Below are 230686 nucleotides of genomic sequence, written 5' to 3'. Positions count from 1 at the left end.
TAATAACAAAATGTGATAAACTAGGTAGATACAAAGATGAACATGAAAGTATTAATAATTTTGATCTTGTGATGAAGGAAAAAATGGCTCGATTAGGAAAGACAGCAAAAAAACCATTAGTTAATGGAAATGATTTAAAAAGCTTAGGAATCAAAGAGTCATCGAAATATCGTGAACTGTTAGATTGGGCATATGATCTTCAGTTAAGAGGTCATGATAAACCAGCAATTTTAAGGATGATAAAAGGTAGGTAGATTATGGAAAATGATAAATTAGTTATTAAAGGCGCCAGAGAAAATAATTTAAAAAATATTAATATCGAAATACCAAAAAACAAATTAGTTATTATGACAGGATTATCAGGTTCAGGTAAAACTTCTTTGGCATTTGATACTATTTATGCAGAAGGGCAACGACGTTATGTAGAATCATTAAGTGCATATGCGAGACAATTTTTAGGAAATATGGAAAAACCAGACGTTGATAGCATTGAAGGATTATCACCAGCTATTGCTATTGATCAAAAAACGACTTCAAATAATCCTCGTTCTACAGTTGGGACTGTTACGGAGATATTTGATTATTTGAGGCTGTTGTATGCACGAATTGGAAAAGCTTATTGTCCTGAACATCATACTATAATTGAATCGCAAACTATTAAACAAATGGCAGATACTATTGCTAAATATCCTGATGGTAGTAAATTACAAGTATTAGCTCGGTTGGTAAAAAATCAAAAGGGAACATTTAAGGATCTGTTTGAGGAATTATTGAAAGATGGTTATATTAGGGTTCAAGTTGATGGTGAAGTCAAACTATTAGATGAAGGTATTGATTTAGATAAGAATAAGAAGCATAATATTGATGTAGTAATTGATCGAATTGTAAAAAAAGAAGGTTTTCGTAGTCGTTTGATTGATTCGTTAGAAGTTGGATTAAAACTTACTGGTGGTGAAGTAATTGTTTCTAATTTAAGTGATGGGAGTGAAGCACTGTTTTCGGAACATCTAGCATGTCCAATTTGTGGTTTTAGTGTCCCAAAATTAGAACCACGATTATTTTCATTTAATAATCCATTAGGTGCTTGTCCTGATTGTCGAGGATTAGGAATCAAAAATGAAGTAGATGATGATTTGTTGATCCCTGATTGGAATTTGAGTATTAATCAAGGGGGATTGCGTTATTTTAAAACTTCAGTAGGAACTGATAGGGTTGAATGGCAAAGATTTTTAGTTTTGTGTAAAACATATAAGATTGATTTAGATAAACCATTAAAAGATTTTACAAAAAAAGAATTAAAGATTATTTTAGATGGTTCAGATAAACCAATATCATATCAGATCGTTTCTAGTAGTGGTAATGTATCAAAGACAACAAAACCTATTGAAGGTGTAAAAACTTTAATAAAAAGAAGATTTGAAGAAACCACTTCATCTTGGTCAAAAGAGTGGTATGCTTCATTTATGGCAGAACATACATGTCCTACTTGTAAAGGAAGAAGATTAAATGATCAAGTATTAAGTGTTCGCGTTGGTGGTTTAAATATTAGTGAATTTACCGACATGTCGATTAAAAGAGCGTTACAATTTATTGATGAACTTAAACTTAGTGAATATGAAGAAAAAATTGCTCATTTAGTCCTAAAAGAAATAAAAGATCGTTTAGGCTTTTTAAATGATGTAGGATTAGGTTATTTAACTTTGTCAAGAAAGGCTGGTGGTCTTTCTGGTGGCGAAGCACAGCGAATCAGACTGGCAACGCAAATTGGTTCAAGATTAACTGGGGTGTTATATGTATTAGATGAACCTTCAATTGGATTACATCAACGTGATAATGATAAATTGATTGCGACCTTACAAAATATTCGTGATCTAGGTAATAGTGTTTTAGTTGTTGAACATGATGAAGATACAATGCGCGCAAGTGATTTTATTGTTGATATTGGACCAGGTGCTGGAGTTCATGGCGGACAGGTTATTGTAGCCGGAACACCTGAAGAAGTGATGGACTGTAAGGCATCGATTACGGGGCAGTACTTATCAGGACGGTTGAAAATAGATGTTCCTAAGAAACGCCGTAAAGGCAATGGGAACTTTATCCAAATCAAAGGGGCCCAAGAAAATAATTTAAAAAATATCAATGTTAAGTTTCCGCTTGGCTGTATGTCTGTAGTAACAGGTGTTTCTGGTAGTGGTAAGAGTACTTTAGTTAATGAAATCATGGGCAAAGCGATGCGTGCAAAAATATACCACGCTAAAGAAAAACCAGGCAAACATAAAGCAATTTTAGGTTTAGAAAATATAGATAAAGTTATCGAAGTGAGCCAAGATCCAATTGGAAGAACACCACGTTCTAATCCAGTTACTTATACAGGAGTCTTTGATGACATTCGCGATTTGTTTGCGCAAACAAATGAAGCTAAAATGCGTGGCTATGATAAAGGACGTTTCAGTTTCAATGTCAAAGGTGGACGTTGTGAAGCTTGTCAAGGTGATGGACTAAAACGTATCTCAATGCATTTTTTACCTGATGTTTATGTTCCGTGTGAACAATGTGGAGGAAAAAGATATAATGAGGAAACTTTACAAGTAACGTATAAAGAAAAAAATATTTATGATGTTTTAGAAATGACGATCGAAGATGCCGTAGAATTTTTTGGGAATCTACCTAAGATAAAAGCTAAATTACAGACTTTACAAGATGTTGGTTTAGGATATATTAAATTAGGGCAAAGTGCGACTACTTTATCTGGTGGGGAAGCTCAAAGAGTCAAATTAGCGAGTGAATTACAAAAAAAAGCGACAGGTAAAACAGTATATATTCTTGATGAACCAACAACAGGATTACATAGCAACGATGTTTCAAGATTGATCGATGTATTACAAAGAATTGTTGATCAAGGAGATTCAGTTATTATAATCGAACATAATTTGGATGTTATTAAAGTAGCTGATTATATTGTTGATTTAGGACCTGAAGGCGGTGACGGTGGTGGAACAGTTGTAGTAGCTGGAACACCAGAAAAAGTTGCTAAATGTGAAGAAAGTTATACTGGAAGTTTTTTAAAGAGAATGTTGTAGGGAGGATGTAAGAATGCCAAAATCAATTACAATTGGTGAAATATTAAATAAAGAGCATTATGTTCAAGTTACCGGTAATGAAAAGGCTCTGGAAAGACCGATTTATGTTGCTGAAATAAATCGACCAGGATTTGAATTAGCTGGTTTTTTTAAGCATAGTGATTTTCGAAGAATAATTATTTTTGGTGATAAAGAATCAGCTTTTATCAATGAAATGTCTGAAGAAAGACAGCGCGAAATTTTTCCTTTTTTAATTAATGAAGAAGTTCCTTGCATTATTATTGCTAAAGGAAATGAATGTCCACCTATCTTAATAGAGATTGCAAAACAAAAAGATTTCCCAATATTTGTAACTGAAGCAGCGACAGGAAGAGTATCGATTGAATTAACTAATAAACTTGACGAAGCTTTGGCTCCCGAAACTTTAATTCATGGAGTATTTTTAAATATTTATGGAAAAGGAGTTATTATTAAAGGTGATAGTGGTATTGGAAAATCAGAAATTGCTTTGGAATTAGTGAAAAGGGGACATTTATTAGTTGCTGATGATGCTGTAGAATTATATCATTTAGGCCAAAATATTGTTGGTAAGGCACCGGAAGTATTAACTAACTTATTAGAAATTCGCGGTATCGGAGTTATTGATGTTTCAAAGATGTTTGGAATTAGTTCGATTTTAGACAAAGATACAGTTGATTTAATAATCCAATTAGACCGATGGGTTCCATCTCGTGAATATACTCGAGTTGGTGTTGAAGAAAATGATTCAACTGAAGAAATTTTAGGAGTGAAGATTCCTAAAATCGTTGTTCCCGTATCAAGTGGTCGTAGTATGTCAGTAATTATTGAAGCTGCTGTAATGAACATGCGCTTACGCGAATACGGCGTAGATTCTAGTAAAGAATTTGTTGATCGGATTTTAAAGAATATTAATAAAAATAAGGAGTAAAATATGACATTTTTTCCTGATGGCAAAACATTTGTTCAAATTGGTTCTTTTTCAATTGCCTGGTATGCAATTTGTATTATTGCAGGTGCTATTATTGCTTATAAAATAGGTCAATATAATTTTAAGAAAATGGGTTTTGATAGAGAAGTTTTATCTGATTATTTTTATGGATTAATGATCATTGGTATAATTGGAGCAAGAATTTGGTATGTAATCTTCATGTGGAATGAATTGTATGCAAATGATCCTCTTGAAATCATAATGTTTAGACATGGTGGGCTTGCAATTCAAGGAGGTATACTGGCGGGTTTGCTATTTAGCTGGTGGTATTTCAAGAAACATAAAATTGATTTTTTGATTGCTGGTGATGCGATCATGCCAGGCGTATTAATTGCTCAAGCTTTAGGACGCTGGGGAAATTTCTTTAACCAGGAAGCTTTTGGTGGTGCTGTGAGTTTAGATTTTTTAAAATCGTTACATCTTCCAGAGTTTATTATTAATGGTATGTATATAAACGGACAATATTATCATCCAACTTTTTTATATGAATCTATCGTAAATATAATTGGTTTTTTTGTCATTTATTTTTTGATACGTAAAATTCAGACTAAACAGGGAGAACAGTTTTTTAGTTATTTTATTTGGTATGGGTTCTTTAGATTTTTTATCGAAGGATTAAGAACAGACAGTTTGTATTTTATGGGATTAAAAACAGCCCAATTAGTCTCAATTGTTTTTGTGTTAGTTGGTATTACAGGTTATGTATATTGTAAAAAAACTGGAAAATCAGCAATAAAGGCATGACAAGATAATAGAAATGGATAATTGATAGAGATCATGGCTGATCAACTATGATTTTCTATCAATTTTTATTTTTAATTATAAAAAATAAGTTAAGAAATTTGACTTTATTTTGTTGACATTAAGAGGATATGATGATTATTATATTTATAATGGGTTTGTAAAGATGTTTATCTAGAATGGGGGACAGTATGAAAACGAGAGTATTTAGTATTTTGCAAAGAATAGGTCGTAGTTTTATGCTTCCAATTGCAGTATTACCGATTGCCGGATTATTTTCAGGAATAGGAAGCTCATTAACCAATGAGACGACAATTGCTTCATTACATTTAGAAGCAATTTTAGGGAAAGGTACTTTTTTAAATGACTTTCTAGTAATTTTAACTAAAGTGGGCAGTGGCATTTTTAATAATTTACCATTAATATTTGCTGCAGCAGTTGCCTTAGGAATGGCAAAAAAAGCCAAGGAGGTTGCAGTTCTTTCGGCAATTATTGCTTTTTTTGTAATGCATACTACGATAAATGGGATGCTAACATTGAATGAAATCATTCTTGATGATCAAATCATTGATTCTACTGTTTTGAACGGGACGATAACGTCAGTTTGTGGTATGCTATCACTAGAAATGGGGGTTTTTGGTGGAATTATTGTTGGATTGGGAGTTAGTTTTTTACATAATAAATTCTACAACATAGAATTTCCCAGTGTATTGTCTTTTTTTGAAGGTGAGCGATTCATTCCTATTATTTCGACAATAGTTTTTTTATTTGTTGGTATACTTATGTTTTATCTATGGCCATTTATCCAAAACTCCATATATGTCTTAGGAAAATTTGTTTCTACATCTGGATACTTTGGTACTTTTATTTATGGTGTTATTAAACGACTTTTAGTTCCTTTTGGATTACATCATGTTTTTTATTTGCCATTCTGGCAAACGGCTATAGGTGGATCAATGGTAGTTAATGGGGTTTTAGTACATGGTGGTCAAAATATTTTCTTTGCTCAATTAGCTGATCCTAATACTATCCATTTTAGTAGTGAAGCGACTAAATATTTTACTGGCGAGTTTATATTTATGATATTTGGCTTACCGGGGGCTGCATTGGCAATGTATCACTGTGCAAAGCCAGAGTCTAAAAAAGCGATAGGAAGTTTATTATTATCGGCTACCTTGACAAGTATTTTAACTGGAATCACGGAACCGATTGAATTTTCATTTTTATTTGCAGCACCTTTACTTTTTGGAATTCAGGTATTGTTAGCTGGAAGTGCTTATATGATAGCACATATGTTTAATATTGCGATTGGGTTAACTTTTTCAGGAGGATTAATTGATTTTATTACTTTTGGTGTGCTCCAGGGAAACAGTAAAACAAATTGGATGTTAATAATTCCAATTGGAATAGTATATTTTTTAGTATATTATTTTAGTTTTAAATATTTAATTAAGAAATATGATTTAAAAACACCAGGTAGAGATGAAAATAATAAATTATCTATTTTTAAGAAATATAAGATTGGTGATAATAAACCTATAAATAATGTTGAAATTGATAAACAGTCACAACTTATTGTTAGGGGATTAGGAGGAAGAGATAATTTTGCGGAGATAGATTGTTGCATTACAAGATTACGGGCTACGATTGTAGATAGTGAAAAGTTAAACGAAGGTTTGTTGAAACAATCAGGAGCTGCAGCTATAGTTGTACAAGGTAAGGGAATTCAGATAATATATGGTCCTAAAGCTTCATCAATAAAGAGCAAATTAGATGAATATTTATTAAATGTACCAGTTGAATTAGATGATTATCAACAAGAAATAGTGTATAATCAGTCATATATAGAATTGGGCAATGTTGTAGATGGTGAGGTTTTGCCAATAGAAGATTCTTGTGATCAAATTTTTTCACATAAACTTTTAGGTGATGGGGTAATGATCAAACCTTTTCATGGTTTGATTGTATCTCCTTGTGATGGTGTTATAACAATGGTATACCCAACCAAACATGCTATTGGATTGGGATTGGATAATGGATGTGAATTACTTTTACATTTTGGAACAGATACGGTTAAATTAAACGGAGTTGGATTTGAAGTTCTTGTTAAATTAAATCAAAGAGTAAAAAAAGGAGATTTATTGTGGAATGCAGATATAGAATATATAAAGTCAAATTCAACGAGCGAAAATATCTTGTTGGTAATTACAAAAATGGAAGGTAATTATAATATTGAAAAAAAATATGGCGAAATAAAAAGAGGGGTTACTATTTTAAAGATAAGTTATTAATTAAGCGAGGGAAGAGAAATATGTATAAGGTCATAAAGGTATTGAATAATAATACTATTTTAGCTACTAATGGAAGTGAAGAGGCTATTATAATGTATAAAGGTATTGGTTTTGCAAAAAAAGTAAATGAGCATTTTGAAATACCCAGAAATGCAAAGAAGTATCTTATGCAAAAAGGATTTAATGCCAAGAAAAAATCTGATGAAATAATGGAATATATTGATCCGATTTTTCTAGAAGTAGCCTCTGAAATAATAAAGCTTGCAGTTCAAAAATTTGAGAAATTTAATAACGATATTTTATTACCTTTAGCAGATCATATTTATTTTGCAATAAAAAGAATGGAAGAGAATATTATGCCATCAAATCCATTTATTAATGATATAAGACTGCTATTTCCAGATGAATATGAAGTGGCGTTAAAAGGTAAAGAGGTAATTAAAAAGTATACATCTAAAGTAATTAATGATGATGAGGTGGGGTTTATAACATTGCATATTCATTCAGCAATTTCCTCTAATCAAGTAGCTGAATCAATGGAAGCAACACGAGTTATTCATGAGGGAATTGTTAAATTACAAAAAGATTTGAATATTGTAATTGATGTTCAATCAATCTCATATGTACGATTAATGAATCATATTAAGTTTTTGATTTTAAGAGTCAATTCTAATGAAAAACTTCAAATGGATATAAGTGAATTTACTAAAGATAAATTTCCTTTTGCATATGAACAAGCTTGTAATATGTGTGATGCCTTATCTAAAGTACTAAAAAAAGAATTACCAGATACAGAAGTTGGATATCTAGCGTTACATTTAGAAAGAATATTATCAAGTATTTATTAATATTTAGATGATCATAAAATGATTTGATCAAAAAAGTTAGCTTAAATATTGCTAACTTTTTATGTTTTATGATCATTTTATATTATTAAATTAAAAATAATTTTTATTATTAATTTTTTGAAATAAAAATTAATAACGATAGAATCTGAATAATTTATGTGTTAAAAACGATTATTAATGACGAATAGTTAATGTTTTTATCAATGATGGAAATCAATTCTTGACAGAGTGTAATTATAAATGATATTATTATTACATAAACTGAATACTTTATAGTGTGTAACTGTTAGGCAGGCATTAACTATTTTTTAGAGGAGGTTTTTTTGCGTTTTATAAATAATAAAAATGATAATCTCTTTAGGATAGTTGTGCTTGTTTTTTTACATTACTAAGTATTTAAAAGAAAGGGAGGAAAAATATAATGGTAGGAATTATTCTTGCTAGTCATGGGGACTTTGCTACTGGAATCATGCAATCAGGATCTATGATTTTCGGTGAACAAGCGAATGTCAAAGCTGTAACGCTACAACCAAGCGAAGGACCAAATGACCTTAGAGCAAAAATGGAAAAAGCAATTGCCACTTTTGATAATCAAGATGAAGTATTATTCTTGGTTGATCTATGGGGTGGAACTCCATTTAATCAAGCTAATGGTTTGATTGATGGACATGAAGACAAATGGGCAATCGTAACAGGTTTAAATTTACCAATGTTGATTGAAACATATGCTTCACGCTTATCTATGGAAACTGCTCATGAAATTGCTACACATATTACAAGTGTGGCTAGAGAAGGAGTTAAGACTCGTCCAGAATCATTAGAACCTGAAAAACCAAAAGCAGCACCAGCAGCTAATACACAATCTCAAGGTGCTATTCCAGAAGGAACTGTAATTGGTGATGGAAAAATCAAATATGTTTTGGCACGTGTTGATACTCGTTTATTACATGGACAAGTTGCTACAACTTGGACAAAAATGACACAACCAAATCGTATTATTGTTGTATCAGATTCTGTAGCACGTGATGAATTACGTAAGAAGATGATTGAACAAGCAGCTCCACCAGGAGTTAAGGCTCACGTTGTGCCTGTTGACAAAATGATCAAGGTCGCTAAAGATCCACGTTTTGGTAATACTAAAGCAATGTTATTATTCGAAACTCCACAAGATGCATTACGTGCAATTGAAGGTGGAGTAGACATTAAAGAATTGAATATTGGTTCAATGGCTCACTCAATCGGAAAAGTTGTTGTTAACAAAGCGATTGCAATGGGTAAAGAAGATGTAGAAACTATTGAAAAAATCAAAGCAAAAGGTATTACATTTAATGTACGTAAAGTACCAACAGATTCAAATGAAAATATTGATGCACTTCTTAAAAAAGCAAAAGCTGAATTAGCAAATGCTTAAAATTGAAATAAACAGGAGGGTTTGTAATGAATATTATTACAATAATTTTAATTATTATAGTTGCCCTATTGGCTGGTATGGAAGGGGTAGTAGATGAATTCCAATTCCATCAACCAATAGTTGCGTGTACTTTAATTGGATTAGTAAGTGGGCATTTAACTGAAGGTGTTATGTTAGGTGGATCACTTCAAATGATAGCTCTAGGATGGGCTAACGTTGGTGCCGCTGTTGCACCAGATGCTGCATTAGCTTCTGTAGCATCAGCAATTATCATGGTATTAGGATTACAAGGTGGAAGTACTAATGTACAAACAGCTATTTCTACTGCAATTGCAGTTGCTATTCCACTATCAGTAGCAGGATTATTCTTAACAATGATCTGCCGTACTATTGCAATTCCAATGGTACACTTCATGGATGCAGCTGCTGAAAAAGGAAATATGCATGCAATTGATATGTGGCAAATTTTAGCAATCTTATTACAAGGTATTCGTATCGCAATTCCTGCTGCATTATTATGTGTAGTTCCAGCTGAAACTGTAACTAATGCATTAAACCAAATGCCAGCATGGTTATCTGGTGGTATGACAGTAGGTGGAGGAATGGTTGCCGCTGTAGGTTATGCAATGGTAATCAACATGATGTCTACTAAAGAAACTTGGCCATTCTTTGCTTTAGGTTTCGTATTAGCAGCAATTGGTGAATTAACATTGATCGCTTTAGGTGCAATCGGTGTTGCTTTAGCACTTGTTTACTTAGGATTAAAAGAAAACGGTGGATCTAACGGAGGCGGAACTGGTTCTGGTGATCCATTAGGTGATATTTTAAATGATTATTAAAATCTTGAAGGAGGAAAGAAACAATGGCAGAAAAAATTAAATTAACTAAAAAAGATCGTATGTCAGTTGCTTGGCGTCATCAGTTCCTTCAAGGTTCTTGGAACTATGAACGTATGCAAAATGGTGGTTGGTGTTATTCAATTATCCCAGCTATTAAAAGATTATATCCAAATAAAGATGATCGTATTGCAGCATTAAAAAGACACATGGAATTCTACAATACACATCCTTATGTATCAGCTCCAGTTATGGGGGTTACATTAGCATTAGAAGAAGAACGTGCTAATGGTATTGATATCAATGACCAAGCTATTCAAGGGGTTAAAGTTGGTATGATGGGACCTCTTGCAGGGGTTGGGGATCCAGTATTCTGGTTCACTCTTCGTCCAATTTTAGGAGCTTTAGGTGCTTCTCTTGCATTAAGCGGAAATGTAGTTGGTCCTTTATTATTCTTCTTTGTATGGAATATTATTCGTGTTGCTTTCTTATGGTATACACAAGAATTCGGATACAAAGTTGGTACTTCAATCGCACAAGATTTATCAGGTGGTTTACTTGGTAAAATTACTGAAGGTGCATCTATTCTTGGTATGTTCATCATCGGTGCGTTAGTACAACGTTGGGTAAGTATTTCATTTACACCAATTGTCTCTACTGTAACTCAATCTGAAGGTGCATATATTGATTGGAGCACTATCAAAGATGGAGCTGAAGGAATTAAATCTGCATTAGAACAATATAGTTCTTTAGGTGCAACTGGTTTAAATGTTGAAAAAGTTACTACTTTACAACAAAACTTAGATCAACTTATTCCTGGATTAGCAGCTTTATTATTAACTTTATTATGCTGCTGGTTATTGAAAAAGAAAGTTTCACCAATCGTTATTATCATAGCTTTATTTATCGTAGGTATTCTTGCTCGTCTTGCTGGAGTAATGTAATATATAAAAAGTTTGATAAAAATAAACTGTAGAGGAGGAAGTCAATGGTACAATCTTTAAATACCAAGGTGGATTTTACAATCAAAGCAACTTCATATTTGGGTCTTGCTAATTATGGTAAGATTATGATAGGAGATAAAGCATTTGAATTCTATAATGAAAAAAATGTTAAAGATTATATCCAAATCCCATGGAAAGAAGTTAACTACGTGATGGCCTCTGTTATGTTTAAAGGAAAATGGATTCCTCGCTTTGCAGTTGTTACGAAGAATAATGGCAATTTTATATTTTCATCTCGTGATAATAAAGCATTGTTACGAGCAGTTAATAAATATATTGCTTCGGAGAAATTAGTTCGTTCATTAAGCTTTTTCCAAGTTATTAAACGTGGAATCAAAGCACTCTTTACTAGAAAAAAACATAAATAGACTCTGGATTCAGAGTCTATTTATTTATAATAAAGCATAATAATATATCTGTCATAAAAATTATGTTATACTATATAAAAATCTCAATAATTAATATATGGGTAAAGCGTATATTTAAGGGTATCATAAATTTAGATTAAAATAATTATTTTATTATAGAAGGAGTGTGTTAGAATGATTGATTTAATAATTATTGGAGCTGGTCCAGCAGGATTAAGTGCTTGTTTATATGCTTCACGAGCTGGTTTGGAAGTGTTGATGTTAGATGCAGGAGCTCCTGGAGGAAAATTGAATGTTAGTGCGGAAATTGAAAATTGGCCTGGTCAAAAAAAGAAAACAGGACCTGAATTAGCTTATGAAATGTATGAACACGCCCTATCTTTTGGGGGAAAACAAGAGTATGGTGAAGTACTTAAAATCGTTGATCATCAAAATTATAAGGAAGTTATTACAAATGATAAAACATATCAATCTAAAGCTGTTTTGATTGCAACAGGAACGAAAGAAAGAAAAATGGGAATACCATTAGAAGAAGAATTGACAGGGCATGGAGTTTCTTATTGTGCTGTTTGTGATGGACCATTTTTTAAAGGAGATGATGTAGCGGTTATTGGGGGCGGTAATTCAGCCTTAGAAGAAGCTATCTATCTAACAAAGTTTGCTAATCGTGTTCATTTAATTGTTCGACGTGATGTTTTTCGGGCAGATAAGATTATTCAAAATCATGTTTTTAACAATGATAGAATTGAAATTCATTTTTTAAAGAAACCACATCATTTAATTGCTAAAGATAATAAAGTTGATAAATTAGTATTAGAAGATAGTAAAACAGGGGAACTTAGCGAATTGGCAGTGAAAGCAGTTTTTCCATTTGTTGGATTAGATCCAGTCACTGAATTTATAAGAGATTTAGGAATTACCGATGATAATGGCTATATTATTACTGATGAAACAATGCAAACTAAAATAACAGGTCTTTATGCAGCTGGAGATGTTAGAAAAAAAATATTGCGGCAGGTTGTTACAGCTACCAATGATGGAGCTATTGCTGGACAGCAAATTGCCAATTATATTGAATCGATAGATTAAATATCCAGATACTGGATATTTTTATTTTGTTTGATAATTTACTCTAGAAAGATATTGCTAATAATCTTATAATAAAAATACGACATATAAATTAAAAATTTAAGTAAATTGTTCTAATGTGTTAAATGTTGGAAAATATTCTTACAAAACTTCTATCTACAAATTAAAAGCCTTTCTCGTTATGATAATAATTAAGGGAGGCGGTGCAGGGAGGAATAAAAATGATAAATGGGAGAATGCTGAGAATTATACATTATCTTTACAACGAAAAAGATACAACTTTTAAAGATGTTTCTAAAGTATTAGATATTAAAGAAAGATTAATTCGGTATGATATTGAAAAAATTAATGATTTTTTAGAAATTCAAAAATTACCAGTAATTCAAAAATTACCAAAAGGTCGTTTGTTATTTCCAGATACATTATCATTAAATGATTTTGAACAGGGTGATGAATTTATTTACACTCAAGATAATCGAATATCTTTAATTTTATTATTATTGCTTTTAGATCCACAACAAGTTAAATTAAATAAACTTTCTTCAGAACTCCAAGTTTCTAGATCAACATTAAAAAAAGATTTGGATTTACTAGAAACTCAATTATTGAAAAAACATATTAATATTCAATATAACCAATATTTTAAATTAATTGGAAATGAGATTAATATTACTAATTTAACGATTGAAGAATTTGAAAAATATGTAGATTTAGTTGCAGGGAATAAAGTATTAATTAATGCATTTGAAGAGAAAATCCTAGAAATTATTAATAAATCTTTTAATTTTATTAGTTTAAGAGATGTTGTAAAATGGATAGACGAGCTATTAGATAGTATGCAATGTTTATTAACAGATCAACTATATAAATGGTATGTTGCTAATGTTCTAATTTTATTGTTTTACATCATAAATAATAAAACGCATCCTTTAGAAAAAACAAATATAAACCCTGTTGAATTAACGATTTTTGATGCATCAATAAATGAATTAGAAAATATTATACAAAAAAAGTTAACATTAAAAGAACAGAAAATTCTAGTACAACTATTAAACTATACCAATAAATATGGTAAATATGAGCAATCTATGGATATCATCCAGGTAGAAACAATAACTAAACAATTTATTTTACTCATGTCAGAAAAAATTGACTTGCCATTTGAAAAAGACAAAATTCTTTTTGAAGGATTAATGAATCATATGTCTGCTTTGATTACCCGATTAAAACAAGGAATAAAGCTGAATGATAATATCACTTCTATTTTATCAAATAGTGATATCAAAGTATTTGAAATAGTTTTATCAGTAACTAAGGAAATCGAATTACTTGATCAAATTAATAATGATACAGAAATCACTTATCTTGCAATTCATTTTATTGCTAGTATGAAAAGAATAAAAGATAATGAGTATAAACATATTTTATTAGTGTGTGGATTCGGTTATGGAACATCGACGATGTTAAAAGAAACATTAATGAATGAATTTCAAGTAACAATAGTAGATATTATACCTACATATAGAATAAATAGTTATCAAAAATGGAGTGACATTGATTATGTTGTTTCTACTTCTCCAGTTAAATTACCAGTTGATATTGAGTTGATTTGTGTTAATCCTATTTTAACACAACAAGATTTTATTAATATGAGGAATAAAGGAATACCAAGAAAAACAACTCTTGCTCATTATTATTCAATTAATCAACACCTAGACTTTTTAACAGATGATCAACGCTTAAGAGTTCTAGATGTTATTCAAAAAGAGTTAGGAAATCAATTAGAAAAGAAGACCATAAAAAAAATAAATAAACTAAGTGATTTGTTGACATACGAAAATATAAAAATGGTAGATCAGAAAATGAGCTGGCAAGAATCTGTCTACGCTAGTACTGACATTTTATTACAAAAAGATCTTATCAATAAAAACTATGTTGATGAGATATTTGCAGGAATTGAAGATCTTGGTTTCTACTCTGTGACAGATGAAAGTTTTGCTTTATTACACGGGGAAAGTAACGAAGCGATCAAACAAAGCACGATGAGCCTGTTGATAAATAAACAGCCAATAAAATTCAAAAATAAGACAATTAAGTTAGTATTTGTTTTAGCAAGTAAAGACAAAAAAGAACACATACCTGCCATAATAACGTGGGTAAGAATGATTACAAATACAGATGTTATATCCCAATTAACTGAATGTAATGATTTGCTTGAAGCGTATCAAATATTATTGAACTGTGAAAGGAAGGTGATATAAGAGTGAGTTCAATTATTCAAAAAGAATGCATAGTTTTTGATATTGACACATGTGATAAAAATGAAGCGATTTTAACATTAGTAAAAAGATTAAAGGGTCAAAAAAAAATTACAGGGGTATACGATTTTTATCAAGATGTATTAAATCGAGAGAGAATTGCTCCAACAGCTATTGGGTACAAAATTGGTTTACCACATGGAAGAACGAATAATGTAATTGAACCAGCAGTTTGCTTTGGGAGATTAAATAATGAGATTGTTTGGAACGAAAAAACTAAAGAAGTAGCAAATATTGTTATTTTAATTGCAGTTCCTAAAGATAATAATGAGAATTTACATATGCAAATATTATCAAAATTGGCACGTAAACTAATGCATGATGACTTCAGGAATCAATTGACAACCAGTGATAAAGAAGAGGTTTACAAATTGTTATGTGAAGGGTTGGAGGTATAATAATGGAAGTCAAAGAAAAAGTTTCAACAATCAAAAAGCATTTATTAACAGGAACATCGCATATGATACCATTTATTGTTGCAGGAGGTGTTTTGTTTTCTTTAGCAGTTATGCTAAATCCTGAAGGAGCAGCGACACCAAGGATAGGATGGTTAGGAGATCTGGCTAAGATTGGAAATGCGGGATTACAATTATTTGTATCAGTATTAGGTGGATACATCGCATATTCAATCGCTGATAGACCAGGATTGGCACCAGGGATGATAGGTGCATATCTTGCTGATCAAATCGGTGCAGGTTTTTTAGGTGGAATAGTAGCTGGATTTATTGCTGGATATGTAGTAAAGGCGTTAAAGAAAATAAAATTGCCTATTTCTTTAAAATCTTTAGGATCAATATTTTTATATCCATTATTTGGGACTTTGATTACCGGAGGAATTATTGTTTGGGTAATTGGTGCTCCTATCTCATTACTTATGGATGGTTTGACTAATTGGTTAAATACATTAAATCGTGCGGGTAAAATCCCTTTAGCAGCTATATTAGGAGCTATGACAGCATTTGATATGGGAGGACCTGTCAATAAAGTTGCAACGCTGTTTGCACAAACACAGGTAGATACTTTGCCGTATTTGATGGGAGGTGTTGGTGTAGCTATTTGTACACCTCCGATTGGTATGGGAATAGCAACATTACTAGCACCAAAAAAATATAATACTGAGGAAAAAGAGGCTGGAAAAGCAGCTATTATTATGGGTGCTGTAGGGATTACTGAAGGAGCAATTCCTTTTGCTGCTAATGATCCATTACGAGTAATTCCTTCGATTGTAGTTGGGGCAGCCATAGGGAATATAATTCCTTTTTTGATGGGAGTATTGAACCATGCTCCTTGGGGAGGACTAATAGTATTACCAGTTGTAGAAGGCTGGCTGGGTTATATTTTAGGGATAATAGTCGGGTCTTTAATAACTGCGTTAATGGTAAATTTTTTGAAGAAGGATAATAAAGATATAACAGATTATGATAAAGAAATTCAAATAGAAGATGATTTAGATATTGAATTTACAGAGTTATAAAATTGGAGGTATAAAAAATGAAAGTTGTAGGTGTAACTGCGTGTCCTTCTGGTGTAGCACATACTTATATGGCAGCCGAGGCATTAGTGATGGCAGGAAAGAATTTAGGGATCGATGTAAAAATTGAAACTCAAGGAGGTGCTGGTGTAGAAAACGAGTTAACTGCAAAAGATATTCAAGAAGCAACTTGTGTTGTATTAGTCAATGATGTTGCAATTAAAGGGATGGAACGCTTTAAGGGAAAAAAGGTTGTTCAAATGGGTGTTTCTGATATCATAAAAAAAGCGGGACCACTAATGGTCAAAATTAAAAAAACATTTGATTAATAGAAATGCTATTAATTTAAAATGGACAAATTTTGTAAAAAAAGGTTACAAATTTTACAACTTTTATCTGTATAACGATTGTGTTAAAGTTAATACGTAAAGAGTTATAAGAGAAGGAGGAAAATATGAAAGGGAAAAAGAAACAAATTTTTTCATGTCTTGCAAGTGGATTGATTACTGTTTCAACTGTTATTAGTGCATGTCCAATTAATGTATTAGCAGTAGAAAAGAGAAATCAATTAACACAAGATGAGATTCTTTGGCACACTTCATTTAATGATGAACCAGGATTTTTAGAAAGTACGGTTGATGAAACAAAGGGTAGTGAAAATATCAAAGGTTTTGTACCAGCTGAAAAGATTAAAGGTGATATTACAACTTCGGTCGTACTTAGCACTGTTACTGGAAGTAATGATTTTAATGATGCTGAAAGAAAAATTAAGTTATTTGATAGCGATAGTGGAACTAAGTTTTTAACTAATGATAATGTTCCAAGTACTGAAAATCCAGTACGTGTTGAATTTGCTTTTGATGAAGCAAAAACATTGGATCGCTATGCTTTAGTATCTGCTAACGATGCTCCAGAGCGTGATCCTAAGACATGGACTTTTTATGGTTCAACTGATGGTGAAACATGGACAGTAATAGATCAACAAAGTGATCAAACATTTGAAAAACGTTATGAAACAAAAGAAATAATGATTTCTGATCCTGTAGCTTATCAATATTATAAAATTGAGATAACTGCAAATAAGGGTAACGGTCAAATGACACAATTTGCTGATTTATTATTAGGAACTGGAGAAGAAAAGGAAGAAGTTCAAGAACCAACAATGGTTACTAAAATTTCAACAGGACCTACTGAAGCATGGAATCAAAAAGCTAATGCAGGTTGGGATGATGGATATGCTCTTGAAATTTCAGGAACACATTTAGGAACAGAGGCAGCACATTCATGGAATGTTTTATATAAGGATTTGAATATTACAATCGATGAAAATACTGCTTTAAGTTATTTGATTTTCCCAGGTTTAGTTGATAGTGAATATGATTATAACTGGACTCAAATGAATATGGCAGTAGATTTAAAATTTGCTGATGGAACATATTTGAGTGATGCTGGTATTGATGATACTAATGGAAACTTGTTAACACCACAAGGACAAGGTGATTCACGTACATTATTAACTAATCAATGGAATAAAATTACAGCACGCTTAGGTCAATATCCAAGTCTAAGAGGTAAAGTGATTACTGAAGTTTTAGTTGCTTATGACAACAAAGACAATAAAGCAGACGAAGATGTAGATTTTAAAAATTATTTAGATGATATCAAAATCTTTGAAGAAGCATTAGAAGATTATGATGATGATAATTTAGCTGAATATGTAAATATCTTACGAGGAACTAACGATACAGCTAATTTTTCTCGTGGATTGACTGCTCCACTTGTAACGATGCCTCATGGTTTTAATTTCTGGGCACCAGTAACAAATAGCGGTGATAACAAGTTATATACATATCAACAAAATGGAACAACTGGAACATTGAAACATATCACAGTAAGTCATGAACCAAGTTATTGGGTTGGAGATCGTGGAAACTGGGAATATATGATCAACACTAGTATCGATCCTAATGGAACAGGATCAATTGGCGCTAGTGAAAGAGCAGCTGTTTTCTCACATGAAAACGAAACTGCAAAAGCTCATTATTATGCAGTAGAATTTAATGAAGGAAATGCTCAAGGTTCTAAATTAGAATTATCACCAACTATGCATGGTTCAGCTACTAAATTTACATTTACTGAAGATGCAACATATCATAATGTAATTTTAGACACTGTCCGTGGAAGTGATAAAAAAGTAACTTTAAATGATGATAAAAAATCATTCACTGCTCAATCAAATCCAAATAGTAATGGTATGAAAACTATGTACGTATATGGTGAATTTGATACTGAGTGGACAAGTGAACGCTATGGAAATAGTAATCAAAATTCTGCAATTCTAAACTTTGGTGATGCTGAAACTGTAGAAATGAAAGTTGCAACTTCTTTCATCAGCTATGAACAAGCTAAAAAGAACTTAGAGTTAGAATTAGGTGGAAAAGACTATGATGATGTTTATAACGAAGCACGTGAAGAATGGAACGACAAATTAGATGTCATTACTGTTAAAGGTGCTACTCATGAACAAAAAGTAACTCTTTATTCAAATTTATATCGTATGTTTGCTTATCCAAACTTATTATCTGAAAATACCGGAACTAATGAAGATCCAGTATGGGAATATAAGAGTACGGTAAGTAATGAAGTTAAAGAGGGTGAATTATATTACAATAATGGTTTCTGGGATACATATCATACAACATGGGCTGGATACCAATTATTAACACCTTCTAAATATGAAGAAATGTTAAACGGTTTAGTTGAACATTACAATGATGGTGGCTGGGTTCCAAGATGGGTTGCACCAGGTGGTACTAACTCAATGGTAGGAACTAGCTCAGATGTTATCTTTGGTGATGCAGCTGCTAAAGGTGCAAACTTCGAATTAGAAGATGCCTATAAAGCTTCGTTAAAGAATGCTGCTGTTGCTAATGTTGAAAATCTTACTTTAGGTGGTAGAGCTGAATTAACAACTTCTATCTTTAGAGGATATACAACTAATTCAACTGGTGAAGGATTCTCATGGTCAATGGAAGGATATATCAATGACTATGGAATTTCACAAATGGCTCAAAGACTTGCTGATGAAGCATTAGAAGCAGGAGATAATGAAGCAGCTCAAACTTATCAAGACGAAGCAGATTATTATCGTAATAGAGCATTAAACTACGTAAAATTATTTGATGGATCATCAGACGATCCTACTGAAAAATGGTTTAAAGGTAAAAATGCTAGTGGTGAATGGACAAGTGGAGATAGTTTTGATCCAGTATTCTGGGGTGGAGACTACACTGAAACAGATGCATATAACATGACTGTTACAGTACCACAAGATGGAAATGGTTTAGCTAATCTATATGGTGGACCTGAAGCCTTAGGAGAAAGAATGGATACTATCTTTACAACAAAAGGAACTTACAATGGTTATAACGCTGTTGATGGAGTTGGTGGTATTCATGAACAAAGAGAAGCACGTGAAGTTAAACTAGGACAATATGGTCATAGTAATCAACCATCACACGGAATTATCTATATGTATAATTACGCTAAACAACCATGGAAAACACAAGCATTAGTTCGAGATGTATTACATAGATGTTATGTTGGTGCAGATTTTGGACAAGGTTATATAGGTGATGAAGATAATGGTGAAATGAGTGGATGGCAAGTTTTATCATCATTAGGATTCTTCCCAGTAAATATGGGTAGTGGTGAATTTGCAATTGGTTCTCCATTATATGAAGAAGCAACAATTCACTTAGAAAATGGTAAAACAATGACAATTAAAGCTAACAATAACAGTGATGATAATGTTTATATTCAATCAATGACTGTTAATGGTGAAGCTTATAATTCAAGTTTTATTTCTTCAGAAACATTAACTAATGGTGGAGAAATCGTATTTAATATGGGATCTACACCTAATAAAGAATGGGGAATTGAAGGTGAAGGAACTTCACTTACTAGTGGAACAGATTTACCAAACCCACAAGAAGATTTAACAGTTGCAAATTTAAATGTTCAAGAAGATTTCAGTACTAATGTAAACAGAGATACAGTTGCTGGAAAAGGAATTACTAATATTACTAATTTATTTGATAATAATTCAAATAATGCAGCAACATTTACTGAAGATACTGATTTATATTATAGCTTTATTAGACCAGTTAAAGTTAATATGTTAACTTTAACATCTACAAAAGATCAACAAGCTGATGCACCAGATTCATTTGTATTATATGGATCAAATGATGGTGAAACTTGGTCTGAACTTTCAAGTAGAGAAAACGTAGAATTTGAATGGGGTAGATATACTCGTCCATTTAGTAGTGATGGTACAAATGGATACCAATATTATAAACTATCACTAAAAGGTGGAACTACATTATCAGAAGTTGAATTAATTGGTTATACTAATGATTATTCAGCTATTGATAAAGATTTATTAAGTAAAGTAATTGAATCTGCTAAAGCAGTAGATCAAACAAATTTAGGTGAAGCTGTTAAACAATTGTTAAATGATGGTATTGCAGCAGCACAAGCAGTAGTTGATGATCCTGATGCTACTCAAGATGAAATCGTTGCTCAATATACAGCTTTACAAAACATTTTAAATCGTATTTCAAATATTAGAGACGGTTTAGCTAAAATTGAAGCAGAAACTTATGATACAAGTCATAGCAGTATTGTAAATGACGGTCCTAACATTGGTGGAGTTAAAAAGGCTACATGGGTTGGATATAGAGATGTAGACTTTGCAGTAGCACCAAATCAGTTAGAAGTAAGATATTCTGTTCAAAATAGTGATGGATGTCAAAATGGTGAAATCGAAGTTCGCTTAGATTCTCGAGATGGTGATGCACTATTTACAGTAGGTACTACTCATACTGGTGGATGGAGTAATTATGTTACAACAACAGTGGATATTCCAGAAGATGTACAAGAACAATTTGTAGGATTACATGATGTATACTTTACATTTGTAGGAAATGATTCTGTTGATGCAAATAAAGCATATGTTGCTAATGTTGATTACTTTGATTTTAGTAAGATCTTAACTCAAAACGTTACAGTTGAAGGTGAAGGTTCTTTAGTAACAAGTGACTTTGATGTTGAATATGGTGAAAACTTTACATTAGAAGTAGCACCAAATGATGGTTATAAAACTGTAGCTGTGACAGTAGATGGTGAACCAGTTGCTGACTTTGTTCCTGGAACAAATACAATCGTTTTAGAAAATGTAGATAAAGCTCATGATATCGTAGTAATTTTCGGAGAAGATAAAGCTTATGATATTAGTCTAAGCGATAATTTAGGTGACAATGCAAAAGTTGAATTTACTGATAGTGAAGGTAATGTAATTGATTCATCAAAAGCAGGAAAAGTTGTAACTATCAATATTTCAGATATTAGTAGTAAAAAAGTATTAACAGATGTTAAAGTAAACGGAACTTCAATTACAGTAAGCGCGACAGATAATGGTTATACTGGTACATTTGTAATGCCAGATGATAGTGTTGAAGTAGAAGTAGTTTTAATTGATAAAGCTAATAAGACAGCATTAGCTATAGCTATTGATATGGCTGAAGCTGCAGATTTAGAAAATGTAGTGCCTGCAGTAGTAACTGAATTCAATGAAGCATTAGAAAATGCTAAAGCAGTTTACAGCAATGAAAAAGCTACTCAGGAAGAAGTAAATAACGCATTTGATCGTCTAGCAAATGCAATGCATATGTTAGAATTCTATAAAGGTGACAAAACAGCATTACAAAAACAAGTAGATCAAATCAATGGTTTAGATGAAAGTAAATACATTGAATCAACATGGAGTGCAATGTTGCCAGTATTAGAAAAAGCAAATGATGTATTAGCTGATGAAAACGCAATGCAAGATGAAGTTGATGAAGTATTTACAGAATTAGTAAAAGCTTTCTTAGACTTAAGATTAAAACCAAATAAAGACTTATTAAATGACCTAATTAATAAAGCCCAAGGTTTAAATGCAGCTAGTTATACAGCTGAATCATGGAATGTATTGCAAGAAACATTAAGCAACGTACAAGCAGTATTAGATAATCCAGAAGCAACAGAAGCTGAAGTTGCTAATGCACAAGCAGCAATAGAAGCAGCTATTGCCGGATTAGAAGTAAAACCATCTCTACCTGCTGAAGTAATTAAACCAAATATTTCAACTAGTGTTGATGGTGGAAAAGAAAGTGCAATTAATACAGGAGATACAGTAAACTTTGTATATCCAGTTGCAGGATTAGCTCTTGCTTCAGTTGTACTAGTTGCAAATAAGAAAAGAAAAGAATCTAATTAATAATAGTTAAATAATTTTCTCTCACAATAAATGAAAAGCTATCATTCAGTTATGAGTATTTATAACATGAAGATAGCTTTTTATATTAAAATTTGTAATATTTTAAAGAATTGAATGATGATTTAAATTATAAAATCAAGAGAATTTTGTAAAAATTGTGGATAAAAAAATAAAAAAATCCTAAAATTTAATATTTGTCAATTGACAGAAAGCGCTTTCTAGAGTATGATTAATAATGTAAAGATTGTATATAGTGTGTAACTGGTAAGGCAGGCATTAGCTATACTAAGATTTATAAAAAGTTTTGCTTTTTATATTTGCTTTGTATTGCTAGTGCCTTTTTTAATGAAAAGCGCGCATTCATTATAACTGGTTGACAGTATATTACGATTAATTATAGGAGGAGAGAGAAAATATATGAAAAAGACTTGTAAACGAGTTTTAGCGACTTCAATGTCTATGGCACTTGCAGTAACTAGTGCAATACCTGCATTTGCAAAGACAATTGATGGTAGTATTTCTTCACGTGAAGAAAGAAATGCTGAACTTTCTATGAATTTAGCTACCCAAGGTATGGTTTTATTAGAAAATGAAAATAATGTGCTTCCAATGGCAAAGAGTGGAAATGTTGCATTATTTGGTAAAGGAGCTGTTGAAACTGTAAAAGGTGGTACAGGTTCTGGTGATGTTAATCAGCGTTCTGTAGTAACTGTATGGGATGGATTTAAAAATGCTGGATATAATGTTACTTCTGAAAGCTGGTTAAGTGAATACGAAACATATTTTGATGAAAACGGTGGAAATGGTGGCGGAATGTGGGGAGCTCCATTTGTAGATGAGACAGAAATTACAGATGCCCAAATTGAAGAAGCTAAAGTCAATGGAACAGATACCGTAGTTTATGTAATTGCACGTAATTCTGGTGAAGGTAGAGATAGAACAAATACAACTGGTGATTATCAATTATCAGATATTGAAAGAGCTAACTTAGAAAAAGTAGCAGCTAACTTTGAAAATGCTATTGTGGTATTGAATGTAGGTGGAGTTATTGATACAAAATTCTTTAATGAAATCGAAGGATTAGATTCATTATTCTTAATGTCACAAGCAGGAATGCGCGGTGGAGATGCTGTTGTTAAAGTACTTAACGGTGAAGTAACTCCATCTGGAAAATTGACAGATACATGGGCAGTAAACTATGAAGATTATTCATCATCTGAAACTTTTGGAGCTAATGATAACGAAGTTACACAAGAAGATTATACAGATGATATTTATGTAGGATATCGTTATTTTGATACATTCAATGTAACACCAGCATATGAATTTGGATATGGATTATCATATACAGATTTCAATCTAGATGTAACAGATGTAACAGTAGATGCTGAAAATGTAACAGTAGATGTAAGAGTAACAAATGTAGGAAGCAAATATTCTGGAAAAGAAGTAGTTGAAGTATATTTCTCAGCTCCTGATGGAGAATTAGAAAAACCATATCAGGAATTAGCAGCATATGGAAAAACAGATGAGTTAAAACCAGGAGAATCACAAACATTAACAGTATCATATAAAACAACAGAAATGTCTTCATACTCAGAAGAAAGAGCAGCTTATATCATGGAAGCTGGAGATTATGTAGTAAGAGTAGGAAACAGTTCAAGAAATACAAGCGTAGCCGGAGTAATCACATTAGATACTACAGCTACAACAGAACAATTAAGCAATCAAATGGTGCAAGATGAAGAGATTGATCTTTTATCAAATGCTGGAGTAGCACCATATACATATGCGGGAGAGGCAGAAGAAATTGCAGCTGCAGAAAGATTCACAATAAATGCAGCAGATATCAAAACAGAAAACAACGCATCAGAATATGATGATGAAAGTGTAACAACATATGTATTTGAAGACAGTGAATATGAAGCAGTAGATCAAGAAGCAAATCCACGTTATACAAGAACACCAAGTGGAAACAATACAACACCAAGTCAATTGATTGAACCATACGAAGAAAATATCGTAGTAGTAGAAAAAACAATGGAAAACCCAACATTACTTGATGTATATCAAGGAAATGTAAGTATGGAAGAATTCTTAGCAAGTCTAAGTATTGAAGAAATGTCATATATCGTAGAAGGAATTGGTTGGGGTGGAAGTAATACACCAATCATCGGAGCTCAAAGTAATTCAGTACAAGGAGCAGCTGGTGAAACAACAAGCAGATATTATGAAACAAGAACAATTCCAAACATCGTATTAGCAGACGGACCAGCAGGAATCCGTATTACACAAAGCTATACACAAAATGGAACAACATATTATCAATATTGTACAGCATTCCCAATCGGAACATTAATCGCACAAAGCTGGGATAAAGATGTTGCAGAAGAATTTGGAAATGCAATTGGAGAAGAAATGGTAGAAATGGGAGTAACAATGTGGTTAGCTCCAGGAATGAACATTCATAGAAATCCATTATGTGGACGTAACTTTGAATATTATTCAGAAGATCCATTGGTAGCTGGTGTAACAGCTGCAGCAACAACAATTGGTGTACAAAGCCATGAAGGTATCGGTGTAACAATCAAACACTATGCAGGAAATAACCAAGAAAACAATCGTAATGCAGTAAATAATACAATCAGTGAAAGAGCATTAAGAGAAATCTATTTAAAAGGATTTGAAATTGCAGTAGAAACATCAAATCCATTAGGAATCATGACATCATACAACTTAAATAATGGAATGCCAGCAGCAGATGATTATGATCTATGTACAGACTTAGCAAGAGGAGAATGGGGATTCAATGGATTGATCATGACAGACTGGGGTGGAGGACAATCAACACCAGTAAACTCAATGCATGCCGGAAATGACTTGATCATGCCAGGTGGATCATCAGCATCAATTGCAGCAGCAACAGGAGTAACACTTCCATTAGGAGATTTACAAAAAGCAACACGCAATGTATTGAATGTAATCATGGATTCAACACAATTCAAGAAAATCGGAGTAGAAAACGGTGTTGAAGTAGAAATCGGAGCATTCACACAACATGCAGGATTAGATGAATTCTTAAGTTCAGCAAAATCAGCAGTATCAACAGTAAATAAAGTAGCATTATCAATTGCAGTAGAAGTAGCAAACAATGTAAGTGAAGAAGAATTAGCAAAAGTAGTACCAGCAGTAGCAAATGAATTCAATGCAGCATTAGAAGAAGCAAAAGCATTGTTAGCAGATGCTGCAGCTAGTCAAGAAGCAGTAGATGCATCATTTGATCGATTAGCAACAGCAATTCAAATGTTAGACTTTATCAAAGGAGATAAAGCAGCATTACGTTCACTAGTAAATATGGTAAACGGAAAAGATGAAGCATTGTATACAGAAGCAACATGGGAAGTATTTGCAGCAAAATTAGAAACAGCAAATAATGTCTTAGCAGATGAAAATGCCTTCCAAGAAGAAGTAGATGAAGCATATGATGGATTAATAAGAGCATATTTAAACTTAAGATTAATACCAAATAAAGATGTATTAAATGACTTGATCAATAAAGTAAACGGATTAAATGCAGCAAGCTATAGTCCAGAATCATGGGCAGCAGTAAGCTTAGCATTAGAAAATGCAAATACAGCAATGGCAAATGCTAATGCAACACAAGAAGAAGTAAATGCTGCAGCAGAGGCACTAAGCAGTGCAATCGAAGGATTAGTAGAAGCAGCAGTAGAAGCTGAAGTACCAAGTACATCAGTAAACGAAGGTGTAACAAACACTGCAGTAAAAGCAGGAGATACAACAGCAAGTATCAAGACAGGAGATAGTGCAAGCTTAGGATACTCAGTAGCAGGATTAGCATTAGCAACAGTAGTATTAGCAGCAAACAAAAAAAGAAGAGCACATAAATAAAAAAATGCAATAAGAAAAGCATGAATTTAATTTCATGCTTTTTCTATTACATTATTAATACTGTTATTTATAAAAAAATTTTGTTATTATAAAAATCAAAGGTAGTGATAAAGTGGATAAATTTAACATATTAAAGGAAGAAATATTAAAGTGTCGTATCTGTAATAAAAAAGTCGAGCATGAATTACGTCCAGTGTTTTGGGGAAATAAAAATGCTAAAATAATGCAAATTGGTCAGGCACCTTCGTTAAATGTGCATAACACCTTAAAACCCTTTAATGACTTAAGTGGAAAGAAATTAAGACAGTGGTATGATCTTGATGAAGAGACTTTTTATGATCCTGAAAATTTTTATCTTACATCTTTAGCCCATTGTTATCCTGGTAAAGCAAAAAGCGGTGGAGATCGTTTGCCACCTAAATGTTGCAGTGATAGATGGTTAAAGCAGGAAATATCATTAGTTGAAAATGAATTATATATAATTATTGGAAGTTATGCTGCTAAAAAATTTTTCCCTAATCAGGATTTTAAAGATTTGATATTCAATGATCAAATTTTATATGATAAAAAAGCTTTTGTTTTACCACATCCTTCACCATTAAATGTAAGATGGTTTAAAGCTAACCCGGAGTTTGAACTTGAAAGAGTTAAAGAATTAAAAAGAGCAGTACGTAAAGTTTTAGATATATAAAATTTTATTATGTTTATAAATTATGATAGAAAGTAATTAGTTCAACTATTAAAATTTTTAAAATTATGCTAAAAAGATAAATTAATTTAATTATAATAGTTAAAATATTTATCAAAGTAGTTGAGAAAAAGCTAAAAATAAAGTACACTTATCGTTGTAAATTTGATAAAATAATTATAGAAAGTGAAGTGAAGGTGATGGATCAAGTAGAGATTGTAATTGTTACAGGAATGTCAGGTGCTGGAAAAACTAGTGCAATGGCTTGTTTTGAAAATTTAGCATTTCGTTGTATTGATAATTACCCAGTTGCTTTGTTAACTGAGTTTGCAGAATTGGTACAAGATGATTCTAAATATCAAAGGGTTGCTATGGCAGTAAGCCTAGATGATGCATTAAAAGCGATTAGATTATTATCTAATTTAGACTGGATTCATTTATCAGTAGTATTTTTAGATTGTGACGATGAGGTATTAGTTAAAAGATATAAAGAAACGAGACGATCTCATCCATTGCTTATTTCTAATAAAGCTTCTTCTTTATTAGAAGCAATTGAATTTGAAAGAAGATTGGCAGAGCCGATTTCTAAATTAGCTAATTTATCAATTGATACTACAAAATTAAAAGGAAGTAGATTTCAAAATCTTTTAGAAGACTATTTTAGTAGTGGAAAAGTAGATCCGTTTAGAATTACTTTTGAATCATTTGGATATAAACATGGTGTGCCTAAAGATGCTGATTTATTATTTGATGTTCGTTTTTTACCAAATCCATTTTATATAGAAGAATTACGTACATTAACCGGAAATGATAAAGCGGTTTATGATTATGTTATAGAAAAAGAAGAAACAAAAGTATTTATCAAGAAGATGACAGATTTATTTGATTATTTATTAAAAGAGTATGAAAGAGAAGGTAAAATGCATTTAATTATTGGTATTGGTTGTACCGGAGGACAACATCGTTCAGTTACTTTAACAAATTATTTTGCAGATTATTATAGTAAGTTTTATCAAGTACATCGTTTACATCGAGATGCTGATCATTAGGAGTTATTATGATATCCTTTTCGCGAATTGTTAAAGAAGAAGTAGTTTTTAATGATTTTGAATCATGTTGTCAAAAAGCAATGCTATGTGCAGTAATCAAAATTAATGGTACATTATCACTATCGAGTTATGGTCTTTCTTTAACGATTAGAACAGAAAATGCTAAAATTGCTTCTAAGATTCATAAAATGTTAAAGGAAGAATATAACCCACAAATAGAGTTTTTGGTTTCACGCAAAATGAAATTAAAGAAAAATAATGTCTATATATTAAAGGTTACTAAAGCTAGAGAAATTTTAGACGATTTATCATTAATGGATGGTTTAGGATTTAATCTAATTCCTGATAAAAGTATTCTTGCAAAAGAATGTTGTATTAGAGCATATTTAGCTGGAGCATTTTTATCATGTGGAAGTGTTAATAATCCTGAAACTTCGAATTATCATTTAGAAATGAGTTTTAATGAAGAAGAGTTTGCAGGTTTTATTGCTAAGATAATGAATAATTTTGAATTAAATGCAAAAATAATAAAGCGTCGTAATAAGTATGTAGTTTATTTAAAATCATCAGAAAAAATTGGAGATTTTTTAAGGGCAATAGGCGCTAGTCAATCAGTTATGAATTTTGAAAGTACTAGAATTGATCGAAATATGTCAAATACAGTTAATCGCTGGAATAATTGTGATATAGCTAATGAAATAAAGTCCTTGTCGACCGCTAATAAACAGATCGATGATATTAATATAATTGAAATGTTTATGGGACTTGATATGCTTGATGAAAAGACGCGTTCAGTTGCATTGATCAGGAGAAAATATCCAGAAATGACATTAAAGGAGTTAACGGAAGCTTATTATGAAGAAACTGGGCAGACTATTAGTAAGTCTGGATTACATCATCGGTTTAAAAAAATAAGTGAAGAGGCTAAACGATTAATTCAGATGGAGAATGATTGATATGGATAAAATTGAAATTAGATTTGGTTATCGAGTTAAAGAAATACGGTTAAAGCAAAATATTTCTCAAGAGGAATTAGCTTTTCGTTGTGGTTTATCAAAAAACTATATTTCTGATGTTGAAAGAGGAACAAGAAATATTTCTTTGCGGTCAATTGAAAAGATTGCTGATGGTTTTGCTATTAATATTAAGGAATTATTTGAATTTAAGTAGTATATTAATAAATTAAGGAGCTGAGATCATGGGATTTTATTATGCTATATTAGTAATTTTGATTATTATAATTGTATTAAGTTTACTTTTAAATCTTTTAACTAGCCCAATTACTTGGATTATTATAGCAGTATTAGTAATCTGGTCATCGATAAAAAGATATTTATATCAAAAACGTTTAGAGGAATTTAATAAAGAATTTCAACGTAAAACAGAAGAAAAACGAAAAGCTTATTATAGTCATGAAGAATATCAGCGAGGTAATGACGATGTCATTGATGTTGATTATAAAGAATACGAAGATGATAAATAGTCATCTTTTTATTTAGAATAAAAAAGACTCGACAGAGTCTATTTAAATTTTGCTAATTGTTTCTTTAATAAGACTATAGCTGTAACACTGGCAATAAATTCAGATATTACAAATGATAACCAAACGCCATTTAAGCCCATCAGTGATAATAAAATATAAGCTAGAGGTAGAGTAATCACAAGCTGTCTTAACAATGAAATAGTCAATGAATATTTACCGATTCCTAAAGATTCAAATACTCCAGAAATAACGATTCCAAAAGTCGAGATAATAAAACCTAATGAAAAGATTCTTAATCCAATAACCCCAATTCTAATTAACGAATCAGTCGCATTAAACCACGATAAAATAAATTTAGGGAAAAGTACAAAAATAAAAGCACCACTACATAATATTACTGAAACAACGACTATTGAAACCTTAATAATTTTTTTAACCCGTTCAAAATATTGCGCTCCATAATTATAACTGATTAGTGGACGCATTCCCTGAATCAATCCATTTGCTGGCATATAAACAAATGATTGTAATTTAAAATAGACACCAAAAAAAGCAATCGCAGTTTGACTAACTGTAGCTAAAAGACTATTCAGCAATGCCACCAATATAGAAGGCATAGCAGTCATAACTCCTGAAGGAACGGCAATGGAATATATGGCTTTGATAGTTTGAAATTCTGGTTTAAAATTTTTAAAAGATATTTTTAAAGCAGATTTTTTTCTAAATAGAAAAATTGCTAATAAACAGGCACTCATTTGACCAATAATAGTAGCAATTGCTGCTCCGGCAACACCTAATTCAAGAAAACCATTGATTCCAAAAATGAGAATAGGATCTAAAATGATATTAACTACAGCCCCAATTATTTGCAATATCATCGGAATCAACATATTTCCGGTAGCCTGAAACATTTTTTCAATAGTTATATGAATTATCGAGCCAAAAGTAAAGGTAATTACGATTCCGCCATATGTAATTGCATAATTCAATACAGTCAAATCATTAGTAAAAATTAAAAAGAATGGTTTCATCAAAAAAACACCGATAAAAACGAAAATCAAAGAATGGATCAAAGATAGAAAAATCCCATGATCACAAATATTATCTGCTCTTTTTTTATTGTTTGCACCTAAATTTTGGGCAATCAAAGCATTGATGGCAACGCCTAAACCAACAGAAAAAGCCAATGATAAGTTTTGTAAAGGAAATGCAAGAGATAATGCTGTTAAAGCCTTTTCTCCTAATTTAGCTACAAAAATACTGTCAATGATATTATACATTGATTGAATCAACATAGATATCATTGGTGGTATAGCCATTTTCATTAATAAAGGAAAGATTGGCTTATGAGCCATATTGTTATATTCCTGATTCATAAAGTCTCCTTTCATAAAAAAAGCTACAGCTGCTTGTTTATAAATCAGAAACAAGTAAAAGCTATAGCTTTATTAAAGCAAATTATTAATTTACAAGAAATAGGATACAAGAATAATCAATTACTGTCAACATAATTTAATATTATTTATAAAGCAACATAAAATAGCTAAAGCATATCTTTTATTTTATGATAAATAGGTTATAATTATAAATAACCATAATTATCTTGGTTAGAGTTGTGTGGGAGGAATAATGAAAAAAATAAAAGAAATAGTAATAGTTGAAGGTAAAACTGATACAGCTTTGTTAAAAGAGTTATTTGTAGTAGATACAATTGAAACCCATGGGTTAGCACTAGATAAAAAAACATTAGACTTGATCAAAGAAGCCAGTAAAAATAGAGGGATAATTATCTTAACCGATCCTGATTACCCTGGAAAAAAAATTCGTGATCAAATTCAAGCCGCTGTACCAAATTGTAAGCATGCATTTGTATCAAAGAAGGATGCTACAGGTAAAAAGAAATTAGGGATTGCTGAAGCTAAAAAAGAAGCTGTTATTGCTGCATTAGAGAATATGGTTAGTTTTGAAGCCGATAGACAAAGTATTACCTGGAAAGAATTTTTAGAGTTAGATATTATTGGTAATAAACAAAAAAGATTATTAGTTTATGAATTGTTTAATCTTGGATATGGAAATGTTAAGACTTTATTCAAACGTTTAAATATGGTTGGAATCACAAAAGATGAAATATTAAAAAAACTAGAAAATTAAGGTGAATCGAATGAAAGATATTGCAACTCTTACAACAACAAAATATATATTAAATAAGTATAACTTAAATGCTCTAAAAAAATTTGGGCAAAATTTTTTGATTGATGCAAATATTGTAAATAAAATTGTTGCTCAAGCGAATATAAATAAGAGTATCGCTGTAATTGAAGTAGGACCAGGGATAGGGGCTCTGACGCAAATATTGGCACGTCATGCAGGAAAAGTAATCTGTTTTGAAATAGATGAAAGATTTAAACCAGTGTATGATGAATTTTTGAATGTCGATAATGTTGAAATAATTTTTGGTGACTTTATTAAACAAGAGCTAGAACCAATTATTGAAAAATTAAAACAAGATTATTCTCAAGTCTATTTGGTTGCAAATTTGCCTTATTATGTTACAACAGCAATAATCGAAAAAGTTATTTTTAGTAATGATAAAATAGATGAATTGATCATTATGGTACAAAAAGAAGTAGCGTTAAAAATGACCAGCAAATATAAAAATCCATTATTATTAATGATCGAAGATATGGGTAAGACTGAATACTTATTTACAGTCAATAAAAATGTTTTTTTACCAGCTCCTCATATTGATTCTGCAATTATAAAAATTTCATTAATTAAAAATCCAAATTTAAAGTTATATAATATATTAAATATATGCTTTAAGCAGCGTAGAAAAACAATACTTAACAATTTAAAACAAGAATATGATAATGCTTATGAAATATTATTAGATTGTGGAATTGATACTAATAAAAGATGCGAGGAGTTATCATTAGATGATTTTAAAAATATCACCGATAAAGTTTAGAATGCATATAATATATTGGTGATATTGATGAAGATTGGTGATATTGTTTGCCGAAAAAAATATGGTAAAGATATTTGTTTTAGAATAACGGATATTAAAGATGGCATTTACTATTTGACGGGAATAGAATATCGCTTAGTTGCTGATAGTGATGAAAGTGATTTGGAATTAAGTGATTTTAATAGTGAAAAGAATGATATAATAGTAGAGAATAAACCGTGTTTAAAAGGCAGTGTCTTGCATATTGATGGTGATAAAAATTATTTGGAAATGTGTTTAGCTAAATATAAAGAATTTAATATAAATGTATATGGATATTATATGAAAGAACATGAAATCAAAGATAAAATTATTCCGCTTTTAGAAAAACACAGGCCAGATTTATTAGTTATTACAGGTCATGATGCAATGAAAAAAAACGGTGATCGAAAAAATATAAATAGTTATTTGCATACAAAAGATTTTGTCGAAGCGATTCGCAAGGCTAGACTATATCAAGATGATAAAGATAGTTTGATTATTTTTGCAGGGGCATGTCAGTCATACTATGAATTATTATTAGCTAGTGGAGCTAATTTTGCTTCTAGTCCAAGCCGTAAAAATATTCATGCCTTGGATCCGGTCTTTGTTGTTAGTCAAATTGCTAATGCAAGTATTAAAAATTATGTTGATTTAGAAAAAATCGTTGCTAAAACTTCTAATAAACATTTAGGAGTTGGGGGAATCGATACAAGGGGAGTAGCAAGAAAAATTTATCCGACAAGCAGGTGAAATAATGAAAGTAAAAGCATATGCAAAAATAAATCTAGCGTTAGATGTAGTAAGAAAAAGAGAAGATGGGTATCATGAATTAGAAATGATCATGGCACCAATTACTTTACATGATTTAATTTATATTAATACTATTGAAGAAGGAATTGAAATTGAGTCTAATAGTAAGATCATGCCTACTGATCAGCGTAATATTATGTATAAGGCAGTGTCATTGATCAAAGAACGTTATGGAATAAAAAAAGGAGTTAAGATCTACGTATATAAACATATTCCTACTCAGGCTGGTTTAGCGGGAGGAAGTGCTGATGGGGCTGCTGTTATAAAAGCAATGAATAAACTGTTTTATTTAAATTTAACTAATGAAGAGATGGCAGCCTTAGGTAAAGAAATTGGTGCAGATATTCCTTTTTGTATATACCAAAAATTAGCGTTTGTTAGTGGGATTGGCGAAAAGTTAAGCTTTATAGATGTTCCGTTTGAGTGTAAAGTACTGTTAGTTAAACCACGAAAAGGTGTTTCTACAAAAAAATCATTTAATAGTTTGAATTTAAATAAAATAAGTCATCAAGATTGTAATTTAATGATAAAGGGAATTGAAGAGAATGATTATCAAGCAGTTATTGATAATTTACAAAACACTTTAGAAGCACCTTCTATTAAAATGGTTCCTGAAATTGCAAAAATAAAAGAAGAAATGTTAGAGATAGGGTTTGATGGGGCATTAATGTCTGGTAGTGGATCATGTGTTTTTGGACTTACTAGAAGTGATATAATATTAGAAAAAGGGTTTAAGTTTTTTAAAGGAAAATATTATTTTGTGAGAAAAACAGAAATATTGAATGAAAAAGAAATCATTTAAGTGATTTCTTTTTGTATTATAAGCTTTTTTATCTTTTTTTTCTTTAATTAATGAGGATTTTTTGTTATTATGTTGTTGTTAAAGAGGTGTTAAGATGAAAACTTATGCGGTAGTGATGGCGGCTGGTAAAGGAACCAGAATGAAATCGGACAAACCTAAAGTTGTCCATGAAGTTTTATATAAGCCAATGATCAATCATATTGTAGATGAACTTAGACATGTTGGGGTCGATGAAATCTATGTAATTGTAGGTCATAAGGCTGAAGAAGTTGAAAAATTGTTAGATAATGTAAATATTATCTATCAAAGAGAACAATTGGGAACTGGGCATGCTTTAATGCAATGTAAAGAAGCATTGGCTAATAGACCAGGAACAACAGTAGTACTAAATGGAGATGCACCATTAATTACAAGCAAAACATTAAAAGATTTAATTGCTTATCATAATGATAATCAATTAAAAGGAACGATCATGACTTGTGATTGTGATTTAGACAAAAAATTTGGTCGAGTAATTAGAGTAAATGATCAAGTTAAAGGAATTGTTGAATTCAAGGATTGTAGTCCTGAGCAAATTAAGATCAGTGAAATGAATTGTGGTGAATATTGTTTTGACAATATTGCTCTATTTGAAGCATTAGAAAAAATAACTAATGATAATGCTCAAAATGAGTATTATATTACAGATGTCATTGGAATTATGAATGATGATAATCTAAAAGTTGGTGGTTATAAGATTCCTGATTTAGCTGAGGTAGGTGGAATCAATGACCGGGTGGAGCTAGCTGAAGCCACAAAAACATTACAATTAAAGGTAAATAAAAAACATTTATTAAATGGCGTTAATATTATTGATATCGACAATACTTATATTGGTGTAGATGTTACTATTGCTCCTAATACAACTATTGAACCAGGATGTATTATCAAAGGAAAATCAAGTATTGGAGCAAATTGTCATATTGGTCCATACTGTGAATTTACAAATGTAGAAGTTAAGGATAATGTAGAAATCAAATTTTCTGTTATTTCTGATTCAATTATTGAAAATGGTGTTGATATTGGACCATTTGCACGATTGAGAACAAATTGTCATATTTTAGAAAATGCTCATATGGGTAACTTTGTTGAAATGAAGAAAGCTGTTTTTGGAAAAGGCAGCAAAGCATCACACTTAACATATGTTGGTGATGCTACAGTTGGAAGTAATGTTAATATGGGTTGTGGAACAATTACTTCAAATTATGATGGAAAAAATAAATTTCAAACAGTTATTGGTAATAATGCTTTTATTGGATGTAATAGTAATTTAATAGCACCAGTAACAATAGGCGATAATGCATATATAGCTGCAGGTTCAACTATTACTGATCAGGTTGAAGATGATGCGTTTGCTATTGCTCGTGCGCGTCAAGTTAATAAAAATGGATATGCTAAAGTATTGGAAGAAAAAAGAAATCAAAAAGGAAAATAGGAGAAAAAAATGAAAAATAAAATAACTGTCTTTGCATTGTCAGCTAGTGGTCAATTAGCTAATGATATTGCAGAAGAATTAGGAACTAAAGTAGGAAAAAGTAAGGTGCATCATTTTGCAGATGGTGAAATTTTAGTTGAAATTGATGAATCAGTTCGTGGAAAAGATGTTTTTATCGTTCAGTCTACTTCTAATCCAGTTACTGAAAATTTAATGGAAATACTAGTTTTAACTGATGCTTTAAAAAGAGCTTCAGCTAGGGAAATTACAGCAATTATTCCTTATTTTGGATATGCTCGTCAAGATCGTAAAGCTAAACCAAGACAACCGATTACTTCTAAACTAGTAGCTGATTTATTAACTGTGGCAGGAGTTACAAGAGTTGTTACAGTTGATTTACACGCTGCTCAAATTCAAGGGTTCTTTGATATTCCTGTTGATGAAATGCAGGCGTTGCCATTAATTTCAAATTATTTTAAGAAAAAAAATTTGGAAGATATTTGTATAGTTTCTCCTGATCATGGTGGGGCTACAAGGGCTCGTAAATTAGCGGTTGCTTTAGATGCTCCAGTAGCAATCATTGATAAAAGAAGACCTAAACCAAATGTAGCTGAAATAATGGGAGTTTTAGGAGATGTATCAGGTAAAAATTGTATCATGGTCGATGATATGATTGATACAGGCGGAACAATTGTTGCTGGAATTGAAATGTTAAAGGAAAAAGGTGCTAAGTCTGTTTATGTGGCTTGTACACATCCAGTATTTTCAGGACCAGCTGTAGAAAGACTACAAAACTCTTCTGCTGATGAAGTCGTTGTAACAGATACGATTAAATTGCCTGAAGAAAAAATATTCCCTAAATTAAAGACAGTTTCTGTAGCGGGATTACTTGCTAAAACTATTGAAAATATTGAAAACTGTTTACCAGTTTCTGATGTATTCCAAATGTTTGATTTTGATAAATAGATATAAAATATATTTTTAAACCAGAAGTCATATCGTATAGATATGCTTTCTGGTTTTTAATTTGTACAAGCTGAAAAGATGTAGTCTTGAAACTACATTTATATGGTTAAAGTATACGCCAGTTTTTAGTTTGACAGGTAGTTTGTATTTTCTGTAAACCGGTAGAATTCCTTTAGCTAGTAGATGTTTTATTAGTGGGTATTTCCCGCTTTTTTATTAAAGTTAGATAATATAAAAAGGGCTATAGCACATAACTTATGTGTTATAGCCTGTTAAATTACGCTAATGGTGCCATTAGTACTTTACCAGTTCCACGATAAACATTTACAAATCCTTCACCAGAAACAGCTGAACCGACAAGATTCTTAGTAGATTTTTCAACTTTAAATTCAAGATTTCCAGACCATGCAATTGCATAGTTACCATCAATTCTAATTTCATCATCTTGTAATTCAATTTCAATTAATTCTTCACGAGGAACAGGACTTTCTAAAACAGCTAAACCATTGCCTGAAAGCATCAAGTTGAAAAGACCTTCATTTCCCAAAACAGCACTAGATAGGTTAGAACGAGATTTTATTTTTTGATTTACTTGGGATTGACAAGCTAAAAATAATCCATCATCTAAAACTAAGCCACCTTGCCAATTACTTACATCTTCAATAAATAAATATTTAAAAGTTGGCTCAAGCATTAAATATCCAGTTCCTTGATATCGAGGTTTTACTGCAGATTCTTTTGTAACTGCACCTTTAAGAGCTTTTCCAAAAAAATCACCTACCCCTTTTACATCAGCGCTAGCTTTAACATTTCCAGCCATCCATTGCATTGCGCCTTGTGAAATTGTATATGAATCATTATTTAAAGTAATTAAAACTTGGCGTTTATGAACATTCATTTTTGAAGCATAATAAGCATTTATGGCTGTAGCTTCTGTTACACTTAAATCTTTAATATATTCAATAATCATGATTCCTTCTTTTTTATCTACAATACGAATATTGTCATTGTTTGTTAAATTATTAATTTTAATCATACTATCTACTCCTTGTTCTCTTAATATTATATATAATTTATAAACTTCATTTAAATTATATCAAACCAAGGGGGCTTTTCAATGTTTTATACTAGTAAAAACATTGATTTACACGAAGAAACATATTTGTATTTTAAATATAAAGAATGTTTATGCTCTATGAATACAGCGATATTCACTAGGGGTGATACCATATGTTTGTTTAAAGGCTCTCCGCAAATTTTTACTATCAAGATATCCAGATGTTTGTGCAATTTTTTCAATCGTCTCATTAGATGTTGATAACAAATGACATACATTTTTAAGCCTTACTTCAGATAAATATTGATTTACTGGTTTACCTGTTTCTTCTTTAAATACTGTGCGCATGTGGGATATACTAAGACCTAAATATTCTGCCATTTGGTATGATGTTAAATTACTATTTGAATAGTTTTTGCGAATATAGTGAATTAAAATAGATGTATAGTAAGAATAATTTGATAGTTGTTCTGTATCTTGGGTAAGCAGAATGTTTTTTTCAATGAGTAATTTTGAAATGTCTTGAAGGGTTTGTAATTTATTTCTTTCATCATCAGATATAGCAGTATAGAACGTTTTATTTTCTTGCTTAAAAAAATACTCATTTAAATACATGATTATAAGAGATAAACACTGAATATAATTTTTAGCTTCTTTTTTTATTTCCATATGATAAAATTCCTTTTCAAACTTTTTGCTATTATTTGGTTTCATAAAAAGTGAAATGAATTTAAAAGGAAATTGTTCGTTAATGGAATTTTCTTTGTTGCGCGAAATTTCTATTATACCAGGTTTTTCAAAAAAACGTTTTATAAAAAGGGGATATAATTGATGATAGGTATTTAAAATCTCATTTGAATCTATTTTTCCAATCATCCAGCCACGAATTTGTTTTTTTGGTTCTTTTATTATATTTAAAAAATTATTAAAACTTTTTTTAAAATAAAATTCACTTTTTATGTCATTAACAGATATTGGATATAATGCTAGAAATATATTTTCTTCAATGTAAATTAATTGCCATTTTTGAAGAGAATCTTGTACATAAAAGTTTTTATTTTATGATGGGTCTCTTTTTCAAAAAGTAGAAGAATTTCATCAAAAAAAACGATTGCCATATAATATTTTTGAGTTTCAATTAATAATTTTTCTGTTTTCAAAACGCTCACCTCTAATTTTTCTAAAAGAATTATATAATCGTTATTAATGAAAGCGAATACAAATTTCTTTACACTTAGGTATAAATTTATTGAATAATATAGTGAATTTATTAAATTTGTTTCAGGTATGAAACATAAATATATCTTGTTAAGGATGAGACTATGTGATAAGTTAAAGATAATTAGTTAGATATGGCTAACTTAGTGTAAGAGGAGGAAAAAATGAAATTAAATAAATTATCGTTAGTTTTAAGCTTATCTGTGGTAACGTCGTTAGTAAGTTATCCCCTTCAAGCGTTAGAAAAAGACAAGGAAATTAATTGGGTAACTACTTATGGAAGTAGTGGGTCATCAACGATTGCTGGATCGTATGATATTATCAACGATATTGAAAATTTAGTTGATAATAAAATTATTGCAGCTGGGACATTTGATGGAAACAAAGTAAATGAAAGAAAAAGTGATGGAGCATTAATGCTGTATGACAGTAAGGGAAATTTACAATGGGAAAAGCAAATTGGTGGTAGTAAAGCTGATAGTTTTAATGCTGTTACGGCATCTAATCATGGTGGATATGTAACTGTGGGTGTAAGTCAATCCAATGATGGGGAAATGCTCGATTTGAACAAGGGCGGTAAAGATGGTGTTATTGCTAAGTTTGATGATGATGGCAATGTTGAAAAAATCACTACCTTTGGTGGCAGTGATTCGGATGAATTAAAGGATATAGTTAATACTTATGATGGTGGATATGTAGCAGTTGGATATACTCATTCAGTAGATGGTGATTTAGCTGATACAAGTAAAAATGAAATAGATCGTGATGCTGTTATTGTTAAATATGACCAAAATTTAAGTATTCAATGGGTAAAAACAGCTGGTGGAACTGGCGGAAGTGCAGCAGTAAAAAAACAAGATGAATTTTCTAAAGTAATAACATGCAACGATGGTGGTTTTTTAGCTGTAGGTTTTTCTAATGCTGAAGATGGAGATTTAGCTGAAATTAGTTTAGGCGGAAAAGATGCCTTTGTAGTTAAATTTGATGAACATGGAAATAAGTAATGGGTAAAGACTTATGGTGGTAGTAAGGATGATATTGTAAATAGTGTTTATCCAGCTTTAAGTGATAGAGGAAATACAGATCGTGATAATCAAGTTATCAAAAATAATGGTTATGTATTAGTCGGTACAACAAATTCGATAGATGGGACGTTTGGATCAACTAATGGAACTAATAATTCGTATATCTTAAAAATTGATGAAGATGGTAATCCAGAATGGGCAGATACATTAGAAAATAGTGAAGCAGCAACTGGTGAAGATATCATTGCAACTAGTGAAGGATATATGATAACAGGAACACTTAGTAATAATGATTTAGATTTTACTGGAGTAACTAGTTATGGTAAACAGGATGTTTTTGTCGCATATTATTCAAAAGAAGGAAAACGGATGAATATTGCCTCTTTTGGTGGTAATGATAAAGATACTGTTAATTCTATTATTGCAGGAGTCAACGATGATTATTTAGTATGTGGAAATACATCTTCAACTGATAATATTTTTACTGAAAATAGAAGTGGTAAATATGATGGCTATTTATTAAGTATTGCAGGTAGTATGATAGAAAGAGATATTAATGAAAAATATCTAGTTCCGGTAGTTGCTTGGAAAGCAAATGATGATACTCCTTCAATGATGGCAGCAATGCTTTATAAAGATGCTTATGTTGAAAAGGTGAATGACAGTTATCAAATTACCGTTTATTTCATTAATGCTAATATCATGGGCAGTCAAGTTAGTGCTTCAACCTTAGGTGCTGTTTCTTATCAATATCAAAATGAATTTTATCCAGCTATCAACGATCAATATGATAAGATAACGCAAGTAAAAACAACGACAGTAAAAGCGGATAGTTTAGATATACCGATTTTAATTCATATTGAAGATGCAATGGGAGATATTAGACTATCGTTTGATAAAAATAAAATGGAAGTAACTGAAACACCACCATATTTTGCACCAGTAGAAGTTACAGTTCCTGATTTTAATGTAACTTGGAAAACTAATTTAGGTGGAAGTGATGAGGATTTTACAACTGATATGGCAGTCACACCTAGTGGACATTTATTAGTTGTTGGACAGACATATTCTAATGATATTGATTTTAAAAATATGCTTAAGGGAGCATCCAGTGCGTTTATTTATGAATTTGATGCTACAGGTAAAAAGATAGCTGGTCATACCATTGGTGGCAGTGAATGGGATACGATTGCATATGCGTCAAGTATTGATGTACAAAATGATGGGTATGTAGTTACTGGAAGTTATGTTGATGGTGCATATGTAGTACCAAACGGTGATTTTGAACAGTTAAATACAAAAGATTCAATTCATGGACAAACAGATACATTTGTTGCTAAATATGACTATGATCATAATTTGATTTGGATGAAAGGGTTTAGTGGTTCAAACCATGATCAAGCTAAACATATTAAAGCTACAACTGATGGTGGTTGTTTAGTATTAATAGAAACTAATTCCAATGACGGTGATATGCAGGAGCTAAATAAAGGGTTATTTGATTTAGTAGTTGTGAAATATAATAAAGATGGCAATGTTGAATGGCAAAGAACAATAGGCGGTAGAAATATTGAATCTGCTGGCTTTGGTTTAGATGTATTAGCTAATGGTGATATCTTATTAGGGGGAATTACATCATCAGGTAGTGGTGATTTTACTGATGTTGATTACTATGGTGATTTATTTGATCTTTTTGTGGCAAAAATAAGTAGTGATGGCAATTTGATTTGGCTTAAAACTTATGGTGGTGAAAAAAATGAGTATGGAAATAATTTGCTTGCGACAGCCGATGGCGGATTTGTCATGACAGGTAATACTAAATCAACAACAGGAACTTTTGAAAACAAGGGAACAGGATATGATAATGCATTTATTATCAAGTGTAATGATACTGGCGAAGTTGAATGGAAAGATGTTATTAAAAGTACTGAAAACAGTGAAGGAATAAGTGTCACGGAAATAAATCAGCAGTATTATTTATTAGGTGACAGTCGCGGAACAGATTTTGATTTTGAAAATTTAAACAAAGGAAGTAGAGATGCTTTTGTTGCTACATATTCATTAGATGGAAAGCGAACTTCTTTACAAACAATCGGAGGTTCAGAAGCTGAATATGCTCATAAGATCATCGCTCTTAATAATTATCAAGTTTCTATCTTATTAGAGACAAAATCAAATGATGGAGATTACAAAGATATGAATTTAGGTGGTTATGATGGTTCTTTATTAACCTATGATTATCAAGAAAAACCAAATGATTTTAACGATAATAATGTTAATAATGGTATTAAAGAAAATGATGTTATAGATAAGATGGAAAGTGTTGTAACTGGAGATGATTTACCAGTTGTGATATTGGCTATTATGGCATTAGGTGCTTTGACAGTATTTAGTTTTAAAATAAAGAAAAATTAATTGTTAGTGATAATGCTTAATAGCGTTATCACTTTATTTTAGAATAATAAAGATTTTGATTGAAAAAATAGTAAAAAATGTTATGATTGTTAGTTGTAACTAACTTTTTTATAACTTATAGATAAGGGGAAAATATGCAAATATCGAAGGAAAAATTGACATACTTATTATTTTTATATAAACAAAAGGACATGAATTATACTGTAACGAGGATGGCTAAAGAAGTTGGTGTATCTAAATCGACGTTTAGCCGCGTTTTGAATAACTTTTATCAAGAAGGTTTAATCAATGAAAAAGGTAAAGGGGTATTATCGTGTCAGGGATGTAAATTAGCTAGAGGTTATCTTAATGATATTAATAAACTTAGAGATTGGCTTAAAAATACTTCTAGTTTTAATGATGAAGAAGCTTATCAAGAAGCTTTAACTTTAGTCTTAACGTTATCACCAGAATCACGTGCTAAGCTTGTTAGTAATTCAAGTAAAGAGAAATTATTTAAATTGATTGATAAAGTTAAAGAAATTAGTGGTGATATGTTAAGTGCAAATCTTGATGACGGGGAATATCCGTTTGCTTTTACTATTTATAAAGCAGATAAACTTGGAATTTCAATGGCTAATGATGGCTTTGTACATCCTGGCATCTTGGAAATAAAAATGGGACATGGCAATCTTATATTACAACCAAAAGAAGTTGAACATGAATCGTTGATGGGGAAAATGATCTTAAAAGGGAAAGTTGAATCTTTAAAGTATGAAACTGAGCAAAAATATATTGCTTCGCAAGTAATAATGGATAATTTTGTTATTCCAATATCTAAATTATATTTTTATTATTCGAAAGAGGAAAGAATCTTACAAACAAGTGTTAAAATAAAAGTTAAATCGAATGTAGGAATGATTCATATGCCTGAAAGCGTCGCTATTTTAACAATAATTTTAAAATAATATTTCATTATTGAAACATGGCATAAACTATTTGAATTAAAGGTAAAATTAAGAAAATACAGTTACTTTGTTGTGGGGGTAGCAACAAAATAAGTGCTTGTTTAAAATGTGGATATATGTAAAATGATTAATGTAAGTTAGTACCGCCTAACTAGAGGTTTAATTTTTTTTAAAAATATAGTTAGATGGTTCTAACAAAAAAATAAAAGGGAGGAAAACGATGAAAAAAATATTTAAAGCAGTACTTGCATTAATGATGGCATTTGGAATTCAAGTGGCAGCATTAAGCAATGTTAATGCTGCTAAAGTAGATTTATCACAACCAGGTACATATGAAGTACCAGTGAAAAGTTTAGTTAGTAAAGCACCATTACAACCTGTACAAGATGCTTTTGCTAAAGCCTTTGGTGACAGTATCGTTGTTACAGTGGATGATGAAGGAAATCAAGTTGCCACTATCACTTTACAACATATGATCGTAGATATGAGTACTTGGGGAATGTCAAAATTCCATGCAAATATCAAAACAGTTGAAGGAGCAACAGTTATTTCAACTAAGCAAGAATTATCATCTGAACCTGGAAAAGATAATGATGGGTATAATATTACATTAGCTCCTGTTGATACAAATACAGAAGTACCAAATGTTATTAAACTACCTTTAAATTTAGACTCTGAAGCTAAACAAGTCATTACACTTACTGTAGATTTTATGGATTATTTAATGGGTAGTGGTTCTAGCTATCCAACAGAAGTTACATTATCATTAGATGTTGAGAACATTACAGATGTTACTCCAGAACCAGAGCCAGAAGAACCTGAATATACTTTAGCTGATGGTACTTATACTGTTGCTAGTGATGTATTAAAAATTAACAGTGATGAACAATCAATGGCTGCACAAGCTGTTAAAAGTGCTGTTGTGACTTCAAAAAATGGTACTATCTTAGTAACATTACAAATGGGGGCTGTTAGTGTATATGGTCAAACTGCTTACATTGATAAAATGGAAGTTGAACAAGCTGATGGAACTTATAAAGAAGCTGATATTACAGGACATGATAGTGATGGAAATGTTAGTGAGTTACAATTTACATTAGCTAGAAATACAAAATTAACAAACGTAAAATTCTATTATGGTGGAAGTAACCGCGGAGCTGAAGCAAGATTATCTTTAGATTTAGAAAATCCAACATTAGTTAGCCCTGTTGAATCAAGTAAATTTGCTAAAGATGGAACTTACACAGTTGATGTTGCTTTGTGGAATGCAGATAGAGATCAAGCATCAATGGCAGCTAGTGCGTTAGATAAAGAAGCAACAGTAGTTGTAAAAAATGGTGTAGCTACAATGTATATTACAACTAAAGAAATGACTTTAGGTACGATCAAAGCTAGTTTACAGGAATTGTATATTGGGTCTATTAATGGCGATTATAAATCAAATCCTGCTAAAATAGAAGCTAAAGATGCTGCTGGTAATCCGATCTTGTGGTCATTTGAATTACCAAGTGAAGAAGAATATTTTGATGTAGTTGTTAATCCTCATGTTGAAATTATGGGGAATGCTGATATTGCTGCAAGAATGAAAGTTGATTACTCAACATTAAAATATGTTTCTGATCAAATTGATGCCCCAAAAGCACCAGAAACAAATGGATCAACTAGTACAGGTAATAATACAACAACACCAGAAACAAGTGGTAACGATGCAGTAGTAAAGACTGGTGATAATGCAAATGTGGAATTAATTGGAGGATTATTAGTTTCGTCACTTGCCATTGCTGGATATGTAATTAGAAAAAGATTATGCAAATAAAAAAACTAGTTTTGGTATTAGTTACCATTTTTACAATGGTAATTATTCCTCAACCAGCTTTTGCCTTGGACGATGGAGCGTACTTAATTGGACGCTCCACGTCTTATGTTAATCCTCTAACTGGTAAAACCGAAGATGGTGGAACCAATATAGCATTAGGTGATAGCATGGTTTCTAGTATCGTTGAAAGTAATTTGTTATTAGAACAAACAGGTGGAAAATATTATATAACGATTGGTCTTGGATTGGCTTCAAATGTGTCAAATGTAAGATTTAAAATCATGAACAGCAGTGGTACATTTAGTGATGTTGCAGCTACTAAAACAGGGAGCAGTAGTGCTAATGGTGATACGGTCAATCATTATCGGATTCAGATAAGTTCTTTAAATGTATATATAAGTCCTATTATGTATGTTGATCCAATGGGGCGGGATGTCCAATTTTTTATTGAACTTAATCCAGCTTCAGCTACTCCGGGAACTGGTGTGTATACTAGTCAAATGATTCCAGCTAATACAAATACGCAAAATGGCAGTGTAGCTAATACAGATCCTGGTACAAGTTCTAATAAAAATACAGATTCAAATAGCAGTCAAAATAATACTGTTACAGATACACCAGTAGAAGAAATACCAGAAACTGCTCCAGTAACAACAGTAGGAACAGTAACGAAGGAAACTTTATTAGAAAACGTTTCTGGTCTTTCTAATTATATAATTGATGAAAATGGTAAAGTTGATAATAAGAAAGAGCTGACGGTAGAAAATTTAAAGAATGCAAATAGCAGTGAAAGTAATGAATCTAATAGTAGTTTAGCTTTAATTATTGGCGGTATCATCATTGTTTTAATAATTATAGCTGGAGGAGGTTTTTATTATGTTAAAAAAATTAAAAAGTAGTCTTCTGATAGCTATAATTGCAGCTGTGTTGACAGGTTGTGTTGATCAAAGTGGTTCAAGTAGTAAAAGTGAAGAATTAACGATTGCCGCGACATCAGTAGCTGTTACGGAAATTCTTGAAAAATTAGAGGTTCCTGCTAGTCAGGTAGTTGGAATTCCAACTACTGAAGCATATAGTGTACCTGAAAAGTATCAGAATGCAACTGAGTTAGGAACAGCGATGACACCAGATGTTGAGATTTTATCAACATTAAAACCAGACTTGATTTTAAGTCCTAATTCTTTGGAAGGTGATTTAGCAGCTAAATATGAAAAAATTGGTATTAGTTCTTCTTTTTTAAATCTAAAAAACTTATCAGGAATGTTTAAAAGTATTGAAGAATTAGGGAAGCTTTTAGATAAAGAAAAAAATGCTGAAAAAATAGTAAATGAATTTGTTGATTACATGGTTTCATTTAGAGAAAAATATTCAAATAATGTAAGTCCTCGAGTATTGATTTTAATGGGACTTCCAGGAGGAAGTTATGTTGTTGCAACGGAATCTAGTTATGTCGGTGATTTAGTTAGATTAGCCGGAGCTACAAATATTTATGGCGATGGTGATGGACAAGATTTTATTAATGTCAATGCTGAAGATATGCTGCAACAAAACCCAGATATTATTTTAAGAACTAGTCATGCAATGCCTGAGCAGGTGATGGAAAGTTTTAAAAAAGAGTTTCAAGAAAATGATATTTGGAGTAAATTTAGTGCTGTTCAAAATAATAAAGTTTATGATTTAGATAATAATTATTTTGGGATGAGTGCAAATTTTAATTACCAAAAAGGTTTAGAAATGTTAGAAGGAATTTTGTATGGAACTAATTAAAAAACATCCTAAATTATTTATGATTATCTTGATCGTTATTTTGTTTTTATGTTTTTTTGTTGCCATAAATGTTGGCAGTATTCAAGTATCATTTCTAGAATTATTTAAAGGTCTATTTGTTGAATATAATGAAAATGTTGCTAGTATTTATAGCATTCGTTTTCCGCGAATCATTATTGCAATGCTAGTTGGTGGTGCATTAGCTTTATCAGGTTTGTTGTTTCAGGTGGTTTTAAAAAATCCCCTTGCAGATCCTGGGATAATTGGCATTTCTAATGGCGCAAGTTTAGTAAGCATTCTAGCTGGTATATTTTTGCCACAGTTATATGCTGTAATTCCACTATTATCATTCTTTGGGGGACTTATAACATTTGCGATAATATACAGTTTATCATGGAAAGCTGGATTTAAGACAACACGAATTATTTTGATTGGTGTTGCTATCAATTATACAATTAGTGCATTAGTTACTTTAGCACAAAGTTCAACGGCTTCTATAACAAGTGGTGCCATGGGAACTATTTCGCTTTACACATGGAATGATGTTCGCGTATTATTGATATATTTAGTACCGGTAATTGTAATAACTTTATTTATGGCAAAGGCTTGTAATTTGTTAGGTCTCGAAGATAGAACCTTAATGTCATTAGGAATCAATGTTGATCTATATCGTTTTGGATTATCACTAATTGCGGTATTATTATGCAGTATTAGTGTTGCAATAGTTGGGGTAATTGGTTTTATTGGTTTATTAGTTCCTCATATTTCACGTTTATTGGTAGGAAATGAACATAAGCATTTAATTCCTGTTTGTTTATTAATGGGTGCAATTATTTTACTTGTAGCAGATACATTAGGAAGGGTAATTATGGCACCGTATGAAATTTCATCAGCAATAATTATGGCAATAGTTGGGGGACCGTTATTTATTATTTTATTGAAACGGAGTATTGATATTGATGGAAGTTAAAAATATTAAATTTAGTTATCAAAACAATGCGTTTATCGAAGACTTATCGATTAGTTTTCCTAAAAATAAAATCACTTCAATTATTGGTCCTAATGGTAGTGGTAAATCAACGTTATTAATGTTGTTGAGTCGGATTTACAAAGTAAAAAGTGGAACAATATTATTAGATAATAAAAATATATGGGATTATAAAATAAAAGATTTTGCTAAAAAAGTAGCTGTTGTCCATCAAAAGAATCAAATTTATGGAGATTTAGATGTCAAAACAATTGTTGGTTATGGCCGCCTGCCATATCTAAATTATCATCAAAGTTTAAATGAAAAAGATTATCAAATGATAGATTGGGCTTTAGAAACAACAAATCTAAAAAAATACGAAAATCGCCTTCTCGCTAAACTTTCTGGAGGTCAACAGCAGCGCGTTTGGATTGCGATGGCTTTAGCACAAAAAACACCAATATTATTACTAGATGAACCAACTACATATTTAGATGTTAAGTATCAGATTGAAATTCTAAATTTAATAAAAGAAATTAATACTAAATATCAAATGACAATAATTATGGTTCATCATGATATTAATCAAGCCATTAATTATAGCGATGAAATCGTTGCTATGAAAAACGGTAAAATAATATTTCAGGGAGATCCCAATAAGACGATCACATCAGAATCATTAAAATCATTATATGACTATGATTTGACAGTTATTGATCATAACGGACAAAAAATCGTTCTAAATTACCAATAACTACATGATATTTTTATAGGATAGGCGCTATAAATAAGTGCCTTTTTCTATATAAAGAAAAGATAAAACTTAATAAATGATTTAGTATTTACCATGATATAATAAAATATAAAGAAATGAGGGAAGTTTTTATGATCGATAATAATTTATATGAAACAACGATTACTAACATTAAATGGATTGTTTATGACATTCCTGGGAATATCGGATGGATCAGTTATTTTATTGGTTTAACTCTTTGCTTTGTGAAAAAGCCGAATTTCATGCAGGATGAAATAATAACAAAAATCGTGCTTATATCTGTTATTCCTGCTATACTTATGTTAGTAGGAATTGTCGAATTAGTAACTGAACGTATTTGCCGATTGGATAGGATCTTGCCTCAAAAAAGACTTCTAAGAGGCTTTGGAGCATTAACTTTAGGTGGTATAATAGGTATGCTAATTTCAATATTGGCTATTAGTTATAGTATGTTGATTGTAAGTGCTGGAGAGATAATTTATTTGATTATAATGTTTGTTGGGGCAACACTTTGTGCCGTCTTTGCCGGACTTTTATATAAGGGATATCATAGAGTTTAAATATATTATTAGTTTAAGTAATTAGAGATTTTATATAGAAGATGGAAATAATAAGAATATCAAAAATATTATTATAATTAAATATAAGCATGACATGACTAGCAGTGATGAACAATTCTTAAGGATAATAACAAAAAGCTATTGACCTGGATGATATAAAATATTTTTTCAATAATACTAATAAAGATAAAAGGGTTTATAGTAAAGAAAAAATTTAAGAACTTTATGGTAGTAGAGATATTGTTTATAGATTATAATTATTAAGGTAATAATAGAAATTAGGAGGAAATATGAAAGAAATCAAAGATAGTTTAATAGTTTCTTGCCAAGCTTTAGAAAATGAACCGTTACATTCATCGTTTATTATGTCAAGAATGGCATTAGCTGCTAAAATGGGTGGTGCTAAAGGAATTAGAGCTAATAGTATTAGTGATATTCATGAAATTAAAAAAGTAGTAGATTTACCAATTATAGGGATTATAAAAAAAGATTATCCAGGAACTTCAGTTTATATTACGCCAACGATGAAAGAAGTCGATGATCTAGTAAAAGAAGGAGTAGATATCATTGCTATGGACGCTACTTTTTCTAAGCGTTTGAATAATGAATCGATCGATGAATTTTTTGAGAAAGTAAAAAATAAATATCCTCAGCAAATGTTTATGGCTGATTGCTCTACGATAGCAGAGGCTATTCATGCTGATAAAATTGGTTTTGATTTTATAGGAACAACTTTAGTTGGTTATACACCTCAAAGTAAAGGGGATAAAATCGAAGCAAATGATTTTGAAATTATGAGAGAAATTATTAAAGAAGTTAAACATCCAGTTATTGGTGAAGGAAACTTAAATACGCCTTTAAAAGCTAGACGTGCTCTAGAGTTAGGATGTTATAGTGTGGTGGTTGGATCAATAATAACAAGACCACAGGTCATTACGAAATCTTTTGTTGATGAAATTGAGAAGAAATTATAGAAAGGAGTGTTTGCTCCTTTTTATTTATTTAAATTAGTATAAAAATAATTATTTTGTCAAAGATTTGTATGTGAAATCATTTTAATGATTTTCTTCTTTTCTTTACAAAAGTTCTATCTTTATTTTAATAAATTTATCTTTTGTCTAAATTTGTATGTAAAAAAATGTATTAAAAAGAATACATTAATAAAAAAATATCGATATTTACATATTATTTTATCATCCAAAGTTAAAAATGCTTTTAGATATTTGACAAATGTATTTGATTTTGTTAATATACAGCGGAGGTGAAATTTATGTACTTTGATACTCATTGTCATTTAAACAGTGACGATTTATATGAAAATCACGATATGTTTATTCAAAACGCCTTAGATAACAACGTTGATAATATGGTTGTTGTAGGCTACGATTTAAAGTCGTCTCAAATTGCAATCGAATTAGCTAAACAGTATGAATTTATATATGCAGCAGTTGGCATTGGGCCAAACGATTGCTCAAACACAACAAAAAAACAAATAGACATAATCGATAAGTACTTAGAAGAACCTTGCGTAGTAGCACTTGGTGAAATTGGTCTGGATTATTATTGGGATACTGTTACTAAAGAACAACAGATGAAAGTTTTTCAGTGGCAAATGGATCTAGCTAAAAAGCATCATAAGCCGGTGATTATTCATTGTCGAGATGCTTATGAAGATACTTACGAAGTGTTAAAACGAAATGGACATCATGGAATAATGCATTGTTATAGTGGTTCTGTAGAAATGGCGGAAAGATTTATAGAACTTGGATTTTATATCTCTCTAGCGGGTCCAGTGACATTTAAGAATGCCAGAGTTCCAAAAGATGTGGCAGCGAATATTAGCATAGAGAATTTATTAATTGAAACTGACTGTCCTTATTTAACACCTCATCCATTTAGGGGTAAGTTAAATGAGCCTGCAAATGTTGTGTATATTGCCCAGGAAATAGCTAAGCTAAAGAACATGGAGATAGAAAACGTTGCAAGTATGACAACGTTTAATGCCAAAAAAATTTTTGGTATTAAATAGGAGGAAAATTAATGAAAAAAATTAAAGAGGCTATTATTAAAACAGATCCTAGAATGAAAGGGATCTTGGTAGTGATGATTGCCTATATTGGAATTGTTGCAACAACTTTAAATGCTGGAGCAACAAACCAAATTGATAACTATGTTGAAACTATTGATGTAAAAGTTCAAGATGGTGATGAAGCACAAAAGGATTATCTAGTTAGACAAGCTGCATTGTCAACAGTCCTTGAAGATTTAAAAATTACTTTGAATCCCCAAGATTCATTAAATTATGATATGAGTTATGTATTAAATAATGGTGATTTAGTTCAAATTACAAGAATTAATGAAGCAAATGTAGATGAAATAGATTCGATTAAATCAAATACTGTAAATACAAACGGATTAGAATTGTTTACTACTAAAGTTACACAACAAGGGCAAGAAGGACAAGTAAAGAATACGTATTGTGTAACTTATCAAAATGGTAAAGAAGTTAGCAGAGAATTAATTGAGAGCACAGTTATAGTACCTGCAATAGATACAATAATTGAAACAGGTACAGTTCAGCCTGGAGCATATTTTACAGGTAGATTAACAACATATGGTGGTGACTGTGCAGGTGGAAATGGAACTTCGTCAACAGGAATCAAATTAAGTCCGATTACTGGAGTACAAGGTTCTAATAGCCCAAAACTAACTTATAATGGGCGTTCGTATTATTGTTTGGCAGCTGATCCTTCGATTCCTTTTGGAACTATTATTGAAATTTCTAATCATAATTTAAGTATTGAGTCAACTGCATATGGAATAGTTGTCGATCGTGGTGGTGCTATTAAAGGTAATAAAATCGATATCTTTAATGGAACAGAAGCTGGTAAGTATTTTACGGGCGGAACCTCAAATGATACGCAATTTAAAATTATTTCAGTTGGTAGTGGAAAGAACTTTTGGAAGTAAAGATCTTATATATAATTGATTGTATATATTTAAATAAATATAAGTTTTTAATAAAGGCAGAGTTGTAATAACGCTGCTTTTGTTTTAATATTCATACTTGTATGAATATATAGACTTAAGTCAGTTGAGCATACGAAGTATGCGAAATAAAAAACCACCTGCTATGCGGGTGGAGCGATAAAAAAGTTATACAAATATTCACCTTTCCGATATATATTAAAGTTGTTCAAGCTATCATATATGAAAGGAAAGGTGATAGAAGTATGGCTCAAAAAGCAAATTCATTGGCACATACAAAGTGGATGTGTAAATATCACATCGTCTTCACACCCAAGTATAGACGAAAAGTGATTTATAATCAACTAAGAAAAGATATAGGTGAAATTTTAAGGACGCTATGCAGATATAAAGGAGTGGAAATAATCGAAGGGCACTTAATGTCTGATCATGTACATATGTTAGTAATGATTCCACCAAAGGAAAGTGTATCAAAGTTCATGGGATATTTGAAAGGAAAATCAGCATTAATGATTTTCGATAGACATGCGAATTTAAAATATAAATATGGGAATAGACATTTCTGGGCAGAAGGATATTATGTGAGTACAGTAGGATTGAATGATGCAACAGTCGCAAAGTATATAAGGGAACAGGAACGACATGATATTGCGATGGACAAATTGAGTGTGAAGGAATACCAAAATCCATTCGAGGATAAGGAAATAGAGGAAGAAAAGAAAAAACAAGAAGTTAAGAAGAAAAAAGTAAAAAAATGAAAATAATCCCTTTGAGGGATAGCGAGAGTCAAAAGCAATAGCTTGAGCGAAGTGAAAGCAGCGCCTTGAGACGCGAGCAAGTAACAAAGGCTTATAGCCTCAGAGAAAACCACGTCTTTTAGGCGTGGTTTTTATTTATTTTAAATGTATAACCATAGTATTCATAATTTATCACATGATTATTCGATAATTTTTAATTATGATAATAGTTATTAAAGAAAGGATATTGATTAAATGAAAAAAATAAAAAATTGGTTTTATAAACCGGTATTTACTTTAATATGTTATTTGCTGGCTATTCTTTTATTGGTATATGCATTGTTTACTATGAAGAATTCATATGATTATATTAATTCTTTTGTTTTACAGGGAAGTGTTTCTTGGAGTGAAGATCTGACAGATATTATTTCATATTTTATTGGCAACTCAGTTAGTTATTTATTTTATGCATTTTCTTTTTTATTCTTTGGAAAAGTAATAAATCTATTAAATCCTAAGCAAATAAAAGAAGAAATTATTGAAAATGAAATAATTGAAGATAACGATCAATTGATAAAAGAAAATGAGGATAAGTTAATAGAAGAAGGAAGCAATGATAAGTTAACAGAAGAAAGTGATGATGAACCAGTAGAAGAAAAAGATGATCAATTAGAAGAAGTAGTTGATAATGTAGATGAGGTAATTGAAGAAGAGTAATTAATAATGAGAAGAAATCAATTGAATTTCTTCTTTTTTTTGTGAAAAGAAATTGATTTAAATATTTTTATGAAGGGGAATAATATTTATTAGATAATTTTATGATTTACTAATCTAAGTTGATAATTGTTTAAAAAAGACAAAATTTGTAGTACAATAGATAACGATTAAGGAGGGAATATAAATGTATGATATTATAGTGGTAGGAGGCGGACATGCTGGAATTGAGGCAGCATTAGCACCAGCTAGAATGAATCAAAAAACATTATTAGTGACATCTAATTTTAATAATGTGGGAAGCCTTCCTTGTAATACTTCGATCGGCGGGCCAGCCAAGGGCATAATTGTTCGTGAAATAGATGCCTTAGGTGGTCAAATGGGTAAAAGTGCTGATAAAACATATTTACAAATGAAAATGTTAAATACTGCAAAAGGACCGGGGGTACAGTCACTAAGAGCTCAGGCAGATAAGCAGGCTTATCCTCGATATATGCAAGAGGTATTAAAACAACAGAAAAATTTAGATATTTTAGAAGCTATGGTTGAAGATTTAATTGTTGAAAATGATTATGTAAAAGGTGTTATTTTAGCGGATGGTTCAAAAATTGCTGGTAAAATAGTTATTCTTACAACAGGAACATATTTAAGAGCTGAAATATTATGTGGTGATCAAAAACATGCTAGTGGTCCTGATCAGCAAAAAGAATCTAAATTTTTATCAACCCGATTAAAAGAATTAGGTTTTCGAATTCAGCGTTTAAAAACAGGAACACCACCACGAGTAGAAATCAATAGCGTTGATTATTCAAAAACGAGTTTACAACCAGGAACTGATGCAAAATTGGCTTTTAGTTATCAAACCAAAGATTTTGTTCCTATTGAAGAGCAGTTACCATGTTATTTAACATATACTAATGAAAAAACACATCAGATAATAAATGAAAATCTACATCGCTCAAGTATGTATGGCGGCTATGTCAGTGGTGTAGGACCACGTTATTGTCCTTCGATTGAAGATAAAGTCGTTAAATTTTCAGATAAACCACAACATCAAATATTTTTAGAACCAGAATCTAAAGAAATGAATACAATTTATGTTCAAGGATTTTCAACTTCATTGCCTCATGATGTTCAAGAAGAGATGATTAGAACTATACCAGGGTTAGAAAACTGTAAAATTTTAAAATATGCATATGCAATAGAATATGATGCAATTGATCCTTTACAATTATGGCCATCACTGGAAACAAAAATAATTAAGAATTTATATACTGCTGGTCAAATTAATGGTACAAGTGGTTATGAAGAAGCGGCAGGACAAGGATTGATTGCTGGAATTAATGCAACATTAAAGAATCAACATAAGGAGCCTTTAATTTTAAAACGGGATGAAGCTTATATTGGGGTAATGATCGATGATCTGGTTACTAAAGGAACTGAGGAACCATATCGAATGTTAACAAGTCGTGCTGAATATCGTCTATTGATCCGGCATGATAATGCTGATCAGCGTTTGATGAAGTATGGGCACGATGTAGGTTTAGTTAGTAATGAAGTATATCAAGAATATTTAGATAAAATGAAAGGTATTTTTGATGAAATCGATCGCCTTGATACGATTCGGTTTACACCAAAACATCCGATCAATGAAGTTTTAGAACAGTTAGGTTCAACAAGATTGACAGAAGGAATCAGTGCTAAAGAGCTGATTAAACGTCCTGAACTTGATTATCAGAAAATTTTACCGTTTGTTGAAGGACCAAAATTAAGTGAAGAGCAAACAAAAAGAGTTACGATTTTAATTAAATATAAAGGATATATTGATAAGGCTATGCGTCAAGCAGCTAAACAAAAGAAAATGGAAGAAAAGAGAATTCCTGATGATATTAATTATGAAGATGTAAGTAATCTAGCATTAGAGGCTAAACAAAAATTAAGTATGATTCGTCCTTTAACGATTGGGCAGGCATCAAGAATTTCGGGAATAAATCCTGCTGATATTTCAGTTTTATTGATATATTTAAAACAAAAATATAATGAGGAATAGGATATGTCTAAAGAGGATTTTATAAAATTATTGGAAAATAAAGGAATTGTTCTAAATAATAAACAGATCAAACAATTTGAGTCATATTATAAGATATTAGTAGATTGGAACGAAAAAATGAATTTAACAGCAATAACTGATGAAGAGGGTGTTTATTTAAAACATTTTTATGATTCAGTAACAATTGCTTTTGATTTTAAATTTAATAATCAAAGTATTGTTGATGTTGGGGCTGGAGCTGGATTTCCAAGTATTCCTTTAAAAATCATTTATCCTGATTTGAAAATCACGATCGTTGATTCATTGACAAAAAGAATTACATTTTTAAATCATTTATTTAAAGAATTAGCATTAACTGATTGTAAAGCAATCAGTGTTAGAGCTGAAGATTATGCCAAAGATAATCGGGAAAAATGTGATATCGTAATGGCTAGAGCAGTAGCAAGATTGAATATTTTAGATGAATTATGTTTACCGCTAGTCAAAGTAGGAGGATATTTTTTAGCGTTAAAAGGACTTAAGGCAGATGAAGAGTTACAAGAAGCGAAAAGAGGAATTGATATTTTAGGTGGCAGTGTAGAAGAAATTGTCGATTTTACATTAACTAATAATGATCATCGTAGTAATATAATTATAAAGAAAGTAAAAACAACACCTAATAAATTTCCTCGGATGTTCGCTAAAATAAAAAAACAACCATTATAGGAGAGAATATGTTAGAGAAGGTATATAAACAAATTGATATAAATAAAATAGAGGCAAATGAAAACCAACCTCGTAAAGTATTTGATGATGAAAAAATCGAAGAATTAGCTACTTCAATTAAGGAAAATGGTTTGATTCAACCTATTATTGTCCGTAAATATAATCGAAATTATCAAATAATAGCTGGTGAACGACGTTTTCGAGCATGTAAATTAGCTGGCTTAAAAACCGTACCCTGCATCATTAAAGATATAGATGATAAACAAGTCGATACATACGCAATAATTGAAAATATCCAACGTGAAAATCTTTCGCCAATTGAAGAAGCAAAAGCTTATAAAACTTTGATTGATACATACAATATGAATCAAACAGAACTGGCAAACAAAGTAGGGAAAAAACAATCAACGATTGCTAATAAATTAAGACTATTAAAGTTATCAGATGATGTCAAAGAAGCACTAAAGACAAAACAAATTACTGAACGTCATGCCCGAGCAATGCTTTCTTTAGATGAAGAAAAACAGCATAGCGTATTACAAGAAGTAATAAAGAAATCATTAAATGTTAAACAAACTGAGTTATTAGTTAATAAACCACCAAAAAATAAAACCAAAACAAAAAAAGGACCTCTTAAGGCAGTCTCACAAAACTTTAAAATAGCAATTAATACTATTAACCAAGCAACTGAGTTGATTCAAAAATCAGGAATCGAAGTCATCAGTGAAACTGAAGAAGATGACGATGAATATATCATAACATTACGGGTAAAGAAATAAACATATAAATTGAAAAGATATTAAGGACTAATTATAGTCCTTATTTTAAAGTGGAGGAAATTATGATAAGAGTATATACAGCTCCAGGTAGTCGCTCAGGACGTAACGTCGTTAAATGGTTAAAAGAGCATAATTTAAGTTTTATTGAAAAAAATATCTTTTCATCAGATTTGCATGTTTTTGAAATAAGAGAAATATTAGAAAGATGTGAAAATGGTACAGATGACATTATTTCTAAAAATAGTAAAATTATTAGAGGAACTAAGTTGGATCTTAATAGTATGAAAATGAATGATTTAATTGATTTTATCAAAACTAATCCTTCAGTATTAAAGAGACCGATCGTATTGGATGAACATCATTTTCTAGTTGGATATAATGAGGAAGAGATAAGAGTTTTTATTCCGCGTGATCAAAGAAAAAATAATAAAAAAGATAAAAAGCTGTGATTTTATTGTTTAAAGTTACAGCTTTTTATATATTGAATCATTTATTTTTTGTAGTGATTATCTCAATTGTAATTCTAGTTAAATAATTATCTTTAGATCTTTCACAAATATCAGAAATAATATACTCTTCAAATGCAAATTCACCTAACTTAATACCATTGTTTTTAGCGTATTGTAACATTTGTAAATATGAATCATATAACTTATCTTCACTACCGCGATGATATCCACATAAATAATAACCAGCCTTTTTAACAAAAACTTGTTGCGAAGGATTATTTGTAGTAGTAAAAAGATAAGAATAGTTATTAAGATTATTATTACGAATATTATCTAGTTTCATCATCAAACCAACAAATTCACCAGTTATTATGTGATGATTTTCAATAAAGGTTGTATAATCATGCATAAATGAAGCAAAATTTTTAGAATTGGAGTTTTCTAAATTTGCTGATAATAGTAATTTAGTCTCCTCAAAATATTCAACTTTAATTTCATTACAATTTGAATTTAAAGCATCAGTAGTAAATGTTTGGTAACTTTTAATCAACTCATGAATATGCTGCATTTCATTAATATATTCGATTAATTTATTTTCCTGCTGTTTCAATAGTTCTAAAAATAATTCAGGAGTACGTTTATCAAGGTAGATCTGAATGTCCTTTAAAGACATTCCAAGCGTTTTTAAAGCTATGATTACTTTAAAAGTGTCGTATTGACGATATGAATAATAGCGATATCCTTTATCATTAACATAGATGGGCTTAAAAAGATTTATTTCATCATAATGAAATAAAACATGTTTTTCAACACCACATATTTTAGCAAAAGTACCACAACTTAATAATTTCTCTTTCATTTACTAATCCTCCTTGACTATAAGGTTACCTTATAGTTTATCATTAAATTAGTTGCTTCACAATACAATGAAAGGAGAAAGAAATGAAATTAATCTTAAAATATTTAAAAAACTATAAATTACTGTTCTTTTTTAACGTGGTTTCAGTTTTTGGATTTGTTTTAGTTGAATTAGGAATTCCGACCATTGTAGCAACAATGATAGATATTGGAGTTACTAATAAAGACACAAGCTTTATCTATATGATGGGTGGCTGCATTGCCTTAGTTTCTTTTATCGGTGTGGGTGGAACTATTGCTTTAGGATATTGCTGTGCTAAAATTTCAACTTCAATTACACGTGATATTAGAAATGATATTTTTAAAAAAGTACAACAATTTACAGCTAATGAATTTAATCGAATAGGAACATCTTCAATGATTACAAGAACGAATAACGATGCATTTCAGATACAGCAGTTCGTAAATGTATTACTTAGAACGGCACTAATGACGCCAATTATGTTCATTTTTAGTTTTATTATGACAGCTCAAGCATCGCTTCGTTTATCGTATATTATTGCTGCAACGATTCCTATCATTATTTTAGGAGTTTTTTTAGTTGCGAAAATAACTAAACCTATTTCTGAAAATCAACAGCGTTCATTAGATGATTTAAATCGCATTTCTAGAGAAAATCTTAGTGGAATCAGGGTAATTAGGGCATTTAACAATGATTCGTATGAACAAAAACGTTTTGTGGAAACTAATTATCATTTCACTAAATATTCAAAGAAATTATTTAAAATTATGATTATGACCCAGCCAATTTTCTTTATGCTGATGAATATTGCGGGGATGTCAATATATTGGGTAGCAGCACATCTGATTTCTAGTGGTTCTTTAGAAATCGGTCAGCTTGTTGCTTTTATGGATTATTTATTTCATGCGATGTTTTCAATTATGCTTTTTTGTACAGTTTTTATGATGTATCCACGAGCTGAAGTATCAGCAAAACGAATTCAAGAAGTATTTAATTTGGAGCCGTCAATAAAAAATGATCCGGTTGATGATAAGTTTAATGATGAAGTAAGTATTGAATTTGATCATGTTACTTTTGCATATCCTGATGGTGAGGAACCTGTATTATATGATGTGTCTTTTAAAGCTAAAAAAGGAGAAGTAGTGGCATTTATTGGCAGTACAGGTTCAGGTAAAAGTACGTTAGTTAATTTAATTCCAAGATTTTATGATGTAAGTAAAGGAAGGATAAAAATTAATGAAAAAGATATCCGAGATTATGATGTTTTACAACTACGTGATAAATTAGGGGTGATTCCCCAAAAAGCAGTACTTTTTAGTGGCAGTATTGCAGATAATATTCGCTTTGGTAAAAAAGATGCTACTGATGAGGAAGTTATTCATGCAGCTAAAGTAGCTCAGGCTTATTCATTTATTATGGATAAAGAAAATGGTTTTAATGAGCTTATAAGTGAAGGTGCTTCTAATGTTTCGGGTGGACAAAAACAGCGTTTAAGTATTGCTAGAGCATTAGTGAGAAAAGCCCAAATTTATATTTTTGATGATTCCTTTTCGGCTTTAGATTTTAAAACGGATGCGGTTTTAAGAAAAGAATTGAAAAAAGAAATGAGTGAATTGATCATGTTAGTTGTGGCCCAGAGAATTTCCAGTATTATGGATGCTGATCAAATTATTGTTTTAAATGAAGGAAAAGTAGTTGGGCAAGGAACACATCATCAATTATTAAAAGAGTGTCAAATTTACTATGAGATTGCAACTTCTCAATTAAGTGAGGAGGAATTAAATTATGAATAATAAATATAGTTTGAAAAAGAGTTTAAAAGGGCTCTTACCATTTATTAGACCCTATAAATGGCAATTCGCTATTGCAATCATAATGATTTTTGCTTTTAATATTTCGATTGCTTTAGCTCCATCTTTTGAGGGAAAAATAACAACGCAATTAGCTAGTGATGTAGCTAAAAGCAGTAACTTGACAAATATAACAATTAGTTTTGATATAATTATTAAAATAATCATCACTCTAGCAATCATTTACATTATCAAGACTGTTTCACAAATGATATCAGCAGTATTTTTAACTAATGCAATTCAACATACAATGGAAGATCTTCGTAATGCTTTACAAAATAAAATTCGTAAATTACCAGTAAGATATTTTGATAATCATCATTATGGTGATGTTTTAAGTCGGATTACAAATGATGTCGATGCTATTTCGAATGCCTTACAACAAAGTTTTACACAAATTGTCAGTGGGATATTAACGCTTATTTTAGCGTTGAGTATGATGTATATGCTTAATTTTAAAATGGCATTGATTGGAACGATGATCATTCCTTTATCGCTATTAGTAACAAAATTAATAGTTGGAAAAAGTCAAAAATTATTTAAAAATCAACAGGATGCTTTAGGTGAATTAAATAGTGCGATAACAGAAATGTATACGGGGTATAATGAAATTCTATTATATAATCAACAAATAGAATCGATTGAAAAATTTGAAAGTATTAATGAAAACTTGAAAGCAAATGCTTTTAAAGCACAATTTGTTTCATCAACTATTGCCCCACTAAATTCATTAGTTACATATTTAGCTATCGGAGCAATAGCTGTAGTTGGAACGATTGAGGTAATTACAGGAACATTTCAAGTTGGGCAATTACAAGCATTTATTCGTTATATTTGGCAAATCAATGATCCCTTATCACAGATTTCTAGTTTATCATCACAAATTCAATCAGCTTTTGCCGCTTTAGGAAGAGTTATTGAATTACTTGATGAAAATGAAGAAGTACCAGAGGCTGATTTGCCTAAGCATCTTGATCAAGTACAGGGAAATGTAAGTTTTGAACATGTTCAATTTGGTTATTATGAAGAAAATTTGATGAAAGATTTAAATGTTCAAATAAAAAAAGGACAAATGGTAGCAATTGTTGGTCCAACCGGTGCAGGTAAAACAACGATTATCAATCTATTATTACGTTTTTATGATGTTAAAGGCGGTAGTATCAAGATTGATGGCATTGATATACGAGATTTACCACGAAATGAATTGCGTGCAATGTTTGGAATGGTGTTGCAAGATACTTGGTTATATTCTGGAACTATTTATGATAATATTCGCTATGGTCGTTTAGATGCCCGTAAAGATGAAATAATCAAAGCAGCTAAAATGGCGAATGTCCATCATTTTATTCGGACTTTACCTGATGGTTATAATGCATATATTAATGAAGAAGCAAATAACATTTCTCAAGGTGAAAAACAGTTATTGACGATTGCGCGAGCTATTTTAAAAGATCCTCAAATCTTAATTTTAGATGAGGCAACCTCATCAGTAGATACTCGCTTAGAAAAAATGCTACAAGAGGCAATGCAAACAGTTATGAAAGGTAGAACAAGTTTTGTTATCGCCCATCGTTTATCAACGATAAAAAGTGCGGATTTAATTTTAGTAATCAACAATGGCGATATTGTAGAACAAGGAACGCATGAGGAATTATTAGCTAAACAGGGGGTGTATGAAAAACTATATAATTCACAGTTTGTAAATAATTAATAAAAGACTCGAAATGAGTCTTTTTAGTTTTTTATTGTGGCTATTATTTTTTTATTAGTCAATTTATAAATTATAAAAATATGGGGAATTATTATTGTAATGATAAGACAAATACAAATTTTTAATAATGAATTTAAAAGGTTAGTAAAGAAAGACAAAATAAATAATGATATTATGGTAATTGATAAATATTGTAAAAATAAAATAATTATATGGATTAAATTAGATTGTTTAATTGATAAACCGTGTACTTTAAATAAAGTTAATCTTTTTTGAGTGTGATAAAGCAGTTGAAACTGAATAATGTATGATAATACTGTTGAAAGGGCATAAATTAAACCTAAAATCAAATTTAAATAAATACCAGTACTATGATAATGATGCATTAAACTATCTAAATTATTTAATACTGGCGAGGATGTATAAGAGGTATTATTACAAAAAGTTAAGACATCTTCGGGGGTTGAAAAGATAAGCAGATATTGACTATCTGTCAAATATTCATTAATAAGTTTATAATCTATATAAATGATTTTATCTTGGGAAAATTGATAATTTTTTAAACTGTTAATAACAATTGTTTTGTTATAGACATTAACTGTGAAAAATTTTTTATCCTTCATTTTATCATATACTTTAGATGTGGCGTAGAAACCATCAGTAAATCTATCTTGTTCAGGAAAATAGGGAATCAAAGTAACTGTGGTATTATCTTCGAGCGTTGTTTTTATTTTAGTATAGGGATAAGCTTTTAAATAACGATACTGTTTCTTAAATTTTAATAATTCAGAATTATTTATTTTAGAATTATCTGATTTTGTTAAAAGACACTCATTACCGCCCATTAAAATAATATTTTCTAACTGTTTATTTTGTATGGATTCAAAATATGTTTGGAAAATTATACAAATATTAATAATCAATGTAATTGTAAGTAAAAGGATCATACATTGTTTACTTTTTAAGTGATTAATAATGTAATTTTTTAAAAAGGGAATAATTGATCCATTCTGATAACTTAAAGTAGAGGGGACTTCATTAACATGATTAAGACATTTTAATTGTTGATCTTGAATTTGGTAAACTACATCACCATTATCGATTATCTGTTGATCATGACTGGCAATAACTACAATTAAATTATTTTTAATTGTGATTTCTTTTAGAATCTTGATAAAAAGTTTAGTATTTTCTTTATCAAGAGCACTTGTTGGTTCATCAAGAATTAATAATTTTGGTTTTTTTATTAGGGCAAATAAAAGATTAAGACGTTGTTTTTGCCCAGTAGAAAGATTTTTTATAAGAGTATTTAAGTTTATATCGAGATCAAGTTGTAAAAGTAAATTTGTAATTTCATCAGGATCGTATTTTTGGTTTGCTAATAAAGATAATGATTTAAGTGCTTCATCTATTCTAAGATCATCAAGTAAATCAAATTCTTGGAGAACATTACTAATATAATATCTTCTTAATAAACTGTTATTCTGCTCAGCTCGTAAATTAATTTTTTTATCATAGAAATAATAATCACATTGCCAATTAGTATTAATTAAGCCAACTAAGTATAGTAATGTGGTTTTACCACAGTCGCTATTTCCGCTAAGCACAGTAATTTGTCCTTCATTTAATAATAATCGACCATCTTTGATCAATGTCTGGTCATAAGCAAGATCAATATTTTCAATTTTAATCATAAGTTTCCCTTAATAATGTTGTAATATCTTTTTTCAAGATTGTGCGAAGAACAAGATATGTCGGAGCGGTAAAGGAAAGAATAGCGACTATAATTAGAATTATTAGATCATATGTTGATAGACGAGCATATAAAGATAACTCTATTAATAGATTAGGAAATTTAATCTCTAAAAATAGATTTGGTAAAGAAATAAAAATATAGATGATCATTGTTATTGCTAGTACTTTTAAACTTTGAATCAGTGATTCCTGACAAAAAGCTGATATTATTTTTTTATTAGAAATACCATTGACTCTTAACATATTTAATTCGTTTTGACGATTTTTTAATTGAATATATTTAATAAGAGTCAATAACCCAATAATCATTACACTGACAGTAATTTCCACTAAGTATTCAGTACCCAATTGGTTTTGTTTCATTGTTTCCATTTCTTTATAAATTGGATAAGTATAAGATATTTCACTTTCATTAAAGGTTTTCTTTAGGTTTTCAATAACTATAGGAACATATTCATTTTTGGTTGCAAAAATAATATAAGATCCTGTCGGTGGTAATGTCGGGGTAAGCTGTTGATACAGATCATAAAATTGTTTATCACTGATTTTTAAATAATAAGGGTTTAATGCTAATACAAGTTCTGAATTTTCACTCCTACTGACAATCGTAGTATCGTCTTTTTTAATTCCAATTACCTTTGTTTCCAAGATAACTTTTTCTATAGAAAGGTCAATATTTTGAGCAAATCCTACTGTTAAAGGAATTTTGATAGTATCATTAACTTTAATATTAAAATCGTCGGCAAACCTCTGACTTATATATATACCATCATCTCGATAATCATAACTGCTTTCATTTTGATAATATGGTTGTAAAGAAATAAGGGTATTTTCTGGAAAAATAAATGATTTCTTATTTATATAGACAGTACCAATACGATATTCCAATTCATAATAAGGATAAATATCTTCAACGTTTTCAAGGTCTTCAATAGCTTGAATCTCTTTATCAGTTAACGTTGTCCATGATTCTCTAATGTAGGGAATATCATTTTCATAAGATTGTGGCGATTCTTCACGATTTTTAAGCTCTTCTTCATTTAATTTAATGATACCAATTTTTTTAGGTGATAAAGTATCAAAAGTTTGGTTGAAATCAGTTTCGATGGCATGAAAGGTTGAGGTAATAGCACTGCACATTAATAATGCTAGAGCAATCAAAAAGGTGGAAATAAGATAGTTAAAATAATGTTTTTTCTGATATGCTTTTAAATATTTTTTAAGATTGTAGACATGATCTTTACTTTTTGAAACAGCTGGTTTTGATAATGAAACATGTCTTAATTCAATAATTTCTTGATTTCTAATTTCATAAAGATGATTACAATTATTGATGATCACATCATCATGGGAAGCAAGAACAACACAAATGTTATTTTCTAAAGCATAATGTTTTAACTTTTGAAAAACATTATTTTTTTGTTCAGGATCTAGTGAAGCAGTTATTTCATCACCAATAAGAATTGCTGGTTCTTTAGCTAAGGCAATACATATTGATAAACGTCTTTTTTCACCAGCTGATAAATTTTTAGGATAAACATCTTTTTTAGTTATAAGATCAAAATATGATAATAACTCATTAGCTAATTTATTATCATTATTATGAAAAAAGATGTTATCAATCACTGATAAATCTTCAAGAATCGTATTATCTTGTAAAATGAAACCTATTTTATTTTGTCTGATTAATTCAATTTTCTTATTATCGTGAAGATCGATCAATTGATCATCGAGATAATAAGAATAATTTTGTTCTGTTGTAAGTAAGCCAATCAAATATAATAATGATGTTTTACCACAACCAGATTTACCGCTAATACAAGTAATTTCACCATTAAACAATGAGATGCTTCCTTGTTTGATAATAACATTGTTATTATACTTAATTTTTATATTATCTAATTTAATCATTAGAATCCCTCTTTCTAAGTATAAATAAGCACTATTTTTACAATTGATATTAGTAAATAATAATGTTGAAATTTTTAATAATTATGTGACATTTGTCACTTGTAAGTTACTCATATTATATTATAATTTCTACGGTTTATATAATTAGGTGTTTAAAAAGAGAAAAATGATGTTTAAAATATGGGAGAGGAACATTTAGAATGATAAATATTGCGATATTATCAAAACAGAGAAATAATTTTCTTTATGAGTTTATTTCAAAAGAATTATTTAAAGAAAATTATGAATATCGTATTATCAAGACAGCTAAATTAGATGAATTAGTAGATAAAAAAAAGAATTATGAAATAGTAATAATTGATTTAGATGATACTAGTTATCCTGGAAATAGTATTGCTAAAGAACTTTATTTTTTTAATAAAGAAATAATTATTATTTTTGTTTCTAATGATAAATATAAAAGATACAATTCTTATTTTCTTAATGTTTATGATTTTATTGACATAAAAGATATTGATAAATTATTGCTTAAAGATATTAAAGATTGTTTCAAGCTTCTTATTAGAGAATATGTTAGTTTGAAAACAGCTGGAAATAATATTACTTTATTTAAACAAAAAAATATTAAATATATTAAAATGCTTGATCGGAAAATATATATATTTACCAATAAAGAAGAGCGATTAATGGAAAAGACATTAAAAGATATTTATAAGAAATTAAATTCATGTTTCATTATGGTTAATCGTGATAGTATCGTTAATTTAAAACATATATTAAGATATAATCATTATCAAATCGTGGTTAAAACTAATAAAACATATAAGACCTTTGAAATTGCTCGTTCAAGATCAAAAGAAATTTATACATTTATTGATGAATATTTAAAGAAATAAAAGTGGGTTGATTTAGAGAAGTCTATCCATTTTTTGTTTATAATAAAAAACAGTACTTAAATTGTACTGTTACATTATTTAGTTGTTGAACCGAAGCCACCATTACGCTGTTGATCAGTATCATCATCTTCACAAATACCAAAAGGCATAAATATTCCTTGGGCAAATCCTTGTCCTTTTTTTATTTCCACCGTTTTATTTTCATTACTATCATTAGTAATTTTAATAAAAATATGACCTTCATTATCACTATAATAGTAGTCACTGTCAATTATCCCGACAGTGTTGTTTAATTGTAAACGATATTTAAAGCCTAAACCACTTCTTGGGAAGATTGCTAAAAACCAGCCTTCATTAATAGAAACTCTAATTCCAGTAGGAATCTTGATAGTTTCATTAGGTTTTAAAATAAAATCGATTGGAGTATAAAAATCATATCCGGCTGAGCCTACTGTAGCTCTTTTTGGCAATGTCAATGAATCATAAATTTCATTTATTGTTGTTTCATGATACTCAGGAAAACTGTCTTTAAAATCATTTAAAAACTGTTTAACTGATACTTTTTCAAATTTTGCGATTGTTTGCATATGTTCACCTCAATTAAAATATATCATCATTATACACTAATTATTTCATCAAAGGAATTGTAATCGTAACATTAAAAGTATTTTCATCATCAACAACCATAAAAGAACCATCATGGATCTTTAACATTTGCTGGACACTTTTTAATCCGATTTGATTACTTTCAATATAATTAGTCGTATTTTTCTTTTGATTTTTAAATACTAGTTTTAAATTATTTTCATCAGTGATCATTTTTATATAAACAGGCTGATTGATTTCAGCATATTTTAACAGGTTTGAAAAAATATTATTAATAATTCTTTTAATCAAATTAATGTTACCACGAATAAATGCATCTCTTGGTTCTAAACTTTTTTCAATAATAAAACCATGTTCATTTAATACATCGATATTTTCAATCATGTATTCATAAATCACACCTAAAGACATCTTTGTTAATTCTGTATCTTGTTCTTTACTAAAAACAAGAAAATACTCAAACATTTTATTTGCCAGTTCATTGATCTGATTAACTTTATCGATTGAATTATTAAGATATAAATTATACTGTTCATCATTTCTGTATTTTTTAAGTCTGATAATATCTAAATATCCCATCAATGATGTTAATGGTGTTCGAATATCATGAGACAGAGCTGTTACGAGCTCATAATTAGCTTTACGATTTGCTTCCTCAGTAGCAAAATTATCTTTTAAGATTAGACGAAGATTATTGATTTGCTCAGACAGCTCACCAATTTCATCATTACTATTTATCAAAATTGGATGATTAAGATCCCCTTGAGACATATATGTGACATCATTTTTTAAATTCTCAATATAATGAACTTTTCGTTTTATAAATAAATATGTAGGAATTAAAAATATTGATAAGGCAATGATAATTGAAAATACAAGATAAGGGATAACAAGTTTTGCGATTGCATAAGAATACACATACATTTCAACATTACCATCTTTTAATTGAATATCAGTATGATATTCATCACCATCATAGATGATATCAGTGTCATAAACAGTATAACCAATAAATAAATTATCAAGCATCGTTGCAAAAGATCCCGTTATAGCAAGATTATCAGCTTTATTATAAAGATTTACACTATAAATCTCACTAGTACCAATAATTTTGTCTATTTCTTCAACATCATTGATTGATACATTATTATCAATTAGTTGATTTTCAATATTGATTGCATAAGCTTCAGTATTTTCAGAAATAATTCCCAAATCCTGAGTGAATTCAAAAAAATTTTCTCTTGCCATATACAACAAACAAAATACAACGATTGCAAGGGTACCTAATAAAATAATTACAGCACTTATTTGAACACTAAGTTTATTAAAAAAATGCTTAATCACAACGATAACCTTTACCCCAAATAGTTTTAATTATTTTAGGATTTTGAGGGTCACTTTCGATCTTTTTTCGCAAATTACGAATATGGACCATGATAGTATTATTAGCACTGTAGTAATATGGTTCATTCCAAATTTTTTCATAAAGAGCTTGGGTAGAGTATATATGTTTGCGATTACTTAAAAGTAGATACAGAATTTGATATTCGATATATGTTAATTCGATTTGTTTATTATCTAGAAATACGGTTTCGTTATTAGGATCAATAACTATATTGTTGTATATGATTTTATTTTCAGTCATATTATATTTATCAACTTTTCCTTGATAGATATAATATCTTCTTAGTAATGCTTTAACCCTTGTTGTTAGTTCATTGTAAGAAAAAGGTTTTGAAAGATAATCATCGCCACCACTAGAAAAACCAAGGGTTTTGTCACTTTCTTGAGTTTTAGCTGTTAAAAACAAAATAGGAGCATTTGATTTTTTACGAATTTCGATACATGCTTGATAACCATTTATAACAGGCATCATAATATCAAGAATATATAAATCAATATCAGCATCAATTAAGTTAATTACTTCTTGACCATCTTTAGCTTCGATAACTTCATAACCTTCACTAGATAAAAGTACATTTAGAACTTCTCGAATCTCAGGATTATCATCAGCAATTAAAATTTTATTATTTATCATATATTCACCAACTTTCGTATTTATTATACATTATATTGATTATTAAGAAATTAATAAACCAAAAATTAAGAAATATTTAGATGTTCTTTAGGCTGTTCTTAAGGAATATGATAGATAATACTAAGCAGGAGAATGATAGTAATGAAAAGAAGAAATGTTTATCCATTTATATTTTTAACATGTTTAACTATAATGATAGTTTATTTTATTATGCCTTCTTTAAGTATCTTTGGTTCAAATACAGATTGGCTTTCGCAACATGTTAATCTGGCTGATTACATTAGAAATGTAATGTTAGAAAACAAAACTATTTTTCCTGATTTTGCTTTTAACATTGGTGCGGGACAAAATATTTATAATTTATCTTACTATGGTTTATTCAGAATAGATGTATTAATTAGTTGTCTATTACCGTCAGTAGAAATGAAAGATATAATAATTACCTATATGTTAATTAATATAGTTTTAAGTGTTAATTTATGCTATTACTGGTTAAAACGTAAGCAATTTAATATTTGGTTATGTTTAACTGGTGCAGTTACATTACTATCTTCTTCTTTGCTTTTTCAAAGTCATCGCCAAATAATGTTTGTTGATTATATGGCAATGTTGATTTTAGCGTTAATAGCAGTTGATATATATATTGAAAAAAAGAAAGTAAGTCTGTTGATCGTGGCAGTTGTAGGAATAATTACAAATAGTTATTTTTTTAGTATTGCTGCTTTATTAGTGATTTTTAGTTATTATTGTTTTGAAATGATAAGACTTGAAAGAAAATTAAGTTTTAAAGAAGTATTTTTCTTTATCAGACCCTTAATAATAGGAATAATGATTTGTGCTGTTTTACTGTTGCCTACCGCATATGTAATGCTTGAAAATCATCAAAGCAACAATACGTCAATAAATATATGGAGTTTATTGATTCCAAGATTTAATTTTGAATCATTATTGTATGATCATTATGGATGTGGACTTGGATATTTTGCCTGGATAGGATTGATATTGGGATTAAAAATCAAAAAAGTTCGTTATTTAAGTATCTGGCTATTATTACTTTTGTTTATCCCCGTTTTTTCATTTGTTTTAAATGGTTTTTTATATCCTAGAGCAAAGATCTTAATACCCCTAATCCCTTTAATAATATATTTAACTATTTATGTATTACAATATTTTAAACAAAATTCAATAAAGCTTGATTTCAAGATGATTATTTTATTACTTTTACCAGTAGCAACAATTTATCAACAGCCGTTAGTTGTTTTGGATATGGCAGCATGTATGATAGCTTTATTATTATATTTAAAATTTACAAAATCTACAGTTTTGTTATTAATGACATTTCCCCTTATTATAAGTTATTTTGATAATCAGACAGAAAATTTTGTTACAACTAAGACATATCAACAGGTCTCTAAAATAAATAATCTTAAATATGATAATGATAGTCGAACAGATATTTTTAAAGAGTCTTTAAATACCGTAAATCAGGTAAAAGATAATATTTTTAGAACCTCTATTTATAGTTCAATCAGTAATTCGCGATATAACCAATTTTATTATGATATTATTAATAATCCGATAAGTATCCGAAATAGAGTTGCGTGTTTATCTAATTCAAATATATTTTTTCAAGGACTGATGGCAGTAAAAACAATATATAGTGAAACGATCGTTCCTATCGGTTATCAAGAAATAGAAAATCATGTGTATCAAAATAATGATGTATTACCATTAATATATGCTTCGAGTGATATTTATAGTGAAGATGAGTTTGATAAATTAACTTTTCCAAAAACACTAGATACGATTTATAATAACACAATTGTAAAAACTGATCGAAGTGATTATCAAAGTAAAGTAGAGTCAATTGATTTAAAAACAACAATTAATAATAAAAGTGATGATTTAGGGATAATTAAGTTAGATAATGGTTATCGTATAAATACAAAGAAAAAATCTAAGCTGGTATTAAATCTTGAGCAGAATTTAGAAAATAAGATTTTAATTATTGAGTTTGATTTAAAGAAAGTGAAATTGATAAAAAATACGGATACAAGTATTACGATCAATGGCATCAAAAATAAATTATCAGCAACGAGTGCTCCATACCCTAATCATAATAATCATTTTACATATGTATTAAGTCAAAATGAAAGATTAGATAAATTAGCGATTGAATTTTCAAAAGGACGATATGACTTATCTAATATAAAGATTCATGTAATCGATTATGATGTTATAAAAAACCGTAATCAGGAAATTGATGCTTTTAAAGGTGAATATAATCAAAGAAATACGCTTGCAAAAGGCATGATCGATGTAAAAGAAGATAGCTATCTTGTAACCTCATTTGTTTATCAAGATGGTTATAAAATATTGATTGATGGTAAAGAAGTAAAAAATGAATGCGTTAATAAGGCTTTTTTAGGAGCAAAAATATCTAAAGGAAAACATCAAGTTACAATTATATTTAATGCACCGATGAAAAATGCTGGCCTTTTAATAAGTTGTTTAGGAATTATTTTATTAGTTTTTCAAGGGAGATGGCAGGATGAAAAAAGAGTTAAAAGAATTGATTAGTTATGTGTTTGTAGGTGGTTGTACGACCATGGTTAATTTTGTTATTTATTGGTCCGTTATCAAGATCATTGATCAAAACTGGTTGATTGCAAATGTTGTTTCATGGATCGGGGCAGTGATTTTTGCATTTTGGGCCAATAAACGTTTTGTTTTTAAAAGTGTTAATGAAGCAGGAAGGGAAGCATATCATTTTTTTGCGATGCGTTTAGGAACATTAATTGTTGAAAGTGTCTTATTGTTTGGGTTCATCCAGCTATTGGGAGCTAATGAGATGCTCTCTAAAATCGTCGTTAGTATAATTACTGTTATTTCAAACTATAGTTTATGCAAATTTAGTATTTTTGCTGTGAGAGGAGATCATGAATATGGACAAAATTAGTGTTATTGTTCCTTGTTATAATGAAGAAGAGGTCTTAACATTATTTCATCAAGAAGTAACTAAAGAGTTGGAAAAAATCGAAAATGTTGATTATGAAATCTTATTTATTGATGATGGCAGTAGTGATCATACGATCAGTTTATTGAAAGATATTTGTGCTATAGATGATCATTGTAATTACTATTCTTTTTCTCGTAATTTTGGAAAAGAGGCGGCAATGTTTGCAGGGCTGGAAAAATCTGTAGGTGATTATTGTGTTATTATGGATGCTGATCTTCAACATCCGCCTAAATTATTAGCTCCAATGTATCAAGCCGTTAGTCAAGAAGGATATGATTGCTGTGCTGGAAAACGGATGGATCGCGAAGGAGAAGGTGCTTTACGTAATTTTTTAAGTAAAGCTTTTTATAAAGTTATGCAGCGTTTGTCAAAATTGGATATGTCAGATGGTGCTGGTGATTTTAGGATGATGAGTAGATTGATGGTAAATTCGATTTTAAAAATAAGGGAATATAATCGTTATATGAAAGGTCTATTTTCTTATGTTGGTTTTGAAACTAAATGGATTCCCTTTAATAATGTCGAAAGAGCTGCGGGATGTACAAAGTGGAATTTTAAAAGTTTATTTTCTTATGCTTTAGAAGGAATGTTTTCTTTTTCTACAGCACCACTAAAATTAGCAGGAGTTTTTGGAGTATTTCTATTTATTGGATCAATAATTTTATCTCTTTATACCGCCATATCAACTTTATTATTTGGAAATAGTGTTAGTGGTTATACAACAATAGTTTGTTTAATTTTGTTTCTAAGCGGGACACAAATGCTATTAATTGCTATATTAGGAGAGTATGTATCTAAAGATTATATGGAAAATAAAGCACGACCTATTTATATTGTTAAGGATAGTAATCGTAAACAGGAATATAATTAAAGAGAAATCCTTTTTTTGACTTAGAGGATAAAAGGAACTATAATATACTAGAGGATATGGAGGTATATAAAATGAAAAAATTTTTAAATATACTTTTAACAGTTATTATGGTGGGGGTAACTATAATATTGTGTGTAAATTTATCAATTCGAACGATGTCGACAAAAACAGTAACTAATGCAGTTGTTGTTCAAGAAGCAAGCACCGGAATTAAAGAAATTTTAAATAGTACATTTCCAGATGTTAGTAATGAAACTATTGATAAAGTTGAAGATGTAATCAAAAATAATGATACATTAAATAATGTTACTGGTGATTTATTAGATCAGATTACAGAATCGATAAATAATGGCAGTGAAGTGAAGACGGATGAAATTTTATCACAATTATCAGATGCTCTAGATAAAAGTATTCCTGAAATCGAAGAAGCAATCGGAAAAGAAATTCCTCAAGAGCAAATAGATAAAATTCAAACTAAATTAGCTGATGAAGACAGTACATTACAAAATAAGATAAAAAGCACAGTAGAGAAGATTCAGACAGCTACCCCAGGAACAAAACAGTTTATTAAAACATATAGTACTTTAAGCGATACTTTTACTAGAGTAGTTTGCATAATTAGTTTAATAGTTATTATTGTATTATTAGGGGTAATTAATAAATCATATTTTAAATGGACTTTATGTAGCGGGATCAGTTCATTGAGTTCAGGAATAATCATTGGCTTATTCTTACCTTTAGTAGTTAATGCCATGGAATTCACTATTGGAATGAGGGTATTAGGCATGAGTATTGATATCCCCGTCGATAGTTTACATTTTTCGGGCTTAGTTTGTGGTGTAATAGGTGTCGTGTTGATTGTTGTTTATGTGATTTTAAAGCGTAAATATCCTACATATAATCGTAATTATTATTATTGAGTGTTATAAAATAGCACTCTTTTTTAATTAAATAGTACAAAGATTATTTATAAATTTAATTTTCTCTTATTGAAATTATGTAAAATAACCAATTTTTGGATATATTATTCATATAGCTTTTATATTGTTGAACTATTATATAAAATTTTAATAGAAAAGAATAATTTTTATATTTTAGTTATAGAATAGTTACAAGCAATAAATAAAGATGATAATGCTATTAAACATTATTTAATTAATTATGGAAAAGTACTGTTTTAAATAGTGATAAATTATATGTACTTTGGTGAGATAATAAGATATTTAAAGTCATCTATTCAAAATCGTATAGCTTAATGTGTTTTTGGCAGGTAATTTAGGCTTGATAAATGGTTGCTGTAATATAATTAATTTCTTTTTTTAATGATATTGTATAATAATAGATTATTAGGATTTAAGTGTAGAAGAAAAGAATTAGATTTTATAATGTTTTTTATCGAAAAATAATCACATAAGACAATTAGAAAACGTGTTAAGGAATTAAATAAAAATATAGAGTGCAACAAAATCCTATTTTCATTAAAATTTCTAGATAATTGGTTTGATGTAAACAAATTACTTCAATAAAAAAGTCTAAATATTATTATACCTAGCATATACTAAGAATTAATAGTTTAGACTTTTTATACATTTAAAAAGATATTAATTAAAAAATATACTTTAATACCAGTCATTATAACTGATCCAATTTTCATATGGAAACATATGACTTAGATTATCACATACTTTCTTCTGAGAGCGATAATTAGAAATCAGCTGATTCTTTTGTGTTAATAAATTATCATCATAAGTATGTTTCATTGGTAAAATAGGATTGCTTTTTTTATAGTAACGACCAAAATAAGATAAATTATTAGTGATTTTTAAATTTTTAACGATATTTGTAACGATAGTACTAGTCATTTTATGATGCTCATGGCCGTATTCACCTCGGGGATTATGGGTAACGATCGTAGAAAAGGAATGATTAGCTAATATGTAATTTAAATCAGCTTCAATTTCATGATAAACTGTTTTCCAGTTATCACGTTTACCATTAGTTTTATCAGGATAATCAAGAATGATCCCAGTATTATGACTTTGGTCCATAACTTTCTCGAATTCTTTAGCACGAATCTGATTATTTCCGTTAGTTAAGCAAATTACAAGATAATCGTCTTGTAAAAGGTGGCCACCTCCCCAAATTGTTTCATCATCAGGATGTGCTACGATCATAATATTTTGGTAATTAGAAATATTAAATTTATTAAATAAATCTTTATTTTTTATTTGCTGTAATTTAACACTAGCATTTGTACAGCCACAAAGTAATATTAAACAGATAACGATAATTTTTTTCATGTTTTAATTTTAACATGATAATGAATTAATAAAATAAAAGCTTTCTTAAAAGAACTTAAGATTATCTAAATATTGATTTATTTAGATATAATTGTTAAAATCTCTTTCGTTGGTTTAAATAGATATTTGACTGTTTTAGGAAAAAGCAACATTGTAAATTATTGAAGAATGAACAGGTTTAAATTTTTATTTACTAATTTTCTAAAATTGAAGAAATTCGTTGTGATTTCGGTTATAATTAGTAATTGTTTGAAGATAAGATGCTAGTAATGGTGCATATTATTTTTATATTTAGATATTTTTTGATACGATGGATATAGAATTTTTAGGAGGGAAGAAGTAGTATGAAAGTAGTAAAAAGAGATGGAAAAAAAGTTGAGTTTGATGCTGAAAAGATTGAAAATGCGATATTAAAAGCAATGAAATGTGGAAGTGGCATCGTTGATGAAAAATGTGCTCATGATATTGCAGTAGAAATAGAAGATTGGCATAAATATGATGGAAGTAATATTTCAATTTATCGTATTGAAGGACAAGTTTTTGAAAAATTGATCGAAAAAGGTCAAATTTTAACTGCTAAAGCGTATGAAGGTTATCGCAAAGTAAGAGAATTTCAACGTGAAACTAATACAATTGATAATGAAATTTACGGAATCGTAAATCAAACTAATAAAGAGGCAATGGAAGAAAATTCTAATAAAGATGCAACTGTTTTAGCAACGCAAAGAGATTTGATTGCTGGTGAATTTTCTAAAGATTATTGTCGTAGACTACTTTTGCCTCCAAAAATCGTACAAGCTCATGATGATGGAATCATTCATTTTCATGATATGGATTATTACATTCAAAAAATGCATAATTGTGATTTAGTAAACTTAAAAGATATGTTTGCTCATGGAACAGTGATCAATGATAAATTGATCGAAACACCAAAATCATTACAAACAGCATGTACAGTGGCAACACAAATCGTTCAGCAGGTGGCTAATGGTCAATATGGCGGTCAGACGATCTCGCTGGCCCATTTATCACCATATGTTAGATTAAGTTATGAAAAACATCAGCGTAATGTTCGTCATGAAGGACATTTAATTGGAATCAACTATACAGATGAGCAAGTAGAAAAAATTGCTAATACAAGATTAAAAGACGAAATAAAGGCAGGAATCCAAACAATTCAGTATCAAATTAATACATTTTCTACTACTAATGGCCAAGCACCATTTTTGTCAGTATTTATGTATTTAAGAGAAGAACCAGAATATATCAAAGAAACAGCAATGCTTATTGAAGAAACATTACGGCAACGCTATGTTGGGATGAAAAATCCAGTCGGAGCTTATGTAACACCAGCTTTTCCTAAGCTGCTATATGTGTTAGATGATAATAATGTCCCTCAAGATAGTGAATATCGTTATTTGACTGATTTAGCGGTTAAATGTGTTTCTAAGCGTATGATGCCTGATTTTATTTCGGCTAAAGTTATGAGAGAAAATTATGAAGGACAAGTATTTCCATGCATGGGATGTCGAAGCTTTTTATCGCCTTGGAAAGATGAAAACGGTGAATATAAGTGGTATGGACGTTTTAATCAGGGAGTTGTTACTTTAAATTTAGCGGATGCTGGATTATCAGCTAATCATAAACTTGATAATTTCTGGAAAATTTTAGATGAAAGATTAGAATTATGTAAAGAAGCTTTACTATTGCGTCATGAAAGTTTGAAAGGAACATTAGCTGATGTAAGTCCGATTCATTGGCGTTATGGAGCTTTAGCCCGTTTGAAATCAGGAGAAAAAATTGATAAATTATTAGAAAATGGTTATTCAACTATTTCTCTTGGCTATATAGGATTATATGAATGTGTCGTGGCATTAATAGGGCAAACCCATACTTCAAAAGAGGGTAATGAGTTAGCTACTAAGATCATGGAACGTTTAAGAGAAGCTTGTGACAGCTGGAAGGAAGAAACAGGTCTTGGTTTTGGATTATATGGAACACCAGCAGAATCTACCACATATACTTTTGCAAGAGCGTTGAAAAAACGTTTTGGAATCGTTGAAGGAATTACGGATAAAGATTATTTAACTAATTCATATCATGTTAATGTAAAAGAGCATATTGATGCTTTTGAAAAATTAGAAGTGGAAGCCAAATTCCAAAAAGTTTCTTCTGGTGGCGCAATCAGTTATGTTGAAGTAACTAATATGTCAGAAAATTTAGATGCCCTTTCTGCTTTGATCGATTATATGTATGAAACGATCCAATATGCAGAAATTAATACTAAATCTGATTATTGCCAAGAATGTGGTTTTGATGGTGAGATTTTATTAGATGAAAATCGTGAATGGTATTGTCCAAATTGTGGCAATCGTAATCATAAGACATTAAATGTATGTCGCCGGACATGCGGATATCTAGGTGATAATTTCTGGAATCAGGGGAGAACTCAGGAAATTGCCGAGCGTTTTGTTCATCTAGATAATCATCTATATGGGGAATAATAATGAGATTTGCTCAGATAAGAAAAACGGATATTGCTAATGGCGAGGGAATAAGAGTTTCGCTATATGTTCAGGGATGTCATCGTCATTGTCCTAATTGTTTTAATCCAGAAACATGGGATTTTAATGGTGGAGAAGTGTTCGATGATGAAATTGAAAATATTTTGATTGAGTTAATAAATCAGCCTCATATTGTCGGTTTAACAATTCTTGGTGGTGAACCGTTAGAACCAGAAAATCGAAAAGATATATCTAACTTATTAAAGAAGGTTAAACAGCACTGTCAAAATAAAACGATATGGCTTTATTCATCTTATCTATATGAGGAGATTGAAAAGTTTGATGAAGAGATATTATCATATATAGATATACTAGTAGACGGACCTTTTGTAGATGAATTAAAAGATCGTAAATTAAGGTTTCGTGGTTCTTCTAATCAAAGAGTAATCGATGTTCAATTAACTTTAAAAAAGCAGGAAATCGTTTTATATAGTGGCAGTCGTTATTATAAAAAGAACTAATATAAAGATCTATTCAACTTAAAAACTACCTTTAACTAGGTAGTTTTTAAATAATATTGAGGCTGTTTAAAACATTATTTGAGTTACAAAATTTAGATTAATGTACCTTATTAGTTAAATATGTGCTATACTGTTTTTGTTGAAAAAATTATTAGGGAGTAGAAAAATGATCGGTTATTATAGTTATACGGTTATTCTTACATATTTATCATTGGTATTTGCAATGGCTGGAATTCATCTATCATTTAATGGTATGTACCAGTGGGCTTTTATTTGTTTGATCATGTGTGGTATCTGTGATACTTTTGATGGAATGGTAGCACGTAGTAAGAAAAATCGTACTGATGAAGAAAAACGTTTTGGAATTCAGATTGATTCATTATGTGATTTAGTTGCTTTTGGTGTATTTCCATCTATTTTAGGTTATAATGTTGGCTTAAGTTCGATGGGATGGCTGGCAATTGAAATATTTTATGTTTTAGCTGCAGTAATAAGATTAGCTTATTTTAATGTTCAAGAAGAAACAAGACAAAAGGAAACTAACGAAAAGAGAAAATATTATCAAGGTTTACCAGTGACAACGTCTTCATTTATTTTGCCAATGGCATATGCTTTACGTTATGTGGTTTTTGAATTATCATATATATATGGGGCATTAATGTTGATCACAGGAATTTTATTTATTGTAAATTTTAAGGTTCCTAAGGTTCAATCAAAAGGATTAGTGGCATTAGGGATCCTTGTTATTGTGGAATTAATTCAGATTGTGGTGATGAAATGATAGTCGTTGATCGTTTAGGAAATGTTATAACTAAAGGGGAGAATCAAAATAATTTATTAAAAAAATTATATGGCACATTTTTAGGGAGATGTGTTTTAAAAGTCCTTGTTTGTAGATTTGTAAGTAATATTGGCGGCTGGTACATGAATTCTAGTTTATCAAAATCTAGAATCGAAGGATTTATCAAAGCTAATGAAATTGATATGAGTCAGTATGAACAAAGAGAATATACTAGTTATAATGACTTTTTTACACGTAAAATTATTGATGGAAAAAGACCTTTTTTAGTAGATGATAATGTTTTGATCAGTCCTGCGGATTCTATATTGACTTGCTATAAAATTGGTTTAGATAGTCATTTTACGATCAAAGATACTGTTTATTCATTAGCAGATCTATTGGATGATGAAAAATTGGCTAATGAATATTTAAATGGTTATTGCATGATTTTTAGATTAACAGTAGATGATTATCATCGTTATAGTTTTATTGATGATGGGAAAATTATAAAAAGTAAATATATCCCAGGAATATTTCACACAGTTAATCCGATAGCTAATGATTATTATCCAATTTATAAACAAAATAGTCGAAATTACACTATTATTGATTCAAAAAATTTTGGAATGATGATTCAAATGGAAGTTGGAGCAATGATGGTTGGCAAAATTGTTAATCATAATAAAAAATATTGTCTTAAAGGTGAAGAAAAAGGATATTTTGAATTTGGCGGTTCTACAGTAATTATTTTATTAAAAGAAAATCAGGTAGTCATTGATAACGATATTATAGAAAATACAAATAAGAATAAGGAAACGGTAGTTAAACTAGGTGAGACTATTGGCAGGAAGTACTTAAAGGAGGTTAAATAATGACGAAAATAATTGCGATTACAAATCAAAAAGGTGGCGTTGGGAAAACGACAACCAGTATTAATTTAGCAGCAGCATTAGCAAATGCTAAAAATCGGGTACTTCTAGTTGATATGGATCCCCAAGCTAATGCTACTCAGGGAATTGGAATTGATCGTGATAATATTGAACTATCTACTTATAATATTATAGTTGAAGAATGTGATATGAAAGATGTGATCATACCTTCATATATTGCTAAACTTGATGTGGCACCTGGCAGCATTGATCTAGCTGGAGCTGATTTAGAATTAGCAAACGTTAAACGTGGTCGAGAACAACGATTAAAAAAAGCTTTAGATGCTGTTAAAAAGAATTATAATTATATTATTATAGATTGTCCTCCGGCACTAGGGTTATTAAATACAAATGCCCTTACGGCATGTGATTCTGTTTTAATACCAGTCCAGTGTGAATATTATGCCCTTGAGGGATTGACACAGTTATTAAATACGGTACTGTTAACGCAAAGTGTGTTTAATCCGAAACTAACGATTGAAGGTGTTTTATTAACGATGCTGGATCAAAGAACTAATTTAGGAGTTGAGGTATCTCAGGAAGTTCGTAAATATTTCAAAGAGAAGGTCTATAAAACAGCAATTCCTAGAAATGTTAAATTATCAGAAGCGCCATCAGAAGGATTAGCAATTTTTGATTACGATAATAATTCCGAAGGTGCTAGAGCATACCGAGATTTTGCAAAGGAAGTGTGTAAACGTAATGCCAAGTAATACAACTAAAAAAACGACCGTAAAAAAAAGTGGGACAGTAAAAAATAAAAAACTAGGAAAAGGTTTAGACGCTATTTTTGGCGGAGATATATCAACTTTAATTGATGATATAGAAAAAAATACGCCTGAATCAAAACAAGTAAAAGTTGCATTAGATGAAATTCGTCCTAATCCTTATCAGCCACGACGATTATTTGACGAAGAAAAATTACAGGAATTAGCAGTTTCTATTAAGGAACATGGAATCTTTCAGCCAGTTATTTTAAAACCATCGATCCAAGGATATGAAATTGTTGCGGGAGAGAGAAGATGTCGAGCAGCGAAAATTGCTGGATTGACAGAAGTACCAGCGATAATCGTTGAATTTAGCGATGATCAAATGATGGAAATAGCTTTACTGGAAAATATTCAAAGAGAAAATTTGAATTCAATTGAAGAAGCAAATGCTTATCAAGCAATGATGGAAAAATTAGAACTTACGCAAGATCAGTTAGCGAAACGAATTGGTAAATCAAGAAGTTACATTGCAAATACTTTAAGATTATTGCAATTGCCGGAAATGATTCAAAACTATGTCTTAGAAGGTAAATTGACAATGGGGCATGCTCGAGCTTTAATAACTTTACCTAAAGAAAAAGCTGAGAGTTTAGCTAAAAGGTGTATTGATGAAGGGCTATCAGTTCGCGATATCGAAAATATCGTTAAAGGAATTGAACTGGGAAATAGTCGCAAAGATCGTCCTAAAGTAGAGAAACCTAAAGAATATACTTATGTTGAAGGGTTGTTACGAAAGAAATTTAGGACAAAAATCAAAGTTGATGATAAATCGGTGGTAATTAAGTATACAGATACTAAGGATCTGAATCGAATTTTGGAATTAATGGGAGTTATAGAGGAAAGTTAGATGATTATCTAACTTTTTATTATTATGTTTGCCAAATATAAATAATATATATTAATATTATTATAAAAGGAGGTATTTTATGATTGAAGTTATAAATCTAACGAAACAGTATGATGGTTTCAAAGCTGTAGATAATCTTAATTTTGAAGTCAAACCAGGGAAAATAACAGTCCTATTAGGACCAAATGGTGCGGGTAAATCAACAACGATCAAAAGTATTGCTAATTTATTGAATTTTGAAGGTAAAATAAAAATATGCGGGTATGAAAACGATACGATTGAAGCTAAAAAGTGCTTTGGTTATGTACCAGAAACGCCAATTTTATATGATTTATTAACGGTCGATGAGCATATTGATTTTATTGGTAATGCCTATCGAATTAAAAATTATCAAGAAATTGCTCAAAAATATCTTGAATTATTTAAAATTATAGAAAAAAGAAAAAGTATTGCTAAAGAACTATCAAAAGGAATGACCCAAAAACTTAGCATGTTATTAGCCTTATTAATACAGCCTAAAGCATTGTTAGTAGATGAACCAATGGTTGGATTAGATCCTGGAAGTATTGAAGATGTGCTGAATATTTTTAAACAACTAAAAAAAGAAGGTTGTGCAATTTTAATAAGTACCCATATTATTGATATTGTAGATGACATTTATGATGAGGCATATATTATGAATAAAGGAAAAATTATTAAACATGTTTTAAAAGATGAGCTAGAAAAAGAAACATTAAAAGAATACTTTTTTGAATTAACGGATGGTAAATAAAATGGGGATATTATTTAAATTATGGTTATTGAAATTAAAAGGAACGATTAGAAACTTATTTAAACATAAACTTAGTGGTGTTTTTGTAATTATCATGATTATATTTTATGGAGTGATAATTATTAGTCTTTTTAATATCGATAATACGCAAATGATTTCAACAAATAAAAATGATTTTCATATAAGTATTTTAATTTTAATTGGTTTTCTAGCTTTACTGCTCTTTTCAACTTTGATGCAGTCTAAAAAAGCTTTATTTTATGGTGAAGATGCTTTTTATTTATTTACAGGCCCATTTACTAAAAGACAAATCATGAGTTATTTAACATTTCAAACGACCGTTCAATCAGCATTGCTGAGCCTGATAGGGTTAGTTATTTTTGCTTTTTTTAGTGTAGGAAGTGGTTATACTTTTACATTTATTTTTCTTGCTTATTTAGTATCAACATTAGTAGTATTTTTCTTTTTGTTATTAACAGATTATCTTTATGTTTTATCGATTGGTGATGAAAAATATCGTATTTATTCAAAGCTCATACCTGCTATAATCATAGCTTTTGTTGCATTGATTATTATAGTTATATATATCCAAACAGGTAATTATAAGACATTGTTTATAGATTTTATAAAAGCTGATTTATTTTATATTGTACCGGTTTTTGGCTGGATGAAATTAGTATTGGTGGCATATGTAGAACAAAATTATCAGTTGGTATTATTGGGATTTGGCTGTTTATTAGGGGCAATAATTCTAGTATATGCGCTTTTTATTAATTATAAAGGAAACTTTTATGAACAAGCTTTACAAGATGCTTTGGATTTATCAAGAAGAATGAAAAAAGTAAAGGCTGGTAATCAAGATGCTCTTAGAAATATAAAAATTAAAAAGAGTGTTTCTGGAAATTTTAAACAAGGCGCTTATGCAGTCATGTCTAAAAACATATTATTGATGAAAAAGACAAATAATTTTATTGGCATCAATGATTTAATTTCAATTGGTATTTATATTGTGGTAACGATCGTTGCTGACATTGGTTTTGGGATGTTTGTTTATATGATGGTTATATGGGTTTTTTCATCATTGCAAAATTCTGCTTTGACAAATGAATTGAAGAATTATCAAATATATTTAATTCCCGATAAACCATTTAATAAATTAATAGCTGTAATCGTGCCTACATTTATTAAAATATTTATTGTAACAGCAATTGCCTTTATTTTAATGGGATTATATTATCAAATTAATTTAGTAATGATTTTTACTTACTTATTATATGTTTTAGGATATACAAGTATTTTTATTAGTGGTAATGTTTTATCACTTAGAATTCTTAAGAGTCGTTCTTCAGCAATGTTTGAAAATTTTATGAGAATGATAATAATGTTAATAGGATCTATTCCTAGTGCCATTATCATTGTTGTAATTTATCTTATTGTTGGAAGTAGAGCCATAATATGGGGAAGTTATGTGAGTTTAATAATGAATTTTGCTGTTAGTTTTTTAATTTTATATGGATGTCGTAATATGATGAATGGACGAGAATTAAAAAGTGAGTAGTAAACGTCATGGTAAAGTATAATTGACTAATATTATATCCTTTTTGCGTTTATAGATTGAATTTGATAAAAATAAAAATTCTGTTTCTATAAGTATGAAGTTTTACTTTTACACAAAGTTGGTTTGATGACTATCGAAGTTTGCATTTTGTGCTTCGATAGTCATATTTTTTATTTTACCTGTTCAAATTGAAAATTTGAACATATAGACTTAAGTCAGTTGAGCATACGAAGTATGCGAAATAAAAAACCACCTGCTATGCGGGTGGAGCAATAAAGAAGTTATACAAAGATATCACCTTTCCGATATAATGGAGTTGTTCAAGCTGTCATTATAAGAAAGGAAAGGTGATTAAGTATGGCACAAAAAACAAATTCATTGGCACATACGAAGTGGATGTGTAAATATCACATCGTCTTCACATCAAAGTATAGACGAAAAGTGATATATAATCAACTTAGAAATGATATAAGAGAAATAATAATAAGATTATGTCAATATAAAGGGGTGGAAATTATAGAGGGGCATTTGATGTCAGATCATGTACACATGTTGGTAATGATACCACCAAAGTTAAGTGTATCATCATTTATGGGGTATTTGAAAGGTAAGTCAGCATTAATGATATTTGATCGACATGCAAATTTGAAATATAAATATGGAAATAGACATTTTTGGTCAGAAGGATATTATGTGAGTACAGTAGGACTAAATGATCAAACAGTCGCAAAATATATAAGGGAACAAGAGGGACATGATATAGCAATGGATAAATTGAGTGTAAAAGAATATCAAAATCCATTTGAAGATAAAGAAATGAAGAAAGAAAAGAAAAAAGAGAGAAGAAGATAACAAAAGGAGAAAGGAGGAAATAAATCCCTTTGAGGGATGGCGAGAGTCAAAAGCGATAGCTTGAACGAAGAGAAAGCAGCGCCTTGAGACGCGAGCAAGCAACATAGGCTTATAGCCTCAGAGAAAACCACGTCTTTTAGGCGTGGTTTTTATTTGAAAGGTGTAATTTAAAATTTTGAAAAAACTCTTGATTTTAATGATGTAGATATATATAATATGATGATTTAATATAAATGTTAAATGGGTAAATGGAGAGAAAGGAGGAGAAAAAATGTATCATTTTGAATATGTTTCTAAAAATAAAATTGCCCCCAAAAAAAGACAACTTATCGAATTGATTGGTTTGGTGCAGAAAGAAATTCGAGGTAAATTCACATTCCAATATAAATTTGTTGGTAGCGTAGAAAGAAATATGGTAACTTACGATGTGCAAAGTAATATCGGATTTGATTTTGACGTAAACATTATGGTAAATGACAATGATGAAGAATATAGTGCAGAAAAAATTAAACATATACTTATGAAAGCATTCGATAAATTTGCAAAGAAATATCATTATGATTTTTGTGAAGATAGTACACGGGTATTTACTATAAAAGTAAAAGATAAACACAATTCCCGAATACTATACAGTTGCGATTTTGCAATAGTAAATAATTATGGTGTTTGTCAGCAGCAATATATTAGATTTAATAAAAAATCAAAAACATACACTTGGGAGGAACAGCCCGACGGATTTTATCATCTTCAAGAAAAAATAAAATTTTGTAAGAAAAATTCTTTATGGCCTGAAGTTAGAAATACATATATAAAAAAGAAAAATTTCAATACCGATAAAAATAAAAAATCGAGATCTATTTTTGCTGATACAATACATCAAGTTAGCCAACAAAATGGATACTATGATGAATAAGTAAAAAAGGTAATTAACAAATTATTCAAAACATGGGTTGTTCTAAGGCAACTATCAACGAAAAAATACAGAAAAAGAAACATGAAGATGTACTCTTATTCATAGTTTTAGTTGCTTTAATCATTATTGATATGTTTGGATTTATTATTTTTATCCTTATAGTCTTTTGGTGCAAAGATAAAATAGTATAAAGAGATACTTGGAAGGAGTTTGCAAAAATTTTCAATTTTCAATGATTTTATAGGACCTTATTAAATTCCTATAAGATGTGATGAATACATATAAAATTTGAATATCAAATATTAATTATATGATAAAGATTTATATAAATTTTATTATATTAATAACAAATAATTGATATTAATATAATAAAAAAGGGCGCAACTGGGAGAGGTTTAGTTGCGCCTATTACTAATTATAGACCAAATTATTAATATTATACAATATCATAAAAGTCCTAAATAGGTTAAAAAGTCCTTTTGTAAAATGAAAGTAAAAATATATAGTGTTTAAATTTGTTGAAAACATGATAATTGAATATAAGTCATTAATATGTTATTATTTGATAAATTAACGCACAAATATGTCTTAGATGATTAGCAAAAGTGTTTTGATATAATGGAGGTAATTATGAGTGGAAGTAAAGTTAGAATAATGGCTCAAGGAGCAATGTTAGCATCGTTATTTGGCGTATTAGGAATTATTAATATCTATACTGGTAGTTTTTTTGATATAATTTTTGCTTATATAATGGTTTTGGGATTAACTTACTACACTTATTTATATGGTTATAAAGCTGGATCAAGTGTTTTAGCTGTAACTTTTGTAGTATTATTTTTAGTTGGTGAAATGTTTTTTGCATTTTATGCAACTGCTACATTAAGCATGGGAGTATTTTATGGTTATAGTTTAAAAAGTAAAAAAACGAAGCGTTTTTCTAAATATGGGTTAATGATTATTTCAGCAGTTAAAAATTTCTTGATTTTCTTTTTATTGGGAGGTCTTTTAGGAATCAATGTTTATCAAGAAGGTTTAGAGATATATAGTGATATTATTGGAATGATTCCATATTTAAAAAATATCTTTACGCCAAAAATTACATTTGTTTTATTATGGCTATTTATGTTTGTTTGTGAGTCATATGTTATTAGAGTGTATTCAGATATATTAATAAGTAAGTTAATGAAAAGAAAATTGAATTAAGGTATAATAAAATTGTTGACAGGATGGTGAGGAAAATGACGGTAAAGATGGCACGACTTAGAAATGGAATTATGATCTTATTGCTGATTGAATTGGTTATTGGAATGTTAGGTTATATCTTTTTTTCAAGTAGAACATCTTTAGTGTTGGCGATATATATTTTTGTTAAAAACATTATTATTTTTGGATTACTTTTTTATGCAACTAGTTTGGTTACAGAAAATAATTTAAGTGTTAGTGAGATTTTGAATGATGAGGCTAAAAATGCGTTTATTTTTGGAGGAATTGGATTAATTAAATATGACGAAAATAGAAATATTTCATGGATAAGTGATCTATTTACAGAAATGAAAATAAATATCGTAGGTAAAAAGTTATTAGAGTGGCAACCGTTATTAGCATCGTTATTTGAAGATGATGATATAAAAATTATTGATATTAATTCGCGAAAGTATGAAGTATATAATAGTAAAGAAAATAGAATCCTTTATCTTAAAGATGTCAGTGATTATGTTGGAATTTCAAAAGAATTTGAAGATCAACAAATTTGTGTGGCCTATATCACCATTGATAATTATGATGAATCGATTGAACAGGCAGATGAACAGACAGCAGCTTCGATTCAATCGACAACAAGACAAATAATTATTGATTGGGCTAAAGAAAATGGTGTAGTTTTAAAAAGATATAAAAGCGATGGATATATAGCCGTCTTTAATGAACGTACTTATCGAAAGCAGGTAGAAGATAAATTTAAGCTATTAGATTATTTTAAGGAACAGGCAGAACAGTTAGGCCAAGTAATGACATTATCGATTGGAATAGGACGTGGCAGCAACATTTTGTGTGAATTAGATGAATTAGCTTTTTCAGCCTTATCATTGGCCTATTCTCGAGGTGGCGATCAGGTTACCGTGAAATCTAACGATGAACCAATTCGTTATTTTGGTGGTAATAGTGAAAGTTATGAAAAATCTAGTATGATTAGAGCCCGGGTTATTGCCCAAACATTATCAACAATAATAAAACAGTCAGACAATGTACTTATCATGGGGCATAAGCAATCGGACTTTGATTCTTTCGGTGCTTCTATTGCAATGTATGCGATGTGTAAGGCTTATGAAAAGAAAGTATCGATCATTATTAATTATGATTCTTTAGAAGAAAAAACTAAAGTAATTGCAACAAGTCTTAGAGATGATGAAAGATATCGCGGAGTATTCGTATCACCACTAAGAGCTCAAGAGTTGTGTCAGGCTAATACTCTATTAGTGATCGTAGATAATCATAAGCCATCTTTAGCGATCGATTATAATATTTTAGATTTAGTAAAAAATAAAGTAGTTATCGATCATCATCGTCGGGGTGAAGAATTTATTGAATTACCATTACTGACATATCTAGAACCTGCTGCTTCGTCAACAGTTGAGCTGATTGTTGAATTATTTGAATATCAAAAAGAAAAAATCAGTGTAACTGAACGAGAAGCAACAATTATGTATACTGGAATGTTAATTGATACAAATTATTTTAGAACAAGAGTCGGAACAAGAACTTTTCAAGCTGCAGCAAAATTAAAAGAACTGCAGGCAAATGTTAGTGAAGCATATAAGTATTTAGAGGATGATTATGATACAACTTTAACGAAATTATCAATTACGCAAACTGCATATCGCTATGGAAATGATATCTTGATTGCTTTTGGCAGGTCTGATAAAATCTATAGCAGAACTTTATTAGCTAAAGCGGGTAATGAACTGTTAGGAATTAGCGGCGTAAAGGCAGTCTTTATAGTTGGAAAAACTGGTAAGGAGGAAGTTTCGATCAGTGCGCGTAGTACAAGAGATATAAATGTTCAGTTAATTATGGAAAAACTTGGTGGTGGCGGGCATTTTTCGATGGCTGCCTGTCAATTAAGAACAGAAGAAGTTACAAGAGCGATAAATTTATTAGAAGAAGCGATAAATACATATTTAGATGAAAGGAAGAGTGAATAATGAAAGTTATTTTATTACAAGATGTAAAGAAATTAGGAAAAAAAGGAGATGTAGTTAAGGTTGCAGATGGCTATGGACAAAATTTTTTAATTAAAAATAAATTAGCTGTTTTAGAAACTAATACAAGCCGTAAAATTGTTGAACATGAAAAAGAAGTAGCTCATCAACTAGATTTAGAAAATCAAGCAAAGGCTAGAGAACTAGCAAAACAAATAGAGTCAGTGACTCTTGAATTTACTTTGAAATCAGGTAAAGATGGAAAAACATTTGGAAGTGTTTCAACTAAACAAATAGTAGAACAGCTAAGAGATAAATATGATATTAAAATTGATAAAAGAAAGTTTGTTGATGCTCATCCAATTGGAGCACTAGGATATACGAAGTTGAAAGTTGAGTTATATAAGGGAATAATTGCAACAATAAATGTTCATCTAAAAGAACAGTAGGAGAATAGTATGGCAAATCGAGAGTATCCTCATGATATTGAAGCAGAAAGATCATTGCTTGGGGCGATGTTAATATCGAAGGATAAATGCATTGACATTTTAAATAAGACTAATGAAGATGATTTTTATGATAATAATCATCAAACTATTTTTAAAGCAATGGCTGCTATTAATGATGATAATACACCAGTAGATGTTACTACCGTAACATCTTATCTTATGGATCATAATCAATTAGATAAAGTCGGTGGTGTAGACTATTTATTTCGTTTAAGCGAATCTGTTCCTACTGTAGCTCATAGTGATTACTATTTAAAAATATTGCATAACAAAGCAATACTTAGACGAATCATTAAAGAAACTACTAAGATTGCTGAAAGTGCTTATGATGATGTAGAGAACATAGATGTTTTTATTGACGAAACAGAGAAAACGATTTTACAAGTTACTCAAGATCGTAGCGCTGGTGAATTTAGAGAAATTCGTAGTGTTATCAAAAGTGTCACAGATCGCTTAAATTTATTGCAAAAGATCGATGGAAATATTTCTGGTGTTAGATCAGGATTTCGTGATCTTGATAGAATTACTTCAGGTTTTCAAAAAGGTGATTTAATTATTTTGGCAGCACGTCCAGCGATGGGAAAAACAGCTTTTGCTTTGAATATTGCTCATAACGCCGCATATAAAGCCGATGAACCAGTTGCTATTTTCTCATTAGAAATGCCAGCTGAACAATTAGTTCAGCGTATTATTTGCTCTATGGGAAGTATCGAAGGTTCTTCAATGCGTACCGGAGAAATTTTAAAAACTAATGCTAATAAATATTATGCTGCTGCAGAACGTGTTTCTAAATGTAATTTATATATTGATGATAGTCCAGGAATTAAAATCAATGATATTGTTGCAAAAAGTCGAAAATTAAAAACGGAGCATGGTTTAAAAATGATCGTAATCGATTATTTACAATTAATTACTTCATCTTCAAAAAATCGTGAAAGTAGACAACAGGAAGTTTCTGAAATTTCTAGAACGTTAAAAGCGTTGGCAAGAGAATTAGAAGTTCCGATTATTTCGCTTTCACAATTATCACGTTCAGTGGAACAACGTCCTAATAAGCGTCCGATGATGTCAGATTTAAGAGAATCAGGAGCAATCGAACAAGATGCTGATATAGTTTCGTTTATTTATCGTGAAGATTATTATAAAGATCCTAGTGAAGGTGAAGATAATGGATTGACAGAAATAATCATTGCAAAACATCGAAATGGGGCTACAGGAGAAGTCAATTTAGCGTTTGAAAAAAACTATAGCCGTTTTTCGGATTTAGCCCAAGTAGGACCAGATGGCACTAGTGAGGGTGTTCGTGATCTTAGAAGCTAGAAGGAGGGCTTAGATGTATCATCAATATCGTGAAGGCTGGCTAGAAGTAATTTGTGGTTGTATGTTTGCAGGTAAAACAGAAGAGTTGATTCGTAGAATAAATGTATTAAGTTATGCTAAAATGAAGATTATTGTTTTTAAACCTCGGATAGATGATCGTTATTCAGCTATAGAAATTGTGTCTCATTCAGGAATTAAAGTACCATGTTTAGTAATTAACAAAGCTGCGGAAATATTAAAAGAGATAAAAGCAGACACACAAGTTGTTGTTATTGATGAAGTTCAGTTTTTTGATGCTGATATTGTGGATATTTGTGAATATCTTGCAGATAAAGGGATAAGAGTCATTGTTGCGGGATTGGATAAAGATTTTAGAGGAGAACCTTTCGGAGTGATGCCACAATTACTTACAAGAGCTGAGTTTGTTACTAAGTTAACAGCTGTGTGTACTAAGTGTGGTGCTCCTGCAACCAGAACCCAACGATTGGTTAATGGAAAACCAGCATCTTTCAATGATTCGATTGTACTAGTAGGTGCAGTTGAGCATTATGAGCCAAGATGTAGACATTGTCACGAAGTTTTTGATAAACCAAATAAATTTTAATGCGATGTTTATGGTTATTATTTTTAAACATTTAAATTGATAAAATATGAAAAAATGAATATTTTATTAAAAAGTGATTGTAACTACCTATAAGGATTAAAACAGATCAAAACGCAAAAATGTACGAGATAATCGTACATTTTTTGTATAATTAACAAATTATAATTAAATTACCATTAGATTTTTCAGTTTCTTATGACATATACCTATGAATAACATTTCAAGAACAAGAGTATTGTAGAAAGAATCAATCTTACAAAATATCTTGATTTTTTTAACTGAAATATATACGAGTATGATGGATGAATATATCATTTTAGGAAAATGTTTTCATAAGAGAATATGAAGAATTATATAGATTTGACAATCGCTTTAAATAATACTATCTTTTATGCCCTTTGAAATATTTATTAAAGATAATTTGACTATGACAATTGATGATATTTTTATCGAAATCAATAAAATAATGGAAGAAATTATCTCAAAAATACTATATTAGGACATTTAAAAATTCATAAATCTGATTAAAAGTTTAAACAGATATTTCTGTAGGGAAGGAGTCGATGTTTACTATTCATTGATCAAAGAAACAAAGTTTTCCCCTATAAAAGATTTTAGTCAGATAACCTCATTGTGTCTAAAAAGATTTTTTATGCAATAATACCTCGAAAACTAATTAATATAAAATGATTTATCAAAAATTCATCTATAAAACAGAAAAAGAAGCTATAACGCTTCTAAATAATAAATCTAAAAATTACTTATTTCCGTTACAGCCCTTTTCATCATTGTTTATTAAATATTTTCTCTTTTCTTTTTACTATAGATTAAACCTAATACACTTAATCCAGCTATATTCATTAACATTCCTAGTGATACATCATCTCCTGTTTTTACACTTGCTGTTGTATCTCCTAGATTTATAGGAGTTATATCTGAATTAGCTACTAATCCCGCCATTGCTTTTGTTAGAGCATCTTTGGCATTGTCCACCTCTGTTTGACTTGCTTCTGGATCATTGAATACTGCTTTGGCCTCATTCAATGTATCATTCATCACTTTCCATGATGCTGCTGTATAATTTGCTTCACTTAATCCATTAGCTTGATTGATTAAACTGCTTAATAAGTCTTTATTTGGTTTTAGTCTTAAGTTTAAGAACGCTTTTACTAATTCACTATATACTTCATCAACTTCATCTTGCATTGCATTAACATCAACCAATACATCATTTGCTATATCTAATGCTGGTAACATTGCATGCCATGATGATTCAATATATTTGCTTTCATCTAAACCGTTGATTTGATCTACTTGTTTTTGTAATGCTGTTTTATCGCCTTTAAAGAATTCTAACATCTGCATTACATTTGCTAGTCGATCAAAGGCGTTATTTACTTCTTCCTGAGTAGCTTTTTCATTACTGTATACTGCTTTAGCATTTTCTAATGCTTTATTGAATTCAGTTACTACAGCTGGTACGACATTTTCTAAATCAGCAACTTCTGCCATATCAATAGCAATTTGTAATGCTTGTTTATCTACTTCTTCAATATTTATTAATACTAGATTATCAATCGCTTCTTGAAGTTCTATAACAGCTAAATCAATTGTTTCCTGATTTGAAGCGTTTTCTAAAATTTCAATTGCTTCTTGTAATGCTAATGATAATACCTTCCAACTATCAGTTACATAATCACTTTCTTGAAGTTTTTTTGCTTCATTGATCAAAGCTATTAAAATATCTTTATTTAAAGAAACTTCTTTAACAGACGTTGCTATTTCATAGAATAACGGATTACTTCCATCTTCCCAACTAATTTTAAATCTTTCAGCACTACCCATTGTAGCAAAATCAATACTCATATAAGCATCACTACCTTGGAACAACTCTTCCCACACGCCATTAAATAAACCTTCAACTTTAATTTTTGATTTGTTATCTTTCAAAATATTTAATGTTGTTGCATTTAGTGTATTAACATTATTATACTCTAGTTTTCCTGCGCTATTAGAGCCACTGAATTTAGTAGTTAAATTCTTATCAATAGCTGTTTCTGCCTGTTTATTATCTAATATTGGAATTTGTGTATCACTATTTAATTGATTAATTTCAATTTCATTAATTTTTAACCAAGTACTTGAGTCTTTAGTAACTGTAACTTTAATATAGCGTGCTGTTTCATTTTCTAAAACAATTAGATTTTCTGTTTTTTCGCCAATTATTCCTATTTCTTTCCAATCAATTCCGTTAGATGAAATTTCTACAACTCCTTCTTTCATAACGTCACCGGATACCATAACAACATTAATATCTTTTATTGGATATTCTTTCTTTAAATCTAACACATAATTTTGCCCGACTTTTTGATCACGTGTCCAAATTAGTGTATCGCGATTATCATCAATTAGATCATTTGGTGATCCTGACCAAATGACTAAATCATCACTTTTTGTAACTTCAATTTGATCTTCAATAGTTACTATTTCGGATCCAACTGTTTTTAAATATTCAAAATCTCCATTGAAATTTTCACCAGTTTTGTTTATTAAACGAATATATTTAGCCACAAACTTTTCACCTTCAAATGGTAACCAGTCATGTTTATTGATCGAATACTCTAATTTTAAATCATTTAATTCAGCATTTGCTACTAAATCTGTAAATTCTTGTGCTCTTTCAAATTGAATTCCTATATATTCTCCATTAGCCAACATAAAATTATCAATGTGACCAATCTCCACAATACTTTTTTCCTCTATGACATCGATTTTTTGATATTTGTCACTATTAGTAAATATAACTTTATCTATTGGATCAACTCTAAATTCACGCACTTTTACATTTTTATTACATCCTTTTTCAACATAATAACGTATAAATCTTGCTGAAAAGTTATTACTATTCAGTATTTTGTTATTATTATTAGTAGTATCAATATCAGTCCATTGGATACCATTATTAGAAATTTGAATCTTATAATCACTTGCTACATCTTGATCTCGTGCATCTTTACCAATCAAAATTTCTAATTTATTAACTTTGATCGTTGCTCCTAAATCTACACCAAACCATTTTCCAGCAACTTCTTTTTGATCAAATGTAACATATGAATTTATATCTCCATCAATCATTTTATCCAAATCCATCATTACAAAGTTACCATTTCGATAATTGGTAACTGTTCTCAATACTATATGTTCATTCATTTGATTATTGATAGTATTTTCTAAAACATCCTGCATTTCATAAATAAATGGTAACAATACTCTTCTTCCAGACCATTGTCCCCCAATATTTCCAAGTTTATCTTGGCATTCCAAAAAGTTTTGGTGTACATTTGCAATTGTAACTGCTTCATTAATATCATGAGTACTTAAATAAAGTATATTATTTAAAGTCAATTGTCCTGCTTCTACAACTTTTAACAAATTATTTACCCATGGATTAATTTGACTAACTAATTCTGGATTTCCCTTATATTCATTCAATAATAAACATGCTTCTTCAATTTTATTAAATTCTTCAATTAAATTATTTACTTCTGTTTCAATATTTTCACCAGAATAATATTTTTCTCTAAAAACATTAAGTGATTCAATTAAATATTCTGATTCAACTGCTATATCCTGTAACTCTGCAACTGATTGATTATTATTAGCAGCAAACAATTTAAATGCCTCTGCATATTCTTTTTCAGGAATAATATATTCAACAGCTTTATTCCAACTTTCCTCTTTATCAAAATCAGCAATATTCCAACCATAATCCGCAATACTAAATAATGAGAATTTAGAAGCCTGAGCTTGTAACATTGGATTAGAAACCAATCCATTCATTTTACCCATTTCATTACTTAATCCAACTGTTTGTCCGACTAATAATTGACTACCCATGCCTAAATCATTCACTGGATAATTCCACCAGATGTAGGCTGGTCGATTTATTTTTGATTCGATATATTCCATCATAGAAGGATTTACTTCTGAAATAACACTATCTCCAGTCCACATAATTTGAACATCTTGATCAAATTGAGCAAGTAAATCTAAATAATTACCACTTACTCTTGTTTTACAATACTGTTCTGGACAAATAATTAAATCTTTAACTCCCGTACGTTTGTGAATATATTCACGATTCACTTTATTTACAAATTCAACTAAATATGTACTATCAGTGTAAGCATCATCATAAAAAATACCAAATTGTCTTACTCCTATATTATACAACTGATCAAACTTATTTATTAATGCATCAAAGTCACTTTGAGAGCCCATATCAATATTTCCACCAACATGAGCTGTCCAAACTAATTCTACATTATTCTCTTTACCTTTAGTTACTAATTCCTTAATTTCATTAATATTATTTTCTGGATATAAATCACGCCACTTATTACGATGATATGCATCCGATTTTGCTCCATATACATATGTATTCATTTTAAGAGGACCCATAAAAGCTAATAAGTCTAATCTTTCTTTATGTGTATATTGGCCATAAAAACCTTCTACGATCCCTCTAAACTTTGTATCTGGTGAATCAATAATAGTTACATCTTTTAAACTTTCATTTGATGAAGCTAGCATTTGTTTTAATGTAAAAACACCATCAAATGTTCCAGAAACGTCGTTTCCAACAATGGCAACAATATTATCTTGAGCACATACTTTTAAAACATATCCATCAGCAGTTCCTGCAATTGAACTATCATCAACTTTTCCTGCTAAATATTGGTCTGCTAAATCACCTTGATCTTTTATACCTAAATAAATATTTAATGCGTCGTCACTTTTTTCATCGCTAAAAATAACTTCGATTTGATATTCTTTAAATAAATTAATTAAATAATTAGAAATACTTTCATCCATTCCAGGATACATTACAACATTTATTTTATCATTTATTTTTAAAACATCGTTCCCATAATTCATTTGCTGTACTAGGGGATAAATACTATAATCGCCACTTTGTAATGATTTAACTTCAAATGCATAACTTTCGTTTTGACTATATCCATCCTTACTAGCTTCTACGATTAAAGTTCCTTTTTTCTCATTTGAATCACTATTGATCACTACAGTATCATCTTTAATAACGACTGCATCATTTTCACTCTTCCAAGAAAAATCTACTCCTAGTTCTTCATCATACAATGAGATTTTAAAATTACGATATATATTATGAGGAATACTCAATTTTGATAGAGCAGTTTTAACGTCACTTATCCTTTCTTCCTCAGTACCAATAATTCCAAATTCTCTTAATGATACACTTGGATAAGCACCACTAATTAACTTTTCAACTGTGATTTTAACATACCGATAATCTACCGCTTCATTTAATTTAATTGTTTGTTCTAAACCATATCCAGATTGATTATCATCAGATTGGTAAATCAATTCAAATACATTATTATCATTAGACCCCTCAATTTTAAATTGCCTGATTTTCTGAGCCTCACTATTTTCACTTGCAATATAAAATTCATCATAAACATAATTTTTTTCCAAATCAACGCATACCCATTGATTTGTACCATACGGATCAGTCCCCCAACATGTTGATAAATCCCCATCAACGACATTATTAGGAGAATGACTTGGGCTATCTTGATAACTTCCTACAACTGGTTTATTTAATGCAAAATTTACTCGATTCCCTGTTGCTTTAACATACAAGCCATTTGACAACACAGCTGTCAAAATAATAGCCGTTATTAAAAAAAACTTTAATGTTTGTTTAATTTTTTTCATTTCCCTTTCTCCTCTTCAATAAGCTATAATAGTTCCATTTTCCTCAATTAATTATTCCATTCCTTTAATCTCCATAATCTCATGATTATCAAAATAACTTTTTATTAACTTCTTTATTTCCCAAAATTTTTTAAAAGAAAACCTCTTTATTTTAACTTTCGTTATCTTTTAAAAATTATCATAAAGAGGTTTATCCTTTACTATTTATTAATATTTTCTCATTAATAAATATCTATAATTTAATTTTTGTCTTATTTCCGCTTTATAAATACACCTCCTAACCGTATTTATCCTATGGTCATGCCTATTTAAAGTAACATTCCAAATTAAATAAATGTATTTTATGAGAAGATTTTAACAAATCTGCTTTTTTTTAAATAGTCAAAAAAAATGTAAATCTATTGATAGTTAAAGGAAAAAGTGAGAAGACCTTTGCTATAAAAGGGTTTCTCACTTTTAAACTATCTTTGAATAATGGATAAATGTTATTTTATAGTAATATATTTTTTAATTAAGAGATATTTTACTATTTAATTTATGCGATATTTAAAAACATTACTACCTATTGCAGAATTAGTAGCTATAGAAAATTTAATTGATTTAGATGTAAATGAAGTGTTTGAAAATTTTAGTAATATGATAACAAGTATAAATATTGATGATACTATAAGTTTAGTTGTCTAGCTGTATTTATAATATTTGGATATTTAGTAATTAAGAAGAAAGAAGTATAAAACTAGAATAACAGAAGAGAATTTCAAGCAGATAATAACTAAAATCTTTTTTGATTTTGGATAAATGGTAAAGGGATAATTTATTTTCAATTATTTTTAATTTAAGAATTAATATTATATTTTAGAGCAGAAGAAATATAATTAGTAATCATTTTTACTACTTATTAACAAATGAAAGGTAGTGGGTTTGTGTCATTTATATTGATTTTTGACACTACCAAGTAAAATTGGAGGGAAAACGGATGAAATTATCAAAGATTTTTTTATGTTTAGCAATCACTTTGAATACATTTGCGTCAGTTAATGTATTAGCGATTGATTCACAAATTGGTGATGCTAGTACTAATTTAGCGTTAAATAAAAATGGTGTTGCTTCAAGCATTCAGGATTCTGGAACCCCAGAAAGTGAAGCGTTTGATGGAATTGTCAATGTAAGTAGCAATCGTTGGGCGACATTAGCGGGGAAAGATGCATCTAATATTGATGGATCTTGGATTTATGTTGATTTAGGGACAGCAAAAGAAGTAAATAAGTTTGTATTGAGTTGGGAATCACGTCCAAACAAATTTAAAATGCAGGTATCTAATGATTTAAATGATTGGCAGGATGTGGGTGAAGTTATTGATAACGGTTTTTATCTTGACGAAGAGGCTCTGTTTCCTGATAAAACAGCTGTAAACGTGATTGAATTAAGTGAAGCATTTACAGCTCGATATGTCAGAATGCAAGGGATACAAAGAAGAAGAGAAAAAATAATGATAATAATACAGGATATTCACTTTATGAATTTGAAGTTTATGGATCAGAATGGTCTGATGAAGCATATGTAAATGAATATTTAAACAAATTAACAGTTAAAGAAAGGGTTAACAAAGATTTTAATTTACCAGTTTTAGATACTGAATATGGTGTTACGATTAACTGGAAATCTGATAATAAAGCAGTTACAATTGATGAAAATGGTAAAGCTAAAATTATTAGAACAGAAAATGAACAAAAAGTTAAATTAACAGCTATAGTTACTCGGTTTGATGTTACTAAAGAAAAAACTTTTGATATTATAGTTGTTAGTAAGATTGGAAAAGAGTATGAACTTTATCCAACTCCTCAAAATATCATGTATGATGAAGGGGAATTGGAAATAAGTCAGGAAGTTAATCTTATTTTTGAAGATACTGTAAGTGAGATTACAAAAGATAATTATACTGATGTTTTGAATAAATTAGAAATCAAGTATGTTTTAGGTAATAATATTGATGAAAATAAGACAAATATTTTAGTTGGGATCAAGGATGATTACGGGATTGTTGATGAATACTATTATGGCATTGAATATAATACTGAAATTTCTACTGATAAAGATGAAGGTTATGTTTTAAATGTTGATGAAGAAAAGAATACGATTGCAATTCTTGGTAATGATGATGCTGGAGTTAAGTATGGTTCTTATACACTAGAAAGTTTAATTGAACAAGGTGAAGGAGTAGTTCAAGATTTAACAATTGAAGATGCTCCAGATGTTGAATATCGCGGTTTCATTGAAGGTTTTTATGGGGCTTGGTCTCATGAAAATAGAATGAGTTTAATTGAATTTGGGGGACGTTATAAGATGAATACTTATATATATGGTCCTAAGAATGATTCATACCATTATGGACAGTGGCGAGATTTATATCCAGATAATAAATTAGCTGAATTAAAAGAATTAGTTGATGCTGGAAAGAAATCGGGTGTTGAATTTGTTTGGGCTGCTCACGTTGGGGGACATACAGATTTATCTGATGCTGATATTGCATCTTTAGAAATCAAATTTGATCAGTTATATGATATTGGTGTTCGTCAATTTGCAATATTTTTTGATGATTCTTCAACTAATAATACACGCCTGGTTGAATATATGAATAAAATTCAAACCGAATATGTTGATAAAAAAGGTGATTGTAAACCACTTATTTTCTGCCCACAGTATTATCGAAAAGATGGGGCAAGTGAGAGTTACCTTCGCAATATTAGTAATTTTGATAAACGAATTCAAGTTATGTGGACAGGAGATCATGTTGTTTCGGAAATTACGCAAGCTTCAATCGATTGGATAACTAATCTGATTCAAAGACCAGTATATATTTGGTGGAATTGGCCAGTTAATGATTTGGGAAGATCTCATTTAATGCATCTAGGCCCATCTGAAGGATTAGAAAATAATCTTGAAAATATGAGTGGACTAACATCAAATCCAATGAATCAGGCTCAAGCAAGTAAAGTTAGTTTATATAGTGTGGCCGATTATACTTGGAACAGTAATGCTTATAATAGTAATGACAGTTGGAAAAGTGCTTTAAAACATATTATTACAGATGATGAAGATGCATCTAAGGCTTTTGAAATTTTTGCGCAGAACTGTGCAGCTGCGCCGATGTCATTCGCTCAAACCGATGAATCAGTTTATATGCAGGAAGATTTAAATGCTTTAAGGGAAAAATATGCTAAAGGTGAAGATTATGGCAAAGAGGTTGAAGTAGTAAAAGATCATTTCAAGGAACTCAAGGATGCTATTACAACATTGAAAGCCTATAAAGGCACTAATAATATTAGTAGTGAAATAAATCAATGGATGGATGTTGTTTATGATATTGCTGATGCTGGAATTTATGTTGTTGATTCTTTAACAACATATGACCAGGTTGATCAAAATAATAGCGATTCAATTAAAGCGGCAATGGATATTGTAACAACCGGAAAGGTGAAATTGGATAAATCAAATCAAGGTCATGGTGGTAAAAAGGCGGCGCAAAAAGTTCTTTATCCGTTTGTTGAAGATTTATTAACCGAAATGGAAGAAGATTTATATACAAAATTAAATATTCCTTCTACTATGAAAGGCTTTGGTACTGCAAAAAAAGATTATTCAAAAGCATTTGATGGTCAAATAAATACAAGCGTTGAAATAGGACAATATATTAATGGAGATTATTTTGGTGTAAATCTAGGCAAAGAAATGAATATTTCAAAAATCAAGATTATTATGCAAGAAAAAAAAGACAACAAACCTGCTTATTATAAGGAAGGTACGCTAGAATATTCATTGGATAATCAAAATTGGATTAAAATAAATGATTTTAATTCAGCTACAGTAGAAGCTGAAACAGACATAACAGCTCGTTATCTTCGTTATCGTGCTATAGCTGAACATGAAGATAGTGTAACAGGGGCTAATAATTCTAATGTTATTTTAAATGAAATCTTGATCAATCAAGATAAAGTTGTTACTTTATGTACTAATGATAATTATCTATCAGATTTAAATGTAATTAAAGATGAGAATATTATTAAAATCGATAGTGATACAAATATTGTTTTACAATCACAAAAATATATCAGAGCAACATTTGATCAATTAAAGAATTTAACTATGATTAGTTTGGATAATTCAGAGGTAACTGTAAAAGTATCAGATGATGGTTTAATTTGGAAGGAACAACCAATTAATGAATTAAAGAATATAACTGCTAAATATATAGAAATTTCTAATCATACTGATCATTCTCTTACAATTAGTAATATTGAAATCCGTTTAGCTGGAAGGTTAGCTTTAAAAGCAAGTCTTACAACTAATAGTGGGGACGTATGGAGTGGTAGTGCCAATAATTTAGTTGATGGTAATGAAAACACTACTTTATGGTTAAAACGTGGTGATAATGGTAATTCAGAATTAACTAGATATATTGATTTAGATTTACAGGGTATTACATCATTGAATGATATGGAAGTATTATATTCTAGTGATAATGTATTATATGGAAGAGTTGATGCTTCATTAGATGGTGAGCAATGGAAAACAATTTATAGTTTTGATAAGGTTGGAACCGAATATCAAAAAATTCAGTTTAATGGTGAACAAGCTAGATATTTACGTTTTTATATGTCTAATGGAAATTGGATTCAAATTAAAGAAATATATGTTAATCGTTTATTAGATGAGAATGTAAACTTTGTTGGTGGAGATATTAGTAATGTAGATAATATTTCAGATGGTGATATTTTTACAAGTGTAAATAACCAAGCTGGAAAGATTAATTTTAAAACTTTTAACCATCCAAATCCAGAACAATTTATCTTTTTAAAGGATAGTGATTCCATTGTTAATATTAAAGCGAAAGTTCAAAAAAAGGATACTGAATTAATTGAAGAATGGATTGATTTAGGAGACTATAAAGAAGTATACAATGTAATAAATTTAAATGGTTATAATGTAATTGAGATTGAAATGTCGTGGCAGGATAGTGCAGAGATTTTTGAAGCTTATTTTACTGGTCAGCAGATTGTTCAAAAAACTATTTTGAATGACTTAATTGAAAAGGCTCAGTTATTAGAACAAAGTGGAGCCTTAGATAATGTTTCTGAAGCAATAGCAACTTATTTTTACGATAATTTAATCAATGCCATTAATGTCAATTTAAGCTATGATGTTAATCAAAGCCAGGTTGATGTAGCGTATGAACAATTAACTGATGCAATAAGATTACTAGAACGTACTGTTGATAAAACCGAATTACAAGTATTATATGATGAATGTATAGCACTTCAAGAGGATGATTATACAGTAGAAAGCTGGATTAAATTTAAAGAGGCAATTTTTGATGTTAAAGCTGTTTTAGATAATGAAAATGTAACCCAAGAACAAATAGATAATGCTAAAACAGCTTTAATAAGTGCCAAAGATGCGTTAGTTAAAAAAGCAATTGAAACAGATAAATTAGCTTTACAAATTGCCATTGAAATGGCTAAAAAAGCCGACTTAGAAAATGTCGTACCAGCAGTAGTAACCGAATTCAATGAAGCTTTAACAAATGCAAGAGAAATATATGCAAAAACTAGTGCCACTCAAAGTGAAGTAGATAGTGCCTTTGATCGACTAGCAAAGGCAATGCAGATGTTAGAATTCTTTAAAGGAGATAAAACAGCATTACAAAAACAAGTAGATCAAATCAACAGTTTAGATGAAAGCAAATATATTGAAACATCATGGCATGCAATGTTACCAGCATTAGATAAAGCAAATGATGTATTAGCAGATGAAAATGCAATGCAAGGTGACGTAGATGAAGTATATAGTGAATTAGTAAAAGCGTTCTTAAACTTAAGACTAAAACCAAATAAAGACTTATTAAGTAGTTTAATCAATCAGGCTAATGGATTAAGTGAAGCAAATTATACAGCAGCATCATGGAAAGTGATGAATGATACATTGAATGAGGCCAAAGCAGTATTCAATGATCCAGAAGCAAGTCAAGCTGAGGTGGACAATGCTAAAGATGTTTTAACAAAAGCAATCGCTGGACTAGTAGCAGTTTCTGGAGAAATAGTGGATAATACTACAGCAAGTGTAAAAACTGGTGATATTGTATCTATGACTATACCTATGGTAGAAGTAGTATTAGCTAGTATTGTAATATATATTAATAAAAAAACAGGTATATTTAAAAATAAATAAAAGATGAAATATCTCATCTTTTCAGATTGGAGACAAAGTAGTAACTGTACATCTATGGTTCTTTCTTACTTTAGGGTAAACATTAAAAAAGAGATTTCTTAAATAATTATTAAATATGATCATTTTTTGAAATCTTTTCTTTTTTAATTACCCATTATCGAGTAAGAACCACATCTATGGTTACTACTTTTTTATGCATTTAATTTATCAACTATAAAATAAATGTAAAATTTATATACTTTTTTTTGATATAGGAATTTAGTTATGAAGTTGCTACAATTAAATTAGATAAGACCATTAAAAGCTTTTAGGAGCTCTTTTTGTTTTTAATTCTAGGAAGGAGTGATGGTGTCACATAATTATTAGTTTAGATTTTCAAAAATATTTTAAAAGGAGTTAAAGTTTATATGAGGAAAGGCTACAGAATTATTGCGTGCATGCTTGCTTTCTTTATGTGTTTGGGTGTTGTAACAGTTCCTACAACTTCATATGCATTAGAAGAAACTGCTAGCAATAAAAGGTATTTAATACCTAAACCATTAAGTGAGGAATACACTTATAAAGAATTTGAATTAAATAAAGATACAAAATTATTTGTTGATGTCGATGATGAAGAAGTTCAAGATGAGGTTTATAAAAATATTGGACAAGCATTAGAAACAAAATTAGAAACAAGTACAGGTTATGATTTGGTTTTAGCTAAAGGAAAACCTGCTGGAACAAATTATATTCAAATGAGTATTGTTGATGATGAAAATATGGGTAATGAAGGATATCAATTAAATACAACTGTTGAATACATTCAATTAAAAGCATACAAACCTGAAGGTTTATTTAATGCAATACAAACTTTACGTCAATTATTCCCTGCTCAAATTGAAAGTAAGGAAATTGTAAGTAATGTTGAATGGATTGTGCCAACATGTAATATTCAAGATAAACCAGAATACGAATACAGAGGAATGATGTTAGATGTTTCTCGTCACTTTTTTACAGTTGAACAAGTGAAACGTCAAATTGACTTGGCAGTACAATATAAAATGAATAAATTACATATGCATTTAAGCGATGACCAGGGATGGCGTATTGAAATCAAAGGTGAAGAATATGCTAACTTAACAGATTTAGGTGCTTCAACTTCTTGTACACACAATGGTGAAAGACCAGGGTTTTATACACAAGAAGATTTCAAAGAAATCGTAAGATATGCACAAGAAAGATATGTAGAAGTTATTCCAGAATTTGATATGCCAGGACATGCATGGGCAGCATTGGTTTCATTACCGATGTTAAACAGCACTGAAGATGGAAAACCGCATGCAGGGAACTATGACAATACAAAGCTATATCAAGGATGGGATGTCGGATGGGCATCATTGGAATGTCATAATGAAAATACATATAAATTTATAGAAGAAGTTATTAAACAGGTTTCAGCTATTTCACCATCAAAGTATTTCCATATTGGTGGAGATGAAGCACATTCAACATCAAATGAAGATTATAAATATTTCATGAACAGAGTTGCTGATATTGCTCAAAAATATGGAAAAACACCAATAGGATGGCAACATTTTGATAACGTTGTTGAAGATAAAGAAGGAACAATAACACAATTCTGGTCAACAGGAAATGCAAAGATGAATAGTGATGTGAAATATATTGCATCACCCGCAGACTATGCATATATTGATATGCAATATCCAAATGAATCAGAATTCGGATTAAGCTGGGCAGCAAAAATCAGTCCCCAAAGGGCATATAGCTGGGATCCAACAAACTATGGAACTAAAGATCAGATATTAGGAATTGAATGTCCGTTATGGGCAGAAACATTATCAAGCGATAGAGCTTGGGATTATATGATTTATCCACGTTTACCAGGTCATGCTGAAATTGGATGGACACCAAAAGAAAACAGAAACTGGGATGAGTATAAGACTCGTTTGATTAATCAAAGTGAACGTTGGGATATAGAAGGAATTCAATATAACAAAGATGAATCATTATGGCCTACACCATATGTACCACTAAATGCACAATGGGATTTTGACGAAGGAGAAGGAACAAGCATTATAGATAAAAGCGGAGAAAACATTGGGACAATACAAGGTGGTGTAAGCTGGAGTGAAGGTATTAATGGTAAAGCGTTAACATTTGATGGATCTGGATGTGTAGATTTAAATCATAAAGATTTACAAGGAAACTGGAGTGCTGGATTATGGGTAAAACGTGCGGCAAATAGTAGTACAAATACGGTTTTACTTTCTGGTGATGAAGGTGAAATCAAATTAGAACAATGGAAAAACACTAATAAAGTAGGAATTAGTAAATTTGGTGTAATTGATAGCACCTTTGAATATAGTGCGCCATTAGATGAATGGGTACATTTAATGTTTGTCTGCGATGAAACAGGGACATCTTTATATGTCAATGGTAAGTTCCAACAAAAGATTAGTTTAGTAATTGCAGGGCCGGCAAAAAGAATTGGGGCAAATGCTAAATCAGGTTTAGCAGATTCTGGAAATATGACTGGTTCATTGGATGAATTAAAGATTTTTAATGAGGCTTTAACAGAATCTCAAGTTAAAGAAATTTATGATGGAAAAGAAATAAGTGGCGATAAGACACTATTACAGGAATTAGTTGATTCTGTTGCTAAATATGTAGAAACAGATTATACAACTGAATCATGGGCAGTGTTTGCTCAGGCTTTAACTGCAGCAAATGTTTTATTAGAAAAGGAAGTGGCTTCAGTTAAAGATATTACAGAAGCATACAATTTATTAAATGCGGCAATTGAAGGTTTAGAATTAGTTGCTAAAGAAAATACGATTCGTATTGGTACATTTAATATTGCTGGTGGTACTCATCCAGATATTCCAGCAATGAATACAGTTTTAAGTCGTTTAAAACTTGATATCGTTGGTCTTCAAGAAGTTGATATGTTCACTTCTAGAAATAATTTTGATATGATGAAAAAATTTGAGGATTGTGGCCTTTATACAAACACATATTTTAAAAAAGCTATTGATTATGGTGGAGGAGAGTATGGAAATGGTGTTATTTCTACAATTCCATTTGATCAAACATCAGGTGAATCATTACCGGGGAAAGAGGGTATCGAAGGACGTTCTTATTTAAGAGTTGAATTTGTAAAAGAAGGACATAAGATTGCTTTCTATAACACACATTTATCATATGAAAATATGGAAATTCGTGAACAACAAATTGAAACATTAATTGAAGTTTTAAAGAACGATCCAACTGAATACAAAATTATTACAGGTGATTTTAATACCAGCAGTTCTATCAGTGAATTTTATCCTTTTTTAAAGGATTACAATATTGCAAATGGTAAAGACAATGTATGGTATAAAACAGCTCATTTAACTTCAGCTAATGCTAATGTGTCTCGTTGTATTGACAATATTATTACAACACGTAACTTAAAAGTTAATAGTGTTGAGGTTAATGTTAGTGATTTATCAGATCATGATTTACTTTATATTGAATGTGAATTCTTAGATCAGGAAGTACCATCACATCAATTATTAGACCTTCGTTTAGAAGAAGCACAAACATATAACGAAAGTGATTATACTATAAAGAGTTTCAAAGTATTAAAAGAAGCAATTGCTAATGCAAGTAAACTCCCTGAAAATGCTACACAAGCAGAAATTAATGAAGTTGTTAATGCTTTAGAAAATGGAATGAATCATTTGGTTAAAGTAAATTATAAGAGTATTATATCTGGTGAATCAGCAACTGCTGGAGATACATGGAACGATACGCGACAAAATCCAAACAATGTTATCAATCATAGTGGTCTGACAGGTATTGGTTTAGATGCAACTCATGATAACGATGGTAGTGCATTAACTATGTGGCATACTAAAAATGATCCAAGTGAAAAAGCATGGATTCAAATTGATTTAGGAAAAATTTGTAAGTTGGATGAAATGTGGATTTGGAATATGAATCAAAACAATTATTCTGATCGAGGATTTAGAGATGTTATGATTTTATATTCTGAAGATGGAACAACATGGAATGAATTAAGTCCAGATGAAAATATCAAGTTTAAAGAAGAGGTTTCTGCAGATTATCCATTCCAATTTGCTAAAGCAAGTGGAAATGCAGGACAAGTCGTTACAAACTTAAATGATGACAATAATTCTCCGGTTAAATTTAATGGAGTATCTGCTCGTTATGTAAAATTAGTTGCTAATCCTACTCCAGGTGTAGGATCTTGGGGATCAGTATACTTTGGTTTAAGTGAATTAATGTTTGTTGAAGTAGGTGCAGATAAAACATTATTAGATCAATTATACGCTACGTTAAGTGAAAAAGATCTTGATGAAACAATCTATACTGAAGAATCATGGAATGATTTTGTGGTTGTTTTAGATAATGCTGCAAAGGTATTGGATGATATCAATACCGATCAAGATACTATTGATTATGTCTATCAAGCATTAACAGATGCATTTGAAGGATTAGAAAAAAAGAATAATGAACCATCAGATGTTAATAAATCAGCCTTACAAATTGCTATTGAAATGGCTGAAAAAGCTGATTTAGAAAATGTCGTACCAGCAGTAGTAACCGAATTCAATGAAGCTTTAACAAATGCAAGAGAAATATATGCAAAAACTAGTGCCACTCAAAGTGAAGTAGATAGTGCTTTTGCTCGACTAGCAAATGCAATGCAGATGTTGGAATTCTATCAAGGTGACAAAACAGCATTACAAAAACAAGTAGATCAAATCAAAGGTTTAGATGAAAGCAAGTATATTGAATCATCATGGCATGCAATGTTACCAGCATTAGATAAAGCAAATGATGTATTAGCAGATGTTAATACGATGCAGGATGAAGTTGATGAAGTATATAGTGAATTAGTAAAAGCGTTCTTGAACTTAAGACTAAAACCAAATAAAGACTTATTAAACAGTTTAATCAATCAAGCTAATGGATTAAGTGAAGTAAATTATACAGTAGCATCATGGAAAGTGATGAATGATACATTGAATGAGGCCAAGGCAGTATTCAATGATCCAGAAGCAAGTCAAACAGAGGTGGACAATGCCAAAGATGCTCTAACAAAAGCAATGGCGGGATTAGTAGCTAATTCAGATATAACTTCTGTAAATCTAGGAGATACAACAGCAAGTGTAAAAACAGGAGATGATGTATCACTAGGAATGTTAATGAATATAGCTGGATTAAGTGTATTAGGTTTAATCTATAGTAAAAAGAAAAAAGAAAATATTTAAAAAAATGGATGTTATGAATTGATCATAACACCCATTTTTACTAAAGAATAAATTTATGGATAAAATAAAGACAAGTTACTTTTAGGTAACTTGTCTTCGTTTTCTATGATTAAAGGGAGGGGTAGTTTTCTTACTACACCTATATAATAAAATGATTAGGTGAACTCAATGTGAACTATAATTAATATAGTATAATTTTTTTACTAAAATTATACTATAAGTAAGATTAAAACAAATAAAATATATTTTGCTTATTTTCTATGTTTATTATATAATATGGTAGGTTTGGAGGTATAAATCATGAATGAAAGTATGTTAGATCGTTTAAAAACAATGGAAAACAGGTATGAAGAATTAGGACATATGCTGATGGATCCGGATATTGGCAGTGATATTAAAAAAATGACCGAAGTTACTAAAGAACAGGCGTCATTACAAACAGCATATGATTTATATCAAGAGTATAAAGAAATTGAAGCCGGGATAGAAGATGCTAAAGAATTAACAAAAGAATCAGATCCTGAGATCAAAGAAATGGCTAAAATGGAATTAGCTGAATTGGAAGAAAAATTACCAGAAATCATTAAAAAGTTAGAAATCGAATTAATTCCAAAAGATCCAAATGATAATAAAGATGTAATTATGGAAATTCGTGGTGCTGCTGGTGGTGATGAAGGAAACATCTTTGCTGGTGATTTGTATCGGATGTATGTAAAATATGCAGAATCTCAAGGTTGGAAAATTGAAGTAATGGAAGCAGTTGATGCTGAAGCTGGTGGTTATTCATTGATTTCTTTTATGGTTAAAGGCGAAGGTGTATATGGAAAATTAAAATTTGAATCTGGTTCTCATCGTGTTCAACGTGTTCCAAAAACAGAAACTCAAGGCCGCGTGCATACTTCTACTGCTACTGTTTTAGTTATGCCGGAAGTTGAAGAAGTAGATGTTGAAATTAATAAAAGTGATTTAAGAATTGATACTTATCGTGCTAGTGGGGCTGGGGGTCAACATATCAATAAGACAGATTCAGCAGTAAGAATTACTCACCTTCCAACGGGAATCGTTGCAGCCAGTCAAGATGGCCGTTCACAACATGATAACAAAGATAAAGCAATGAGAGCTTTAATTGCTAGAATCTATGATTATTATCAACAACAGCAAGATGAACAAGTTGGAAATGAAAGAAAAAGTAAAGTTGGTTCAGGTGATAGAGCAGAGAAAATTAGAACTTATAATTACCCTCAAAATCGGGTAACTGATCATCGTATTGGGTTGACGATTCAACAGTTAGATCGAATTATTGAAGGTAAATTAGATGATATCATTACAGCTTTAATCAATGAAGATCAACGTTTAAAAATGGAAGGACAGCATTAATGGCAACTGTAAAGGAACTAATTAAACAAGCAGAAAGTCGTTTAGATGATGATAATAAAGATGTTAATGTTGCAAAAGTATTGTTTTATCATTTAGCTAAAAAAGAGCCACATGAATTATACTTAATGTATGATCAAGAGGTTGATGATACATTAAAAGATCAATTTTTAGCGGGAATGGAAGAGTATTATAATGGTAGACCAATTCAATATATCAAGGGAGTGGAAACGTTTTTTGGTCGTGATTTTAAAGTAAATGAAGATGTTTTGATTCCTCGTTATGAAACGGAAGAATTGGTTGAAAATATTTTATATCGTATAGATGATTATTTTGCAGATTATCAGACAATTACTTTATGTGATGTTGGTACTGGTAGTGGGGCTATAGCTACAAGTTTAGCGTTAGAAGAGTCAAGATTAAAGGTATATGCAACAGATATTTCTGTAAATGCTGTTAATGTGGCTAAAGAAAATGCTAAAAATTTAAATGCAGATGTTGAATTTATGGTCGGTGATATGCTGGAACCATTGATTGATCGTAATATAAAGGTAGATATTTTTGTTTCTAATCCTCCTTATATTCCTCAAGAACAGGAGATAGAAGCTATCGTTAAAGATAATGAACCACATGTTGCTCTTTTTGGTGGTGCTGATGGTTTGTATTTTTATCGTAAGATCTTCAAAGGTGTGAGAAGTTTATTGAATGATCGTGCACTGCTTGCATTTGAAATGGGTTTTGATCAACGGGAACTAATGGAAGAAGCATTACAAAAATATTTTCCTGATGATTGTTATGAAATTATTAAGGATATTAATGGTAAGGATAGAATGTTATTTATTTATCATAATTTGAAATAATTATAAAAAACTACTTGAGTAGTTTTTTATTTTTAAAAGAATTTCTAAGCCGTGTTTGAAATTTGTGTGGTGAAATAATGCAGGATTTTTGTCATTACTTAAAAAAGGATCATGATATTGGCGCAATATTCTATCTTGTAGGGAGCGGTGCAAGAAATCTCATTGTACAAAATACTAGGTCACCAATAGATTTGGATTACAACCTTGAAATTGTCAGATGTGAAGATTATGAGGATTGCAGATATATAAAAGAATGTGCTAGAAAATCCTTTAATAAGGCATTAAAGAAACACGGTTGGGAAGATTGCGATGATTCAACATCTTCTTTGATTACGAAAAAAAGATATTTTGTTAAAGGTAATCCTACCAGATTTTCAATGGATGTTTGCATTGTTTGTAGAGATACTGATGAATATTTTTATAGGCTTATTAACAACAAAAAACAGGATTTAGCGGACTCAATTTGATTAGTTTAAACGCGTGGTCAAATGCCTCTGATCAATACTATTGGAACAAGGCACCTGATTCTGCAAAAATACAGGAAAAGGCTAAGTATATTAAGCAAACAGGAGAATGGCAGCTTGTTAGGGAGCAGTATTTGAAGATCAAAAATAGATATTTGAGACAAAACGATCACAATCATCCTTCTTTCATATGTTATATCGAAGCTGTAAACAATGTATATAATGCAATAAAGGGTTAAAAATAAGCTGAATAAAAATTTTAAGAATCGTCACTTTTTAAAGAGGGCGATTTTTTGTGATTTTTAATGTATCATTTTGCTAGTCATTGTAGGAAATTACTAATATTTTTATTATATAATTATGTATAGACACAAAGGTGAAATTTGTTTAATAGAGTAATTTGTAATTGTTTGAAAAACGATTTTATTTAAAAATAGTTACATGTTTATTTATAAAATTCACAAACTTTCCAATAGTGTCTTTATATTAGTGATTAGTTTACAACCTTTTAACTTTATTAAAAAGTATTCTTAATAACTATATGGGAAAACAAATATTTTTATTTAAAGATAAGATAGGTAGTAAAAAACACAAGAAAAAGGAGGATGATAAAAGGAAAATTTAAATAAAAATTTATGAATGGAAGGAGAAGGGAAATGAATAAATTTTTATATAAATGTTTAACAGGATTTTTGTCATTAGTCATTGCTTTATCTCTGGTTCCGATGCAGGGAATTATGATCAATGCTGCTGAAGATGAATTAGTAAATGTTGCTTTAGGAGGAACAGTAAGTGCAACTCATCAAAATAATTCGTATCCTGCCAGTAAAGTAATTGATGGCATAATAAGTACAAGTAGTTATTGGGACAGTGGTCCAGTTGATATTGATAATGGTGAAAAAGCATATTTAACATTAGATTTACAAAAAGAATATGATTTAGAAAAAATAGTATTGTTTACTTATCCAGGAAATTTATGGGCTCAAACGACACCACGTCAATATCGTTATACAGTCGCAGTTAGTACTGATAATCAAACTTGGGAAACTGTAGGTGTTAAAACTGAGGGGAATTCTACAGAAACGGGAGATACTTATGCTCTTAGCCCATCTAAGACAGCTCGTTATGTTAGAGTTCAGTTTGATGGAAGTAACAGTATTCAAAATAACACTGAAAATGATCAAATCATGCATTTATTAGAATTACAGACTTTTGCTAAAGTTGAAAAAGTAGAAGAATCACTAGTAAATATTGCTAAAGCTGAGGACTTTACTTTAGTTGGAACATCATCAGGATATAGTGAAAGTAGTATATGTGATGGGAATTTAAGTACCTTATGGGCGACAAACTCATGGGATACAGTTCCTACATTTACTTATACTGTACCTAAAAGTAATACAAAACCAATCCGTAAGATTACTTTAGATTTTGAGGGTGGGCAACATGCTCCAGATCGAATTGTCGATATTACTTTAGAAGTATTGTATAAAGGAGAGCTGGAAAAGGAAGTTATTGAAATAAAGCAAAACTTTAGCTTTTTAGACCAATATAGTTATGAATTTGAAGGAACAACAGAAATTGATCAAATTTATGTAACATTGAGCAATCCTAAATTACTTTCAGGAAATCCAGTGTTATTTACTCCTGCATTTGCCGAAGTAGGAATCTATGTAGATAAGGAAAGTACAGCACCAAACATGAGTAAGTTTGTCAATGTAGCACCTAATGCAACTGTAATTCCATTTGAAGGGGCGAATCCTGAAACAGATAGTGCAAGATTAGTTGATAAGGATTATGGGACATTATTTACTTTCCATCGAGGAGCCTTTTCTACCTTAACAGATAAAGAAGTTTCTGTGATTTTGGATTTAGGGAAAGAAGATTATGATGTAAATGCATTTGAGATCGCTTTTGAAAAATCAAAGTCATTAACAGATACATTTAATTATACATATAGTATTTATACACAAAGTGCTGAAGACGAAAATTGGGTAAAACAAGTAGATCACGCTAAAGCAACACGACTTGCTGGTGATAATGTAAAAACTCATTTTTTAGCTGAAAATGATGAAACTATCAAAGTTAATAAAGTAAAGATCGTGTTAGATGATATGACGTCTACAGGATGGCCATCAATGGCAGAGTTTAAGATTTTTGCTGTAGAAAAATTAAATTTAGATGGTAATCTTGCTTATAACAAAGCAGCACATACAAATACTAATCAGGCTAATAGTGCAAATATAACAGATGGTAAGCCATCATCTAAATGGACAGGTATCTATTATCCAGGTTATGTCGATATTGATTTAGAAAAGAACTATAATTTAGATGAAGTAAAAGTATATCTTCCAACAACTGGGTATTCACAATATGATATTTACACAAGTATGGATGGGGAGAATTTTACAAAAATCTATTCTAAAACTGATAAGAACGCTACACCAGTTGATGGTGATGTAATTGATTTAAGAAGTATTGAAAATCGTGAGGCTAGAATCATTAGAGTTTATGTAAATTATCAATCTGGAACATCTACTAATGTTTCTATCAATGAAGTGAAAATTTATGGTGAAGAAAGCGGTACAGAAGTTCAAAATGCAGCACCTATTGAAGTTGCTGATTTTGAAGATACACAATACGCTGCAAAAATCACAAATGATATGGTAATTGAAGAAGTAGAAGGAATCATTACTCGTCAGATTGGTGGAGAATATGTGGATTGGTTTAGTTTTGAAGTAAGAGATAATCCAAACGGAACAGGATATGATTATTTTGATCTTTCTGAAAAAGATGGAAAAATTCATATTACTGGAAATAATGGTGTTTCTTTAGCAACAGGATTAAATCATTACTTAAAATATTATTTAAATGTAAATATTTCTCAAGTTGGAAATCATGTTTCAATGCCAGATAAAGCTGTTTCATTAAACGGAGAAACTGTATTTAAAGAAACAAAAATGCCTGTTCGTTATGCTTATAACTATTGTACGCATTCATATTCAATGCCATTTTGGGGTGAGGAAGAATGGCGTAATGAGTTAGACTGGTTAGCATTAAATGGTGTTAATCTTGTGTTAGATATGACAGGACAAGAAGAAGTTTGGCGCAGATTTTTAGAAGAACTTGGCTATTCACAAGATGAAGCAAAGGATTTTATTGCAGGACCTGCTTATTATGCATGGGCATATATGGCTAATCTTTCTAATTATGGCGGACCAGTACATAATACATGGTTTAGTGAAAGGGTAGATTTAGCTCGTAAAAATCAGTTTATAATGCGTAAATTAGGAATGAAACCAATTATGCAGGGATACAGTGGAATGGTTCCAACTGATATTGAAACAAAAGACCCTGATGCTAGTGGTTCTGTAATTGCTCAAGGAACATGGAATGGATTCCAAAGACCATCAATGTTAAGAACAACAGATCCAATTTATAATGAGTATGCTGAATTATATTATAAAATTCAAAGAGATGTATTTGGTGATGTCACAAATTATTATGCAACAGATCCATTCCATGAAGGTGGAATTACTGGAGGTATGGATCCAACAGATATTGCTGAAATCGTTTTAGATGAAATGATCAGTTTTGATGAAGATGCTGTATGGGTAATCCAATCTTGGCAAAAAAATCCAACTCCAGAATTGTTAGCAGGAATTGGAAGTAGAAAAGAACATGCGTTAATTCTTGATTTATGGGCTGAAAAAGATCCACGTTGGGATGGTGAATCGTCATATGGATACACATTCCCTAAAGAATTTGGTAATACACCATGGGTATGGTGCTTACTAAATAACTTTGGTGGACGTCCAGGGCTAAAAGGATATATGGATGTATTGATCAATGATTTCCCTGAAGCATACAATGAAACTGATCATATGGTAGGAATTGGAATTACACCAGAGGCATCTTATAATAACCCTGTAATTTATGATTTATTCTTTGAATTGATTTGGGTTGATGATGCAACTAAGCCATTAGAAAAGATCAATGAAGATGCATGGATCAGTGATTATATTACAAGACGCTATGGAGCAGTTAGTGATTCAGCCAAACAAGCATGGGATATTTTGATGGAAACAGTATATGATTCACAAATAAACAATAATGGTGAAGGACCAGTATGTCCTGTTATTAATGCTAGACCAGCACTAGATATTAATAATGTATCATGTTGTGATAGTACATTGATCAAGTATGATAAGGAAAAACTTGAAGAAGCAGCAGCTTTATTATTGGAAGATTACGATTTATTTTCCGGAAGTGAAGGATATCAATATGATTTAGCTAGTGTATTGCTTCAAGTATTAGCAAATACAGCTCAAGAGTATCAGAACAAAATGTCAAGTGCGTATAGAGTAGGTGATTTAGAATTATTTGAAAAATATTCAGCTGTATTTATGGAAATTATTGATGAAACAGATTTGATTGCTTCTACTCAAGAAGTTACAATGGTAGGAACTTGGATCGAGCAGGCTAAAGCTTTAGCTGAAAATGCTGATGAATTTTCAAAAGAACTATATGAATTTAATGCCCGTTCATTAATTACTACTTGGGGAAGTAAATATCAAGCTAATTCATTACATGATTACTCTAATCGACAATGGTCAGGATTGACAACAGATCTATATAAGAAACGCTGGCAATTATGGATCGATGAAAGAGTAAAAGAATTAAAAGGTGAAGTAGCCAAAACAATTGACTGGTTTGAAGTAGAATGGGAATGGGTCAATAGTAACAATGAGTATTCAACAGTACCAGTTGTATTGGATATGAAGGCAGAAACACAAAATATTTTAACTAAATATTCAATGACTAATTTACCTAAGTCTCCAGCTGAAGATAATGCAAGAGATTTAAAAATTAATAACTGGCAAGTAACGGCTGGTAGTGAACAAGCTCAGACAGGATCTGAAGGACCAGCGACTAATTTGATTGATAATAATGCTTCAACTATCTGGCACTCTGTATGGAGTGGAACAGATATGAGTAATATCTGGGTAAATATTCATATGCCTAAAGCAGCATTAGTAGATGGTTTACGTTATCAACCACGTTCAAATGGTGGAAATGGAACAATTACTGGATATATAATCGAAGTAAGTTCAGATAATGGGGAAACATATCATGAAGTAACATCAGGTACTTGGGCTAGCAATAATGAATGGAAGATTGCAACATTTACTCAAGAAGAAATTACTGATATTCGTTTAAAAGTTACAAGTGCTAAATCAGATTCATCAAATAAAAATTATGGTTCAGGAGCTGAAATACGTTTAACAGGACCTGCCGATACGAGTCAGTTAGAAGATTTGATCAATGATGCAAATAATTTAGATTTAAGCTTATATACAAAAGAAACAGCCGATGCTTTAACAGAAGCTTTAATGCAGGCACAAAATATTATAAATAGCGAAGAGGCTTTACAAACAGAAATAGATAAGGCGGTTGAAGCATTAACAAATGCAATTGCAGCATTAGAAATCAAGACAGATACTAATGTAAATAAAACAGCTTTAACAATTGCTGTAAATATGGCAAGTAATGTGACCGAGGAAGAATTAAATAAAGTAGTACCAGCTGTAGCATTTGAATTTGAAGCAGCTTTACAAGAAGCTCAAGCAGTTTTAGCAAATGAAGAAGCAAGCCAGGGTGAAGTAGATGCATCATTTGCTCGCTTATCAGTGGCAATGCATATGTTACAGTTCTATAAAGGTGATACTGCTGCTTTACAAGAATTGATCAACATAGCTAATGAATTAGTAGAAAAAGATTATACAGCTGATTCATGGCAAGTATTGCAGGAGGCAATAGACGCTGCAAATAAAGTAATAAGTAATGAAAATGTAATGCAGGAAGAAGTAGATGCAGCTTATGCAAGACTTCAGGACGCAGTTGAAAGTTTAGAAGCAGTCAAAAAAGTTGATAAGACATTCTTAGAAGCGCTAGTAAATAAAGTAATGGGATTAGAAGGAAGCAAATATACAGAAAGTACATGGAATGCGATGCTGCCAATATTAACTGAGGCTCAAAATATCTTAGTAAATGAAGAAGCAACTCAGTCAGAAGTAGATGCTTCATTAAAAGCATTAACTATAGCTTATTTAAACTTAAGATTAATTCCAGATAAGGATTTATTAGCAGAATTGATCAATAAAGCAAATAATTTAAATACGATAAGCTACAGTGCAAAAACATGGGATATTTTCGCAAATGCTTTAGAAGAAGCAAAAGCGGTATTAGATGATCCTGAAGCAAGTGAAGAAGAAGTAGTGATAGCTTATGAAAGTTTAAAATCAGGCATTGCTGGATTAGAAGCAGTAGATGCCAAAGATACAACAGTGAGTGTCGCTACAGGTGATACTACTAATCTAATTTATTCTCTTGCTGGACTAGCAATTGCTACAGTTGCTTTATATGAAAATAAGAAAAGAAAAAGAATTTAATTTTAAAAGATAAAGTGTGTAAATAAGGAATGAACTATGGTAGTTCATTCTATTACACGCTTTTTATTTTTAGAATATTATGACTATATAATTCTTTGTTAAAAAAGTATTTTTTTCATCAAGGATGTAAATATCGGAAAAAATAATTACAAAAATTAGCAATTGTAAGCGCATTCAACAATTGATATTATATAATCAGATTGGTATATGTTGTATTTTAGCGGGGTAAAGAAGTGACATGATATCAACGTGAAAGGAGAAGGGAAATGATTAGGAAAATCAAAAAAAGTACATGTTTATTATTAGTAGTAATGATTTGTATTTCAACACTTTTAGGTTTAAGAGTTGATACCAAAGTATTAGCTGCTACGGAAAGCGTAATCGGCAGTTATACAGATCATAATAATGAAGAAGATGGAAATGTGCTTATTTTCAACAATGAAAATGCACAAGTAAAAATTGAATTATGTACTGCTAGAACAATAAGGGTACAATTATCACTTGATGGAGGGGAAGGATATCGGCCAGAAGATCCACAATATTATATGGTTCAAAAAAATGACTGGCCATTAGTTGATAAAACGGTTAATGATCAAGGTGATTATATTCAAATCTTGACAGAAGCAATTGAGGTCAGAGTACAAAAAGATCCATTTCGGATTGGAATGTATGATTTAGAAGGAAATTTAATTAGTAAAGATGCTGATGATCAAGGAATGTATTGGAATGATTCAGGTGTTCGGGGAGTAAAAAAAGTAGAAGGTCAAATAAATGCTGGTGGTATTTTTGGATTTGGCTCAGGTGATCATGGTCGGAGAAGTAATCTAAATCGATATGATCAAGATTTTTCAGAATTTTCAATGTCTCACGGTAGAGTAGTAGCACCGTTTTTTATGAGTACTGTGGGATATGGGATGTTTTTAAACACGATAGAAAAAGAAACGACATTCTTTAAACATGGTGGTGGATTTCAGACTAAGAATTATTTAGATTATTATTTTATGTATGGTCCTGATTTTAAGACAATATTAAATGAATATGCAGAAATTACTGGAAGAATGGAAATGTATGGCAAATGGGCCCATGGATTTATGTTGTCTAAATATGGAAATGATAATGCCACTCAAGAAGAATTTTTGGAATGGATTCATCGTTTAAGAGATGAAGATTATCCAAGTGACTGTTATGTTTTCGATTTTGGCTGGCGTGGCGATGTTGCTGATAACGGTGGAAACCAAAGCGGTGCTGGTGAAAAGTGGGGAAAACAAATGTGGAGTAATGATACTACTAAATTCCCTGATATTGCAGCTATGTTTGAAGAAGCTGATGAATTAGGTTTTAGAGTAGGTCTTCATAACAACGCAGGAACTCCAGAAGCTTCTGGTGGAGCAGAGCTATATAAACCAGAAAATGAAGAAATATGGGTAAAATCATATATGGACAGTGTCATTACAACTGGTTATGGAGATTGGTTCTGGCCTGATGAATTTGATGTTTTGGGAAGTAATACAGCACCAACTTTTTCATCAAAGGGGGCATATGAGGCTTGGCAGGAATACACAGATCAAAGTCGTCCGATGTTTATAACTCGTGGAAGTTATGCAGGGCAGCATTATGCAACTGCCTGGTCAGGTGATATTAATCCAACTTCACAAGAGTTAATTAATCAAATCGGTTATAGTATTGATACTGGGCTAATTGGTTATTGGGCAACATCACATGATCTTGGCGGATTCATGAAAAGACCAACTGATGAATTGTATACTCGCTGGGTTGGAGAATTTGGAGCTTGGAATGGGATTATGCGGACTCATGGTCATGATGGTCGTGAACCTTGGGATTATAACGAAACAGCACAAGAAACATTAAGAGATAATTTAAAAATCCGTTATTCTTTATACCCATATACATATTCACTTGCTTGGCAAGGATATAGTCAAGGTGTTCCAATCATGAGAGCAATGCTTTTGGAAGATGATAGTCAATATAATCCTGATGCTTGGGATTTAAATGAACAATATTATTATGGGGATTATTTTTTAGTAGCACCTGCTGCAGATACTAAAGATACAGTGGTATCAGTTTGGTTACCACCAAAAACAACATGGTATAATTATTATAGTGGTGAGCGCTATGAAGGTGGCGAAAATGGAAAAACTATTAGAGTAGCAGCTCCATTAGATGAAATACCAGTATTTATAAAAGCAGGGGCAATTGTACCAATGGGGCCTGATGTAAATTATGCTGATGAAAAACCATTGGATCCATTAACTTTAGATATTTATCCAAAAGGTGAAAGCACATTTACATTATATGAAGATGATGGGCAGACACGTGAATATATCACTAAAAATGCTTATACTACAACTAAATTTGATTGTGCAGTAAATGGAACAGAAATTAATTTTAAAATTAATGAAAGAGTAAATGGGAATGCTGATGTATATACGCCAGTAGATCGTAATTACAATTTGAAATTTAACCATATTGAAGCATTAGCTGGTGTTTATGTTGATGGTTTAGAGATTACTGAAGTGAAAACTTTAGATGATTATAACAATGCTAAACAAGCATATTGGTTAGATACAGAAAATGATCTTGTTTATGTAAAAACTAAAGATACGGGAACAGAAATTAATATCAAACTACTTGATGTTGTTGAAAAAGAAGTAGAATTGGGTGAAGAAGAACAAAGTGTTCCACCACAAAAAATCAATGATGGTGATGTTTTTGAATTAGAAGAAGCTAAAATGTATGGTAGTGTTTCTGTTGATACAGAATGGAAAGGATATACCGGAACAGGATTTGCTAAAGGATTTAAAACAGTTGGAGATGCAGTAGAATTTAGTGTTGATATTCAAAGAGCTGGAGATTATAACTTAGTATTAAATGTTAATAATGGAATTAAAAATGATTCAAGATATGATAATAGTCCACGACAGGGAACAATGTATCTAAATGGTCAAAAGCTTCAGGATATGGAATTTGCGATAACTGATAAGTGGGGTGAAACGGTTAATGGAGTAAAACAAGGTGTATGGGTCAAATATACAATTGAAAATGTTCCTTTAGAAGCTGGTGTAAATACATTTAAATTTGTCGCCGAAGGGGATACAAATCCAGGAAATTATAACTTGGATTCATTGACATTTAATCGAATTGATCGTTCTATTGACGCATTTAGTCAAATAGAGGCAGAAAATGCTACTGCTTCAAAAGGATTTACAATTATTGACGATGATGCAGCAGGTAATCGCAAAATCATGTCAACAAATACAAGTGGTTCTTGGCTAGAGTTTAATGAAGTTAAAGGTGAAGACAAAGGTGGTATTGCAATTAGATTAAAGAGTAGTACTGGTGGAAAGATTACAGTATATGAAAATGGTATAGGTGATAAGATTCTAACCACTTTAGATATACCAAAAGATGATCAGTGGACAACATTAGAAGTAATGTGTAAAGATACAGATGCTATTGAAAGTAATATCTTTTTAGAATTTAATGGTATAGATGATACTGACTTTCAGTGTGATGTTGACTGGTTCTATTTTGAGCCTAAATTACCAGAAATTAATCCTGGTGATATTTTCGAGTTAGAAAATGGTGAAGGAGTAACTGATTCATCAAAAAATCAATTAAGAATTGATACAGAATGGAAAGGATATTCAGGAACTGGTTATTTGGCAGGATGGAAAAATGTCGGAAACTATGTACAATTCACAGTTGATTTAAAAGAATCTGGCATTTATAATTTAGTATTAAATGCTGGATGTGGTAAAAAAGGATCAGCAGTTTATGATGACACACCACGAACGGGAGCATTATATATTAATGATGAAAAAAGAGCTGATTTTGAAATTGAAGTAACACCAACATGGGGTGATAGTCAGAAAAATGGCGTATGGAATGAAGTTGCAATCAGTAATATAGCATTAAAAGCTGGTAAAAATACCATCATGATTCGCTCAGAAGGCGATATTAATCCAGGGAACTTTAATCTTGATTATATGCGCTTTGACAAAGTTGAAATTAATAAAGATGAATTACAAGCATTATATGATGAATGTTTAACTCTTAAAGAAGAAAACTATACATCTAAAACTTGGGCATCATTTATTGAGACAATGACAGAAGTTAAAAATGTATTAGATAGTGAAGAGGTAACTCAAGAAGAAGTAAATAATGCAGTAGTATTGTTACAAGCTGCAAAGGATGCTTTAGTTGAACAAGTAATCGAAACTAATAAAACAGCTTTACAAATTGCTATTGAAATGGCTGAAAAAGCCGACTTAGAAAATGTCGTACCAGTTGTAGTAACTGAATTCAATGAAGCTTTAACAAATGCAAAAGAAGTATATGCAAAAACTAATGCCACTCAAAGTGAAGTGGATAGTGCTTTTGCTCGACTAGCAAATGTAATGCATATGTTAGAATTCTACAAAGGTGATAAGAGTGCGTTACAAAAGCAAGTAGATCAAATCAATGATTTAGATGAAAGTAAATACATTGAATCAACATGGTATGATATGTTACCAGTATTAGATAAAGCAAATGATGTATTAGCAGATGAAAATGCAATGCAAGGTGAAGTAGATGAAGCCTTTACAGAATTAGTAAAAGCGTTCTTGAACTTAAGATTAAAACCAAATAAAGACTTATTACAAGAGTTGATCAATAAGGCAAATAACTTAAACGCTGCAAACTACAGTGCTAAAACATGGGCAGTAGTCGCAGATGCTTTAAATGAAGCAAAAGCGGTATTAGAAGATCCAGAAGCAACACAGGATCAAGTGGATAATGCAAAAGATGTTTTAGCAAAGGGATTAGCGGGATTAGTAGCTAATGAAGAAAATATTGATTCAGCAGTAAAAGCCGGAGATACAACAGTAAGTATCAAGACTGGAGATGACAGTTTAATTGGTGTATTTGCAGGACTTGGATTATTAAGTATGGCTACAATTGTAACGAGTTATAAAAGAAAAGAAGACTAATGTATAAGTCATAATAGTATCTATAGATATCTTATTTATAGATACTATTTTTATTTATCTTTACAATGATAATAAAGATATTTGTATATTGTTTTTGATATAAAACGAAAAATGATTTTTAAATAAAAATGAAGCTGTCTATTCGACAACTTCATATAAAGTAATTTTGACTATTACTTGTTTATTTGATAAAAGTGATTCATTATTTGAAATCTCTTACTTTTAGTTGTTTATTACTAATCATAAAAATATTAGTAATAAATTTAAAATTCCATAACCTTATTTTTAATATAATCATCTACTTTATCAATTGGCATATTTAATACAATTGCAACTTCTTCATGAAAAAGAGTTTTGGTTTGTTTTAAATAATCTAATTCGTATGACTGAGCTTTATGAAAACGATGGCGCAAATAAATTGTTTTTATTAGTTTGATCCATTCTATTTCTAAGTAGCTATCAAATGTTTTTCTATATAGTTCTTGACGAAAGCGCTCGCTTGTTATTTCTAAAGTGCGGATATAGGGAATTCGCTCAATAATTTCTTCAAGTTCCTTTTTAGTTGTGACTTTTCGAATAATATCCTTAGAATCAGCTAAAATAGAGTTGTTGTTTAAAGGAGACTTTAAGGTGAGTTGATTATTTATTGCAATGATTTGATAAATATGATTATTTTGATGAATTACGTAATCATTGATACTATACATTGTTGTTACCTTTTTCGTTTAATTTAATGTTTTTTAAAATAAAAGGAAGTACCTCGTCAGGTTGAATGTCTAAAGTATAAGAAAATTCTTCATAGAGCATTTTTTCAGCTGCATCAAGTAGATACATATCTTGAACATGAAATTTTTTTCCTTTTTTTATTTGCTCTTGTTTGTTTAAATACAAAGTTTTGATCAGTTTGACGATTTGTTCATGGTCACCTTTTACAATAATTTCATTATACTTTTTTTTGCGAACATTTTTATCATTTATCCAAATAGTTTCATTATCAGGCATAGCTTCAATAAGTTTGTATATTTCTTCTTTTGATAAAATTTTACGCATTTTTGCTAAAGAAAGTTCATTATCTAAAGGGACAAGAATATTCATTTTATTGCTGGAAGAAGTCAAGAGATAAAACTTTTTTTCTTGATTATTGATTACTCTTGAAACAATATCTGTTATTTTGCATACACCTTCACTACCATATAAAACATTTTCACCAATTTTATACATTTATTATCCTCCTTCTATAATTAAAAAAGTGTAGTTGCAACTGGATTTACGTTCTGCAAACTACACGTTGATATACCTATATTATAACATTTTTAAATCAATATTTCATATTAAAATTTTAGATTCTATAACATAACTTCATTATTTTTTCAAGATTAAATTTTATAAATATAGTATCAATTTTTGGGACTAAATGTATAAATATATAAATACAGCTAAAAGTAAGCAATGCTATAATATGTGTAGGAGGTATAAGGAAATGAAAAAATTTAGAAAAATTTTTGCAGCTGCTGCCAGTATGGCATTAGCAGTAACTGCTTTTAGTGCACCGGTATTAGCACAAACTGTAGATACTACTTATAATTGTAGTCTGTCTGCAAGAGTTACCGATGCTGGTGAAGTAGTAAACAAAATGACAATTGATTTTGGAGCTGGAAATAGGGTTTCAAATGTAGATGTTGATACTTTTACAGTTACTGCAAAATCTACTATTAAAATTGAAGATGAGGATTATAAAGGAAAAGTACAATACGATGGTGAACGTAAAATTGTAAAAGTAGAGACGGATGGTCAATATGTTAATGTTTATTTTGATGAAAATGATGGGTATGGATCAACATTGACATACATAAGTGATGCAGAAAAAGGATATGCAAGAAATTATCCTGGTGAATTAGAGTATACGATCGTTCAAAATAAAGGTGTAACATTGACTGCTGCAGATGGTCGAGAAATCGATAATGATTATATTGCAAAATATACTACAGATAATACTGTAACTAATGATGAAACAGCTAAATTTGAATCTGTAATAGTAGAAAATGGTATTAACTATCAATATTATGATGCTGGGGATGCAGATTCACTTATTGTTTGGTTCCATGGAAATGGTGAAGGAGATCTTTTAAATTCTGGTAATAACGTAGCTCAAATGCTTGCAAACAGAGGAACTGTAGCTTGGGCTAGTGATGAAGCACAAGAAATTTTTGGTGGGGCTCATGTTATGTCATTCCAGGCACCTGATACTTGGTATTATGCTCAAAGAGATGGTTTATTAGAAATAGCATATAATGAAATCAATGATTTAATTAAAGCTAAAAATATTGATCCTGAAAAAGTATATGTATCAGGTTGTTCAGCTGGTGGTTATATGACTACAAGAATGTTAATTGCATATCCTGATTTATTTAAAGCTGCTATGATCAACTGCCCAGCTTTAGATGTAGCAACTATTCGTGGTGGACAAACACCAACTGATGAAGAATTAGCTTCACTAACAAAATCTGATACTGCAATTTGGTTAGTTCAAGGGGTAACTGATTCAAGTGTTGCAACAGATGAATGTTCAAAGAGAATGTTTAAGATTTTAACTGAAGGTCAAGAAACTACAGAAATAAGATATTTGCAAAATATCAATTCTGATTTCACAACTTATGAAACTAAAGATAATAAATATAAATTAACTTTATATGATACAGTAAATGTTGATGGTGCCAATAAAATAAATCTTGAAGAAGATTATGATATGGATGGTATTCCTACATTAGTTCATTATAATGATCACTGGACATGGATTTTTACATTAAATAATAATCCAAAAGATGCTAGTGGGACATCAATTATGGAATGGGCAGCTAATTATAATGTTGATGCAGAACAACCAGCAACACCAGTTGCACCTAGTCCAGATAGTCCTGAAAAAGCTGTTCCAACTGGTGATAATGTTTTAACTAGTTTGTATGCAACAGCAGCATTATTAAGTGTTTGTGGATTGGCATTTGTAAAAAGAAAATTCAATTAATATTTAAAGGGTTCGTGAATCTATCATGAATCCTTTTTTTATGACCGGATGTTAAAAAAGACTAACATTTATATTGAAAATATCTTTTGATAATGTTAAAGTAAATCTGATATTTATAATAAAAAAGGAGATAATATGAAATATTTGTATTTTATTTTGGGATTGGTATTTATGCTGATTGGAATGATAGGAGTTGTGTTGCCGATTTTACCAACAACCCCGTTTCTTTTAGCTGCTTTATTCTTTTTTACAAAGAGTTCATCGCGGGCTAAAATTTGGTTTCAAGGAACTAAATTGTATCAAAATCATTTAAATGATTTTGTTACTAGAAGAGCAATGACATTACGAACTAAAGTGATGTTATTATCATTTGCTAGTACTATGCTTTTAATTGCATTTTTAATGATGAATAATATTTATGGAAGGATAACGATTGTTTTATTAGTGATATTTAAATATTATTATTTTATATTCCGAATAGAAACAATTAAAAAAGTGGGTAATGATTAATAAGAGATTAGTTAGTTATTTAAAAGATGATAAAAGATATGTATATTTACAAGTATTGATGCAATGGTTAGGACTTATTGCGCAAATTATTATCATTGCCATCATGGCTGATATGATAAATAAGCTTTATTATAGTAAGATAGAAGATTTTATAGTTAAGATAATAATTATCGTAGTCTTAGTTTTAATAAAGGGGTATTTTGGAAAACTGGCGTCCACATATTCTTTTAAAGCCGGAAAAAATATAAAAGGGAAACTTAGATGTGATATTTATAAAAAAATCTTATTATTGAATAATCACTATAATGATGTGATTAGTACTGCTTCACTTACGCAGTTAATGAGTGAAGGCGTAGAACAGTTAGAAATATACTTTGGTAAATATTTACCTCAGTTCTTTTACAGTATGTTAGCACCAGTGACATTGTTTATTATTCTTGGGCAAGTAGAATTTAAGGCAGCATTAGTGCTTTTTATTTGTGTTCCATTGATTCCGATGTCAATCGTATTAGTACAAAAATTTGCAAAAAGATTATTGAGTAAATATTGGGGATTGTATGGGAATCTAGCAGAGCGATTTTTAGATAATGTTAAAGGCTTAACAACATTAAAAGGATATCGTGGTGATCAATATAAGCATATTGAGATGAATGAAGAAGCACAGCGTTTTAGAAATATTACAATGAAAGTATTAGTGATGCAGTTAAATTCAATTAGTGTTATGGATTTAGTTGCTTATGGTGGTGCTGCACTAGGAATTATTATATCGTTGTATAGCTATCAAGCAGGTGCAATTGATTTAGGGCAAGCGTTTATGATGATTATGTTATCAGCTGAGTTTTTTATTCCGCTTAGATTATTAGGATCGTTTTTTCATATTGCTATGAATGGTAATGCAGCGAGTGAAAAGATTTTTAGATTATTAGATGTCGAGATTAAAGATGATAAGAATTTAGAAATTGAAGATATTAATGAAATTGAAATTAGTAATTTATCGTTTGGCTATGATGAAAAGATCGTATTAAAAGATATCTGTTTAAAGATCGATCAACCTGGTGTTTATGGGGTCGTTGGAAGTTCGGGAAGTGGAAAGAGTACGATTGCAAAACTGTTAATGGGTTATTATGATAATTATCAGGGTAAATTGACTTATAATGGTAAACAGGTAAATAAGATCAACCATCATAGTTTAATGAAAGAAATAACTATGGTTGAGCATGATCCATATATTTTTGCAGGAACTTTACGTTCAAATCTATTAGATGGTAATTGTAATAGTGATGATGCAATGATGATAGATGTTTTGAAAAAGGTCAATTTGTGGAATTATTTTGATGGAATAGCAGGATTAGATAGTGTAATTGAAGAACGGGGAAATAATTTATCAGGTGGTCAAAAACAACGTTTGAGCATTGCTAGAGCATTATTACATGATACAAAAGTATATATTTTTGATGAAGCTACTTCAAATATAGATATTGAAAGTGAAGAAATTATCATGAAAGTAATTGATCAAATGCAAAAAGATAAGATCGTTATTTTGATTAGTCATCGTTTAGCATGTGTTGAAAATTGTAAGTGCAACTATGTCTTTAGTCATGGTAAGCTTGTAGGTTATGGAAATCATGAAATGTTAATGAAAGAAAATGAGGAATACCGAATATTAGTTAATACACAAAAAGAAATTGAAAATTATGGGGGTAATACAAGTGAAAAAGCGTAGTAATTTGAAGGTGGTAATTAGCTTGATTGCTCTAGTTAAATCGATGATATTAACGATGCTGTTGGCAATTATCCTTGGTGTAATTGGTTATTTGGCTGCAATATTTTTAACAATTATTGCAGGAGAAATAATAATTAAAATAGTAAACAAAGAAACCTTTATTAATTTACTTTATCTTTTGATTGCTTGTGGCGTTTTACGTGGTTTTTTACGTTATGGTGAACAGTGGTGTAATCATTTTATTGCTTTTAAATTATTGGCAATGATAAGAGATATTGTTTTTGCAAAATTGAGAAAATTAGCACCAGCAAAACTAGATGGAAAAGATCATGGGAATTTAGTTGCAATGATTACTAGTGATGTTGAGCTATTAGAGGTATTTTATGCTCATACAATTTCACCAGTTATGATAGCTTTAATTGTTTCAATTATCATGATTGTTTATTTAGGAAGTTTTCATATTGCGCTAGCCTTGTTGGCGGCGCTAGCATATTTATTTATTGGTGTATTTATTCCACTTGTAGTAGGTAAAGTATCTGGTAATAAAGGATTAGATTATCGAAATACCTATGGTAAATATACTAGTTATGTATTGGAGTCTGTTCATGGGTTAAGGATCGTTGATCAGTTTCTATGTGGTAAAAAACGTTTAAATGAGATTGCCCAAAAAAGTGAATTACTAAATGATCAAAACGAAGAGTTAAAAGATTTAGAAGGGCAGTATCGCATGATTGGAGATATTAGTGTTAGCTTGTTTTCATTGGCAATATTTATTTTAAGTTATTATTTATATCTTCATCAGTTAATTAGTTTTAATGGTGTTTTAATTGGGACGATTGCTTTAATGTCTTCATTTGGACCAGTATTGGCTTTATCATCACTAGCACATAATTTAGTAATAACATTTGCTAGTGGAAATAGGGTTCTTGATTTGCTAGATGAAATGCCACAAGTTGTCGAGGTTAGTGATGGATATCAAGGGGATTTAGGAACAATTGAAATAAATGATTTATCATTTAAGTATGAAAATGAAGTGATTTTAGATAAAATCAATATGGTAATCAAACCAGGAGAGATAGTTGGAATAGAAGGTCGTAGTGGTAGTGGAAAGACAACGTTATTAAAATTATTAATGCGTTTTTATGATCCTAGCAGTGGTGATATTTTGATAAATGGCCATAATCTAAAATCATGGCAAAGTGATTCTTTAGCTAAACTTATTAGTTATGTTACCCAAGATACTTATGTATTTAATGATAGTATTATTAATAATATAAAATTAGGAATAGAAGCTAGTCAAGAAGAAGTAATAGAAGCTTGTAAAAAAGCTAATTTACATGAGTTCATTATAAGTTTGAAAGATGGATATGAAACAATGATCGGAAGTCTTTATCAATCTTTATCTGGTGGACAATTACAAAGATTATCATTAGCAAGAGCCTTTTTGCATGATTCACCATTAATTTTATTAGATGAGCCAACAAGTAATTTAGATAGTTTAAATGAAGCATTAGTTTTAAAATCATTAAATGATAATCGTGAAGGAAAAACGATTATTTTGGTAAGTCACCGACCTTCCTCATTAAAAATTTGTGATCGAATAATTAAAATTGAACAAGGTAGGCAAAGTTAATGACAACAGATAAAGAAAAAGAATTACTAACAATAATGATTTCAATATATGAAAAAGGTCATCAGCAGGATTTAAGTGAATTAAAAGAATATGCATTTAAAAGAATCGATTGTTGTCCGCGTAAAGAAGAAAAAACATTCTGCTCCTCTTGCCCTATTCATTGTTATCAAAAAAAATATCGCGATCAAATAAAGGAAGTAATGAAATATTCAGGCAAAAGAATGCTGTTTAAACATCCTCTCATAACGATAAAACATTTAATAAATACAATCAAATATGCTATAAAAGGCTAAAATAATAATATAATTTATGTTATGATAATTATCGGTGAGGTGGCAGGATGGAAACTTTTGAAACTCAGCGTTTAATAATAAGGGAATTAACTATGTCTGATGCAAAACGTTTAAGTGAATATCGTAATAAAAAAGAAGTAGCGTTTTATCAGTCGTGGTGGCGATATCCTTATAATAAAGCAGTTAAAAGAATAGAATATTGTTTAAAACATCCATTTGATGGTTCTAGAGGCAGTTATCAGTTAGGTGTGGTATTAAAAGAAAATAATTACCTGATAGGTGATTATTTTTTAGAAGTTATAGAAACTAGTTCTATAACGATTGGCTATACTTTTGATAGTGATTATTGGCATCAGGGATATGCAACGGAATCGCTCAGAGTATTATTAGATGTTTTGAAAAATGATTATAATTTTAAAAGTGTTTTTGCACATGTTTATAACGATAATTATCGTTCAATCAGATTGTTAGAAAAATTAGGTTTTAGCCAGTATGAGCGTTCTTTATTGATGGGAGATATTGGTTTTAGATTGGATTTATAGTAGAAAAAGCGTTAAAAATTTTAACGCTTTTTTATGTATTAAACACTGAAATTTATTAAATAATACTTATTTCCTATTACTTATAAATTAAAACTGATGTCTTTTTTATTATTTTTTATATGAGTATAAGTTTATAATAAAATTTTATTTAATCATTTTTTCATATATACAGTTTTAAAAATATTGATAAATTCAATATTTTTGCAAATAAATCTGCTTCATTATAGCGTATTTAACTAGATTATTTTAATTATCAAATTCAAGTTATTTGATCTTAAGCACATTTAACATCAAGAAATTTCAATCTTTTCTATTTTATTCTATCTTTATTAACTCATATAAATCATAAATTATTTTAGTGTGAACTATGATAAAAATAATTCAGCGAAATATATTAATTATGCTTTTTAAACATATTTATTACTTGTTAACCAATCTGCAATATCTATAACCTTTATACCTTGAATCGTATACATTTCTTGATGTGTTCTCGCTATAATTATTTTAGGATAAGCATCTTTTATCTTCAACAAAGGCGTTACTTCTCTATCGATTGTATTTTCATCTTCTAAGAAAGTTGAAACTTGAATATAAATTTGCTCATTTCTTTTTAATGCTACAAAATCAATTTCTTTCTTATAAAGCTTACCAACATAGACCTCATATCCTCTTCTTAATAGTTCTATATAAACAATATTTTCTAATGTTCTACCTAAATCTTGATTCTTAATTCCAAGAGTTGCATATTTAATAGAATGATCAACAAGATAGTATTTTTGTTCAGTAGCTAGATACTTTTTCCCTTTTATATCAAATCTCTTTACTCTATAAAATACAAACGCATGACAAAGATATTTTATATAATTGATAATCGTATTGTGACTAACTTTATCATAATTACTAATTAAGTAGTTTGTAATATTTCTAGATGATGTTAAATTGGAGATGTTGTCAATAAGATAATTTGTTAAATTTTCAAAAAGACCTTTGTTTCTAATCTTATATTTTTGAACAATATCTCGTGTTACTATTGTTTCATAAACATCTTTTTGAATATAATCATACTTTTGTTCTATTTGGTGATATAAATATGATCCAGCAAATCCACCAATTCTTAAATAATCATTAAATGCCTGATCTGTATCATCTCTATCAAAATAAACAAGAAACTCTTGAAAGGAAAAAGGAAAAACCTCTATTGTAAATGTTCTTCCTGTGAATAAAGTTGCTAAATCACTACTTAATAAAAAAGCATTTGATCCTGTCACATATATATCATATATTTCTTTAGCATGAATACTATTTACTGCTTTTTCAAAATGCGTGCATAATTGAACTTCATCTATAAAAAGACAATTATTTTTGCCTTCAACATATTGCTCTAAAATGTAATCATGCAAACAATGATATTCAAAAAATTGTTCATTTTCTGTTTCTTGCAAATTAATATATACAATATGAGAATCCTGTTCTTGTTTTTTTAACCATTCCATAAATGAAAGAAGTAATTTTGATTTCCCTGAACGCCTCACTCCTGTAATTACTTTTATATCTGGTGTATTCTTAACATTTATTAAAGTCTTTAAATAATCCTTTCTTTCAATTAACTTCATGCATTAACAACTCCTTTATGATGTTTATTATATCATATTATTGACCAAAATTAATTTTTTTTTAATTTTGGTCAATAATTTTTCAAGCTATTTTTATACCAAAAGCATTTCAGAAAAATCTTTCTAACCCATAAGCAAAGAAAATACCCTAACTTACAATTCAATTATCAATGAATTAACACAATTAATTGAATGTTATAAAAATCATCCAGAATAATGAGTAAAGCTTTAATAATAGATCATGTTATTAAAGCTTTTTTGGTATGAGCATAAATTTATAATAAAATTTTGTTTAATCATTTTTTCATATATACAGTTTTAAAAATATTGATAAATTCAATATTTTTGCAAATAAATCTGCTTCATTATAGCGTATTTAACTAGATTATTTTAATTGAGCTTAAAAAACGACAAATTATTTATAATAAATTCATATAATTTATAGTACGAGGTGAATGAAATGGATTTGTCAGTAGAAAAAAGTAAAGTAAAAATAAAAAATGCTGGGATGACTTATATTACAATTTTTTGTTTAACCCTCTTTTTAGGTTTAGTAAAAATATATAATACATCGCTTTGTTTTATAATTCCGATGCTAGTAATATCATTTTTATGTGGATATCGACATTTGATCGTATATATGAGTGCTTTAGTATTAATAACCTATCTATCTTATGAAAATTACATGTTATTGTTAGTCTCCTTAACAAGTGTAATACTAATGCAGGTACTAATGCATTTTAAATTTATTAAAAGTAAATACTTGGCCTTTGTAGTTACTTTAGTAAGTTTAATCTTTCTTTACATATATAATTATAACTACATAGAAGTACTAGTTATTTTATCCTTTACATTAATACATAGTTTATTATGCTTAGAAGTAGTTCCCGTCTTTATCCATAATACAATTGAAGTATATACGAATAAGCGGATGATAATTCTTTCCGTGATGATAATGTTAGCTATTGTTTCATTGGTAGAAGTTAATCAGTTATACATGATGATATTACTACGCTTCTTTTTATTATTAAGTACGTACTATTTAAGTATTAATAGTACGATGCCAGCGATTTTATATATATCAATTATTTTAATGTTTATTAATCCCTTACTTAAAGATGAAATACTATCGTTGATCCTTCCTTTTAGTATCTTCTTTATGTACAACCCTAAAAATAAATTAACTTGTTCATCAACATATATATTAAGTCATTTAATTCTTCCATTTTTTATTAACTATGACTATTACTATCATAATTTTATTATTATAGTAAGTGCAGCTTTGTTTTTGTTTATTCCTACTTTCAAACGGCGCCCTAAATTGCTTAATGAAGACTATAAAAATATTACAAGTCGTAATAAATTGATTCAGCGGGCCAATACATTTGCCTCGTTATTTAAACAATTAACTAATATTTTTCAAGAAGCTAATCATAATGTGAATGTTGGAGAATTTGTTGGTTATGTATATGAAGATGTCTGTCTGCATTGTCCAAGTCGGGATCTATGTTTTTATCAAGATGGCAGTGTTGGTAGATTAGGTAAACTTATTAATAAGGGCTTTAAATCTAAATATAGTGAAGAGGATCTAAAGTATATAAATAGTAATTGTATTAGTCCTGATAAATTTTTAAAAGGAATCAACGAGTATAAAGAAAGTTATGAAAAGATAAAAAGAGTAAATCAGGAAAATTTGCATTTAAAAAGAGATTTGTTTTATGAATTTTCTTTGTTGAGTGAAGTGTTTGATAATTTTAGTAATTCTTTAGAACAGGCACCGTTTGGTGATCAACAGCTGAAGGAACATTTACTAGGTTATCAATTTAATATTACATATTTGTATAAACATCAAATATCTTTAGATGTTTATACCTTAGAAATAGGTTTAATGGATATAAATAAAGAAGATGTAATTAATGAATTAGTGCCAATTATTGAAAGCTATTTAAACGAATCATTAGAAATTATTTCAATCAAAGATGCAATGCATTATTTAGGTTATACTTCAGTGGTTTTAAAGCACCAGCCAAACTATTCTTTACAGTTTGGGTTACAGCAATATGCATTAGAACCCTTAAATTGCGGGGATTCTTTTAGTGCTTTTCATCAAGATAACCTTCATTATTTAGCTTTGAGTGATGGAATGGGTCAGGGTAAAATAGCAGCAACAGAAAGCAAATTAACTTTGGAAGTACTATCTAAACTAATTTTAAATGGGATTAGTTTGAAAGATACTATTGATTCTATAAATGCGTTATTAAAAATAAAAAATCATAATGATATGTTTACAACATTAGATTTATGTCATATAAATTTAGCGAATGCGAAAATGAAATTAATTAAATATGGAGCTAATCCTAGCTATCATATTCGTAATGGAACTGTAGAAAAAATCACAACTAATTCATTACCGGTAGGAATCGTTTCTAAATTAAAGATGTCTAGTTATGAAATGTTATTAAAAGATAATGATATTGTCATTATGTCTAGTGATGGAACTGGTGATAATTTTGAACAGATTATTAAAAGAAATATTAAGATGATCAATCATATGCATCCTCAAGAGGCGGCAACGTTGTTAATGGATCGAGTTTTAGAAGAAAATAATCTCGATGATATCAGCATTGTAGTAATCAAGGTGGTAAAAAGTGAATTGTTGAAATAAAAGGTACGTTAAAAAGGAAGAATTGGTTTTATTGAAATTCAATAATTTTAAATCTTCCTGTTTTTGTTTATAGCTTTAAATAAAAACTGTTATAAACGTGCTTTTTTAGTGACTAAAATAGTTAAAACTATATGTTAAAAAAAGGATAATTTGTTATAATGGTAAAGGTATTTGAGGTGATGTGATGGAGAAATTATTAAATTTGAATCAACTATACATAGTGGGGGTATCTGGAGGCTGTGATTCAATGGCACTTTTGGATATTATGTATAATCACGGATATCAAATCGTTGTTTGTCATGTTAATTATCATTTAAGAGAAGATAGCGATTTAGATCAAAAAACAGTAGAAAACTATTGTCATAAACATAATCTGCCTTGCTATGTAAAGGAAATAGATGCATGTGAATATGGAAAAGAAAATTTTCAAACACAAGCTAGAAAACTGCGATATCACTTTTATCGTCAAATAGCTTGTAAATATAATGTTGATAAAGTTGTTTTGGCGCATCATCAAGATGATGTGATTGAAAATATCGTAATGCAACTGCAGCGTCATAATACGAAAGGATATTTAGGCATAAAAAATATTAGTGAAGTATTTGGGGTGACTGTAATTAGACCGCTTTTAGGAGTTAATAAACAGGTTTTAAGAGAGTACTGTCATGATCATAATGTTAACTATCGTGATGATTATACTAATTTTCAAACAGATTTTACTCGTGATTTTGTTCGGAATGTAACACTAAAAAATTATACGGAACAGCAGGTAAAAGATTTATTAAATAAAGCTGATTTGCATAATCAGCAGTATCTAAAAAATATCGAAAGGGTGAAACCGTATCTTGATAAGTATCATGATGATAAAGTTATTGATTACCGTTTGATTCCTTATGATCTTTTAAATAGTTTTATTTATGAAATAGTTAAAGAAGTAGTATATCCTCCTTTGATTAGCGATGCTTTGATCAAAGAAATCATTAAGCAGATCAAAAGTGGTAAACCAAATATTGAAATGGATTTACCTGTTAATATTAGGTTCATAAAAGAATATAATAATATACGTGTTTCTAAATTAAAAAATAATATAGGCTATTGTTTAAAATACGAACAAATAGTTTATGATAAACATGAGCACTTTTATTTAAGTAAGAAAGGTCATTTAAATGAAGGAATTTATTTGACAAATGAGGATTTTCCTATTACGATAAGAACGTTTAAACCAGGTGATACCATAGTTAGTGCTGGAGGAAGTAAAAAATTATCACGTTTATTTATTGATAATAAAATTCCTAGAAGTGAAAGGGAAATTTGGCCGGTTGTTGAAAATTGTCATGGTGATATAATTCTTGTACCACATCTTGCAAAAAATATTGGGTATTTATATTCAAAACCTAATTTATATGTGGTAAAATTATAATCATATATGGCTAGGAGTGAATAAAATGCATAAGAACATAAAAGAAATATTAATTACTGAAGAACAAATAAGTGCAAAGTGTGAAGAGTTAGGAAAAATTATTGATAAAGATTACGAAGGTAAGGAAGTTTTGTTAGTTGGCTTGTTAAAAGGATCTGTTCCTTTTATGGCAGAACTTTCAAAACATTTAAATAGTGATGTTACATTTGACTATATGAATGTAAGCAGCTATGATGGTGTTGAATCTAAAACGCTTGTAGTTAAACAAGATCTAAAAGAAGATGTAATGGGTAAAAATATTTTAATTGTTGAAGATATTCTTGATACTGGTAAAACATTGTTTAACGTTAAAGAAATGCTTTTGAAGCGTAAAGCCAATAGTGTTAAAATTGTCACAATGTTGGATAAAGAAGAAGGTCGTGTCATTGATATGAAAGCAGATTATGTCGGATTTAAAATTCCTAATGCTTTTGTTGTTGGCTATGGATTAGATTTTAACGAAAAGTACCGTCAATTGCCATATGTTGGTATTTTAAAAGAAGAGTGTTATAAGTAAGGAGAGTTTATGAACAATAAGAATGGATTATTAAAATCAATTCTTCCCTGGCTGTTAGTACTAGTCTTAATTGGTGGAGCGGTTACTTTTATGAATCAAAGTAACGGTAAAGAAATTAAGTATAGTGAGTTTGTGGAAGTAGTACAGGATGAAAAAATCAAGGAAGTTGAAATTGTTCCTTCATCTTTAGTCGTTGATGTTTCAGGTAAATATACGAAGAAAGTCGATGGAAAATCTACAGAAGTTGAATTTACTACAACTATTCCTAATACTGAAGCTGAGATACAGTCATTAACGGGATTGTTAAGTGAAAAAGGAATTGAAACTACAATTGTAGATGCTAATGATCGCGGAATGTTTATGCGTATCGTCGCAAATATCTTACCTTATGTATTATTACTTGGGGGAATGTTCTTTATTTTTAGAATGATGTCTCAAGGTGGCGGTAATGCTAAGGCTTTTGATTTTGGAAATTCTAGAGCTAAGTTAGAAAAAAATCAAAAAACAAGATTTTCTGATGTAGCGGGTGCTGATGAAGAAAAAGAAGAGTTAAAAGAGCTGGTTGAATTTTTAAAGAATCCTAAAAAATTTGCGCAGATGGGAGCTCGTATTCCTAAGGGAGTATTATTGGTTGGGCCACCAGGTACTGGTAAAACATTACTTGCAAGAGCTGTTTCTGGTGAAGCTAGTGTACCATATTATTCAATTTCTGGATCTGAATTCGTAGAGATGTTTGTCGGAGTCGGAGCTGGACGTGTTCGTGATATGTTTAAAAAAGCTAAACAAACGGCACCATGTATCATTTTCATTGATGAAATTGATGCAGTTGGACGTCAAAGAGGTACTGGTATGGGTGGTGGACATGATGAACGTGAACAAACACTTAACCAGTTATTAGTTGAAATGGATGGATTTAGTGGTAATGAAGGAATTATCATTTTAGCGGCAACAAACCGTGCTGATGTTTTGGATCCGGCATTGTTACGACCAGGTCGTTTTGATAGACAGATACAAGTAGCTAATCCGGACAAAAATGCGCGTACAGAAATTTTAAAAGTACATGCGCGTAACAAAAAATTTGCTCCTGATGTTGACTTTAATAACATTGCGCAAAGAACGCCAGGATTTTCTGGAGCAGAATTGGAAAATGTATTAAATGAAGCGGCTTTATTAGCTGTTCGTGAAGATCATAAAGTTATTTCAATGGCAGACATTGATGAAGCAGTGGATCGTGTTATGGGTGGACCAGCTAAAAAGTCTCGAAAATATAGTGAAAAAGAACGACGTTTAGTTGCATACCATGAAGCTGGACATGCAGTTTTAGGATTAACTTTAGAAGATGCTAATAAAGTGCAGAAAGTTACGATCATTCCTCGTGGACAAGCTGGTGGTTATAACTTGATGACACCAAAAGAAGAAACATATTTTCAAACTAAAACCCAGCTAGAAGCAAATATCGCAGGATTTATGGGTGGACGTGTTGCTGAAGAAATTTTCTTTGGTGATGTAAGTTCTGGGGCTCATAACGATATTGAACAGGCAACAAGAATTGCAAGAATGATGGTTACTGAATTAGGAATGTCGGAGTTAGGACCAATTAAATATGATTCTGAACAAGGAAATGTTTTCTTAGGACGGGATTATACTCAACATAGTAATTCTCATTCAGGACAGATAGCTTATGAAATTGATGTTCAAGTTCGAAAAATTATTGATGAATGTTATGCTAAAGCAAAAGAAATTATTGAAGCAAATAAAGATAAATTGGTAATTATTGCTGATGCTTTATTAGAGTATGAAACATTAGCAGGTGAACAAATTGAGGCATTGTTTAATACTGGCCGTATGTTAGATCGTCATGATGGAACAGTAGATGATAGACCAAATGATGATAATTCCAATGATACAGGTTTGTCGTTTGATGATGTTGATGATTTATTAGATGATATGAAATAAAGCGGTATCCGCTTTTTTTCATATTTAGAGGTGGAAAAATGAAAAAGTATAGTAAAAAGATATTTATTTTATTTATTGTTTTATGTATGATAATTCCCATGATTTTATCATCGATTGCAGTGTTTTTTTAAGGAGGTTTGTATGAAAGATTATTTAGTCAGAGGTTTAGTTAACAGTAAAAATTGCCGTGTTTTTGCATGTAGAACTACTAATCTAGTAGAGGTTGCCAGAAAAAAACATAATTTGTGGCCAACAGCATCAGCTGCATTAGGAAGAATGATGTCAGCGACTTTGATGATGGCTAGAATGAACAAAAATGCTGAAAAGATGACCGTAGTAATCAATGGCGGTGGTCCAATTGGGACAATGATGTGCATTACTAATGGAGATGGTAATATTAAAGGCTTTGTTGCTAATCCGGAAGTACATTATACATATAATGATACTGGTAAATTGGCAGTAGGTGTTGCTGTTGGACATGAAGGGACTTTGCAAGTCATCAAGGATATGGGGCTGAAGGAACCATTTACAGGAGCGGTTCCTTTACAAACAGGTGAGATTGGTGATGATTTTAGCTATTATTTTGCGGTAAGTGAGCAAACACCATCGGTTGTATCAGTTGGTGTGTTAGTAAATGATACTAATGAGGTATTAGCATCTGGTGGTTATATTATTCAATTATTGCCTGAAGCAACTGAAGAGGATATTAGTTATATTGAAAAAGTCGTTAAAGAATGTCCACCAGTTTCTGAATTGATCAATAACAAAAAAGATCCTGAAGATATATTAAAATCGTTATTTGATGATGTGGAAATTACAGAAACGCAGGATTTATTTTTTAATTGTGATTGTTCAAAAGAAAAAATGGCAGATGCTTTAATCACGTTAGGAAAAGATGAACTACAGGCAATGATTGATGAAGATCATGGCTGTGAAATAAATTGTCAATTTTGTAATACTAAGTATCAGTTTGATGAAAATGAATTAAAAGCTATAAAAGAAAAAATTTAATAGTTTATATTATATAAAAAAGAAAGGCGGGGGAAGCCTTTCTTTTTAGTTGGTTTACCAACATATTTAGGAATATAACTAACTTGATAACTTACTTCTATTTCGGGGAGGAAAATAGCGGGGAAGTGTAAGTTATCTGTAAATATTATGAACAGGATAAAAATTTTTATACATTTATATTTCTTTTTTTTTAAATAATTGATAAGATACTGCATGAGGAGTGAGTAGATGTTTAAAATAGGAAATGTTGAGATTGAAAATCCTGTTGTTATGGCACCAATGGCGGGAATTACAAATATGGCTTTTCGAAAAATAATTAAAGATTTTGGAGCAGGATTAGTGTATTCAGAAATGGTTAGTGATAAGGCTCTTTGTTACGGCAATGCTAAAACGATTGAAATGCTTCAAGTAGATGAAGGTGAACATCCCGTTAGTATTCAATTATTTGGTGGTGAAGTAGAAACTATGGTCAAAGCTGCCAAATTTATTGATCAGCATTCTAATTGTGATATTATTGATATAAATATGGGATGCCCAGTTAATAAAGTATTAAAGGCTGAAGCTGGAAGTAAGTTATTACTTTATCCTGATAAAATTTATGAAATCGTTAAAGGAATTGTTGATAATGTTTCTAAACCGGTAACTGTTAAAATTAGAAGTGGTTTTGATAAAGAACATATTAATGCTGTGGAAATCGCAAAGTTGATTGAAAAAGCGGGAGCTAGTGCTATTGCTATCCATGGTAGAACGAGATCGCAGATGTATGAAGGAAAGGCTGATTGGAGTATTATAGCTGATGTAAAAGCAGCAGTAAAAATCCCTGTGATTGGCAATGGTGATATTAAATCTGTTGATGATGCTAAAAGAATGCTAGCCCAAACAAATGTGGATGCCGTGATGATTGGTCGTGCTGCTCTAGGGAATCCCTGGTTGATAAAACAAGTCGTTGAATCTTTAAAAACAGGTGAAGAAATTTTGGAACCAACATATCAAGAAAAAATCGCTCAATGTTTAGCTCATGCAAAAAAATTAATGGAAATAGAACCAGAAAAGGTTGCGATGTTCCAAATGCGAGGACATGCGCCATGGTATATAAAAGGATTAAAGTCATCAGCAAGAGTAAAAAATGAATTATCGAAAATTGATACATATGAGCAGTTGGAGACGATTTTAGCTGAATATAAGTTATATCTTGATGAGATATCTAATTGTTGCATGTAGAAAATATTTTGGTATAATTGGACTTAATAATTTAAGGGGGATATATAAATGATCATTAGCGGAAAAGAAATATCAATAAAAATAAAAGAGCAGTTGAAAGAAGAAGTTGCAGCTATTAAAGAAAATTATTCACGATTACCAAAATTGGTTGTAATTTTAATAGGTGATAATCAGGCAAGTAAGACATATGTAAGAAATAAAGAGCGGGGATGTGCTTATATTGGAATTGAATCAGAAGTGTTAAAACATGATGATACGTTTAGTGAAGCAGAGTTATTAGCAGAAATTGCTCGATTAAACAATGATGATAGTGTTGATGGCATTCTTGTACAGTTACCTTTACCACAACATATTAAAGAAGAAAAAGTGTTGAAAGCTATTGATCCAAATAAAGATGTAGATGGTTTTCATCCTCAAAATGTTGCCAAATTATTTTTAGGACAGCAGTCATTAGTGCCATGTACACCTAAAGGAATGTTAGTGTTATTAGATGAGATTAATTATGATTTGAAAGGTAAAGAAGTTGTTGTTGTTGGACGCAGTAATATCGTTGGAAAGCCTGTATCTTTATTATGTTTACAAAAAGATGCAACTGTGACAATAGCCCATAGTAAGACTAAAGATTTAAAAAAAGTATGTTCTCGAGCTGATGTTTTGATTGCAGCGATTGGTAAACCTAAATTTTTTAATCATGAATATATAAAAGATGGCGCTGTTGTTTTAGATGTAGGAATCAATCGTGATGAAAATAATAAATTGTGCGGTGATGTAGATTTTGAAGATGTTAAAGATAAAGTAATGGCTATAACACCAGTTCCGGGAGGGATTGGACCGATGACAATAACAATGTTAATGCAAAATACATTGGAAGCTTTTTATAAACGAAACGGAGAGAAAAATGGATTATAATTTAAATGATATTGTGGAAATGAAAAAGCAGCATCCATGTAAAAAATCAAATCAGTGGCAAATTATAAGAATGGGTGCTGATATTAAAATTAAATGTTTAGGCTGTGGAGCAATCGTGATGTTTTCACGGCGTGAATTTGAAAAAAAATTAAAAAAAGTTATAACGCAATAATGATTTAAACAATGTTGATAATATAATTTGGCACTAAAATATTTTATATAGACATTTTTAGTTAACAAAATGTGTGTATATTAGAAGGCATAGTATAAATAGAGAGATGATATAAATGTTAAATTATATTTTTAAATTGATAACAATTAAAGAAGTTGTTGGTTCGGTATTAATATTTGTGGGATTATTAGCTGTTTTTTCAATTATTTGGGGTAATCGAACGTTTTCTGTGAAGACTTTAAATCAAATGATTTTTCATTTAAAAGCACCTACAGATGGAACTGATGGTGGCATTTATGCTGATTGGTTTGTAAAAACGGTGCCAGCTAGTTTTATTATTGTAATGGTTGCAGAAATTATTTTATTTAATTTGCCATTTAAAACGTTACATTTATTTTTAACTGATCATTTATTAACGATTGGTTGGATCGTGGTTATAATGGCAATAGTTTATGCATTATATAATTATCAAATAATTAGTTATTTATTTGATATGGTTAAAAAGACTAATCTGTATGAAGATCATTATATTGATTTTAATAAAGTAAAAATAACTTATCCAAAGCAAAAAAGAAATCTGATTCACATTTATTTGGAATCAATAGAAAACAGCTATTTAGATATAGAAGCTGGTGGGATCCAACAAACAAGTTATATGCCAGAATTACAATCACTTGCAAAAGAAAATATTAATTTTTCACATAATGATTTAATTGGTGGAAGTATGACTTTAGAAGGAACACAGTGGACTGTTGCTTCGATGGTTGGTCAAGAAGCTGGCATACCGCTTTTAATTCCCTTTAATGGAAAATCGTATGATCATACCTCGATTTTTTTACCTGGAGTTTTTACGATTGGAGAAGTATTAGAAAAGCAGGGCTATGTTAATGAGATTATGATGGGAAGTGATGGTGATTTTGCTTGTACATCTAATTTTTATCAACAGCATGGTAATTATAAAATAGCTGATTATAATTATTTCAAAAAAAATGGCTATATCCCAGATGATTATTTTGTTTTTTGGGGTATTGAGGATGCAAAACTGTTTAAGTTTGCTAGAAAAGAACTTACGGAATTAGCAGCTAATAATAAGCCTTTTAATTTTGAACTGGTAACAATCGATACACATACACCAGATGGATATGTTTGTCCATACTGTAAATCTATTCATAAAAACCAGTATGCTAATGTTATTTCTTGTCAATCGAAACAAGTAAATGCTTTTATTGAATGGTGTAAAACCCAGCCGTGGTATGAAAATACTACAATCGTTATTACTGGTGATCATAAAAGTATGGCGGAGAAGTTCTTTAAAAATGTAGATAAGAATTATTTGCGAACACCGTATAATTGTTTTATAAACAGTGCAGTTAATAAACAGAATACAAAGAATCGAAAATTTTCAATTCTTGATATGTATCCTACTATTCTTGCTTCATTAGGGATTGATATTGATGGTGATAGACTTGGATTAGGTACTAATTTATTTTCGAATGAGAAGACACTTATTGAACAATATGGATTTAATAGAGTAAATTCTGAAATTAAAAAGTATTCTAGTTACTATCAAGAGCGTTTAATAGGTGAAACTAAGAGAAAGAGGAATAAAAGATTTTCTTCGTATAAGACAAGAAGCAGTAAGTAAAAAAGGAAGAACTAATTCCAATGTCATTAAGTGACAGTATTTTAACAAATAGAGATTTGTCTTTTGATTTTTAAGTGCAGTATTGATACTACATTTGATAAGATATATAATGGCAATCACTAGTTAGTAGTTAAAGTATACAGCAGTTTTTGGTTTAACGTTTTGTAAGACTCGCTTAGACGAATTGGCAGTATCTTTTTAGCTTACAGGTGGGATTTTCCCGCCTTTTTTACTTAAAAAGTGTCTTAAAGATATGTAATGATCTAGTAAAGTTTATATAATATCTGTATTTTCTTTTAACTATACTCTGACAAAAATTATAAAATTGTAAGCAAGCATATATTTAAGTTATCTAAATGAAGTTGTGATTTTTCTTGCGTTATTGTATAAAGCCTTGAATATCATTCATAGTAAATTGAGCGAAAAAAAGGGTACACTTTCATGTACTCTTCGATAGTCATCAAATAATTTAATGACATTAAACTAATTCTTCTTTTTTGTATACATATTATTATTCTTTTTATATTACTTATCTAGTTTTTTGTAATGCCCTTTTTAATTTAAAATCATCTATAAAACGAAGAGAAGTTTCAAATGATTTTTGTCCATAAACAAATCTAAGTTTTTTTGCTTTAGGATATGTAACACGTTTTATTTTACGATAATCTAATTTAATTTTACCAATCATCATTTGTCGATGACCTACATAGATAATCTGTTGTAATAAAATACTGACAGCTAATGTTACAATAGTAAGGATGTTTAATGGTGCATATGCTCCTTCTAAATTGCTGGCAATAATATTTAAAATTATAAGTGTTAAACAAATACAAAACGTAAAGGCATAAAAAATCAATAAAACTATGTAGAAATATTTCCCAGAATCACTGAGACATGAAGTTAAAGTATGATCATCTTTGGTAGTACGATGTACGATGATGCCATAAGAAATGTTTATGTATGTAAACCATAATAGAGCTAAAAATACCAAAAAAGGTAAGATATTAAAAATAGCATTCATTAAATATACTCCTTCTTTCAATAACATTATTATACAAGAAAATCGTCAAATATTACATATTAAAATTGCTAAAATTTATATATAAGTCATTTAAGACATAAAATTGCGAGCATAATATTCATCATAAGTTAGTTTACTCTTTACTACTTTTTTTGCTAGATCTTTTCCTAAATACCGAAGATGCCAAGGTTCATAGCTATAGCCAGTTAAAGAATCTTTACCCTCAGGATAACGTATGATAAATCCATAATCTGATATTATTTCAGCAAACCATTGATAGTCAGGATGTTCGACAATAGTTTCAAAAGAGCAATTGTCTAAAGCTACATCACAGGCTAGACCTAAGGTATGTTCACTATGCCCAGGACGGCTACATGTTTTATCGGCTTCATCAACACTAAAAGTATCAACCATATGATTATAACTTTTTTCCTGTGCCGCTGTTGAGCGATAACCGCTGACAACATAAAAACTTATTCCTTTTTCTCGACATCTATCTCTTAATGCTACAAAATCATTATAAACGACACTTGACATTTGGTGCTTACGATATTCGTAGGCAGGATCACTAGTGCTGGTATAACCATCATTAATATAAACAAGGTCTGACGGAGAAAAATTGTTATCTAATCGATAATATTTGTTTACAAGTGTATTTAAAGCACTAGGATCAGATTGAATAATAATATGGTCATAAAAATTGTAATCTAAATTCATATTGACATATGTAACTACTTCTTCATCTGATAAATCAGGATATTTAGTTTTATAACTTTCATAACGCTCCTTTTGTGAAGGCAAATAATAGTTTAGTGATGTAAGAGGATCTTTTTTAGGAGCTTTTTTTGTTTTTTGAGTAGCAGATGTATTTGGTGTACTAATTAGAAAGATAATATTTATTATTAAGTATATGATAATTGATATAATGATTGTAAAAATAATTGCTATGAGGGCAACTCTTTTTTTATTTATTCGACGTCTCATTTTTGTTTACCTCTAAAGTAATAAAATAATTCTCTTATATAAATAATAACATAAAAAACTTTAAATTTTTATGAACAACAGCTATACAATTAAAGTTTTTTGCATTATTATTAGCTCAGTATCTAAAAATAACAGAAAGGAGTAAATATGGAAAATAAAATTTCATCATTAAAAGTTTTAGTTCAATGTCAAGAAGCTGATTATAAAGGTAATTATCGAATTTCTTCTCTAATGTCTAAATTATCTGATTTGGCCACTATAAATGCATTTAAAATAGGAATTTGGAATGATGAATTGGCTGAAAATTATGGTTTTGTTTTAGCTAAAGAAACAATAATTTTAAAAAGACCAATTAAAATAAATGAATTAATTAATTTATATACAAGGGCTTCAGGATATAAAAAAATACAGTTTATGCGTAATTATTGGGTAGAAGATAAAAGTGGTGAAGAAATTGCAGCTGTGTATTCATTATGGACTTTGATTGATTTGAAAAAAAGAAGAATTACCAGGCCTGAAAAAGCTGGGATTATTATACCGCAGATTGTGCCATACAAATATAGTATAGACACTTTTCATAAAATTAAAGAAGAATTGGAATTATCATTTATAATGAAGCGGACTGTTTTATATAGTGATGTTGATGTAAACCAGCATTTAAATAACAGCAGATATATTGAATGGGCATTTGATGTTTTACCGTTTGAACTTTTTGAGAATAATTATTTTAAAAAAATAAGTGTTATTTTTAAAAAGGAAATGATGCCTGGAACTACAGCTAAGATATATCGTTATATTGATGATAGTTATATAAAAGTAGTTTTTAAAGCAGAAGATGATATAGAAACATATTTTGAATTAGGAGCAGAAATAAGTTGTTATCTATAAAATTGATTTTCATTATTTGAAAATCAATTTTCATCATTTGAAAACAATTTATAAAATAATGTGCTATTATAATCGTGTCCCAAATATCTATAATAGTATTCGTTTTCCCGTATAGAATACAGGTATTGAAAGTCTCTTGTCCCAAAGAGACTTTTCCCGTTTTATAGAGCTTTTGGTAAAGTTTTTTTAAAAAAATTAAATTTTAATAAGAAAAATCCCTGAAAATTCATCAGGGATTTTATTGATTTATAAGTTATCCAGTATATTTGCAATTTGGAGCTGGATTAGTTGTAGATGGTATAAAAGGATCTAAGACATTAAATGCTTGTCCTATAGTTAAAAAAAGGAGGTGAAGGCAACATAACACGATTAATTCAAGAGAGATTAAACGGTGTAGGGTTTAGCTTAACAGTAGACGGAATTTTTGGTACAAATATGTATAATGCAATAAAAGTATTCTAAAAGAACCTAAGATGTAATGAAATCAGTTTATGTCATAAAAGGAGCGCAGGATGCTAATGGAAAGCCTTTAGACCCTCGACAGGAGTATCTATTAAAAGAAAAACTAAAAACCCATAGTGTACTAAGTGTGGGTTATGTAACATTTGTAGTAAACAATAAATATATAAAGTTTAAGCCTAGATCATAACGACCTAGGCTTTTTTATTTTTAATATTCATACTTGTATGAATATATAGACTTAAGTCAGTTGAGCATACGAAGTATGCGAAATAAAAAACCACCTGCTATGCGGGTGGAGCGATAAAAAAGTTATACAAATATTCACCTTTCCGATATATATTAAAGTTGTTCAAGCTATCATATATGAAAGGAAAGGTGATAGAAGTATGGCTCAAAAAGCAAATTCATTGGCACATACAAAGTGGATGTGTAAATATCACATCGTCTTCACACCCAAGTATAGACGAAAAGTGATTTATAATCAACTAAGAAAAGATATAGGTGAAATTTTAAGGACGCTATGCAGATATAAAGGAGTGGAAATAATCGAAGGGCACTTAATGTCTGATCATGTACATATGTTAGTAATGATTCCACCAAAGGAAAGTGTATCAAAGTTCATGGGATATTTGAAAGGAAAATCAGCATTAATGATTTTCGATAGACATGCGAATTTAAAATATAAATATGGGAATAGACATTTCTGGGCAGAAGGATATTATGTGAGTACAGTAGGATTGAATGATGCAACAGTCGCAAAGTATATAAGGGAACAGGAACGACATGATATTGCGATGGACAAATTGAGTGTGAAGGAATACCAAAATCCATTCGAGGATAAGGAAATAGAGGAAGAAAAGAAAAAACAAGAAGTTAAGAAGAAAAAAGTAAAAAAATGAAAATAATCCCTTTGAGGGATAGCGAGAGTCAAAAGCAATAGCTTGAGCGAAGTGAAAGCAGCGCCTTGAGACGCGAGCAAGTAACAAAGGCTTATAGCCTCAGAGAAAACCACGTCTTTTAGGCGTGGTTTTTATTATATTAATTTACCTTCCCCACACGGTTCTAGAATTATTGTATGGAGAATAACTTTCATTATGTTTCATTATAGGACCCTGTCCCCATTTTGATTGTACTGTACATTTTTTACCGTTAGCAGCACTTGAATTAACCGAGATTACATTTGCCGAATGTTGTTTTCCGCTCCAATACATTTTTGCTCCACTTTTCACATTTGAATAATTAAGCTTCCAATAACTACCATCAGACATATATTTACTTGGATCATCCATCCAGTATCTATTACTTGTTGATGAAAGATACCATGCATAAGAATGACAGTTATATTTTTTACTTGCTGATGCTACTATTGTTGCTTGAGGGTATTCTTTTCTATAAGTTGCGTTTATTTGTTCTTTTTGTTGAGTAGTAAATTCGGCATCAGAAATAGTAATAACAACAACAGAAGAACCCCTGGGAGTTAAAACAGTCGCAAATCCGTTTCTATTATTTTTTCCAGAAACGGTAGCTCTTACTGTAAAAAAGGTGTTAACTGAGGTACCATACATTTCTTGGTTTTCTGATTTTTCTTTCATTTTATTTTCTGCTATTACAATTAATGCTTCGGCTTCGTCTTCCTTTAATAAGTTAAATACTTGTGGAACTGCTAAAACTGTTTCTTTTACAGTGAAATCTAACATAGTATTTTGGGAGTTAGAACGTTGTTCTTTATATTCTTCTTTATTTAAAACTGGTGTGTCTAAATATATTTTTGCTAAATTAACAGCAAAATCTTCTCTTTCTAATAATGCTTTTGCTGCATCAAAAGCAGATACAAAAGAATCAAAGCCTTGTGTATAGTCATTATAAGAAAGAACCTCAGTATCTAATAATGGATGATTGATAACTGAAAGTGTTAAAGCTTCCGTTGACATAGAGTCAACTATTTCAGATGGTATTTGACAAGCATCCATCATTTCATCTTTGGATTTAAAACTTTCCCACTCTTTTGTTCCTGGTAATATTGGGTATACATATGGTTCGTTTATAGTTGAAAATTTAGTTTTCTTTTTTGAGTTTACTCTATCGTTTATCAATTTAATAGCTTCTTCTAAAGTCATAACATTAGAATTGTCAGCATAAACTTGTTTTTCAGAAACTATGAAAAAGACTGTAAATAAAATCGATATACAGAGTAAATATGATATAATTTTTTTATTCATTTTTTCTCCATTCCGTGGCTCCCGCTTGCCACTTTTTATTATTTTATTATTTTGTAAAATAAATTATAATTATAAGAAAGGTACCTTCTATTATTAGAATACTAATATGAAGTACAAAAGTCAAGCAATACTGTATTTTATTTTAATAATCCCTAATATTCCGCAGTATTTGCCTCTGCTTCTTGTTTCTTTTTATCCTTTAGATTCATAAAATCATCTCATGATTATTTTGGTAGTGTAAAAAATCAGTATAACTGATACAAATTTACTACTTTTATTTGTTTCTATTCCAAACGATAAAATGATTATCGATTATATCTCTTTTATCATCTTTTTTCGTTTTATACTAAAAAAGACAAAACTTCCATGTTATACTTGTTTCACCATAAAACCAATAAAAAAGGAGTTTCATCACGGATAGTATAACAACGATTTTAAATAATATAAATATTTTTTCTAAATCTCTTTTTAAATTCTCTCAATTCTTTCAACCTTTACTTATTCCTAAGCATTTTCCCTCTGATATTGCTTATCTTTTAAACTCTGATGATTTTTTATTTCATCTTGATCAAGCTTCTTTCATCATATCTCTAAAATTCTTTATAAAGAAATTCCCTGTTAAAAAAACTAAAGATATTGATAAAACTATATCCTATTATATATATGTATAAATGTGACATATTTTTGGCATAAAAATTACGGTTTGTAAAGATTATTTTAAATTGCAGCATAACAAAAACGAAAGTTTTAAAGCAATTAAAAAGTAAACACATCACATAAAATTACTTCCTGTATAGAATTCAGATATTGAAAGTCTCTTGTCCCAAAGAGACTTTTCCCGTTTTATAGAGCTTTTGGCAAAGTTTTTTTAAAAAATTAAATTTTAATAAGAAAAATCCCTGAAAATTCATCAGGGATTTTATTGATTTATAAGTTATCCAGTATATTAAGAATTGCTTTCCTTTTGCTTGCAAACATGTGACCGTAAACTCGTTCTACCATTCCTTTAAAATGTCCTAACCTTTTTGCAATTGTAAAACTATCAATCCCATTATTTATGAGTAAACTAACATGGCTGTGTCTAAATCCATGTAAAGTTAATCTTGTTTTATATTTGGAATTACATATTTTTTTCATCTGATATAGCGTATTTGCTTATAAATAATAAAATTCATCCCATTATATAGGATGAATGATTATTAACATATGATTTTTTTATTTTTAAACAGTATCTTTTTTTAGCTTTGCAAATCCTACAAATGATAAGATCATTTGTACAATAACAAACATAAAATATGGAATAAATAAGACCATTGCGACTGCATATAAAATTGCACCAACAAGAGCAAATCCACGTTTCTTCATAAATAGACCTAATCCATTAAATATTGTTGCTAAAACTGTACAGATCATGTGAGGTGTAACTAATGCAGTAGCAATAGCTCACCAGCTTGTTCAGTACCTTCTGAGCCACCAATTGCACCACCAAAATATGCTATTACATATATTGAATAGATTACCCCTAGTACAAATGAAACCAAAAGGCATTTGTTTAAATTCTTCATAAAATTATTTCTCCCTTCTTTTTTATATAAACACTATGAAGTGTGTTTACCATAATATATCTCTATCAGAATTGATAATAAAGATATCTTTCTTTTTCAGAATAGCATCTATAGTATTTTATGTCAATGTTATTTTATAATGTTTTGTAAAAGAATCTAAACAGTACAAAGGCAATAAAAGTAATATCATATTTTAATTAAGTGTAATGAAGTAGTAAAAACTTTTAACAAAACATTAGATTTTAATAAAAAATCTCTAGGGAATACAAATATAGAGTATCTAAATCATTAAATATAAATTGTTTTAGAATGATAAAATACAGAAAATATAAAATATAATGATAATTATTTATTATCATATTAGTAACTAAATCAAATAGAATTATGTATAATATGATAATGAAAGAGGGTGGCATGATGATTTTAGATTATCCAAAAGTATATATAGAAGATAAATTGGTAGGGCATGGTGGCAATCAAGACTGGTTTTTAGATTCCTGGGCAAGAAAGGCTGGATGTGCCAGTGTCAGTGCTACAGATATTTTTCTTTATTATACGAAGAAAGATCATACATTTAATAAAGATATGTATCTTGATCATATGAATGAGATGTTTAAATTAATGGAGCCCCAAAAAAGAGGTTTTCCGTATGTATATTTATATGCGCGTAGATTAAGTAAATTATTAGATAATTGTAAATATTATATATTGAGAAAACCAAATGTTGAAATCGCAATGAAGGTAGTAAAGGAAAGTATAGATAGTGCAAATCCGTTAGGATTATTGATTTTAACGCATCGAAGACGTCAGATTCGTGATGATTTGTGGCATTGGGTAACGATTGTCGGTTACGAGGAAACTGGAGAAGGACTTGATATTGTCTTTCTTGATTGTGGGGAAATAAAAAGAATTCCAGCTAGAATAGTGTTTGAAAAAAATTGTTTTAATGTTGTTAAAATGGTGAGATTTTGGTATGCACAATAATTTTATAGAAAAATATTGTTTTAAAAGAAAAGATGATATAAATTATTGATCAATAATTTACATCATCTTTATTAATTATAAATAAAATTTTTATGTACTATAGATTGTAATTTTAATATCAATTGTAATATCAAGTTTATTTAGGGTGTCTAAAATATTACGGCGCTCTTTTTTGATATGATAATAGTGTGGGGTCATTTTAAGGAGATTTAAAGCATCTTCACGATTATCGATTTTTACTTGATGAATTAAATCATAGCTTTCAACTTTTTTAAAATCTAAACGAATATATTTATCACTTTTGACTTTTATTTCATCATATATTAAATGTTTGATTTCAATTAAATGATTAGGATTTGCAGTAACATGAATTATATATCCACCAGGTTTTAAAGCTCTTTTTAACTCATTTTGATTAACGACTGTAAATAATGCAGTAATAAAATCTAAAGAATGATCAACAATCGGTAAATTTTTACTATTGCCTACTAACCAGTATATATCTTTAGTATATTTAGTTGCCATATTAATAGCTTCTTTAGAAATATCTAGACCATAGATATTATCATCATTAAAAATTTTCTTTAAACCGGCAGTATAATATCCTTCACCACAACCTAAATCTAAAATATTTAATTTACTATCATTACGATATTTTTTTATACAATCAATAACATTATTTAAAATAATATCATAATATCCTTTAGTTAGATATGCTTTTCTAGCTATAAGACTCTCTTTACTATCACCAGGGTTGTTCGTAGCTTTATCGGGATTTAATAACAAATTCAAATATTTATTTTTAGCGATATCGTAACAATGACCAGAATCACATTTATAAGAGTTTCCAATTTGAACAATTGGTTTATGACATTTTGGACATGCTAATTTATGCATAATTTCACCTCGATGTCATTATACCATAAATATAAACTATGGTATAATAATATCTTGAAGGAGAGAGATATTAATGAGTTGGTTTGTATTAATGGAAATGACTTTAGTAGGTGTTATGACAATTTATTTAGCTTATCATGTACGGAATATTTTTACTAGAGTTAAATATCGAAATGTTATTACAGCTGCTATTATCATAGGTTTTATTGTTTTGAGTTTATATGATTTAATATATTTTGGTTTTTTGGTCAATGCTTGTATTTGTTTAGTTATTTTTGATATTATTAGGTTTATTTTATATATAACTAAATTTAATCAATATATTAAATTTAGTTATCGTTATGGAATTATTATTGTTTTAGTAACAAGCTTGATCTTAAGTTTTTATGGTATGTATAATGCTAAAAATACGATCATTACAACATATGATATCGAGATAAATAAAAACTTTAATGATAAAACTTTAATGATTGTTTCCGATATTCATTTAGGTACTATTGTTTCTAAAACTGATTTAACTAAAATTTCTAATCATGCAAATGCAATTGATCCTGAAGGTATTATTTTGTTAGGAGATATCTTTGATGAAAATACAACTTCAGATGAAGTAACATATGCAATGAAAATATTTAAATCTCTGGCAGCAAAATATCCAGTTTATTTTATTGAGGGTAATCATGAAATTGGTTTTAAGGGCAGAACACCTTTAAAAGAGTTTGATATAGTAAATAGATTGCAAGAAAGCGGAGTTATTGTTTTATTAGATGAAGCAGTAAGTTTAGATGATATTTATTTGATTGGTAGAAAAGATTATGTAGTAAAAAATAGAAAAGAGTTAGAAGAAATAACTAATAATTTAGATGATAACAAACCATTGATATTATTAGATCATCAACCAAGAGATTATAAGCATAATGCAGAATTAGGAATTGATTTACAATTATCTGGTCATACACATGCAGGTCAGATTTTTCCTTTAAATTATTTTTATGAACTAATTAAAGTAAATGAGATGAATTATGGAATAAAAAAAGATGGTAATTTTTGTGCTGTCGTAACATCTGGTATGGGTGGCTGGGGATATAATATGCGAACTGCTAACCATAGTGAGATAGTTGTTGTTAATTTAAAAAGCAGGAGATAATTATAATGGAAGTAAAGATAGATGTAGCAAAATGTGAAGATGCCAAAAGACTGTTAGAAATATATGCACCATATGTATTAAATACCGCAATAACTTTTGAATATGATGTACCTAGTATTGCGGAATTTAAACAGCGGATAAACAATACTTTAAATAAATATCCATATTTAGTTGCTAAAGTAAATGATAAGATCGTAGGATATGCTTATACATCAGAATTAAAAAAACGAGCAGCATATGATTGGGCGGTAGAAACTTCGATTTATATAGATAATAATTATCGGAATTTAGGGATAGGTAGAATTCTATATCATGAACTAGAAAAAATATCTAAAAGACAAAATATTTTGAATATGAATGCTTGTATTGCGATTCCTGATGAAGGTAGTGTAGCATTTCATCAGCGGTTAGGATATTGTCAAATAGCCCATTTTCATCAGTGTGGGTATAAATTGGATAAATGGTACGATATGATTTGGATGGAAAAAATGCTGGGCGAGCATAAAGCAAAGCCTTTAAAATTTATTCCTTTTTCAAAACTGGAATATTATTTTGATTAGCTGTATAATGTTTTAGGAGGCGTATAAAATGGGTTTGTTTAATAGAAAGAAAAAAGTTGATTTAGATGAAGTATTTAAAGAAAAATATAAAGAGATTAATCAGATCGTTACAAACGGACAAAATGAACTTGATTTAGAAATTCAAATCTCATTATTTACATTGGCTTATGAAAAATATAATGATTTATTAAAGTTGATTGATCAGGGTGTAGATTATGATCGTAAGCATTTTGAAGCATTACAACTTGATTTAAAAAAACAAATTGATCTATTGAAAGGTTTAGAGAATGAAAATTAAAGCATATCATAAAGATTTTGATTATACATATACATTAGGAGTATTTGAAACAATTGAGTTATTACAAAATAAACCAGATTTAGTATTAAGGGTGTATATAAAAAGTAATTCATCGAAAAATAAAGGAATTGCGATAATTAATGAATTATGTAAGAAAAATAAAATTGATTTAATTGAAAGTGATAATACGATAAATAAACTTTCTAAAAAAGAAAACTGTTTTGCAGTTGCAATTATAAAAAAATACACATTAAGTTTAGATGATACTAATCATGTGGTTTTAGTAAATCCTAGTGATATGGGAAACATGGGAACGATCATTCGAACGATGCTAGGTTTTAATTATGTTAATTTAGCGATCATTCGACCTGGTGTAGATGTATTTGATCCCCGAGTTATCCGAGCGTCGATGGGAGCAATATTTAACATTAATTTTGAATATTTTGATAGTTTTGATGAATATATAGAAAAATATCCGCAACACAACATATATCCATTAATGTTAAAAGGGGCTAAAAATATTCATTTAATTGAACCTGATCAGCAAAGTCATTCATTAGTGTTTGGGAATGAAAGCAGTGGTTTACCAGATGAATTTCTTGATTATGGTCAAAGTATCTTTATTCCCCATAGTGAAAAAATTGATTCTTTAAATTTATCGATGGCTTTAGGAATTACGTTATGTCATTTTTCTAAAGATATATTTAAATCTAAGGAAGTTTTAAGATAAATTAGGCTTAAAGATAATTAATAAAATAAAGTAATTGCTTACATTGGATAAAAATGAATAAAATAGGTAAAAATCTAAGTGTTACTATAGAAATTTTTTTTAAATAATAGTATTATATAGGAGTAAAAAGAAAAGGAGAAATATTATGGGATTAGTATCAGCAACAGAAATGTTAAATAAAGCAAAAGAAGGACATTATGCAGTTGGTCAATTTAACATTAATAATTTAGAATGGACAAAATCTATTCTTTTAACTGCAGAAGAATTGAAAGCACCAGTAATCTTAGGTGTATCAGAAGGTGCTGCAAAATATATGACAGGATTTAAAACTGTTTCAGCAATGGTAGCAGCAATGGTTGATTCTTTAGGGATTACTGTACCTGTAGCTTTACACTTAGATCATGGTAGCTATGATGGAGCTAAAGCTGCATTAGAAGCAGGATTCTCTTCAATTATGTTTGATGGGTCTCATTATTCTATTGATGAAAACATTGAAAAAACAAAAGAAATGGTTGAGTTATGCCATGCTAAAGGTGTCTCTGTTGAAGCAGAAGTAGGATCTATCGGTGGAGAAGAAGATGGTGTAATTGGTAAAGGTGAAGTTGCCGATCCAAAAGAATGTAAAATGATCGCTGACTTAGGAGTTGATTTCTTAGCAGCAGGAATTGGAAATATTCATGGTAAATATCCTGAAAACTGGGCTGGATTAGATTTTGATGCATTAGATGCAATTCAACAAGAAACTGGAAAATTACCTTTAGTATTACATGGTGGAACTGGAATTCCTGAAGAAATGATTAAAAAAGCAATTAATTTAGGTGTTTCTAAAATCAATGTAAATACTGAATGTCAATTATATTTCCAAGAAGCAACAAGAAAATATATCGAAGCAGGAAAAGATTTAGAAGGTAAAGGATTTGACCCTCGTAAATTATTAGCACCAGGGGCTGAAGCTATCAAAGAATGTGTTAAAGAAAAAATGGAAATCTTTGGATGCATTGGTAAAGCTTAATTTATACTAAAATTTATTTAAAGAATCCCGCTTAGAGGGATTCTTTTATTATCTGGTAAAAAATGTTTGAAATTTTTATTTTTTGTAAAAATAAAAATATACGAAAATTGTCAAAAAATTCTAATCGTTCAAAAATACAAATTTTGGTTGTTTTTAACAATAAATTAATATATAGTAGTTACGTAGATTAAATTATAAGGAGGACTAAAATGAGTGAAGTAATTGCTATTGAAGGTGGACATAAATTGAATGGAACAGTAGTGGTGAGTGGGGCAAAAAATGCTACAGTAGCCCTAATTCCAGCAATAGTCTTAGCAGATAGTCCTGTAACTGTATATGGAGTACCAAATATTTCTGATGTTGATGCATTAGGGGTATTATTAAGAGAATTGAACTGTAAAGTTGAAAAAAATGAAGATGTATTAGTAGTAGATCCTACTAATTTAGAAAATAGACCATTAGTTAGCGAGGCAGTAGATAAATTAAGAGCATCATATTATTTGATGGGAGCATTATTAGGGAAATGTAATAAAGTTACGATGAAAATGCCAGGAGGTTGTTTTTTAGGACCGCGTCCAATTGATTTGCATATCAAAGGCTTTGAAGCATTAGGAGCAACCGTTGCATATAGCAGCGATGGAACATATACAATAGAAGCCAAAGAGCTGATAGGGAATAAAATATACTTAGACTTTGCATCAGTAGGAGCAACGATAAATATTTTACTTGCAGCTGTAAAAGCAAAAGGTAAAACAACGATTGAAAATGCTGCCAAAGAACCAGAAATAATCGATGTAGTGAATCTGTTGACGAAAATGGGAGCAAAGATAAGAGGAGCCGGTACAGATACCATAATAATCGAAGGTGTAGAGAAATTAAGTGGATGTAATCATGAAATAATACCAGATCGAATTGAAGCCGGGACATTTTTAGTAATAGCAGCAGCAGCTGGAGAAAAAGTAATCGTACAAAACGTAATACCGCAGCACTTAGAAGCAGTGACATCAAAGCTAAAAGAAATAGGAGTCAAAATGGATATCGTAGGAGATAGTATAATAGTGCATGGCGGGAAAGAGAATCTAAGAGCGGTAGATATCCGGACGCAGGTATATCCTGGATTTGCCACAGATTTACAGCAGCCATTAACCGCATTATTGACGCAGTGTCAGGGGGTATCTCAGGTAGTAGAGACAATATATCCAGAACGTTTTGGGCATTGTTATCAATTGAATGCGATGGGAGCAAAGATAGATCAGGAAGAAGCGATGTGTTATGTAAACGGACCAACTCCATTGCATGGAGCAAGGGTATATGCGACAGATCTAAGATGCGGTGCCGCATTGATAGTTGCAGCATTAATGGCAGATGGAGTTACCGAGATTGGAAATGTATATCATATTGATAGAGGATATGAAAACATTGATCATAAACTAATTTCTTTAGGGGCAGTTATTACAAGACGTCATGTGGAAGATTAAAAAAGGATAATTTATAAAAATGTTTTTATAAATTTTAAGATTTGGTCAATATTTTGTAAATATACTTGAAATAATGATTTATTAATGTTATTATACACTAGAAACTTACTTTGTAGCAGTAAGGCTATAAGGCGGAAGGAGATATAAATTTATGAAAAAAGGAATTCATCCAAATTACAAAAAAGTAAAAGTCGTTTGTACTTCATGTGGAAACGAATTTGAAAGTGGATCAGTTTTAGATGAAGTACGTGTAGATACTTGTTCAAACTGTCATCCATTCTATACTGGTAAACAAAGATTTGCTAGTGCTGATGGACGTGTTGATAAATTTAATAAAAAATACGGGTTTAAATAATTTATTACAAATGAGGGGCAGTTGTCCCTTTTTTGTTTTTATAAAAATTATTTATGTTATAATAAATTACAAAGAAAGGATGAGTTAATGGAATTTCATATTTTAGCTAGTGGTTCTAAAGGTAACAGTACATTTATATATGATGATGGTATTGGAATTTTAATAGATTGTGGAATTACTAGAAAACAATTATTATTTAAACTAAGTAAACTTGGTTTTCAAGAAGAAAATATTAATTATGTTCTTTTGACCCATGATCATTATGATCATAATAAAAATATTAGTATTTTTGATCAAAGTATTTGTTTTTGTGGCAAAGGGTGTATTAAAGGAATTGATAAAAGTCATGAAATAAATCCTTATAAAGTATTTAAGTTAGCACATTATGAAATCATGCCGTTAAGTATCTCCCATGATGCCACTAGCCCATTGGCATTTGTGATAAAAGGGAAGACGGAAAGTATTTTATATATGACGGATACAGGATATGTATCACAGAAAAATCGACAGTATTTAAAAAATTTAAATTATTATATTATCGAAAGTAACCATGATGTTGAAATGTTGATGGCAACTAATCGACCATATTTTTTAAAAAGAAGGATTCAAGGGGATACTGGACATTTAGATAATATATATAGTGCTAGATTGATGGCAGAAATAATTGGTGATAAAACTAAAGAAATAGTTTTAGCTCATTTAAGTGAAGAAGCTAATAGTGAAGAAAAAGCGTTAGAAACATATAAAAATATATTTGATGAAAATAATATAAAATTTGATAATATTAAGGTAGCTAGTCAAGTTAATGTTGTTAGTGGAGGAAATTATGAAGATTAAAATTATTTGTGTGGGTAAGTTAAAAGAAAAATATTTAAATGCCGGTGTTGAAGAATATTTAAAAAGGCTACAAGGGTATTGCAAGGTTGAAGTTTATGAAGTTGCTGATGAAAGCATTCCTGATAATTGTTCTTTAGCTAATGAAATAATCATAAAATCTAAAGAGGGACGAAAGATTCTTGATAAAATTAAACAGGATGATTATGTTATTCTATTAGATGTAGCGGGAAAAGAACTTGATTCTATAGAAATGGCTAAACAGATAGAAGATTGTATGTTATCTGGTAAAAGCACAATTGATTTTGTGATTGGTGGTTCTTTAGGTCATGGACAAGAGTTGATTGATCGAGCTAATTTAAGGTTGAGTTTTTCTAAGATGACATTTCCACATCAGTTAATGCGATTGATTTTGGTTGAACAAATTTATCGCAGTTTTAAGATTATTAAAAATGAAACTTATCATAAATAAAAAGTTTTTAGTTTAGATTAATGATAATATTTCAATTATAACAGATGAAAATCATGATATAAAAATACGGTAAGGATAATAACTCTTACCGTATTTTTCACTAATTTATATATGAACATTTTTTAAACTGTTACGATAGAACAACATTGATAATACGATAGATACAGACCAGCCTATCGGCCATGCGATCCAAATACCCGTTGTACCAAAATAGCTAGAGAGAATTTTTGCAAAAACAACTCGTAAAATTAAATCTGTAAAAGTTGCAATCATAAATTTATTCATCATTTCAGCACCACGTAAAATACCATCAGATACAAGTTTTGCAGCAATAACAAAATAAAATGGAGCAACAATACGTAAAAAAGTAATCCCAACAGCTATTGTTGTAGTTGTTGCTTTATCAATGAAAATATAAATGAGATATTTACCAGCAAAAAAGTAAAGAAGAACAAAAGGAATATCTAAAAGCCATACTAGTTTGAGTCCAGCTTTAAAACCACTATGGACTCTTTCTAGTTTTTGGGCTCCGATATTTTGGGCAGTATAATTAGAAATGCCATTGGCTAATGTTGTCAAAGATGTAATGACTAGATTATTTAACTTAATAGCAGCAGAATATCCAGCAATGACACTAGAGCCGAAAGTATTGATAATTCCCTGAATAAGAATATTTCCAACTGAAATAAAACTTTGTTGTAAAATACTGGGGATTGCAACAATAGCAATTTTTTTGAAAATTGACTTAGAAAAAAGAGGAACTTTTTCAGTTACTTTAATTTTAGTGAGACGCTTTAATACAAAAATCAGCGCTAAGATGCAGCTTACTCCCTGGCATAAAAATGTGGCCCATGCGACGCCATCAACACCTCTTGAAAAAGTTTCTGAAAATAAAGTAACAAATATGATATCCATAGCAATATTTGTTAGTGAAGAAATCATTAAGAAGATAAATGGTGTTCGACTATCACCCAATGCCGAAAAGATACCCGTTGCAACATTATAATAGAATACAAAAGGTAACCCCCATATATAAATGTCTAAATAGAGTTTTGAATCAGCGATAATATTAGCTGGAGTATTGATAAGATGCAAAAGATCAGTACAAAAAACAAGGCCAAGCAGCATTAATAAGGCACAGACAACACCACTTGAAATTAGTGTTGTATAAACAGCAGTTTTTAAATTGGCATAGTTTTTTGCCCCAAAAAACTGTGCAACTATTACAGAACAACCAATATTACAGCCAAATGCAAAAGCAATAAAAATTAATGTAATTTCATAGCCATTACCAACAGCAGCTAAAGCTTCTTCACCGATAAATTTTCCAGCGACGAAACTATCAGCGATATTATATAATTGTTGAAAAATAATGCTGCCAAATAATGGTAAACAAAATTTCCATAAAACAGTAGATGGTTTTCCCACAGTCAAGTCTTTATTCATTGTTTCAGCCCCCTTTGATGTTATTTAAGAAAGTCATTGTTATATGATGACGATCATATTATAATATTTATATTGAAATATTAAAAATGTATATTTATTATTGTGATTATATTAAATTTATATATTAAAGAGGGATAGAATATGAATATAAACTATGAATATTACCGTGTTTTTTATTATGTTGTAAAGTATCAGAATTTTACCCAAGCTGCGATTGCTTTGATGAATAATCAGCCTAATATAACTAGAATAATCAAAAATTTAGAAAAAGAATTAGGCTGTACATTATTTATTCGTTCAAATCGTGGTGTTAAGTTGACCCAGGAAGGAGAAAAATTATATTCACATATTCGAATTGCTGTAGAACAGATCGAGTTGGGTGAAGAATTATTATCGATGGATAAAACATTACAGAGTGGTATTATTTCAATTGGGACAAGTGAGGTTGCTTTACGATGTTTTCTTTTACCTGTACTTAATCAATTTCATCAGTTATATCCTGGAGTTCGTTTACGTATTTTAAATCAACCGACACCACAGCCAATTACTGCTTTAAAAAATGGCTTGGTAGATATTGCTGTTGTAACGACACCAACAGGAGATACAAAAACATTAAAAGTTCATCATCTTAAAGACTATTGTGAGGTTGCGATTGGAGGTAAAGCATTCGATGAATTAACTAAGAAAAATATTTCTTTACATGAACTGAGTCAACATTCGATTATTTCACTTGGTAAGCGAACAAAAACATATGATTTTTATTGCGAATGGTTTGCAAGAAATAATTTACCATTTACACCAGATATTGAAGTTGCAACCGCTGACCAGATTTTACCATTAGTAAAAAATAATTTAGGAATAGGATTTATACCAGAAGAGTTGTTAAAGGATGAAGAAGATGATATCTTTCGTTTGAAATTACAAGAGGAAATACCGCTTCGCTCTGTCTGTTATATTAAGCGTAAGGATCAGTCATTAAGTTTAGCTGCTAAGGAGCTTGAACGGATGATTATTGAGTATACCAAATAATAGAATATAAGATTAAAGTTATTAAGATGAGTATAAGTTTTTTTAAGAATGACTTTATTTAAAGTGATAAAAAATCATGATATAATAAGACTGCTAATAAATAGTGATTTTTGGATGAATAATCTAGATATTGTAAAGGAACAATATGATAATGTTATTGGTGATTTGTTTGGAAATAAAAGTTTTGATATGGTATATGTTGGAAAAAGTATTTATAAATAGGTTGTAGTTTGTTAAAATAACGATTATAATGATGGAATACTATGAGGAGGATGAAGATGGAGGTAGCATTAATTATAGCAATGTTTGTTTGTACTGCATTAGCTCTTAATTTTATGGTTAATGGTCGACATAAATTATCAGGAACTTTTGAGATCATAAATCTATGTTTAATTGTAGCGACAGCGTATCAGTTTAAGCTGGTTGATTCGATTATCATGGTGCTAGTTATACTTGCAGTACTTATTATTGCAGGTTTGATTTTTAATAAAAAGAGAAAAGATAAAAAAATGGCAAATGAAGTTATTGAAGCCAGAATAGTTGATAAAGGAGAAAAGTAATGGAGACAGTAAAAATTGTTATTGAAATGGAAGACGGAGGAGTAATGAAAGGAGAACTTTATCCTGAAATTGCACCAATTACGGTAGAAAATTTTTTGAATTTAATTGATCAGGATTTTTTTGCAGGTTTGATTTTTCATCGTGTTATTCCTGGTTTTATGATTCAAGGTGGAGGTTATGATAAAGATTTTAATCATCATGAAGCAAAGAGTATTAAAGGTGAATTTAGTAGTAATGGGATAAAAAATGATTTATTACATACGCGAGGAATATTATCAATGGCACGGACAATGATACCAGATTCTGCTTCTTCACAGTTTTTTATCATGCATGAAGACGCGCCACATTTAGATGGTCAATATGCAGCGTTTGGAAAAATTACAGAAGGTTTAGAAGTTGTTGATAAAATTGCTAATGCACCAAGAAATATGCAAGATTGTCCTAATACACCAATCGTAATCAAGACAATTAGAAGAGGGTAGAAAAATGAGAATGTTCATTTTGAAAAATTGTCCTCATTGTAGAAGAGCTATAAATTGGATCAAGGAATTGAAAGATAAAAATCCTGAGTATCGTAAGATTGAAATTGAATTAGTTGATGAGCAGCTTGATAGTCAACTAGCTGATCAATATGACTATTATTATGTTCCTGCTTTATATGATGGAAAGGTTAAGTTACATGAGGGGGTTGCATCAAAAACAGGAATAAAAAGTATTTTTGACCAATATTTAAAAAAATAGCAGCTAAAGCGCCAAGATAAAAGTTTTTCTAAGGCGCTTTTATAATTAAGAGTGCAAAGTCATGTTTTTAATAAACTTGTTGATTTTTTATAGTATTTTGTGATAAAAGTAATATAATATGAGGGTGGGGATGATACAGTGAAAAAATATGATATAAAAAAAGAATATCCACAGTTATATCGGGCAATGACTAAAAAAATAAGTAGTTTAGTAGTGCCGAAGTTAAAGTATATAGCGATAGATGGTATTGGGAATCCAACCGTTCCTGAATTTAGAAATAAATCAAAACTCTTGTTTTTAATAAATAAGTCTTTAAAAGAATATTATCAAAAACAAGAGATTAGTTTTAGTGGGGCTAAATTAGAGGGAATTTGGGATACTTATGACAACAGTCATTTTGATGTAACAAGAAAGAAGATGATCAAATATACTTTAATGATGTTACAGCCGCCAATATTGACGGAAGAAATATTAGAAGAAATTAAAATGGAGCTTTTATTGAAAACTGGCGATTATTTTACATTAGATGTTTATTTGAAAGAATTTGAAGAAGGTGAGTGTATTCAAATGCTGCATATAGGTCCTTATAACACGGAAATAAATTCAACTAAACAAATTATGGAATATATTACAGTTGCTAATTTAAAATTAAGCGGCTTACATCATGAAATATATTTAAATAAACCTGAGCGTGTAGCTCCAGAAAATTTGAAAACGATAGTACGATATCCAGTAGAGGAGGACTTGGTTTAAAATGAAAATAATGTTTATATCCGATATACATGGTTCTTATATATATGCAAAAAAAGCATTAGAAATGTATGAATTAGAAAAGGCTGATAAATTAGTGATCTTAGGTGATATTTTATATCATGGACCACGAAATGATCTGCCAGATGGATATGCGCCTAAAAAAGTAATTAAACTATTAAATGACTATAAAAATAAAATTATTGCAGTAAGGGGAAATTGTGATGCTGAAGTTGATCAGATGGTTCTAGAATTTCCGATTAGAGCTGATTATGCGACTATAGATGTTGATAATCATCACTTTTTTTTAACTCATGGACATTTATTTGATGAAAACAATCTTCCTAATTTAAATGCTGGAGATATTTTTGTTTATGGACATATCCATAAACAAGTGGCTAAATATCAAAATGGAATATATATAATTAATCCATCATCGATTTCTTTACCTAAAGAAGGTAATAATAGTTATGGAATTTATGAAAGTAATGAGTTTTTAATAAAGGAATTTAGTGGTCAAGTTGTTAAGGCTATTAAATTTGATTAAAATAGATGAAGAAGACTGCTAAATTTAGTAGTCTTTTATCATAAAAAGTATATACAAATTTAACAAAGATATGATATTTTTAAAAGAGGATAGGAGGGGAAATATGGCTAAATATATAGATATCGCTAATGATATAAGAGATAAGATAAAAAATCAAAAATATGTATATGGGCAAAAACTGCCATATGAATATTCTTTATGTGTAGATTATCATTGTAATAAAGAAACAATGAAAAAAGCATTAGATATTTTAGTCAAAGAAGGACTTATAGTTCGGAGACGGGGAGCAGGAACATTTGTCAAAGATTATAATCCTTCGATGGAAAGCCCTAATTTGACTAATAATAAAATAGGACTGACACAGAGATTCAAAGGAATAAAGGAAATAGATAGTGATATAATTGTATTTGAAGTAATTCCTTGTGATGAAGAAATTTCTAAAAAGCTGCAGATTGAAGAAGGGACATTTGTCTATCATATAATTAGACGACGAAATCTTGATAAAAAGCCTTATTCTATAGAAATTATTTATATGCCTATATCAATTATACCTAATTTAAAAATAGAACATTTAAAAGGATCGATCTACCAATATATTGAAAAAACTTTAAAATTAAAAATTCAAAGTGTCCATAAAACTGTGAGTGGTCATATATCGTCACAATTAGAGCAAGATTATTTGGCTCTAAAATCTACAGAACCATATTTTCAAATTGAACAAATTGCTTATTTGAGCAGTGGTACTATTTTTGAATATTCATTATCACGATTCCATTATCGAGATTTTGAGCTTAAAACAGTTACAGTAGCTATGTAATATGAAATGATTAGAGATAAATAATTCTTTTAAGTTATAAAGTAATTTTTGAAGCACGAATTATGTAGATTTGTGCTTTTTTATAGTTGAGTAGGATATTGAGTTTTGATAAAAAATGCTAAAAGATGTTTGACCTCTTATTATATAATAATCAAAAAAGGGAAAAATGAATTATAAGCTTAGAATAATATAATATCAGTATTTTTTAAGAAAAAGTATGGTATTTATAGCAAGGGAAAAGATTGACATTAATATATATAAATTTTATACTAATATTGTCAATAAGTATTTAAAGGGAGGAAAAAATATGGATAGAATGGCAGATATTCTTGGTCGCGTCGGTACCTGGTGTGGACAAAATAAGTATTTATCTGCGATCAAAAATGCATTTCAATCATTTATGCCTTTAATAATTGCCGGTGCAGTTGGGGTATTATGGTCAAATGTCTTAGTAAATACGGATAGCGGATTAGGAGCTATTTGGAAACCAATAATGGTACTTGAATTTTTAAATCCGGCATTTGATGCAATTAATTTTGCGGCAATTTCTTGTATTACCGTTGGCATTACATTTGGAATTGCTCAAGAAATTGGCAGTCGTAACTTAGGACAAGAGAAAGCTGGATATTTCCCCGGTATGTTAGGTGTTGCTGCCTGGTTATCGATAACACAGACAAATTATAATTATGCTCTAGTAGATACTGCTAAAAAAACATTAGAATTAACAAAGAAAGGAGAATTACAGTTATTCACAGGTATTTCTGAAGATGCCTTAGGGGCTTCAGGATTGTTTACAGGAATGATAGTAGGAATTGTTTCTATTGAATTATTTTGCTGGTTAGTAAAAAAAGATTCATTAAAAATTAGAATGCCAGAAACAGTACCAATAGGGATAGCGCGGGTATTTGAAGATTTAGTTCCCGCGATCATTACGATCGTTATCATTGCGCTATGTGGTCTTACATGTAATATTATTAGTGAAAATTTAACGGGAAATGTATTGTATTTGAATGATATAATAAAGACTTCTATTCAAGGACCATTATCTAGTATAGGAGCTTCTTTACCAGGAATAATTGTGATTTATTTAATAATTATGTTATTTTGGTTAGTAGGAATCCATGGTAATAATATGCTATCTGCTGTTAAAGAATCACTATTTACTCCCCTAGCGTTGCAAAATATGGAAAATTATAAAGCTCATAAAACAGTAGAAAATATTTCTACGATGCAGTGGTTACAAATGACAGGAGAGTTTGGTGGTTCGGGAGTCACGATTGGCTTAGTTGTTGCAATTTTGATTTTTTCTACGCGAGAGGATAATTATGCAGTTGCAACATTATCGATCGTTCCTAGCTTATTTAATATTAATGAAACAGTCATATTTGGGATTCCGATGGTATTAAATCCTATTTTGGGAATACCGTTTGTTTTAGCTCCGATTATTACAATTACAATTGGTTATGTTTTAACTTTGATAAACTTCTGTCCAAAAGTTGTACTGATTGCCCCCTGGACGACCCCGCCGATTATTTTTGGTTTTATAGCTACAGGAGCTAATCCAATGGGAGCTGTAACCCAAGGAATTTTATTGGTAGTCTCTGTTTTAGTTTATACACCTTTCTTTATTATATATGAAAGAATGCAAAATAAACAAGTTACCGGTGTGGCCCAATAATTCGTCGATTTTTATTAATTATATATTAGGGTACTTAAAAATATTTAAGTACCCTAAATTGTAATTTTGGTTAAAAATAAAAAAATGATGATATAGGCCTTTACATACTTGTAAGAATATAGATTAAAGCTGGGATTTGCAATTGTTATAATTTAAATGTTTGGTTATAATGATAACAAGAATGCGAGGAAACTATGGAAGAAGAAAGAATATATCATGAAAAGGTGTTTGATAAGAAGGTTAGTACAGCTTTAATTTATTTCACAGTTTTTTATGTTATTTATGGTCTACTTATGCTATATCATCAAAATTTTCAAGCTTTTGCTGTTATTGTTTTAGCGGGAGCAATTATTTTTGGATATATATATTTTATGCGCCCTTATAAATATGTGATTAAACGAAGAACTTTAAAAATATGCAAGAGGATCGGAAGGGATAAAGAAATTAATATTATGAATTGTGAAACGGTATGTGATCCGATTCCTAAAATGACAAAAATTATTATCGATCCTAAAGCGCTTGAACTTTATTTAGAAGGTGGTAAAAGAATAGTTATATATCCTAAAGATATAATGGGTATTTGTGAAGCGTTAATAAAAGTTAACAAGCGAATGCATTGTCAGGTGAAATTGTATAATGAACATCATAAGGTTGAGAAAAAACGCAGACGTGAAACTAAAAAATTATCGAAATAATAATTTAATAACAAAATGATAAAAAAATATCATTTTAATTATTGACACCTAAAAAAAGTAACTGTATAATAACGGCATATAAACATATATATATTGTATGGTTATGTGTTGTTAATAAACTAACAAGGGGGAACTTAGAATGGAAATGAATAAGTTATTAGAAGATTATGGATGCTTAGCATTTAGTGATGATGTGATGAAAGAACGAATTCCTAAATCTATATACAAAGCATTCCATGCATCTTTGGATAAAGGTGAAGAATTATCTAAAGAATGCGCTACAGTAATTGCTAATGCAATGAAAATATGGGCTTTAGAAAATGGTGCTACTCACTTTACACATTGGTTTATGCCAATGACAGGATTAACTGCTGAAAAGCATGATGCCTTTATTGAACCAGATGGATCAAAAGCAGTATTAGAATTCAGTGGTAAAACATTAAGAAAGGGAGAACCTGATGCATCTTCTTTCCCTTCAGGGGGATTACGTGCTACTTTTGAAGCTAGAGGTTATACAGCATGGGATTGTACATCACCAGCATTTGTAAAAGATGGAACTTTGTATATTCCAACTTTATTCTGTTCTTATACTGGAGAAGCTTTGGATAAGAAAACACCGTTATTAAGATCATGTGATGCTTTATCACAAGCAGCTTGTAAATTATTACCTTTACTAGGTGTTGAGGGGGTTACAAAGGTAACTGCTTCAGTTGGTGCAGAACAAGAATATTTCTTAGTATTAGATGAATACTATCAACAAAGAATAGATTTAAAATTAACAGGTCGTACTTTATTTGGCGCTATGGCACCTAAAGGACAAGAGCTTGAAGATCATTATTTTGGAAGCATTAAACGTAAAGTTTCAGCTTTCATGAAAGATTTAGATCATGAATTATGGAGATATGGAATACCATCAAAAACTAAACATAACGAAGTTGCCCCTGCCCAACACGAGGTAGCTTGTGTATATTCTAAAGTAAATATAACATCTGATAATAATCATTTATTAATGCAAATTATGCAGGATATTGCTAAAAAACATGGGTTACGCTGCTTATTGCACGAAAAACCATTTGCTGGAGTAAATGGTTCTGGTAAACATGATAACTGGTCTGTTATTACTAATACAGGAATCAATTTATTTAATCCAGGTGCCAACCCAATTGAAAACAAACCATTTATAGCAACTCTTGCTTGTACAATTAAAGCTGTGGATGAATATGCTGATTTATTACGTATGAGTATTGCTAGTGCTGGAAATGATCATCGTTTAGGAGCAAATGAAGCACCACCAGCTATTATTTCAATGTTCTTAGGAGCTGAATTAGAAGCTTTAGTTGAAGAAATTTGTGAAGGAAAGAAAATTAATAAAACAGATGCAACACGATTTGCAACTGGGGTATCAGTAGTTCCTACTTTCTCAAAAGATAATACGGATCGTAACCGTACTTCTCCATTTGCTTTTACTGGAAATAAATTTGAATTCCGTGCAGTTGGATCAAGTCAATCTATAGCAGGTCCTAATACTATTTTGAATGCTATTTTAGCGGATGCAATGGAAAAAATGGCAGCTGAAATAGAAGCAGGTAAATCATTTGATGATGTAGTTAAAGAATTTATTACAGAACATAAACGAATTATCTTTAATGGTGATGGTTATTCAGCAGAATGGGAAAAAGAAGCTGAAAAACGTGGTCTTCCTAACAATAAAAATACTGTTGATGCTTTAAAATGCTTAAAAGATGAAAAGAATATCGAAATGTTGGATCGTTTAGGAGTATATAATAAGGTTGAATTAGCTTCTCGTTATGAAATTTTATTAGATAATTATATTAAAACAATCCAAGTAGAAGGGTTAACAGCATTAAAAATGGCAAAAACACAAATTTATCCAGCTGTTTGTGACTATTTAGCAAAACTTTCTTCTGAAGTTGTTACTGCTAAAGAAGCAGGTTTAGATGTTGAATTCTTAGTTGATGATGTTAATAAATTAGCATCTCAAACTAAAGTGATGAAAGAACAAATGACAACATTAGAAAATAATATTGCAGCTGCACAAAAATCAGAGGAAGATATTTTTACTCAGGCGGTTGCTTGGCGTGATGATGTATTTGGAACAATGCAGTTATTAAGAGAAACAGTTGATGCCATCGAAGAATCAGTCGATGCTCAGTACTGGCCAATTCCTACTTATGTAGATTTATTATTTGGAATTTAAAGTATATAAATAAGGTTATGAATTAAATGTTCATAACCTTTATTTGTGTTTTATATAAAATGTTGTAAATCAGAATATGACTTTTCTTCAAATTTTTTAAGAGTTTCCATTAACATCAAAATATCATCTTGGGCATTTTTAAAATCTGCAAGATTTCTAATAGCGTTGATGATTCCCATGGTACTGCCAATCATCATCATTTCAGCAATATGACTAGTCGATTTATCTGTTAGTGTCTGAATATTGATTGTTAAATAAGTACGGATTTTTTCAAATGAGCTGAGACCTTTTTCATCATATCCATGACTATGTAACTTTTCTTTAGCATCTTTATGAATTTTAAGATAACCTTCATATTTTTCTTTTAAATAATTTTTAAAATCTTTATCTTCAACGATTTTTTCCAGCTGATCAATAGTTTCTACTCCCATTTGGGAGTTTTGATAAATAAAATCTAATAATTTAACGTTATCGTTCATTATATTTCACCTACTTCTATTATGTTAAAGATATAAAAAATTATACATGAGGCCCATAAATTTTTTTAAAACCAGCATATAATAATATATAAAAGAGGTGAACTATGTATATTCCTGATATAGATCCATTTAGTTTTACTGGAACAGCAGTTATTTTAGGTTATTTATTAACAAATGATTTTACTATTGATGAACAGGCAGCTCTAGGAGCATGGTTCAATGTAGTTGGTGATATTTTAGCTTCAAATGCCGCTTGGGCTGATGTTTTAGAGTCTCGACAAAACAATAAAGAAAATGATCTTGAGGTTTTAAATGAAGCAATCGATAAATTAAAAGAAAGTATTGAAGAATTAAAAAAGAAGTCTAACGATTAGCCTTCTTTTGCCATAAATAGATAATTAGTAACATAAATACGCCACCAGCAGTATCGATTAAAACATCTACAAATTGACCACTACGACCAGGAATAAATAACTGATGAAATTCATCACTACAAGCATATAAGAAAGTTATTAATAAGGATAGTAATAAAGTATATTGATGTGTAATAGTTTTTTTAAAGCCATAATAAATAAAAAATAATAGTAATGCATATTCGCTCATATGAGCCGTTTTTCTAATTAAAAGCGCTAATATACTTCGATCAATATTAATAAATTTCAAAATTATTTCTACAAAGAAGTTACTTTGATTTGATGAATCATTACCATTGGTTTGTGACATAATAAAAATAAAAATCATCCATAATATAGCAGGTATAAAGTATTTTAATTTTTTCATATCTAATATTATAAGTAATTAGATATAAAAAGACAAATATTTTAAGTTTTATAATTAAAATATGATCTGATATAATGTTTTAATATTATACAATAAAGATTTAAAATATTTCATAAAATATTTGCAATTGTATACAATTAGCGTATAATACTACTTGTATATCGGATGATAATGGCGAAAGAGATTCTAAATGAACACCGAAGAATTAAAGATTTCAGGTAAAAGGATCGCTATTGGACGAACTGCTGGAGAGATTCATTTATATGAACACCGAAGGAGCAAACCAGTTATGGTGAAACTCTCAGGTAAAAGGACAGCAGGATGAATAGTTTTTTCATTATTAATTCCGACTTAATTACTTAAGAAGGAGTTTTTTTATGGAGTTTATTACGGAGTTATTAAAAAAAGTTAATGAATTTGTGTGGGGAATGCCGCTTATTTGTTTATTGTTAGGAACGGGAATTTATTTTACATATAAATTAAAATTACTACAATTGACAAAATTAAAGCTGGCTTTTAGCTGTATTTTTAAAAAACAGGATAATGATGCTGGAGATGTTTCTAGTTTTCAAGCGCTATGTACAGCTTTATCTTCAACGATCGGAACGGGAAATATTGTAGGCGTTGCTACAGCGATTGCTGCTGGGGGACCTGGAGCCTTATTTTGGATGTGGGTTTCGGCCTTTTTTGGAATGGCAACTAAGTATGCTGAAGGTTTGTTAGCTATTCGTTATCGAGTTAAAGATGAAAATGATCAGATGGCTGGAGGACCAATGTATTATTTGGAGCGAGGACTGGGAAGTAAGTTTTTGGCTAAATTGTTTGCTTTTTTTGGTGTAGCAGTTGCATTACTTGGAATAGGTACATTTACACAGGTAAAATCTATTTCTGATGCCATGCAACTATCATTTAATATTCCGCCAGTTGTAACTGCTGTGTTACTTACAATTAGTGTTGGTTTTATCACGATTGGAGGAATTAAAAGAATTGCAAATGTCGCAGAAAAGGTAATCCCGTTAATGTGTGTATTGTATATTGGTGGTGTCGTAATTATATTGTTGACACATATAACTGTTATTCCCCAAGTGGTAGGCTTAGTTATTCAATCAGCTTTTGAGCCTCAAGCTGCTTTAGGTGGTGGAATTGGAATCACAATGACAATGGCGATGCAAAAAGGAATTAGTAGAGGAATTTTTTCTAACGAAAGTGGTTTAGGAAGTGCACCGATAGCTGCAGCAGCAGCTAAAACTGATTCTTGTGTAGAACAAGGATTAGTTTCAATGACAGGGACATTTATTGATACGATCGTTATTTGTACCATGACGGGATTAGCTATTTTATTAACTAATAGTCATACTAGTGGCTTAGAAGGCGCAGCAATGACAACACTAGCTTTTAATAAAGGGTTATTTATTCCGACAGTTGGTAAGTATATCGTTAATATTGGTTTGATTTTCTTTGCCTTTACAACAATAATTGGCTGGAATTATTATGGGGAAAGATGTATGTATTATTTAAAGGGATTAAAAGCAATTCCTTATTATAAATTTATTTATATTATTTTTATTGCAATCGGTCCTTTTATGTCATTGGAATTTATTTTTGTTATTGCAGATATTGTTAATGGTTGTATGGCAATTCCTAATTTAATAGGATTGATCGGGCTTAGAAAAGAAGTTGTTTTGGAAACAAAAACATATTTTCAAAAACAGACTATTATCCAAGAAGAATTAAGATATGAAAAAACACCTGTTTAATTAGGTGTTTTTATTTTATGTTATTATAATTTATGATACTTCTTTAGGTAGATGTACTCTATTTTTATGGTGCTAAAATAATTGTTGAGTAAGCTGGAATTTTAAAGAAATTTATTATGACATTTAGAATGATTTTCATTAATATTTTTAAAGATTTTTATTAGTATATCAAGGTTGTTTTAGTGTTGTAAAATAAAAATTATGTTGTTCTTGCCAAGATTAAGTTGTTTTTGCCAAAAAATAGCTTTAGTATATAAAATATGTTAATATGTAATTAAGATATAACTATATTTAAAGGATATAATAAATTATAAAGATATAAGTTAAATAATAAAAAATGAATATATAATTAAAACATAGTTAAAAATTGTAAATTAGTTGAGTTGTAGTAATATTGTCTAATAGTAAAAGGAAATTATGTAAGATAGTTTAATTGTTGATAAAGAGCATAGAAACGAGTTTAAAAATTGGCTATGTGAATTTTTTAAATGATTTTTGATTTCAAAGATTTATAGTTTGGGGGATTTAATTTTTTAGTGAAATTCATGTGATAGATCTTAATCAGTTTTGTTGACAGAAATTGATTTTTTATCTTGCAGGTAAAAATATAGTCTAGTTATATAACTATTTATTAATTTTTTAATATTTAGAAATTAATGTATTTGGGAGTGTTTTGGTAACTATTGCAATTATCAGTTTTCGTATCAGCTTTGCACTTGTTTTAACATAACGAGGTGCAGAAATCTACAATTTAACTTTTATGCTTTTAGTATAAGATTTTTCAATAAGAATATAAAATACCAGCAAAAAGCAAAACTTTATCTGTGCCTTAGAGCTATACCAGGAGAGGGGGATTATTATGAAAAAGATAATAATTAGTTTGATTATTTTAGTTATTGGTATCGTTGTAATATTTAAATTTTGTCAAACTGGAAGTGATAAGCCGTTAATTAAAATTAATGCTCTTGAAATACAATTAGAAACATCAACATATCATGATATTACAGATCTTGGTTATATAGAAACTGATCGTAGAGACATAATATATTTATTTACTCGAATTATGGCACCTAAAATTTATGCTATAACTGATACGGAAGGAACTGTTGATTTTTTAGATAAAGAAAATGCGTTAATTAGTTATATTGGTTTGGATGTCGATGAAAATGTATCAACTCTTGAAATTGATGATATTGATTTTTTGAGTATAAGTAAAGAAGAATTGGCGAAAGATTATGATTTAGTGGAATTTAATGATTTGGTTAGGTTCGTTTATAAAGATCATTATTTTGTCTGTTTAAGTTATACAGATGAAAAATTAGATGGTTTTGCAGTAATGTATAATAAAGATGGAAAGCGGTCAGTTAGGGATGTTGATTTGTGTTTTAGAGATTATAAGGATCAATGGATTATAAAATAGTTTTGTGAAAAAGTATTATTGGTTGAATAACGTTTTGGAATGATCTGAAGACAAAAAGGAATTCAATTATAAAATTGGATTCCTTTTTAGTCATGAATATCAAATGACTATATCGTGATTTGATATTTGTATTTTGAGAAAGTTTATTTATAGGTACTTTTTGTGTAACAAAAACTAAAAAGTGAAAATTTTTTATTAAAAATAATAAAAAATATATTGCATAATAATAAAATATCATATATACTCTCTGTTATAAAATAAAAGGGGGTTTTTATATGATAAATTCAGGAGATACTGGATTCATTATTATTTGTGCAGCACTGGTATTATTAATGACACCAGGTTTAGCATTTTTCTATGGGGGTATGGTTAGAAGAAAGAATGTTGTTAATACCATGATGACATCAATTTTTGTAATCGGGATAGCTATAGTTATGTGGGTGTTATTTGGATATTCTTTAGCTTTTGGTAACGATCATTTTGGTGTTATTGGCGATTTAAGTTTTTTAGGATTGAGTGGTGTTAGCTTAGAAGCAGGAGCTTATGCTGATTCTATCCCAGATTTAGGATTTGCAGCATTTCAAATGATGTTTGCAATAATTACACCAGCATTGATAACTGGTGCAGTAGCTGGCAGAATGAAATTTAAGGCATTATTTATTTTTATTATTGCATGGTCTACAATTGTTTATTATCCTATGGCGCACATGGTCTGGGGTATAGGTGGTTTCTTAGCAGAAATCGGTTCAGTAGATTTTGCAGGTGGCAATGTAGTACATATTAGTTCTGGAATCAGCGCTTTGATTTTATGTATAGTTTTAGGAAAACGTAAGGATTATGATCATGCGAAGTATCGTATTCATAATATTCCATTTGTAGTACTAGGTGCCAGTCTGTTATTATTTGGCTGGTTTGGATTTAATGCTGGAAGTGCTTTAAAAGCTAATGGTCTAGCAATGCATGCATTTATGACAACTGCTGTTTCAGCAGCTGCAGGAATGCTTTCATGGATGTTGATGGATGTAATCATGACAGATAAACCAACCTTAGTTGGAAGTGTTACAGGATTAGTAGTTGGTTTAGTTTCAATTACACCAGGTGCTGGATTTGTTCCGATTTGGGCATCATTGATTATTGGTTTAGTGGGAAGTCCAATTTGTTACTTCATGATTTCAAAAGTAAAACAACATTTTGGCTATGATGATGCTTTAGATGCATTTGGATGTCATGGTGTTGGTGGAATCTGGGGTGGAATAGCTACTGGATTATTTGCTCAAACTTCAATTAATGGTGTAGCAAAATGGAATGGGTTATTCTTCGGTGATACCCAATTATTTGTTGCCCAGATTATTAGTATTTTAGTTACAATTGTAGTTGCGATTATTGGAACATTAATTTGTATTGGAATTGTAAAATTATTTACAACATTAAGAGTTGATAAACGCGATGAGCAAGTAGGTTTGGATATGGCTGAGCATAATGAAACTGCTTATCCATCATTTAATGGATTGGATTAAAGGAGATTACTTATGATTAAAATAGAAGCATTTGTACGTGAAGAAAAGTTTGAAGATGTAAAAGAAGCGTTAGCGAAAATTGAAGTTCATGGTATAACAGCATATCAGGTTATGGGATGTGGAATTCAAAAAGGATATCGTGAGGTAGTTCGAGGAAATCAAGTAGATATTAATATGTTGCCTAAGATCAAATTTGAAATTATTGTTAGTGATGAAAAATGGGAAGCAAAAACAATCGAAGCTATTAAAACAGCTGCCTTCACTGGAAATCCTGGCGATGGTAAAATTATAAGTTATAATTTAAAAAGTGCTTTGAGAATTAGGACTGGAGAAACAGATAAAGAAGCTATTAATTAAGTCAGATTTAATGTCTGACTTTTAATTTTAGATTTTCAGGACTTTTACATAATGATGAATAACTAATAAGAGATTAAAAAAATAATTATATTTATTTAACATTTATCCTAAAGTAAGAAAGGATCTTATTTGGAATCTATCATTTTATTTTTTCAGATAATAGTTTATATCATTTAATTCTTGTATTTTTTGTTGTTTTTAATTAAAATGCTCAATCTCAAAGAAAGTTTTAGATTTTTGATATTAATAATATTTTATTTTTATAAAAAAATTATGCTATTCTTGCCAAGATTATGTCATTATTGCCAGGAATATAGATTAATGAATAGAAATATTATAAATTAAGCCAATAATAGTATTATTTAAAAACAAAATAAGTTGTATACAAGATTCAATCTTGGGAAGAATTATAAATTTTGTTAAATATTTTTATTCAAGAAAATTATAAATAGTATAAGTAATACTATTACTTTATGAAAGTGGCAAAAAAAGAATTAAAAAATTATTATGATAAAAAAGGAGGAAAAATGATGAAAAAATTTATATTAAAATATTTAGCGATAACTGCAATATTTACATGTATGTTTGTGTGTATTTCGGGTGTTTTGGCAGATGAAATTATAACTTTCTCTTCATCAAGTGGAGTAAAAACGTTAAAATGCGGGGAAAGCAGCAGTTGGAGAAGTACAGTAGGGAGTACAGATTGTGTAACAATATTAACTAAAATAACGCGAGTATCATGTTCTTCAACCCTAGCTGATGCAACTGCTCGTGTAATTGTTGGTGATAATACAACATATGCTAGCACAACTAGTACAAAAAGAACAGTTGAAGCAGTTGTGAATTTTGCCTTAGGTTCAAGTAGTAGTGCCCATAAACATAATTATACAGCTTATTACGGATAGAAATTTATCTCTATTTTTTAGAAAGGGGCCTATTAATGAAAAAATTAATGTATATATTAGTAGTTCTGCTTGCAACACTAAGTTTTTCAATAAAATTTATAAATAAAAATCAAAATGATATCAATACACTAAACGAAGTTAGCTATGGCTTGGTAAATAAAATAAGTGATAAAGAAAATTATCGAATTATCATTGAAAATGAGTCATTGGAAAATAATAAAAGATTTCTAGATGAATTATTGAAATTGTGTAAAAGTAATAAATATATTTTAGCCACAAGTCAATTACTAAATACGGATTCATCAACAATAAAAAAGATCAATTATATTTATGATCGTGATAACATAATTTTAAAATATTTAAATGAAAATTATGGTTATAAAGTAGAGGCAGTATCGTTAGAAAATGGGTATATAACTACTGATATAAATGATACAAAGGCAAGTGGATACTTAAAGGCAACAAGTTCGATATATTTAGGTGGAGATGTATACGAATATACAAATTTTAATAATTTTATTAGTGAACTACGTAATGTGAATAATTATATAATTTATAATATATATAATGAAGATATAAAAGAAGTAGAAAAAAATATTGCTGATATTGCTGATATTGCTGATGGTCTAATAAATTATACTCCACTTGATAGTGAAGAGGAGTATGAAGAACAAATTGAGTATATCCAGGATATTTACATAATACTGATAATCAGTGTTATCGCTTTACTAATATGTATTATTAATGAATTTCTTAAATTAAAAAAAGAAGTAGGTGTAGTAAAATTATTAGGTTATTCAAAAAAAGATATTTTTTATAATTTCTTTTTCCAATTTGTTTTAAGGATAATTTCTATTTTTGTTATTGTTAATATTGTTTTATGGATGATTTTTGTAGGTAGTTTTAGTAAAAGTGGAATAATTTTTATTAAAGATATACTAAGTAATTCTCTATTATTTGTATTGGTTTTCATAATAACAGTGATTGGTTGTTATTTGATGTTAGTAAGAAATATAAATATTAAGAAATCTGTCAATTATGATATATTATTGAAAATAAGTTTTTTATTTAAAAATATAATTACAATACTTCTTTGTATTATAGTATTTTACTCATTTGTTGATATATGGGCAATTGGGAATGAGACAAGTTTATTGTTGGCAAAAAAGGAAATATACGATAAATATTATAGAGTTGAAAATATGGCTGATGATCCTAATGCTATGAAGACCCTTTTAAAAGAAAAAGATACTTTAGCGTGTTTCTTTTATAGTGAAGGTGGGGCAGAAACAGAATTGCCATATATAATTGTAAACAGAAATTATTTGGATTTATATTTAGATGAATATAAGGATGTTAAAAGTCCGGCTCTATTGGTTCCAGAGGCATATAAAGGTGAGATACTAGATCAGTATAAAGATGGCACAGATTGTGAAGTTTTTTATTTAAAAAAACATCATATTTATCAAAATTTAATAAGTAATAATCATGATAATATAAAAGATCCAATCATTCTTTTAAGTGATGGTACTGATGGAGATATTAAATATAATTATAGTAATCTTTTATTAAGCAATAATAAAGAAATGTCTTATTATCGCAATTTAGTTTCTGAGTATATTGATGCTGATCAGATAAGATTAGTAAATGCTAGTGATTTAATAAATGACACGTTATCTTACTATACTATCCCTACAGTAGTTAAATTATTTTTATATATGTCAATATATTTAATTGTTTATTCTATAATAATTTATATATATATGAAATTATATTTTAGTCAAAAAGCAAAAGAATTATCTTTGAAAAAACTATTAGGATATGATTTTCTTAGAAGGTATAAAGAGATTTATGGAATTAATTTAATAGCTTATTTATTGCCATTTTCAATAAATGTGTTTTTATTAAAAAATAATATCTTGATAACATTAATAGTATTAATGTTTATGGTTTTCTTTGAAATAATTATTGAAAGTATAATGATTATGAATTTTGATAAGAAAACAACTGTTAATTTATTAAAAGGAAGTGATGAATAGTGATAGCTGTAAAAATTGATAATATTTCAAAAAGTTATGATAATCATAATATTTTTGATAATTTTAGTTTAGAAATTAATAAGGGTGAGTTTGTTATTATCTCTGGGAAAAGCGGTTCTGGGAAATCTACTTTATGTAATATAATTGGATTATTAGATAAGCCTGATAAAGGTAAAATATTTATCGAAGACGAAGAAATCAATTATAAAAGTAAGCAGATATCAAATTTGTTAAGTAAAAAAATATCGTATTTATTTCAAAACTTTGCTTTAATCGACAATGCAACAATTGGTTATAATTTAGAATTAGTTTATCCATCTAAAAGACATAGAAAAAGCAAAAAAAAATTAATTGAAGAAAAACTAAAAAAAGTAGGCTTAGAAGATAGTTATGATAAACTGGTTTATGAATGTTCTGGAGGGCAGCAGCAAAGAGTTGCGATTGCCAGATTATTATTGAAACAAGGTGATATAATTATATGTGATGAGCCTACTGGAAGTTTGGATGATGAAAATAAGATATTAATTATGGAATTAATATCTAAGATGCATGCAGAAGGAAAAACTATTATTATGGTAACTCACGATAAAACTCTTTTTAGTTATGCTGATCGAATTATAACGATTTAATAAATTAACAAAGATAATTATTTATAAGAAAAATAAAAAAAGGACATAGTGAAATAACTTTTAAGGTTATGATTACTTTAACTAAGTAGAAAAACTGAAGTGCTGTAATAATTTATAGCGCTTCAGTTTTGCGTTTATAACATAAGAATTTTCTCAAAATTATTTTTATTCATTATCAACATTATTACTTAAATTTTTTGAATTGATATTAAATGGACTATTAATAAAAATTGTATATGCTTTCTTGCATTCAGATAAATAAGTTCTACTTACTGATAAATACTCTTGATCAATTTTAATTGTATTATACTTGAATTCTTCAACATATTGCCAATTGATAATTGTTGATTGATGAATACGAGAGAAATTTTTACTAACTATTTTTAAAAGAATATTATTTATAGTATCACGAACTTTATATATTTCATCTGTTGTAAAAATTAAACAGTAATGTTTATCGCTTTTGATATATTTTATCTTATTCAGCGCTATATTAGTTAAACCATACAAAGTGTTAATAGATAGATGAGTGTTATCAATTCCTATTTTATTAATTAATAATTTGATGACTTTTGAAATAAATATTTTCAAATTATCTTTCTTAATAAAGTAAAAAGGATGAACATCAAAAATATCAAAAAATCTATCAATATGATTACTAATAAAAATAATTTTTGTTTTTTTATGATAAATGAGATATTCTTTGGCTAGTTCAATACCATCTTTTATCATCTCAATTTCTAGAAGCAAAACATCATAATATTTATTTAAATCTAATATATTAGGGTCATTGATTTTATCAATGACATAATTATTAGTATATTTCTGTATCTCATTTTCAATCAAAGAACTAGAAATTTCTAATTCTTGTTCATTATTATCAACTAATGCAATTATCATAATTATCCCCATCCCCACTAGTAATATATTAATCAATATACTCTTATTTATAAAATTATTATAGGAAAGTAATTTTTATCTGTCAATAACATTATATTAATTATAATATTACTGATTTTTAAAAAGTAATAATTTAATGTTATTTTAATTTTGCATATAAAATGTGTTATTCTTGCTAAGCGTATGGATTTAATGTGTAAAATATACTAATATTTTATTAAGATATAACTATATTTAAAAATATTAAGGAGTATAAGAGATAATATTATATCGAAAGAGTAAATAAAAAGAGTTTTATTGATATCTGTTTTAGGATTAATTATATTGGCAAAATTCTATTTATATTGCTGATGTAAGGATAGAATGTAATTTATCAAGAAATGTTGCTGAAATGACAATATCTAAACCTGATGGACAACGAACATTGCACATTGTAGGTAAGTATACTGGCAGTTCAGATAAATATATTTATATAATTAGATTGAGGGATACTACTTCGATAAATGGGCCAGTTTTAGCCAGTGATGATATTGATGCTGAAAAGAAAAAATACCGATGTATATTATGATTAGCAATAAAAATTAAATTATAAAAATACTTTTCTTTAATCAGGAAAGCATTTTTAAGATAGGGTGTTCAGATGGTGAGTAGTAAAGAGTGGCGATTGTTATTAAAGCAATGTGATTTAGTTTTAGCGGGGATTGCTTGATGAAAGGAATAGAGAAATAGTAATCAAGTTATTAAAAAGAAGGCAAAGTAGTAGTAAAACTATTGTCGTTATTAGTCATGATTCAATTTTTAAAGGGACTGCTAATCAGATTGTATATTCAGATTAAGTAAAACACGATTAGTTTTAATAATAATGGTCTTAGTGATAATATGCGGTTTAACTTATTATCGTAATTTATCAATATGTACGGATAATGAGTTGATCGTGCAAATAAATAACAATAGTATAATATCAAAAAATGAAGATGCTGATGTATTATTAGAGGATTTTAATGATTGGTTAAAAGAAATAGGTATCAGTAATAGAGAGTTAACTAGATTTATGGAAAATTATATAAATTAAAAACATGTAATAGAGTTGATATGAATTTATCGACTCTATTTTTAGTTAATATAAAAATTATTTATCTGTCTTAATTAGACAAAATATTTACATGAAATATGGTTTATTTAATAGGTAGTCTTTGATTAATTGCATAAAATAATATTTCATGAATATAAATTAGGTAGATAGTCAATTTTGGAGGTTAAAAATGTTAATTAAACCATTGATCTTAGGGGTATCTATTACTCTAGGTCTTTTAGCAATAGCAGTAACTTTAAGGTTTATTGTATATCCTCTTTGGCAGATTTGGTGTCAAAGAAATGAGGAAGTGAAAAAAGAAAATATCTTATTATTGGAAAATAATCTAGATAAAACGATTGAAATTAAAATTAATGGTAGAAAATTAATCAACTAATTATGACTACATAGTATAAGACTTTTAGATAAGGTTTTTGCTAAGTTATTAGAAAGGAGTATTTTAATGATAAGTTTGTTAGTTGATAGTAGTAGTTTTAATATGATAGATAATGGTTCTATAAGTCATTTGATTGTTTGTAAAGAAGAGGGAATCCAAAAAGGTGATCTAGTTTCTTTATGTGATAATAATAGGAAGACGAATTGTCTTGTAAAAGTTAATTATGTAGATTGTGAAGGATCAGGTGTGGATGAGAACTATTGTATTTTAAATGTCAAGAAAGTATAAAAAGCCCTTTATTGAAGGGCTTCCCATTCTTCCATTAAAGTATTTAATTGATTTTCTAATAAAGCAATTTCATCATTGATTTGGTTGTATTTTTGATAGTTATTTAAGACTTCTTCGCTTTGTAACTGCTGGTTTAAAATATTGATTTGATTTTCTAAGTTAGAAATATTAGTTTCTACTTTTTTTATTTTATTTTGTTGTTTGCGATATAAAGCATTTTGCTGTTTCATGTTTTGATAATCAGTATTTTCTTTTTTTACTGGTTTATCAATAATTTTATTACTAAAATATGTATCATAGTTTCCATCATAGCTTATCGCTTTATTATTAGTTAATTCGATAACTCTAGTAGCAACTTTATTAATAAAATAACGATCATGACTAATAAAAAAGATGGTTCCATCAAATTGATTTAAAGCATCTTCAAGAACTTCTTTTGATGCAATATCTAAATGGTTAGTAGGTTCATCTAAAATTAAGAAGTTTGCTTGTTTTAAAAGAATTTCAGTTAAAACGACACGGCCTTTTTCACCACCGGATAACAAAGAAATTTCTTTGAAAACATCTTCACCTTTAAAGTTAAATAATGCTAAGCTATTGCGAATTTCCGTATTTGTCATTTTAGGATAATTATCACTGATTTCATTAAAAATAGTTTTATTCATTGATAAAGTTTGATGTTCTTGATCATAATAAGCTAAATCTACTTTACTGCCAAATTTAATTTTTCCTTGAAAAGGAATTAATTCATTAAGAATAGTTCTAAATAAAGTAGTTTTACCAATACCATTATCACCAACAAGGGCAACTCGCTCCTGTTTTTTTATTTCGATATTTATATTTTTAAATAGTATCTCATCAAATTTAACAGCTAAATTTTCAATTTTTAAAACATCAAATCCCGATTCTCTTTTTGGTTTAAAATTTATGGTAATTGTATCAGGTAAGTTTTCAGGACGTTCGATACGTTCCATTTTAGCTAACTGCTTTTCTTTTGATTCGGCTCGTTTGACTTGTTTTTCACGATTATATGATTTTAAAGTATCGATACTTTGTTGAATTCGTTTTATTTCTTTTTGTTGATTTAAATAGTGTTTTAAATCAACAGCTCGTTGTTTCTTTTTTAAAATAGAATATTCATTATATTTACATTTATATGTTTTTGATTTACCATTTTCAATTTCAATAATTTTATTAGAAACCTGATCAATAAAATAACGGTCATGACTAACGATTATAACAGCATGAGGATAGTTTTTTAAATAACTTTCTAAAAAACTGATTGCCATGTTATCAAGATGGTTAGTAGGTTCATCAAGCAATAATAACTTAGGTTCTTGTAATAACATTTTAGCAAGTGCTAATCTTGTTTTTTGCCCACCTGACAACATTGATACTTTAAGCTTCATTTCCTCTTCATTAAAGCCTAACCCTTTTAAAACACCAGTTAATTTACTAGGATAGCTATAGCCATCATGTTCTTGGAATTCATGAGTTAAACGATCATACTCGCTTAGTATTTTTTCACTATGATCATTACTCATTAATATTTCAAGTTCACGTAATCTATTTTCAATAGCAAGCAATGGAGCAAAAACATCTAAACCGATATCATATACTGTTTTATCCATATTTAAATCATGCTGCTGTTTTAAATATCCTAAAGATAATTCCTTGTTACAAAAAAGATTACCACCATCATATTCTTCTTCACCAGAAATAATTTTAAGGATCGTTGTTTTGCCTGCTCCATTTACACCAATAATCGCTATTTTATCATGATCATCAACTTTAAAAGTTATATCCTTTAATAAAGGGATACCCTGGAAAGATTTCGTTATATTTGAACATTCGATTAACATTTTTATCACCGTTTGTATTTTAACATATTTTTATAAGTAATAATATTTAATTTTTTACTATCATAAATATATTGTTTTTTTAAAAAAACATTTATATTAAAATTTTGGTCAAGGGGTTGTAATCAATATTGTTTTTTTGTATAATTGTATGCAATATAGAGAAGACGGGGGTATATCGCAATGGGTATGAATTTGGCATACAAAATTTTAAGCAGTAAACTTAAAGATGGAAATCTTATTCCTGGTGAACAGATTGGAATACAAATCGACCAAACATTAACACAGGATTCAACAGGAACAATGGCTTATCTTCAATTAGAGGCAATGAATATTAAACATGTCGCTGTGGAAAAAGCAGTTGCATATATTGATCATAACATGTTGCAAACAGGTTTTGAAAACATGGATGATCATGAATTTATTCGTAGTGTAGCAAAAAAACATGGTATTGTTTTTTCAAAACCAGGTAATGGTGTTTGCCACCAATTACAATTAGAAAATTTTTCAAAACCAGGTAAAACATTAGTTGGTTCTGACTCACATACACCAACATGTGGGGCAATGGGAATGATTGCTATTGGTGCCGGGGGATTGGATGTCGCTGTAGCTATGGCAACGGGAAAATATTATTTGCAATGTCCAACAGTGGTAAAAGTAAATTTAAAAGGAAAAAAAGCGCCATGGGTGTCAGCTAAAGATATTATTTTGTATATTCTACAACAATTAACAGTTAAGGGTGGTGTTAATAAGATCATTGAATATACAGGTGATGGGGTTGCATCATTATCATTGACTGACCGTGCGACAATTTGTAATATGGGAGCTGAATTAGGGGCAACAACTTCTATTTTCCCAACTGATGAAAGAACTAAAGAATATTTAGCACAACAAGGGCGAGTTGAAGACTATGTTGAGATGAAGGCTGACGATGATGCTACGTATGATCAAGAATTGACTGTTGACTTAGGAGCTTTAGTGCCAATGACAGCTAAACCACATAGTCCTGATGCTGTAGTGCCAGTAAAAGAACTTGAAGGAATGAAGGTAAATCAAGTTGTTATTGGAAGTTGTACAAATTCATCTTTTGCCGATATGATGAAAGCGGCTAAGATTTTAAAAGGACGTAAAGTAGCTGATCATGTTTCACTAGTAATTGCGCCAGGGTCTAGCTCGATTTTAGCGATGTTATCTGAAAATGGTGCTTTGGCGGATATGGTTCATGCTGGAGCAAGAATTCTTGAATGCGGTTGCGGTCCATGTATTGGAATGGGGCAGGCGCCATTATCTAAAGGGGTATCTTTAAGAACGATCAATCGTAATTTTAAAGGACGTTCAGGAACTAATGATGCAAGTGTTTATTTAGTTTCACCAGAGGTTGCAGCGTTAAGTGCAATTAAAGGATATATGTCAGATGAATTTGAAGATGATATGTATTTAGATGAGGTACCAAATACGCCATTTATAAAAAATGGTAATTTCTTCATTGATGAATATGATGAAAATAATGAAGTTTATATGGGACCAAATATTAAGCCGGTTCCTCGTGGTGATAAAATTACTGATGAAATTAGTGGTAAAGTTGTCTTAAAAGTTGGCGACAATATTTCAACCGATCATATTGTGCCTTCAGATAGTAAATTGTTACCATACCGTTCTAATGTTCCTCATTTAGCTAAATTCTCATTTAGTAAAGTGGATCCTGAATTCTATGATCGAGCAGTTGCTAATGGTGGTGGATTCATTGTTGGTGGTGATAATTATGGTCAAGGAAGTTCTCGTGAACATGCTGCTCTTGTGCCAAATTATTTAAAAATCAAAGCCATTTTTGCGGTATCATTTGCAAGAATCCATCGTTCTAATTTAATTAATAATGGTATTTTACCATTAGTTATTGAAGCTAAAGATCAAGATTTCTTTAATGATCAAGATAGTTACAAAATCGTTAATATTAAAGAGGTAGTTGAACATAATGGTAAAGTAAAAGTAATTAATGAAACTACTAATGAATCAATCGAAGCTAGTCTTACATTATCACCAAGAGAAAAAGTAATGATCAATTATGGTGGGTTATTAAATGCAATCAAAGAATTAGGAGGTGAATTTTAATGAAAGCTGTTTTAATACCAGGTGATGGAATAGGAAAAGAAATATCAAAGAGTGTTGTTGATATTACTAAGGCGATGAATTTAGATATTGAATGGGTCGAATATCAAGCCGGAGCAGAATATGCAGTTAATACAAAAGAAGTATTTGAACCAGGTCTAGTTGATGCAATCAAAGAATATAAATGGGCTTTAAAAGGACCAACTGCAACACCAATTGGAACAGGATTTAGAAGTGTTAATGTTGCTTTGAGACAACAGTTTGCTACTTATGCTAATGTTCGTCCAATTAAATCTTTTAAAGGAATCAATTCACGCTATGAAAATATTGATTTAGTAATGATTCGTGAAAATACAGAAGATCTATATAAAGGAATTGAATACATGATCAATCCTGATATGGCTAATGGCATCAAACTAATTACTCGTGAAGCAAGTGAAAAAATTTGTCGTTATGCGTTTGAATATGCTAAAAATAATGGTCGCAAAAAAGTTACAGCGATTCATAAGGCGAATATCATGAAATATACTGATGGATTATTTTTAGAAGCATTTAGAGCTGTTGCTAAAGATTATCCAGAAATCGAGCCACAAGAAGTAATTGTTGATAATATGTGTATGCAGTTAGTGATCCGCCCGGAAACATTTGATGTTTTAGTAGCACCTAACCTATATGGTGATATTGTTTCTGATTTATGTGCAGGATTAGTAGGTGGTCTAGGATTTGCTCCAAGTGGAAATATAGGCGATGAATATCGGATTTATGAAGCAGTTCATGGCAGTGCTCCAGATATTGCTGGAAAAGGCATCGCTAATCCAAGTGCTTTGTTATTAGCATTTGCTTTAATGCTGGAAGCATTAGGAAAACTAGAAGATGCTAATAAATTAAGAAATGCATTAGCAGCTGTAGTAGAAGAAGGGGTAACAGTTACTCCTGATATTGGTGGAAGTGCTTCTACTGCAGAATTTACAGCTGCAATTATAAGAAAGTTAGGGTAATTTATGTCAAAAAATTTATTAGAAAACACAGGACATGGATCGTTAGGAAATAAAATTTTTACTCTACTTCGTGATAAGATTTTAAATGAGGAGTATACCCAAGGACAAAAACTTAATGAAGTTGCTCTATCTAAAGAACTAAACATTTCTAGAACACCGATTCGAGAAGCTTTAAAACAGTTAGAGCTGGAGGGTTTAGTTAAAAGTATTCCTAATAAAGGTGTTTATGTTTTAGGTTTTTCACATCGTGATATTGATGATATGCTGGAGATTCGACATGCTTTAGAAGGTCTTGCAATTCAATTGGCAATTGAAAGAATAAATGATGAAGAGTTAGAAAAAATCAAAGAAGTTTATGATTTGATGGAATTTTATGCTAAAAAGGGTGATCAAGAGAAATTTAATGAAATTAATATTGCTTTTCATGAAGCAATTTATCGCTGTACCCAATCAAAATATTTTGAACAGTTATTAACAGATATAAATTATTATATTCATGTAACTTCTAGGCATTCAATTCGCCAACCTGATCGTTTAGTTTCGGCAGCTAAAGAACACCGTGAAATATATGAAGCTATTTTAGCTCGTGATAAAGAACTAGCAAAAGAAAAAATACAACTTCATATTAGAAAAACACAGATGTTAGTAAGAAACTACTATGAGAAAAAAAATAAACCAGAAGAAAAAGGCTAAAAAGCCTTTTTTTGTGATTAAAAATACTTATATGTTAATTCAAATTAAAAGATGAGAGTATTGTTTTTAGTTGAAGTTAGCAATGAGTGGATAAAATAATAATTAACTATTTTTTAGGAATAAGCCGATATTTATTCGATAATTTTTGTTTAAAACAAATATTTTGTGATATTTTTATGTGAAAATGTATACAAAGATACAGTATTTTATGTGGGCAATCTTGAAAGGACAAATTTGATTTGATATAATATAGCCGTATTATTCAAGAAAATTGATGTAATATGGTAAGAAAGATATCTTAGAAAATTATGGGAAAGATAGCTTTAAAATAAGACAGGGAGGTTAAAAGGATGAAATGTTTTAAAAAAGTGCTTTCTGTTTTTGCTGTAGCAGCAATGACTGTTTCACTTGTAGGATGCAGTGGTGGCAATGATACAGAAAGTGGGGGCTGTAACGAGTAAATAATTATTTTACAGCTTCATAAAACAAAAAAAGCGCTCAAGCGAGCGTTTTTTTGGTATAATATTTTCATGTCAAATATTAATATTAACACTTCAAATTATAACTCATTTCAATCTTATTTGCTACTGGATTTTTCTTTTTCTTTTGAAAAAGATGTTCCCCATGATGATATTTGTAGAACTGTTTTAGAAGTCGCTCGGGAGGTAAATATAAATAAGTATGTCGACTTCTCTCACAGAAATACACATGGTTATGATTCCTTTATGATGTTCGTTTTAGTTCTGCTTGCTAAAGCTGAATACGGCTATGCTTCTACCAGACGCCTTGAACGTCTTTGTAAAACTGATATTAGATATATGTTTATCGCTAAGAATCAGTGTCCCAGCCATATGGCTTTCCAAAGATTCATCAATGATGATTTAAAGATGTCTATCGATGATATTTTTTATGAAATCAACAGGTATATTGTAAAAAAGATGAATATCAATACTGATGTCCTATGTATCGACGGGACTAAATATGAAGCTAATGCTAATAAAAATACTTTTGTTTGGCGTGCTAATACGATCAGAAACAGAACTAAACGCTGGAAAAAGACTAATCAGTGTATTGACAGAATCAATAGATATTTTAAGAAAAATAATATCAATCTAAGATATTCATTACTAAAAGAGCCAAGTATCGATTATTTATTGAATATCAGTGATAGGATAGAAGAATACATGAAAGATGAAGATATTGATTTTGTACATGGCAGGGGCAAAAGAAGAAGTGATATTCAAAAATTATATGATGAATTAAAAGAACACGCGATGAAGATGTTTGAATATACAATTCATATGGACATTCTGGGAGAAAGGAACAGTTTTTCCAAGACAGATCCTGATGCAACCTTTATGCATATGAAATATGATTATTATAATCATACAAATGTATTTAAACCGGGATATAATATCCAAATAGGCGTGAGCGATGGAATAATTAGAAATATTTATATCAGCAGTGACGGTAATGATATAAATACATATATACCATTTATGGAAAAATATTATGAAGCATATGGATGTTATCCTAAGAAAACACCGGCTGATGCAGGATACGGAAGTTATGAAAATTATGCATACTGTAAAGAACATAATATCGAGTTGTATATGAAATATAGTGGATATTACAAAGAGAAAGAAAAAACAAATGATAAAAACAGATTTAAAAAAAACCATATGAAAAGGACAGAAGAAGGAGGATTCATATGTCCGGCAGGACATGAATTTGAATTAGAAAAAGTCACAATTGATGAACGAAGTGATTATGAGAAATTAAATTTTCTGTTTAGAAATAAAAACTGTGAAGGGTGTCCACTAAGAAGCAGATGTACAAAATCAAAATCAGGACGAACAATTAATCATAACTACCAGTTAGAGGAATATCAAAAAGAGGTCAGAGAGAATCTGGAAAGCGAAGAAGGAAAAAAACTAATAAATAAGAGAAGCAGTGAAACAGAAGGAACATTTGGTGATATAAAAACAAATCAGGGATATGGAAGATTACGACGGAGGGGAGAAAATGGTGTAAAAGAAGAGATACTGTTAGTCGGAATAGGACATAATCTGAGGAAATATCACAGATATAAACAAAAAAACAAAGAATACGAAGAAAAAAAATCAATAAGCTAGAAATTTTAAAAAAAAAGAAAGCTAGTTCTTTTTAAGTGCGTCAAAAATACCTGAAAGTATCCAAGTAAATAAATATTTGGATATTTTTTTGTTATGAATGAGGAGAAATTAAAAACGGGACATAAAAAAAGCGAATGAATAGCCAAAAACTATTCATTCGTTACAGCCCCTTTGGGCAATCTAATCCTAAAGTTGGATTAGATATGCAAACTAATACAAACTCAGGTGCTTCATCGGTCGCCGATAATGTATTAGAAGGATTATATCGCTGGAATGATGATAATGTAGAAGAATGCGTATTAGCAACAGATTTTCCAGAAGTATCAGAAGATGGGTTGACTTATTCTTTTGAATTAAAAGAGGGTGTAAAATTTAGCGATGGTAGTGATTTGACTACTGAAGATGTTAAATATACATTTGAAAGAATGTTCAAACCAGAAACTGGGGCAACAAGTACATATATGTATGATATGATCGTTGGTGCTAAAGATATGTTGGCTGGTAATGCTACTGAGTTAGCAGGTATTAAAGTTGAAGATGATTTACATTTTTCAATTACACTTGAATATAAGTTTGCACCATTCATTGCAAATTTAGGTATGGATTATGCTTCTATTTATCCTCATGAAGCTTGCGAAAAAGCAGGTAAAGATTGGGGTAAAGGAACTAACTTAATTGGTACTGGACCATATGTTATTACTGAAAATGATGAACAGACAAAAGTTGTTTTTGAACCAAATAAAAACTATCATGGTGGAACACCAAATTTAGATCGTTTAGAAGTTGTTTATATTGATGATAACAGTACAAAAATGATGGAATATGAACAAGGTAACATTGATATGTGTGACTTAAACGTTAATTTACTAGATCAATATAAAGATAGTAAGATCAAAGATGAAATTACACAAATCACACCACTTGGAACATATTTCTTATCATTAAAAGTAACTGATCCTGCTTTAGATGAACAAAAAGTTAGAGAAGCAATCTCACTTGCTATTAATCGTGATGAATTATGTAAAACAATTTTAAATGATGCAGCAGAACCTGCTACGTCATTCTTAAATCCAGGAGTTCCTGGTCATGATGATACATTAGAACCATATGAATATAATGTTGATAAAGCTAAAGAATTATTAGCTGAAGCTGGAGTTACTAATCCTGAATTTACTTGTAAAGTAAGATTAAATGATGAAAAAGTAGCTACAGCACTTCAAGCATATTTAAAAGAAGCTGGCATTACAATGAATGTAGAAGTTATTGATTCTGGTATTTGGACATCATCAAGAGCAGAGGGAAGTTTACAAGCAACATTGATTGGCTGGTTCCCATTATATGCAGATGCTGATAATCAAATGTATACATATTATTATTCAGAAAATGCAGTTGGTAAAGGTGTTTTCTATAATAATCCAGAATTTGATAAGTTGATGGAAGAAGCTAGACAAACAGTTGATAATGATGAAAAACGTGCTGAATTATATAAAGAAGCAGATTATATTTTATCACGTGAAGATTATGGTACAATTCCTCTATACTATGGAAAATTACAATTCGTTGCAAAACCATACGTTAAAAATGCAAAATTAGGTAACTTAATCTATCATTTATATGATATTGATATTGATTTAGATAAAAAATAAGATTGCAAATACAGAGTTGACAATATGGAATGCATTTCATGCATTCCATATTCTACATTTGTATAGTAAAGGAGGAAAAATATGGGAAATTATTTATTAAAACGAATATTGCAGGCAATTGGTGTCGTTTTTTGTATTTCGTTGATTACTTTTTTTGTATTGAATATAGTCCCTGGAAATCCGGTAGAAATAATGTTAGGAGAATTTGCAGATAAAGCAACTATTGCCCGTGTTACTCATGAAATGGGATTAGATCAGCCTATCTATATTCAATATATTAATTGGCTAAAAAATATGCTAACTGGAGATTTTGGAACATCATATTTTCAAAATAAACCAGTTATTGATATTTTAACTTCGTCATTTGCAGTTACTGCAAAATTAGCAGGTATTGCATATGTTTTAGCTGTTGTTTTAGGTGTTTTTGTAGGTGTCGTTGCAGCAGTTAATCGTGGTAGATGGCTAGATTCATTATTGATGACAATTTCAGTATTTGGAATTTCAGCACCCGCATTTTGGATTGCGATTATTTTACAAATCGTTATCTGTTTACAGCTGAATCTATTACCGCTTTCGGGGATAAATAGTTTTGCTTCATTTATTTTACCTGGTATTGCGTTAGGAACACGATATGCAGCTAGTATTGCTAGAATTACAAGAACTAGTATGCTGGAAGTTTTGTCACAGGATTATATTCGTACTGCTCAGGCTAAGGGATTGAAACAGCGCGCTGTTATTATTAAACATGCTTTAAGAAATGCGTTGATTCCAATTATTACAATTGCTGGTACTGATTTAGGTAATATTTTAACAGGATCAGTATTGGTTGAATCGGTATTCTCAATTCCTGGAATTGGTAAAATGTTAGTTGATAGTATTAATACTCGTGATTTGCCAATTGTTCAAGGTGGAGTCATGTATATTGCGGTTATATGTGTTGTTATGTATTTAGTTGTCGATATCTTATATACTGTGGTTGATCCTCGAATTCGTTTAGGAAAGGAGACATCATAATATGTTTAAAAAGAAAAATAAAACTTATCACAGTTATTGGTCAATTAGTTGGAATTTATTTAAGAAAAATAAAGTGGCTATGGTTTGTTTATTTATCGTTATTTTGCTTTGTTTAGTTGCACTTTTTGCACCATGGATCGCTCCTTATGATCCAGATAAACAGGTATTAACAGATAAATTAATGGCACCATGTGCTCAACATTGGTTTGGTACTGATGATTTAGGTAGAGATATTTTTTCAAGAATTGTTTATGGTTGCAGAATTTCATTAAGTGTAGGAATCGTTTCACAAATTATTGCTACAGTTATTGGATATACAATGGGAGTATGTGCTGGATATTTTGGTGGTAAAGTTGACGCCGCTATTTCATTTGTTATTCAAGTATTCTCATCATTTCCGTTCTTGTTATTTGCAATGGCAATCATGTTCGTTTTAGGGCCAGGTTTAATCAATCTTTATTTAGCGTTAGGATTGTTAAGCTGGGCATCAACAGCACGATTGATTCGTGGTGATGTTATGCGTCTTAAAAAGATGGAATATATTGATGCTTGTAAAGTTAGTGGTGGAAGCAGTTTCAAAATTATCATGAAACATCTATTACCAAACTGTTTATCTACATTGATTGTCACAGTAACTTTAGGAATACCTAATGCAATAATGTCAGAGGCATCATTAAGCTTTTTAGGATTAGGAGTTAAACCTCCGATGTCAAGCTGGGGTTCAATGATCAGTTTTTCACAACCATATATTAGAAGTGCCACATATTTCAGTGTTATCCCTGGTTTAGCTATCATCATTACAGTTTTAGCATTTAATATGTTAGGTGATGGTTTAAGAGATGCATTGGATCCAAAATTAAGATCGTAGAGAGGTAAGAAAAATGAATGAAAATAAAGAATTATTAGAAGTCAAGAATCTTGGTATTACCTTCTTTACAGATCGTGGTGCATTACCTGCTGTTCAAGAAGTGAATTTCAAGGTTCATCAGGGTGAAACCTTGGGTGTTGTTGGTGAATCTGGGTGTGGAAAGAGTATGACTGCGTTATCATTGATGCAGCTTATTCCGTCTCCACCAGGTAAAATTACATCTGGTGAAATCATCTACAAGGGTGAAAATTTATTAGGAAAATCTAAAAGTCAAATTCAAGATATTCGCGGAAAAGAAATTTCTATGATTTTCCAAGAACCAATGACATCTTTAAATCCAGTTGTTACAGTTGGAAAGCAAATAATGGAGGCAATTTTAACTCATGAAAATATTTCTAAAGAAGATGCTAAAGCACGAGCTTTAGAGATGATCAAATTAGTTGGAATTCCGATGCCAGAAAAAGTTTTTGCGTCATGTCCTCATCAATTATCTGGGGGGATGCGTCAAAGAATCATGATTGCAATGGCACTTTCATGTAAACCATCGTTACTAATTTGTGACGAGCCAACAACTGCTTTGGATGTAACGATTCAAGCGCAAATTTTAAAATTAATTAATAAGATGAAATATGAAATGAATTCGTCAGTATTACTTATTACCCATGATATGGGAGTTATTTCAGAAATGGCAGATAATGTTATTGTTATGTATGCTGGTAAGATCGTTGAATATACAAACGTAGAAGATTTATTTAAAAATCCACTACATCCATATACAGTCGGATTAATGAATTCTATCCCTGATATCGATGAAGATAGAGAAGCGGATCTAGAGGTTATTCCAGGATCTGTTCCAATGCTGTACGAATTACCAAAAGGATGTTTTTTTGCACCAAGATGCAAGTATGCTAAATCTATTTGTCATGAAAAATGTCCAGCGATGGTTGATAATGGTAATAATCATCAAGTGCGCTGCTGGAAATATCATAGTGAATGGAAAAAGGAGGATGAATAGATGGAAAATAAAAATAGTGATGTTTTGTTAAAAGTTGAACATTTAAAGAAATATTATCCAATAAAAACATCTTCTTTAAGAAAAGCTACATCTTTTGTTAAAGCGGTTGATGATATTAGTTTTGAAGTTAAAGTTGGTGAAACTTTTGGAGTTGTTGGTGAATCAGGATGTGGGAAATCAACAATGGGTAAAAGTGTTATTCGTTTAATTGATCCAACTGCGGGAAAGATATATCTTGATGGACAAGATTTTACATCTTTACAAGGTAAAGAATTGACAAAGGCCCGTGAGAAGATTAAATTGATTTTTCAAGATCCGTATGCATCTTTAAATCCACGAATGACAGTTAAAGATATTATTGCAGAGCCTATCGATATTGCTAAAAAATACAAAACAAAAGAAGAGCGAGATGCACGTATTGTTGAAGTTATGAAACAAGTTGGATTAAACTTGGATTATATGTATCGGTATCCACATGAGTTTTCAGGAGGACAGCGCCAAAGAATTGGAATTGCAAGAGCTATTGCTTTACAACCAAAATTAATCATTTGTGATGAGCCGGTATCAGCATTGGATGTATCGATTCAGGCAAAAATTATTAATTTATTAAAAGATTTACAAAAGGAATTAGGAATAGCATATATTTTTATTTCACATGATTTAAGTGTAGTTAAACATATAGCTGATCGTGTGGTAGTTATGTATTTAGGAAATGTAATGGAAATGGCTGATAAAAAAGCCTTATACAGTAATCCGCTACATCCATATACAAAAGCGTTATTTTCTGCTGTTCCAAGAATTTCTAAAGAGAGAATAGATGATAAAGAGGTATTAGGTGGGGATGTCCCTAGTCCAGCTAATCCGCCTAAAGGATGTTGTTTTTGCACAAGATGTCCAAAAGCAATGGAAATATGTCATTCAGTTAAACCAGAGCTAATAGAAGTTGAACCGGGACATCAATGTGCATGTCATCTGTTTAAATGATAGAAAGTAAAAGAGGTATAAAAATGGAAATTTCAGTTGATAGAGAACAAATTGTTAATTTATGTAAGGAATTTATTAATGTTCCTAGTCCAGTAAGTTATTATGAGGAAATTCATCCCTTTTTAGAAAAAAAGGCAAAGGAATATGGTTACGAAGTAACTTATGACCGTAAAAGAACTGGCTATATTACATTAGAAGGTGAAGATAACTCAAAGACAGTATGTATGGGTGCTCATCTTGATACGATTGGATTAATTGTTCGTCATATTAGAGATGATGGGCAATTAGAAGTTCGTCAATTAGGTGGAATTAACTATTCAAGTATTGAAGGAGAAGGCGTAACGATCATTACTCGTGATGGGCGTCATTATCGTGGTATGGTTATTTGTAAATCACATTCAGTTCATGTGTTTGATGATGCTAGAACATTAGAGCGTAATGAAAATAACATGCGAGTTATTTTACATGAAGATGTTAAGAGCAAAGAAGATGTTATGGCATTAGGAATTGAGCATGGGGATGTCATCTCAATTGATCCTCATTTTGAATACACTGAATCAGGTTATGTTGTATCACGATATATTGATGACAAAGCTGCTGTGGCTGCTTTATTCGCAATGATTGATTATTTAAATAAAAATAATTTAAAGCCTAAATATCGAACATTACTTGCTTTTCCATTATATGAAGAAATTGGTCATGGGGGAGCCTATGTACCACCAGAAGTAAGTGAATATGTGGCTTTAGATATTGGATTAATTGGCCCTGATTATCATGGTAATGAGATGACAGTAAGTATTTGTGCTAAAGATAATTATTCACCATATGATCGAGGTTTAACAAATAGAATTATTTCTCAAGCTAAAAAAGCAAATATAAATTATTGTGTTGATATTTTTTATCGTTATGGAACAGATGCAAATGCTGCAATTAGAGCAGGAAATAATGTATATGCTGCTGCATTTGGAATGGCTTGTTTAAATACTCATGGTAAGGAACGTTGCCATGTTAGCGCAATTGAAGAAACAGCCAAATTAGCAATTGCATATGCATTAGATATTTAAAAAATAATTTTTGATAAATTTATATAGTATAAAGAGCATATTAAATTATTGTTTAATAATTGATATGCTTTTTAGTATTTATTAATTTAGTTTAGATCTTGTATTAACCAAAAGGTTTATACTCGTAAACCAAAAAACTCTTCCTCAATAAACTATCAGTTTGTATAATTTTAATATAGTGAATTGTAAATATAAAGAATATAAAATATTATTGTATAGGGGTAATTCTATTAATTAACTTTTATTTATAAACACTTTTTAGAAAGGGGGATAGCATGATAATTGATAAAATTCTAAATAATAATGTAATTATTGTAAAAGATAAAAATAATGTTGAAAAAATTATTATGGGTAGAGGAATAGAATTTCATAAAAAAATTGGCGATGAGATAGAAAAGAAAAAGATTGAAAAAGTATTCACCTTAACTAATAGTGTTGCATTGAATAAACTTCAAGAGTTGGTAGTAGATATACCTTTAGAATATTTAGAAATTACAGAAGAAATAGTTGTTTATAGTAAAGCATGTTTAGGAAAAAGAATAAATGAAATGATATATGTTTCATTAGTGGATCACATTTATACTTCGGTGGATAGATATCTTGAGGGGATTTATATAAAAAATGCTTTATTATGGGATATAAGAAGATTTTATCCAGATGAGTTTGATATCGGAATGACAGCATTGGATATGATAGAAAAAAAGTTTAAAGTTCGATTACCGGATGATGAGGCAGGTTTTATAGCTTTACATATTGTAAACGCTGAAATAGATGAAGACAGTATGCAAAATATGTATGCAATCACGAAAGTTATGCAGGAAATATCTAATATTGTTAAATATAAGTTTCAAATAGAATTTGATGAAAACTCTGTATATTATTATAGATTTATTACTCACTTAAAGTTTTTCGCTCAACGTTTAATAAGTGGAAAAACTTTTAAAGATATGGATGATGGTTCACTATTAGATATGGTAAAAATTAAATATAAAAATGCATATCATTGTGTAAATGAAATATCTAATTTTATATATCGAAAATATAAATATGAATTATCAGATGAAGAGAAATTATATTTGACGATTCATATTGAAAGAGTTGTATACAAGACTAGAACTTAGTTTTTAATAAATATATTATTTAAGAAAATAAAAATGTCTTTTTAAAAAGTAAAATGATATTTTTATATAAAATTTAGTATAAAAGGAGGTAATAGGTGATACGTTTAAAAATATGGGTGGTTACATTTAGTTGGCTAAACCTGTAGTTCTATAACAAAAATAGTTAGAAGGGACTTATGAGTATTTGTGTTTAAAATAGAGATATAAAAAGATATAGTAATAAAACTGATAATGTCTTTAAGTAGAAATAGATAATAAATTAGAGTGGTTACATTTAGTTGGCCAAATCCTCAATTAATTATTAAAAATATAAAACGAAAATTAATGGAGGTACCTTTTATGGGGAAATATGAAAGTTTAGCAAGAGTTATTATTAAAAATGTGGGTGGATATGAAAATATTAGAAGTGTTACTCACTGTATTACAAGATTACGTTTTCAATTAAAAGATGAAGCAAAAGCAAATGATGATGTTTTAAAAAGTACAAAGGGTGTTGTAACAATTATGCATAGTGCCGGACAATATCAAGTTGTTATTGGGAATCATGTTCCACAGGTTTATGCTGATGTTTGTGAAGTCTTAGGAATCAGTAATGAAACACAAAGTGATTCCAAGGAGGCACCTAAGGGAGCGTTTAATAAACTAATTGATATTGTTAGTGGATGTTTTCAGCCAATTTTAGGGCCATTATGTGCATCGGGGATTATCAAAGGTCTAGTTGCGTTATTATCGTTTGTACTTGGTTCAGATTTTAACTCAACAGGAACTTACGCAATATTAAATGCGATTGGTGATGCGATATTCTATTTCTTACCGATTGCATTAGGGTATACAGCTGCTAAGAAATTCAATGTTAATTTGATTGTTGGAATGTTGATTGGGGCAACATTATGTTATCCGGCTATTCAAGCTGATACTTTAGCAGCAGCTGGGGAGGCATTAGGTTCACTGCCTCTAGTTGGTGATTATTTTACAACATTTTTAGGAATTCCTTTTGTAGCAGCAAATTATACAAGTACAGTTGTTCCTGTATTACTTATCGTTGCTTTTGCATCGTTAGTCCAAAAATATGCAAAGAAAATTATTCCTGAAATGTTACAAAATTTCTTTGTACCATTCTTTGTGTTAATTATTAGTTTACCAATTGGGTTATTAGTTATTGGACCAGTAATTTCATTATTTACAGATTTATTGACTCAAGGATTTGCAGCAATTTATGATTTATCACCTGTACTAACAGGAGCAGTTGTTGGTTTTGCTTGGCAAATTTTAGTAGTATTTGGATTACATTGGGCAATTATTCCATTATCAATCATGAATGTTACAAATTTAGGATATGATACAATTTTAGTTGGACAATTTGGGACAACTTTTGCATTAACAGCAGTACTTATTGCAATGTATTTAAAAATGAAAGATAAAGATAAAAAAGCATTAACTATTCCAGCGATTATTTCTGGAATCTGTGGTGTTACAGAACCAGGAATTTATGGGTTTGCACTACCTGAAAAGAAACCATTTATATTTGCTTGTATTGCAGCAGCTATTGCTGGAGGAGTATTTACTTTCCTTGGCGGACAACAATTTGTAATTGGTGGATTAGGGATTTTTGGAACAGTAAGTTTTATTTCACCAGCTGGTGATGCAACTTCTATGTATTATTCATTTGTTTCTATCGCTGTTTCAATGATTATTGGATTTTTATTAACTTATTTTTTCTGGAATGATAATTCAAGTGTAGAAGATATTAAAAAAAAAAGAGAAGTAGGATCAAATAAAACAAAAGAAACTATTTTATCACCAATGACAGGAAAGGTTGTTTCTTTATCTGAGTTAAAAGATGATGCATTTGCATCAGGGGCATTAGGTGATGGAATTGGAATTATTCCAACTAATGGACGAGTAGTAGCTCCAGTAGACGGGACGATAACAACTTTGTTTCCTACATTACATGCTATTGGAATCACTAGTGAAAGTGGTGTTGAAATTTTAATTCATATTGGATTAGATACAGTTCAAATGGCAGGTAAGGGATTTAGCGCCCATATTAAACAAGGAGATAAAGTAAAAAGAGGACAATTACTTGTTGATGTTGATCTTAAAGAGGTTGAAAAAGCTGGTTTTTTAACACAAACACCAATTATCATTACTAATAGTAAAGATATGTTAGATTTAATAAAGACTGATAAAAGAGAAACAAAAGTTAATGATGAATTAATAACTGTATTATTTTAGTTTTTCTGTATTTGATAAAGGAGGAAATATGGCATTTAAAAATGATTTTTTGTGGGGAGGCGCTACTGCTGCAAACCAATTTGAAGGTGGCTGGCAAGAAGGCGGAAAAGGAGTATCTTGCTCAGATATTTGCACAGGAGGAACACATACTACTCCCAAAAGAATTACACCAGTATTGGAAGAGGGAACTTTTTATCCAAGTCATGAAGCGATTGATTTTTATCATCGGTATAAAGAAGATATTGCGTTATTTGCAGAAATGGGATTCAAAGTATTTCGTTTTTCTATAGCGTGGACAAGAATTTTTCCTACTGGTGAAGAAAAAACACCCAATAAAGCAGGTTTAGAATTTTATGATAATGTCATTAATGAGTGTTTAAAATACGGAATTGAACCTTTAGTTACAATTTCTCATTATGAAGTTCCTTTTGCATTAACGCAAAAATACAATGGGTGGGCTTCTAGAGAGATGATTGATATTTTTATAAAATATTGTGAAGTAATTTTTAATCATTATAATGGAAAAGTAAAGTATTGGCTTACTTTTAATGAAATCAATAGTGCTACAGGTCCTTTTGGCGGGTTTTTATCTCAAGGGATTTTAAATAATGGAACTAAAGATTTTATGCATCAAGTTGATATTCCTCAACTTCGATTTCAGGGATTACATCATCAATTTGTTGCAAGTGCAAAAGCAGTTAAATTAGCGCATAAAATCAATCCAGAAAATAAAGTAGGATGCATGCAGCTATTTGCAACTATGTATCCATTAACTTGTAATCCTAAAGATGTGCTAGCATGTCAAGAAATGAATCATATTAAAAATTGGTTTTGTGGAGATGTACAAGTGCGAGGTGAATATCCAGGATATATAAAGCGTTATTTTGATCAAAATGATATTCATATTAAAATAGAAAAAGAAGATTTGAAAATTTTAAAAGAAGGCTGTGTTGATTTTTATACGTTTTCTTATTATATGTCAGGTTGCGGAACGGCAGATGACAATAAAGAAATGGCGGAAGGAAATTTGATCGGTGGAGTATCTAATCCATATCTAAAAGCAAGTGATTGGGGCTGGCAAATCGATCCTGAAGGATTACGTTTTACTTTAAATGAAATCTATGATCGTTATCATATTCCTTTAATGATAGTAGAAAATGGATTGGGTGCATATGATAAGATCGAAGAAGATGGAAGTATTAATGACGATTATCGTATTGATTATTTACGTCAACATATCGAGCAGATGCATGAAGCGGTATTGGATGGTGTGGATTTGATAGGATATACACCATGGGGATGTATTGATTTAGTAAGTGCATCTACAGGAGAAATGGCTAAACGTTACGGATTTATTTTTGTAGAAAAATATGATGATGGTAGTGGCGATTTTTCAAGAAGAAAGAAGAAATCTTTTAATTGGTATAAAAAAGTAATTGCAAGTAATGGTGAAAATTTATAGTTAAATAATATACAAATAAAGAATAGTTATAACAGATTAGTATGAGGAATCAAATTTTTCCAGTATTGAAAATGTCTGATTAGGAAAAAGTTTGATTCCTTTTATTATTTGTTATAGCTTTTTTTTGGATTATTTTTATTAAATTAAATCATTTTTTACTATGTATTTTAGTTATAGTATAATGCGATATCAATATTGTATTTTTATTTTTTTGTGTGATAAAATATAAATATCAAGTTAATAAACAAAGGGGATAAACTTGGATCTTATTATATAATAGCTTTGTTCAAAATAATAAAAACTCTTAACAGTTATAAAGGGGTGTTCTATGTATTTAATAGATAAATTAAAGATGGTAAATAACACGGCACAGACAGATTCGATAGAATTTATTTTATCAAAATATTTTCTAAAAAATTTATTGAATCTGAAAAAAGTAAGTTTAAAAAGAATTTCTTTGGAAACTGGTTTATCTAAATCGACAGTGATTAGATTTTGTCAAAGAGCAGGATTTAGTGGTTTTACAGTATTTATTGATGAGTTATCACTAGAAGCACTAGAACTAAATAATATTCTAAAATCTTATCAACATATGGATTTGATTATATATGAGAATATTAAAGTTGATTTTATTAAACAGTGTAAAAATCAATTACGAGAAGATGTATATCATAATTTTTTAGATTTAATAAAAAATAGTTCAAAAATATTATTTTATGGACATAATAAATATATCTCTTGTTTTCATTTATCGACTTCTTATTTATTAATGATGGGAAAAGATGTTATTGATAATATGTGTTGGGATATAAAAAAACAAAATCTTTTATTTTCTGATCTAAAAGAAAATGATCTTATTATTATTGTTGAACCATATATGAATTGGAGAAATTATAAAGAACTTTTAACGATAACCATGGACACTTTACAAAATTTAAATGATTCTAAAGCTAAAATTGCATTTATTGGTCAAGATACTAATGAAAATGTTGATATATCTATTTCGCTTCCATATACATACTATGAAACTTTATATAAAGATTTTATAATTTATTTAGATATGATGCTTGTTACTGATTTGAAATAAAAGGAGAGAATGGATGAATACAGTTATTTCAACTTTATTGCTTTTTACTTATAATACACTTAATCAAGATATTTATTATTCGATTGCAATTTACATATTAGATCATCTTGATGAAATAGAAACTATTTCTATTAATGAATTATCGCAAAATTGTCATACTTCAGTACCAACAATAAATAAATTTTGTCATTTAATGGGGATAGAGACATTTAAGAAAATGAAAAATATACTTTCAAGTACTAGAAAAGGAAGATTAGAGCAAATTGAGTTTAGATATATGCAGTTTGATGCCGATAATATTCTTAATCAAATTGAATTGTTATATCAAAAAAAGATTAATAAATCAGAACTGTTAGAACAAATAAAAAAAATAGTTGATTTAATTTATGAATCAAAGTCAGTATATTTTGTGGGAGCTACATATCCGTTATCATTATTATTAAATTTTGTAGAAGATATGCGTATTTTTAATAAAGCTATTTATCTTGAACAAATAAGCTATAAAGATCATAAAAAAGATCATGATGAAAATTCGTTACTTATTTTTATTACAGTAACAGGACGATTTTTAGCTATGAATAAACAAACTTTTTTGGACTTATATGAAGATGTCCCCTCAAAAAAAGCGATAATATCACAAAATGAAATATTTTCAACTTTTTTAAAGTTTAACGTCTTTATTAAATTGTATGGAGATGATGATAGTGAGATTGAAAATCTTATTATTATTGAAATATTTAATTTAATTAAATATGAATATTTTATGAAATACGTATATAATAAATAGAAATATTTATAAAAATCATAAAAAAGTATCTTTATATTAGATTAATGGATTAAGAAATGATTTTATCATTCCTTAAAACATTAATCTTTTTTTATTGATTGAGGATAAATAAATGTAAGCGATATAATTAAATTAAAGAAAGGAGGAAAATAAACATTAAAAATTTAATATTAAAGGAGAAAGGGAAAATGAAGAATTATAAATTAAAAAAAATAGTAGCAGTATTTCTGAGTATGTTAACAGTGTATTCAATAATTTCAGTACCAGCATCTGCATTATCAGATTCTACTTTAAAGACAATAAATGCGTATGAAGAGTCAGAAAGTATAGAAACACCAAAAAGTATCTCAATTACAAAAAACACAGATTTTCCTAATTCAGATGCTCAGTATCAAGTTAAATTCACATTTAACAGTGAAGAAGATATAAGTCGAGTACAATTGACAGGAGGTTTTGCATTTTATACAACAGAAGCTGCTAAAGAGTATTTAGATAATGGAAGTGTAGGGACAATCACACCAGTAGCTCCAGAAAATTTTAAAAATGGTATGTTCACAACAGGCCATTTAATTGCTCCAGGTGGTTATGTGACACTTGATATGAATGAAGTTGAAAAAGGAGGGTGGACAATTGAGATCCCTTTACCGAATGGACAATACTATTACAGATTTAATATATTTTATACTGGATCTAGTAGAGCTCAGCAAATTGTAGATCCTGAAAATAAGCCATTTGCTAATGGTAATAATGATAGTGGCTGGAGTCTTTTCTATGTTGGTGATGCTACTGATTGTTTAGACGGTCAGGAGTATATTTTTCCTAGAAATGATGATAATACAGGGACAGTTAATTATGTATCATATGAAGCAATAGATGCAACGATGCAGCCCATGGGTGTATATTTACCTAAAGGATATGATGAAAATAAAATATATAAAACTTTGTATTTATCACATGGAAGTGGTGGAAATGAAGTAGAGTGGTTAGAAATTGGATCTGCTAAAAATATTATGGACAACTTGATTGCTGAAGGTGAAGTTGAAGATACGATAATAATTACATTAGATCTTACATATTTTAATTTAGGAAATTCAGCTCCAGGAAGAGGATTTGAGAGAATAAAAGATAATATCATGAATTATGTTATTCCTTATGTTGAATCACATTATAGTGTATCTAAAAATGCTGGAGATCGTGCTTTTGCAGGATTATCAGGCGGATCACGACTTGCAACTTTCCTATATCAAGAAAATGCTGGCGACTTTGGATATTTTGGAATGTTTTCACACACAATAGCAAATGTTGATGTTCAAAATATAGAAAATAAAAACTATCCAACATTAATGTTAGGATATGGAAATCTTGATCCATTTGGTAAACAATATTACCCTAATTTTATTAGTAGATTAGAAGTAGCTGACGTTCAATACGATTTGTATCCAGTTAATGGTGGACATGATTGGGGTGCATGGCGTACTTTATTATCTATTTTTATAAAAGATTATTTATGGGAAGATACAAATAAACCTGCAAATCCTATAGTGGATAAATCAGCATTATCAATCGCTATTGAAATGGCTGAAAAAGCTGATTTAGAAAATGTCGTACCAGTTGTAGTAACTGAATTCAATGAAGCTTTAACAAACGCAAAAGAAGTATATGCAAAAACTAATGCCACTCAAAGTGAAGTAGATAATGTCTTTGCTCGACTAGCAAGTGCAATGCAAATGTTGGAGTTCTATCAAGGTGACAAAACAGCATTACAAAAACAAGTAGATCAAATCAATGGATTAGATGAAAGTAAATACATTAAATCATCATGGTCTGATATGTTGCCAGTATTAGAAAAAGCAAATGATGTATTAGCAGATGTTAATGCAATGCAAGATGAAGTTAATGAAGTATTTACAGAGTTAGTAAAAGCTTTCTTAGACTTAAGATTAAAACCAAACAAAGATTTATTAAATGATCTAATTAATAAAGCAAATAGTTTAAATGTAGCAAACTATAGTCCAGAATCATGGGCAGCAGTAAGCTTAGCATTAGAAAATGCCAATGCGACAATAGCAAATACTAATGCAACAGAAGCAGAAGTAGAGGCAGCTGTAACAGCATTAAATAGTGCAATTGAAGGATTAGTAGAAGCTGAAGTATCAAGTGCATCAGTAAACGAAGGTGTAACAAACACAGCAGTAAAACCAGGAGATATAACAGCAAGTATCAAGACTGGAGATAGTGCAAGCTTAGGATATTCAGTAGCAGGATTAACACTTGCTTCAATATTGCTAATTGCAAATAAAAAAAGAAATAATTAAAAATAACTTTTATTTAATAATAGAAAATAAAATGAAAAAGGTAAAAAAATGAAAAAATTAAAAATGATACTACTCTCTTTTGTAGTTATTTATGTATCGATTGGCAGTAATTTTATTAATTATGTACATGCAGCAGAGATGAAGGGGCTTTTTCAAACATTAAATATTGGAAATGTACCTGTTTATTCATATACCGCCTCTGTTGTGAATGAACCTGCACCAATGATGACACCTGTGTTTTTTGTTTATAGTGATGATATATGTGAAGATGAAAATGAAGCATATTTAAAACTTGAAAGTGCAGGACTTATTGATTTAGCTGAAAAAGAAAAAGCAGGTGTTTTATTAATGACACCTGCCAATGGAAAAAATTGGTCAGAAGAAGATGCAAATGTTTATTGGGATACATTAACTGTTTTAACAGATTCGAATAATTCATTAGGATATTTTACATATTGTAATTTGATTTATGCGCTTGGTGAAGGAAATGGAGCAACTTTTATTCATAATACCTTGTCACAAAATGCTAATCGAATTGCCGGTATATTGACTTTTGGAGGAAATATTAATAGTAATACAACAAGCGAGATGCCTTTACCAGCATATTTAGTTGGAGCTAATAGTAATATCATAAATTTTTATAAAACAATTAATGGCACAAATGAGCAAACAGTACTTAATGGAAAACAATGTTTCTATAATTCTGTTTTAGATACTAAAAAAGTAGTTATTGATGATAGAAATGTGAATTCATTAAATAAAGATATTATTTTTGAAGCATGGCATAATATGTTACGAAAAATCACAAGAAATGCTATGCATGATGTAATTTGGATTGATGCTCAATCAAAAGAAGTTTTTACATTAATGGATAGAGTTGATTATGAAGAATCAGGATTAGATTTTAAATATGAACAACCTGATGGGTATGTCGGTTATTATATGTGGCAACCTACAGAAGCATTAAATCAAACTGAAGAAAAATTTCCATTGGTATTTTGTATTCATGGTGGCAATGATCATCCTGTATTTGAGGCAGAATGTCAGGGATGGGTAGAATTAGCTAGCAAGGAACGAGTAATTGTTGTTTCACCTAATGGAAGTGATTATGAAGATGTTGAAAATTATAAAGCAATTATAGATTATGTTTGTGCAAATTATCCAGTCGATTTATCTCGTATTTATTCTACGGGAATATCTAATGGCGGTTGCTATACAAATTATTTAGCAACTGAATATCCAGAACTTTTTGCCGCTGTTGCCCCAATTGCAGCAACACCAGGTTATCAAAATGTAGATCTAACAGTTTTTGAAAATAAGCTGCCCTTCTTTATTGCTCATGGAACAAATGATGTATTAATTACTTATCCATTATGGGGGAGTGATCCTATAGGTGAGAATAATCATGATGGAAAATATATTTACAGTAATATTATTGAAGGTTATATTAATCCAATTTCAAAAATAAATCATATAGATTTTTCTGTGAATATGAATGATTTAGATTATATGACTTACCCATTTTTAGGATTTGATATAAGTAATTATATAACTGAAACATTTACAACTAAGCATGATATTGTAGGTCATATTGCAACCTTTGAAGATGATGAAAGTATTCCAAATTTTAAGTACATGATTGTAGAAGGATTAAATCATAATCACTATACTGGATATGCTTCAATAATATGGGATTTCTTTAATAACTTTAAACGAAATGTTGAAACTGGTGAAAGTATTTATCTTCCAGATCTAACCGTTGATGTTGATAAAACAGCATTAGAGATTGCTGTAGAAGTAGCAAATAATGTAAGTGATGAACAATTAGAAAAAGTTGTACCAGTAGTAGCAAATGAATTTAATGCAGCTTTAGTAGAAGCTCAAGAAGTTTTAGCTGATAATAGTGCTAGTCAAGCACAAGTTGATAATGCATTTGCTCGTTTAGCTAATGTAATGCAAATGTTAGATTTCATCAAAGGAGATAAAACAGCATTACAGGCATTTGTAAATAGTGTAAGTGATTTAGATGCAAACTTATATACAGATATTACATGGAATGAATTTGCAACAGCATTAGAAAATGCAAACAATGTATTGGTTGATGAAAATGCAATGCAGGATGAAGTAAATGAAGTATATGATGCAGTTGTAAGAGCATATTTAGACTTAAGATTAAAACCAAGCAAAGACTTATTAAACAGTTTAATAAATAGAGCTCAAAGTCTAAATGTAGCTAATTATAGCATGGCAGCATGGCAAGTAGTAGAAGATGCATTATTAAATGCCCAGGCAACAATAGCAAATGAAAATGCAACCGAAGAAGAAGTTACAGCAGCCATAGAAGCAATGGAAAATGCGTTAGCAGGATTATTAGTAACAAATCCAGAAAATAGTGTAGATAATGCAGTAAAAGCAGGGGATACAACAGCAAGTATCAAGACAGGAGATAGTGCAGGTTTAGGATATTCACTAGCAGGATTGGCAGTAGCTTCAATGGTATTAGTTGCAAATAAAAAAAGAAAATAAAAGTATTTAATATAATTGATTTTTAAATGAGGTGATAAATTTATGTATAATCCACATCTTGAAACATTTTTAATTGTGGCAGATTCAAGTAGTTTTTCAAAAGCATCGCAAAAGTTATTCATTTCACCTACAGCAGTAATAAAACAAATTAATCTGCTTGAAAATGAAATTGGTTTTCCACTATTTTATAGAGACAATAAAGGAATAACTTTAACAGATGCTGGAAAGTCATTTTATAATGATGTGACTTATCTAGTTCAATACGTAAAGGATTCTATTGCAAGAGCAAAGAGTGTCGAGAAAAAAAACAGTCATGCAATAAGATTGGGAACTTCGATAATGACACCATGTCAATTTCTTTTAAGAGTATGGAATTCTGTACAACAATATTGTCCAGAAATAAAGTTTGAACTTATTTCATTTGAAAATACTGCTGAAAATGCTAGAGAGATACTAAATAATCTTGGAAAGAATATTGATATAGTCGCCAATATCTATGACAATAATTTTTTAAAGGAAAATCATTGCAACGCTTTAGAACTAACTAAGGAATCAATTTGTGTTGCTGTACCAATGTATCATCCTTTGGCTCAAAAAGATATAATTGATATTAAAGATTTATATGGGGAAAATTTGATGTTAATTCGTCAGGGCTGGAATAGTTATATCGATTGTTTACGAGACGATCTTTTGAAATATCATTCAAGAATAAATATTATTGATTTTCAATTTTATGATATCGATATATTTAATTATTGTGAAAGCAGTGGTAATTTACTTATGGCGATAGGAAATTGGCGTAATATCCATCCTTTGTTAAAGGTTATCCCAGTAAATTGGGATTATACTATTCCTTTTGGAATTATGTATTCTCTTGAACCTTCAAAAGATGTAAAAAAATTTATTAAGAATATTAAAAAGGTCTATCAAAATTAGTTTTAAGTACGAAAAATATAGATTAAAAAAATCATAAACAATAAATTTATCAACAAGGTTAAAAATCATAACGGGTTTTATAGAAATTTAAATTATGTATTTATGGTTAATAAAGACAAATATATAGAAATAGAGGTAATTATGAAGAAAAAAATAGGAAATTTATTTTTAATAACAACTATGGTGTTAGGTAGTAGTGCTAATATAGTATCTAATGTTTTTGCACAAGATGTTCTTAGCGAAGGAGATGTTGTATTGGGAAATACAACAGATTATGATAGCACAGGAAAATTTGCAGTAAACAGCTTAGAAGCTATGAAAAGTGCTGAACCTGGTTATTATTTTGATGTTGTAGATCCAGATGATTCTGCTAAACAAATGCGTATTACAAAATTACAACATGATATTTATCATATTGATGAATGTACAGCAGCTTATATAGCGGATGGTCCTACTAATAACGGTGCTTCTATCTACTTAGTTATTGGCGATAATCGTGCAGATATTATTGATGGAGGAAATGGAGAAGACTATAGTAGTCATTTTAGCGATAATATATTAAAAGAAATTTTTGATACATTAGCTCTAAATGGAATTACTTCAGCTGTTATTACTCATAGTCATGGTGATCATACAGGACTATTTCGTGACGAAACTAAAAATGGCTATAAAGTATTAGGACAGGATGTTGTTATTAAAATTCATAAAGATGATTTATCTTCCTTAGCATCAGTAATTAGAGATGGTGAATGTAAAATTGAGACTTTTGAAAATAATGATAAAATTTCTGTTGGGAATCGGACTCTTACTGTTTATGGATTAAAAGCCCATACTGAGGGATCTTGTGCATTATTAGATGAAGAAGATCATGTTTTATTTAGTGGTGATGCATTAGGATCAGGTACAGTTTGGTTACAATCTGATGAAAATCAGTTAGTAGATTTAAAAAAAGGAGTAGATGAGTTAGTTGAGATAGTAAAAGATATGCCCGATTTAGCTTGTTATACAGGTCATAGATGGCAGGAAGCAAAAGGCGATGCTCATTCTAATGGTATAGCGGTACAAGAAGTCGGATTACAGCATATACTTGAATATCAAGCATTATTAAATAATATTGCTGCAGATAATTATGAAATCAATGCCGATTTTATTCCGGCTGGAGGAAATAGTGATTATGCTGCAATTTATTCATTAGATGCTGATTTAAATAATGATGGATATTATCCTGGAATATATGTAAGAAGTATTGCTGCAATTAAAAAACTTCAAGAAGAAACAGGTAGTAGTGAAAGAGCATTAAATAGTATTATTATTCCAAGATATGAAGCTGATGGGACTAAAACACAACAGCACATATCAACTACATTAAAATCACATCTATCAGTCAAAGATATAAATAAAATAAAAGATGCCGAAAATAATACAATAACTGTAGATGTACAATTAGTAGGTGTTAATCTAGTATCAGAATATAAAAATTGTGTTGGCGAACCAGGAACAAGTTATTATAATATGTTAAGCTATTATGCAAATGTGTTACAAGTAAAAGAATTAGTTGATAAAAATGAAGGTTATACAATTATTGATAGTAAAGGTAACATGGTTGATGCCACATATGTCAATGAATTAGTCGGTTTGTTAAAACAAATTAATGATTTTGATCCAACTACAGATTTACAATATGATTGGGATTCTGCTTATGATACAGAAGCGTTTGCTACTGAAACATATCGAGGTGGAACAGATGTTATAGCTACCAGTAAAGAAGGAAATGTAACTTTAAAATTTCATATAGATGCTCATGGATGGTGGGGATACGATATAGGAATGCATGATTCCATCACAGGTGTAGTTATGGGATATGATGCTGATTATGCATACCAAAATCAACATGATTTAACGACACAGTATGGTAATTTCTTTGTTATTAAAATGAAGGAAGATGATGCTGGAACATGGTATATGCTTAGAAATACAGATTTAGAAAATCCGATGATTTATGTAAGTAAAGATGGAAAAGAAGCATTTATGATCGATGTTGATTTTTATGGACAAAATGTATTAAATAGGGTTATAAAAAGTGTTATTGGTGATAAATGTGAATCATTAAAGATATTCTGTACTCATAATCATCTTGATCATTGTGATAATCTTGCTATTATTGCTCAGGATGAAAGATTAAAAGAAATTACAACAATGTATTGGCCAGAAAATGAACCACATGCGACACTTAATGGAATTGATGTTGTTGCAGCATTTCCTATTAAAACATTGTCAGATATGGAGAAATTTACAGTAGCTGGGGTTGAGTTCCAATTTATTGAAATTCCTAATGAACATACTCCAGGAGGCGGACAGTTAGCGGATCTAACTCATAAAGTAATTTATAGTGGTGATTCTTTAGGCGCTCAAATCCAGTATGGGGGAACTAATTTTTATATGTCAAATGCTCAAAATTGGTTATTAGGAGCTCAAAAAGCAGCTAATTACATTGTTGAAAATGAAATAAGATATAATATTGGCGGACATACACCATATTTAAATAATCCTGAGTATGCAACATGGGTTGCTACAGCGATACAATATGCTTATGATCAAATTCAAGCTGATTCATCATGGAGTGGAGGTTTAGTAATTGTAGAAAATGGTGAAGTAGTATCGGCTCAAAGGGCAGCCCAATTACAGAGTGAAGGTTTAACTGATCGAGAGGTACTTAATGTATGCTCAATTACTTTTAGAAATAATTTAACGACTGCATATGATATAATTGAGGGTCAAGATGGTACTTGGATAAAGGGAAGCTCTAATGGAATCAATATAACAAGTAATGGTGAAAAAAATAATTTTACCACATTATTAGTTGATAATGTTGTAGTTAGCAAAGATAATTATGTAGTTGCTGAAGATGCAATGAGTATTATTCTTAATGCTGAATATTTAAAAACATTAGATGAAGGAAAACATAATGTAATGCTACAATTTACTAACGGTATTGCTAAAACATCAATTATGATAGAAGCTAATAAAACAGCATTATCAATTGCTATTGAAATGGCTGAAAAAGCAAATTTGGAAAATGTTGTACCAGTTGTAGTAACTGAATTCAACGAAGCTTTAGCAAACGCAAGAGAAGTATATGCAAAAACTAATGCCACTCAAAGTGAAGTAGATAGTGCTTTTGCTCGACTAGCAAGTGCAATGCAGATGTTGGAATTCTATCAAGGTGACAAAACAGCATTACAAAAACAAGTAGATCAAATCAATGACTTAGATGAAAGCAAATACATCGAATCATCATGGTCTGATATGTTAGCTGTATTGGAAAAAGCAAATGATGTATTGGTTGATGTTAATGCAATGCAGGATGAAGTAGATGAAGTATATAGTGAATTAGTAAAAGCCTTCTTGAACTTGAGACTAAAACCAAATAAAGATTTATTGAATGATTTAATTAATAAGGCTCAAGGTTTAAATGCGGCTAGTTATACAACTCAGACATGGAATGTATTGCAAGAAACATTAAATGGTGTCCAAGCAGTATTAGATGATCCAGAAGCTACAGAAGCAGAAGTAGAAGCAGCTGTAACAGCATTGAATAGTGCAATTGAAGGACTAGCAGTTGATTCAAAAGTACCTGTAATAAACGGAGATGTAACAAGCAAGACAGTAAAATCAGGAGATACAATTGTAAGTATCAAGACTGGAGATACAACAAGTTTAGGTTATTCGTTAGCAGGTTTAGTATTAACTTCAATGGTATTAGCAGCAAACAAAAAAAGAAAGAAATAATTTTTAAAATTTGTAATATGAATTGTGTAAGTCAAGATGAGATACTCTTGACTACACAGTTTATAGTATTGAGGAAATCTTTATAGTCCAAATTTATTATTTTATTCCAAAATACTAAATATTAGAATCATAATGGGATAAAATAATTAATAAAACTGTTATGTATATATAGAAGCTTATTTCATTTATTTATGTAAAAAATAGATAATGAAATTGTACGTATTTATGTTTGAATTTATATAACCAGATATATAAAAGGGGAGAATTTTGGATGGAAATAATTTATAATAACATAAAAAAAGCAATATGTTTTATCTTAGCATGGGTATTATTATTTTCATGTTTTATTTTAGATGTTTCAGCGTGCGAGAACATCGATGGAGCAATCGAATATATTGAATCTAATGATGTATTATATAAAATAGAAAAACACGATAATGAGACCATTATTACTAATTTAATCGCAAATGAAGTCACAAAAATAGTTCAGACTGGGGAATTTGCTTGTTTTATTAGTTTATCTAATGGAGAATTTCATTCTATTGATCTAAAAGATAACTATTTATATTTTGATAACGAAATAAAAGTTGCAAAAATAGAAAAATATGTAGAAGAAATTCAACCATTTGGGATGAATGGACCATGGTATTATGCATACACTATAAAATGTTCAAGTACTTATGATAAACAAGGGCGAGAAATTGTTACTAATATTATAGGCTATATTCCGTATTTAGGAGTAACATCTTCGGTAATTTCGCTAATTGTTTCTGCAGTAGGAGGAAATAATCAAAAAGAAGTGTATTTTAAAATAGATACTTATCATGATGATTCATACAGATATTTAAGAGATCATATTACAGTTTATAAGAATTCTGATTATACTGGGTCAACGGGATCTTACTGGACAAACGCTAGAGCGAGTGTGTAGAGAAAGGAAATATTATGAAAGAAGTTCATTTGAGTAGCAAGACTTTGTTATATATTTTTTTTGTTAATTTGTTATCGCTAGCGTTTTTTTATTTATCTGGAAAAAGGATAGACTCCACGAAAAATATTAATTGGTATTATATGGGATTGGGTATTGCAATGCAATTTCAAATTTTATGGATCTTATTGAAAAACAGGCATAAAAAATAAGATGATGGAGGCAAATATGACGAAAGAAGTTCGTTTGAGTACTAAAAATCTAATAAACATTTATTTTCATAATTTATTATCAATCGGATGTTTTTATGTTTTTGGAAAAAATTTTGATCCTATAACCCATATTAATTGGAGTTTTGCAATATTGGGTATTGCAATGCAGCTTCAAATCTTACGAATCTTATTGAAAAACAGATATTTAAAAGATCGATAAATATTGTTTTAGTAAAAATCTGTTAGTAAGTTTATAAATTATAGTGGAATAAATAATATTTTAAGTCTATAAAGAAATAAGAAAGTATGGTTATTATCTTTAAACCATACTTTTTATCGTTATACTAATTGATCTGGTTGAATCTAAGATGAATCTTATAGCATAAACTAGTTATCTGTATTATAATAAATAAAATAATGTTTATAGGAGGTGTAAAAATGAATTCCAGTGCTTATAAATTAAGTTATACAAAATTGAATGATAGTAAAGTGTTTAGAGATGCAGTTCATAATTATATTCATGTAGACCAGCCGGTTTTATTAGAATTGATTAATTCTAAGGAAATGCAGCGGTTACGAAGAATAAAACAATTAGGGGGTACGCATCAAGTATATCAAAGTGCGGAACACTCGAGATTTTGTCATTCATTAGGTGTTTATTTTATCGTGCGTAAAATGATTTTTAATAGTGAAATAGGTGATTATATAAATGATTATGATAAATTGACAGTTATGTGTGCTGCTTTATTGCATGATCTTGGTCATGGGCCATTTTCACACTGTTTTGAAGAGGCTTTCGGATATAATCATGAAGAATATACGATTAAGATTATCAATAATGATAGTGAAGTACATCATATTTTAGAAAATTTTGAACCAGGGTTTTCTAAAAAAGTGAGCAGTGTGATAGCAAAAACGCATCCAAATAAAATTTTGATTCAAATGATTTCTAGTCAATTAGATGCTGATAGAATGGATTATTTACTTAGAGATTCATATTTTACGGGAACTACTTATGGACATTTTGATTTATATCGGATTTTAAGGGTCATGAAAGTGTTTAATAATAAAATTGTTTATAAAGCTTCTGGTGTTCAGGCGATTGAAAACTATATTTTAGCTAGGTATCATATGTATTGGCAGGTTTATTATCATCCAACTTCAAGAAGTTATGAACAATTGTTGATTAGTATATTTAGAAGAATGAAAGACCTTTATCTTGATGGATATGATTTTGGAGAGATTCGTTATTTAGAGCCTTTTTTAAAAGGAAAAGTAAATGTAGTTGATTATATAAATTTAGATGAAAATATCGTATTATATTATTTTAGATTTTTGAGTGAAGGAAAAGATAAAATATTGGCAGATTTATGTAATCGTTTTTTAAATCGAAAATTGTTTATATATCGTGATTTAAATAATAGTGATGAAAAGTTAAAGATGAGGGATCGATATGCCAAAAAAGGCTATGATCCCCGCTACTATGTTGTTAGCGATGACCAAAGCCAGATTCCATATTTGTATTATGATAATGATGAAACAGAAGCAATTGAGATCTTAATAAATCATCAAACTAAAGCTTTACCAGAAGTATCAGAAATTGTTGGAGCAATAATTAATTCTAAAAAGAATAAAATAGATCATAAAATATTTTATCCTGAATCATAAGATTCAGGATTACGTTTTTTTAAACCAGTAAACAACACCATTTTCATCAAAATCCCCAGTTAAGGGATTAATAGCAATTTCTTGGATATTTTTAGAAGGCTGGTACCAGGTAGCTTCTTTAGTTTCATTAGTATAATTCAAAACATCAACGACTGTCTTTTTAGCAACCGTTTTATCGTTTGTAGTTTCCATTTTGCGATTATCATCATATCCCACCCAGCTGGCAACTAGAATGTTAGGATTGTATGCAACTGCAAGATTATCAAAATCAGTGCTGCCTGTTTTACAGGCATTAATATTATCTAGCTGATAGGCTGCCATTGTCGCTTGTAAATAAGTACTAAATACACTGTTAAAACTTCCTGTCAAAAGCTGCGATAAAACTAAACAGCTATCTTGATTCAACATCTTTTCATTTTTGGATTTATGCTGGTAAAGAACATCACCATTATTATTAGTTATTTTTTCTATTGTATAAAGATGATTATAAATTCCTTCACTGGCAATGGTATTATACATGTTAGCTAGATTATAAATGTTCGTATTGACAGTACCTAAAGCTAGGGAAGCATTAGTTTTAACATTTTCAATACCAAATTTTTTAATTAATGTTGCAAGATTTTCGGTACCTAGAAATAAGTGAGTCTTAACTGCAAAAATATTATCAGATACAGCTAGAGCTTGAGCTAAAGTAATGTCTTTGTATGCATACTTATCATTATAATTACTAGGACTATAAGTACTATTATCTTCGAGTTTAAAAGTCGTTGGTTCATCTAGAAATGTAGTTGCTGGGGTAAAACCATTTTCTAGTGCAAGATAGTATAACAAAGGTTTTACAGTGCTGCCGATTTGTCGATTAGATTTAGTGGCGCGATTAAATTGTGAGCTTGAATAATCTTTTCCGCCAATCAAAGCTAGAATTTTACTTGTATAAGGTTCTACAACAATACTAGATGTTTCAACCTCACTATCTTTAGTATAATCTTTAGCACTTTTTTCAAGTATATTTTGATAATCTTGATTAAAAGTAGTATAGACATTTAATCCCTGATTTAAATAGGTATTGTTGTAATAACCTAGTTCTTCAAGTTCATCAATAACTGTGTCTTTATAAAAATTGTTAGCGAGATTTTCATCTACTTTGTGTTCAGAGGCTAAGTTAAGATCACTTTTTAACACTTTTTCTTTTTGCTCATTAGTTATTTTATGACAATCAATCAAAGCATCTAAAACAATTGCTTGTCTTTTGCGAGCGGCTTCTTGATCATTGAGAGGCGAATAGTAAGTAGGACCGTTAACGACCCCCGCCAACATACTACTTTCATTTAGATCTAGATCTTTGGCGCTTTTACCATAAAAGTATTGAGCAGCATTTTCAATTCCATAAATACCATGACCGAAATAAACATTATTTACATATCCTTCTAATATTTCATCTTTACTTAAATGAGTTTCTAACTGCATTGTTAAGAAAGCTTCTTTCAATTTTCTGGACCATGATTTTTCATTAGTTAAGTACAGTAAACGAGCATACTGCTGGGTGATGGTACTAGCTCCTTGAGATTTTTTTTGATTTGTAAGATTAACTTTAATAGCCCGCATAATACCAATGGGATCAAAGCCACGATGTTTATAAAAACGTTGATCTTCAATAGCAACGATACTATCTTTAAAATAACTGCTCACGTTATCTAACGTGACATAATGACCAGCATAATCATTAATTGACTGATAATAAATTTCTTGATCATTATCATATAATTTTAAATAACGATTTTTATTTAAATCAGGTTCTCCCATTGAATAAGCAATGATATATAAGGATAAAAGAATACCTGTAAGACTTGCTAAAATAGTTATTAGTATTTTTATTAATTTTTTCATTATCTCACCAAAAGTATTCTTGACGAATTTGTGTTATAATATGCACGGTGATATAATGAAAAAGTTAATTAAGATCAAATATCGAAATATTTTTAAATATGAAGATCATCAAGAAGTTATTAAATTTGATGAAAATGGTTATTTAGAAGAATTTAATGGTTATAAAGCTATTAGTTTTGTAAAAGATAGACAAATTAAAGTAGAAATCAAAACAAATGAAATAGTTTTACATAATGGTAAAGGTATTTTACACCTTGTTTTAAATGAAGATGTTTTAAATGATTATCAAACAGATTACGGAGTAATTTCTTTAAAGACAAGGCTTATTCATTATGAGACGGGTAACACTATTAAGATAAAGTATGAATTGTATGAGGGATTAAATTTAGTTAGTCAAGTTTATATGATGATATCTTATTCAGTATTGGAGAATTAAAATGAAATTATTAAAGTTTTTATCTAATCGCATAGTTATATCATTTATTTTAATTGTAATTCAAATGATATGGGTGGCACTGTTTGTACATTTTCTTTTTATTGATTCAAGGACATTACGCTGGTTATTTACGATTTTAAGTGTATTTGTGACGTTATATATTATTAACAATGATAATGATGATCCAGGATATAAGATTATTTGGCTGATACCGATTTTATCTTTTCCGGTTTTTGGTGGTTTGTTGTATATTGTGTTTGGAAATAAAAAACCAACAAAGGGATTACAGGAAGCTTTTAATAATCAAAATGAAGCTATTAAACCTTATATTTATTTTAATGATGTAAAAGATAAAATAGATGATCCTATTGTTAAAGGACAAGTGAATTATTTGGTGAATGAAAAATTTCCCATTTATAATAATAGTGAAATTAAATATTATTCACTAGGTGATGATGCTTACCCGGATTTATTAGAAGAATTAAGCAAAGCAAAACATTTTATTTTTATGGAATATTTTATTGTTGAAGAAGGAAAAATGTTTAATACGGTTTTAAATATTTTGAAGCAAAAAGTTAAAGAAGGTGTTGAAGTACGTTTTATGTACGATGATGTGGGTTCTTTGACGATGCTGCCGTTTAAATATTATCAACAATTAGAAAGCTATGGAATAAAATGTATTGCTTTTAATCATTTTGTACCCTTTATTTCAGCAGTGATGAATACCCGTGATCATCGCAAGATTACCGTTATCGATGGAAATGTTGGCTTTAGTGGCGGATTTAATTTAGCTGATGAATATATCAATGTTCGTGTTAAATATGGGCATTGGAAAGATACGGGGGTAATGATTCGTGGTGAAGCGGTATGGAATCTAACCTTGATGTTTTTAACGACCTGGAATGCTTCTTTAAATACATATGAGGATTATGATAAATATCATCCTCGTCATTATCCACTTGAATCAGTAAAAGCAACAGGTTTTGTTTTACCATATGGAGATTCACCGCTTGATAATAAACCAGTAGGGAAAAATGTCTATTTGAATATGATAAATCAAGCACAAAAATATATATATATTGATACACCATATTTGATTATTAATGATGAGTTGAAAAACGCTCTTTGTTTAGCAGTACAACGTGGTGTTGATGTAAGGATAGTAACACCTGGAGTGCCAGATAAAAAGCTAGTATTTAAAGTAACTCGTTCTTATTATGAGCCACTGGTCAATGAAGGTGTCAAAATCTATGAATATACGCCGGGATTCATTCATGCTAAAAATTTTGTTTGTGATGATAAAGTGGCAACGGTAGGAACAATAAATTTGGATTATCGTAGTCTGTATTTACATTTCGAATGTGGAGTTTATATTTATAATGCTTCAGTTATTAATGATATCAAGCAGGATTTTTTAAAAACAATAGCACTAGGAAAAGAAATGACTATAGCTGATGTTAAACGGGGGCGCTTTAGAGGCTGGTTAGAGGCGATACTGAGATTATTTGCACCACTATTGTAGAGCTTTTATTTTATAGATTTTAATAGATAAAGTATTTAGATAAATTGTTTTAAAAACATTGACTTCATGCGGGTTTAATGGTAATTTAATTAAGATATGTGGTAAAAACGTAAGGAGGACAATAATGGCAATCAATAAGATAGAAACGACCTTAAAAAGTGCGTTGAAAAATGCGATAATAGCATGTGGATTTGTAGAAGAATATGATCAGGAAAATATTATAATTGAGATTCCTAAAGATAAAGCACATGGCGATTATTCAACAAATTTAGCGATGCAGTTAACAAAGTTATTAAAAAGAAATCCACGTGAAATTGCTAATGCAATAGTAGAGTCATTAGATAGAGAAACAGCCAATATTGAAAAAATAGAGATCGCAGGACCAGGGTTTATAAATTTATTTTTAGCTAAAGATGCAATGACGTCTGTCATTAAAGAAGTATTAGAAGAAAAAGATAACTATGGTAAAAGCAATTATGGTAATGGAATAAAATATAATGTTGAATTTGTTTCAGCAAATCCAACTGGTGATTTACACTTAGGTCATGCTAAAGGTGCTGCAGTAGGTGATAGTATTTGTCGAATCATGAGTGCGGCTGGTTATGATGTAACACGTGAATATTATATAAATGATGCTGGAAATCAAATTCATAATTTAGCATTATCTTTATATGCACGTTATAAACAAGCTTTTAATCAAGATGCGATAATGCCAGAAGATGGTTATCATGGAAAAGATATAATTGATATTGCAAATAAAATGAAAGAAGTTGATGGTGATAAGTATTTAAATTTACCAGAAGATGAGGCAATTTCATTTTTTAGAGCTAAAGGAACTGAGTATGAATTACAAAAAATCAAAGATATTTTAAATGAGTTTAGAGTTTCGTTTGATGTATGGTTTTCAGAAACTTCTTTGTATGAAGAAAATAAAGTTGTACCAACGATCGAGAAATTAAAACAAGCTGGATATACTTATGAAGAAGATGGCGCTTTATGGTTTAAATCAACTGAATTTGGTGATGATAAAGATCGGGTTTTAATTAAAAGAGATGGATCATATACTTATTTAACCCCTGATATTGCATATCATTTAAATAAATTAGACCGTGGCTATGAATATTTAGTTGATTTATTAGGAGCTGATCATCATGGATATATTAATCGAATGAAGGCTGCGATCCAGGCTCTTGGATATAATGCTGATCAATTAAACATTGATATTATTCAAATGGTGAGAATGATGAATGATGGAGAACCAGTTAAAATGTCAAAAAGAACTGGTAATGCTGTAACGATAAAAGACTTAATTGAAGAAATCGGAGTTGATGCAACACGCTATTTCTTTGTCTCTAAAGCAGCTAATACGCCATTTGATTTTGATATTGCTTTAGCTAAATCAAAATCAAATGAAAATCCGGTGTACTATGCTCAATATGCGCATGCTAGAATGTGTTCAATTAAAGTACAGGCGGCTAAAACTAATATTGTTTATAGCGACAAATTTGATTTATTAGTTAATGATAAAGAAATTGAATTAGTTAAACATATTAATGAATTTAAAAACGTAATTATTGATGGAGCGATAAATCGAGCACCACACAAAATTGCTAATTATATTCAAAGATTAGCACAATTATTTCATAGTTTTTATAATGAATGCTATGTTATTGATGAAAATAATCTTGAATTAAGTGGACAAAGATTGGCATTAGTGGAGGCTACAAGAATTACAATGGCTAATGCTTTGAATTTAATTGGGGTAAGTGCTCCAGAAAAAATGTAGGAGGATCGTTAAAATGGATAGCATGAATAAATATTATAATATGTCTATGGTTGATGTTGCATATGAATTAATGTCTAAAAAGAGATCGGCAGTTAATTTCTATAAATTATGGGAAGAAGTTTGTCAAATGAAGAAATTTGATGAAATAGAAAAAGATGATAAAGAATCATTATTCTATACTAATATTACTTTAGATGGTCGCTTTATCACTGTAGGTGAAAATAATTGGGATTTAAGAAGTCGTCATAAATTTAGTGATGTTCATATCGATATGAATGATATCTATGCTGATGATGAAGAAGATGTATCTGAAGAACCAGAAGAAGATGTAGATTCAACAATTGAAGATGATTATAATTAAGCAAGACTTAGGTTTTGCTTTTTTATAGGTAAAGAGAAATGATCAGAAAAGTAACTGTAGATGATTATGAAGCAATCGCTAAATTACTAATTAAAACATTTAGAGCTTTTCCCTGGAACGAAGAGTGGGATTATTATCAAGCACTTCAAAGAGTAAAACAATTAGATGATGGTAAATATACAAGATGCTATGTTTATTTGATAAATAATAAAATAGTAGGGGTTATGTGTGGAAAAATAGTTACTTATGTTGAAGATGTAGTGTTAATGATTGAAGATTTTTATGTTGATCTAGATTATCAAAGGATGGGGATTGGTGGTAAAATGTTAACTTTACTTGAAAAAGAAATAAATGAAGTTGATAGTTTTATGTTATTGACAGGAAAAGGTTTTTATAGTGTTGATTTTTATCAAAAAAATGGGTTCGTGATACAGGATGATGTTGTCTTTATGAGTAAAAAAATACATTGACAAAGTTTTTATAAAATTTTATTATACAGATAAGTTATAGAAGGGAAATATGATATGTTAAGTCGGTTTAAAGGAATAAAACTAAGATGGTATCATTTTATTATTTTTTGGTTACCAGGCGGTATTTTTTGGTTATCTTGTTTATTGGCATATCAGTGTAGAAATACAAAGATAATATAAAAGACATCAAATTTGATGTCTTTTATATTATCTCATCAATTAAACCATATTTTAATGCTTCATCTGGTTCTAAAAAATAGTCACGATCAGTATCTATAATTATTTTATTTAATGGTTGATTTGTATTTTGGCTTAAGATTTTATTTAACTTTTCTTTTTGTTTTAAAATACGCTTGGCATTAATTTCAATATCGCTCGCCTGTCCTTCAAAAGCTCCTAAGGGCTGATGGATCATGATTTCACTATTAGGAAGGCTACAGCGTTTTCCTTTAGAACCGGAACTAAGTAAAAAAGCAGCCATGCTTGCAGCCATTCCAATGACAATAGTAGAAACATCACATTTAATAAAATTCATGGTATCATAAATAGCCATTCCCGCGTTAATACTGCCTCCAGGTGAGTTAATGTACATAAAAATATCAGCACTGTTATCAATGGATTCTAAATATAATAATTGACCAACAATACTGCTAGCCATTTTATCATCAATGGTACCAGTTAATAAAATAATTCGATCTTCTAAAAGTCGTGAATAGATATCATAAGCATATTCACGTTGATTTGTTTTTTCGATTACAGTAGGAATTAAATGCATTATCTTACCTCCATATTTAAGTATAGTGATTTAAATAATAATTATTCATTTTATCTTTTATTTAATCGAAATGAAATCAGTTATATTTTTGATTTTAATTAAGACAAAATTTAATTTTTAATTATTTTTTTTAATGAAACCCATTTCATTAGTTGCTTTTCTTTAATTTCTGGAATATAATATGTTCATAAAGAACATTCAAGGAGGAATATAAAGAATGGCAGTAAAAGTAGCAATTAATGGATTTGGACGTATTGGACGTCTTGCATTCAGACAAATGTTTGGTGCTGAAGGATATGAAGTTGTAGCAATCAACGATTTAACTGATCCAAAAATGTTAGCACATTTATTAAAATATGATTCAGCACAAGGTAAATATGCATTAGCTGATACAGTTTCAGCTGGTGAAGGATCTATTACTGTAGACGGTAAAGAAATTAAAATTTATGCAGAAGCAGATGCTTCAAAATTACCTTGGGGTGAATTAGGAGTAGACGTAGTATTAGAATGTACTGGTTTCTATACTTCTAAAGCTAAATCTCAAGCTCATATTGATGCAGGAGCTAAAAAAGTTGTTATCTCTGCACCAGCAGGAAATGACTTACCAACAGTTGTATTTGGTGTAAACGAAGGTGTTTTAACTGCTGATGATACTATTATCTCTGCAGCTTCTTGTACAACTAACTGTTTAGCACCTATGGCTAATGCTTTAAATAAATTAGCACCAATCAAATCTGGTATCATGTTAACAGTACATGCTTATACTGGAGATCAAATGGTATTAGATGGACCTCATAGAAAAGGTGATTTAAGAAGAGCTCGTGCAGCTGCAGTAAATATTGTACCTAACTCAACTGGTGCAGCAAAAGCTATTGGATTAGTAATCCCAGAATTAAATGGAAAATTAATTGGTTCAGCTCAACGTGTACCAGTTCCTACTGGATCAACTACAATCTTAACTTCAGTTGTTGAAGGTGAAGTTACAGTTGATGAAGTAAATGCAGCTATGAAAGCAGCAACAACTCCATCATTTGGATACACTGAAGAACAATTAGTATCTTCTGATATTATCGGAATTACTTACGGATCATTATTTGATGCAACTCAAACTATGGTTAAACCATTAGATAATGGAACTACTGAAGTTCAAACTGTTGCATGGTATGATAATGAAAATTCATATACTTCTAACATGGTTAGAACAATCAAATATTTTGCTGAATTAACAAAATAATTAATTGAAACTTAATGCAAAGACTAGTCATTGACTAGTCTTTTTCGTTATTTAATATAAGTTTTATATGTGATTTGAGATTGAAATTACAAAATTCATTTATTTTACCATGATGAATAAGACTTGATATGACGCTAAAAATGTGATGGACACCAAAATAAAAGGTGTCCTTTTTTATACGATAAAAGCGTTAAATACAAATCTCAAGATATTTATGCGGATGTGAAATTATTAAACTGGAAGCTATTGTTCCAATGCTTTCTTTAAATCCAAAACAAATTGTGTCTGTTGCTTTTTTAGATAAAATTTTACAAATGGCTTCATAAACCATTTTTTTGGAATCACATTTTCTGTGAAATCTATTTGTGTTTCATTTCCTTTGGAAGTAAAAATACCAATCCAATGTCCTTTCATATTATTGTTTTCCATATCAAACTCCCATCGTTTATGTGGTTCTACAAATGTAACAGTAAAAGAAGTAGCATATCCCTCTTTAGTATATTCAATAAATTTATTCTTATCTATTATTTCTGTTTTACTTAAATCGCTTCGCCATATACTATATTTATCAATATCTAAAACAATTTCCCAAACTTTATAAATATCGCTGTCAAGAATACATTTTATATTTGAAGTTGCCATTTTTACACTTCCTTTCAAATTTTAGTTTCGCTATAAACTGAAATTTGCTTATAATACTTTTTCAAGAAATAAATGCTCTTTGTGAGCTATGGTATTACCTATTTTCATAGAAGCTGTCGCAATAACTTGAAAACCTAATTTCTTATATAGTGATACTGCAGGGATGTTTTGACTTCCAGTATCAAGCCTCAATACTTTACAAGAATTATTCTTTGCCATTTCCATAGCATGACGCATAAGAGATGATGCAATTCCATTCCCTGCCATACTTGGGCGAACTATAAGCAAGTGAATAACCATTACTTCATCATCTATTAAAGTTTGTCCCCAGATAATTCCTGCGTATTCTGTCGGCTGCACATTGTCTATAATTATACTACCTGCAATACTGCCTGCTTTTTCATACACATATAATGCCCCAACACTTATGGCTCTTTCAGCATCTTTTCTGGTTGGATATATCCCCTTTTTAAATACCGTAAATGCTTTATACTCAATCTCGTGCTTAAAATGCTCATTATAAATATCTTCGATCTGTTCAATATCATTGAATGTTGCTTTTCTAATCATATAATGTAACCCTTCAAATCTCAATTTTTTTATTTTTCCATATTCACATTATAACAGTTCCATATATTTGCAACAATAAAAATCTAATCTGCCCGCTTATTTATTAAATCCTAAAAAGCCAACAAGGGAGGTATAAAATTGTGTATCTCTTGTTTTTGTTGATACGCTTCGATTATTTTATTCTGGTTTCAAAATTAATTTTATCATTTTCGGATGAATTTCTCTCTTTAGTTTTTCATTAATCTGTATTACCCTTTTAGAGTAGTAAAACGGGTGTAAGATAAGTGTCATAGTGTTGTTTAGTATCTTATATTAATTAAATATAATAATTAAGTTAATAAATAATTAAAAACAGTTAAGCTAATTTGAGATTATCTGTATAAATATTATATTTTCAAAGAATTTGAAATTACAAAATTCATTTATTTTACCACGATGAATGAGACTTGATATGACGCTAAAAATGTGATGGACACCAAAACAAAAGGTGTTTTTTTATAAAAAAGTATACTTACTTATTTATGTGTCATGTATAAATAGCATAATTTTATATTAAAATGTTAAATAAGATGATAGCTGTTTGTAGCATTATTATATGATTATATAAAATTATAAGAATGGTTTAGATAAAATTAAATTTAAAAAATAAACAATTTATAAAGATAAAAATTTGTAAAAAAAACAAAAAAGAAGTTTTATTGGCAACTATAGCTTTAAAAATAGCTTATTTTTGTTTATAAAACATAATGAATTCTTTTTATATTGAAAAGCTTTATTTGTAAGCGCTATACTTTGGGTAAAGGAGGAAGAGTAAAGGACAAAATTTAAAGAGAGAGAAAGATAGTTATTAAAAGAAAGGAGAAATTATGAAAAAATTATTATCAATCATTGCTTCATTAGCAATGGTATTTTCAACTGTAAGTTATGTATTTGCAGTTGAAAACGAATCTCAACCAGGATATACAATTTCTAGAAATGTAAGTTTTCCTGAATCTGATGCACAATATCAAGTTAGATTTACATATAAAACTGATCAAGATTTAGAAAGTGTTAACTTAGTTGGTGGATTCCAATTTTATTCTCAAGAACAAGTCTCACAATATCAAAACGGTGAGAGAATTGTAGCTTACAATGCATATCAATATAAAGATGGTATGTTTCCAACTGGATATGATGTCATGACTTCTGGTCAAAGTATTGCTTATGCAATGACTGAAGAGTATAACGGAACTTGGTCAGTAGTTATTCCTGTACCAGCTGGAGAATGGTTCTATTCATTTGATATTAATGATGGAACAACAACTACTAGAGTTAAAGATCCAACAAATATGCCATTAGATAATGATGGTAGTGATAGTGGATGGAGTTTATTATTTGTAGGAAATAGTGATGAAGCTTTAGATGGGCAAGAATGGATTTTCCCAAGAACTGATGGCCAAGTAGGGGAAACTACTTATGTAAATTATACAGCATCTACAGGTACACAACAGCCATTAGGAATTTATTTACCATATGGATATGATTCATCAAAAACATATAAAACATTATATTTATCTCATGGTGGTGGTGGAAATGAAGTTGAATGGCACGAAATTGGTGCAGCAGACAACATCATGGACAACTTAATTGCCGCAGGTGAAGTAGATCCAAATACAATTGTAGTAACAATGGACAATTCATATTTTGGATGGAATTATACAAGAATTAAACAAAACTTAATGGAAAATATTATTCCATATATGGAAGAAAATTATAGCGTTTCACATGATGCAAGAGATCGTGCTTTTGCAGGATTATCAGCAGGTGGGATGACAGCATCATCAGTATATTCAACGTTAGCTGGTGAATTTGGATATTTTGGTATTTGGTCATATAATGTAACTGTAGATGTACCAAATGTAGAAAATTTTGATTATCCAACATTAATGTTAGGATATGGACATTTTGATTTTGGAAGATCAACATATCCAAGATTTATTGCAAGCCTTGAGGCTGCAGGTGCAGATTATGAGTATTTTGAAATCAATGGTGCTCATGACTGGGGTGTATGGCGTAATCTATTCTCTAAATTTGTAAAAGACTTTTTATGGGAAGATGAAGATAAGCCAGCAAATCCTGGTGAAATTGATACACCTGAAGAAGTGTATCAACCAGGAGTTACTGTTGTAGAAGATGAAGAATCATCATCAGGATATACAGCACATTTTGTTTATGATGTAAATAACGATTCTAGAATTAGTGTTCCAGAAGGTACAACAATTACTGGTGTTCAAGTTGTTGGATCATTTAGATTATTATCTGGTGATGCACCAATGTCTGAAAATTCAGATCATGGTTTAGATGCATATCAAAATGGTGATTTCTGTGCCAATGTTCACCCACGTACACGTGATACAGGAAGTGGTATATGGGGAGCTGAATGGACATTTGATATGACATTAAATGAGGAAACTGGTAATTATGAATTGGATATTCCAATGATCAGTGGAGCTCATTATTATTACTATCAAATTAGTTTTGATAATCGAAGAAGTGTAACGATTGATGATCCATTTAATTTATCACCATGTCGTGAAAACGAAGCTAACAGTAATTCAGATACAGGTGATATTACTCATAGTATAGTTTATGGAAAATGGGATCCTGTAAAACAATCAGAATCACCAAATTTAGATTACCTTACACCATATGAAGGTGATAATAAAGGAACTTTAGAATATGTAGAATATGAAGGATTATTGGCAGATGATCAGGATTTAGGAATTTATTTACCAGCAAACTATGATCCTGATAGAGCTGAACCATATCGTGTAATTTATTTATCACATGGAGCTGGTGGAAATGAAACATACTGGTTCTCACAACCACAAGCAACAAATGCAATGGATCATTTAATTGCAGAAAATCCAGATCAAGAAGCAATCGTTGTTGGTATGGACAATACATTATTCGGTTGGAATTATGGACGTATTGCAGATAATGTAATTAATTATATAATTCCATATATGGAAGCAAATTATAACGTGTCAACAAATCCAAATGATCGTGCTTTTGCAGGATTCTCAATGGGAGCAATGACAACAACATATATGGCATTCCATCATGCTGATAGTTTTGGATATTTTGGAATTTTCTCAGGATGTAATATTGGAAATGCAACATTCAAAGATGGATTTGTATATAGTTCAAGTGGATTCAATAGAGATGGAGCAGCATATCTAGAAGAAGTATATGCTAATATCGAACCATCAGAAGATTTATTAAATTCAGTAGTATTTACAATGGCAGGGGATTCAGATACAGCATTGTTTGCTAATGGATTTGGATATTATGGAGCATATGAAACAATAAGAGACTGGTGTGAATTAGCTATGCCAGAAGAGAACTTTGTAGATGGAGGATTAGTACATGGTTCACATGATATTTATACATGGGGACAATGTGTTTATACATTTGCAAAAGATATATGCTGGACAAAAGAAGATAATCCAGTAGTAGATGCTGATAAAACAGCATTAGAAATCGCTGTAGAAGTAGCACAAAATGTAAGTGATGAACAATTAGAAAAAGTTGTACCAGTAGTAGCAAATGAATTTAATGCAGCTTTAGTAGAAGCTCAAGAAGTTTTAGCTGATAATAGTGCTAGTCAAGCACAAGTTGATAATGCATTTGCTCGTTTAGCTAATGTAATGCAAATGTTAGATTTCATCAAAGGAGATAAAACAGCATTACAGGCATTTGTAAATAGTGTAAGTGATTTAGATGCAAACTTATATACAGATATTACATGGAATGAATTTGCAACAGCATTAGAAAATGCAAACAATGTATTGGTTGATGAAAATGCAATGCAGGATGAAGTAAATGAAGTATATGATGCAGTTGTAAGAGCATATTTAGACTTAAGATTAAAACCAAGCAAAGACTTATTAAACAGTTTAATAAATAGAGCTCAAAGTCTAAATGCAGCTAATTATAGCATGGCAGCATGGCAAGTAGTAGAAGATGCATTATTAAATGCCCAGGCAACAATAGCAAATGAAAATGCAACCGAAGAAGAAGTTGCAGCAGCTGTAGAAGCAATGGAAAGTGCGTTAGCAGGATTATTAGTAACAAATCCAGAAAATAGTGTAGAAGCTGATGTAGCAAACACAGTAGTAAAAGCAGGAGATACAACAGCAAGTATCAAGACAGGAGATAGTGCAAGTTTAGGATATTCACTAGCAGGATTAGCAGTAGCTTCAATGGTATTAGTTGCAAATAAAAAAAGAAAAGCACATAAATAAGACTTTGAATATAGATTAATGAATGAGAACGAGTAAATAATTATTTTACAGTTTCATAAAACAAAAGAGCGCTCAAGTGAGCGTTTTTTGGGAGTGTAAAATAAAGTGTGTAAGTAAGTAATATGTGTTATATTACTGCTACACACTTTTCTTATTATCAAAATTAAAAATATGGAGGTTAATGAAATATGGCAAGAATAAAAAGAGATCC

Annotated in this window: 186 protein-coding genes and 2 riboswitches (1 of these 188 cut by a window edge); of the genes, 154 read left to right on the top strand and 32 right to left on the bottom strand. The window is 29.9% G+C overall.

The window, feature by feature from the left end:
• The 22 genes from OC535_RS06690 to OC535_RS06585 form a co-directional block, all read left to right on the top strand.
• Positions 1 to 254, top strand: partial view of a CCA tRNA nucleotidyltransferase gene (locus tag OC535_RS06690; protein WP_227052072.1) — the 3' portion only. Its footprint begins 1102 nt before the window's first position; only the last 254 of its 1356 coding nucleotides appear in the window; its start codon lies off the left edge, out of view; it ends in the stop codon at positions 252 to 254.
• 3 nt (positions 255 to 257) lie between these two features.
• Positions 258 to 3080, top strand: a complete 2823-nt coding sequence (uvrA, locus tag OC535_RS06685) for an excinuclease ABC subunit UvrA (protein ID WP_498823455.1) — start codon at positions 258 to 260, stop codon at positions 3078 to 3080.
• Positions 3081 to 3093: 13 nt separating this feature from the next.
• The gene (gene hprK, locus OC535_RS06680) at positions 3094 to 4029 is read left to right on the top strand and encodes an HPr(Ser) kinase/phosphatase (protein ID WP_024721403.1); all 936 of its coding nucleotides are present in this window, start codon (positions 3094 to 3096) and stop codon (positions 4027 to 4029) included.
• 3 nt (positions 4030 to 4032) lie between these two features.
• A complete protein-coding gene (gene lgt, locus OC535_RS06675; RefSeq protein ID WP_498823454.1) occupies positions 4033 to 4833 on the top strand; it encodes a prolipoprotein diacylglyceryl transferase in 801 nt (266 codons plus the stop codon).
• Positions 4834 to 5021: 188 nt separating this feature from the next.
• Complete coding sequence (locus OC535_RS06670) at positions 5022 to 7121, top strand: PTS sugar transporter subunit IIABC (protein WP_227052066.1); 2100 nt, start codon at positions 5022 to 5024, stop codon at positions 7119 to 7121.
• A gap of 20 nt (positions 7122 to 7141) precedes the next feature.
• Entirely contained in the window at positions 7142 to 7969 is an 828-nt protein-coding gene (locus OC535_RS06665) for a PRD domain-containing protein (protein WP_498823453.1), read from the top strand.
• 421 nt (positions 7970 to 8390) lie between these two features.
• Positions 8391 to 9380, top strand: coding sequence for a mannose/fructose/sorbose PTS transporter subunit IIA (locus tag OC535_RS06660; RefSeq protein ID WP_024721400.1), 990 nt, complete (start codon positions 8391 to 8393; stop codon positions 9378 to 9380).
• Positions 9381 to 9406: 26 nt separating this feature from the next.
• A complete protein-coding gene (locus OC535_RS06655; protein ID WP_227052065.1) occupies positions 9407 to 10219 on the top strand; it encodes a PTS mannose/fructose/sorbose transporter subunit IIC in 813 nt (270 codons plus the stop codon).
• 23 nt (positions 10220 to 10242) lie between these two features.
• Positions 10243 to 11160, top strand: a complete 918-nt coding sequence (locus OC535_RS06650; RefSeq protein WP_498823452.1) for a PTS system mannose/fructose/sorbose family transporter subunit IID — start codon at positions 10243 to 10245, stop codon at positions 11158 to 11160.
• 44 nt (positions 11161 to 11204) lie between these two features.
• On the top strand, positions 11205 to 11588 hold the full coding sequence (locus OC535_RS06645; protein WP_024721397.1) for a DUF956 family protein: 384 nt from the start codon (positions 11205 to 11207) through the stop codon (positions 11586 to 11588).
• A 174-nt stretch (positions 11589 to 11762) separates the two neighbouring features.
• Entirely contained in the window at positions 11763 to 12677 is a 915-nt protein-coding gene (gene trxB, locus OC535_RS06640; RefSeq protein ID WP_498823451.1) for a thioredoxin-disulfide reductase, read from the top strand.
• 221 nt (positions 12678 to 12898) lie between these two features.
• Positions 12899 to 14938: a PTS sugar transporter subunit IIA gene (locus OC535_RS06635; protein WP_024721396.1), complete on the top strand. Its 2040-nt coding sequence runs from the start codon at positions 12899 to 12901 to the stop codon at positions 14936 to 14938.
• A gap of 2 nt (positions 14939 to 14940) precedes the next feature.
• Positions 14941 to 15393 carry a PTS sugar transporter subunit IIA gene (locus OC535_RS06630; protein WP_024721395.1) on the top strand — a complete coding sequence of 151 codons (453 nt, stop codon included), beginning with the start codon at positions 14941 to 14943 and terminating at the stop codon, positions 15391 to 15393.
• Between the two features lie 2 nt (positions 15394 to 15395).
• Entirely contained in the window at positions 15396 to 16469 is a 1074-nt protein-coding gene (locus OC535_RS06625) for a PTS fructose transporter subunit EIIC (protein WP_227052056.1), read from the top strand.
• 17 nt (positions 16470 to 16486) lie between these two features.
• Positions 16487 to 16795, top strand: a complete 309-nt coding sequence (locus tag OC535_RS06620; RefSeq protein ID WP_227052054.1) for a PTS fructose-like transporter subunit IIB — start codon at positions 16487 to 16489, stop codon at positions 16793 to 16795.
• 125 nt (positions 16796 to 16920) lie between these two features.
• Positions 16921 to 22788, top strand: coding sequence for a GH92 family glycosyl hydrolase (locus tag OC535_RS06615; protein ID WP_498823450.1), 5868 nt, complete (start codon positions 16921 to 16923; stop codon positions 22786 to 22788).
• Between the two features lie 417 nt (positions 22789 to 23205).
• Positions 23206 to 26697 (top strand): glycoside hydrolase family 3 protein, encoded by a 3492-nt coding sequence (locus tag OC535_RS06610; RefSeq protein WP_498823449.1) that lies wholly within the window; start codon positions 23206 to 23208, stop codon positions 26695 to 26697.
• A gap of 112 nt (positions 26698 to 26809) precedes the next feature.
• Positions 26810 to 27388 carry a uracil-DNA glycosylase family protein gene (locus tag OC535_RS06605; protein ID WP_498823448.1) on the top strand — a complete coding sequence of 193 codons (579 nt, stop codon included), beginning with the start codon at positions 26810 to 26812 and terminating at the stop codon, positions 27386 to 27388.
• A 197-nt stretch (positions 27389 to 27585) separates the two neighbouring features.
• Entirely contained in the window at positions 27586 to 28434 is an 849-nt protein-coding gene (gene rapZ / locus OC535_RS06600) for an RNase adapter RapZ (protein WP_498823447.1), read from the top strand.
• A gap of 8 nt (positions 28435 to 28442) precedes the next feature.
• On the top strand, positions 28443 to 29390 hold the full coding sequence (gene whiA / locus OC535_RS06595; protein ID WP_024721391.1) for a DNA-binding protein WhiA: 948 nt from the start codon (positions 28443 to 28445) through the stop codon (positions 29388 to 29390).
• A 1-nt stretch (position 29391) separates the two neighbouring features.
• Positions 29392 to 29604, top strand: a complete 213-nt coding sequence (locus OC535_RS06590) for a helix-turn-helix domain-containing protein (protein WP_024721390.1) — start codon at positions 29392 to 29394, stop codon at positions 29602 to 29604.
• A 28-nt stretch (positions 29605 to 29632) separates the two neighbouring features.
• The gene (locus OC535_RS06585; RefSeq protein ID WP_024721389.1) at positions 29633 to 29917 is read left to right on the top strand and encodes a hypothetical protein; all 285 of its coding nucleotides are present in this window, start codon (positions 29633 to 29635) and stop codon (positions 29915 to 29917) included.
• A gap of 38 nt (positions 29918 to 29955) precedes the next feature.
• Here the strand turns inward: OC535_RS06585 and OC535_RS06580 are convergent, their stop codons facing one another.
• Positions 29956 to 31293, bottom strand: coding sequence for an MATE family efflux transporter (locus OC535_RS06580; RefSeq protein WP_498823446.1), 1338 nt, complete (start codon positions 31291 to 31293; stop codon positions 29956 to 29958).
• Positions 31294 to 31546: 253 nt separating this feature from the next.
• On the opposite strand from OC535_RS06580, the gene rnmV reads away from it, so the two are divergent.
• From rnmV to OC535_RS06550, 6 genes are all read left to right on the top strand, one after another.
• Positions 31547 to 32068, top strand: coding sequence for a ribonuclease M5 (rnmV, locus tag OC535_RS06575; protein WP_024721388.1), 522 nt, complete (start codon positions 31547 to 31549; stop codon positions 32066 to 32068).
• 10 nt (positions 32069 to 32078) lie between these two features.
• Positions 32079 to 32885, top strand: a complete 807-nt coding sequence (rsmA, locus tag OC535_RS06570) for a 16S rRNA (adenine(1518)-N(6)/adenine(1519)-N(6))-dimethyltransferase RsmA (protein WP_498823445.1) — start codon at positions 32079 to 32081, stop codon at positions 32883 to 32885.
• Between the two features lie 27 nt (positions 32886 to 32912).
• Positions 32913 to 33656: a sporulation peptidase YabG gene (locus OC535_RS06565; RefSeq protein WP_024721386.1), complete on the top strand. Its 744-nt coding sequence runs from the start codon at positions 32913 to 32915 to the stop codon at positions 33654 to 33656.
• 4 nt (positions 33657 to 33660) lie between these two features.
• Entirely contained in the window at positions 33661 to 34518 is an 858-nt protein-coding gene (gene ispE, locus OC535_RS06560) for a 4-(cytidine 5'-diphospho)-2-C-methyl-D-erythritol kinase (RefSeq protein WP_024721385.1), read from the top strand.
• 94 nt (positions 34519 to 34612) lie between these two features.
• Entirely contained in the window at positions 34613 to 35992 is a 1380-nt protein-coding gene (glmU, locus tag OC535_RS06555; protein ID WP_498823444.1) for a bifunctional UDP-N-acetylglucosamine diphosphorylase/glucosamine-1-phosphate N-acetyltransferase GlmU, read from the top strand.
• Positions 35993 to 36001: 9 nt separating this feature from the next.
• A complete protein-coding gene (locus OC535_RS06550; RefSeq protein ID WP_024721383.1) occupies positions 36002 to 36958 on the top strand; it encodes a ribose-phosphate pyrophosphokinase in 957 nt (318 codons plus the stop codon).
• A 277-nt stretch (positions 36959 to 37235) separates the two neighbouring features.
• Here OC535_RS06550 and OC535_RS06545 read toward each other — a convergent pair whose 3' ends face one another.
• The 3 genes from OC535_RS06545 to OC535_RS06535 all read right to left on the bottom strand — a co-directional run bounded on the left by OC535_RS06545 (position 37236) and on the right by OC535_RS06535 (position 39175).
• Positions 37236 to 37994 carry an AIM24 family protein gene (locus OC535_RS06545; protein ID WP_024721382.1) on the bottom strand — a complete coding sequence of 253 codons (759 nt, stop codon included), beginning with the start codon at positions 37992 to 37994 and terminating at the stop codon, positions 37236 to 37238.
• 150 nt (positions 37995 to 38144) lie between these two features.
• Positions 38145 to 38891 carry a helix-turn-helix transcriptional regulator gene (locus OC535_RS06540; RefSeq protein WP_498823443.1) on the bottom strand — a complete coding sequence of 249 codons (747 nt, stop codon included), beginning with the start codon at positions 38889 to 38891 and terminating at the stop codon, positions 38145 to 38147.
• Between the two features lie 137 nt (positions 38892 to 39028).
• Positions 39029 to 39175 carry a hypothetical protein gene (locus tag OC535_RS06535; RefSeq protein WP_498823442.1) on the bottom strand — a complete coding sequence of 49 codons (147 nt, stop codon included), beginning with the start codon at positions 39173 to 39175 and terminating at the stop codon, positions 39029 to 39031.
• A 222-nt stretch (positions 39176 to 39397) separates the two neighbouring features.
• Between OC535_RS06535 and OC535_RS06530 the strand changes: the two genes are divergently transcribed.
• Complete coding sequence (locus OC535_RS06530) at positions 39398 to 40237, top strand: hypothetical protein (protein WP_498823441.1); 840 nt, start codon at positions 39398 to 39400, stop codon at positions 40235 to 40237.
• Between the two features lie 110 nt (positions 40238 to 40347).
• Here the strand turns inward: OC535_RS06530 and OC535_RS06525 are convergent, their stop codons facing one another.
• Positions 40348 to 40503 (bottom strand): hypothetical protein, encoded by a 156-nt coding sequence (locus tag OC535_RS06525; RefSeq protein ID WP_498823440.1) that lies wholly within the window; start codon positions 40501 to 40503, stop codon positions 40348 to 40350.
• A gap of 19 nt (positions 40504 to 40522) precedes the next feature.
• Between OC535_RS06525 and OC535_RS06520 the strand changes: the two genes are divergently transcribed.
• The 17 genes from OC535_RS06520 to spx all read left to right on the top strand — a co-directional run bounded on the left by OC535_RS06520 (position 40523) and on the right by spx (position 57927).
• Positions 40523 to 42673: a hypothetical protein gene (locus OC535_RS06520; RefSeq protein WP_498823439.1), complete on the top strand. Its 2151-nt coding sequence runs from the start codon at positions 40523 to 40525 to the stop codon at positions 42671 to 42673.
• Between the two features lie 134 nt (positions 42674 to 42807).
• On the top strand, positions 42808 to 43620 hold the full coding sequence (locus OC535_RS06515) for a hypothetical protein (RefSeq protein WP_498823438.1): 813 nt from the start codon (positions 42808 to 42810) through the stop codon (positions 43618 to 43620).
• A gap of 220 nt (positions 43621 to 43840) precedes the next feature.
• Complete coding sequence (locus OC535_RS06510) at positions 43841 to 45436, top strand: NEAT domain-containing protein (protein ID WP_024721378.1); 1596 nt, start codon at positions 43841 to 43843, stop codon at positions 45434 to 45436.
• Complete coding sequence (locus tag OC535_RS06505) at positions 45427 to 46335, top strand: heme-binding Shp domain-containing protein (RefSeq protein WP_227052033.1); 909 nt, start codon at positions 45427 to 45429, stop codon at positions 46333 to 46335. Before OC535_RS06510 ends, OC535_RS06505 begins: the two co-directional genes overlap by 10 nt.
• Complete coding sequence (isdE, locus tag OC535_RS06500; RefSeq protein WP_027088558.1) at positions 46313 to 47203, top strand: heme ABC transporter substrate-binding protein IsdE; 891 nt, start codon at positions 46313 to 46315, stop codon at positions 47201 to 47203. Before OC535_RS06505 ends, isdE begins: the two co-directional genes overlap by 23 nt.
• Positions 47190 to 48173 carry a FecCD family ABC transporter permease gene (locus tag OC535_RS06495; RefSeq protein WP_024721375.1) on the top strand — a complete coding sequence of 328 codons (984 nt, stop codon included), beginning with the start codon at positions 47190 to 47192 and terminating at the stop codon, positions 48171 to 48173. The genes isdE and OC535_RS06495 overlap by 14 nt, the downstream gene beginning before the upstream one ends.
• On the top strand, positions 48163 to 48924 hold the full coding sequence (locus OC535_RS06490; protein WP_498823437.1) for an ABC transporter ATP-binding protein: 762 nt from the start codon (positions 48163 to 48165) through the stop codon (positions 48922 to 48924). The genes OC535_RS06495 and OC535_RS06490 overlap by 11 nt, the downstream gene beginning before the upstream one ends.
• 131 nt (positions 48925 to 49055) lie before the next feature.
• The gene (locus OC535_RS06485) at positions 49056 to 49505 is read left to right on the top strand and encodes a hypothetical protein (protein ID WP_227052031.1); all 450 of its coding nucleotides are present in this window, start codon (positions 49056 to 49058) and stop codon (positions 49503 to 49505) included.
• Between the two features lie 290 nt (positions 49506 to 49795).
• Positions 49796 to 50479 carry an N-acetylmannosamine-6-phosphate 2-epimerase gene (locus OC535_RS06480; RefSeq protein ID WP_227052030.1) on the top strand — a complete coding sequence of 228 codons (684 nt, stop codon included), beginning with the start codon at positions 49796 to 49798 and terminating at the stop codon, positions 50477 to 50479.
• Between the two features lie 296 nt (positions 50480 to 50775).
• Positions 50776 to 51534, top strand: a complete 759-nt coding sequence (locus OC535_RS06475; protein ID WP_024722831.1) for a TatD family hydrolase — start codon at positions 50776 to 50778, stop codon at positions 51532 to 51534.
• Positions 51535 to 51545: 11 nt separating this feature from the next.
• A complete protein-coding gene (locus OC535_RS06470) occupies positions 51546 to 52475 on the top strand; it encodes a G5 domain-containing protein (protein WP_498823436.1) in 930 nt (309 codons plus the stop codon).
• 263 nt (positions 52476 to 52738) lie between these two features.
• Positions 52739 to 53251 (top strand): IS200/IS605 family transposase, encoded by a 513-nt coding sequence (tnpA, locus tag OC535_RS06465; protein ID WP_024722880.1) that lies wholly within the window; start codon positions 52739 to 52741, stop codon positions 53249 to 53251.
• Between the two features lie 234 nt (positions 53252 to 53485).
• A complete protein-coding gene (locus OC535_RS06460; protein ID WP_498823435.1) occupies positions 53486 to 53947 on the top strand; it encodes a hypothetical protein in 462 nt (153 codons plus the stop codon).
• A gap of 184 nt (positions 53948 to 54131) precedes the next feature.
• Positions 54132 to 55994 (top strand): tRNA uridine-5-carboxymethylaminomethyl(34) synthesis enzyme MnmG, encoded by a 1863-nt coding sequence (gene mnmG / locus OC535_RS06455; RefSeq protein WP_227052020.1) that lies wholly within the window; start codon positions 54132 to 54134, stop codon positions 55992 to 55994.
• Positions 55995 to 55997: 3 nt separating this feature from the next.
• Positions 55998 to 56699 carry a 16S rRNA (guanine(527)-N(7))-methyltransferase RsmG gene (gene rsmG, locus OC535_RS06450; protein ID WP_024721370.1) on the top strand — a complete coding sequence of 234 codons (702 nt, stop codon included), beginning with the start codon at positions 55998 to 56000 and terminating at the stop codon, positions 56697 to 56699.
• Positions 56700 to 56707: 8 nt separating this feature from the next.
• Positions 56708 to 57478 carry a nucleoid occlusion protein gene (gene noc, locus OC535_RS06445; RefSeq protein WP_498823434.1) on the top strand — a complete coding sequence of 257 codons (771 nt, stop codon included), beginning with the start codon at positions 56708 to 56710 and terminating at the stop codon, positions 57476 to 57478.
• 62 nt (positions 57479 to 57540) lie between these two features.
• A complete protein-coding gene (gene spx / locus OC535_RS06440; RefSeq protein WP_498823433.1) occupies positions 57541 to 57927 on the top strand; it encodes a transcriptional regulator Spx in 387 nt (128 codons plus the stop codon).
• A gap of 37 nt (positions 57928 to 57964) precedes the next feature.
• Here the strand turns inward: spx and OC535_RS06435 are convergent, their stop codons facing one another.
• The gene (locus tag OC535_RS06435) at positions 57965 to 58786 is read right to left on the bottom strand and encodes a MerR family transcriptional regulator (protein ID WP_227052015.1); all 822 of its coding nucleotides are present in this window, start codon (positions 58784 to 58786) and stop codon (positions 57965 to 57967) included.
• A gap of 83 nt (positions 58787 to 58869) precedes the next feature.
• Here OC535_RS06435 and OC535_RS06430 point away from each other — a divergent pair, with 83 nt between their 5' ends.
• Positions 58870 to 60600, top strand: a complete 1731-nt coding sequence (locus OC535_RS06430; protein ID WP_498823432.1) for an ABC transporter ATP-binding protein — start codon at positions 58870 to 58872, stop codon at positions 60598 to 60600.
• Positions 60593 to 62368 carry an ABC transporter ATP-binding protein gene (locus tag OC535_RS06425; RefSeq protein WP_227052011.1) on the top strand — a complete coding sequence of 592 codons (1776 nt, stop codon included), beginning with the start codon at positions 60593 to 60595 and terminating at the stop codon, positions 62366 to 62368. Before OC535_RS06430 ends, OC535_RS06425 begins: the two co-directional genes overlap by 8 nt.
• A 23-nt stretch (positions 62369 to 62391) precedes the next feature.
• On the opposite strand, the gene OC535_RS06420 is transcribed toward OC535_RS06425, so the two are convergent.
• Together OC535_RS06420 and OC535_RS06415 are read right to left on the bottom strand one after the other, a co-directional pair.
• On the bottom strand, positions 62392 to 64062 hold the full coding sequence (locus tag OC535_RS06420; protein ID WP_498823431.1) for an ATP-binding cassette domain-containing protein: 1671 nt from the start codon (positions 64060 to 64062) through the stop codon (positions 62392 to 62394).
• On the bottom strand, positions 64055 to 66034 hold the full coding sequence (locus OC535_RS06415) for an ATP-binding cassette domain-containing protein (RefSeq protein WP_498823430.1): 1980 nt from the start codon (positions 66032 to 66034) through the stop codon (positions 64055 to 64057). Before OC535_RS06415 ends, OC535_RS06420 begins: the two co-directional genes overlap by 8 nt.
• A 200-nt stretch (positions 66035 to 66234) precedes the next feature.
• On the opposite strand from OC535_RS06415, the gene OC535_RS06410 reads away from it, so the two are divergent.
• A complete protein-coding gene (locus OC535_RS06410; RefSeq protein WP_024721361.1) occupies positions 66235 to 66930 on the top strand; it encodes a LytTR family DNA-binding domain-containing protein in 696 nt (231 codons plus the stop codon).
• Between the two features lie 74 nt (positions 66931 to 67004).
• Here the strand turns inward: OC535_RS06410 and OC535_RS06405 are convergent, their stop codons facing one another.
• Genes OC535_RS06405 through OC535_RS06395 form a run of 3 tightly spaced genes read right to left on the bottom strand, consistent with a single transcriptional unit; the run spans position 67005 to position 69574 of the window.
• Positions 67005 to 67517, bottom strand: coding sequence for a dUTP diphosphatase (locus OC535_RS06405; RefSeq protein ID WP_024721360.1), 513 nt, complete (start codon positions 67515 to 67517; stop codon positions 67005 to 67007).
• A 40-nt stretch (positions 67518 to 67557) separates the two neighbouring features.
• Complete coding sequence (locus OC535_RS06400; protein ID WP_024721359.1) at positions 67558 to 68880, bottom strand: histidine kinase dimerization/phospho-acceptor domain-containing protein; 1323 nt, start codon at positions 68878 to 68880, stop codon at positions 67558 to 67560.
• A complete protein-coding gene (locus OC535_RS06395) occupies positions 68873 to 69574 on the bottom strand; it encodes a response regulator transcription factor (protein WP_024721358.1) in 702 nt (233 codons plus the stop codon). Before OC535_RS06395 ends, OC535_RS06400 begins: the two co-directional genes overlap by 8 nt.
• Before the next feature lie 141 nt (positions 69575 to 69715).
• On the opposite strand from OC535_RS06395, the gene OC535_RS06390 reads away from it, so the two are divergent.
• From OC535_RS06390 to OC535_RS06375, 4 genes are all read left to right on the top strand, one after another.
• Complete coding sequence (locus OC535_RS06390) at positions 69716 to 72154, top strand: YfhO family protein (RefSeq protein WP_498823429.1); 2439 nt, start codon at positions 69716 to 69718, stop codon at positions 72152 to 72154.
• Entirely contained in the window at positions 72126 to 72533 is a 408-nt protein-coding gene (locus tag OC535_RS06385) for a GtrA family protein (protein WP_024721356.1), read from the top strand. Before OC535_RS06390 ends, OC535_RS06385 begins: the two co-directional genes overlap by 29 nt.
• Positions 72520 to 73464, top strand: coding sequence for a glycosyltransferase family 2 protein (locus tag OC535_RS06380; protein ID WP_498823427.1), 945 nt, complete (start codon positions 72520 to 72522; stop codon positions 73462 to 73464). Before OC535_RS06385 ends, OC535_RS06380 begins: the two co-directional genes overlap by 14 nt.
• A gap of 71 nt (positions 73465 to 73535) precedes the next feature.
• Positions 73536 to 74384 carry a hypothetical protein gene (locus OC535_RS06375; RefSeq protein ID WP_227053090.1) on the top strand — a complete coding sequence of 283 codons (849 nt, stop codon included), beginning with the start codon at positions 73536 to 73538 and terminating at the stop codon, positions 74382 to 74384.
• A gap of 699 nt (positions 74385 to 75083) precedes the next feature.
• Here the strand turns inward: OC535_RS06375 and OC535_RS06370 are convergent.
• Entirely contained in the window at positions 75084 to 75764 is a 681-nt protein-coding gene (locus tag OC535_RS06370; protein ID WP_498823426.1) for a PIG-L family deacetylase, read from the bottom strand.
• A 344-nt stretch (positions 75765 to 76108) separates the two neighbouring features.
• Between OC535_RS06370 and nrdD the strand changes: the two genes are divergently transcribed.
• From nrdD to OC535_RS06295, 15 genes are all read left to right on the top strand, one after another.
• The gene (gene nrdD / locus OC535_RS06365) at positions 76109 to 78268 is read left to right on the top strand and encodes an anaerobic ribonucleoside-triphosphate reductase (RefSeq protein WP_024721352.1); all 2160 of its coding nucleotides are present in this window, start codon (positions 76109 to 76111) and stop codon (positions 78266 to 78268) included.
• A gap of 2 nt (positions 78269 to 78270) precedes the next feature.
• Positions 78271 to 78789: an anaerobic ribonucleoside-triphosphate reductase activating protein gene (gene nrdG, locus OC535_RS06360; protein WP_024721351.1), complete on the top strand. Its 519-nt coding sequence runs from the start codon at positions 78271 to 78273 to the stop codon at positions 78787 to 78789.
• Positions 78790 to 78955: 166 nt separating this feature from the next.
• Positions 78956 to 79570, top strand: a complete 615-nt coding sequence (locus OC535_RS06355; RefSeq protein WP_024721350.1) for a CDP-alcohol phosphatidyltransferase family protein — start codon at positions 78956 to 78958, stop codon at positions 79568 to 79570.
• Positions 79567 to 80442: a phosphatidylserine decarboxylase gene (locus OC535_RS06350; protein WP_498823425.1), complete on the top strand. Its 876-nt coding sequence runs from the start codon at positions 79567 to 79569 to the stop codon at positions 80440 to 80442. Before OC535_RS06355 ends, OC535_RS06350 begins: the two co-directional genes overlap by 4 nt.
• Positions 80442 to 81212: a ParA family protein gene (locus tag OC535_RS06345; RefSeq protein ID WP_024721348.1), complete on the top strand. Its 771-nt coding sequence runs from the start codon at positions 80442 to 80444 to the stop codon at positions 81210 to 81212. Before OC535_RS06350 ends, OC535_RS06345 begins: the two co-directional genes overlap by 1 nt.
• Positions 81202 to 82116, top strand: a complete 915-nt coding sequence (locus OC535_RS06340; protein ID WP_498823424.1) for a ParB/RepB/Spo0J family partition protein — start codon at positions 81202 to 81204, stop codon at positions 82114 to 82116. Before OC535_RS06345 ends, OC535_RS06340 begins: the two co-directional genes overlap by 11 nt.
• A gap of 79 nt (positions 82117 to 82195) precedes the next feature.
• The gene (locus OC535_RS06335) at positions 82196 to 82888 is read left to right on the top strand and encodes an ABC transporter ATP-binding protein (protein WP_498823423.1); all 693 of its coding nucleotides are present in this window, start codon (positions 82196 to 82198) and stop codon (positions 82886 to 82888) included.
• A 1-nt stretch (position 82889) separates the two neighbouring features.
• A complete protein-coding gene (locus OC535_RS06330; RefSeq protein ID WP_024721346.1) occupies positions 82890 to 84446 on the top strand; it encodes a putative ABC exporter domain-containing protein in 1557 nt (518 codons plus the stop codon).
• 357 nt (positions 84447 to 84803) lie between these two features.
• Entirely contained in the window at positions 84804 to 85298 is a 495-nt protein-coding gene (gene tnpA, locus OC535_RS06325; RefSeq protein WP_498823422.1) for an IS200/IS605 family transposase, read from the top strand.
• A gap of 271 nt (positions 85299 to 85569) precedes the next feature.
• The gene (locus OC535_RS06320) at positions 85570 to 86211 is read left to right on the top strand and encodes a hypothetical protein (protein WP_227053093.1); all 642 of its coding nucleotides are present in this window, start codon (positions 85570 to 85572) and stop codon (positions 86209 to 86211) included.
• A 630-nt stretch (positions 86212 to 86841) separates the two neighbouring features.
• Complete coding sequence (locus OC535_RS06315; protein WP_227053094.1) at positions 86842 to 87414, top strand: DUF2232 domain-containing protein; 573 nt, start codon at positions 86842 to 86844, stop codon at positions 87412 to 87414.
• A 35-nt stretch (positions 87415 to 87449) separates the two neighbouring features.
• On the top strand, positions 87450 to 89411 hold the full coding sequence (locus OC535_RS06310; protein WP_227053095.1) for a GGDEF domain-containing protein: 1962 nt from the start codon (positions 87450 to 87452) through the stop codon (positions 89409 to 89411).
• A complete protein-coding gene (rplI, locus tag OC535_RS06305) occupies positions 89411 to 89857 on the top strand; it encodes a 50S ribosomal protein L9 (RefSeq protein WP_227053096.1) in 447 nt (148 codons plus the stop codon). Before OC535_RS06310 ends, rplI begins: the two co-directional genes overlap by 1 nt.
• A 9-nt stretch (positions 89858 to 89866) precedes the next feature.
• Entirely contained in the window at positions 89867 to 91237 is a 1371-nt protein-coding gene (gene dnaB / locus OC535_RS06300; protein ID WP_227053097.1) for a replicative DNA helicase, read from the top strand.
• A gap of 13 nt (positions 91238 to 91250) precedes the next feature.
• Complete coding sequence (locus OC535_RS06295; protein WP_024721343.1) at positions 91251 to 91841, top strand: thymidine kinase; 591 nt, start codon at positions 91251 to 91253, stop codon at positions 91839 to 91841.
• Between the two features lie 795 nt (positions 91842 to 92636).
• Here OC535_RS06295 and OC535_RS06290 read toward each other — a convergent pair.
• The gene (locus OC535_RS06290; RefSeq protein ID WP_498823421.1) at positions 92637 to 97601 is read right to left on the bottom strand and encodes a beta-N-acetylglucosaminidase domain-containing protein; all 4965 of its coding nucleotides are present in this window, start codon (positions 97599 to 97601) and stop codon (positions 92637 to 92639) included.
• A 976-nt stretch (positions 97602 to 98577) separates the two neighbouring features.
• Here OC535_RS06290 and OC535_RS06285 point away from each other — a divergent pair.
• From OC535_RS06285 to OC535_RS06250, 8 genes are all read left to right on the top strand, one after another.
• A complete protein-coding gene (locus OC535_RS06285; protein ID WP_498823420.1) occupies positions 98578 to 99165 on the top strand; it encodes a discoidin domain-containing protein in 588 nt (195 codons plus the stop codon).
• Positions 99048 to 103826 carry a beta-N-acetylglucosaminidase domain-containing protein gene (locus tag OC535_RS06280; RefSeq protein WP_498823488.1) on the top strand — a complete coding sequence of 1593 codons (4779 nt, stop codon included), beginning with the start codon at positions 99048 to 99050 and terminating at the stop codon, positions 103824 to 103826. The genes OC535_RS06285 and OC535_RS06280 overlap by 118 nt, the downstream gene beginning before the upstream one ends.
• Before the next feature lie 407 nt (positions 103827 to 104233).
• The gene (locus tag OC535_RS06275; protein ID WP_498823419.1) at positions 104234 to 109105 is read left to right on the top strand and encodes a family 20 glycosylhydrolase; all 4872 of its coding nucleotides are present in this window, start codon (positions 104234 to 104236) and stop codon (positions 109103 to 109105) included.
• Between the two features lie 312 nt (positions 109106 to 109417).
• A complete protein-coding gene (gene prfA / locus OC535_RS06270; protein WP_498823487.1) occupies positions 109418 to 110482 on the top strand; it encodes a peptide chain release factor 1 in 1065 nt (354 codons plus the stop codon).
• Positions 110482 to 111339 (top strand): peptide chain release factor N(5)-glutamine methyltransferase, encoded by an 858-nt coding sequence (prmC, locus tag OC535_RS06265; protein WP_498823418.1) that lies wholly within the window; start codon positions 110482 to 110484, stop codon positions 111337 to 111339. Before prfA ends, prmC begins: the two co-directional genes overlap by 1 nt.
• A gap of 77 nt (positions 111340 to 111416) precedes the next feature.
• Positions 111417 to 111806, top strand: coding sequence for a hypothetical protein (locus OC535_RS06260; RefSeq protein WP_227053100.1), 390 nt, complete (start codon positions 111417 to 111419; stop codon positions 111804 to 111806).
• Between the two features lie 653 nt (positions 111807 to 112459).
• Positions 112460 to 118252 (top strand): alpha-N-acetylglucosaminidase TIM-barrel domain-containing protein, encoded by a 5793-nt coding sequence (locus OC535_RS06255; protein WP_498823417.1) that lies wholly within the window; start codon positions 112460 to 112462, stop codon positions 118250 to 118252.
• 266 nt (positions 118253 to 118518) lie between these two features.
• Positions 118519 to 123243, top strand: a complete 4725-nt coding sequence (locus tag OC535_RS06250; RefSeq protein WP_498823416.1) for a TIM-barrel domain-containing protein — start codon at positions 118519 to 118521, stop codon at positions 123241 to 123243.
• Between the two features lie 263 nt (positions 123244 to 123506).
• On the opposite strand, the gene OC535_RS06245 is transcribed toward OC535_RS06250, so the two are convergent.
• Both OC535_RS06245 and OC535_RS06240 read right to left on the bottom strand, forming a co-directional pair.
• The gene (locus OC535_RS06245) at positions 123507 to 123950 is read right to left on the bottom strand and encodes a hypothetical protein (protein WP_227053331.1); all 444 of its coding nucleotides are present in this window, start codon (positions 123948 to 123950) and stop codon (positions 123507 to 123509) included.
• Complete coding sequence (locus OC535_RS06240; RefSeq protein WP_024722745.1) at positions 123943 to 124464, bottom strand: CarD family transcriptional regulator; 522 nt, start codon at positions 124462 to 124464, stop codon at positions 123943 to 123945. Before OC535_RS06240 ends, OC535_RS06245 begins: the two co-directional genes overlap by 8 nt.
• A gap of 259 nt (positions 124465 to 124723) precedes the next feature.
• Here OC535_RS06240 and OC535_RS06235 point away from each other — a divergent pair, with 259 nt between their 5' ends.
• From OC535_RS06235 to OC535_RS06210, 6 genes are all read left to right on the top strand, one after another.
• Complete coding sequence (locus tag OC535_RS06235; protein ID WP_024722746.1) at positions 124724 to 126265, top strand: prolyl oligopeptidase family serine peptidase; 1542 nt, start codon at positions 124724 to 124726, stop codon at positions 126263 to 126265.
• Positions 126266 to 126400: 135 nt separating this feature from the next.
• The gene (locus OC535_RS06230) at positions 126401 to 126775 is read left to right on the top strand and encodes a YbaN family protein (protein WP_024722807.1); all 375 of its coding nucleotides are present in this window, start codon (positions 126401 to 126403) and stop codon (positions 126773 to 126775) included.
• Positions 126768 to 128498, top strand: a complete 1731-nt coding sequence (locus OC535_RS06225) for an ABC transporter ATP-binding protein/permease (RefSeq protein ID WP_498823415.1) — start codon at positions 126768 to 126770, stop codon at positions 128496 to 128498. Before OC535_RS06230 ends, OC535_RS06225 begins: the two co-directional genes overlap by 8 nt.
• Entirely contained in the window at positions 128485 to 130131 is a 1647-nt protein-coding gene (locus tag OC535_RS06220; RefSeq protein WP_498823414.1) for an amino acid ABC transporter ATP-binding/permease protein, read from the top strand. Before OC535_RS06225 ends, OC535_RS06220 begins: the two co-directional genes overlap by 14 nt.
• The gene (locus tag OC535_RS06215) at positions 130131 to 130424 is read left to right on the top strand and encodes a nitrous oxide-stimulated promoter family protein (protein ID WP_024722810.1); all 294 of its coding nucleotides are present in this window, start codon (positions 130131 to 130133) and stop codon (positions 130422 to 130424) included. Before OC535_RS06220 ends, OC535_RS06215 begins: the two co-directional genes overlap by 1 nt.
• A gap of 47 nt (positions 130425 to 130471) precedes the next feature.
• Positions 130472 to 130966: a GNAT family N-acetyltransferase gene (locus OC535_RS06210; protein ID WP_024722811.1), complete on the top strand. Its 495-nt coding sequence runs from the start codon at positions 130472 to 130474 to the stop codon at positions 130964 to 130966.
• Between the two features lie 407 nt (positions 130967 to 131373).
• Here OC535_RS06210 and OC535_RS06205 read toward each other — a convergent pair whose 3' ends face one another.
• Positions 131374 to 132579 (bottom strand): ATP-binding protein, encoded by a 1206-nt coding sequence (locus OC535_RS06205; RefSeq protein WP_498823413.1) that lies wholly within the window; start codon positions 132577 to 132579, stop codon positions 131374 to 131376.
• A gap of 460 nt (positions 132580 to 133039) precedes the next feature.
• Here OC535_RS06205 and OC535_RS06200 point away from each other — a divergent pair, with 460 nt between their 5' ends.
• From OC535_RS06200 to OC535_RS06160, 9 genes are all read left to right on the top strand, one after another.
• Positions 133040 to 135244, top strand: a complete 2205-nt coding sequence (locus OC535_RS06200; protein ID WP_024722731.1) for a PP2C family protein-serine/threonine phosphatase — start codon at positions 133040 to 133042, stop codon at positions 135242 to 135244.
• A 184-nt stretch (positions 135245 to 135428) separates the two neighbouring features.
• The gene (gene tilS, locus OC535_RS06195) at positions 135429 to 136664 is read left to right on the top strand and encodes a tRNA lysidine(34) synthetase TilS (RefSeq protein WP_227053335.1); all 1236 of its coding nucleotides are present in this window, start codon (positions 135429 to 135431) and stop codon (positions 136662 to 136664) included.
• Between the two features lie 25 nt (positions 136665 to 136689).
• Positions 136690 to 137220: a hypoxanthine phosphoribosyltransferase gene (gene hpt / locus OC535_RS06190; protein WP_227053336.1), complete on the top strand. Its 531-nt coding sequence runs from the start codon at positions 136690 to 136692 to the stop codon at positions 137218 to 137220.
• A gap of 9 nt (positions 137221 to 137229) precedes the next feature.
• Complete coding sequence (gene ftsH, locus OC535_RS06185) at positions 137230 to 139176, top strand: ATP-dependent zinc metalloprotease FtsH (protein ID WP_024722733.1); 1947 nt, start codon at positions 137230 to 137232, stop codon at positions 139174 to 139176.
• A 141-nt stretch (positions 139177 to 139317) separates the two neighbouring features.
• On the top strand, positions 139318 to 140187 hold the full coding sequence (gene hslO, locus OC535_RS06180; RefSeq protein WP_227053337.1) for an Hsp33 family molecular chaperone HslO: 870 nt from the start codon (positions 139318 to 139320) through the stop codon (positions 140185 to 140187).
• 228 nt (positions 140188 to 140415) lie between these two features.
• Positions 140416 to 141408 (top strand): tRNA dihydrouridine synthase DusB, encoded by a 993-nt coding sequence (dusB, locus tag OC535_RS06175; RefSeq protein WP_024722735.1) that lies wholly within the window; start codon positions 140416 to 140418, stop codon positions 141406 to 141408.
• Positions 141409 to 141456: 48 nt separating this feature from the next.
• Positions 141457 to 142317 (top strand): bifunctional methylenetetrahydrofolate dehydrogenase/methenyltetrahydrofolate cyclohydrolase FolD, encoded by an 861-nt coding sequence (gene folD / locus OC535_RS06170; RefSeq protein WP_227053338.1) that lies wholly within the window; start codon positions 141457 to 141459, stop codon positions 142315 to 142317.
• Complete coding sequence (locus tag OC535_RS06165) at positions 142307 to 142489, top strand: DUF951 domain-containing protein (RefSeq protein WP_024722737.1); 183 nt, start codon at positions 142307 to 142309, stop codon at positions 142487 to 142489. The genes folD and OC535_RS06165 overlap by 11 nt, the downstream gene beginning before the upstream one ends.
• A 115-nt stretch (positions 142490 to 142604) precedes the next feature.
• On the top strand, positions 142605 to 144134 hold the full coding sequence (locus OC535_RS06160; RefSeq protein ID WP_227053339.1) for an LTA synthase family protein: 1530 nt from the start codon (positions 142605 to 142607) through the stop codon (positions 144132 to 144134).
• Between the two features lie 529 nt (positions 144135 to 144663).
• Here the strand turns inward: OC535_RS06160 and OC535_RS06155 are convergent.
• Complete coding sequence (locus OC535_RS06155; protein WP_024722739.1) at positions 144664 to 145155, bottom strand: hypothetical protein; 492 nt, start codon at positions 145153 to 145155, stop codon at positions 144664 to 144666.
• 90 nt (positions 145156 to 145245) lie between these two features.
• Positions 145246 to 146139 carry a M15 family metallopeptidase gene (locus OC535_RS06150; RefSeq protein ID WP_498823412.1) on the bottom strand — a complete coding sequence of 298 codons (894 nt, stop codon included), beginning with the start codon at positions 146137 to 146139 and terminating at the stop codon, positions 145246 to 145248.
• A 147-nt stretch (positions 146140 to 146286) separates the two neighbouring features.
• On the opposite strand from OC535_RS06150, the gene OC535_RS06145 reads away from it, so the two are divergent.
• From OC535_RS06145 to tnpA (OC535_RS06135), 3 genes are all read left to right on the top strand, one after another.
• A complete protein-coding gene (locus OC535_RS06145) occupies positions 146287 to 147027 on the top strand; it encodes an acyl-[acyl-carrier-protein] thioesterase (RefSeq protein WP_227053342.1) in 741 nt (246 codons plus the stop codon).
• A gap of 360 nt (positions 147028 to 147387) precedes the next feature.
• Complete coding sequence (locus tag OC535_RS06140) at positions 147388 to 147489, top strand: peptidoglycan-binding domain-containing protein (protein WP_081721162.1); 102 nt, start codon at positions 147388 to 147390, stop codon at positions 147487 to 147489.
• Positions 147490 to 147875: 386 nt separating this feature from the next.
• Positions 147876 to 148388, top strand: coding sequence for an IS200/IS605 family transposase (gene tnpA, locus OC535_RS06135; RefSeq protein WP_024722880.1), 513 nt, complete (start codon positions 147876 to 147878; stop codon positions 148386 to 148388).
• Between the two features lie 144 nt (positions 148389 to 148532).
• Here tnpA (OC535_RS06135) and OC535_RS06130 read toward each other — a convergent pair whose 3' ends face one another.
• The 4 genes from OC535_RS06130 to OC535_RS06115 all read right to left on the bottom strand — a co-directional run bounded on the left by OC535_RS06130 (position 148533) and on the right by OC535_RS06115 (position 151273).
• The gene (locus tag OC535_RS06130) at positions 148533 to 149708 is read right to left on the bottom strand and encodes a hypothetical protein (RefSeq protein WP_024722152.1); all 1176 of its coding nucleotides are present in this window, start codon (positions 149706 to 149708) and stop codon (positions 148533 to 148535) included.
• Between the two features lie 927 nt (positions 149709 to 150635).
• Positions 150636 to 150845 carry a tyrosine-type recombinase/integrase gene (locus tag OC535_RS06125; RefSeq protein ID WP_498823411.1) on the bottom strand — a complete coding sequence of 70 codons (210 nt, stop codon included), beginning with the start codon at positions 150843 to 150845 and terminating at the stop codon, positions 150636 to 150638.
• An 84-nt stretch (positions 150846 to 150929) separates the two neighbouring features.
• Complete coding sequence (locus OC535_RS06120; RefSeq protein ID WP_498823410.1) at positions 150930 to 151073, bottom strand: hypothetical protein; 144 nt, start codon at positions 151071 to 151073, stop codon at positions 150930 to 150932.
• Positions 151074 to 151132: 59 nt separating this feature from the next.
• On the bottom strand, positions 151133 to 151273 hold the full coding sequence (locus tag OC535_RS06115) for a hypothetical protein (protein WP_498823409.1): 141 nt from the start codon (positions 151271 to 151273) through the stop codon (positions 151133 to 151135).
• Between the two features lie 414 nt (positions 151274 to 151687).
• Between OC535_RS06115 and OC535_RS06110 the strand changes: the two genes are divergently transcribed.
• The gene (locus OC535_RS06110; protein ID WP_498823408.1) at positions 151688 to 152257 is read left to right on the top strand and encodes a hypothetical protein; all 570 of its coding nucleotides are present in this window, start codon (positions 151688 to 151690) and stop codon (positions 152255 to 152257) included.
• Positions 152258 to 152347: 90 nt separating this feature from the next.
• Here OC535_RS06110 and OC535_RS06105 read toward each other — a convergent pair whose 3' ends face one another.
• Positions 152348 to 153154, bottom strand: a complete 807-nt coding sequence (locus OC535_RS06105) for a methyltransferase domain-containing protein (protein ID WP_498823407.1) — start codon at positions 153152 to 153154, stop codon at positions 152348 to 152350.
• Positions 153155 to 153227: 73 nt separating this feature from the next.
• Between OC535_RS06105 and OC535_RS06100 the strand changes: the two genes are divergently transcribed.
• The 9 genes from OC535_RS06100 (at position 153228) to rlmH (ending at position 160037) form a co-directional block, all read left to right on the top strand.
• A complete protein-coding gene (locus OC535_RS06100; protein ID WP_227053767.1) occupies positions 153228 to 154298 on the top strand; it encodes a metallophosphoesterase in 1071 nt (356 codons plus the stop codon).
• A gap of 5 nt (positions 154299 to 154303) precedes the next feature.
• Positions 154304 to 154858, top strand: a complete 555-nt coding sequence (locus tag OC535_RS06095; protein ID WP_227053768.1) for a GNAT family N-acetyltransferase — start codon at positions 154304 to 154306, stop codon at positions 154856 to 154858.
• A 28-nt stretch (positions 154859 to 154886) separates the two neighbouring features.
• Positions 154887 to 155156 carry a hypothetical protein gene (locus tag OC535_RS06090; RefSeq protein WP_024722148.1) on the top strand — a complete coding sequence of 90 codons (270 nt, stop codon included), beginning with the start codon at positions 154887 to 154889 and terminating at the stop codon, positions 155154 to 155156.
• On the top strand, positions 155146 to 155886 hold the full coding sequence (locus tag OC535_RS06085; RefSeq protein WP_024722147.1) for a TrmH family RNA methyltransferase: 741 nt from the start codon (positions 155146 to 155148) through the stop codon (positions 155884 to 155886). The genes OC535_RS06090 and OC535_RS06085 overlap by 11 nt, the downstream gene beginning before the upstream one ends.
• A gap of 145 nt (positions 155887 to 156031) precedes the next feature.
• Entirely contained in the window at positions 156032 to 156898 is an 867-nt protein-coding gene (fba, locus tag OC535_RS06080) for a class II fructose-1,6-bisphosphate aldolase (protein WP_024722146.1), read from the top strand.
• Positions 156899 to 157107: 209 nt separating this feature from the next.
• On the top strand, positions 157108 to 158376 hold the full coding sequence (gene murA / locus OC535_RS06075) for a UDP-N-acetylglucosamine 1-carboxyvinyltransferase (RefSeq protein WP_024722145.1): 1269 nt from the start codon (positions 157108 to 157110) through the stop codon (positions 158374 to 158376).
• Between the two features lie 151 nt (positions 158377 to 158527).
• Positions 158528 to 158731: a 50S ribosomal protein L31 gene (rpmE, locus tag OC535_RS06070; RefSeq protein WP_024722144.1), complete on the top strand. Its 204-nt coding sequence runs from the start codon at positions 158528 to 158530 to the stop codon at positions 158729 to 158731.
• Between the two features lie 87 nt (positions 158732 to 158818).
• Positions 158819 to 159568 (top strand): MBL fold metallo-hydrolase, encoded by a 750-nt coding sequence (locus tag OC535_RS06065; RefSeq protein ID WP_024722143.1) that lies wholly within the window; start codon positions 158819 to 158821, stop codon positions 159566 to 159568.
• Complete coding sequence (gene rlmH / locus OC535_RS06060) at positions 159558 to 160037, top strand: 23S rRNA (pseudouridine(1915)-N(3))-methyltransferase RlmH (protein WP_024722142.1); 480 nt, start codon at positions 159558 to 159560, stop codon at positions 160035 to 160037. The genes OC535_RS06065 and rlmH overlap by 11 nt, the downstream gene beginning before the upstream one ends.
• A gap of 105 nt (positions 160038 to 160142) precedes the next feature.
• Here the strand turns inward: rlmH and OC535_RS06055 are convergent, their stop codons facing one another.
• Positions 160143 to 161483 carry an MATE family efflux transporter gene (locus OC535_RS06055; protein ID WP_227053524.1) on the bottom strand — a complete coding sequence of 447 codons (1341 nt, stop codon included), beginning with the start codon at positions 161481 to 161483 and terminating at the stop codon, positions 160143 to 160145.
• Between the two features lie 141 nt (positions 161484 to 161624).
• Between OC535_RS06055 and OC535_RS06050 the strand changes: the two genes are divergently transcribed.
• The 10 genes from OC535_RS06050 (at position 161625) to OC535_RS06005 (ending at position 170518) form a co-directional block, all read left to right on the top strand.
• Positions 161625 to 162512 (top strand): LysR family transcriptional regulator, encoded by an 888-nt coding sequence (locus OC535_RS06050; RefSeq protein WP_227053525.1) that lies wholly within the window; start codon positions 161625 to 161627, stop codon positions 162510 to 162512.
• Positions 162513 to 162790: 278 nt separating this feature from the next.
• Positions 162791 to 163072 carry a hypothetical protein gene (locus OC535_RS06045; RefSeq protein ID WP_024722140.1) on the top strand — a complete coding sequence of 94 codons (282 nt, stop codon included), beginning with the start codon at positions 162791 to 162793 and terminating at the stop codon, positions 163070 to 163072.
• Complete coding sequence (locus OC535_RS06040) at positions 163072 to 163554, top strand: peptidylprolyl isomerase (RefSeq protein ID WP_024722139.1); 483 nt, start codon at positions 163072 to 163074, stop codon at positions 163552 to 163554. Before OC535_RS06045 ends, OC535_RS06040 begins: the two co-directional genes overlap by 1 nt.
• A gap of 4 nt (positions 163555 to 163558) precedes the next feature.
• A complete protein-coding gene (locus OC535_RS06035) occupies positions 163559 to 163813 on the top strand; it encodes a thioredoxin domain-containing protein (RefSeq protein ID WP_227053526.1) in 255 nt (84 codons plus the stop codon).
• Positions 163814 to 163951: 138 nt separating this feature from the next.
• The gene (locus OC535_RS06030; RefSeq protein WP_024722137.1) at positions 163952 to 164566 is read left to right on the top strand and encodes a GyrI-like domain-containing protein; all 615 of its coding nucleotides are present in this window, start codon (positions 163952 to 163954) and stop codon (positions 164564 to 164566) included.
• Between the two features lies 1 nt (position 164567).
• The gene (gene yfcE / locus OC535_RS06025) at positions 164568 to 165110 is read left to right on the top strand and encodes a phosphodiesterase (RefSeq protein ID WP_227053527.1); all 543 of its coding nucleotides are present in this window, start codon (positions 164568 to 164570) and stop codon (positions 165108 to 165110) included.
• Positions 165111 to 165213: 103 nt separating this feature from the next.
• Positions 165214 to 165927, top strand: coding sequence for a GntR family transcriptional regulator (locus OC535_RS06020; RefSeq protein ID WP_024722136.1), 714 nt, complete (start codon positions 165214 to 165216; stop codon positions 165925 to 165927).
• A gap of 307 nt (positions 165928 to 166234) precedes the next feature.
• Positions 166235 to 167605, top strand: coding sequence for a PTS sugar transporter subunit IIC (locus tag OC535_RS06015; RefSeq protein WP_227053528.1), 1371 nt, complete (start codon positions 166235 to 166237; stop codon positions 167603 to 167605).
• A 194-nt stretch (positions 167606 to 167799) separates the two neighbouring features.
• On the top strand, positions 167800 to 168300 hold the full coding sequence (locus OC535_RS06010; protein WP_024722134.1) for a UbiA prenyltransferase family protein: 501 nt from the start codon (positions 167800 to 167802) through the stop codon (positions 168298 to 168300).
• A 145-nt stretch (positions 168301 to 168445) separates the two neighbouring features.
• Positions 168446 to 170518, top strand: a complete 2073-nt coding sequence (locus tag OC535_RS06005; RefSeq protein WP_498823486.1) for a glutamine synthetase III family protein — start codon at positions 168446 to 168448, stop codon at positions 170516 to 170518.
• A gap of 50 nt (positions 170519 to 170568) precedes the next feature.
• Here OC535_RS06005 and OC535_RS06000 read toward each other — a convergent pair whose 3' ends face one another.
• Complete coding sequence (locus OC535_RS06000; RefSeq protein WP_227053529.1) at positions 170569 to 170997, bottom strand: hypothetical protein; 429 nt, start codon at positions 170995 to 170997, stop codon at positions 170569 to 170571.
• Between the two features lie 104 nt (positions 170998 to 171101).
• Between OC535_RS06000 and OC535_RS05995 the strand changes: the two genes are divergently transcribed.
• A complete protein-coding gene (locus OC535_RS05995; RefSeq protein ID WP_024722132.1) occupies positions 171102 to 171371 on the top strand; it encodes a hypothetical protein in 270 nt (89 codons plus the stop codon).
• Here the strand turns inward: OC535_RS05995 and OC535_RS05990 are convergent.
• Positions 171361 to 171777: a VanZ family protein gene (locus tag OC535_RS05990; protein WP_227053530.1), complete on the bottom strand. Its 417-nt coding sequence runs from the start codon at positions 171775 to 171777 to the stop codon at positions 171361 to 171363. The two genes, OC535_RS05995 and OC535_RS05990, sit on opposite strands and share 11 nt — an antisense overlap.
• A 165-nt stretch (positions 171778 to 171942) precedes the next feature.
• Positions 171943 to 172017, top strand: a riboswitch (glycine riboswitch).
• A gap of 2 nt (positions 172018 to 172019) precedes the next feature.
• A riboswitch (glycine riboswitch) is annotated at positions 172020 to 172097 on the top strand.
• 57 nt (positions 172098 to 172154) lie between these two features.
• Here OC535_RS05990 and OC535_RS05985 point away from each other — a divergent pair.
• The 7 genes from OC535_RS05985 to OC535_RS05955 all read left to right on the top strand — a co-directional run bounded on the left by OC535_RS05985 (position 172155) and on the right by OC535_RS05955 (position 180401).
• Positions 172155 to 173534 (top strand): alanine/glycine:cation symporter family protein, encoded by a 1380-nt coding sequence (locus OC535_RS05985; protein WP_227053531.1) that lies wholly within the window; start codon positions 172155 to 172157, stop codon positions 173532 to 173534.
• Positions 173535 to 174393: 859 nt separating this feature from the next.
• Positions 174394 to 174954, top strand: a complete 561-nt coding sequence (locus OC535_RS05980) for a hypothetical protein (RefSeq protein WP_227053757.1) — start codon at positions 174394 to 174396, stop codon at positions 174952 to 174954.
• Between the two features lie 275 nt (positions 174955 to 175229).
• The gene (locus OC535_RS05975; RefSeq protein WP_034595695.1) at positions 175230 to 176471 is read left to right on the top strand and encodes an ammonium transporter; all 1242 of its coding nucleotides are present in this window, start codon (positions 175230 to 175232) and stop codon (positions 176469 to 176471) included.
• A 12-nt stretch (positions 176472 to 176483) separates the two neighbouring features.
• Positions 176484 to 176828: a P-II family nitrogen regulator gene (locus OC535_RS05970; RefSeq protein ID WP_024722127.1), complete on the top strand. Its 345-nt coding sequence runs from the start codon at positions 176484 to 176486 to the stop codon at positions 176826 to 176828.
• Between the two features lie 530 nt (positions 176829 to 177358).
• Complete coding sequence (locus OC535_RS05965; protein ID WP_227053758.1) at positions 177359 to 177733, top strand: hypothetical protein; 375 nt, start codon at positions 177359 to 177361, stop codon at positions 177731 to 177733.
• A gap of 35 nt (positions 177734 to 177768) precedes the next feature.
• The gene (locus OC535_RS05960) at positions 177769 to 179772 is read left to right on the top strand and encodes a DUF1430 domain-containing protein (RefSeq protein WP_498823406.1); all 2004 of its coding nucleotides are present in this window, start codon (positions 177769 to 177771) and stop codon (positions 179770 to 179772) included.
• Complete coding sequence (locus tag OC535_RS05955; RefSeq protein ID WP_227052873.1) at positions 179772 to 180401, top strand: ATP-binding cassette domain-containing protein; 630 nt, start codon at positions 179772 to 179774, stop codon at positions 180399 to 180401. The genes OC535_RS05960 and OC535_RS05955 overlap by 1 nt, the downstream gene beginning before the upstream one ends.
• Positions 180402 to 180566: 165 nt before the next feature.
• Here OC535_RS05955 and OC535_RS05950 read toward each other — a convergent pair whose 3' ends face one another.
• On the bottom strand, positions 180567 to 181301 hold the full coding sequence (locus OC535_RS05950; protein WP_024722124.1) for a LytTR family transcriptional regulator DNA-binding domain-containing protein: 735 nt from the start codon (positions 181299 to 181301) through the stop codon (positions 180567 to 180569).
• A 391-nt stretch (positions 181302 to 181692) separates the two neighbouring features.
• On the opposite strand from OC535_RS05950, the gene OC535_RS05945 reads away from it, so the two are divergent.
• The 3 genes from OC535_RS05945 (at position 181693) to OC535_RS05935 (ending at position 183058) form a co-directional block, all read left to right on the top strand.
• On the top strand, positions 181693 to 181869 hold the full coding sequence (locus tag OC535_RS05945) for a hypothetical protein (RefSeq protein WP_498823405.1): 177 nt from the start codon (positions 181693 to 181695) through the stop codon (positions 181867 to 181869).
• Positions 181870 to 182563: 694 nt separating this feature from the next.
• Entirely contained in the window at positions 182564 to 182770 is a 207-nt protein-coding gene (locus tag OC535_RS05940) for a hypothetical protein (protein ID WP_024722123.1), read from the top strand.
• A gap of 66 nt (positions 182771 to 182836) precedes the next feature.
• Positions 182837 to 183058: a hypothetical protein gene (locus tag OC535_RS05935; RefSeq protein WP_498823404.1), complete on the top strand. Its 222-nt coding sequence runs from the start codon at positions 182837 to 182839 to the stop codon at positions 183056 to 183058.
• Between the two features lie 8 nt (positions 183059 to 183066).
• Here the strand turns inward: OC535_RS05935 and OC535_RS05930 are convergent, their stop codons facing one another.
• Positions 183067 to 184920, bottom strand: coding sequence for an ABC-F family ATP-binding cassette domain-containing protein (locus tag OC535_RS05930; protein WP_227052869.1), 1854 nt, complete (start codon positions 184918 to 184920; stop codon positions 183067 to 183069).
• A 180-nt stretch (positions 184921 to 185100) separates the two neighbouring features.
• Here OC535_RS05930 and OC535_RS05925 point away from each other — a divergent pair, with 180 nt between their 5' ends.
• The 22 genes from OC535_RS05925 to OC535_RS05820 all read left to right on the top strand — a co-directional run bounded on the left by OC535_RS05925 (position 185101) and on the right by OC535_RS05820 (position 216506).
• On the top strand, positions 185101 to 187026 hold the full coding sequence (locus tag OC535_RS05925) for an aconitate hydratase (RefSeq protein WP_024722121.1): 1926 nt from the start codon (positions 185101 to 185103) through the stop codon (positions 187024 to 187026).
• Entirely contained in the window at positions 187026 to 188021 is a 996-nt protein-coding gene (locus OC535_RS05920) for an isocitrate/isopropylmalate dehydrogenase family protein (protein WP_498823403.1), read from the top strand. The genes OC535_RS05925 and OC535_RS05920 overlap by 1 nt, the downstream gene beginning before the upstream one ends.
• 3 nt (positions 188022 to 188024) lie before the next feature.
• Positions 188025 to 188714 carry a GntR family transcriptional regulator gene (locus OC535_RS05915; protein ID WP_498823402.1) on the top strand — a complete coding sequence of 230 codons (690 nt, stop codon included), beginning with the start codon at positions 188025 to 188027 and terminating at the stop codon, positions 188712 to 188714.
• Between the two features lie 530 nt (positions 188715 to 189244).
• Positions 189245 to 190849 carry an IS1182 family transposase gene (locus tag OC535_RS05910; protein ID WP_498823154.1) on the top strand — a complete coding sequence of 535 codons (1605 nt, stop codon included), beginning with the start codon at positions 189245 to 189247 and terminating at the stop codon, positions 190847 to 190849.
• 203 nt (positions 190850 to 191052) lie between these two features.
• Positions 191053 to 192495, top strand: a complete 1443-nt coding sequence (locus OC535_RS05905; RefSeq protein WP_498823401.1) for an ABC transporter substrate-binding protein — start codon at positions 191053 to 191055, stop codon at positions 192493 to 192495.
• An 81-nt stretch (positions 192496 to 192576) separates the two neighbouring features.
• Complete coding sequence (locus OC535_RS05900) at positions 192577 to 193509, top strand: ABC transporter permease (protein WP_024722118.1); 933 nt, start codon at positions 192577 to 192579, stop codon at positions 193507 to 193509.
• Position 193510: 1 nt separating this feature from the next.
• Positions 193511 to 194377, top strand: a complete 867-nt coding sequence (locus tag OC535_RS05895; RefSeq protein WP_024722117.1) for an ABC transporter permease — start codon at positions 193511 to 193513, stop codon at positions 194375 to 194377.
• A 13-nt stretch (positions 194378 to 194390) separates the two neighbouring features.
• Positions 194391 to 195392 (top strand): ABC transporter ATP-binding protein, encoded by a 1002-nt coding sequence (locus OC535_RS05890; RefSeq protein ID WP_498823400.1) that lies wholly within the window; start codon positions 194391 to 194393, stop codon positions 195390 to 195392.
• Entirely contained in the window at positions 195393 to 196376 is a 984-nt protein-coding gene (locus OC535_RS05885) for an ABC transporter ATP-binding protein (protein WP_498823399.1), read from the top strand.
• A gap of 23 nt (positions 196377 to 196399) precedes the next feature.
• Complete coding sequence (locus OC535_RS05880) at positions 196400 to 197440, top strand: M42 family metallopeptidase (protein WP_498823398.1); 1041 nt, start codon at positions 196400 to 196402, stop codon at positions 197438 to 197440.
• Positions 197441 to 197715: 275 nt separating this feature from the next.
• Positions 197716 to 198561: a BglG family transcription antiterminator LicT gene (gene licT, locus OC535_RS05875; protein ID WP_498823397.1), complete on the top strand. Its 846-nt coding sequence runs from the start codon at positions 197716 to 197718 to the stop codon at positions 198559 to 198561.
• 339 nt (positions 198562 to 198900) lie between these two features.
• A complete protein-coding gene (locus OC535_RS05870) occupies positions 198901 to 200796 on the top strand; it encodes a beta-glucoside-specific PTS transporter subunit IIABC (protein WP_498823396.1) in 1896 nt (631 codons plus the stop codon).
• 28 nt (positions 200797 to 200824) lie between these two features.
• On the top strand, positions 200825 to 202258 hold the full coding sequence (locus OC535_RS05865) for a 6-phospho-beta-glucosidase (protein ID WP_498823395.1): 1434 nt from the start codon (positions 200825 to 200827) through the stop codon (positions 202256 to 202258).
• Between the two features lie 328 nt (positions 202259 to 202586).
• Positions 202587 to 203345 carry a MurR/RpiR family transcriptional regulator gene (locus OC535_RS05860; RefSeq protein ID WP_024722112.1) on the top strand — a complete coding sequence of 253 codons (759 nt, stop codon included), beginning with the start codon at positions 202587 to 202589 and terminating at the stop codon, positions 203343 to 203345.
• 13 nt (positions 203346 to 203358) lie between these two features.
• Positions 203359 to 204132, top strand: a complete 774-nt coding sequence (locus tag OC535_RS05855) for a MurR/RpiR family transcriptional regulator (RefSeq protein ID WP_024722111.1) — start codon at positions 203359 to 203361, stop codon at positions 204130 to 204132.
• A gap of 188 nt (positions 204133 to 204320) precedes the next feature.
• On the top strand, positions 204321 to 206447 hold the full coding sequence (locus OC535_RS05850; protein ID WP_498823394.1) for an alpha/beta hydrolase-fold protein: 2127 nt from the start codon (positions 204321 to 204323) through the stop codon (positions 206445 to 206447).
• 48 nt (positions 206448 to 206495) lie between these two features.
• The gene (locus OC535_RS05845) at positions 206496 to 208973 is read left to right on the top strand and encodes a prolyl oligopeptidase family serine peptidase (RefSeq protein ID WP_498823393.1); all 2478 of its coding nucleotides are present in this window, start codon (positions 206496 to 206498) and stop codon (positions 208971 to 208973) included.
• A 42-nt stretch (positions 208974 to 209015) separates the two neighbouring features.
• On the top strand, positions 209016 to 209909 hold the full coding sequence (locus tag OC535_RS05840; protein WP_024722108.1) for a LysR family transcriptional regulator: 894 nt from the start codon (positions 209016 to 209018) through the stop codon (positions 209907 to 209909).
• A gap of 141 nt (positions 209910 to 210050) precedes the next feature.
• Positions 210051 to 213698 (top strand): MBL fold metallo-hydrolase, encoded by a 3648-nt coding sequence (locus OC535_RS05835; protein WP_498823392.1) that lies wholly within the window; start codon positions 210051 to 210053, stop codon positions 213696 to 213698.
• A 271-nt stretch (positions 213699 to 213969) separates the two neighbouring features.
• The gene (locus tag OC535_RS05830; RefSeq protein ID WP_024722061.1) at positions 213970 to 214629 is read left to right on the top strand and encodes a hypothetical protein; all 660 of its coding nucleotides are present in this window, start codon (positions 213970 to 213972) and stop codon (positions 214627 to 214629) included.
• Positions 214630 to 214854: 225 nt separating this feature from the next.
• Positions 214855 to 215058 (top strand): hypothetical protein, encoded by a 204-nt coding sequence (locus tag OC535_RS05825; protein WP_027088455.1) that lies wholly within the window; start codon positions 214855 to 214857, stop codon positions 215056 to 215058.
• A gap of 218 nt (positions 215059 to 215276) precedes the next feature.
• On the top strand, positions 215277 to 216506 hold the full coding sequence (locus OC535_RS05820) for an HD domain-containing protein (protein WP_498823391.1): 1230 nt from the start codon (positions 215277 to 215279) through the stop codon (positions 216504 to 216506).
• 9 nt (positions 216507 to 216515) lie between these two features.
• Here the strand turns inward: OC535_RS05820 and OC535_RS05815 are convergent, their stop codons facing one another.
• Positions 216516 to 218393, bottom strand: coding sequence for a transglycosylase domain-containing protein (locus tag OC535_RS05815; protein WP_498823390.1), 1878 nt, complete (start codon positions 218391 to 218393; stop codon positions 216516 to 216518).
• Between the two features lie 55 nt (positions 218394 to 218448).
• Between OC535_RS05815 and OC535_RS05810 the strand changes: the two genes are divergently transcribed.
• The 5 genes from OC535_RS05810 (at position 218449) to OC535_RS05790 (ending at position 222968) form a co-directional block, all read left to right on the top strand.
• Complete coding sequence (locus tag OC535_RS05810) at positions 218449 to 218829, top strand: YwiB family protein (protein WP_227053535.1); 381 nt, start codon at positions 218449 to 218451, stop codon at positions 218827 to 218829.
• A gap of 1 nt (position 218830) precedes the next feature.
• A complete protein-coding gene (gene cls, locus OC535_RS05805; RefSeq protein WP_024722057.1) occupies positions 218831 to 220351 on the top strand; it encodes a cardiolipin synthase in 1521 nt (506 codons plus the stop codon).
• A gap of 124 nt (positions 220352 to 220475) precedes the next feature.
• Complete coding sequence (gene argS, locus OC535_RS05800) at positions 220476 to 222137, top strand: arginine--tRNA ligase (protein WP_024722056.1); 1662 nt, start codon at positions 220476 to 220478, stop codon at positions 222135 to 222137.
• Positions 222138 to 222150: 13 nt separating this feature from the next.
• Positions 222151 to 222498, top strand: a complete 348-nt coding sequence (rpoE, locus tag OC535_RS05795; RefSeq protein ID WP_024722055.1) for a DNA-directed RNA polymerase subunit delta — start codon at positions 222151 to 222153, stop codon at positions 222496 to 222498.
• A gap of 38 nt (positions 222499 to 222536) precedes the next feature.
• Positions 222537 to 222968, top strand: coding sequence for a GNAT family N-acetyltransferase (locus OC535_RS05790; protein WP_227053537.1), 432 nt, complete (start codon positions 222537 to 222539; stop codon positions 222966 to 222968).
• A gap of 202 nt (positions 222969 to 223170) precedes the next feature.
• On the opposite strand, the gene OC535_RS05785 is transcribed toward OC535_RS05790, so the two are convergent.
• On the bottom strand, positions 223171 to 223743 hold the full coding sequence (locus OC535_RS05785) for an ATP-dependent Clp protease proteolytic subunit (RefSeq protein WP_498823388.1): 573 nt from the start codon (positions 223741 to 223743) through the stop codon (positions 223171 to 223173).
• Positions 223744 to 223960: 217 nt separating this feature from the next.
• Here OC535_RS05785 and gap point away from each other — a divergent pair, with 217 nt between their 5' ends.
• Positions 223961 to 224977 (top strand): type I glyceraldehyde-3-phosphate dehydrogenase, encoded by a 1017-nt coding sequence (gap, locus tag OC535_RS05780; RefSeq protein ID WP_024722054.1) that lies wholly within the window; start codon positions 223961 to 223963, stop codon positions 224975 to 224977.
• A 243-nt stretch (positions 224978 to 225220) separates the two neighbouring features.
• Here gap and OC535_RS05775 read toward each other — a convergent pair whose 3' ends face one another.
• Together OC535_RS05775 and OC535_RS05770 are read right to left on the bottom strand one after the other, a co-directional pair.
• Entirely contained in the window at positions 225221 to 225619 is a 399-nt protein-coding gene (locus OC535_RS05775; protein WP_227052513.1) for an SRPBCC family protein, read from the bottom strand.
• 48 nt (positions 225620 to 225667) lie between these two features.
• Complete coding sequence (locus OC535_RS05770) at positions 225668 to 226189, bottom strand: GNAT family N-acetyltransferase (RefSeq protein WP_498823387.1); 522 nt, start codon at positions 226187 to 226189, stop codon at positions 225668 to 225670.
• Positions 226190 to 227055: 866 nt separating this feature from the next.
• Here OC535_RS05770 and OC535_RS05765 point away from each other — a divergent pair.
• Positions 227056 to 230475 (top strand): alpha/beta hydrolase, encoded by a 3420-nt coding sequence (locus tag OC535_RS05765; protein ID WP_498823386.1) that lies wholly within the window; start codon positions 227056 to 227058, stop codon positions 230473 to 230475.
• The last annotated feature ends 211 nt before the right edge of the window (positions 230476 to 230686 follow it).

It is taken from the genome of Clostridium sp. Marseille-Q5894 (assembly GCF_946902305.1).
In the GTDB taxonomy this organism is placed as follows: Bacteria; Bacillota_I; Bacilli_A; order Erysipelotrichales; family Coprobacillaceae; genus Thomasclavelia.
Note: the sequence above shows the minus strand (reverse complement) of the source record. Positions and strands in the feature narration are given on the sequence as shown.

What these genes read in the sequence shown, in the direction of transcription:
- uvrA (WP_498823455.1), top strand. Translation starts at nt 258, where the DNA reads ATGGAAAATGATAAATTAGTTATTAAAGGCGCCAGAGAAAATAATTTA.
- hprK (WP_024721403.1), top strand. Translation starts at nt 3,094, where the DNA reads ATGCCAAAATCAATTACAATTGGTGAAATATTAAATAAAGAGCATTAT.
- lgt (WP_498823454.1), top strand. Translation starts at nt 4,033, where the DNA reads ATGACATTTTTTCCTGATGGCAAAACATTTGTTCAAATTGGTTCTTTT.
- OC535_RS06670 (WP_227052066.1), top strand. Translation starts at nt 5,022, where the DNA reads ATGAAAACGAGAGTATTTAGTATTTTGCAAAGAATAGGTCGTAGTTTT.
- OC535_RS06665 (WP_498823453.1), top strand. Translation starts at nt 7,142, where the DNA reads ATGTATAAGGTCATAAAGGTATTGAATAATAATACTATTTTAGCTACT.
- OC535_RS06660 (WP_024721400.1), top strand. Translation starts at nt 8,391, where the DNA reads ATGGTAGGAATTATTCTTGCTAGTCATGGGGACTTTGCTACTGGAATC.
- OC535_RS06655 (WP_227052065.1), top strand. Translation starts at nt 9,407, where the DNA reads ATGAATATTATTACAATAATTTTAATTATTATAGTTGCCCTATTGGCT.
- OC535_RS06650 (WP_498823452.1), top strand. Translation starts at nt 10,243, where the DNA reads ATGGCAGAAAAAATTAAATTAACTAAAAAAGATCGTATGTCAGTTGCT.
- OC535_RS06645 (WP_024721397.1), top strand. Translation starts at nt 11,205, where the DNA reads ATGGTACAATCTTTAAATACCAAGGTGGATTTTACAATCAAAGCAACT.
- trxB (WP_498823451.1), top strand. Translation starts at nt 11,763, where the DNA reads ATGATTGATTTAATAATTATTGGAGCTGGTCCAGCAGGATTAAGTGCT.
- OC535_RS06635 (WP_024721396.1), top strand. Translation starts at nt 12,899, where the DNA reads ATGATAAATGGGAGAATGCTGAGAATTATACATTATCTTTACAACGAA.
- OC535_RS06625 (WP_227052056.1), top strand. Translation starts at nt 15,396, where the DNA reads ATGGAAGTCAAAGAAAAAGTTTCAACAATCAAAAAGCATTTATTAACA.
- OC535_RS06620 (WP_227052054.1), top strand. Translation starts at nt 16,487, where the DNA reads ATGAAAGTTGTAGGTGTAACTGCGTGTCCTTCTGGTGTAGCACATACT.
- OC535_RS06615 (WP_498823450.1), top strand. Translation starts at nt 16,921, where the DNA reads ATGAAAGGGAAAAAGAAACAAATTTTTTCATGTCTTGCAAGTGGATTG.
- OC535_RS06610 (WP_498823449.1), top strand. Translation starts at nt 23,206, where the DNA reads ATGAAAAAGACTTGTAAACGAGTTTTAGCGACTTCAATGTCTATGGCA.
- rapZ (WP_498823447.1), top strand. Translation starts at nt 27,586, where the DNA reads ATGGATCAAGTAGAGATTGTAATTGTTACAGGAATGTCAGGTGCTGGA.
- whiA (WP_024721391.1), top strand. Translation starts at nt 28,443, where the DNA reads ATGATATCCTTTTCGCGAATTGTTAAAGAAGAAGTAGTTTTTAATGAT.
- OC535_RS06590 (WP_024721390.1), top strand. Translation starts at nt 29,392, where the DNA reads ATGGATAAAATTGAAATTAGATTTGGTTATCGAGTTAAAGAAATACGG.
- OC535_RS06585 (WP_024721389.1), top strand. Translation starts at nt 29,633, where the DNA reads ATGGGATTTTATTATGCTATATTAGTAATTTTGATTATTATAATTGTA.
- OC535_RS06580 (WP_498823446.1), bottom strand. Translation starts at nt 31,293, where the DNA reads ATGAATCAGGAATATAACAATATGGCTCATAAGCCAATCTTTCCTTTA.
- rnmV (WP_024721388.1), top strand. Translation starts at nt 31,547, where the DNA reads ATGAAAAAAATAAAAGAAATAGTAATAGTTGAAGGTAAAACTGATACA.
- rsmA (WP_498823445.1), top strand. Translation starts at nt 32,079, where the DNA reads ATGAAAGATATTGCAACTCTTACAACAACAAAATATATATTAAATAAG.
- OC535_RS06565 (WP_024721386.1), top strand. Translation starts at nt 32,913, where the DNA reads ATGAAGATTGGTGATATTGTTTGCCGAAAAAAATATGGTAAAGATATT.
- ispE (WP_024721385.1), top strand. Translation starts at nt 33,661, where the DNA reads ATGAAAGTAAAAGCATATGCAAAAATAAATCTAGCGTTAGATGTAGTA.
- glmU (WP_498823444.1), top strand. Translation starts at nt 34,613, where the DNA reads ATGAAAACTTATGCGGTAGTGATGGCGGCTGGTAAAGGAACCAGAATG.
- OC535_RS06550 (WP_024721383.1), top strand. Translation starts at nt 36,002, where the DNA reads ATGAAAAATAAAATAACTGTCTTTGCATTGTCAGCTAGTGGTCAATTA.
- OC535_RS06545 (WP_024721382.1), bottom strand. Translation starts at nt 37,994, where the DNA reads ATGATTAAAATTAATAATTTAACAAACAATGACAATATTCGTATTGTA.
- OC535_RS06540 (WP_498823443.1), bottom strand. Translation starts at nt 38,891, where the DNA reads ATGATTGGAAAAATAGATTCAAATGAGATTTTAAATACCTATCATCAA.
- OC535_RS06530 (WP_498823441.1), top strand. Translation starts at nt 39,398, where the DNA reads ATGAAATTAAATAAATTATCGTTAGTTTTAAGCTTATCTGTGGTAACG.
- OC535_RS06525 (WP_498823440.1), bottom strand. Translation starts at nt 40,503, where the DNA reads ATGATATCTTCACCAGTTGCTGCTTCACTATTTTCTAATGTATCTGCC.
- OC535_RS06520 (WP_498823439.1), top strand. Translation starts at nt 40,523, where the DNA reads ATGATAACAGGAACACTTAGTAATAATGATTTAGATTTTACTGGAGTA.
- OC535_RS06515 (WP_498823438.1), top strand. Translation starts at nt 42,808, where the DNA reads ATGCAAATATCGAAGGAAAAATTGACATACTTATTATTTTTATATAAA.
- OC535_RS06510 (WP_024721378.1), top strand. Translation starts at nt 43,841, where the DNA reads ATGAAAAAAATATTTAAAGCAGTACTTGCATTAATGATGGCATTTGGA.
- OC535_RS06505 (WP_227052033.1), top strand. Translation starts at nt 45,427, where the DNA reads ATGCAAATAAAAAAACTAGTTTTGGTATTAGTTACCATTTTTACAATG.
- isdE (WP_027088558.1), top strand. Translation starts at nt 46,313, where the DNA reads ATGTTAAAAAAATTAAAAAGTAGTCTTCTGATAGCTATAATTGCAGCT.
- OC535_RS06495 (WP_024721375.1), top strand. Translation starts at nt 47,190, where the DNA reads ATGGAACTAATTAAAAAACATCCTAAATTATTTATGATTATCTTGATC.
- OC535_RS06490 (WP_498823437.1), top strand. Translation starts at nt 48,163, where the DNA reads ATGGAAGTTAAAAATATTAAATTTAGTTATCAAAACAATGCGTTTATC.
- OC535_RS06485 (WP_227052031.1), top strand. Translation starts at nt 49,056, where the DNA reads ATGATCGATAATAATTTATATGAAACAACGATTACTAACATTAAATGG.
- OC535_RS06480 (WP_227052030.1), top strand. Translation starts at nt 49,796, where the DNA reads ATGAAAGAAATCAAAGATAGTTTAATAGTTTCTTGCCAAGCTTTAGAA.
- OC535_RS06475 (WP_024722831.1), top strand. Translation starts at nt 50,776, where the DNA reads ATGTACTTTGATACTCATTGTCATTTAAACAGTGACGATTTATATGAA.
- OC535_RS06470 (WP_498823436.1), top strand. Translation starts at nt 51,546, where the DNA reads ATGAAAAAAATTAAAGAGGCTATTATTAAAACAGATCCTAGAATGAAA.
- tnpA (WP_024722880.1), top strand. Translation starts at nt 52,739, where the DNA reads ATGGCTCAAAAAGCAAATTCATTGGCACATACAAAGTGGATGTGTAAA.
- OC535_RS06460 (WP_498823435.1), top strand. Translation starts at nt 53,486, where the DNA reads ATGAAAAAAATAAAAAATTGGTTTTATAAACCGGTATTTACTTTAATA.
- mnmG (WP_227052020.1), top strand. Translation starts at nt 54,132, where the DNA reads ATGTATGATATTATAGTGGTAGGAGGCGGACATGCTGGAATTGAGGCA.
- rsmG (WP_024721370.1), top strand. Translation starts at nt 55,998, where the DNA reads ATGTCTAAAGAGGATTTTATAAAATTATTGGAAAATAAAGGAATTGTT.
- noc (WP_498823434.1), top strand. Translation starts at nt 56,708, where the DNA reads ATGTTAGAGAAGGTATATAAACAAATTGATATAAATAAAATAGAGGCA.
- spx (WP_498823433.1), top strand. Translation starts at nt 57,541, where the DNA reads ATGATAAGAGTATATACAGCTCCAGGTAGTCGCTCAGGACGTAACGTC.
- OC535_RS06435 (WP_227052015.1), bottom strand. Translation starts at nt 58,786, where the DNA reads ATGAAAGAGAAATTATTAAGTTGTGGTACTTTTGCTAAAATATGTGGT.
- OC535_RS06430 (WP_498823432.1), top strand. Translation starts at nt 58,870, where the DNA reads ATGAAATTAATCTTAAAATATTTAAAAAACTATAAATTACTGTTCTTT.
- OC535_RS06425 (WP_227052011.1), top strand. Translation starts at nt 60,593, where the DNA reads ATGAATAATAAATATAGTTTGAAAAAGAGTTTAAAAGGGCTCTTACCA.
- OC535_RS06420 (WP_498823431.1), bottom strand. Translation starts at nt 64,062, where the DNA reads ATGATTAAAATTGAAAATATTGATCTTGCTTATGACCAGACATTGATC.
- OC535_RS06415 (WP_498823430.1), bottom strand. Translation starts at nt 66,034, where the DNA reads ATGATTAAATTAGATAATATAAAAATTAAGTATAATAACAATGTTATT.
- OC535_RS06410 (WP_024721361.1), top strand. Translation starts at nt 66,235, where the DNA reads ATGATAAATATTGCGATATTATCAAAACAGAGAAATAATTTTCTTTAT.
- OC535_RS06405 (WP_024721360.1), bottom strand. Translation starts at nt 67,517, where the DNA reads ATGCAAACAATCGCAAAATTTGAAAAAGTATCAGTTAAACAGTTTTTA.
- OC535_RS06395 (WP_024721358.1), bottom strand. Translation starts at nt 69,574, where the DNA reads ATGATAAATAATAAAATTTTAATTGCTGATGATAATCCTGAGATTCGA.
- OC535_RS06390 (WP_498823429.1), top strand. Translation starts at nt 69,716, where the DNA reads ATGAAAAGAAGAAATGTTTATCCATTTATATTTTTAACATGTTTAACT.
- OC535_RS06385 (WP_024721356.1), top strand. Translation starts at nt 72,126, where the DNA reads ATGAAAAAAGAGTTAAAAGAATTGATTAGTTATGTGTTTGTAGGTGGT.
- OC535_RS06380 (WP_498823427.1), top strand. Translation starts at nt 72,520, where the DNA reads ATGGACAAAATTAGTGTTATTGTTCCTTGTTATAATGAAGAAGAGGTC.
- OC535_RS06375 (WP_227053090.1), top strand. Translation starts at nt 73,536, where the DNA reads ATGAAAAAATTTTTAAATATACTTTTAACAGTTATTATGGTGGGGGTA.
- OC535_RS06370 (WP_498823426.1), bottom strand. Translation starts at nt 75,764, where the DNA reads ATGAAAAAAATTATCGTTATCTGTTTAATATTACTTTGTGGCTGTACA.
- nrdD (WP_024721352.1), top strand. Translation starts at nt 76,109, where the DNA reads ATGAAAGTAGTAAAAAGAGATGGAAAAAAAGTTGAGTTTGATGCTGAA.
- nrdG (WP_024721351.1), top strand. Translation starts at nt 78,271, where the DNA reads ATGAGATTTGCTCAGATAAGAAAAACGGATATTGCTAATGGCGAGGGA.
- OC535_RS06355 (WP_024721350.1), top strand. Translation starts at nt 78,956, where the DNA reads ATGATCGGTTATTATAGTTATACGGTTATTCTTACATATTTATCATTG.
- OC535_RS06350 (WP_498823425.1), top strand. Translation starts at nt 79,567, where the DNA reads ATGATAGTCGTTGATCGTTTAGGAAATGTTATAACTAAAGGGGAGAAT.
- OC535_RS06345 (WP_024721348.1), top strand. Translation starts at nt 80,442, where the DNA reads ATGACGAAAATAATTGCGATTACAAATCAAAAAGGTGGCGTTGGGAAA.
- OC535_RS06340 (WP_498823424.1), top strand. Translation starts at nt 81,202, where the DNA reads ATGCCAAGTAATACAACTAAAAAAACGACCGTAAAAAAAAGTGGGACA.
- OC535_RS06335 (WP_498823423.1), top strand. Translation starts at nt 82,196, where the DNA reads ATGATTGAAGTTATAAATCTAACGAAACAGTATGATGGTTTCAAAGCT.
- OC535_RS06330 (WP_024721346.1), top strand. Translation starts at nt 82,890, where the DNA reads ATGGGGATATTATTTAAATTATGGTTATTGAAATTAAAAGGAACGATT.
- tnpA (WP_498823422.1), top strand. Translation starts at nt 84,804, where the DNA reads ATGGCACAAAAAACAAATTCATTGGCACATACGAAGTGGATGTGTAAA.
- OC535_RS06320 (WP_227053093.1), top strand. Translation starts at nt 85,570, where the DNA reads ATGTATCATTTTGAATATGTTTCTAAAAATAAAATTGCCCCCAAAAAA.
- OC535_RS06315 (WP_227053094.1), top strand. Translation starts at nt 86,842, where the DNA reads ATGAGTGGAAGTAAAGTTAGAATAATGGCTCAAGGAGCAATGTTAGCA.
- OC535_RS06310 (WP_227053095.1), top strand. Translation starts at nt 87,450, where the DNA reads ATGACGGTAAAGATGGCACGACTTAGAAATGGAATTATGATCTTATTG.
- rplI (WP_227053096.1), top strand. Translation starts at nt 89,411, where the DNA reads ATGAAAGTTATTTTATTACAAGATGTAAAGAAATTAGGAAAAAAAGGA.
- dnaB (WP_227053097.1), top strand. Translation starts at nt 89,867, where the DNA reads ATGGCAAATCGAGAGTATCCTCATGATATTGAAGCAGAAAGATCATTG.
- OC535_RS06295 (WP_024721343.1), top strand. Translation starts at nt 91,251, where the DNA reads ATGTATCATCAATATCGTGAAGGCTGGCTAGAAGTAATTTGTGGTTGT.
- OC535_RS06290 (WP_498823421.1), bottom strand. Translation starts at nt 97,601, where the DNA reads ATGAAAAAAATTAAACAAACATTAAAGTTTTTTTTAATAACGGCTATT.
- OC535_RS06285 (WP_498823420.1), top strand. Translation starts at nt 98,578, where the DNA reads ATGAAATTATCAAAGATTTTTTTATGTTTAGCAATCACTTTGAATACA.
- OC535_RS06275 (WP_498823419.1), top strand. Translation starts at nt 104,234, where the DNA reads ATGAGGAAAGGCTACAGAATTATTGCGTGCATGCTTGCTTTCTTTATG.
- prfA (WP_498823487.1), top strand. Translation starts at nt 109,418, where the DNA reads ATGTTAGATCGTTTAAAAACAATGGAAAACAGGTATGAAGAATTAGGA.
- prmC (WP_498823418.1), top strand. Translation starts at nt 110,482, where the DNA reads ATGGCAACTGTAAAGGAACTAATTAAACAAGCAGAAAGTCGTTTAGAT.
- OC535_RS06260 (WP_227053100.1), top strand. Translation starts at nt 111,417, where the DNA reads ATGCAGGATTTTTGTCATTACTTAAAAAAGGATCATGATATTGGCGCA.
- OC535_RS06255 (WP_498823417.1), top strand. Translation starts at nt 112,460, where the DNA reads ATGAATAAATTTTTATATAAATGTTTAACAGGATTTTTGTCATTAGTC.
- OC535_RS06250 (WP_498823416.1), top strand. Translation starts at nt 118,519, where the DNA reads ATGATTAGGAAAATCAAAAAAAGTACATGTTTATTATTAGTAGTAATG.
- OC535_RS06245 (WP_227053331.1), bottom strand. Translation starts at nt 123,950, where the DNA reads ATGTATAGTATCAATGATTACGTAATTCATCAAAATAATCATATTTAT.
- OC535_RS06240 (WP_024722745.1), bottom strand. Translation starts at nt 124,464, where the DNA reads ATGTATAAAATTGGTGAAAATGTTTTATATGGTAGTGAAGGTGTATGC.
- OC535_RS06235 (WP_024722746.1), top strand. Translation starts at nt 124,724, where the DNA reads ATGAAAAAATTTAGAAAAATTTTTGCAGCTGCTGCCAGTATGGCATTA.
- OC535_RS06230 (WP_024722807.1), top strand. Translation starts at nt 126,401, where the DNA reads ATGAAATATTTGTATTTTATTTTGGGATTGGTATTTATGCTGATTGGA.
- OC535_RS06225 (WP_498823415.1), top strand. Translation starts at nt 126,768, where the DNA reads ATGATTAATAAGAGATTAGTTAGTTATTTAAAAGATGATAAAAGATAT.
- OC535_RS06215 (WP_024722810.1), top strand. Translation starts at nt 130,131, where the DNA reads ATGACAACAGATAAAGAAAAAGAATTACTAACAATAATGATTTCAATA.
- OC535_RS06210 (WP_024722811.1), top strand. Translation starts at nt 130,472, where the DNA reads ATGGAAACTTTTGAAACTCAGCGTTTAATAATAAGGGAATTAACTATG.
- OC535_RS06205 (WP_498823413.1), bottom strand. Translation starts at nt 132,579, where the DNA reads ATGAAGTTAATTGAAAGAAAGGATTATTTAAAGACTTTAATAAATGTT.
- OC535_RS06200 (WP_024722731.1), top strand. Translation starts at nt 133,040, where the DNA reads ATGGATTTGTCAGTAGAAAAAAGTAAAGTAAAAATAAAAAATGCTGGG.
- tilS (WP_227053335.1), top strand. Translation starts at nt 135,429, where the DNA reads ATGGAGAAATTATTAAATTTGAATCAACTATACATAGTGGGGGTATCT.
- hpt (WP_227053336.1), top strand. Translation starts at nt 136,690, where the DNA reads ATGCATAAGAACATAAAAGAAATATTAATTACTGAAGAACAAATAAGT.
- ftsH (WP_024722733.1), top strand. Translation starts at nt 137,230, where the DNA reads ATGAACAATAAGAATGGATTATTAAAATCAATTCTTCCCTGGCTGTTA.
- hslO (WP_227053337.1), top strand. Translation starts at nt 139,318, where the DNA reads ATGAAAGATTATTTAGTCAGAGGTTTAGTTAACAGTAAAAATTGCCGT.
- dusB (WP_024722735.1), top strand. Translation starts at nt 140,416, where the DNA reads ATGTTTAAAATAGGAAATGTTGAGATTGAAAATCCTGTTGTTATGGCA.
- folD (WP_227053338.1), top strand. Translation starts at nt 141,457, where the DNA reads ATGATCATTAGCGGAAAAGAAATATCAATAAAAATAAAAGAGCAGTTG.
- OC535_RS06165 (WP_024722737.1), top strand. Translation starts at nt 142,307, where the DNA reads ATGGATTATAATTTAAATGATATTGTGGAAATGAAAAAGCAGCATCCA.
- OC535_RS06160 (WP_227053339.1), top strand. Translation starts at nt 142,605, where the DNA reads ATGTTAAATTATATTTTTAAATTGATAACAATTAAAGAAGTTGTTGGT.
- OC535_RS06155 (WP_024722739.1), bottom strand. Translation starts at nt 145,155, where the DNA reads ATGAATGCTATTTTTAATATCTTACCTTTTTTGGTATTTTTAGCTCTA.
- OC535_RS06150 (WP_498823412.1), bottom strand. Translation starts at nt 146,139, where the DNA reads ATGAGACGTCGAATAAATAAAAAAAGAGTTGCCCTCATAGCAATTATT.
- OC535_RS06145 (WP_227053342.1), top strand. Translation starts at nt 146,287, where the DNA reads ATGGAAAATAAAATTTCATCATTAAAAGTTTTAGTTCAATGTCAAGAA.
- tnpA (WP_024722880.1), top strand. Translation starts at nt 147,876, where the DNA reads ATGGCTCAAAAAGCAAATTCATTGGCACATACAAAGTGGATGTGTAAA.
- OC535_RS06130 (WP_024722152.1), bottom strand. Translation starts at nt 149,708, where the DNA reads ATGAATAAAAAAATTATATCATATTTACTCTGTATATCGATTTTATTT.
- OC535_RS06125 (WP_498823411.1), bottom strand. Translation starts at nt 150,845, where the DNA reads ATGAAAAAAATATGTAATTCCAAATATAAAACAAGATTAACTTTACAT.
- OC535_RS06120 (WP_498823410.1), bottom strand. Translation starts at nt 151,073, where the DNA reads ATGAAGAAACGTGGATTTGCTCTTGTTGGTGCAATTTTATATGCAGTC.
- OC535_RS06115 (WP_498823409.1), bottom strand. Translation starts at nt 151,273, where the DNA reads ATGAAGAATTTAAACAAATGCCTTTTGGTTTCATTTGTACTAGGGGTA.
- OC535_RS06110 (WP_498823408.1), top strand. Translation starts at nt 151,688, where the DNA reads ATGATGATTTTAGATTATCCAAAAGTATATATAGAAGATAAATTGGTA.
- OC535_RS06105 (WP_498823407.1), bottom strand. Translation starts at nt 153,154, where the DNA reads ATGCATAAATTAGCATGTCCAAAATGTCATAAACCAATTGTTCAAATT.
- OC535_RS06100 (WP_227053767.1), top strand. Translation starts at nt 153,228, where the DNA reads ATGAGTTGGTTTGTATTAATGGAAATGACTTTAGTAGGTGTTATGACA.
- OC535_RS06095 (WP_227053768.1), top strand. Translation starts at nt 154,304, where the DNA reads ATGGAAGTAAAGATAGATGTAGCAAAATGTGAAGATGCCAAAAGACTG.
- OC535_RS06090 (WP_024722148.1), top strand. Translation starts at nt 154,887, where the DNA reads ATGGGTTTGTTTAATAGAAAGAAAAAAGTTGATTTAGATGAAGTATTT.
- OC535_RS06085 (WP_024722147.1), top strand. Translation starts at nt 155,146, where the DNA reads ATGAAAATTAAAGCATATCATAAAGATTTTGATTATACATATACATTA.
- fba (WP_024722146.1), top strand. Translation starts at nt 156,032, where the DNA reads ATGGGATTAGTATCAGCAACAGAAATGTTAAATAAAGCAAAAGAAGGA.
- murA (WP_024722145.1), top strand. Translation starts at nt 157,108, where the DNA reads ATGAGTGAAGTAATTGCTATTGAAGGTGGACATAAATTGAATGGAACA.
- rpmE (WP_024722144.1), top strand. Translation starts at nt 158,528, where the DNA reads ATGAAAAAAGGAATTCATCCAAATTACAAAAAAGTAAAAGTCGTTTGT.
- OC535_RS06065 (WP_024722143.1), top strand. Translation starts at nt 158,819, where the DNA reads ATGGAATTTCATATTTTAGCTAGTGGTTCTAAAGGTAACAGTACATTT.
- rlmH (WP_024722142.1), top strand. Translation starts at nt 159,558, where the DNA reads ATGAAGATTAAAATTATTTGTGTGGGTAAGTTAAAAGAAAAATATTTA.
- OC535_RS06055 (WP_227053524.1), bottom strand. Translation starts at nt 161,483, where the DNA reads ATGAATAAAGACTTGACTGTGGGAAAACCATCTACTGTTTTATGGAAA.
- OC535_RS06050 (WP_227053525.1), top strand. Translation starts at nt 161,625, where the DNA reads ATGAATATAAACTATGAATATTACCGTGTTTTTTATTATGTTGTAAAG.
- OC535_RS06045 (WP_024722140.1), top strand. Translation starts at nt 162,791, where the DNA reads ATGGAGGTAGCATTAATTATAGCAATGTTTGTTTGTACTGCATTAGCT.
- OC535_RS06040 (WP_024722139.1), top strand. Translation starts at nt 163,072, where the DNA reads ATGGAGACAGTAAAAATTGTTATTGAAATGGAAGACGGAGGAGTAATG.
- OC535_RS06035 (WP_227053526.1), top strand. Translation starts at nt 163,559, where the DNA reads ATGAGAATGTTCATTTTGAAAAATTGTCCTCATTGTAGAAGAGCTATA.
- yfcE (WP_227053527.1), top strand. Translation starts at nt 164,568, where the DNA reads ATGAAAATAATGTTTATATCCGATATACATGGTTCTTATATATATGCA.
- OC535_RS06020 (WP_024722136.1), top strand. Translation starts at nt 165,214, where the DNA reads ATGGCTAAATATATAGATATCGCTAATGATATAAGAGATAAGATAAAA.
- OC535_RS06015 (WP_227053528.1), top strand. Translation starts at nt 166,235, where the DNA reads ATGGATAGAATGGCAGATATTCTTGGTCGCGTCGGTACCTGGTGTGGA.
- OC535_RS06010 (WP_024722134.1), top strand. Translation starts at nt 167,800, where the DNA reads ATGGAAGAAGAAAGAATATATCATGAAAAGGTGTTTGATAAGAAGGTT.
- OC535_RS06005 (WP_498823486.1), top strand. Translation starts at nt 168,446, where the DNA reads ATGAATAAGTTATTAGAAGATTATGGATGCTTAGCATTTAGTGATGAT.
- OC535_RS06000 (WP_227053529.1), bottom strand. Translation starts at nt 170,997, where the DNA reads ATGAACGATAACGTTAAATTATTAGATTTTATTTATCAAAACTCCCAA.
- OC535_RS05995 (WP_024722132.1), top strand. Translation starts at nt 171,102, where the DNA reads ATGTATATTCCTGATATAGATCCATTTAGTTTTACTGGAACAGCAGTT.
- OC535_RS05990 (WP_227053530.1), bottom strand. Translation starts at nt 171,777, where the DNA reads ATGAAAAAATTAAAATACTTTATACCTGCTATATTATGGATGATTTTT.
- OC535_RS05985 (WP_227053531.1), top strand. Translation starts at nt 172,155, where the DNA reads ATGGAGTTTATTACGGAGTTATTAAAAAAAGTTAATGAATTTGTGTGG.
- OC535_RS05980 (WP_227053757.1), top strand. Translation starts at nt 174,394, where the DNA reads ATGAAAAAGATAATAATTAGTTTGATTATTTTAGTTATTGGTATCGTT.
- OC535_RS05975 (WP_034595695.1), top strand. Translation starts at nt 175,230, where the DNA reads ATGATAAATTCAGGAGATACTGGATTCATTATTATTTGTGCAGCACTG.
- OC535_RS05970 (WP_024722127.1), top strand. Translation starts at nt 176,484, where the DNA reads ATGATTAAAATAGAAGCATTTGTACGTGAAGAAAAGTTTGAAGATGTA.
- OC535_RS05965 (WP_227053758.1), top strand. Translation starts at nt 177,359, where the DNA reads ATGAAAAAATTTATATTAAAATATTTAGCGATAACTGCAATATTTACA.
- OC535_RS05960 (WP_498823406.1), top strand. Translation starts at nt 177,769, where the DNA reads ATGAAAAAATTAATGTATATATTAGTAGTTCTGCTTGCAACACTAAGT.
- OC535_RS05950 (WP_024722124.1), bottom strand. Translation starts at nt 181,301, where the DNA reads ATGATAATTGCATTAGTTGATAATAATGAACAAGAATTAGAAATTTCT.
- OC535_RS05945 (WP_498823405.1), top strand. Translation starts at nt 181,693, where the DNA reads ATGACAATATCTAAACCTGATGGACAACGAACATTGCACATTGTAGGT.
- OC535_RS05940 (WP_024722123.1), top strand. Translation starts at nt 182,564, where the DNA reads ATGTTAATTAAACCATTGATCTTAGGGGTATCTATTACTCTAGGTCTT.
- OC535_RS05935 (WP_498823404.1), top strand. Translation starts at nt 182,837, where the DNA reads ATGATAAGTTTGTTAGTTGATAGTAGTAGTTTTAATATGATAGATAAT.
- OC535_RS05930 (WP_227052869.1), bottom strand. Translation starts at nt 184,920, where the DNA reads ATGTTAATCGAATGTTCAAATATAACGAAATCTTTCCAGGGTATCCCT.
- OC535_RS05925 (WP_024722121.1), top strand. Translation starts at nt 185,101, where the DNA reads ATGGGTATGAATTTGGCATACAAAATTTTAAGCAGTAAACTTAAAGAT.
- OC535_RS05920 (WP_498823403.1), top strand. Translation starts at nt 187,026, where the DNA reads ATGAAAGCTGTTTTAATACCAGGTGATGGAATAGGAAAAGAAATATCA.
- OC535_RS05915 (WP_498823402.1), top strand. Translation starts at nt 188,025, where the DNA reads ATGTCAAAAAATTTATTAGAAAACACAGGACATGGATCGTTAGGAAAT.
- OC535_RS05910 (WP_498823154.1), top strand. Translation starts at nt 189,245, where the DNA reads ATGTCAAATATTAATATTAACACTTCAAATTATAACTCATTTCAATCT.
- OC535_RS05905 (WP_498823401.1), top strand. Translation starts at nt 191,053, where the DNA reads ATGCAAACTAATACAAACTCAGGTGCTTCATCGGTCGCCGATAATGTA.
- OC535_RS05900 (WP_024722118.1), top strand. Translation starts at nt 192,577, where the DNA reads ATGGGAAATTATTTATTAAAACGAATATTGCAGGCAATTGGTGTCGTT.
- OC535_RS05895 (WP_024722117.1), top strand. Translation starts at nt 193,511, where the DNA reads ATGTTTAAAAAGAAAAATAAAACTTATCACAGTTATTGGTCAATTAGT.
- OC535_RS05890 (WP_498823400.1), top strand. Translation starts at nt 194,391, where the DNA reads ATGAATGAAAATAAAGAATTATTAGAAGTCAAGAATCTTGGTATTACC.
- OC535_RS05885 (WP_498823399.1), top strand. Translation starts at nt 195,393, where the DNA reads ATGGAAAATAAAAATAGTGATGTTTTGTTAAAAGTTGAACATTTAAAG.
- OC535_RS05880 (WP_498823398.1), top strand. Translation starts at nt 196,400, where the DNA reads ATGGAAATTTCAGTTGATAGAGAACAAATTGTTAATTTATGTAAGGAA.
- licT (WP_498823397.1), top strand. Translation starts at nt 197,716, where the DNA reads ATGATAATTGATAAAATTCTAAATAATAATGTAATTATTGTAAAAGAT.
- OC535_RS05870 (WP_498823396.1), top strand. Translation starts at nt 198,901, where the DNA reads ATGGGGAAATATGAAAGTTTAGCAAGAGTTATTATTAAAAATGTGGGT.
- OC535_RS05865 (WP_498823395.1), top strand. Translation starts at nt 200,825, where the DNA reads ATGGCATTTAAAAATGATTTTTTGTGGGGAGGCGCTACTGCTGCAAAC.
- OC535_RS05860 (WP_024722112.1), top strand. Translation starts at nt 202,587, where the DNA reads ATGTATTTAATAGATAAATTAAAGATGGTAAATAACACGGCACAGACA.
- OC535_RS05855 (WP_024722111.1), top strand. Translation starts at nt 203,359, where the DNA reads ATGAATACAGTTATTTCAACTTTATTGCTTTTTACTTATAATACACTT.
- OC535_RS05850 (WP_498823394.1), top strand. Translation starts at nt 204,321, where the DNA reads ATGAAGAATTATAAATTAAAAAAAATAGTAGCAGTATTTCTGAGTATG.
- OC535_RS05845 (WP_498823393.1), top strand. Translation starts at nt 206,496, where the DNA reads ATGAAAAAATTAAAAATGATACTACTCTCTTTTGTAGTTATTTATGTA.
- OC535_RS05840 (WP_024722108.1), top strand. Translation starts at nt 209,016, where the DNA reads ATGTATAATCCACATCTTGAAACATTTTTAATTGTGGCAGATTCAAGT.
- OC535_RS05835 (WP_498823392.1), top strand. Translation starts at nt 210,051, where the DNA reads ATGAAGAAAAAAATAGGAAATTTATTTTTAATAACAACTATGGTGTTA.
- OC535_RS05830 (WP_024722061.1), top strand. Translation starts at nt 213,970, where the DNA reads ATGGAAATAATTTATAATAACATAAAAAAAGCAATATGTTTTATCTTA.
- OC535_RS05825 (WP_027088455.1), top strand. Translation starts at nt 214,855, where the DNA reads ATGACGAAAGAAGTTCGTTTGAGTACTAAAAATCTAATAAACATTTAT.
- OC535_RS05820 (WP_498823391.1), top strand. Translation starts at nt 215,277, where the DNA reads ATGAATTCCAGTGCTTATAAATTAAGTTATACAAAATTGAATGATAGT.
- OC535_RS05815 (WP_498823390.1), bottom strand. Translation starts at nt 218,393, where the DNA reads ATGAAAAAATTAATAAAAATACTAATAACTATTTTAGCAAGTCTTACA.
- OC535_RS05810 (WP_227053535.1), top strand. Translation starts at nt 218,449, where the DNA reads ATGAAAAAGTTAATTAAGATCAAATATCGAAATATTTTTAAATATGAA.
- cls (WP_024722057.1), top strand. Translation starts at nt 218,831, where the DNA reads ATGAAATTATTAAAGTTTTTATCTAATCGCATAGTTATATCATTTATT.
- argS (WP_024722056.1), top strand. Translation starts at nt 220,476, where the DNA reads ATGGCAATCAATAAGATAGAAACGACCTTAAAAAGTGCGTTGAAAAAT.
- rpoE (WP_024722055.1), top strand. Translation starts at nt 222,151, where the DNA reads ATGGATAGCATGAATAAATATTATAATATGTCTATGGTTGATGTTGCA.
- OC535_RS05790 (WP_227053537.1), top strand. Translation starts at nt 222,537, where the DNA reads ATGATCAGAAAAGTAACTGTAGATGATTATGAAGCAATCGCTAAATTA.
- OC535_RS05785 (WP_498823388.1), bottom strand. Translation starts at nt 223,743, where the DNA reads ATGCATTTAATTCCTACTGTAATCGAAAAAACAAATCAACGTGAATAT.
- gap (WP_024722054.1), top strand. Translation starts at nt 223,961, where the DNA reads ATGGCAGTAAAAGTAGCAATTAATGGATTTGGACGTATTGGACGTCTT.
- OC535_RS05775 (WP_227052513.1), bottom strand. Translation starts at nt 225,619, where the DNA reads ATGGCAACTTCAAATATAAAATGTATTCTTGACAGCGATATTTATAAA.
- OC535_RS05770 (WP_498823387.1), bottom strand. Translation starts at nt 226,189, where the DNA reads ATGATTAGAAAAGCAACATTCAATGATATTGAACAGATCGAAGATATT.
- OC535_RS05765 (WP_498823386.1), top strand. Translation starts at nt 227,056, where the DNA reads ATGAAAAAATTATTATCAATCATTGCTTCATTAGCAATGGTATTTTCA.